Here is a 227,652-nt window from a genome sequence, read left to right as displayed (position 1 = left end):
CAGCCGCATGATGCAGGCCGAGGGTTTCTGGACCGAACCGGACGACCTGCTCTACCTGGGACGCAACGAGGTCCGCGACGCGCTCTTCGACCTGGTCACCGGCTGGGGCGTCGGCGCCAAACCGATCGGCCCGGACTACTGGCCGGAGGAGATCGAACGCCGCCGCGGGATCGTGGACGCGCTCAAGACCGCCCGGCCCGCCCCGGCGCTGAACACCCCGCCGGAGATCATCACCGAGCCCTTCACCCGGATGCTCTGGGGCATCACCACCGAGCAGGTCCAGCAGTGGCTGGGTGCCGGCGAAGCGGTGGAAGGCGGCGGCCTGCGCGGCATGGCAGCCTCGCCCGGCGTCGTCGAAGGCCTGGCCCGCGTGGTCACCGACGCGGACCAGCTCTCCGAGGTGCAGCAGGGGGAGATCCTGGTGGCCACCGTCACGGCACCGTCCTGGGGTCCGATCTTCGGCAAGATCAAGGCCACGGTCACGGACATCGGCGGCATGATGAGCCACGCCGCGATCGTCTGCCGCGAGTACGGCCTCCCGGCCGTGACCGGCACCGGCTCGGCCTCGACCACGATCAAGACCGGCCAGCGGCTGCGGGTGGACGGGACCAGGGGCACCGTCCAGATTCTCGACGCTGAGGAACCGGAGCTGCAGGTCGCGGGGCCGGGGGCCCACAGTCACAGTGCGCACAGCCACAGCCATGTCTGACCCGAATATGCCTGCTGAGGAATATGCCGGTGCCGGCCAGCCGGGACCGGCCGGACAGGCGGTCCAACCCGCCCGCACCGTCCTGATCACCGGTGCCGCCGGCGGACTGGGCCGGGCATTCGCGCTCGGCTTCGGCCGCCGTGGCTACCGCGTGGCGGTGGCGGACGTGAACCTCGACGGTGCGGAGGAAACAGCCAAACTGGTCCTCGACACCGGGGCTGAGGCGGCCGCCTTCCACGCCGACGTCACGAGCGTCGGCTCCACCGAGGCCCTCGCGAAAAGCTGCGCGGACTTCGGCAACGGGAGCATCGACGTCGTGCTGAACAACGCCGCGGTGTACGCGGGGGTGACCCGCAGCCCCTTCGAGGACATCGATCCGGCCGAATGGGACCTGGTGATGAACGTGAACCTCAAGGGTCCGTGGCTCGTGACCCGGGCCGCCAGCCCCTACCTGCCCGAGGGCGGGCGCGTCATCAACCTCTCCAGCGCCACGATCTTCAGCGGCTCGGAGCAGTGGCTGCACTACGTCGCCTCCAAGGGCGGCGTGGTGGCCCTGACCCGGGTGATGGCCAAGGAACTGGGCCGGCGGGGGATCACGGTCAACGCGATCGCCCCCGGCTTCACCCTCACCGAGGCCAGCTACGGGCTCATGGAGAACGCCGAGAACTACGGTGTGGATCGCGGAGCGATCAAGCGGGCCAGCCAGCCGGAGGACATTGTGGGCGCGGCGCTCTTCCTGGCCGGGCCGGACAGTTCCTATTACTCGGGGCAGACCATGGTGGTCGACGGCGGCCGCCAGTTCATCTGACTCTGCCCGCTTTGCCAACTTTCCGACTTCAACCCCAAGGAGAACCAGTGCCAACGGTTCATTTCACCGACGCCGAGGGCGACGTCCGCGACGTCCGGGGCAATCCCGGCGACTCCGTCATGGAAACCGCAGTGCGCAACGGCGTCCCCGGCATCGTGGCCGAATGCGGAGGTTCGCTGTCCTGCGCCACCTGCCACGTCTTTGTCCGCGAGGACTGCCTCTCGAAACTCCCGGCGATGGAGGACATGGAGGACGAGATGCTCTACGGCACCGCCGTGGACCGCGAGGACAACTCGCGGCTGTCCTGCCAGCTCCGCCTGACGGACGAGCTCGAACTGTTCGTCACCACCCCGGAAACCCAGGTGTAGTGATGGGCACCCAAGTTGCCGCGGCCGAGCAGCCGTCCGCCGGCGCCGCGGCGCAGCCGGAGGGCACCACCCGCACCGGCCTGCTGATCATCGGCGCCAGCCAGTCCGGCGTCCAGCTCGCCGTTTCCCTGCGGGCGCTCGGCTTCGACGAGCACATCACCCTGCTCGGCGACGAGGACCACCGCCCCTACCAGCGCCCGGCCCTGTCCAAGGAGTTCCTGCAGGGCACAGTGGAGAGCGAATCCCTGATCTTCCGCTCCAACGACTACTGGGCCGACCACAACGTGGAGCTGGTCAAGGGCGAATACATCGTCAGGATCGACAAGGAAGCGGACGGCTCGGGGGTCGCGCATGCCTCCTCGGGCAGGCAGTTCCCCTTTAAGCGCCTCGCCCTCACCGTGGGCGCCCGCGCCCGGAAACTGGAGATCGACGGCGGTGACCTCGACGGCGTGCTCTACCTGCGCAACGCCGACGACGCCCTGGCGCTCAAGGCCCGAGTGGGGGACGCGCAGGATGTTGTGGTGATCGGTGGCGGGTTCATCGGCCTCGAAGCCGCCTCCAGCCTGCAGAAGATGGGCAAGAACGTCACCGTGCTGGAATTTGGTCCGCGGCTGGTGGGCCGCGCCGTCGGCGAGGAAACCGCCGGCTACTTCCTGCAGGCCCACCGCGCCCGCGGTCTGGACATCCGGCTCAACACGAGCGCCAAACGCTTCACCGCGGACCGCGCCACAGGCGACGGCCGCCGTGCCGTCGCGGGCGTCGAACTCCAGGACGGCACCGTGCTGCCCGCGCAGATCGTGCTGGTAGGCATCGGGGTCATCCCCAACACGCAACTGGCCGAACAGCTCGGCCTCGCCGTGGACAACGGAATCGTGGTGGACCGCTTCGCGCTGGCCTCCGACGGAACCACGGTGGCGATCGGCGACTGCGCCAACATGCCCAACCCGGTGCCCGGATCCGAACCCGGCGAGCGGATCCGGCTCGAAAGCGTCAACAACGCGATCGAACACGCCAAGGTGGCCGCCTACTCGCTCACCGGCCGGCGCGAGGAATACGCCGGCATCCCGTGGTTCTGGTCCAACCAGGCCGACCTCAAACTCCAGATCGCCGGACTCTGCAACGGCTACGACCGGACTGTGCTGCGGAGGGACGAGGAACGCGGCAAATTCAGCGTCCTCTACTACCGCCAGGGCCAGGTCATCGCCGCGGACTGCGTCAACGCCCCGCTGGACTTCATGGCCGTGAAAAACGCCCTCGCCAAAGGCCAGAACATCCCCGCCGACGCCGCCGCGGACCCGGCCACACCCTTAAAGACGATCACCACGGACAGCTAACTCCACTCAGACAGTGAGCCGGCCCCACCCGAAGGAGCACTATGACCACCCCCAAGACCCCGGTTGCCGAGGCCGTCACCGCGAACCCGGTTTCCGACAACCCGGCGGCTGTTGATTCCGCGGTTGCGGACTTCGCCGCCGCGTACCCGGTCCGGCCGGTTCCGGCACCGGGACCGGTGGACACCGCCCCGATCGCCACCACCCCGGCGGCGCTCGAGGACCTCGACGGGCTGTGGCGGGCCGTGGTGCACGAGACCCGCACCCGCGGCAATGACATCCACCTGCCGATCTCGCTCGCCTTCGCCGAGCGGCTCTGCCGCGCCTACCCCGACGCCGACGCCGAACTGGTCCGGGTGGCCACCCTGCTGCACGACACCGGCTGGGCCCATGTGGACGAATCCCGCATCATCTCCGAGGGCTTCGCGGGGGATTGGCGCAAGGCCGCCATCCGCTACGAACACGAGAAACAGGGCTGCGACGTGGCCCGCCGGGTACTCCCGGGCCTGGGCTACTCCCCGGAATTTATCGAGCGGGTCTGCGTGATCATCGACGGCCATGACACCCGCCCGGGGGCCCAGTCGCTGGAGGACGCGTTGATGCGCGACGCCGACCGGCTGTGGCGCTTCGACCAGGCCGGGATTGCCTTGGCCTCCACCTGGTTCAAAATGGACCCGGCCACCTACACGGACCGGCTGGCCACGGAAATCGTGCCCGAACTCATCACCCAGGCCGCCCACGACATGGCCACCGCAGACCTGGACCGCTCCACCGCCCTGCTCAAGACGGCGGTCATCCGATGACCGCCGCGACGCACGACGCTCCGGCCCTGGCCGCCCGCGCCGGGCTCAAGCTCCCGTACACGCATGTGGACGACGTCTTTCTCAACGGCGCCTGGACCCCGGCGCGGGGCACGGGCCGCAACCCGGTCACCGATCCCGCCACCGGCGAAGTCTGGGGCTCCGTCCCGGACGGCACGCCCGAAGACGTGGACGCCGCCGTCGGCTCCGCCCGCCGGGCGTTCGACGACGGCGAGTGGCCGCGGCTGGCGCCCTCCGAACGGGCCGCGTACCTCCTGCGCATTGCCGAGGAAGTGGAGAAGCGGGCCGGGGAACTTTCGCTGACGAACACCCGCGAGAACGGATCGCCGGTCTCCGAATCCGCCGGGGCCGCGGCCAACGCCGCGGGCATTTTCCGGTACTTTGCCACCCTTGCCGACTACCTGGAGCGCGAGGACGTCCGGGCCTTCCCCAAGGGCGGTGGCGAATCCGTGGTCCGGCGCGAACCGATCGGCGTGTGCGCGCTGATTGCGCCGTGGAACTTCCCGATCAACCTTGTGGTGATCAAACTCGCCCCGGCGCTGCTGGCCGGCTGCACCGTGGTGATCAAGCCCGCGTCGCCCACCCCGCTCTCGCTCCGGGTGATTATCGACGCGGTGGCCGCGGCCGGCGTACCGGCCGGCGTCGTCAACCTCGTCACCGGTTCCGGCCGGCTGGGAGACGCGCTGGTGAAGCACCCGGACGTGGACAAGGTGGCGTTCACCGGTTCGACGCCGGTGGGCCGGAAGATCGCGGCGGCCTGCGGCGAGCTGCTGCGCCCCGTCACCCTGGAACTCGGCGGAAAATCCAGCGCGATCGTGCTGCCGGACGCGGACCTGGACGCCATGTCCAAGGTGCTGATCCGCTCCTCGATGCGCAACACCGGGCAGACCTGCTACATCTCGACCCGGATCCTGGCCCCCGCCAGCCGCTACGAGGAAGTCGTGGACATGGTCACTTCCACCATCGCCGCCGGCAAGCAGGGCGACCCGCTGGACCCGGACACGGTCTTCGGGCCCTGCGCCACGGAATCCCAGTACCGCACCGTGCTGGAGTACGTGGAGTCCGGACTGGCCGAAGGCGCCCGCGCCACCACCGGCGGGCGCGCGGCATCCCTGGGCGGCGGGCTGGAAGGCGGGTACTTCGTGGAACCCACCGTGTTCGCCGACGTCACCCCGGACATGCGGATCTCCCGTGAGGAGATCTTCGGCCCGGTCATCTGCATCCTGAAGTACAACGACGCCGGCGCCAACGCTGATGAGGCCGTTGCACTGGCGAACAACACGGAGTTCGGGCTCGGCGGGCTGGTGTTCGGAGGCGATCCGGACGCGGCGCTCGCCGTGGCGGACCGGATGGACACCGGCTCGGTGGGCATCAACTTCTTCGCCTCCAACCACGCCGCACCGTTCGGCGGCCGGCACGATTCCGGCCTCGGCACCGAGTACGGCGTCGAGGGCCTCAACGCCTACCTGAGCTGCAAGTCGATCCACCGGAAGATCTAGGCGAAGTAGACGCCGATCCGGTTTCCGTCGATTTCCTCGATCCGGATGTCGATGTCGTAGATGTCCCGCAGCACCGCCGGCTGCATGATGTCCGCCGGTGTTCCCTGGTGCAGCAGCCGGCCGTCCTTCATGGCCAGCACGGTATCCGAATAGCAGGACGCGAAGTTGATGTCATGGACCACCAGCACCACGGTCTTGTCCAGCTCATCGGCGAGCCGGCGCAGGAGCTGCATCATCTCCACCGAGTGCTTCATGTCCAGGTTGTTGAGCGGTTCGTCCAGCAGCAGGTATTCGGTGTCCTGCGCCAGCACCATGGCGATGAAGGCGCGCTGGCGCTGCCCGCCGGAGAGTTCCTCCACGAACTTGTCGGCCATCTGGGCGAGGTCGAGGTGGGCCATGGCCTCATCCACCTTGGCCTTGTCCTCCACGGTGGGGCGGCCGCCGGAGTGCGGGAACCTGCCAAAGGCCACCAGGTCGCGGACCCGCAGCCGCATGGTCAGGTGGTTCTCCTGCCGCAGGATGGCCATCGTCCTGGCGAGGTCGCGGCTGGGGGTCCGCTCCACGTCCAGCCCCGCCACGGCAACGGACCCGGAATCGAGCGGCTGAAGCCGGCTGATCAGCGAGAGCAGGGTGGATTTCCCGGCGCCGTTGGGGCCGATGATGGACGTGATGCCGCCGCGCGGAATGACGCAGCTGACATCGTCCAGCACGGTTTGGGCCCCGTAGCTCTTGGACACCTGGCGGACCTCTATCACTGGGCGGACTCCATCACTTCAGCGCGCCTTTCAGCAGCAGGAACAGGAACAGGATGCCGCCGGTGAACTCGATGATGACGCTCAGTGCGGTGTCGAAGCCAAAAACGCGCTCCAGGACCAGCTGGCCGCCCACCAGTGCCACAATCCCCAGCAGCGAAACCATGGGCAGGAGCCAGCGGTGGCTGTAGCCGCGGCAGAACTGGTAGCCCAGGCTGACCACGAGGAGCCCGAAGAACGTGACCGGGCCGACCAGCGCCGTGGAGACGGCCACGAGCAGCGAGCACACCACCAGGACGCCCATCACGGTGCGGCGGTGGTCCACGCCGACGTTGATGGCCAGATCCCGGCCCAGCGCCAGGACGTCCAGTTTGTGCCGCTGCTGCCAGGCGAAGATGCCGCCCGCCGCCACGACCACGGCGGAGATGCCCAGGATCGCGGGATCCACCGAGTTGAAACTCGCGAAGAACAGGTCCTGCAGGATGATGAATTCGCTCGGTTCCATGAGGCGCTGCAGCAGCGACGACATGCCCCGGAACAGGGTGCCCAGCACGATTCCCACCAGCAGCAGCAAATGCAGCGAGCGGGTGGCGCCGGTGAACATCCACCGGTAGAGCAGGGCACTGAAACCGACCATGAGGGCCACCTCGACGCCGAACCGCACCAGGGGCGGGGCGGTCACCAGGGCCTTGGCGCCGAGCGAGAAGGTCAGGCCGGTCTGGATCAGGATGTACAGCGAGTCGAAGCCCATGATCGACGGCGTCAGGATGCGGTTGGAGGTGACGGTCTGGAACAGCAGTGTGGAGATCCCCACCGCTGCCGCCACCACCACCATCGCGCCGACCTTGACGCCCCGCCGCGGCAGTACGTAGCCCACGTTCCCCTTGAGGTCGATGAACAGGAAGAGCGCCACCGCGGCCAGGGCCGCTGCGGCGAGGACCATCAGCACGGCCGACGGCGGGAGGCGGCGCGCACTGAGCCGCCGCGCCGCCGGAGCCAGGGCGGCCGGACCCGCGAGCATGGTGCTAGGCATTGCGTTTCCTCAACAGCAGGACCAGGAACAGGACGGCGCCGATGACGGACATGACCATGCCCACCGGGACCTCATACGGGTAGCGGATGGTGCGGCCGATGATGTCGCAGATCAGCACGAAGCCCGCGCCGAAGACTGCTGTCCACGGCACGGCACGCCTCAGGTTGTCGCCGAAAATCAGCGACACGATATTCGGCACCACCAGGCCCAGGAAAGGAACAGCGCCCACGGAGGTGACCACCACGGCCGAGATCAGCGAGACGATGACCAGGCCCAGCCGCAGGGTGCGGGCGTAGTTGAGTCCCAGGTTCGTAGTGAAGTCCTGGCCCATCCCGGCCACCGTGAAGCGGTCGGCGGCGATAAACCCGACCAGGGTCAGCAGCGCAACGATCCAGAGCAGCTCGTACCGGCCCCGCAGCACCCCGGAGAAGTCTCCCAGCATCCAGTTGCTCAGGGTCTGCAGGAGGTCGAAGCGGTAGGCGAAAAAGGTGGTGACCGCCGCGATGACGCCGCCAAGCATGATCCCCACGAGCGGAATCAACATGGTGTTGCGGGTGGGAAGCTTGCGCAGAATGGCCAGGAAAAGTGCCGTTCCCAGCACCGCGAAGATACTCGCGACCCCCATTTTGGCCAACAGCGGCGCGCCCGGAGCCAGGACCGTGACCACCAGGATGCCCAGGGTTGCCGATTCGGTGGTGCCCACGGTGGACGGCTCCACGAAGCGGTTGCGGGCCATGAGCTGCATGATCAGCCCCGCGACCGCCACCGCCATGCCGGCCAGGACCACGGCCACGGTGCGGGGCACCCGCGAGATCCAGAAGATGTCCCAGGCGGCCGGGTCATCGACCAGGAGGCGGGGAAGCGAGATGTCGCTGACGCCGACGAACATGCTGGCAACGGCGAGGATGAGGACGGCGACGGCGCCCGCGGCCAGGGCGGCGGATTCGCCGGCGCGGCCGCGAGTTCGGGGTGCCCGGCGTTCCGGAGTGCGCGTCGTGAAGGCGCGGGTGCGCGCCGCCGTCGTCGTCGTCATGTCTTATCCCGGCGTCAGGCAACGGTGTCGGCGACGGCGTCGATCATCGCCTGGACGTTGTTCAACCCGTAGCCGACGAGGTACCAGCCGGCCGGGTCGAGGTTGACGACCTTGCCGTTCTGCCCGGCGTTGGTGGACTTCACCAGGTCGTTGTCCAGGACGGCGTTGGAGGCCGTGGCATCGGATCCCGTGGCGCTGTCGCGGTTGACGACGTAGAGGATGTCCGGGTTGGTTTCCTTAATGAACTCGAAGGAGACGGCTTCGCCGTGGGAGGCGTCCGCCGTGATGTCGGCGGCGGTCTTGACGCCGAGGACGTCGTGGATGATGCCGAAGCGGGAACCTGCGCCGTAGGCCGTCACCTCCCCGCCGGAAGTCAGCACGATCAGGCCCGTGCCGGCGCCGGCCGCCTTGGCCTGGGTCTCGCTGATCTTCGATTCGATGGCGGCGAGCTTCTCGGTGACCTGGGCTTCCTTCCCGAAGATCTTGCCGAGGGTGGCAGTCTGGGACTTGAAGCTCTCCATCGGCTGGGCCGCGTCCAGTGTCAGGTCGATGGTGGGGGCGATCTTGCTCAGTTCCCCATAGGCTCCGGCGGTGCGGCCGGAGATGATGATGAGGTCCGGGGCGCCCGCGCTGATGGCCTCAAAGTCGGGCTCCTTCATTGAGCCGATCTTGGTGAAGCGTTCCTCGGAGTACTTCTTCAATGCCGCCGGGTAGGTGGCCTTCGGGACGCCGTCCGGCTCCACGCCCAGCGCGTCCATGGTGTCCAGCACGCCGAGGTCGAAGGTAAAGACCGTCTCAGGGCTGACCGGAACGTCGGAGGTGGTCCCCTGCGCGTGTTCCACAGTGATCGTCGCGGGCTTCTCAGCCGCGGCCGTGCCGACCGTTGCGGCCTGGCCACAACCGGTAAGGGCAAACAGCAGGGCTGCCGTGAGTGCTCCGAGGCCTGGCTTGAGTCTGATAATCACTTCTGGTCTCCGCGCTGCTAATACATCACATAAATGTTGTCTAATAGGTCAAGCCTGACTATATAGGCAAGGCTTACCTAATTTCTAACCGTGAAGTGAGCGCGGAGCTGCTCAGGCCATCAGCGTGAGAACCGCAATCCGGTATCCCTGGGCCGAGTCGACAAGCTGGTAGCAGAACCGCTCAGGCGGCCTGCCGGCGTAGGACCAGGTGACATCGGCCCAGACGGTGCCCGGAGCCTCGCCCATGATGGCGATCTGCTTCGCAACGTCGTTCACCCCGCCGTACTGGTCAAAAGCGGACGTGAAGAATTCCTCGGTCTGGCGGGCGTCACTGACCGGGATCGACGTGCCGGGGAACAGGAGGAGTGACGGCACCGCATACATGCCGGCGATCGCTGTGGCATCGCGCGCGAGCAGCGCCGACGCGTAGCGCTCGAAGAATGCGTTTACCTTCTCCGTCGTCTCGTTCATGGCTTCAGCCTACAAATCCGCCGGGTCCCGCGCACGCACTTTCTGCAGGCGGGCGGGGCCGCCCTCGGGTAAATCGGCCCTACCGGCAGGATGGCGGCCGGGCCGATAATCGGGGTATCCACCCCTTGCAGACTATGGAGGCGATCGACGTGTCGGTTTATACGCTGGGAATTTGGTTGGTACACCCGGGCCGCGAGAATGATTTCGTGCAAGCCTGGCGGGATCTGGCCCGGAAGACCCAGGAAGACTTCCCGCACGGGAAGGCCGTGCTGATGCATGACCACGACGTCCGGAACCGGTTCATCAGCACCGGCCCGTGGGAATCCCTGGAACAGATCGAGCAGTGGCGGGGGTCCGCGATGTTCAAGCAGAGCATGGAGGGCATGCGCGAGATGCTGGAGCATTTCGAGGCGCGCACCCTGGACGAGGCCGCCAGCATTGGCTTGGATGCCCCCTAGCCGCGCTCTTGAAGGCGGCCGCCCCGAGGTGGGGCCACTCAGCGCCCATCCGATGAACGCCACGTGACCCCGCGTTGCTCCCGTTCAGGTGAACAGGTTTTCGCCGACGAACCCGCCCTCCCGGCACCCCGGCGGGATGGCGAACACGGCCGAGCCGATCGGCGTCGTCCACTGATTGAGCATGTCCATTTCATCGAGCCGGCGCTGGATGGGCGTGAACTGCTTGTCGACGTCGGCCTGGTAGGACACGAAGATCAGCCCCGAGTCCGAGACGCCTCCGGCGCCGGGGGCGGCATCGTAGTTGTACGCCCGCCGGAAGATCCGCTGGGAACTGACCTCGGGCCGGGCCCGGCGCAGGTGCGACACGTCCGAGATCACCGGGAACCCGAGCCTGGAGACGGCCGCGAAGTCGGGCTCGTCGTGCTCCTGCGCCCCGGTCAGCGGTGCGCCGTTGGATATCCGGCGGCCCACGGATTCCTCCCGGCCCACGCGGTCCACCTCGTCCCACTTGTCCAGGTTCATCGCGATCCGGCGGATGACCACGGACGTGCCGTTGTCCGTCCACGCGGGAAGGTCCCCGCCGCCCCAGACCACGCGTTCAGCGTCGGTGCTGTCCGGCGCCGGATTCGAGGTTCCGTCCACCTGGCCAAAGAGGTTCCGCATGGTGGTCCCGGGCTTTTCGCTGCCATACGAACGCCGGAAGCCGGTCTGCACCCAGCGGACGGTCGCGAAGCTCCGGCTGTCCTTGAGGAGCATTCGTTGGGCATGCGCCACGGTCAACGGATCATCCGCGCAGATTTGCAGCAGCAGATCGCCGTCGGAGAATCCGGGCTGCAGCCGGTCGATGCTGAAGGCCGGCAGCGGCTTCAACCAGCCCGGCGCCCGGGCGGGGTCAACCGCGGCAACCAGCCCGGGCCCAAAGCCGAACGTGACGGTGAGCCGGGCCGGCACCTGGGCAAGCTCGCCCTCGGTGTCGGCCAGGGCCGGTTTTCCCGCGGCGAGGTTCGCGGCGTCGTCGCTGAGGAGCCGCAGCAGCGCCCTGACCCCGGCGCGCGTCGTTCCCGGCAGCAGATCCAGCGCGACAAAAACGCCGTGGGCCTGCGCGGCCGTCGTAATTCCGGCCTGCCGGTCGCCGTAAAAGGGGACAACACCGCCGCCGTGGACGCCCTCCGCAGGCCCGGTCCGTGCGGACTTTCCGGCCTCCTGGGCGTCCGCCCCGGCGAGGTGGGCGCCGGCCGCGGCCAGCGCCCCCAGCCCTACGGCCGCACCGCCGAAGAGCAGGCCGCGCCGCGGCAGTTTCTTCGGGGCATCGGGCCCGTCACTGCCCGGGGTTGGGCCCGCGGGCTGCTGGTCGCCGGCCGTCATGTCGAGGTCGGCGTCGGCGCGGAAGTGGGGGCGCTGCCGGAGGGCTGGCCGTGGGACATGCCGGCGCCTCCTTCCTCGACGTAGTTCTCGTTGGCGCCGCTGAAGTCCTTCGCCACGGCGGTGAATTCCAAGCTTCCGCCGTCCGCCAGCGCCAGCGTGAACGCCACCTCAGTGCCGGCAGTGATGGGCGCGGTCAGACCCATCAGCATGAGGTGGTTGGCGCCCGGCTCCAAGGTCAGTTCGCCGCCGGCCGGGATGACAAAGCCGCCCTCCTTGGCCTGCATCTGCATGGCGCCGGTGGATCCCGCGACTGTTTCGTGCAGTTCGACCATCCGGGCTGCGGGGGTCGAGGCGCCGGTGACGGTGATGTCGGCGTCGGAGGTGTTCTTGATGACGCCGAATCCGCCGGTCATGCCGGAAGCGGCGGCTTTGACCCACGGCTGGCTGACCGCCGCGGCGGAGGTGCTGGACGGGGACGCGACGGCAGCAGACGCCGACGGTGCCGGCGTCGAGGCCTGGGGAGCGCAGCCGGTAAGTGCCAGGGCCGCGGCGGCGAGAACCGAAAGGGCGGGGAACATGAGGGTCTTGGACATGGTGGTGCTCCTGAATTGTGGCAGGCGGCCGCCTCGGGCCGGCCTGGAAAGTGTTATTCGCTGGGGGATTGTGCGTTGCGTTTGATGCGCCGGAGGCCTGCGAGGACCAGGTAGGTGCCGAGGCCCGCGGCCGCAGCTATTCCGGCGGCCGGCAGCCAGCCGGGCACACCGGCACCGTCCCCGGCGCCGGTGGCGGCAGCCGCGGTGGTTTCAACGCTGGCCGCCGGGCTGGCGGAGGCTGCGGGCGCAGCGGCGGCAGGATTGCCGACGCGGAACCCGTAGCTGCCACTGATCGGGTGACCATCCGCGGAGACCACCCGCCAGCTGACCTGGTAGCCGCCGTCGGGGAGTTCCGGGAGCGCCTGGGTCAGCGTTTCCCGGCTGAGCACCGCGGCGCCGCTGACCCAGTTCTTGGCGTTGTCATCGACAACACGGACCTCGTGGCCGAGCGCGAGCAGGGGCGAACTGAAGGCCAAGGTGATGCTGGCAGGTGTCTTGTCCAGGCGCTCATCGGGCGCCGGGCTGGACGAAATCAGCTGGTCGTGGGCGAAGGCCGCCGGTGCTGCTGGGAGGCTGGCGCCTACGCAGAGCAGAACGGCGGCGAGCAGGGTTGCTCCCAAACCAGGATTCCGCCATGCTTTCAAGGATTTTCTTGTCATGGCTGCTTCCCGCCCCGGCGCTGACTTGGCAGCGTGGCGGGGCTTATCGGGTGAAAGGCGCCGGGCGCCTAGGACGCGAGCGGAAGCAGGGGAGGCCCGCGGTGGCGCATCACCAGCAGTGGTGCGCCGAGGTTGGGCAGCGGGCGGACGGGCCAATTGGCGGGCAGGGCGGCCGGGGCCGGGCGCACCGGCAGGGGCAGGAAAAGCGGGAGGAAGGCGGTTACGCGCAGGCGCATGGCGTGAATCAGCCGGAGGGCGGCGACCTCGCCGTGACGCAGGATGGCCACGGTCAGGATGGCGGCGACGGCGTGGCCCAGCCACATCAGTGGCGAGGCCTGGTCCGCAGCGGAGGAGAGGACCGTGCCGGCGCCAGGTTCCAGCGCGGGGGAGTGGGCCAGGTGGCCGCCGGCCGAAGCGATGGACCCATGGGGATCCGCTGCTCCGCTGAACAGCCAGTGGAAAAGTCCCTGGCTCAGTGCCACCCCGGCGGAGAGCCGCCACAAGGACAGCCCGCGGCCCGTGAGCGCGGTGCAGACCAGCCCGGACAGTGCCAGCGCCAGCAGGAGGAGGGGAAGTTCGGGGGCGTTGCCTCCGGCCAGGAAGTGCGAACCGGCGGCGACGGAGGTCGCGACGATGGCGCCGATCCAGCCACGTACAAGGCGCAGGCCGCGTGCCGTCATTCTTCCTCCTCGCTCACGGGTAATTCTACAGGCTGTCGAAGATGCCTCGACGTGGATCTCAGCCCTGCGGCCGCGGTTTGGTGGGGAACAACGGGCGGCAGTCGGTGCAGACGTCGTCGTCGGCATCCGTCGATCCGCTGCGGCCCAGCGTGACCTTGCGCTCCAGCTCCAGGCGGGCGTGCAGGGCCCATGCCATCACGGCCACGGACAGGAGGCCGACGGCGGCTTGGGCTGCCGGAAGTGCCTCCCTCGTCGAGCTCGCCCACACCAGGCCGAAGAGGCCCAGTACGGGCCAGCGCAGATCGCACAGCGTGGCCGCCGCGCCGATCGGCGCGTTCACGTAGCTGCCCACCAGGAAGCCGGTCAGGACCGACCCCGCACCCACCAGGGCGTAGCCCGTCCAGCTGGTGCCGGCGCCGGCAATCATGCCGTTGGCGGCCATCAGGAAGACCGCGGCGAGGCCGGCCGCGACGACGGTCGCGGCCACGCGTGACCGGGACCAGTTGCGGAGCACCTGCGGGAGCTGCCGGACGCGGTTCAGCCCGGCGGGCGCCTGATCCGTGCCCGTGGGGAGGTGCTCTTCGGGCCTGCTGTTGACTGTCATGGCTGCTCCTGGTCTGGGGCGGGGTGTCGTGGCTGCAGGGCGGTCCAGATGATCACGGTGACCACCAGGGCGATGGAGAGGAAGCCGAGCCCGGAATACCCGACGGCGGCCAGCACCGGACCGGCCAGCGCGCCGCCGGTCGCCCCGGCTGCGTTCATGCTCAGGTCCGAAATTCCCTGGATCGCCGGTCGGTCCTGCACATGGGCCGACTCGGCCACCAGGGCAGAGCCGGCAACCACCGAGGCGGACCAGCCCAGCCCCAGCAGGATCAGGCTCGCGGTCACGGCGGCGCCGGAATCCGGCGCGACGCCGGCCAGCACCAGCGAAACCAGCAGCATGCCCTGGCCCAGCAGGATCGTTGGCACCCGCCCGGCCTTGTCCGCCATCCAGCCGAAAACGGGGGACAGGGCGTACATGCCGGCGATGTGCAGGCTGATTGTCAGGCCGACCACCGTGAGGCTGGCCCCGTGGTCGCGCAGGTGCACGGGGGTCATCGACATGAGCGCCACCATCGTGGCGTGGCTGAGGGCGACGGCGGCCACGGCATACCGCGCCCTGAGGTTGCTTCGCAAAATCCGCAGCCCGCTCTTGGGCTGCGGCGCTTCCAGGTCGGGCACACGGGAGGCCATGGCGGTGAGGAGGGGGTCAGGCCGCAGGCCGGTCGCATAGACGACGGCGGCCGCGAGCTGGGCGGCCACGGAGAACGCGAACGCGCCCGTCAGCGGGGGCAGGCCAAGGGCGGCGCCGACGGTCTCGCCGGGACCGAAGAGATTCGGGCCCAGGACGGCACCGATTGTGGTGGACCACACCACAATCGAGAGGTCCCGGCCCCTGGATCCGGGGCGGGCAAGGTCGGTGGCGGCGAATCGGGCCTGCAGATTCACTGCCGAGCCCGCACCGAGGAGCATGAGGCCCAGCAGCAGCAACGGAAAGACGCCCAGCGCGGCGGAGCTGATCGCCGTGACGGCTCCCGCGCCGGCAATCAGGGCGCCGGTTGAGAGCGAGATGCGCCGGCCGCGGGCCTGGGCCAGCCGGGCCAGGGGGACGGCGGCGAAGGCGGCGCCGAGGGTGCTCATCGTGGCGGCCATGCCGGACCAGGCGTTGGACCCGGAGAGCTGGGCTGCCAGCAGGGAGCCCAGGGAAAGCGTCGCTCCCATACCGATGCCGCCGAGGATCTGGCCTCCGACGAGGACGGAGACCACGCGGCGCTGGAGTCGCTGATTTTCCAGTCCGGGCGGGGCCGTGGCGGCGATTCGTTCCGGGCTGTTGGCCTGGTCTGGCTTCAAGCCTTCCGGCCGTTCCTGCGTGTTCATGGCGATCCTTCGGGGCTCCCGGGCATGGCCCCTGCAGCCGGGGACTTCTTCAATATACCCTATGGGGTATTATTGTTGTATTAGGTGCGGCACCCGCGGCACCCCGAAATTGGAGTTCGTATGTGCGCTGCAGTTCGTTGTAACCGTTGTGGAAAAATCACCTGGGCCGGCTGCGGCGAGCACGTCGACTCGGTCATGGCCGATGTACCCCAGGACCAGCGCTGCACCTGCGACGGCTAACAGTCGCGGTGTGGCCCGGAGTTCAGTAGGCCGGGCCGCCAGCATTGTCTGCGACTGGTCCTAGCCGCACGTTTCGACGCCGGCCAGCGCCGTGAGGACTGCAGGCAGGAGCGCGCCGTTCCGTCCCCAGACCGGGTCGAAGACCTCCACGTACCAGGACTCTGCCAGCAGCAGGGCAAGGGTGTCGTTGGCCTCCTCGGACCAGTCGCGGAGTTGCTCGTCGTTTGCCGGGCCTTCGCTGCTGCCCAGGACCGTCGCTACTTCGCCGTCCCGCAGGGTGACGGGAATGGAAGACTGGCTCGCTTCGCCTGGAGCGTGGGCCACGGTCACCAGATCGGTCCGCCCGGACAGCCCCAGGAGCGCGGACGCTGACTCCACACTGCAGAATCCCGTCACGTAGGCGCGCTGCGAGTGCCCCTCTCCGAGCACGCCGGGTTGTGATTCCTTGGTAAATAGCCCGCTCCGGTTCAGTTCCGCGAGCTCGCCAGCGATGTCCTTCGTCTCATAGTCGTAGCTCGGGGAAAATGTTCCCGGCTGGTACTCGCTGCGGCCTTCCAGCCAGCGCGCGGTCAGCTCGCCGGCCGCCGGGATCGTGCCCGCCTGCCGCCAGACCTCGCGGTCCGCCAGGAGCCGCCCGAAAGTGTCCCGTTCGGTGGTGTATCTGTCTTCTGCCATCGGATCTACGCCTCCCTGGCGTTGGTGCCGGCGGGGCTGATCGCAGAGTGCTGCCGCAGCAGCAGGGCGAGGCGCCCGCAGCTCAGCTGCAGAGCCTCCAGCTCACGCCGGCTGTACCTATGAATAACGTGATGGACCAGCTCCGGCAACTCCCCGGCGCGTGGTCAGTGGAAGGTCCTGCACCTCCTGAGGTCTGCGGGTTTACTAAGCAGGCTAGGCCAGCGGGGTCCGACAGTGCAGGATTTTGTCCTACTGCGTCACGGCAGGCAACCCGGGGTAACACTGGGCGCCCGACAAGCTGATCCGACTCCCAGGCAGGCGGCGGCGAGCCCCCGCTATGGACATTCCCGCCCATGCGTACCCCGTCCCACCCGACATGGGCCTGGGATCCGCCCGTCGTATTAGAGTTCACACTGGGGTACACCCCAGGACGAAGTTTTCAGCAACCGCCGCGAATCCGCGGCGAAGAAGCACCCGGGAGTCATCAGTGCGGCACGGATCCAAGCCCACCATCCGCGACGTCGCGGAGTCGGCGGGAGTGTCCCTGACCACGGTCTCGTATGTGCTTTCCGGCCGCCCCGGCGGAAACACCCGGATCAGCCAGCCCACCCAGGACCGCGTCCATGCCGCGGCCCAAGAGCTCGGGTATGTGCCCAACAGGGCCGCCCGAGGGATGCGGCGCGGACGCACCGACGTCGTGGCCGTGGCGATCACCGACCTCGACGATTCCGGGGACCGCGCGCTCGCCGCAGCGGCGGCCAGGATCTTGCCCCGGCACGGCTACCAGCCGGTCGTCCTGGTGGGCGAAAGCTGGCGGCAGTTCATGCTCTCCGGCGGCGCCGATGGCGTCATTCTCGGCTCTGTGCCGGCGGACCGCACCGCCGCCGACGTCGAAGCGATGGTGGAACTTGTGGAGCGCGGCGTGACCGTGCTGATCTTCTCGGGCAACCCGCAGCCGGACGGCGTCGACGTGCTCGTGCCAGGAACCACGGGGACGGCGGCCGCCCTCGCGGAGCTCGCCCTCGACCGGATGATTTCCCGGCTGCAGGACTAGAGACCCGGCATCTGAAGGCCAGCCGCAGGCATCGGTCCCGGGGATAGCCTCAAACCTTTGCGGCAGAAACGGCGTCGGAAACCCGCCCTTGTCATCTAAACTGAAAACGTTTACAGTATTCAAAAGCCGGCGTGATTGGATTCACAACCGGCTCCTCATTCCGGCCCGGAAGGGCTGGAGCAGCAGACCCGGCCGACTCAAAGGAGAGGGCATCCGTGGCAAACATCCATGACGTGGCAAAACTTGCCGGCGTGTCGATCGCCAGCGTCTCACGCATGCTTGCTGGGGAAAACGTCCGCAGCGCCGAAGCGATCAGACGGGCCATCACTGATCTCGGCTACCGGCCCAACGCCAGTGCGCGCGGGCTGCGCCTGGGCAAGCATCACAGCATTGCGGTGATTGTCCCTGACATTTCCAACCCGTACTTCGCCGCGCTGGTCCGGGGCATCGAAGAACGCGCCATGACACAGGGTTTCCGAATCGTCGTGGCCAGCAGCGATGAGCAGTTCAGCGCGGAACAGGAACTCCTGGGCAACCTGATCGACGCCGTCGACGCTGTCGCGATTGTCCCGGCCGAGGAAGGCGACCGCACCCGCAGGATGCTGGCGGGCCTCAACAAACCGGTAGTGCTGATCGACCGGACGGTGGGTGATGAGCCGGGCTTCGACCTGGTCCATGTCGACAACGCCAGCGGTGCCGAAGCAGCCGCGGACTATCTCCTGTCCCTGGGGCACCGCAACTTCGGCGTCATCAGCGGACGCCAGGACACCGTTCCGGGACGGGTTCGCCACCAGGTCTTCCTTCAGACCCTGGCTGACGCCGGCATCCAGGTCCCCGCCCAAGCCGTCAAAATCGGCGAATTCAGCCGGGACTTCGGCCGTCACGCCGCCCAGGAACTGATCGACAGTCCCACCGGAATGACTGCTCTGTTCGTGGGCAACAACACGATGGCACAGGGTGCCCTGCTCTCCCTTCACGCCGCCGGGGTTTCAATCCCCGGTCAACTTTCCTTCCTTTGCTTTGACGACTTTGACCTTGCTGAACTGCTCCCGGCGCCCGTCACCGTGATCTCAAGGCCCGCCATCGCTGAGGGACACGCCGCCGCGGACCTCCTGCTTGAGCGGATTGAACGATTCGGCAGCCCCAAACAGCCACCCCTGGAGCACAAAGTCCTGCCGGTGAGCCTGACCATCCGGCAGTCCTGTTCCGCCCCTGCCTCCAACTGACGCTCCCAACTGACCACATCATTAAGGAACCCCATGACGACAACTGCGCCCGAAAACGGGAATGTACTGGTGATCGGAAGCATCACCTGCGACCTGACAAGTTTCAGTGACCGACTGCCGCAGCCCGGCGAAACAGTCCTCGGAAACGCCTTCACGATGGTGCTCGGCGGCAAAGGCGCCAACCAAGCGCTGGCGGCGGCGCGCGCCGGGAGCCGGGTTTCCCTGATCGGAAGCGTGGGCAATGACAGCTTCAGCGAGCTGGTCCTCGGGACCTTGGCAGAGGAGCACATCGACACCACGCACGTGATGCGCACGGAGGGACCCACCGGAATCGCCCACATCAGGGTGGATGCGTCGGCGGAAAACGACATCGTAATGATTCCGCTCGCCAACTCCCGGCTGAGCCCCGGCCACATCAGGAAGGTCCTGGGCCAGTCCGGGCGTCCCGCCAAGGTCGCCCTGATCCAGCTGGAGATCCCGCACGAATCCGCGCTGGAGGCGGCCCGCGCGTGCAAAGCCCGCGGCATCACCGTCATTCTGGACCCTGCCCCGGCTCCCGCGACGGCCCTGGACGAGGACTTCTGGCCGCACGTGGACATCGTCACCCCCAACGAGACCGAAGCGCGCCTGATTACCGGAATCGAGGTAGCCGATCACGAATCAGCCACCGCGGCGGGCCGCTGGTTCACCGACCGGGGCGTGCGGCGTGCCGTTGTCACCCTGGCCGGCGCCGGCGCCGTCGTCGTTGAACGAACCTCCTCAGACAGCACGGCCGTGACCTGGCAGGAACCCTTCCGCGTCACGGCGGTGGACACGACGGCCGCAGGCGATGCCTTTGCCGGTGTGCTTGGCAGCGCGCTGGCCGAAGGCCTGGACTGGGACGAGTCGCTGCGGCGCGCAATGGCCGGCGGCGCGCTGGCTGTCACCGTTGCCGGCGCCAGCCCCAGCCTTCCGCAGCGCGAAGCCATTGACGCGTTCCTCGCCGCGCAGGCGGCCGCAACCCGCTAGCCGCCGACGGGAAAAACCACCACCCCTACGTCCCATCCCTCTACAACGCAGTGGAGCAACTATGCGCAAAAACAGCGGTACCCTCAACCCAGCCCTCGCCCGGGTCATCTCCGAACTGGGCCATACTGACGAACTCGTCGTGACCGATGCCGGCCTGCCGATCCCGGCCGACGTGGAACGGATCGACCTGGCCCTGACGGCCAACGTCCCGCGGTTCCTGGAGTGTCTGGACGTTGTCCTGGCCGAAGTCGAGGCGGAAGGCGCCATCGCGGCGTCGGAGATCGCCGAGCACAGCCCGGAACTCCTCGAAGCCCTCAAAGAACGGCTCGGCAGCCACGGCATCCCGCTCGCACTTATCCCGCACACGGACTTCAAACAGCGGACCAGGAACTCCAGGGCCGCCGTCCGGTCCGGCGAATTCACCCCCTACGCCAACGTCATCCTCGTGGCAGGGGTGGTGTACTGACATGACAGTCACCCTCAGAGGCATCACCAAGTCCTTCGGTCCCAACCGCGTGCTCCGCGGTGTGGACCTCAGCATCGAACCCGGCGAAATTGTGTCACTCGTGGGCGAAAACGGGGCCGGAAAATCCACCCTGACCCGGATCATCGCCGGGGCCTACCAGCCCGATTCCGGTGAGATCTCCATCGACGGCGATGCACGGAAGTTCAGCAGCCCTCAGGACGCCATGACCGCCGGCATCCAGGTCATCTACCAGGAGCTGAAGAACAACCTGTTCCCGCAGCTGGATGTCGCCTCGAACATCTTCGCCCACGACGGCACCGGCGAGTTCGGCAAAATCTTCGTCAACAAGGACAAGATGCACGCCCGTGCCGCCGAGCTCCTGAGCCAGGTGGGGATCGACGTCGACACCCGCCTTCCCGTGGGGAAGCTCAGCTTCGGCCAGCAGCAGCTGGTGCAGCTGGCCCGCTGTCTGAACCACTCAGTCAAGCTGCTGATTCTCGATGAGCCGACAGCGGCCCTGGACGACCGCGAATCGGAGCTCCTGTTCGCACAAGTCCGCAAGATCCAGGCGGCCGGAGTCGCCGTCATCTACATCAGCCACCGCCTCCCCGAAGTCTTCGCCCTGTCCGACCGCATCGTCGTGATGCGCGATGGCCGCGTTTCCAAGACCGGAACCGCCGCCGAGCTGACCGAAGCCGCCGTCGTGGCAGCCATGGTGGGCGGCGAGGTGGAGAACTTCTACCCCAAGGAACACCACGCCACGGACCGCGTCCGGCTCGACGTGCAGGGACTCGAATCGGCTGGCGTCAACGGAGTGTCCTTCCAAGTCCGCGCCGGGGAAGTGCTTGGCATCGGGGGCGTGATGGGCAGCGGCAAAGGCGAGGTCCTGCGCGCACTGTTCGGACTGGACAACGCGGCCGGCTCCGTCAGCATCGACGGCAAGCTGCTGACCCTGAAATCGCCCCGGCACGCCATCAGCGCCGGTGTGGCCTACCTGACCCCCGACCGCCAGGCGGAGGGCCTCACCCTGGCCCAGCCCATCTCGCACAACGAATCCCTCGCCACCCTTGGTGCCATCACCCGGAGCGGGATCGTGGCGCTGAAGCGCGAGCGGGACCGGTGCCAGGAGATCACCACCCGGCTCAGCGTCAAATGCAACAGCATTGACGACGCCGTCGGGACCCTCTCCGGCGGCAACCAGCAGAAGGTCCTCCTGGCCCGCTGCCTGCTGAGCAACCCGGCCATCCTGCTGATGGAAGAACCCACGCGCGGCGTCGATGTGGGCGCCAAGGCGGAGATCTACTCCATCATCAATGACGTCGCCGCCCAGGGCGTCGCCGTCGTCCTGGTCTCGTCAGACCTGCCCGAACTAGTCGAAATGTCGGACCGGGTGCTGGTCATGCGCGGAGGCAGTATCAACGCTGAACTGACCTCCGACGCCCTGACCCAGCAGTCCGTCCTGGAACACGCAATGGAGACCGTATCCCGATGAAAAAAATGTCCCTCTTCAGTGACCAGCTGCGTGCGGTGTGGATGCTGGCCTTCGTGGCCATCGCTCTTGTCTTCGCCACACCCCTGTTCCTGCAGCCATCCAACATGCTCAACGTCCTGCTCACGGCCGCCGTCGTCGCCCTGATCGCCGCGGGGCAAACGTACGTGATCATCCTCGCTGAGATCGACCTGTCCGTCGGCGCGGTCCTTGGCTTCAGCGCGATCACCACCGCAAGCGTGATCAGTCAATACGGTGTTGTCGCCGGGCTCGCCGCGGGCCTCGCGGTCGGCGCGCTGGCCGGCCTGATCAACGGTGTGCTGGTTACCAAAGCCAAAATGCCCTCCTTCATCGCGACGCTGGCAACGATGTCCATCTTTGCCGGGCTGACGTTGCAGTTCTCCCAGGGCAACCCCGTGAAGGTCACCGACCAGGCGTTCCTCGCCCTGGGCCAGGGCAACCTGCTCGGCATCCCCACCCCCATCTGGATCATGCTGGTACTCGGCGTGTTGTTCGGCTACATCCTCGCCCGCACACGGTACGGCCGCGAGCTGTACGCGACAGGCGACAACGCTGATGCCGCCCGGCTGGCCGGCATCAGCACCGACCGGGTGAAAATCCTGGCCTTCATGATCTCCGGTGTCCTCGCCGCCACCGCAGGGTTCATCCTGACCGCACGTCTCGGCACGGCGCAGCCCACCGCCGGGACGGGACTCGAGCTCGCTGCAATCGCCGCCGTGATCATCGGCGGGACCAGTCTCGCCGGCGGGCGCGGGGCGCTGCTGGGAACGCTCGTCGGTGCGGTCCTGCTGGCGATGATCGATAACGGGCTCAACCTGCTCAACGTCTCCCCGTTCCTGCAGAGCGTTGTCAAGGGCGCCGTGATCCTGTTGGCCGTGTTCGTGGACCGTAACTCCGGAGTACTGATGCGCGTCTTCCGGTCCGGGCGGGCCGGTACAGCCTCCGCGGCCGCATCCGCATCCGGAGCACCGGCACCGCGCCTTCCGAAAATTGCCATGGTCACCGTGGTGGGTCTGCTGGTAGTCGGCGCCGGTGTCACCACGGCCGTACGATCCACGGACGACGGCGGGGAGGGAGGCCCGCAGAAGACGGCCACCCTGGTCATTTCCACGCTCAACAACCCGTTCTTTGTTTCCGTCGGCGACGGCGCCAAGGACCAGGCGGCGAAGCTGGGCGTGACCTTGGACGTGCAGAACGCCAACAACAACGACACGTCCTCGCTGAACCAGGCCACCACCGCGCTGGTCAAGAAGCCCGGAGTGCTGCTGCTCGACCCGACCTCCAGCGAGGCTGGCGGATCCATCACCGTCAAGGCCAACCAGGCGAACGTCCCGGTAGTCGCGTTCGACCGGGTGCCGGACCAGGGAAAACTGGCGGCCTTCATCGGCTATGACGCTGTCCAGGCAGGTAAGAACGGCGCCAAGGCGCTCTGCGAAGCGGTCGGCGGCTCCGGCAAGGTGGCGGAGCTGCAGGGCCTCCTTGGCACCAGCGTGGCACGGGACCGGTCCGAGGGCTTCAAGGCCGGAATGAAGGAATGCCCGGGCGTTGAGGTCGTCGCCGTGCAGTCCGCGGACTTCGACCGCGGCAAGGCATTGGACGTAACGACCAACATCCTCCAGGCCAATCCGGGCATCACCGGTATCTACGGCGCGAACGATGAGATGGCGCTCGGCGCTGTCGCCGCCGTCAAGTCACGGGGCCTGCTGTCCACAATCAAGATCGTCGGAAACGACGGTATCGGCGACGCTCTGGCCGCCGTGAAGAGCGGGGAGATGTACGCCACGAACGCGGAGAAGTCGAGGAGTCCCGGGTCCTGCAGGGCCAGCTCATAACCGGCAGCGGCGTCGAGAAGTTCTGCTCGTATCTGCGGGAGATCGGCGACGCAGCCACCTGCAAGTAGTCCCTTAGATCCAAGGAGAATCATGACTGAACTGAATGCGGCCAGCCTGGCCGCGATCGTGGACCACACCTTCCTTCAATCCACCGGAACCAGGGCCGAAGCCTGTCACGCTGCCGCCGAGGCGGCACGGCTAGGCGCATACTCGGTCTGCGTCTCGCCGTCGATGCTGCCACTACCTGCCACTGGCACGCGGATCACCGCCGTGTGCGGCTTCCCTTCGGGCAAGCACCACAGCAGCGTCAAGGCAGCCGAAGCCCGGGAAGCAGTGCGCCACGGTGCGGACGAGATCGACATGGTCATCGACGTCGGTGCGGTCCGAGCCGGTGACTATGACGCCGTCGAACGGGACATCGCCGCCGTCCGCGAGGCCGTGCCCGCACCGACGGTGCTCAAGGTCATCCTGGAGACGGCCGCGCTCAGCGATGAGCAGATCGTGCGCTGCTGCGGCGCCGCCGAAAGCAGCGGGGCCGACTTCGTGAAGACGTCTACCGGCTTCCACCCGGACGGCGGAGCCACCGTCCGCGCAGTGGAACTGATGGCACGGACGGTGGCCCCGCGCCTCGGGGTCAAAGCGTCTGGCGGCATCCGGGACTGGGCCGCAGCGCAGGCGTTGATCGCGGCAGGCGCCACCCGGCTGGGACTGTCCGGCACGGCAGACGTTCTCAGCGGCGGACGCAGCACCGGGTACTGACCGTGAAACCCTGCAGGCCGGCCCGGCAGCAGCTGCGCCGACCTGCAGGGTTTCACGGTCAGTACCCGACTGACCGGTGGTCCCGGAGGGCAGAGTCGCGCCCGTCAGCCGTCATGCAGCGGACGCCCCGCTAGCCGGGCCGCAGCGATTGCGCCGGGGACGTTGTGACAGTGTGAGAACACAGCCGAGGGCCGCGCGGTCAGCGGGCGGAAATGCGCCGTGGCCAGGGTGGGGGCCAGGCCGGAGCTCTGCATGCCGCCCTCGAAGGCCAGCGCGCGGCGGGCTTTGTCCTCCAAGCGCCCCAGTTTGCCCGCGGGGTACGCCAGGCCGAAACCGTTGCGCAGCACCACGGCCAGGAACACGATCCGCCCGCTGCGACGATCGTGCCGGCGCTTCCGGCCGCCACAATCGCCACGATCAGTGCAATTACGACGACGGAGGCCCAGGGCAGCCCCCGCAGCACCCTGCTGACGAGGTTCTTGAGGAACAGGCGGCCAGCAGGCGGCGCTTCAGGGCGAGTTCGTGACCGTTCCGCCCGAATATGTCACATTCTGGGGCTCCTGCCGCCGCGGGGCAGCGTAGTTTGATAGGTCGTGCTCAGGTGGCGAGGCGGCCAAGCAAAGCGATGAAGTCATCCGCCTGTGCGAGGTTGCGGACCATTTTGGCGCGCTGGTGCGCCGCCTGTTCCAGGATTTCCGCGATCCGGATGGCAGATCCCGGCGCGCCCGGCCCTTCCCTGAGCAGGCCCAGGATCTCGGCCATTTCCTCCAGCGAGAACCCCAGCGGCTTCATCTGCTTGATGACCATAAGCCGTTCGAAATCATCCTGCGAATAAACCCTGAAGCCGCCGTCCGTCCGCGCCGTTGCGGGCAGGAGTCCGACGTCGTCATAGTGGCGGATGGTCCGCAGGGACAGGCCGGTCCTGTCTGCCAACTCGCCGATGTGCATGGTGCTGGCGCTGCTGGTATTGCCGGTCATCAGGGTCTCCGTCCTGTTCGGATTTAAACCCTACCATCACGTTAGGGTAGGGTTTGGACGGTTGGGGTTGAGACCTTCACGACCAGTTTCCCCTCTTCCCGGCGCGGCGCTGCGCCCCTCATTCATTAGTAAAACGAAGCCGCCGTCGGCGCGTCTTCCCGAGTCTGAACGGAGCCAGCAATGGCCACCAAAACCGCCGGACCTGTCCCGGCTCTGACGCCGGAGCAGCTCCAATCGGTCCGCGGCACCCTGCGGTCCCCGCGACGGCTGAAGACCGAGGCTCTCGGCGGACTCGTCGTCGCGCTGGCCCTGATCCCGGAGGCCATCGCCTTCTCGATCATCGCCGGCGTGGACCCGAGGATCGGGTTGTTCGCGTCCTTCACCATGGCCGTGACGATTGCCTTCGTCGGCGGCCGCCCGGCGATGATCTCGGCGGCCACGGGTGCCGTCGCCCTGGTGATCGCCCCGCTGGTGAAGTCCCACGGCCTGGACTACCTCATCGCCGCCGTGATTCTCGCCGGCATCTTCCAGATCATCCTGGGCCTGTCCGGGGTCGCTAAGCTGATGCGGTTCATTCCCCGCTCGGTCATGGTGGGCTTCGTCAACGCCCTGGCCATCCTGATCTTCCTGTCCCAGGTCCCCGAACTCCTTGGTGTCCCCTGGCTGGTCTATCCGCTCACGGCCTTCGGGCTGCTGATCGTCTTCGGGCTGCCGAAGCTCACCAAGGCCGTGCCGGCCCCGCTCGTCGCGATCGTGGTCCTGACGCTCATCACCGTCCTGGCTGCCGTCACGGTCCCGACCGTAGGGGACAAGGGTGCGCTGCCGGACTCGCTGCCCTCACTGCTCATACCCAACATCCCGTTCACGCTCGAGACATTGCAGGTGATCTTCCCGTTCGCGCTGGCCATGGCCTTCGTGGGACTGCTCGAATCCCTCATGACCGCGAAACTCGTCGACGACATCACGGACACCCGCTCCCACAAAACCCGCGAGGCCTGGGGCCAGGGCGTCGCAAACGTCGTCACCGGCTTCTTCGGCGGCATGGGCGGCTGCGCGATGATCGGCCAGACCATGATCAACGTCAAGGCCTCCGGCGCCCGGACTAGGATTTCGACGTTCCTGGCCGGCGTCTTCCTGCTCATCCTGGTTGTGGTCCTCGGCGACATCGTTTCGCTGATCCCGATGGGCGCCCTCGTGGCGGTGATGATCTTCGTCTCCGTCGCCACCTTCGACTGGCACAGCATCCACCCCCGCACCCTGAAGATGATGCCCAAGAGCGAAACCATGGTCATGGTCGCCACAGTCATCGTCACCGTCGCCACCCACAACCTCGCGATCGGCGTCGGGGTCGGGGTGCTCGTGGCCATGGTGATGTTCGCCCGGCGCGTGGCGCACTTCGTCACGGTGGACCGCACAGTGGCCGAGGTCGACGGCGTCCCGGTCGCCACCTACAAGGTGAACGGCGAACTGTTCTTCGCGTCCTCCAACGACCTCTACACCCAGTTCGAATACGCTCTGGACCCCGAGCGCGTCGTCATCGATATGCACGCCTCCCACCTGTGGGACGCCTCCACCATTGCCGCGCTGGACGCGATCACCGAAAAGTACCACCACCACGGCAAGGACGTGAAGGTCGTCGGCCTTAACGACGCCAGCCTCCTGATGCGCGAACGCCTCGGCGGCAAGCTCGGCGCCGGCCACTAGCCGCGCTCCAGCCCAGTTACTTCTACCCGCACCCGGGAAGCCACGGCCTGCCGCCCGCATTCGCAGGGATTTCAGGCAGCGGCCCAGGAGTAACCGGGCAGGAACGCGGGCGGTGCGAGCTGCCGGCGGAAGGTCTACGCTCAGAAACATGACGCAGACCTGGAATCCGGGCGAGGGCGGAGTCCTGGAACTTCCCTCCGGCCGGCTTATCCGCGGCCGTGCGCTGCTCAGGCCGCTTCCCGCCGGGCCGCGGCCAGAATTTGGACTCTACCTGCTGGGAAGGCGCCCCGCCCCGGTGTCATGGGAATCCCGGTGGGTGCGCTGGCGGGACCTGCGAGTGCCGGCCGACGACGCCGACACCTTGGACGCGCTGACGGAGGCCTGGCGCCGGGCCGAGACGGAGCGGGTTGAAGTCGCATGCTGGGGCGGCCGTGGCCGGACCGGCACCGCCCTGGCCTGCCTCGCGGTCCTGGACGGTGTCCCGCCCTCGGAGGCCGTAGCCTTCGTGCGGGCGCACTACCGCCGCGGCGCCGTCGAGACCCCGTGGCAGCGGAAATACGTCGCCCGGTTCCCAAGTCCCGAGGTATAGAGCGCCAGTTGCATCCCGGCGCCATTAGGGCACACAATTGGGTCTTTTTGTTCGCGGGGATGCGGCCTACCGTGGACGGACGGAGCCGCCCAGCCGGGGTGGCCGGACCACGGAGGAATATCCAATGACAACGCACGTAGCCGACTGCAGCGTGAGCAATTGCTCCTTCAACGACCATTCCAACTGCAACGCCGCCGCCATTACCGTCGGGGGCGCCGAGGATCATGCCTCCTGCGCCACCTTCATCGATATCGGCGTTCACGGAGGCCTGCCCAAGGTACTCGCCGACGTCGGCGCCTGCCAGCGTTCCGAATGCGCCCACAACGACCACCTGATGTGCAAGGCCAGCGAGGTGCATGTGGGTCCGGGGGTCGACAACGCAGACTGTCTCACCTACGCCCACCGGTAGGCCGCCACAGCTAACCCGCACGCACCGTCCATCAGCCAAAGGATCGCCACCTCCAGGGAATTAAGTCACACTAGTTTGACGTTAAGGCTTGCCTAAGTAAGGGTTAGCTTAGTCGATGTTGTCTAACGTCAAGCAAAGGATTCCCCTATGGCGCCCGTAACCCCTGTGGATGTTCACCCCATGCCTCCAGGCACCCGGATCGGTCCCGGTTCCCCGTCCAAGCGCGTGCAAGATGCCGCCGCCCACCTCTTCACTGCCCGTACTGCCGCTGGATATACGGCCGAGGTGCTCAGGGGCGTGACGGCGGTCGCCGCCAAGGTCGCGGGTTGCCGGCGTCCGTTTACCGGTGCCACCCCCGGCCAATTGAAGAGCCGCGTCGATGGCGTTGACCTGGGCGCCCCGCTGGGGGATACCGCAGCCGCCCTCGAGGAACTGGAGGATGTCTACCTCCGGGATGCCGTCTATTTCCACGACGCCAAGTACGCGGCGCACCTGAACTGTCCCGTGGTGATCCCGGCCCTCGTTGCCGAGGCTGTCCTGTCCGCCGTGAATTCCTCGATGGACACCTGGGACCAGAGCGCGGGCGCCACCATGATCGAGCGGCGGCTCATCTCCTGGGCCGCCGGGCGGCTTGGGCTGGGCGATTCCGCGGACGGTGTCTTCACCTCGGGCGGGAGCCAGTCCAATTTCCAGGCGCTGCTGCTGGCCCGGAACCAGGCCGTGGAATGGCTGAAACTGGACCCGGAACACGACGGGCTCCGGCTGCCTTCCCTCCTGGAGAAGCTGCGGATCTTCACCTCCGCGGACAGCCACTTCAGCATCCGCAAGTCCGCAGCCATGCTGGGGCTGGGGTACGACGCCGTCGTGTCCGTTCGCTGCGGGCAGGACCACCGGATGGATCCGGAGTCGCTCGCCGGGGAACTGGCCCGGGCCCGGAACGACGGCCTCATTCCCATGGCGGTGGTGGCCACGGCCGGGACCACCGACTTCGGGGCCATTGATCCGCTGGATGAGCTGGCCGCAGCGGCCCGCGGGCACGGCGCCTGGTTCCACGTCGACGCAGCCTACGGCGGCGGGCTGATGGTGTCCGGGCGGCACCGGCGCCTGCTCGACGGCGTCCACCGGGCGGATTCGGTCACCGTCGACTTCCACAAGACCTTCTTCCAGCCGGTCAGCTCCAGCGCCCTGCTGGTCCGGGACGCGGCCACGCTGCGGCACGTGACTTTCCACGCCGACTACCTGAACCCGGCCGCCGCCGTCGACCGTCCCAACCAGGTGGACAAGAGCATCCAGACCACCCGGCGTTTTGACGCACTGAAGCTCTGGCTGACGCTGCGGACCATGGGCGCCGACGAGCTCGGGGCGCTCTTTGACGAGGTCATTGACCTGGCATCGGGCGTGGGTGGCGTACTGGCCGCCGATGCCGATTTTGAGCTCGCCGCGCCGCCGCAGCTCAGTACGCTGGTGTTCCGCTACCGTCCGCTCCAGCAGGACGGTTGCCGGCTGTTCGAAGACGCCGCGGACCGTCTCAACCAGGACATCCGCTCCGCTGTCTTCGCCTCCGGCGAGGCCGTGGTGGCCGGGACCACGGTCGCCGGCAGGCACTACCTGAAGTTCACCCTGTTGAACGCCGAGGCCAGCGTGGAGGACATCCGCAGCATCATCGAGCTGCTCCGGAGCACCGGGGCATCGCTGCTGGCCGCCGCGGAGGGGTCCGTATGAGCGCCGGTGCCCCCAGGACAACGCAGCGCGTCCACGACTTCGCCGCCGTCGGCGTCGGGCCCTTCAACCTGGGCCTCGCGGCTCTGAGCGAGCCCATCGACGGTTTGGACGGCGTCTTCCTCGAGCGCCGGGAATCCTTCGACTGGCACCCGGGCATGATGCTGGAGCCGGCCCATCTGCAGGTCCCTTTTATGGCCGACCTGGTGACCCTGGCGGACCCCACATCGCCCTTCTCTTTCCTGAACTTCCTGAAGCAGACCGGACGGCTGTACCGCTTCTACATCCGGGAGAACTTCTACCCGCTGCGCGCCGAGTACAACCAGTACTGCCAGTGGGTGGCGGGCCAGCTGGACTCCGTCCGGTTCGGCACTGACGTGCTGGAGATCAGCCACGACGACGGCGTGTACCGCCTGGCCCTGGAAGGCCCGGACGGGCCCGAGGTCCTGCACGCGCGGCGGCTGGTGCTGGGCACCGGCACCTCACCCCATGTTCCGGCGGCCTGCGACGGCATCGCGGACGCCGGAGGACTCGTCCTGCACAACGCCGAGTACCTGCTGCGGAAAAGCGAACTGCAGCGGCGGCGGAGCATCACGATTGTGGGCAGCGGCCAGAGCGCCGCCGAAATCTACTACGAGCTTCTGCAGGAGATCGACGTCCACGGCTACCGGCTGAACTGGGTCACCCGCTCCGGCCGGTTTTTCCCGCTCGAGTACACCAAGCTGACCCTTGAGATGACGTCGCCGGAATACGTGGACTACTTCCACACCCTGCCGCAGGAACAGCGCGACGGCCTGGTCTCGAGCCAGAAGAACCTCTACAAAGGCATCAACGCGGAGCTGATCGACGCCATCTACGACCTCCTCTACACCAAAAGCCTCGCCGGCATGGTGGACACCCAGCTGCTGACCCACTCGGCGCTCACCGGCGCGGCCTGGGACCCGGCGTCGGCGACGCACACCTTGCAGCTGCGGCACGAGGAAACGGGCGCCGACTACGAGCTGGACACCGAAGCCGTGGTACTCGCCACCGGCTACGGCTACCGCGAGCCGGAGTTCCTCGCCGGCGTGCAGCACCGGATCGCACGGGACAGCAGGGGCCGGTTCGCCGTGGACCGCAACTACAGCACCGGCGTCGAACCCGAGGAGATCTTCGTCCAGAACGCCGAGCTGCACACCCATGGCTTTGTCACCCCGGACCTGGGCATGGCGGCGTACCGCAACTCCTGCATCCTGCGGGAAATCACCGGCCGGGAGGTCTATCCGGTGGAGCGGAGCATCGCATTCCAGCAGTTCGGCCCGCCGCCGGGGACGGTGCGGCAGGAGGCCGCGCACGGCGGTGCCCGGGCAGCGGCGGGAGTGCCGGCGTGAGCTTCACCTTCCGCAACCTGGACCCGGTGGCCGACGCGCCGCTCCTGCACTCGTGGGTAACCCAGCCGTACGCCACTTTCTGGGACATGCTGGGCTGCACCGTTGAGGACATTGCCGCGGAGTACTCGAAGATCCAGTCCAGCGGCCACCACCGCGCGCTGCTGGGGCTCGACGACGGCGTCCCCGCCTTCCTGACCGAGGCGTACCTTCCGGATTTGTCGCCGCTGGCCGGGGTGTACGCCGTCCGGCCCGGCGACCTCGGCATGCACCTGCTCGTCGCCCCGCCGGCCGGTCCGCCTCGGCCCGGCTATACCACGAGGGTGATGGACGCCGTCCTGGAGCGGCTGTTCGTCGATCCGTGCGTGGAACGCATCGTGGTGGAACCCGACACCCGCAACACAAAAATCCACCTCCTCAACGCCCGGCTGGGTTTCCTGCCCGCCGGGGAGGTGGCCCTGCCCGGGAAATGTGCGCTGCTTAGTTTCTGCAGCCGGGAGGCCTTCCACGCCGCCCGCTTTTACCTTCATTCGTCCCCGATCCGCCAGGGAGCACCATTATGACCATCGCTGAACTTGAATCCGTCCTGACCGCCGGCAATGCCACCGCCCACCTGAGCCCGGAACGCTGGGCCGCCGCCAACCGGCACGTGGTCCGCAAGGCGCTCGCCGAGTTCTCGCACGAACGAATCCTCATGCCTGAACTCCTCACCCCTGAAGGGCCTGAAACTGAACACGCCCACTACCGTGTCACCAGCGACGACGGCTCCGTGGAGTACCGGTTTTCGGCCCGGAAACTGGAGCTCGACCACTGGTCCATCGCGGACATGTCCATCCGCCGCCTCGCAGCGCGGGCATATCCCGACATGCCCACGCCAGGGGCTGAAGAATGGGCATGTCCCGCGGGGCAGGAGACGGAGCTCGATGCCTTGCGCTTCATCACCGAGTTCCGGGAAACCCTGGGGATCCGCGAGGAGATGCTCCCGGTCTACCTCGAGGAAACCAGCAGCACGCTCGCCAGCCACGCCTACAAGCAATGGATCGGCCAGCCCTCCTCCGCGGAACTGGCGGCGGGCGTAACCGGCGGGGCCGACGCCGCCATCGACTTCCAAACCATCGAACGGAGCATGACCGAAGGCCATCCGTGCTTCGTGGCCAACAACGGGCGGCTGGGCTTCGGGATCGCGGACTACCGTTCCTTCGCCCCGGAGGCCGGCGCCCCCGTGCAACTCGAGTGGATCGCGGTGCACCGGACCAAGGCCGTCTTCACGTCCGCCTCGGGCCTGAGTTACCGGAACCACCTCAACGCCGAGCTGGGGACGTCCGCCGTCGGGTACTTTGACGCCGAGCTCGGCGCCCTGGGCCTGGACCCGGCGGACTACTTCCTGATGCCGGTCCACCCGTGGCAATGGGACAACAAGCTCTCCGTGACGTTCGCCGCGGAACTGGCGAGGCAGCACATCGTGCATCTCGGGATCGGGGCCGACAGCTACCAGGCCCAGCAGTCCATCCGGACGTTCTTCAACACGGTCTCGCCGGAGAAGTGCTACGTCAAGACGGCCATGTCCGTGCTGAACATGGGCTTCATGCGGGGACTGTCGCCGCAGTACATGAAGGCCACTCCCGCCATCAACGACTGGCTTCACAGGCTGATCCTCAGCGACGCCACCCTGCAGCGGCGCGGACTGAAACTCATCCGCGAAGTCGCCGCCATCGGCTACCACAACGGCTACTACGAGGCCGCGGCGCCGAAGGAGTCGCCGTACCGGAAGATGCTGTCAGCGCTGTGGCGGGAAAGCCCGCTGCCACTGCTGGCTGACGGGCAACAACTGGCCACCATGGCGTCCCTGCTGCACGTCGACGCCGCGGGAAAACCGATGGTGTCCGCACTCATCGAGCGTTCCGGGCTGGAGCCTGCGGAGTGGCTGCGCCGGTACTTCGAGGCCTATCTTGTCCCGCTGGTCCACTGCCTCTATGCCTACGAGCTGGCCCTCATGCCGCACGGCGAGAACGTGATCCTGATCCTGGAGGACGGGGCCCCGGTCAGTGCCGTCATGAAGGACATCGCAGAGGAGATCGTGGTGATGGGGGACCGCCTGGAGCTGCCCGAAGACGTGGCCCGGATCAAGGCCGCGATCCCCGACGAGGAGAAGGTCCTGGCCATCTTCACAGACGTCTTCGACTGCATCTTCCGGTTCCTCAGCGCGCTGCTGGAGGAAGACGGCAAGCTCAGCGGTAATGAATTCTGGCGGACCGCAGCGGCCGTCCTCCGGAAATACCAGAGCGAGCATCCCGAGCTAGCGGAGCAGTTTGCCCGGCATGAGCTGTTCGCCAAGGACTTCCCGCTGTCCTGCCTCAACCGGCTGCAGCTGCGCAACAACCAGCAGATGCTTGACCTGGCCGACCCGTCCGGCGGACTGCAGATGGCCGGCCGGCTGCTGAACCCCCTGGCGCGGTGCGCCTAAGGCCGCCCTCGACGCCGGAATTTCCCCACCTTTGAAGTCGGCGCCCCGCGTGGCGAGTCGACTCGCCGGTGAGTACCGGCGTCGCTGTTCCAAAGGTGGGGGGAATCCGCGCAGGCACGGAGGCTTCGGTACGCTCGACTCCAAGACCGCAATTCCCCGACTCAGGAGACTCCCCTTATGGTTGCCGAAAGTCCGACAATCCTTGCGACCTCCGGGGGCTTCAAACCGGGGGCGCGGACACGTCTGGAGTTCAACAAGCTGGTCCATCACGCCGTGGACGTGTCCGGTGTCGCCGGGCGGGCACCCCGGGTCGCCCACGTCGGCACCGCCAGCGGGGACCAGCAGTGGTTCAACAACGAAGTCAGCGAAGCGGGACACGTCGCCGGCTTCCAGCTCACCCACCTGAATCTGTTCACCATGCCCAACGTCGGAAACGTCGAGGAATACCTGCTCGGCCAGGACGTCGTGTGGGTCAACGGCGGTTCCGTCGTCAACCTCCTCGCCGTGTGGCGCGCCCATGAACTGGACGCGATCTTCCGGCGGGTCTGGGAGGCCGGGGTGGTGCTGGCCGGGGTTTCGGCGGGTTCGATCTGCTGGTTCAACGGCGGGACGACCGACTCGTTCGGTCCCGAGCTGCGCGCGGTGAACAACGGCCTGGGACTGCTCCCGTACGACAACGGGGTCCACTACGACTCCGAAGCCGCTCGCCGCCCGCTTGTGCACCGCCTGGTGGCGGACGGAACTTTGGGCGAGACCCACTGCACCGACGACGGCGTGGGCCTGGTCTACCGCGGGACCGAACTGGTCGAGGTGGTCACGGAAGTGCCCGGCAAGGCCGCCTACCGGGTCAGCTTGAGCTCGCCCGACGGCTCAGACCCGAAAGTCCTCGAGGAACGGCTTGAGCCGACCGGGCTTTAGGCCGACGTTCCCCTACCCCTGCGTCAGCCGGTAGCGCTCGATCTGCTTGAGCCGCCGCTGGAGGCTGTCGCGCCGCGGGTGCGGGACGGCGTCGGCCGGTTCTGCGGTGAGGTCGATGTGTTTGGTGCCGTATTGCCAGAGCAGCAGGTCATCGAGGAGCCGGTCCGGGCCGGGGGAGTAGCGGTGGTCCAGGGCCCTGCGGACCTCGGTGATCCGGTTGGCGCTGAGCAGCCCGGCCAGTTGCATGGTCTGGTTGAGGCCGTGGGCGGCCATCAGCTCGGCGGCCCAGCCCCAGTCGTCATCGACCTTCCGGTCCACGTGCGGCAGCAGCGTGCGCCAGACATCGCGGATCCGGTTCGGGGTGAGCTGCGCGGCGCCCTCGCCGTCCATGTCCCAGTAGCTGCGGACCTCTTCGTAGCGTTCGTGTAGGTCGGCGAATGCCCCCTCCACCGTTTCCAGCATGGCGGCGGTGGCGGTGAACTGGCGGTCGAAGTGCGGGGTCCAGGCGCGCGGATCCTCGGCCTTGAAGCGGATATCGTGCTCGATTTCGCTCCAGGCGTGCGCGAACACGGTGCGGATCTGGCATTCGAAGAAGTAGCTGCCGTTCGGCTGGATCTCCGGATTGTAGGCGAGCTGGTACTCCTTCACGGCCTCGTTCTGGATGGTCCGCAGGATCAGGTGGCGGCTGGAATAGCCGTAAGTCCCCGATTCGATGGAGCCGATGTCCTTCTCGCGGTCACCGCGGCAGTCGAAGAGCTGGCGCTGTCTCTTGATGAGGTTGGCCACCACCGCGTTTTCCGTCGGCAGCTTGGTGATCACCCGGATGCCCACCATGTCATTCAGGGTCCGAAACGGATCCGGGAACTTCAGCACCGGCGGGCCGCCCGGTTCCAGCGGCTCCTCAATGCGGGAGATCTTCTCGCGGAAGGATTCGACCGTCTTGGTGCGGCCGGTAACGAACAGCGGCGTCACCTCGGTGCCCTTGAGCATGCTTCGCAGTGTCAGCAGGACCTCGCGGGTGACCAGCTTCAGGGCAGGGCGCACCCGCTCGTAGAGTTCCACGTTTTCCTGCACGGACTCGCGCAGTTTCGGGTCCAGTCGATCCCAGTTGCTCGCCATGCATCCAGCTTACGGCCGGGGTGCGACGGCGGAGTGGCTGACACCCGCGCGGCGAACCGGGCCGGTGCCGCCTTACGCCGTGCCGCGCGGCGCTCAAGGTAGGCTCCTCACATGGCTGATGTGCGGCGTCGGGCTTTGATCGCGGCCGCAGCGACGGTGACTCTGGGGGCAGTCTCCGCCGCCTGTTCACCGGGCCCCAAGGAGGACACAGTGAAGCGGCATAGGTACAGCTACGGCGATGACCCCAGCCAGTGGGGGGAGCTCTTCCTGCCGGAATCTGCCGTAACCAAGGGCGTGGTGGTAGTCATCCACGGCGGCTACTGGCGCTCGCAGTACGGCGCGGAACTCGGCGAACCACTGGCCAAAGACCTCGCAGCGCACGGCATGGCCGCCTGGAACCTGGAGTACCGCCGTGCCGGCAACGGCGGCGGCTGGCCCCATACGTTCTCCGACGTGCTCGCCGGAATCGACAAGCTAGGCGACATTGCCGGTGAGCATGGCCTCGGGCTGGACAGGGTTGTGGCGTTGGGGCACTCCGCCGGCGGGCACCTTGCGGTCTGGGCTGCCGGACGGTGCCGTCTCGCCCAGCTAGGAGCCCCGGACGCGGACCGCCAGCTGCTGCGCATGCACGACGACGGCGCGGTGCACCTGACCGGTGTCGTCAGCCAGTCCGGAGTGCTCAACCTCGCGGAAGCCGAACGCCTGAACCTCAGCAACGGCGCGGTCAGCAACCTGCTGGGCGGCTCCTCCGAGAAATACCCGAAACGGCATAAGTATGCGGACCCGATGAGCGCAGTGCCGTTGAAGGTCCCCGTCTACGCCGTCCACGGCACGGACGACGACGATGTCCCCGCCAGCCTGTCCGACTCCTACGCGGCGGCGGCCAAGTCAGCCGGCGCCCCGGTCCAGCTCCTGAAGGTCCCGGGCGACCATTTCGCCCTGATTGACCCGAAAGCCGCCGCCTACCGGAAGTGCCGCGAACTCGTGCAGCTTCTGCTCGCCTGAAACCCGTCCGCCGCAGCGACCGGCCGGTGGTAGCGTGGCGCCTATGCAAGTCGAAGTTCCCGCGATACTGCGCGCCCTGGCCGCGGGCTTCACCCGGTTCATCCGGGCGTTCGCGCCGCGCCACCCGGCCCAGGTGATCGTGCTGGGCTTCGCCGCAGCCATCGCCGTCGGGACCGGGCTCCTGATGCTCCCGGTGGCCAAGGCAGGCGGGGGCGGGGCCAGCCTGCTGGAGGCGCTGTTCACTGCCACGTCCGCCATCTGCGTCACGGGCCTGATCACCGTTGACACCCCCGTCTTCTGGAGTGGATTCGGCCAGATGGTCATCCTGGTGCTCATCCAGGTCGGTGGCTTCGGCGTGATGTCCTTTGGCACGCTGCTTGGGGTGCTGACCGCGCGGCGGCTGGGTCTGAAATCCCGGATATCTGCCGCCGCCGAGACGAAGAGCAGCGGCTTCGGTGACGTCCGCCGCGTACTGGTCGGAGTTCTGCTCATCAGCGTGATCGTGGAAACCGCCCTGGCGTTGCTTCTCGCGGTCCGCTTTATGGCCGGGTACGGCTATGGGCTGGGCGAGGCGGTCTGGCATGGCGTTTTCCACTCCATCTCGTCCTTTAACAACGCCGGCTTTGCCCTGTATACGGACAACCTGATGGGGTTCGTCGGCGATCCCTGGATCTGCCTGCCGATTGCCGCCGCGGTGATAATCGGCGGACTCGGATTCCCGGTCCTCTTCGAACTGGGACGGCAGTACCGGCGTCCGATCCACTGGAGCATGAACACCAAACTCGTCCTCGTCGGGTCGGGCATCCTCGTGGCCGGCGGGACCGTGTTCCTCACCGCCGTCGAATGGGCCAACCCGGCAACTTTGGGCGGCCTCCATCCTGACGAGCGCGTGCTGGCCGGCTTTTTCCAGTCCGTCATTACCCGCACCGCAGGGTTCAACAGCATCGACATCGCCCAGATGAATCCCGTGTCCTGGCTGGGCATGGACATCATGATGTTCATTGGCGGCGGCCCGGCCGGAACGGCCGGCGGCCTGAAGATCACCACGTTCGCCGTCCTGTTCTTCATCCTCAGCACCGAGCTGCAGGGCGGGACGGCCGTAAATATCTTCGGCAAGCGCCTGTCCCGCGCGGTGCACCGCCAGGCCATTACCGTGGTGCTGCTGGCGATCGCCCTCGTCACCGGCTCTACGATGTTCCTGATGCTGATCACCGACTTCGGGCAGGAACGGATCCTGTTCGAGGTCATTTCGGCATTCGCCACGGTCGGGCTGTCCACCGGCATCACCGCCGCGATTCCCCCCGCTGGACAGCTCGTGCTGATCCTGCTGATGTTCGTCGGGAGGCTGGGTCCGGTCACGCTGGGCGCGGCCCTGGCCCTGCGCGAACGACCCACGCTCTACGAGTACCCCAAGGAAAGGCCACTCATTGGCTAGGAATATTTTCTCGTCCCACTCCGCGGCTGCCAGTGACAAGGCGTCCTCAGTGGTGGTCATCGGCCTGGGCCGCTTCGGCGGCTCGCTGGCGCTGGAACTGGAGGCGCAGGGAACGGAGGTGCTCGGCATCGACGCCAGCGAGGAAATCGTCCAGTCATACAACGGGCGCCTCACCCACGTGGTCAGGGCCGACTCCACCAAGGAAGAGGCGCTGCGCCAGCTCTCGGTCCATGAATTTGACCGCGCCGTAGTCGGGATCGGCTCGGACATTGAAGCCAGCATCCTGACCACCTCCCGGATCCTGAAGTTCCAGCGTCCCCAGATCTGGGCAAAGGCCATCAGTGAACCCCACGCCGAGATCCTGGGCCAGCTCGGCGTCGAGCACGTCATCCGGCCGGAACACGATATGGGCAAGCGCGTCGCACACCTGGTCCTGGGCTCGATTCTCGACTACGTGGAATTCGAGGACGACTTCGTCATGATCCGCACCAGCCCGCCGGCCGCCGTCCGCGACCGGCCGCTGGGCGTGCTTGGACTCCGGGACAAGTTCGGTGTCACCATCGTGGCCGTCAAGCGTCCCGGCGGCACCTGGGGCCACACAACGGCGCAAACGGTGCTCTACGACGACGATCAGATCATCGTCCAGGGCAGCAAAGTGAAGGCCGAACGGTTCAGCACCATGCCGTGAGCGACTAGACTGGGTGGCAGGTGCGCCGGGAAGTCTGGTCGGCATAGTTCTGTCGACCCAACTTTTAGGACTCCCCGCATGAGCCCCACGCCTCCCCCCACCCGGCCACGCATGACCATCTTCGGCCGTGGCAGCTACGCCGAGTCCCTCCGGATCGGAGAGATCCTCCGCAAGGAGACTGTCGGCGGTGCCCTCCTGGTGGCCGCGGCCGTGATCGCCCTGATCTGGGCCAACTCGCCTATTTCCGACAGCTACTTCGCCCTGCGGGACTTCAAGTTCGGCTACGAACCGTGGCACCTGGAACTGAGCCTTGGCGCCTGGGCGGCCGACGGGCTGCTGGCGATCTTCTTCTTCCTGGTCGGACTCGAACTCAAACGTGAGTTCATCGCGGGGGACCTGCGGCAGGTGAACAAATCGATCGTTCCGGTCGCCGCGGCCGCTGGCGGCGTCGCCATCCCCGCCGTGATCTACATCGTCGTCAACCTCGCAAGCCCGGAGACCCTGCGTGGCTGGGCGATTCCCACCGCCACCGACATCGCCTTCGCCGTCGCCGTGCTGGCGATCATCGGCTCGCATCTGCCCAGCGCCCTGCGGATCTTCCTGCTGACCCTGGCCGTCGTGGACGACCTGATCGCCATCACCATCATCGCCATCTTCTACACGACTGACCTCCAGCCGATGCCGCTGCTGCTGGCACTGATTCCCCTGGGCATTTACACCTATCTGGCGCACAAGTACCGGCGCTTCTTCGGGATGAAGGCCTCAGCCGCGTGGCTGATTCTGCTGCCCCTTGGGGCGGTCACGTGGGCCCTCGTCCATGCCTCGGGAATCCACGCCACCGTCGCAGGTGTACTGCTCGGCGTCGCCATCCCGGTACTGCGCTCCCAGGCCAGCGGCGGGCCGGAGGCCGGTCCGGGCCTCGCGGAGATCTTCGAGCACCGGTTCCGCCCGATCTCGGCCGGCGTCGCCGTCCCGATCTTCGCGTTCTTCTCCGCGGGTGTGGCTGTGGGCGGCTGGGACGGACTGGTTTCGGCGCTGACCGACCCGGTGGCGGTCGGCATCATCATGGCGCTGGTCCTCGGCAAGCCAATCGGCATCATGGGCACCACCTGGCTGCTCACCAAGGTCACCAAGGCCCGGCTGGACACCAGTTTCAAATGGATTGACGTCTTCGGAGTGTCCCTGCTGGCCGGCATCGGCTTCACCGTCTCGCTCCTGGTGGCTGAACTGAGCTTCGGGCACGGCAGCCTCCACGACGACCACGCCAAGGTAGGCATCCTTGCGGCCTCCGTGCTGGCAGCCCTGCTGGCGACATTGGTGCTGAGGACCCGCAACCGGCAGTACCGGGAGGCTGAGGAAGCGGAGAAGGTCGACTCGGACCTGGACGGGATCCCCGACGTCTACCAGCAGGACGACCCCGCCCGGTAGCGCCGCCCGGGACCGCTCTCCGGCCACGGATTGGGGCTTGCGTTCATACCCCAGGGGGTTTGATCATGGAGTGTGCGCAGCCGGCCGTCTCGCGGCCGACCGTGCCCTGACCAGCCAGGAGTGAATCATGGACGTCGTTGTCATTGAGACCAGCCAACTCGGGGACCGCAGCTACCTCGTCCATGACGGCTCCGTGGCGCTGGTCATCGACCCGCAGCGGGACACGGACCGGGTCGATGCGGCCGCCCGCGACGCCGGCGTGACCATCACGCATGTTGCCGAGACGCACATCCACAACGACTACCTCACCGGCGGCCTCGAACTGGCCCGGGCGCACGGCGCGAGCTATCTCGTGAACGCCGCGGACCCGGTGACATTCGAGCGGCAGCCGATCGCGGACGGGCAGACGGTCCGGGTCGGTGCGCTGACGGTCAGGGCCGTCGCCACACCCGGGCACACCCACACCCACTTGTCCTTCATCGTCGACGACGGCGAGAAGCAGGCCGTTTTCTCCGGCGGAAGCCTGCTCTACGGCTCGGTCGGCCGGACGGACCTGGTCGGCGCGGAGGACACTCTCGGCCTGACGCATGACCAGTACACTTCCGTGCGCCGGCTCGTCGGGGAGGCCACTCCCGAAGCCGCCCTGTTCCCGACCCACGGGTTCGGCTCCTTCTGCTCCTCCGGCCCGGCCAGCGGTGCCGGGTCCTCCACCATCGGCGAACAGCTCACCAGCAACCATGCCCTGACGGACCCGGACGAGGACCATTTCGTCCAGGAACTCATCACGAACCTCACGGCCTATCCCTCCTACTACGCCCACATGGGCGTCGCCAACACCGCCGGCCCCGGCCCGGCGGACCTGTCCGTGCCGGAGGCCCTCGATGCCGCCGAACTCCTGCGCCGGCTGGAGGACGGCGAGTGGGTGGTGGATTTGCGCCGCCGTGTGGCCTTCGCCAGCAACCACCTGCTGGGCAGCGTGAGCTTCGAATACGGCACCAGCTTCAGCACCTACCTGGGCTGGATCCTGCCCTGGGGCGAGCAGCTGACCCTCGTGGGATCCCGCGAGGACGTGGAAAAGGCCATCCGCGACTTTTCCCGGATCGGCATCGACTCCCCGGATGCCGCCCTTGGAACGGACCCGCACGCCCTGGCGCCCCGCGCCGCCCTCGCCTCCTACCCCCGCGTGGGCTGGGACGGGGTGCTCGCCGGCCGGGCTCCCGATGACACGGTCGTCGACGTGCGGCGGGCCGACGAGTACGCCGAATCGCGGGTGGCCGGAGCGGTTAATGTCCCGCTGCATGAACTGCTGCGGAGGCTCGATTCCGTCCCCGCCGGGAAGCTGTGGGTGCACTGCACGTCCGGCTACCGGGCCGGCATCGCGGCCAGCCTGCTGCAGCGCGCCGGCCGGGACGTGGTCCACATCGACGCGAATTTCGACGACGCCGGGCCCGCCGGAATCCTGGTGGACAACGCCCCCGGCTCCTAGGCCTCCCCGGACTGAACCGACACCCGCGCGCCGAAACACTGGGGCATCGGCCCTGGTTCTCTGGCAGAGTATGAGCATGCTCACAGTTATTGGCGAGGGCCTGGTCGATGTGGTCCAGCGTTCCTCCGGTATCCAGGCCCATGTCGGCGGCAGCCCCCTCAACGTCGCCGTGGGGCTGGCCCGGCTGGATCATCCGGTGCAGTTCATCGGCCGCTACGGCCGCGACGCCTACGGCGAATCTGTGGCCGCCCACCTGAAGTCCAGCTCGGTACTGCTTCCGGTGGCCCCGGACGGTCTCCCGACGTCCGTGGCCACCGCCCTGATCGACGACGACGGCGCCGCCAGCTACACCTTCGAACTCGCCTGGGAACTGCCCGGGCTCGCGGACCGGTTGCCATTCATGCTGCAAGCAACGACGCTCCTGCACACCGGCTCGATTGCCACCATGCTGGCGCCCGGGGCCGCGGAGGTGCTCGCCGCCGTCGAGCATGCCCATCCCTCGGCGACCGTCAGTTACGACCCCAACTGCCGGCCCAGCATCATCACCGACGTGGACTACGCACGCCGGCAGGCGGAGAAGTTCGTCACCCTCGCGGACGTGGTCAAGGCCTCGGACGAGGACCTCGAATGGCTCTACCCCGGCGAGAATCCACTCGACTCCGCCCGGCGCTGGCTGAAACTCGGCGGCTCGGAAGGCCCCGCCATGGTGGTGGTCACCCGCGGCGCCGAAGGGCCCTGGGGCGTGAATGCCGCCGGCGAGGCGCACTTCCCGGCGCCGTCCGTCCAGGTCGCGGACACCGTCGGCGCTGGAGACTCCTTCATGGCAGCGCTGCTCTCCGGCGTGGTGGACCTGGGCCTGGCCGGGGCGCAGAACCGCAAGGACCTGCGTGAGCTCTCCGCCGAGAGCCTCCGGGATCTCCTCGCCCATGCCGCGCGGGCTGCCGCCGTCACCGTGTCCCGGGCCGGCGCAAACCCGCCCACCCGGGCGGAACTGACCCGGATGGAGCTGCGCGGGCAGGCTCCCCACGCCACGGACACCGCGCGCAGCGACCCTGAAAGTGCAGAACTCCCCAGTAACTGAAAGGCAGCCATGGCACACCACGATGCCCCGTCCTTCCGCGTCAGCAGTGAGTCATTCCAGGACGGCCAAACCCTGCCCCCGGCCCAGCGCGGAGCCTCAACCGGGGCGGGGGCCAAGGACGAGTCCCCGCAGCTGAGCTGGAGCGGCGCCCCGGCCGGGACCCGGGGCTACGCCGTCACCGTTTTCGACCCCGACGCCCCCGGACGCGGCGGCTTCTGGCACTGGGCCGTGCTGGACCTCCCCCCGGACGTCACGTCCCTGCCGGCCGGGGCGGGATCGCGCCAGGCCGGGCACCTGCCGCCCGGCGCCTTCCAGCTCAAGAACGACGGCGGCACCATCGGCTACCTGGGGGCGGCCCCGCCCAAAGGCCACGGCCCGCACCGGTACGTCGCCACGGTCCACGCCCTCGACGTCGCGCACTCCGGGCTCGATGCCGGAGCCCGCCCCGCGAAGCTCGAAGCGCATCTGGCCCCGCACACCCTGGCCAAGGCGAGCCTGACCGGCATCTACGAACGGTACTAGACGCGGGCCGACGCCGCCGCTACAGCTGCCCCCGCCGCCGGCCGCACCGGGAACCGCCCCGGCAGCGCCAACGTAGACTGGCAGTATGCGGCTGGTAGCGAGTGACATAGACGGAACGATCCTCGGCCACGACGGAAAAATCAGTGACCGGACCGTCCGGGCGTTCCACGCGTGCCGGGAAGCCGGTGTCGAGCTGGTCTTCGTCACGGGCCGCCCGCCGCGCTGGCTGCACCCGCTGCAGGACCGGCTGGGCCACACCGGAACCGTGATTTGCTCCAACGGCGCCGTGGTCTGGGACCTTGAGTCGGACCGCCTCGTTTCGGCCCGGGGCCTGCAGCTCGACGCCGTCTTCGAGGCACGCCGCATCATCCAGCGGCTGCGCCCCTCCGCCGTCTTCGCCGCCGAGACCCTGACCGGCTTCCACCTGGAACCGGGGTTCATCGAGAACGGCTCCAGCGAGCTGCTGGCCGAGGTCACCCCGGCGCCGCTGCACACCACCCTCACCGCTGCGGACTCCGTGGTCAAGTTCCTCGCCATTGTCCGGGACGGCACGGCTGACGAGTTCCTCGCCGAAGTCACACCCGCCGTCGCGCATCTGGCTGCGGCGACGCATTCGGCGCCGAACATCGCGCTCCTGGAACTGTCCCTGCCCGGCGTCAACAAGGCCGTCACGCTCGCCGAATACGCGGCCGCCCTGGGCATCAACTCGGCCGACGTCGTGGCATTCGGGGACATGCCCAACGACATCGAGATGCTGCGCTGGGCCGGCGACGGCTACGCGATGGCCAGCGGCCACCCGGAGGCCATCCTCGCCGCCGGGCAGCAGGCCCCGCACTTCGACGACGACGGCGTCGCCCAGATCCTCGAGGCAAAGCTCGCAGGCCTAGGTGTCCGGCTGCCCTGACCGGCGCCCTCCTGCCGGGCCGTACGCGCTCCCGCCGCGAACACCGGACTCCCAGCTGGTGGTCAACTGGCGTTCACCTTGGCGTCCTACGCTGGGATCTCACGACGGAGCAGCTGACTGACGGTGGGAAATCATGGCCAAGTACCGCACGAAGAACACGGACGACACGCCCCTGCGCCCGGCGGCGCCGGACGCACACTGGAAGAGCCTGCAGCAGGGCGACCGCGTCAGTGTCCGGCTGGCGCCCGGCTACGAAACCGGGGGCCGGGTGGATGCCGTCACGGCGGACCACACCGCCGTCTGGGTGGACCTCGATGGCGGCCGGGGCCGCACGCTCCTGCACTGCAGCGACGGCGTGGAAATCCTTCCGTCCGCCAACTGATCAGTCCCGCCGGCTAATCAGGCCCCGGCGGCGGGACTGGCGCAGCTGCGCCCTGCCGTACCGGGCACTGCGGCGCTCCGATAGGCTTCGGGAGTGAGCACCCCGCACCCCTTCTTTGCTGCCGGTGACGGTCCGGAACGTCCGGTGGCCATGGCCCACCGGGGCTTCTCCCGGGACGGCCTGGAGAACTCCATGGCGGCGTTCCGCGCCGCCGTCGAACTGGGTTTCCGGCACTTGGAGACGGATGTGCACACCACGGCCGACGGCGTCCTGCTGCTGTTCCACGACGAAACCCTGGACCGGGTCACGGACGGCCGCGGCCGGATCTCGGAACTCCCGGCGGAGACCGTGGCGCTGGCGAGGATCGGCGGCGCGGAGCCCATCCCGCTCTTTGAGGAACTGGCCACGGCCTTCCCGGACGTCCGGTTCAACCTCGACGTCAAGGACTGGAACTCGGTGGACGCCCTGGCCGCGGCGATCGAACGGTTCGGCCTGCATGACCGGGTACTGATCGCCAGCTTCTCGGACCGCCGGCGCCGGGCCGTGCTGAAGCAGCTGAGCCGCCCCGCAGCGAGTTCGGCCGGCATCGTGTCCAACGCCCTGTTCGTCCTGCTCGGACCGGTACTCCCGGCACCCCTGCTGCGCCTTACGGCCGGGCGTGCGCTCCGCGGCGTCGACGCGCTCCAGGTACCGGTCAGCTACGGTGCCGTGACCGTGGTGACCCCCGGGTTCGTCCGGCGCGCCCACCGGCACGGGCTGCAGGTGCATGTCTGGACCGTCAACGATCCCGCGGAGATGCACCGGCTGCTGGACCTCGGAGTGGACGGGATCGTCACCGACCGCGCGGACCTGCTCAAGAAAGTCCTGCAGGAACGCGGCGGCTGGAGGGGCTGAGCCACGGTTCGGGCGTCAGGAACCGAGCTCCATCATCAGCGGCGGCAGTTCGTCCGTAAGTTCGCGGGCGAGGTAACCGAGACCGCCCAGCCGGCTTGCGAGCCTGTCGCCGGCGGCCGCATGCAGATGGGTGCCCCAGCAGGCGGCCTGCGCGTCCGTGGTTCCCCGCGCCCGCAAACCGGCGATCGTCCCGGACAGGACATCGCCGGAGCCCGACGTGCCCAGACCGCTGTGTCCGGTGGTGATTTCCCACAGCGACGCCCCGGCCCGGCCGGCAGCCTTGCCGCCAGCCTTGCCGGCCGCCCCGCCCGGCCGCGCGATCACCCCCTGGCAGCTCACCACGGCGCCGTACTTCTCCGCGAGCTGGGGTACGTCCCGGACCAGCTGCCCGGCGTCGTGCCCCAGCAGGATGCCCGCCTCGGTGACATTCGGGGTCAGGATCAGCCGGCCCGCCCAGGGGCCCAGCTCCCCGGCCAGCTCGGGCAGGCTGCCCAGGGCGAAGGCATCGAGGATGATGGCCGGCGGCTGCTTCCCCGCCGGCAGCTTGAGGAGCCCGCGGAGCAGAGCGGTGGCCTCGTCCTTGTCGTCGAGGCCCGGGCCGATCAGGACCGCATCCGCAGCTTCGACCGGCGCCGCGAGGACCGCGGCTGCCGAAGAACCCTTGACCGTGCCCGACGCGGTTTCCGGCAGCCGGAGCACGCCCGCCTCGGGCAACGCGACCGCCAGGTGCACGGCCACGGATTCCGCCACGGCCAGGGTGAGCCGTCCGGCGCCGGAGCGCAGCGCGGCCACCCCGGCGAGCAGCACCGCGCCCGGCGTCATCCGCGCCCCGCCGATCACCAGCACCGATCCGCGGTCGTCCTTGCCGGAGCCCCCGCCGGGCAGCGGCCAGTCCCGCAGCAGGGTCGGCGTGACGGGTTCAGGGCGGACCGGCTCCCGCCTGGCCCCGGAGGCAGCCTTACCGTGGGTGGACATTGGCATCTCCGGCGTGTTCGGTCACGGGAACTCCTTCGCTCATCAGGTGGTCTGCCATGTTGAAGCTCTCCAGCTGCCACGGGCCGGTGCCGCCCGGCCGGACGAAACGGCTCACGGAGGCGTTGAGAATGGCGGTGGTGGCGGCGATGTCCAGCAGTTCGCGCTCCGTCAGGCCCTCCAGGATGTAGCGGATCAGCATGATGACGGCGTCGTGGCAGACCAGCAGCACCCGCTGGCCGGGGTAAGAGCGGTCCAGATCGGCCAGCAGGGAGCGCAAGCGGAGGACGACGTCGGCCCACGATTCGCCGCCGGGCGGGCGGTAGTAGAACTTGCCCAGCCACCGCCGCCGCTCCGCTTCCTGGGGGAGCCTGGCCTCCACCCCGGCCGAGGTGAGCATGTCCAGGATGCCGAGCTCGCGGTCACGCAGCCGTTCATCCAGCAGGACCTGCGTCTTCCACCCCCCGGTGTGCACGGCCAGTTCCGCCGTCTGCCGCGCCCGGAGATACGGGGAGGACCACACGGCGGCACGCCCGTCCTCCGGAAACCCGGCGAGCAGCCCGCCCAGTGCCAGCGCCTGCTCGCGCCCGGTTCCGGACAGCTCGACGTCGGCATCCCGCGCCGGAACGTTGATGACGTGCGCCCCGGACTGGTGAGCCAGCGTGGCGGCGACGTTCCCCTGGCTCTCGCCGTGCCGGACGAGCAGAAGCTCGGTCATCCCGGGCAGGCCGGTCACGCGCTGGCTGGTTTTTCCGTTGTCATTCACTGCTACCTCCTGGGTCCGGGCCGGTTCTGTGTGGCTGCCACGTTACTCCCGGCGCGATGGCCTGTCGCCGCCGTGCCCGCCGCCGTGTCCGGCTCCGGGACTGGCAGGATGGGACCATGCGCATTCTGATCGCCCCGGATAAATTCAAGGGCTCCCTGACCGCCGCCGAAGCCGCCTCCGCCATTGCCGAAGGTGCCTTGCGCGTTTATCCCGATGCCGAGGCCATCCAGTTTCCGATGGCCGACGGCGGCGAGGGAACCCTCGAGGCGGCCGTCGCCGCCGGGTACGAGGAGCGGCTGAACGCCGTCGTCGGCCCCATCCTGGCGCCGGTGGGCGCCGCCTGGGCGATCCGGAAGGACGCCTTCGGCGGGGCCACCGCCGTGATCGAAACCGCGCAGGCCTCCGGGCTGGCGCACATGGAACCCACCCCGGCCAACGCCCTACGCGCACACAGCTACGGCTGCGGCCAGCTGATCGCCGCCGCCCTCGACGCCGGCGCGACGGAGATCGTGCTGGGCCTGGGCGGCTCGGCCATGACCGACGGCGGCAGCGGGGCCCTGCGCGCGCTGGGCCTCAAACCGCTCGACGCCGCGGGCAATGTCGTGCCGCTCGGCGGCGGCTCGCTCGCCGACGTGGCGCAGCTCGATGTCAGCGGCCTCGATCCGCGGCTGGGCTCGGTCACGTTCCGGATCGCCGTCGATGTGCAGAACCCGCTCGTTGGCGGCGACGGGGCAGCCCACGTGTTCGGCCCGCAGAAGGGCGCCGACGAGGACGCCGTGGAACTGCTCGACGCCGGACTCCGCAACTGGGCCTCGGTGCTGCGCCAATCCACCGGCCGGGACGTCAACGTCCCCGGGGCCGGGGCGGCAGGCGGCTTCCCGGCGTCGTTCCTGGCGTTCAGCAGTGCGGCGCTGGAAGGCGGCTTCGAGCTGGTGGCCGGGCTCACCGGACTGGCCGACAAACTCTCGCAGGCGGATCTCGTGATCACCGGTGAGGGCTCGCTGGATTCGCAGTCGCTGACCGGCAAGGCGCCGATTGCGCTCGCCGATGCCGCCCAGAGCCTCGGGATTCCCGTGATTGTGGTCGCCGGACGGATCCTGGTCACACCGGAGGACCTGGCCAAACACGGCGTGGTTGCCGCGGCGCAGCTGCTCGACGTGGCCGGGAGCCCGGACGACGCCGTCGCCAACGCCGCGAAGTACCTCACCTGGGCCACCAGCCAGGTACTCGAGGGGGCCTGAGCGCTCAGGCGCCTGTTTCATAGTGCGGCTCCGCGACTGGTTTGGATTCGGGGGAGCCTCGAGGAACGCCCCGGTGCCGAGGGAGACCAGCGCCGTCACGCTGGGCATGTCAGTTCCCTTTTTCGGCCTGCCGGCGGAGCCTGCTCGGCACGTAGACGAGCAGGATCAGCAGCAACGCCAACAGCACCGCCCCGGCAGTCAACCCCGCCGCACGGCCCGCCGCGACGTCGAAAACCAGTGCCGACGTGCCGACACTGAGGAGCCCGATGCCGGCCAGGGCGACCTTCGCGATCCTGTCCGCGCTGGACACGAGGGCCGCGCGGAGATGCAGGCGGAACACGCGGCGGTGCACGCTCACGGGCAACAGGATCACGGCCGTGGTGAGTGCGGCCAGCGCCACGTTGGCAAGATAGAGAGTGACCTGGAAATCGTCCAGCGACTCGAACCTTGACTGGAAGGGCAGGGTCAGCAGGAACCCCGCGAGGATCTGCACGCCGGTCTGCAGCACCCGCAGCTCCTGCAGCAGTTCCATCCAGTTCCGGTCGAGTTTTTCGACCGGGGACTCGTTGCGATCGTCCGCCGCGGACCCGTTCTGAGCAGACTCTCTTGGCTCGGGATTCGTCGGAGCGGACTCTTGGGGAGCGGACACAGACTCTCGATCAGACACTGGATCGCCTCCGGGTGAATGCGGAACAGGCTGCGGTGGCAGTTAACACTCAACCTAGGCTTGAGACGAACGAAATTCAAGGCGGTACTAAGGTTGCTGATGAATTTCCGGGTAGGGTGGAATTGTTTACTTCGTGGAGCAGCTTCGCAGGTCCGGGTCAGCGCCCGTGGCCGGGGAGCAGCCCCTGGAAAACCGACACGTTGGGTAGGTGGACTATGAGTGATTCGAACAAACAGCAGGACCAGCCGCGCGACCCCCGGGGCGGCTACTACTCCGGGTCCTTCCCGGAGCAGGTGCAGGAACAGCCGGGCCTCACCGCGCACATGGACCCCCAGCCGGACCATGGCGAGGAGAGCTACCAGGGCAGCGGCGCCCTCGAGGGCAAGGCCGCGCTGATCACCGGCGGGGACTCCGGGATCGGCAAGGCGGTGGCCATCGCCTTCGCCCGGGAGGGCGCCGACGTCGCCATCTCCTACCTGCCGGAAGAGGAAGCCGACGCCCAGGACACCGCCGCGTGGATCCGCAAGACAGGCCGCAAGGCGCTGCTGATCGCCGGCGACGGACGCCATGAGGATTTCGCCACCAGGATCGTGGAGGACACGCTCGCAGAGTTCGGCCGCCTGGACGTCGTGGTGCTGAACGCCGCGTACCAGAAGAACCGCGACAGCTTCGAGTCCCTCCCCACCGAGGAGTTCGACCGTGTCTTCCAGACCAACCTCTACTCGCTGATCTGGACCGCGCGGGCGGCGGTACCGCATCTGAAGGCCGGGGCGTCGATCATCTCGACGGCGTCGATCCAGGCGTTCAACCCCTCGCCCGAGCTCATCGACTACGCCATGACCAAGGCCGCGCAGGTTGCCTTCACCAAGGCCCTGGCCCAGGAACTCGGCCCGAAGGGAATCCGCGTCAACGCGGTGGCGCCCGGCCCCATCTGGACGCCGCTGATCCCGGCGACCGAGTGGCCGGAGAAACTTCCGTCCTTCGGCCAGGACACCCCGCTGCAGCGGGCGGGACAACCGGCGGAACTCGCGCCGGCCTACGTGCTCCTTACCTCCGACCACGGCTCCTACATTTCCGGTGCCGTCTTGCCGGTCACGGGCGGCAAGGGTCTCTGAGCCGCTGCAAAGCACTTCCGCCGACCCAAAAAACCACGCAGTTCACGATTCCAGCAAGGAAGGAACAGCATGACCCAGGAGAAACAGCAGGAGCCGATCGAGGAAGCCGGCGGCTACGGAACACCGACGGCGGAGCAGGAGCTGCCCGGCGGAGAGACCAAGAAGTTCGCCCAGCCCCGCCAGGAAGAAGCTTTTGACGCCGCGGGACTCAGCCAGGACAGTCCGGACGGGGAAACCTACCCGGCCGGCGCCCCGGACCTGAGCCAGTTCGGCGCCGAAGACCAGGACAGTGCAGGAGAACCCGGAGCAGGACGCTTCGGAGGAACGGAGGAACAAATGAGTTCAGAAAACGCCAGCACAACCCCCGGCTACGACGCCGACGCCTCGGAAAATTCCGAGGCGGCCATGCCGTCCTCGGAGGCGGAGATGGACGCGTCCAACACCGAAGAACCCGACGCCGGCCGGCCGTTCTCCTCGGAGCCCGGCCAGGACGCGGCCGGCCTGCCGGACGGATCGGGAACGGACCTGCCGGAGGACAAGGAACCCAAGGACCGCGGCGACGACGAGGAAGCCTTCGACGCCGGCTAAGCCGCGCCCATACAGCGAAGGCCGGAACCCGAACACCTGCGTGGTGTTCGGGTTCCGGCCTTCTGGCCGCATAGCGGCGCCGCGGCCGCTAGCGGCGTTTCTTCGGAGGGCGCTTCGCGGCGGCGGTGGCTGCGGCCACGAGGCCTTCCGTTTCCGGCTCCGCAACCGTGCCGCGGGCCTTCGCGATCGCCTTCATGCCGTGGTAGATCACCAGGGCCGCCGCGGAGCCCAGGGCGATGCCGGTGAACACCAGGTCGCCGATGGTCCAGGTGTAGTCGGCGATGCCGACAATAAGTGCGACGGCGGCCGTGGTCAGGTTGATCGGGTTGGAGAAGTTGACCTTGTTCTGCACCCAGATCTTGACGCCCAGGACGCCGATCATGCCGTAGAGCATCGTCGCGGCGCCGCCGAGCACACCGGCCGGGACGGTGGCAATGAGTTCGCCGAATTTCGGCGAGAAGCTCAGCACCACGGCGAAGACACCGGCCACCCAGTAGGCCGCCGTCGAGTAGACCTTGGTGGCGGCCATCACGCCGATGTTTTCCGCGTAGGTGGTGGTGCCGGAGCCGCCGCCCATGCCGGCAAGCACGGTGGCGGCGCCGTCGGCCATCAGCGCGCGTCCGGAGACGCCGTCGAGGTTCTGGCCGGTCATGGCGGACACGGACTTCACGTGGCCGATGTTCTCCGCCACAAGCACCAGCACCACGGGCACGAACAGGCCAACGACGCCGAGGTGGAATTCCGGGGTCTGGAAGAACGGCAGCCCCACCCAAGCGGCGGCGTCCATCTTGGAGAAGTCCACTTCGCCGCGGATCATCGCCACGAAGTAGCCCACCACCACGCCGACCAGGATGCTCAGCCGGCCCAGGATGCCGCGGAAGAAGACGCTGACGACGATTATCGTGACCAGGGTGACCAGGGCCGTGATCGGGGCCGCGTCGAAGTTGTTCTTCGCCGCGGGCGCGAGGTTGAGCCCGATCAGCCCCACGATGGCGCCGGTCACGATCGGCGGCATCAGGCGGTTGATCCAGCCGGCGCCGAACTTCTGCACAACCGCACCGATGATCGCCAGCCCGACGCCGGCCAGCACCACGCCGCCGAGCGCGCCGGCAACGCCGTACTGCTGCTGCGAGGCCATGATCGGCGCGATGAACGCGAAGCTGGACCCCAGGTAGCTCGGTACCTGGCCCTTGGTGATGACCAGGAACAGCAGCGTGCCGATGCCGGAGAAGAAGAGTGTGGTGGCCGGCGGCATGCCGGTGATGATCGGGACCAGGAAAGTGGCGCCGAACATGGCGACAACGTGTTGCATCCCGACGCCAATGGTCAGCGGCCAGGCAAGGCGCTCATCCGGCTTCACGACCTCGCCCGGGCGGATGGACTTGCCGTTGCCGTGGAGCTTCCATTTGGTACCGAGCATGCTCATTGCCGGGGCCTTTCAGAGAATGTGTGGCGGGGCGGGAAGGAATCTTCCGGAGCAACTTTACCGCGCCGGTGCTTCCGGCATGCGTCGCCGGCGGCGCCTCTGTGCCGGAGGTCACGGGGCGATACGGGAAGCAGGAAGCGGAAGTTGAAGTTGCAACTAATGACAGCAACCAGTGGCCGCCGTCCCCGGCGGGGCCGCCCAGCGAAAGGGAAGCTCATGACCATCGCCCATGACGAAGCAGTAATCGACGCCACCGCAGTGGACGCCATCTTTGCCGAGGCCCGCACGCCCAACACCTTCACCGGTGAAGTCACCGATGAGCAGGCCCGGGCCATCTACGAACTCACCAAGTTCGGTCCCACCGCGTTCAACTCGCAGCCGCTGCGCGTGACCTACGTCCGGTCCGCGGACGCCCGCGCCGCCCTGGTGGAGACCCTCGCCAACGGCAACCGCGCCAAGACTGCCTCCGCACCGCTGGTCGCCGTCCTCAGCTACGACACGTCCTGGCAGGAACAGTGGGACAACTTCCTGCCCGGCTACAACGCACCCAAGGCCATGTACGACGCCGCCCCGGACCTCGCCGCGGCCACCGGCAACAACAACGCCCACCTGCAGGCCGGCTACTTCATCCTCGCCGTCCGGTCCCTTGGCCTGTCCGCCGGACCCATGACGGGCGCGGACTTCACTGCGATCGATGCGGCGTTCTTCCCCGACGGCGGCCAGAAGAGCTTCCTCGTGGTCAACATCGGACAGCCCGCGGCCGACGCCTGGGGTGCGGCGAAGCCGAAATTCGCCTACGAGGACGTCGTCCGCACGGTCTGACCGGAATATTTCGCCGGCGCGGGGTTCGCTCAGCCGCCAGCCGGCCCGCACGCGGAGGTGCCTCCGGCACCATGGGGGACAGGCCGGAGGCACTCGGGACGCTATTCTGCGGTTGAGCGCAAGGCCGCATCCGGGACCAGTTCCCAGTTTAGTCCGCTTTGAGGCCGTAAACACAGGGCCGGCGGTCCCTTTCAGCGGCTCGGTCCGGCCCGCTCACGTCGCATCCGAGACCGTGGTCACAATTCCTTGCCGCGGAGTGCAATACTAAGGTCACCTGCGGCGCGGAGTCGACGCAAATCGGGCTATTGCGAGCGGACCGGGGGGCCACTACATGATGCTTGACATCGCAACCTTGCGTGTCGCCCTGGCGGTGGTCGATCTGACCCTGCTGCTGCTTTTCTATTTCATCACTTTCCGCCGGACGCGTTCGGCTTACAGCGGATGGTGGTGTCTGGCGCTGCTGCTGTTTCTGTCCGGCAATGCGGCTTACCTGCTGGACGGGACCCCACACCAGGTCTGGACCAACCCGCTCGGGAACGTGTTTCTCGTGGCGGGTGCGGCCAGCATCTGGGCCGGCGCCCGTTCGCTGCGGACCATCATTCCCAAGATCTGGTATCTCGCAGCCGGGCCCGCCATCACCGCCGTGGCGTCGGTGCTGGACCAGCCAGCCACCAACGTGTGGTCCGGCGGCCCTGCCTACCTCGGATTCATGGGCCTGCTGATCGGCCTCGGCTGCCGGGAACTGTTCCTGCTGGACCGGCACTTTTCGCGGGTGCACCTCACCCTGGCCGTGGGTTCCGGCCTCCTGGCCGCGTTCTACTTGGGCCGCTTTGCCGCGTTTGTGCTCGAAGGCCGCGATGGGGCGGTGTTCCTGACCTTCTTTGGATCCGTTCCGATGACACTCTGTTCGGCCGTGATCATGGTGGTGGCGTCCTTCACCATGGCGGAGCTGAGCTACGAGCAGCAGACCCAGGACCTCCGGGCCCGCGCCACGGTGGACGGGCTCACCGGGCTGTTGAACCGCACGGCGTTCCTGGACCTTGCCGAGAACGAACTGCGCCGCCTCAACCGGGCCAGAACCATGGCGTCCCTGATCCTGGCGGACCTGGACCACTTCAAGGCCATCAACGACGAATACGGCCACTCGGCCGGCGACGTTGCGCTTCAGGCGTTCGCCGACGCCTGCACCTCAACGGTCCGTTCCACCGACCTCGTGGGCCGCTACGGCGGCGAGGAGTTCATCGTCCTCCTGCCGGGAGTGGCCCCCGAAAGGGCGGGGGAAATCGCCTCGGAGATCAGCGCCCGGATGCAGGCCTCAACGTCGCCGGTGATCCCGCGCCTGCCTACCTCGAGCTATGGAATCGCCTCGACCGCGCCTGGCCGCGTGGACCTTGGCGCAATGATCGCCTCCGCGGACGCCGCTCTCTACCGCGCCAAGACCCTGGGCCGGGACCGCTCCGTCCTTGCCGGCGGCCTCGAGGAAGAGACGGCCTGAGCGGGGCGGCGGACCCCGTGCGCGGCTTAAAAACAGGACCGCCCGCGGGCTGAAAACGAGTCAGCCCGCGGGCGGTGCCTGAAGCAGTGAGCCGGGGGCTGCTAGGAAATAACCCCGTCCACCAGCGCTTTTGCCTCGGCCTGGACCTGCTTGAGGTGCTCTGCTCCCTTGAAGGACTCGGCGTAGATCTTGTAGACGTCCTCGGTGCCGGAGGGGCGGGCCGCGAACCAGGCGTTCTCGGTGACCACCTTGAGCCCGCCGATTGCCGCGCCGTTGCCCGGCGCTTCGGTCAGCTTGGCGGTGATGGTCTCACCCGCAAGCTCGGTGGCGGTGACGTCCGACGGCGAGAGCTTGCCCAGGGCCGCTTTCTGCTCGCGCGTGGCCGCGGCGTCAATCCGCGCGTAGACGGGATCGCCGAACTGGTCGGTGAGGCCCTTGTAGAGCTGCGACGGCGACTTGCCGGTGACGGCCGTGATCTCCGAGGCCAGCAGCGCCAGCAGGATTCCGTCCTTGTCCGTGGTCCACACACTGCCGTCCATCTTGTTGAACGACGCGCCGGCGGATTCCTCGCCGCCGAACGCCCCTTCGCCGGACAGCAGCCCGGGAACGAACCACTTGAAGCCAACCGGCACCTCAACGAGCTTGCGGCCCAGGCTTTCGGCCACACGGTCGATGATCGAGGACGAGACGAGGGTCTTGCCGATCACGGACTGCGGGTTCCACCCGGTCCGGTGGCGGTACAGGTAATCGATCGCGACGGCGAGGTAGTGGTTCGGGTTCATCAGCCCGCCCTGACCGTCAACAAAAGGCGTCACGATGCCGTGCCGGTCGGCGTCGGCGTCGTTGCCGGTGGCGATGTCAAAATTTGCGCCGCTGGACATGCGGTTAATCAGGGACGCCATCGCCGACGGGGAGGAGCAGTCCATCCGGATCTTCTCGTCCCAGTCCAGGGTCATGAAGGCCCACTGCGGGTCGACGGTGGGGTTGACCACCGTGAGGTTCAGGTGGTGGCGTTCGCCGATCTCGCCCCAGTAGTCCACCGACGCCCCGCCCATCGGGTCGGCGCCGATCCGGACGCCGGCCTCGCGGATGGCATTGAGGTCCAGGACGGAAGGAAGGTCGTCCACGTAGCTGCTGAGGAAGTCGAACTTGCCCGTGGTGCCGGCGCTGAGGGCCTCGGCGATGGGAATCCGCTTGACTCCGCGCAGGCCGTTCTCCAGCAGTTCGTTGGCGCGGTTGGCGATCCAGCCGGTGGCGTCCGAGTCAGCAGGTCCGCCGTGCGGTGGGTTGTACTTGAAACCACCGTCGCCGGGCGGGTTGTGGCTGGGGGTGACCACGATCCCGTCTGCCTGCGGGGCCCCGGCGGGGGAGTTGTTGTTGTGCGTCAGGATGGCGTGGCTCAGCGACGGGGTGGGGGTGTAGCCGTGGCGGGCGTCGATCAGCACGTTGACGCCGTTGGCCGCAAGGACTTCCAGGGCGGAATTCTGGGCCGGTTCGCTGAGGGCGTGGGTGTCTTTGGCGAGGTACAGCGGCCCGGTGATGCCTTGGCCCGCCCGGTACTCCACGATCGCCTGGGTGATGGCGAGGATGTGGGGCTCGTTGAAGGAGGCTTTCAGGCTCGAACCCCGGTGCCCGGAGGTGCCGAAGGCCACCCGTTGTCCGGGGTCGCCAAGATCCGGGGATACGTCGTAGTACGCATCCAGGAGCGCAGTGAGATCAACAAGGTCTTGGGGTTGGGCAACAGTGCCCGCGCGGCTAGCCATTGCACCAGCATGCCAGACCGGCATGGCAGGCAACATGATTTCGACGCATTACGGCCCCTGTGACGCAAGAAATATCCTGCTCAACGCTGCGGGACGGCGGTAGGCTGAACCCAGAAACGTCCAGAGGGGGAAAACCATGACTGACCAGCCAAAACCGGAGAAAGACGGGACACCGGAGGGCTACCAGCCGCCGTCGTATATTCCTGGCCAGGAGTCCGGTGAGCAGTACCGCCAGTCCGCCGCCGACTACAGCCGGCCCACGGAGCCGTACGCCACGCCGGACGGCCCGGCACATCAGCAGCCTTTCGGGCAGCAGCCGTACGGGCAGCAGCCCTACGGCGCCCAGGGCCAGCAGCAGTACGGGCAGCAGCAGTACGGTGCGCCGGTTCAGTATGGCCAGCCGGGCAGCCCGTTCAACGCCTACGGTCAGCCGGCCTATTACGGCGTGCCCCCGGAGCCCAAGGGCCTGAGCATCGCCAGCCTGTGCTGCGGCATCGCGGCCTTTGTCGGGCTGGGTTTCTTCCTCCTGCCGCAACTCGCGGCGGTGATCCTCGGGCACATGGCCCTCAAACGGGAGCCGTCGGGCAAAGGTATGGCCATTGCCGGCCTGGTGTTGGGTTATGTGGGGATCGCGCTGGCCCTGCTGGTCTTCGTGATCATCGCGCTGGGGCTGGCGATCGGATCCGCCAGCTACCGGGGCGTCGGGGCCTAGGCTCCTCCGGCCATCCTCAGCGGTCAGCCGGTAAGCGCCACCAGCAGCCGCCCGGCGTTGGCCTCGAGCCACTCGCCGCGGCGGCGGATCATGCCGCCGACGCCGTCGTCCCACATCCGCGCCCAGCCGCCGCCGAGGACCCGGGCATTGTGTTCCATCCGTTCGTAGCTCAGCGCCGTCGCCTCGACCCCGAAAGCCGCCAGCTGCCGCCGTTCCTCGGGGCTCCAGCCATAGGCGTCGGCGAAGATCCGGAGCCGCCGGAACGGGTCGGTTGCTTCCCAGCCGGGCCACCCGTCGGCCGGATCGCGGAGCGGGACCCAGTGCATCGCGGTGTTGAAGGAGTCCTTGAAGGCTGTGGTGGGGCCGGCGAGGTCGAAGTCCACCAGGCCGGCGGCGCGGCCGTCCCGGACCACAACGTTCTGCGGTGTGACGTCGAGGTGGCAGACGAGTTCTCCCGGGTCCTGGCAGACCGGGCGGGGCGGGAACGGGTGGGCGTGTGGTGCGAACCCGGCCGAGGCCCTGTGAAGCCGGCGCAGCAGCCGGGCCACGGAAACCAGGAGCTCCTCGGTCTGCGCCCAGGGCTCCGGGACGGGCCCGGCGCACCGTCCGGGCAGGAAGCTCAGCACGTCCCGGCCCTCGGCGTCCCGGCCCAGGAACCGCGGGGAACCGTCGAAACCGGCGTCTTCCAGCCAGTCGAGGTACGCGGCGACGGCCAGTGATTGCGGCTGGTGCGGGCGGCGGATGGTCCCGCCGACCCGCACCACACCGTCGGTGACATCGCCCGCCGGCATGAGTTCGACGTCGGACGCCTCGCCTGCGGCGGGGACGTAGACGCGGGCCTCAAGCGGCGCGCGGTGCCTGGAGCTCATCGGCTCAGCGTACGCCGCCCATGAGCTTCTTGATCGCCGGCGAGGCCGCGGCCAGGCCAACAGCCAGCAGCATGGCGGTGCCGCCGATGCCGATGAAGTACGGCAGCTCGTCCTCCGGGTTGTACAGGCCGGACAGGATGCCGGCCAGCGTGGTGCCCAGCGACACCGAGAGGAAGAACAGCGCCACCATCTGGGTGCGGAAGGCCGCCGGAGCCAGCTTGGTGGTCACGGACAGGCCGATGGGGGACAGGAACAGTTCCGCGAGCGTGAACAGGAACAGGATCCCGACCAGTGCCAGCAGCGGGGTCTTGCCGTCCCCGGCGAGCGGGATGAAGGCCAGGAAGGCCAGGCCCATCACGAAGAGGCCGATCGAGAACTTCAGCGCCGAGCCCGGCTGTTTGCGGCCCAGGCGGGTCCAGAGGGCAGCCATCACGCCGGCGAAGATGATGATGAACACCGGGTTGATGGACTGGACCCAGGCGGCCGGCATTTCCCAGCCGAACAGGTTCCGGTCCAGCTTCTCCTCCGAGTACACCGCGATGAAGGTGAACTGCTGCTGGAACAGCGCCCAGAACGCGGCCGAGGCGATGTACAGCGGGATGAATGCCGCCACCCGGCGTCGTTCGGTCCCGTCGACCTTCTTGCTGCTGAAGATCAGGACGAAGTAGAGCACGGACGCGCCGATGGCCGCGTAGGCCATGGACATGGCCAGGTTCTCGGCATTGACGATCCCGGTGGCCAGCAGCACGGCGATGACCGCGGCGATGCCGGAGAAGCGGAGGCCGTATTTGGTGCGCTCGGCGGCGGGCAGCGGGTTGTGCACCCGGTGCGCCTCCTCGGGCAGGTTCTTGCGGCCCAGCGCGTAGATGACCAGGCCCACGGCCATGCCGACGGCGGCGGCGCCGAAGCCCCAGTGGAACCCGTGGCTTTCCTGCAGCCAGCCGGTCACCAGCGGGCCGATCAGCGCGCCGGCGTTGATGCCCATGTAGAAGATGGAGAATCCGGCGTCGCGGCGTTCGTCCTTCTCCCGGTAGAGGCTTCCCACCAGGGCGGTGGCGTTGGCTTTCAGGCCGCCGGAGCCGACGCCGACCAGCACCAGGCCCGCGATCAGGCCGGGAATGCCCGGCACGAAGGCAAGGGCGATATGGCCGGCCATGATCAGGATGGCGGAGCCGAACAGCACCTTTTCGGAACCGAAGAGCCGGTCCGCGAGCCAGGCTCCGAGGATGGTGGAGAGATAGACACCGCCGCCGTACGCGCCGACGAGGCCGGCAGCCAGGCCCTGCTCAATTCCCAGACCGCCCTCGGCGGCTGTGAAGTACATGTAGTAGAGCAGGATGCCCTGCATGCCGTAGAACGAGAAGCGCTCCCACATCTCTACGGAGAACAGGCTGGCCAGCATCTTTGGGTGGCCGAAAAAGGATGTATCGCCCGGCGTTGTAGCGGGGGGATTAGATAAATGAGTAGTGCTCATTTACTTAATGCTGACAGTGTGACGCAGGATTGTCACATTCGCGGCGGCCCGGGGCAAACCAATCGCCCGGTGTTTCGCCAGCCTTTTCCTGCCCCGTTGCGCTATCACTTACAGCTGCTTTGCCCCCGGAATAGCAGCTACAAGTGATGGCGCAACATGGGGGCAAGCAGCGTCCGGGGGCTAGCCGGCGTCGAACATGATGACCTGGCGGACCGCTTTCCCGTCGGCCAGCTGGTCCATGGCCTGGTTGATGTCGGCCAGGGCGATGCGCGCAGAAATCAGTTCCTCAACCGGGAGTTTCCCTTCCCGCCAGAGCTGGGCGTACTTGGGAATGTCCCGGGACGGCACCGCGGAGCCAAGGTAGCTGCCGACGATTGTCCGGGCCTCGGACGTGATGGTCAGCGGCGAGATCTGCGCGCGGGCTTCCGGGTGCGGCAGGCCCGCGGTGATCGTGGTTCCGCCTACCGCGGTGGCGGCGAAGGCGGTTTCGAAGGCGCGCGGGTTCCCGGCACATTCGATCACGTATCTGGCCTTGACGCCCTCCTCCAGGACCTGCTGCGGGGTGTAGGTTTCGTGCGCGCCCAGGCGGCGGGCATGCTCGAGTTTTTCCTCCAGCGTGTCCACGGCAACGATCCGCGAGACACCCTGGGAGACCGCCGTGATCAGCGCGGCCATGCCGACGCCGCCGAGCCCCACAATCATGACGCTGTCCTGCGGCCGGGGCCGGGCCGCGTTGAGGACGGCACCGCCTCCGGTCAGGACGGCGCAGCCCAGGACGGCGGCGACGTCCGCCGGGATGTCATCGCCGACCGGAACGGCCGAGGCGCGGTCCACCACGGCGTGGGTGGCGAAGCCGGAAACGCCCAGGTGGTGGTAGATCTTTTCGCCGCCGCGGTCCAGGCGCATCGATCCGTGCAGGAGCGTCCCGTCGCCGTTGCTCTTCGACCCCGCGGTGCAGGGGAGCCGGCCGTCTTCGGCGCAGTTAGCGCACTGCTCGCAGCGGGGCAGGAAGGACATCACCACGCGCTGGCCCGGCACGAGGTCCGTGACCTCCGAGCCGACCTCGACGACGCGTCCGGCGGCCTCGTGCCCCAGCAACATCGGCACCGGGCGGACCCGGTTGCCGTCCACCACACTCAGGTCCGAGTGGCAGATGCCGGCGGCTTCGATCCGCACCAGGATCTCGGAGGGGCCGGGGCCCTCCAGCTCCAGCTCGGAGATGGTGATGGGCCGGGAGTCCGCGAACGGACGGGGGCGGCCGATTTCCTCAAGTACTGCACCAGTGATCTTCATCGATCCCTCTCGTGTGGGTTCCAGCCCGTGTGGTTTCGGGCTGGGGGCGTTTCAAGGGTGGACATGTCCACCGTACAACTGCACCCCATGCTAGAACCCCAGCTGCGCCGCCAGCTGCAGCAGCAGCGCCTCGGAACCCATCGGCCCGATCAGCTGGATGCCCATCGGCAGTCCGGCACCCTTGGCCCCGCCGGTCCAGTGCACCGGAATGCTGATCGCGGGCAGCCCGCAGACGTTCACCATGGACGACCAGGGCGCGTATTCGCACTGCTTGCGGTAGTCGCCGTCGGCATCCCCGCTCCAGTCGGCCGCCGGCCAGTAGCCGTCGCCGTGGGCCGCCCCGGTGAACCAGCCCACCGGGCGGGGCGTCTGGGCCAGCGCCGGCATGAGCATCAGGTCCCAGGCGGCGTACTGGGTGATGGTGTCGCGCTGGAACTGGCGCAGGAGCCCGACGGATTCGGCGAGTTTCGCGGGCCCGCGCTGCTGCGCGCGGCGCCGGAACGTGCGTGTCAAAGGGGTCAGGAGCGCCTCGCGCTGCGGAACGATCCGGGCATCGCCTACGGCGGCGGTCCAGGCCGTGGTGAAGGCGGCCGGGTAGCGGTTGTCGTAGCGGATGGAGGCGTCCGAGGTTTCGTGGCCGGCCGCCTCCAGCAGCCGGATGCCTTCGGCGAGGGCGTCGAGCGCCTCGGGGTCCGGGGTGAAGGGGAAAATCGTCTGCCACGGACTCGCCAGGCTCACGCCGATCCGCAACCGGGGCGGGTCCTGGGCGGCGAGTTCCAAATAGTGGGGTGCAGGCTTTTCGGACGGAGCCGCGGGGCCGGGCATCATCGCATCGAGCAGCAGGGCTGCGTCCGCCGCGGAGCGGGCCAGCGGCCCGGACACGACCAGGCCGGCGGGGTCGCCGGTGCTTTCGCCCGTGGGAACCAGCCCGCGGCCGGGCTTCAGGCCCACGAGCCCGCACGCAGCGGCCGGAATACGGACCGAACCGCCGCCGTCGGACCCGGGCGCAAAGGGAATCAGCCCGGCGGCCACCGCCGCGGCGCTGCCGCCGGTGGATCCTCCCGAGCTGCGGCTGAGTGCGTGCGGGTTCCGCGAGGGCGGCGCGATCCGGTTCTCGCTGTAGGCCGTCAGCCCGAACTCCGGGACCTGCGTCTTGCCCAGCGAGACGATGCCCGCGCCCTTGAGCGTGGCGACCAGGGCGCCGTCGGTCAGTGCCGGCTTGTGGTCCAGGGCGGCGCTGCCGTGGGTGGTGACAACTCCGGCGACGTCCGTGAGGTCTTTGAAGGCCACCGGCATGCCGTGCAGCAACGCAAGTTCGGTCCCGTCCCGGGTGGCCCGTGCATGCGCCCCGTCCGCTGCGGTTGCGTCCAGCAGGGCCTGCTCCGCGGTGACAGTGATAAATGCGCCGAGATGCCGGTTTTCGGCGGCGATGCGGTCCAGGAAGTGCCATGTGACCCGCCTTGAGGACAGCTCGCCGGAGCGGAGGGCGTCGCGGAGGTCCACGGCGGAGAGCTCGTGGATCTCAGCCACCGTGATTCGGCTCCCAGGGGTTTCGGGCCTGGCGCTCCGGGGGACATGTCCAGTGGTGGCGCGGGCGGGTGGACATGGTGGCATTGTGCCCAGTCTTCGAGACCATGGGAGGGCATGTCCCGTGGGTGAGGGCGAGACGCTCCGGGGGACATGTCCAGTGGTGGCGCGGGCGGGTGGACATGGTGGCATTGTGCCCAGTCTTCGAGACCAGGGGAGGGCATGTCCCGTGGGTGAGGGTTTGCCGCTCCGGGGGACATGTCCAGTGGTGGCGCGGGCGGGTGGACATGGTGGCATTGTGCCCAGTCTTCGAGACCAGGGGAGGGCATGTCCCCGAATGCCGGGAGCGGGCAGCAGGAATCGTGTGACGGTGAGTTGCCGTGGATCTCCTGTGCGCCATGCCAGAAGCGTAACCTGCAGCCGGGTAGGGGTGCGGCAATGGCGGCTGGCGATACGCTGGGAGCAGACCATGCATTCTGCGGAAGGACGACCATGAGCGACTTTGACACCGTGACCGTGTCCGACATCCCTGAAGGGGCCAGGATCCTCGATGTCCGCGAAGACTACGAGTGGGGCGCGGGCCACGCCGCCGGGGCGCTGCACATCCCCCTCGACCAGCTCCCGGCCCGCCTCGAGGAGCTCGATCCCGACGAGGACCTTTACGTGATCTGCCGCACCGGGGGACGCTCCTTCCGCGCGGCCCAGTGGCTCTCCGGACAGGGGTATTCCGCCCTGAACGTGGCCGGCGGCATGGACCAGTGGCTGGAAACCGGAATGCCGCTGGTGTCCGACAACGGACTCAAGCCCGTCATCCTGTAGTTGAAGAAAGAAGCGCCGATGCCCGCATCACCCGTCACGTACACCTTCCTCGGACCCGCGGGCACCTTCACCGAGGCCGCCCTGATGCAGGTTCCCGGTGCCGCGGACGCCATCCGCGTTCCGTCGACCAACGTCAACACGGCGCTGGACAAGGTCCGCGACGGCTCGGCGGACGCGGCCATGGTGCCGATCGAGAACTCCGTGGAGGGCGGCGTCACTGCCACCCTGGACGCAATCGCCACCGGCCAGGAACTGCGGATCCTGCGCGAGGCCCTCGTGCCGATCAGCTTCGTGCTGGTGACCCGGCCCGGAACCCGGATCGAAGACATTCGCCGGATCTCCACCCACGGCCACGCCTGGGCGCAATGCCGACTGTGGGCCGAGAAAAATATTCCAAATGCAGAATATATCCCGGGATCCTCCACTGCCGCGGCGGCCATGGGGCTCCTGGAAGGCGACACACATTACGACGCGGCAATCTGCGCCCCGATTGTGGCCACCGAACAGCCCGGGCTCGCCGTACTGGCGGAGAACATCGGGGACAACCCCGGTGCCGTCACACGATTCGTGCTGGTGGGCCGGCCCGGAGCGCTGCCGGAACCCACCGGTGCGGACAAGACCACCGTCGTCGTGCCGCTGCCGGAAGACCGCCCCGGGGCCCTGATGGAGATCCTTGACCAGTTCGCGACCCGCGGCGTGAACCTCAGCCGGATCGAGTCACGGCCCACCGGCCAGTACCTGGGCCATTACTTCTTCAGCATCGACGCCGACGGCCACGTGGCCGACGCGCGTGTGGCGGACGCCCTGGCGGGACTGCACCGGATCAGCCCGGCCACACGTTTCCTGGGTTCCTACGGCCGCGCCGACGGGCACCGGACGATTGTGGAGCCGCATACCTCCGACCAGGCCTTCCGCGCGGCGCATGCCTGGGTCAAAGACATACTGTCCGGGGCATCTGTGGTGCCGGAATATATGTCCAAGGCTTCGCCCACAGCGTAGACAATTGCCACATCAGGCACTTCCGCCCCTATGAAACTGTGCGTATGCTTGCCTGATCCATATTGGGGAAGTCCTCTATCGAGGGAGCAGGACATGGCAGACACCAGCCTTGAAAATGATGGCCAGGGAATGATTGTGAATCCCAAGCCGACCGCTGACAACCAGGACTGGGACGGCGACGACGCCGACCGTGCAGACCGGCTGCGCTTTGAAGAGGAGCAGGCGATGATCCGCGAGCAGTCCGAAGCGCGCGCCGCCAAGGCTGCCGCGGAAGCGAAAAAGGTCGCAGACGCGCACAAGGAAGCCGCCGCGAGGGAAGCCAGCGCCTAATCTCCCTCGGTGCCGTCCTTGACCCGGACGAGCAACGAGCCGGGAGCAACCTGCACGGTGACCTTCGTGGCCTCACCGGACGGATCGCCGTCGACCTGCGTGGCCATCGGCTCCGCGCAGCTGATGATGATCTTTCCGGAGCGGTAATACGTCATCACCGGCAGGTTTCTTTTGTGCTTCAGCACGATCTTCCAGTACATGGCCAGCCAGCCGATCGCGCTGCGCGGACTCATCACCACGACGTCCAGCATCCCGTCGTCGATCATCGCCTGGGGGATGAAGTCGATCCCGCCGGGGATTAGGCCGCAGTTCGCGAACAGTACGCTGCGGATCTTCCGGCTCTGTTCCGGCTGGTCGTCCAGCGAGATGGACACCTTCTTGCGGCGGCCGGGGAGGTGCCGCACGCCCGCTTCGGTGTAAGCCAGCCAGCCGACAGCCTTCTTGAGCCCGTCGCTGGTGTCGCCCACCACCTCTGCGTCCATGCCGATTCCGGCAATGACCAGGAAGGTGTGCTCCGCCGTCTCGTTGGTGCGGGAGTTCTCCACCCGCATCCGCGCCGTGTCGATAAACCGCTGGTGTCCGAACAGGGCGGTCTGGACGCTGCCGTGCAGGTCGCCCACATCAAGGTGGATGTTGCGGGCCAGCAGGTTGCCGGTGCCCAGCGGGATCAGGCCCATGGCGGTATCCGTGCCCGCCAGAATGTCCGCCACCACCCGCACCGTGCCGTCACCGCCGCCCACCAGGACGACGTCGGCGCCGTACTCGACGGCGGCCCGCGCCTGCGAGAAGCCGGGGTCCTCGGCCGTGGTGTCGAAAAACCGCGGCGGTACCCAGCCGGCCGCGGCGCACGCACTTTCAACCAGGGTGCGGGCCTCGTCCGACCTGGCCTTGATCGGGTTCATCACCACGGCGACTTTCTGCTGGCCCAGGCCCGGACTATGGGTTTCCTCCCACACGGCGCTGCGCGTGTGCCGGGCCTTGAGCTTGCGCACGCCCCACCAGCTGGAGACGGCAAAGGCCAGGACTCCAGCGATGATGAGGTAGAGCAGCCAGTCTCGCATTGTGCTCCAACACTATCCCGCCGCTGGCCGGCGGCCTGATTGCCCGGTAATGGTGCCCTGATTGGATACTCTTGTCAGGTGATCGACGTAAAAGACCTCAGCGAAAATCCGGACAAGTTCCGGGCCAGCCAGCGCGCCCGCGGCGCCGACGAATCCGTGGTGGACGCGATCATCGCCGCGGACTCGGCCCGGCGCGCCGCCCTGATCCGCTTCGAAAACCTCAGGGCCGAGCAGAATGCCTTCGGCAAGAAGGTGGCGCAGGCCAAGGGCGAGGAAAAGCAGGCCCTGCTGGCAGAGGTCAAGGTCCTCGCAGGACAGGTCAAGGCCGCTTCCGCCGACGCCGACGTCGCACAGGCAGCCCACGAGGAACTGCTGCGCACCATCCCCAACCTCATCGAGGACGGCGTTCCCGAGGGCGGCGAAGAGGACTACATCGTGGTCAGGACCGTCGGAGCCCCCCGCGAATTCACCGACTTCGAGCCCAAAGACCACCTGGAAATCGGTGAGCTGATCGGCGCCATCGACATGGAGCGCGGCGCCAAGGTCTCCGGTTCGCGGTTCTACTTCCTGCGCGGCGTCGGAGCCCGGCTGGAGATGGCGCTGCTGCAGATGGCCATGGAACAGGCGATCGACGCCGGCTTCGTGCCGATGATCACCCCGACCCTGGTGCGCCCGGAGACCATGCAGGGCACCGGTTTCGACGTCAAGCACGACGCCGAGATCTACCGGCTCGCCGAGGACGACCTCTACCTCGTGGGCACCTCGGAAGTGGCCCTGGCCGGCTACCACGCGGACGAGATCCTGGACCTCTCCGCCGGACCGGTCCGCTACGCCGGGCAGAGCTCCTGCTACCGCCGCGAGGCCGGCTCGCACGGCAAGGACACCCGCGGCATCATCCGGGTCCACCAGTTCAACAAGGTGGAGATGTTCATCTACACCACGGTCGAGGAGGCCGCCGCCGAGCACGCCCGGCTGCTGGCCTGGGAAGAGGAGATGCTGGCCAAGTGCGAACTGCCCTACCGGGTCATTGACACCGCCGCCGGCGACCTCGGCAACTCCGCCGCCCGCAAGTTCGACTGTGAGGCATGGGTTCCGACGCAGGGCGCCTACCGCGAGCTGACCTCGACCTCCAACTGCACCACCTTCCAGGCGCGCCGGCTCAACATCCGCGAACGCGTGCTGAACGAGGACGGGGCGCCCAAGGGCACCCGGGCCGTCGCCACGCTCAACGGCACGCTGGCCACCACCCGCTGGATCGTCGCCATCCTGGAGCACCACCAGAACCCGGACGGCTCCGTGAACGTCCCGCAGGCCCTGCAGAAGTATCTTGGCGGCATGACGGTCTTTCCCGTCATCTGATCCCCCGTTTTTCCGGCCCATGACCCCGCAAAACGCAGCGGGGTCATGGGCGCCAACAACTGTTCACCCCGGGTTCACCGCACGCTGTGGCCTGCGTCCTAGCGGCTGTCGGGGGTGTCTGCTCTACTAGTTAGATGACAACAATGACTGAATCCTCAGTCGCCGGCAACGATGACCGGCGAGACAACAACCGGAACAACGAAAACACAGCAGCCCACAAGCTGATGGTGGCGCTCGACGTCGACGGCACCCTCGTGGACCACGACGGCCACATGTCCGTTCCCGTCCGTGAAGCCGCCCAGGACGTCGTTGCAGCAGGGCACCACGTCACCATCGCGACCGGCCGCTCACTGAACGCGACCCTGCCGATCATTGAGCACATCGGTATCGACAGCGGCTATGCCGTGTGCTCCAACGGCGGCGTCACCCTGCGGCTGGATTCCAGCCTGCCGGACGGCTACGAGTTCGTTCACAAGGCCACCTTCGACCCGGGCCCCGCACTCCGGGCGCTGCGCAAGCGGTTGCCTTCGGCCAAGTACGCGCTCGAGGATGCGGACGGCAACTTCCTCTCCACCGAGCGCTTCCAGGACATGAGCTTCGGGGTGGAGGCAATCGGCGTCGACTTCCAGACCATGCTGGAAGCCACGGCGGTCCGCGTGGTGGTCTTCAGCGCCGAGAACACACCCGAGGAGTTCAACACCGCCATCCGGCACATCGGCCTGGCCGGCGTGACCTACTCGGTGGGGTGGACGGCGTGGCTGGACATCGCCGCCGCCGGCGTGACCAAGGCCAGCGCCCTGGAACACCTCCGCGGCCGGCTGGAGATCGAGGCGCACCGCACCGTCGCCGTCGGCGACGGCCGCAATGACATCGAGATGCTCACCTGGGCCGCCCGCGGTGTGGCCATGGGCCAGGCGCCCGAGGAAGTCATCGCCGCCGCGAACGAGGTCACCCACTCCGTGTTCGACGACGGCGCCGCCCACGTGCTGCGCAGCCTGCTGCTCTAGGCTCCGACCACGCCGAGGGGCTGGCTGGCGGCAAGTGGGCTGTCAGCGCACCTCGAGGATGAGGCCCAGGAGCCTGGCCGCGGCGGGCCGCGCCGCGTGTTCCTCATTCCACTGCGCCCGCGCCACGGCCTTGCTGACCGCCTGGGTGGTGATCCCGAGTTCCTCGGCCACCGCCTTCTGCTGTCCGCGGACCCCGGGGGTCAGCAGGTCCAGGACCCGCCATTCCGCGGGGCTGCGGTCGTGCACGATATGCCCCAGCAGCCGCAGCACGGACTCGGACTCCGCGGCGAGGTCGGCCAGCGGGCCCTCCACAGCCACCGGAATCCGGTCCTTGCCGTTGCGCAGCCGGTCGACGGCCCGACGGGCGTAAATCAGCCCATGGCCGGAGGCGTCCTTGATCTGGTTCGGCAGGGGCTCATTGACGGGCCCGACGCCGATGCCGACGTACCAGCTGCCGGTCCGCAGTGCGATCATCGCCGCTTCGACGGCCTGCTGCGGAGAGTCCACGATGCCCTGGACCTCGTCCTCAACCGAGCGGTCGAAATCAAGGCGCGCCGGGATGTGCCGCAGGTCCTTGAGGAGCTGCGGCACGCAGTCGCCGTCGCGCCGGCTGTCTGTTTGGTTGATGGTCAGCGTGAACATTCTGGGACCACACTACCCGGTGGTAAGGGGCTGGCAAGAGCCGCCCTCCGGCCACGCTCCCGCAGGCTTGTGTCCGGTCCGGGGACGTGTTGCGATGGAGGTTGCGCACTGCCCAGGCACCCCGTGAAGCGAGGAATCCATTGACCAGCGACCTGAACACCGACCTGACCAGCGACCTGAAGTCCGACGCCGATCCGGCCGCCGGCAGCTCCCCGCGGGAGGCTGGCGGCGGGCTGGAACTGGAGCTCGTGGACCGTTGGTGGCGGGCCGCCAACTACCTGTCCGTGGGGCAGATCTATCTTCGTTCCAACCCGCTGCTGCGGGAACCCCTGAGCGCCGGCAACACCAAGTCCAGGCTGCTGGGCCATTGGGGCACCACACCGGGCCTGAACTTCGTCTACGCCCACCTGAACCGGGTCATCCGCCGGGACAGCCAGAGCATGCTGTTCATTGCCGGACCCGGCCATGGCGGGCCGGCTGTGGTGGCGAACGCCTGGCTGGAGGGCACTTACTCCGAGATTTACAGCAATGTCGGCGACGACGAGCAGGGCATGGCTGAGCTCTTCCGGCAGTTCTCCTACCCGGGCGGAATCCCCAGCCACGCCGCCCCGGAGACCCCGGGCTCCATCAGCGAGGGCGGGGAGCTCGGGTATTCCCTGGCTCACGCCTACGGGTCCGTTTTCGACAATCCCGAGCTGATCACCGCCGTCGTGATCGGCGACGGGGAGGCCGAAACCGGGCCGCTGGCGGCGAGCTGGCATTCCCACAACTTCCTGGACCCGGTCCATGACGGCGCGGTGCTGCCCATCCTGCACCTGAACGGCTACAAGATCGCCAATCCCACCATCCTGGCGCGCATGCCCGAAGCCCAGCTGGAACAGCTGCTCCGCGGTTACGGGCACGAGCCGCACTTCGTGACCGTGGGCCATCCGGACGACACGGCGGCCGCGCACCGGGACTTCGCTGCCGTCCTGGACGACTGCCTCACCGAGATCCGGGCGATCCAGTCGGCCCGCCGGAGCGGTACGGCCCAGGCCGAAGGCGACGCAACAGCCGGCGCAACAGCGGACGCCGGCGTGACAGCCGACGACGCCCCGGCCGCCCGCTGGCCCATGATCGTGCTGCGGTCGCCGAAGGGCTGGACCGGCCCCCGGATCGTCGACGGACTGCAGGTCGAAGGAACGTGGCGGAGCCATCAGGTGCCGCTGTCCGAAGTGCGCACCAACCCGGAGCATCTGGCGCAGCTGGGGGAGTGGCTCGAATCGTACCGGCCCGCCGAGCTCTTCGACGACGCCGGGCGCCTGCGGCCGGACGTCGCGGCCAATGCCCCCGGGGGCGCTCTCCGGATGAGCGCCACCCCGTACGCAAACGGCGGCGTGCTGCTTCGGGACCTCAAGCTGCCCAAGTACGAGGACCATGCCGTCCCGGTGGCGCAACCGGGGGTCGAGCGGGTCAGTGCGATGATCACGCTGGGGTCCTGGCTTCGCGACGTGATCAGCCAGAACCCCCAGACGTTCCGGCTGTTCGGCCCGGATGAGACGGCATCAAACCGCCTGCAGGACGTCTATGAGGTCACGGACAAGGTGTGGCAGTACCGGATCGAGGAACTCGATGAACATCTTGCCCGCGCCGGACGGGTCATGGAGGTCCTCAGCGAACACCTCTGCCAGGGCTGGCTGGAGGGCTACCTGCTGACCGGCCGGCACGGCGTGTTCAGCTGCTATGAGGCGTTCATCCACATCGTCGATTCCATGTTCAACCAGCACGCCAAGTGGCTCAAAGTGCACCGTGAACTGGCCTGGCGCCGGCCGGTCGCCTCGCTCAACTACCTGCTGTCCTCGCATGTCTGGCAGCAGGACCACAACGGCTTCTCGCACCAGGATCCCGGCTTCATCGACCACGCCGTGAACAAAAAAGCCGAGGTCATCCGCGTCTACCTGCCCCCGGACGCGAACACGCTGCTCTCCGTGATGGAGCACTGCCTCGATTCGCGGGACTACGTCAACATCGTGGTCAGCGGCAAGCAGCCCTCGCCGACCTGGCTGGGCCCCGCCGAGGCCGCGCACCACTGCCAGCGCGGCCTGGGAATCTGGGAGTTCGCGGGGTCCGAAGTCCCCGGCGAGGAACCCGACGTCGTGCTGGCTTGTGCCGGTGACGTGCCCACGGTCGAGACGGTCGCCGCTGCGGAACTGCTGAAGGCCGGGGCCCCCGGGCTGAAGATCCGGGTGGTCAACGTGGTGGACCTGATGCGGCTGCAGGACGCCAGCGAACACCCGCACGGCCTGACGTCCCGGGACTTCGACGGGATCTTCACGGCGGACAAGCCCATCATCTTCGCCTACCACGGCTATCCGTCGCTGATCCACCGGCTGGCGTACCGGCGGACCAACCAGGAGGGCCTGCACGTGCGCGGCTATAAAGAGGAGGGCACCACCACGACGGCCTTTGATATGGCCATGCTCAACGGGATTGACCGCTTCCAGCTCGCCATCGACGCGATCGACCGGGTGCCGGGGCTGGCGGAGAAGCACTCGCTGCTGCGGCAGGCGCTGCAGGACAGCCGGATCCGGGCGCACAACCACACCCGGGACCACGGGGAGGACTCGACGGAAATCAGCGGCTGGACCCTCGGCCTGGAGTAGCCGCTGGAAGCGGCCGCCCCGCTACGGCCGGCCGCCGCCGAGCCCATTCAGCCCGCCGGTGGGCAGGTGGATCCAGCCCTCCGTCCCGGCGGCCCTGGCGTGGGCGGCATCCGGGCGGAGCGTCAGGCCGAGGGCCACGGCCCGCGCGGTCAGGGATGCGATGAGCGCGTCGAACATGTCATCGGAGCCCGCCAGCCGGTCCTCGTGTCCGGCCAGGTCCAGCCAGGGTGCTGCCTGCTGCAGCCCGTCAAGGAGCTCGGCCAGCCGTTCCGTTTCCGCTCCGCCGCGCCCCTTGTAGCCCCGGGCCAGCAGGCCCCAGGATTTCAGCGACGCCGCCGGGTAGACCTCGGCGAGGCGGCCGCTGCCGTCCCGGGCCTGCGGGCCGTGGTCCCGCGAGATTTTGGCCTGGATGACGGCGCAACGCATCGCCGGGTGGGCCAGCCGGTCGGCGGAGACGCTGAGCGGGGTCAGCCCGGTGCGGGCGGTGACGAAACGGTCGGTGTCCCGGTAGGCCAGCAGCCGGCGTCCTTCGATTCCGTCAAAGTCCAGCACCGGGTGCGGCTCGAAGGCCAGATGCCCGGCCAGGAAGGGCAGGAAGGCGTCCGGCCAGCCCACCGGGCAGTCGATACCGGTCATGTCGCTGGCGCCGAAGAGCCGCACAATCTCCTCGTCGCCGACGTCGAGGGCCAGGTGCGCCAGGCGGGCTGAGCCGTTGTCCCATTCGATGACGGCGGCTGCGGTTTTCCGGGTGGCTGCGGCGAGGTCGACGCCGAGGGACCTCACCGCGGCCCGCCCGGGACGGCAACCAGAGGCCTGCAGGTCATTCGACTCGGACCGAGCGGTACTGCAGGGCACCGGGCAGCGATCCCCGGCTGTCCAGGCCCTCCCCGGCGGCGAAGCGGGCCCACACGGCGCGGAGGGCCCGGCCCTGGGCGTTGATTTCCTCCCAGCTGGCTCCCGCGAGCAGCCCGGCACCTGCCCAGGTTTGTTTGTCCCCGAACAGCAGCGGCAGGTCAACGGTGTGGGCGGCTCCGTAGAAGTTGCCCGGCGCCGCCCAGGAGAGCACGTAGCTGTAGGCCGTGCCGCCGGCCTCGGCGTGCCGGCGGGCGAACTTCCTGGCGGCCCGGCCGTACACCGCCTCGGTGACGGCCCAGTTGATGGCTTTGACGACGGCGGTCCCGAGCACCGGGACCTTGGCCAGCCGGCCGACGACGGGGTTGCGCGGCAGGAACAGCCGGGCCTCCTCGGAGGTGTGTCCGATCAGGACCTCGATCCCGGGAGCAGTGGCGTTCCAGGCGTCCTCAATGCCGGATTCCGGCGGCAGGGGGGAGTGCCCGTACTGGGTGCCGAACGGCATGGCCGCGATCAGCCCGAACTTGCGGGCCACCTGCGACACGTGCCCTTCGATCTCCACGACGTCCATCGCGGGGGTGTCTTCGGTGACGTGTTCCGCCGCGATGCCCATGGCGGTGCTCATCTTTTCCCGGCCCCGGGTAATGCCCAGCGGCGCGCTTTGAATGATGGCGCGCTGGAACAGGGTGGGGGCCTCCGGCGTCGCCATGAGGTGGGCGACGGCGTCGCCGCCGGCGGACTGCCCGAAAGCGGTGACCCGTCCCGGGTCCCCGCCAAAGGCGCTGATGTTGCGCTGCACCCAGCGGAACGCCTCGAGCTGGTCCAGCAGGCCAAGGTTCGCGGGCCGGCCCGTGCCCGTCGCGAGGTAGCCGAACAGGCCCAGGCGGTACGTCACGGACACCACGATGACCCGGTTTTCGGCGACGAGGGCCTTGGGGTCGAAGATGGCCAGGTCGCCGGAGCCGGAGGTGTAGGAGCCGCCGTGGAGCCACACCATGACCGGGACCCGGTCGTTCGCGGTGAGGCCGGCGGGCATGGTGATGGAGAGCCGCTGGCAGTCCTCGCTGCCGGGGAGCTCCCCGTAGCGGGTGCCGAGGATGTCGTCCAGGAACGGCACCGGGGCCTGCGGGCATGCCGGGGACAGGGAGGTGGCCGCGAGGGCCCCGGTCCAGTCGGGGGCACTCACCGGGGGCTGGAAACGTCCCGCGGCGGCGTAGGGGATCCCGGTGGCCCGCACGACGTCACCGTCCCGCCAACCCGTGACCGGACCGCAGGGAGGACTAAAGGAAGGCTCGGCGTTCATGAGCCTACGATTTCACATTTTCCTGACCCGTCACTGACAACGGCCGCTGGGCCTGGACGGCGCTTTAAACAGCAACGCGGGGTCACGTACGGCCCCTATCCGTTGGCCGGATGGGCGGTAGGTGACCCCGCGCTGGAGTTGGGAACGTTAGTGCGTGTGGGGAACGTAACGCTTGATGGACGCCTCCAGCTCAGTCTCGGCGGCCGCGCGGTCACCCCAGCCCTCGGCCTTGACCCACTTGCCCGGCTCCAGGTCCTTGTAGCGGGTGAAGAAGTGCTCGATTTCCTTGATCAGGAATTCGCTGACGTCGCTGATCTCGTTGATGTGATCGAAGCGCGCGTCGACCGGCACGCAGAGCACCTTGGCGTCTCCGCCGCCGTCGTCGGTCATGTTGAACACGCCGATGGGGCGGGACTCAACAATGACGCCGGGGTGCAGGTCAAAGTCCTGCAACAGCACCAGGGCGTCCAGCGGATCGCCGTCTTCGCCCAGCGTGTTCTCAAAGAAACCGTAGTGCGTGGGGTACTGCATCGAGGTGAACAGGACGCGGTCCAGGCGGACGCGGCCCGTTTCGTGGTCGACTTCGTACTTGACGCGTGATCCCTTGGGGATCTCGATGGTCACGTCATGCTTCATGGAATACTCCTCGACGAATTCAGGGGGTTCGCGGCACTCACAAAAGGCTGCCGGCGCCGCCGACTACTATTGAGGATATAGCGAGAGGCCCTGGTTTCAGGAACTAACGGGGACATTTCAGGACTAAAGGACCAGCAGCCGGATGAAACGCAGAACGATCCGCCCGGGCACTGACCCGGTGACCGGGCCCCTGCGGCGGAGCCTCCCACTGCTGCTTCAGAGCCTGCTCGTCGCGGCGCTCGCCCTCCCCGCCGGCGTTGCCGTCGCCCCCGCCTTCCTCGGACCCGGCCCATCCGAAACCGCTGCACAGACCACCCCGCCGTGGCACCAGGTCCCCGGCGCACTGGCCGACCGCAGCAGCGCGGCGGCCGGCACCACCCCGGACGGCATCGAACCGCTCACAGCCACCGCTCCCGTCCCGCAACCCGGTCCGCTCGCGGCCCGGCTGAACGAAACCCTCACGACCGACGGTTCCGGGAACTTCACCGGCGTGGTGCAGGACGCCCTCACCGGCGAGGTCCTCTTCGACCGTTCCGGCGACGAGGTCCGGGTTCCCGCCTCCAACATGAAGCTCCTCACGGCCGCCGCGGCCCTGCGCACCCTCGGCCCGGAACGCCGCTTCAGCACCCGGGCCGTGGCCGGTGCTGCCCCCGGGTCAGTCGTACTCACGGGCGGCGGCGACGTGCTCCTCGGCTCCGGCGAATCCGTGCCCGGCGCCGTGCTGGGCCATGCCGGCCTCGCCAGCCTGGCGCAGTCGACCATCCGGGCCCTGCAGGACGACGGCGTCTCCGTCCCCCTGACGGTTCTGCTGGACGACTCCCTCTTTACCGGCCCCGCGCTGAACCCCGCCTGGAACCCGGAGGACGTGGCCGCCGGTGAGGTGGCCCCGCTGTTCCCGCTGGCACTGAACTTGGCCCGCTTCGACCCGGCCACGACCACCGGCCCGCGCCCCCAGGACGCCGCGATGAGCGCCGCCGAGGCGTTTTCCGGCCAGCTCGCGGCGGCAGCAGCCGACGCCGGGCTGACGGTGGCACCCGGCGTCGCGCGGGTCCCCGCGGGAACGGCCGGCGGCGGCACCAGGGTCCTGGCCGAAGTCCAGTCCGCCACGGTGGGCCAGCAGGTCGATCTGCTGCTGCGCACCTCGGACAACTACCTCACCGAGGCGATCGGCCGCATGGCGGCGCTCGCGGCCGGACAGCCCGGCAGCAACGACGGCGCCGTCGCAGCCGTGCTGCAGCAGCTGGAGGAGCTGAAAATTCCCGCCGCCACACTGCGCGCCGCGGACGTCTCCGGGTTGGCGCTGGCAAACCAGGTCTCCGCCCGGCAGCTCTCCGAAGTGGTCCGGGCCATGACCTCCGGCGCGGACGCCCGGCTGCGTGCCGGCCTCGCCGGGTTCCCGGTCGCCGGACTCACCGGGACCCTGGGGGACCGGTACGTGGACGACCCGGCGTCGGCGGCCGGTGCCGGTCTGGTCCGGGCCAAGACCGGCACACTGAACACGGTCATCGCCCTGAGCGGCTACGTCGTGGACGCCGACGGCCGGCTCCTGGTGTTTTCCTTTATCGGCAACGGACTGACCCCCGGAGCGGGGAACAAAGCCGCGCTGGACCGCACCGCCTCCGTCCTTGCCGGCTGCGGCTGCCGCTGAGGGGGCTGCGGTCGACGTCGAACCGTCGACTGCTCCGCAAACGCCCTTTTGGACCCCCAAAACGGCAGTTGCGGAGCAGCGGATGGCCTGGATGACGGCGATGAGCCCGTGGCCGTTCGCCGCCCGACGAATTTAAGGCACAATGTCAGTCCCCTGTGATCTGATGGAGCTTATGGAGTCCTCTGCCCGCGAGACATCAGCCCAAGCCCAAGCCCTGATCAACTGGGAGCTTGCCGCCTCCACCGCCGCCCGCCTGACGCCGGCCGGCCCCACCCTGGGATCGGCAGAGATCGGCGCCGCCGTCGACAACCTCCGGCTGATGGCGGACCTGTCCGTGCCCCACGTCCATGACATCACCGGCCTGGAGGCCGCCCGCGACCTGCGCGATTCCTCGGTCCTCGTGGTGGACCGCGCCTCCTGGTCCAGGGCCAACACGCAGAGCTTCGCGGTTATGCTGCAACCCGCGATGGAAAAGATGCTCGAGGGCCGCCGCGGCACCCTCAACCCCGGCGCTGCCAGCGTCAGCGGCGCCATCACAGGCAGCCAGCTCGGCGCCATCCTCGCCTTCCTCTCCAGCAAGGTCCTGGGCCAGTACGACCCCTTCTCCGCGCTCGCCGGGAACTCCACCGCCCCCGCTGGCGGCCGGCTGCTCCTGGTGGCGCCGAACATCATCTCCGTCGAGCGTGAAATCAACGTAGAACCCGAGGATTTCCGGCTCTGGGTCTGTCTCCACGAACAGACCCACCGTGTGCAGTTCGCCGCGGCACCCTGGCTGCGGCACCACATGCTGGAGGAGATCGACAGCCTCAGCGGACAACTGCTCGGCAATGTCGACTCCCTGATGGAACGGGCCTCGGCTGCAGCGAAATCGCTCAAGGACCGCACCGCGTCCGGCTCCGCCCCCAGCCGGGGCGCCATCCTCGACCTGCTGCAGAACCCGGAGGAAAAGGCTGCGATCTCGCGCCTGACCGCCCTGATGAGCCTGCTCGAAGGGCACGCCAACGTGGTGATGGACGCGGTCGACTCCAGCATTGTGCCCTCCGTGAAGACCATCCGGCAGCGCTTCAACTCCCGGGCCAAGGACCGCGGCGTGATCGAAAAGTTCATCCGCAGCCTGCTCGGACTCGACGCCAAGATGCGCCAGTACAGCGACGGCTCAAAGTTTGTCCGCGAAGTTGTGGACGTGGCCGGCATGGAGGGCTTTAACAAGGTCTGGGAGTCCGCGGACAACCTGCCGACCGAGCCCGAAATCCACAATTCCAGGCTCTGGCTTGAGCGGATGGGGCACTAGGCCCCGTGACGTCCAGTCCCGTTTCCCGCGGACAACTTCCCAGCGGGCGACGCCGGCCCGGCCGGCTGGCGCCCGTCCTCGGCACGGCACGGAAGATGCTGCAGGACGCACTGGCCGAAGCGGGTTACCCGGAACGGATCCTGGTCGCCTGCAGCGGCGGACCCGACTCACTGGCCCTCGCCGCCGTCGCTGCCTACTTCGCCCGCCGCGGGCACGTGGACGGCCACCCCATCTCCGTGGGCGCCGTCGTCGTGGACCACCAACTGCAGCCCGGCTCAGCCGACGTCGCCGCCGCCACCGCGGTGACCCTGCAGGAACTGGGGCTCTCGCCTGTGCAGGTCAGGGCGGTCGAGGTTGCCTCCACCGGGATGGGGCCGGAGGCGGCTGCCCGGGATGCCCGGCACGCCGCGCTGGAAGCCGCCGCCGACGACACCGGCGCCCAGGCCATCCTGCTCGGCCACACCCTTGATGACCAGGCCGAACAGGTCCTGCTGGGGCTGGCCCGCGGCTCCGGAACCCGTTCGCTGGCCGGCATGCGTCCCGCGCGAGACCGCCTGCTGCGGCCCTTCCTGGGCTTGCGCCGCGCGGACACCCTCGAAATCTGCGAGGTCGAGGGCCTCGACCCCTGGCACGATCCCAGCAACGCGGATCCGGCGTTTGCGCGGTCCCGGACCCGCGTCGAGGTGCTGCCGCTGCTCGAGGAGAAGCTGGGCCCGGGGGTGGCCGAATCGCTCGCGCGGACTGCCGCGATCCTGCAGCTGGACGCCGACTACCTCGAGGACGTGGCCAATGACACCTTCGTCCGGCTGCGGGAACAGTCCGGCGCCACCATCAGCCTCCCGGAGGAAGCCCTGCGCGAGCTGGCGCCGGCCGTAAGGTTCCGGGTCATCGCGAAGGCCGCAGCCGCCGTCGGAGGCGTCCAGCCGAGTTACCAGCGACTCCTCGCCGCGGAAGCACTGCTCCGCCGGCAGGGATCGGCCGGCCCCGTGGAGCTCCCCGGCGGGGTCAGCGTCTACCGGCTCTCGCTCGCCCAGCTCCTCGCCGAAGGGCAGTCCGGCCCCGGCCGTGTTCCCCGCGAAGCGGCCCGCTGTGGGAAGCTTGTATTCCGGCCTCACAAACCGCCCAAAATATAGTTGCCCCCCGCATCTACACAGGAGTTATTGGTGGATTCAAACGACGTCCAGGCAGATCTCAAGCACGTTCTGTACTCCAAGGAGCAGATCCAGTCTCGGATCACCGAACTCGCTGCCCAGATCGACAAGGACTACGAAGGCCGCGATCTGCTGATCGTCGGCGTGCTCAAGGGCGCCGTGATGGTCATGGCCGACCTCGCCCGTGCCCTTCACAGCCACGTTTCAATGGACTGGATGGCCGTCTCGTCCTACGGGTCCGGCACGCAGTCCTCCGGTGTGGTCCGCATCCTCAAGGACCTGGACACGGACCTCATGGGCAAGGATGTCCTGATCGTCGAGGACATCATTGACTCCGGCCTGACCCTGTCCTGGCTCAAGACCAACCTGGAATCCCGCGGCACGGCCTCGGTGGAAATCTGCACCGCGTTCCGCAAGCCCACGGCCGCGAAGGTCCAGATCGACGTCAAGTACGTCGGCTACGACATTCCCAACGAGTTCGTGGTGGGCTACGGCCTGGACTACGCCGAGAAGTACCGCAACCTGGACTTCGTCGGCACCCTGGCGCCGCACGTCTACGAATAGCGCACTGCCGCTACGTCCGGCAGGACAGGTACGGGCGGGACCGGCAGGGGGCCGGCCCCGCCCGGCCCCGCTACGCCCTCAGGGAACTTTTGGACTTCACCGTGCGTGAGCTACTCCGACGGTGTATAGCTAGACACTGACGCAGCACCACACGCGCGCAGAACGGTCGCCGTGCAGCACTACCAGGAGGGACGGGGCCTGCCCCGAACAGATGAAAGCTAAGAGTTTCTTCAAGGGCCCGGGCATCTGGATTGTCGTTGTTGTTGGCATGCTCCTGCTCGCCTTTGCCACCCTGTCCCCGGGAGGCTCAACCCGGATTGATACGGACAAGGGCCTCGCATTGCTGACCGACGCCGGCGGCAAGGTTGAACAGGCAAAGATCTTCGACGCGGAAAACCGCGTGGACCTGGTCCTGAAGGAAAACCTGCAGATTGACGGCCAGGACAAGGGCAAGAACATCCAGTTCTACTACGTCAACGCCCGCGCGGAGGACGTCGTCAAAGCCGTCACAGACTCCCGCCCCCCGAGCGGTTACACCGACCAGCCGGTCGAGAACAACTGGTTCGCCGGACTGTTCTCCCTCCTGATCCCGGTCCTCCTCCTCGGTGTCCTCTTCTGGTTCCTGCTCTCCCGCATGCAGGGCGGTGGCTCCAAGGTCATGCAGTTCGGCAAGTCCAAGGCCAAGCTGGTTAATAAGGACATGCCCCAGGTCACCTTCAGCGACGTCGCCGGCGCCGACGAGGCCGTCGAGGAACTCGAAGAAATCAAGGAATTCCTGCAGGAACCGGCGAAGTTCCAGGCCGTTGGGGCCAAGATCCCCAAGGGCGTGCTGCTCTACGGCCCTCCCGGCACCGGCAAGACCCTGCTGGCCCGCGCCGTCGCCGGCGAGGCCGGTGTCCCCTTCTTCTCCATCTCCGGTTCCGACTTCGTTGAAATGTTCGTCGGCGTCGGTGCGTCCCGCGTCCGCGACCTGTTCGAGCAGGCCAAGGCCAACGCGCCGGCCATCATCTTCGTGGACGAGATCGACGCCGTCGGCCGCCACCGCGGCGCCGGCATCGGCGGCGGCAATGACGAACGCGAGCAGACCCTCAACCAGTTGCTGGTCGAAATGGACGGCTTCGACGTCAAGACCAACGTCATCCTGATCGCCGCCACGAACCGCCCCGACGTCCTGGACCCGGCCCTGCTGCGGCCCGGCCGCTTCGACCGCCAGATCTCCGTCGAGGCCCCCGACCTGATCGGCCGCGACCAGATCCTGAAGGTCCACGCCAAGGGCAAGCCGATGGCGCCCGGCGTCGACCTGAAGGCCGTGGCCAAGAAGACCCCCGGCTACACCGGCGCGGACCTGGCCAACGTCCTCAACGAGGCCGCGCTGCTGACCGCCCGCTCCAACGCCAACCTGATCGACGACCGCGCCCTCGACGAGGCAATTGACCGCGTGATGGCCGGCCCGCAGAAGCGCAGCCGCGTCATGAAGGAACATGAACGCAAAGTCACCGCCTACCACGAAGGCGGGCACGCCCTCGTGGCGGCGGCGCTGCGGAACTCCGCTCCGGTCACCAAGATCACCATCCTGCCCCGCGGCCGTGCCCTGGGTTACACCATGGTGGTTCCGGAGAACGACAAGTACTCCGTGACCCGCAACGAACTGCTTGACCAGATGGCCTACGCCATGGGCGGCCGCGTCGCGGAGGAGCTCGTCTTCCACGACCCGTCCACGGGCGCGTCCAACGACATCGAAAAGGCCACCGGGATCGCCCGCAAGATGGTCACCGAGTTCGGCATGAGCGAACGCGTCGGTGCCGTGCGCCTCGGCCAGGGCGGCGGCGAGCCGTTCCTGGGCCGCGACGCCGGCCACGAGCGCAACTACTCCGACCAGATCGCCTACATCGTCGACGAGGAAGTGCGCCGCCTCATCGAGGGCGCCCACGACGAGGCCTACGCCATCCTGGTTGAAAACCGCGACGTCCTGGATGAGCTGGCCCTCGAGCTGCTGGAACGCGAGACGCTGAACCAGGGCGAAATCGCGCAGGTCTTCACCAACATCCGGAAGCGCGATTTCCGTGAGATCTGGCTCTCCAAGGAGACCCGCCCGATCCGGGACGTTGGCCCGGTGGAGTCCCGCCGGGAGAAGGCCGAACGCGAAGCGCAGGAAGAAGCCAAGGAAGCCCGCCTCGAGGAACCGCTGGACACTTTCCCGCCGCACGCCCAGGGAGTCTCCGGACAGGAGCCGTTCAAAGGCGGTGTCACGGATCTCGGGCCTGATGGCCATCCCGGCTAGGCTTCTTCCGTGACTTCTTTCTTCAACGACGACGACGACGCTCCCGCCACCGGTCCTTTGGCGGCGGGAGGGCCCGTCCCCGGCATCCCCGCCGTGGACCAGCCCCGGATCGAGGCGGCTGTCCGTGAGATCCTGCTGGCCATCGGCGAGGACCCGGACCGCAGCGGCCTCCTGGACACCCCCAAGCGGGTCGCGAAGGCGTACACCGAGATGTTCGCCGGGCTCCACCACGACCCGGCGGAGATCCTGGCCACCACCTTCGACCTGGACCATGAGGAACTCGTGCTGGTCAAGGACATCCCGTTCTACTCCACCTGCGAGCACCACCTCGTGCCGTTCCACGGGGTCGCCCATGTGGGCTACATCCCCTCACACGACGGGAAAGTCACCGGGCTGAGCAAACTGGCGCGGCTGGTGGACATGTTCGCCCGCCGCCCCCAGGTCCAGGAACGCCTGACCACCCAGATCGTCGAAGCCCTCGTCACCCATCTCAAGCCGCGCGGCGCAATCGTCGTCGTCGAATGCGAACACCTCTGCATGTCCATGCGCGGCATCCGCAAGCCCGGCGCCAGGACCGTCACCAGCGCGGTACGCGGGCAACTCCATGACCCGGCCACCCGCGCCGAAGCCATGAGCCTCATCATCGGAAGGTAAGAACACAGACTATGGATTCCCTAGCCGCAGCCCCCGGAACCGGACCCGCGACTTCGCCCCTGCCCGTCCTGCGCAAGTCCCGCCCGGCCGCAAAATTCGGGGACCTTCCCACGGACCGGACGCTCGTGATGGGGATCCTGAACGTCACCCCGGACTCTTTCAGCGACGGCGGCAAACACGCCGCCGCGGACACAGCCATCGCCGCCGGCCTGCGGATGTTCTACGGCGGCGCCGACATCATCGACGTCGGCGGTGAATCCACCCGCCCCGGTGCGGTCGAGGTCGGCGTCGAGGAGGAGCAGCAGCGGGTGCTGCCCGTGATCCAGGCGCTGGTCAAAGCCGGCGCCCTGGTCAGCATCGACACCACGCACGCCGCCACCGCCGCAGCGGCGCTGGACGCCGGCGCCGCCATCATCAACGACGTCTCCGGGCTGACCATGGAGCCCGAGATGGCCGAACTGGTGGCCCGCAGCAAAGCCCCGTACATCCTCACGCACCGCCGCGGCAACGCCAGCACGATGGACTCCCTGACCGAATACGGGAACGTCGCGGAAGACGTGGCCGCGGAACTCGCCGGCGTCCGCGACAAGCTGTACGCGGCCGGGGTTGCCCCGGAACAGATCATCCTGGACCCGGGCCTGGGCTTCTCCAAGAACGAGGAGCAGAACTGGGAACTGCTCCGCCGGCTGGACATCCTGCAGGCCATGGGCCACAAGGTGCTCGTGGCAGCCTCCCGCAAGCGCTTCCTCGGCAGCCTCCTGACCGTGGCCGGCAAGGCCGCCCCGCCGGCCGAACGCGACGACGCCACCTCCGCGGTCACCGCCATCAGCGCCCACCGGGGCGCCTGGGCGGTCCGCGTGCACGACGTCGGCCCCAGCCTCGACGCCGTCAAGGTTGCCGCCCGCATGACCCCGGCGCAGGCACCAGCCGCGCCGGCCGCCGGCGACAACTGAACCGACAGGCCACCATGGACCAGATCACGCTGAGCGGCGTCACCGCCGTCGGCCATCACGGAGTGTTCGATTTCGAGCGGCGCAACGGCCAGCCGTTCGTGGTCGATGCCGTACTGCACCTGGACTTCGGCCGCGCCGCCGCCTCCGACGACGTACGCGACACCGCGCATTACGGTGAAGTGGCCGAATGCATCCGGGCCTGGATCACGGGGGAGCCGCTGAACCTGATCGAGGCGCTGGCCGTGCGGATCGCGGAGGACGTGCTTGCGAAGTTCCCCGTCGCCGCCGTGGACATCACCGTGCACAAACCCAAGGCCCCGATCGAGGTCGAATTCGGGGACGTCTCCGTCAGCGTCCGGCGGACCCGGCAGGAACAGCCATGATCTACACCCGCGCCGTGCTCGCTCTTGGCAGCAACCTGGGGGCGCGCAGCGACACCCTCTCGGCGGCCGTCGCGGACCTCGTCGACCCGCCCGAGGTCCGCCTCCTGGCCATTTCGCCGATCGTGCAGACCAAAGCCGTCGGCGGGCCGGCCGGCCAGCCGGACTTCCTCAACATGGTGATCGCCGTGGATACCACGCTGGCGCCCCTCGAGCTGCTGCGGCACTGCCACGCGGTGGAGCAGAAACACCTCCGGGTCCGTGACGTGCACTGGGGTCCGCGCACCCTCGACGTCGACATCATCACCTACGGGGAGCTGGCCAGTGCCGACCCGGAGCTGACCCTGCCCCACCCGCGCGCGGCCCAGCGGGCGTTTGTGCTGTATCCGTGGTCGCTCATCGACCCCGCGGCCGAGCTCAACGGTGAACGCGTCGGCGAGCTCGCCGCCAAGGCCGCTGACTTCGCCGACCTCATGCCTTTCGACGGCTTCGAAAACCTCCACGGCGTGGCCGGAGCGGCCGAGTGATGAAGCTGACCAGCCCCGTGGTGCTGCTGATGATCAGTGTGGCCGTCGGGATCCTGGGCTGGCTCGCCGCCCTGTTGACCACCCGCTATGGACTGAACACCCCCGTGCTGCCGCTCAACGGACTCATCACGATGGGCGTGATCGTGGTGCTCACCCTCGTGCTCGGCATCCGGGTGCTCCGCTGGCGGAACGGCAAAAAGAAGAAAATGCTGAACCCGATCCTGGCCGCCTGGACCCTGGTCCTCGCCCAGGCCTGTGCCTACACCGGCAGTGTTCTGCTGGGCTGGCATGCCGGGATCTTCGTTGACCAGCTGCGCCTCTGGAACCTGCGCAGTGACCAGACCCTCGCCTGGCAGGCCCTGGCCATGGCCGGCGGAGGCCTGTCGATGATCGGGGTCGGCCTGATGGTGGAACGGTTCTGCCGGATACCGCCCGAGGAGGGCGACGGCGAAACGGCCCCTGGCCGGCAGGAAAAGCGCAAACCCAAATCTGAAGGCGAATATGCGTACCGAGGCGATTGACCCCCCGGGCATCACGTGGCTGCGCGTCTCACCCAAGTACGTCAAGGTGCGGCTCGCCAGCTGGGCGCTGGCCAACCTCGTTGTCGTGGCGCTGCTCTGCGTACCCCTGGTTCTTGTTGTCAACGGCTGGTGGGAGACCTTCCCGCTCTGGCTGGCCCTCGCCCTCCCGGCCGTGATGCTGGTCCTGGCCGTGTGGCGGCTCCTGCTCATACCCCGCCAGGTGCGCGCCATCGGCTATGCCGAGCGTGAAGATGACCTGCTCATCCGCCGCGGCATCTTCTTCCAGCGCACCCTCGTGGTCCCGTACGGCCGCATGCAGTACGTGGACATCGGCGTCGGACCGGTGGAACGCGGCCTGGGCCTGTGCACCCTGAAACTGCACACTGCCTCCGCCGGCACCAACGCGGAAATCCCGGGCCTGCCCGCCGCGGAAGGCGCGCGGCTCCGCGAACAGCTATCCGCCCGTGGTGAAGCACGGCTGGCCGGACTGTGACGGGTCCGCTGTGAGGACCGCCCTCAGGGGAATACGGTGAAGCCGGGCGCGGCCCCGGAGGCGTCCGCCGCCGCCGACGCGGGAACCCCCGACGGCGCGTGGCTGCGCGTGCACCCGGCCTCACCCTTCGTCCGCGGCTGGGTGGCGCTGGCCGCCATTGCATTTTTCTTCTTCCGGGATACCTTTGAGCGGATGCTCCAGGGCGGCCCCCTCGTCGATGAGCAGCTCGCAGGCCGGGCGCCGTGGCTGCTGCTCGGCGGCGGCGTGCTGCTGCTGCTCACCGGGCTCGGCTACGTCCTGAGCTGGTACTTCACCCGCTACCAGGTGGCGGAAGGCTATGTCCGGATCAACACAGGGTTCCTCTTCAAACAGCAGCGGCAGGCCCGGCTGGACAGGGTCCAGGCGATCGACATCGTGCAGCCGCTGCTGGCACGGATCTTCGGGCTGGCAGAGCTCAAGTTCGAGGTCGCCGACGCGGGCGAGTCCGCGGTGCGCCTCGCCTACCTCCGCATGGACGAGGCGCGGGAGCTCCGGGCGACGATCCTGGCCCGCGCCGCCGGCGTGGTCCCGGACCCCGCCCAGCCGGGGGCCGTCGCCGCGGAGGCACCCGAACACGCCGTGCTCACCGTCCCGCCCGGACGCTTGATCGGATCCCTGCTCCTGAGCGAGCAGAGCGTGGTGGTCGTGGTCGGCGGGGTGGCCTCCGTGGTGCTCTCCGCCGCCACCGAGAACCGCAGCTTCTATTTGTTCCTGATCCCGGCCGTGCTGGGCATGGTGGCCGCCTACTGGAACTCCATCAACAGGGGCTACAACTTCACCGCGGCCATTTCCCCGGACGGCATCCGGTTGCGCTACGGGCTGCTGGACACCCAGGCGCAGACCCTGCCGCCGGGGCGGATCCAGGCCCTGCGGGTCAGCCAGCCGCCGCTGTGGCGGATCTTCGGCTGGTATCGGATTCAGGTCAACGTGGCCGGCTACGGTGCCGCGGGAAGCAACGGCGAGGCCTCATCCCGGACCACACTCCTGCCGGTGGGGACCTTCCGCGACGTGCTGACCATGCTCTCCCTGGTCCTGCCCGATCCGGGTACCCCGGAGCCGGTGCGGATCTTCACCGCCGGCGTCAACGGACTTGCGCCTGCCGTGCCGGGCGGGGGACAGGCGGTTTCCGGGACGAACGACGGCGGCTTCGTCACCACCCCGCGGCGCGCCCGGCTGCTGGCCCCCCTGGGCTGGCGGCGCAACGGCTTCACCGCCACCGGCACGGCCCTGCTGATCCGTTCGGGACGCTGGTGGCGGCACCTCGTGGTGGTCCCGCACCAGCGCACCCAGTCCATGGCCCTGGAGCAGGGCCCGCTGGCCCGGCGCTTCCGGGTAGCGGACCTGGTCCTGCACACCACCGCCGGTCCGGTCTCCCCGCGGCTGGTCCAGGCCGGACTCGACGAGGGCCGGGCGCTGCTGGATGCCCAGGCGGCCCGGGCCCGGGCCGCGCGCAAACGCCAGACCAGCGAACACTGGCTGGACCAGGTCCGGCCGCTCGTGGCTGGACCCTCCCTTAGCGAACAACCAAACAGTCAGGAAGACCCGCAGCATGGCTAAACCAGGACGACTCGGCATCGGAATCATCGGCGCCGGCAAGGTCGGCGCCGTCCTGGGGGCGGCGCTGCGCGGCGCGGAGCACGCCATCATCGGTGTCTCCGCGGTCTCGGACGCCAGCCGCGAACGCGCGGAGGCCCTGCTTCCCGGGGTCCCGGTGCTGGACGTGCAGGACATCGTCGAGCGCGCCGAACTGGTGCTCTTGGCAGTCCCCGACGACGCGCTCGGCCCGCTCGTCGAGGGCCTGGCGAAGCTTGGCGCCTGGCAGCCCGGCCAGCTCGTCGCCCACACCTCCGGCCGCTTCGGCGTCGGGATCCTGCATCCTGTCCGCGCCGCCGGCGCCGTTCCGCTGGCGCTGCACCCCGCGATGACTTTCACGGGGATGAGCCTGGACCTGACCCGGCTGCTGGACTGCACCTTCGGCGTCACCGCGGATGCCGCGATGCTGCCCATCGCCCAGGCCCTCGTGGTGGAGATGGGCGCGGAGCCCGTCGCAATCGCCGAGGCCGACCGCACGCTCTACCACGCCGCCCTCGCGCACGGCTCAAACCACCTCGTCACCCTGGTGGCGCAGGCCTCGCAGCTGCTCCGGGAAGTCGGCGTCGAGGCCCCCGAACGGATGCTGGGGCCGCTGCTGCGCGCGACCCTGGAGAACGCGCTCGCCTCCGGCGAATCGGCCCTGACCGGGCCGGTGGCCCGCGGCGATGTGGGCACCGTAGCCGCCCACGCCGAGTCCCTGCGGGAACACGACGGCGGCTCGGGCGGAGATATTCTGGAGGCGTACCTGGCCATGGCCCGGGCGACGGCCCGCCGGGCAGGACGCCGGGGACTGCTGAAGCCGGAGCAACTCGGCGACATCACGCAGGCGCTCGAGGGCCCGGACCACGACGGCCCGCAACCCTAAGGAAGGTCCCCAACTTGGCGATCCAACTCGTGACCACCGCTGCCCGGCTCCAGGCCGAAAGCGCCCGGCTGCTCAAGGAGAAGGGCGGCACCTCGCAGGGCCTGGTGCCCACCATGGGCGCGCTGCACGAGGGGCACGCCGAGCTGGCGCGCACCGCCGTCGAGCAGAACGACGTGGTGGTGGTGAGTATCTTTGTGAACCCGCTGCAGTTTGGCGAGGCGGTGGACCTGGACCGGTACCCCCGGACCCTGGACGCGGACCTGGCGCTGCTGGACGCCGTGGGGGTGGACCTGGTGTTCGCTCCGGACGTGGACGAGGTCTACCCCGGCGGTGCACCCCGCGTCCGGATCAGCGCGGGCCCGGTGGCCGAGAAGTGGGAGGGCGCGTCCCGGCCCGGGCACTTCGACGGGGCCTTGACCGTGGTGGCCAAGCTGCTGCACTACGGGACGCCGGGCGCGGCCGCGGGCCCGGAGCTGCCGGCCTACCGGGCGTACTTCGGCCAGAAGGACGCCCAGCAGCTGGCCCTGGTCCAGGGCATGGTGGCGGACCTGAACTTCCCGGTGGAGATCGTCCCCGTGCCGATAGTGCGCTCCGCGGACGGCCTGGCGCTTTCCAGCCGCAACCGCTTCCTATCCGCCGAGGAGCGCGAGGCAGCGCTGGTGCTCTCGCGGGCGCTGCGGCTGGTCGAGGAACGGGCCAACTCCCACCAGCCGCTGGACCTTGAGTCCGCGCGGGCGCTCGTGGAGTCCCAGCCGCTCGTGGACCTGGACTACTTCGAAGTGGTGGATCCCCGCACCCTGGAACCGCTGGCCGAGAACTGCCGGGACACCCCGTTCCGCGGCGAGGGCCTGGCGATCATCGCGGCAACGGTCGGCCCGGTCCGGCTGATCGACAACGTCCCGCTGGATTCCTAGGCGGGTCCGCTCTCGGCCAGGAGCTTGAGGTTCTCCAGGGTCTGCTCCCTGGCCCGTTCCTGCAACCGTTCCACGAGCACCCGGTCGGCGAATTTCCCGATCGCGGCGCCGGGAACGTTGTATTCGATCTCCACGGTTACCTTGGTGCCGTTGAATTCCGGTTCGTAGTCCCAGGTCTGCCAGCCTTTCAGCGGGCCCTCGAATTCAATGCGCACGTGTTTGCCGCCAGACCCGGTCACAAGGTTCTCGACAACCCGCGTGGTGACCGGGAACGGCACCCCGGCCATCAGGTAGCTGTGCTTGACAATGGTTCCGGCGCCGCCGTCGCCGTCCACGTTTTTTGCCTCGCTGAGATTCACCCACCAGGAGGCCCAATGGCGGGGATCGGTGGCGATCTCCGTGACCCGGTCCACGGGGGCGTCGATCTGAATGCTCTGCTGGATGTGGCCCATCGAAAGCTCCTCTGAACATGTGGTGAGAGTCAGCGCCCAGCCTGAACGGCGGCGCGTCCTGCTCTCAAGGGAACGCCGCCGGGCGTTCCGGGAGTAGGGCAAAAGGTCCCGCCGGGCACCCGCCGGGCATCAGACAGTGCCGGCGCGCGGGATACCGGAGACAGGCTGCGGGAATTTTTTGCCCCGCCGGGAATTACCGCGGCGCATCGCGGGTTGGCACCTGATGTAGCGACGACGCTCGCCGACCCCACTTCAAAACTCCCTGAGGGAACCCTTATGTCTACTGACGTCTCTTCCAAGCCCCCCGGCGATCCCGCGCAGGCCCTGGCCGCCGCGGAGGCCGCCGCACCGCCGGCAAAGATGTCCCGGGAATCGGTCACCGTCATCGCCACCCTGCTGGTCGCCACTTTCGTGGTGATCCTGAACGAAACCATCATGAACGTCGCGCTGCAGCGCCTGATGGTGGATCTCGGCGTCACGGCCCCCACCGTGCAGTGGCTGTCGACCGGTTTTATGCTCACGATGGCCATCGTGATTCCCACGACGGGCTTCATCCTGCAGCGGCTGTCCACCCGCGCTGTTTTTATGCTGGCCATGGGCCTGTTCTCCGGCGGCACGCTGCTGGCGGCGCTGGCTCCGGGATTCGAAATCCTCCTGCTCGCCCGGATCGTCCAGGCCGGCGGCACGGCCATCATGCTGCCCCTGCTGATGACCACCATCCTCACCCTGGTCCCCGTCTCACGCCGCGGCTTCGTGATGGGCAACGTAAGCATCGCCATCTCGGTGGCTCCGGCCATGGGACCCACGGTGTCCGGGCTGATCCTTGAGCACTTCTCCTGGCGCTTTATGTTCGTCTTTGTCCTGCCGATCGCCCTGGCCGCTTTCGCCATCGGCGCCCGGTTCCTGACCAACATCGGCGAAAAGGAAAAGACCCGGCTGGACATCCTGTCCGTGCTGCTGACCGTCCCCGCATTCGGCGGCCTGGTCTACGGACTGAGCCAGATCGGCGGCGGCCAGGGCGGCCAGGGCGGCCCCGGCTCGCCCGCCATCATTGCCCTGGCCGTCGGCGTCATCGCCATGGTGGCGTTTGTCCTCCGCCAGCTGCGGCTGCAGAAGTCCGAGGCGCCCCTGCTGGACCTGCGGGCCTTTACCTTCCGGATGTTCACGGTGTCCGTGCTGCTGCTTGTTGTGGCCATGATCGCCCTGTTCGGGGCCGTGATCCTCCTGCCGTTGTACCTGCAGGAGATCCGCGGGCTGTCGTCACTGGAGACCGGGCTGACCCTGCTGCCTGGAGGCCTCGCGATGGGCCTGCTGGGCCCGTTCATCGGGCGGATCTTCGACAAGGTGGGCCCGCTGCCGCTGGCTGTCACCGGCTCCGCCCTGCTGGTGGTGGCACTGTTCCAGTTCTCCCTGCTCGACGCGGGCACACCGGTCGGCTGGATCGTCACGCTGCACGTGGGCCTGAGTGTGGGGCTGGCCCTGATCTTCACGCCGGCGTTCACCACCGGGCTGAACCCGCTGCCGCCGCACCTGTATTCCCACGGCTCCGCCATCATGAGCACCCTGCAGCAGGTGGCCGGCGCCGCCGGTACCGCACTGCTCGTCTCGATCTACGCGGTGGTGTCCGCCAGTGCGGGAATCGTCGCCGGAATGCACGCGGCGTTCCTCACGGCTTCGGTCATCGCCGTCGCCGCCGTCGTGCTGGCCGCGATGATGCGCAAGACCGCCGCAGCGGAACACCCCGCCCCCGCCACGCACTAACCCGAGCCTGACCCGCTTAACCCACCGCGGGGTCACTCAGCGCCCCTCCGGTTGCCCGGACTCGACGCTCAGTGACCCCGCGTCGTGCTGGTGCGGCGTGTTCGCTAGCTGGCGAAAAACGCGCTGAGTTCGGAGATGAGCTTGTCCGGTGCCTTGTTGACGCCGTCGTGGCCCATGCCCGGGAGGATCGTGTAGCTGGAGCCGGAGAGCACCTCGTGGATCTGGGCGCAGGCCACACCGAAGTACGCCGGGCTCTTCTCCCCGACAATAATCAGGGTTTCCAGCGGCAGTTCCAGGAACGGCTCGGCTGGCATGTCGGCGGCGATGATGGCCTTGATCTCCCGGACGCCGGTCTTCATCAGCTCGCGCATCTGCTTGCCGAGCGGGGTGCCGGCGGAGAGTTTGTTCGCCAGGGTCAGCATGGACAACGGCATCCGGGACAGGGCGCTGCCGGTCTCGAGACCGCGGAGCAGCACGGCGAGGGCGCGGTCGTCGTCGCCGGCCGCCGTCGCCTTCTCATATTCGGTGGTCCAGTCCGCGGTGACGCTGTGGTTCACGGAGACGGCCGGGTCGTACACGGCGAGGCGCTCCACCGGCAGGGTGCGGGCGGCGTGCAGTGCCACCGCGCCGCCGAAGCTGTGCCCGAAAACGTCCGTGCTGGAGGTGTGCTTCATCACCGCGTTGAGGTCTTTGATGTCCACGTCGAGGGTATAGTCCTCCGGCTGCGGGGACGAGGAGCCGCGGCCGCGCCGGTTGAAGGTATGCACCGGGCGCCCCAGGGAGGCGCTGAGCTTCTGGGCGAAGCGGGTGTAGTCGGCGGCGGTCACCATGGAGGCCGCAACGACGACGACGCCGGAGCCCGCCGAGGCCAGCTCGGCGCCCGTGCTGAAAAGCTCGATCGTTCCGCCGTCGGGGGTTCTGATGTTCTCGCGGGTCATGCTCCGAGCCTAGCCGAGGCTGCAGCTACGGCGTAGTAGGGTCCCGGGTGCCGTGGGGGCTAGTCGCCCAGCCGCCCGCCGGAGACCTCGAGGTAGCAGGAACCGCACAGCGACTCGTACCAGACGTCCTGGCCGTCGATTGCGACCTGGTCGCCGTCGAAGACCACCTGGTCTCCGGCCCGGCGGGTGTTGAAGATGGCTTTGCGGCCGCAGCGGCAGATGGTCTTGAGTTCTTCGAGGGTGTGTGCGATTTCCAGGAGCCGCAGCGATCCCGGGAACGCCCGGGTGCGGAAGTCCGTGCGGATGCCGTAGGCCAGCACGGGAACGTTGTCCAGGACCGCGATCCGGAAGAGGTCGTCCACCTGGGCCGGTTCCAGGAACTGCGCCTCGTCCACCAGCAGGCAGGCCACCGGCTGCGTGTCCACGTGCTCCAGCAGTGCGTCGGGGTCGTCGCCGTGGGCGTGGGCGGTGTACAGCTCCCGGGCGGACGCCCCGGCCGGGATCAGGAAGTCCACCGATCGGGTCATGCCCAGGCGCGACACGACGTCGGCGTCGCCCTTGGTGTCCACGTCCGGCTTGGCCAGCAGGACCCGCTGGCCGCGCTCCTCATAGTTAAAGGCGGCCTGCAGCAGCCCCGTGGACTTGCCGGAGTTCATCGCGCCGTAGCGGAAGTAAAGCTTGGCCAAGGGGGTCCTTTCGAAAGGGTCGCCCACCGATTGTAAAGGCGCGCCGCTCAGCGGCCCAGCCTGAGCCGCCGCCTGCGCGCCGGGAGGGGGCCCAGGTTTCCTTCGCCCGCCAGCAGGAACCGGGCGGCCGCCCGGGGGAGCCGGATCCCGGGCCGGAGCGGGCTTTCGTGGAGCTGCCCCGACAGCACGGCGGACTCGATCGAAGGGACGGCGGCGGCGAGCTGCCGGCCGGTCTCGGCGAAGTACTCCGGACTCCAGCCGCCACTCAGCATCAGCGTGGGGGTGGTCACGGCCGCGAAGTCGGCCAGATCGGCGTCGGCGTCGAGCACCGCCCGCATTTCCACGACGGCCGTGGGCAGCAGTTCGCGCATCTCCGCGCCCATGCTGGTCCGGGCGGAGAGGATGCTGAGCATCCGCAGCGCGCCCAGCGGCAACTCGGAGACCGGCCCGGCCGTCTCCAGACCCTGAACCAGGTGCGCCCACGCTTCATCGAGTTCCCCGGCAGCCACGGACCGCTCCGGTTCAGGCCGCCAGCGCCGGGTGAGGTTGCCGGAGAGGGACACCGCCGCGTTGTAGGTCACCATCCGGCGGATCGGCACGGTCCGCGCCGCCTGCAGGGCCACGAACCCGCCATAGCTGTGCGCCACGACGTCGCTCGAGCCGGTTTCCCGCAGCACCGCAGCCAGGTCGCTGACCTCCGTGGCCGCGGAGTACCCGGACGGCTGCGGGGACGACCCGGCCCGCCCGCGCCGGTTGTAGCAATGCACCGGGCGCCCCAGCAGGCGGCTGATCTGCTGCGCGAACGGACGGTACAGGGCATCGGTCACCAGGGTGCCGTGCACCACGACGATCCCTAACCCCTGCGCTGGCCCCTGCGCTGCCCCGGGCTGCGATCCGGGCAGGGGCGGCCGTTGCCGCGGTTGCCGCCGGGGCCGGGCCGGCGGCCGGCCGGAAGGAATGCAGCTCGAGGTGCTGATGGTCCGCGTCTCCACAGCCCTGAGTCTATTCCGCAACCGCCCGGGGCCTGGCGGGACCTGCCCGGGCAGAATCCCCGGTAAACTTGGGGATTGTGACTTCCCAAAACACCTCCGCCCCGAATACCGCCGCCGACTCCCACGACGCCAGCGAGCAGACGCGCATCCGCATGGAGAAGCGCGCCAAGCTGATCGAGCGCGGCGTCGAGGCGTATCCGGTCGGTGTTGAGCGCACCCATTCGCTGGGTGAAATCCGTGAGAAGTACGCGCACCTCCAGGCCGACGAAACCACCGGCGACGTCGTCGGGGTGACCGGCCGCATCGTGTTCATCCGCAACACCGGCAAGCTCTGCTTCGCCACGCTCCAGGAGGGCGGCGTGGACGGCAAAGCCGTCCGGCTGCAGGTGATGCTGAGCCTGGCCAACATCGGCGAGGACGCGCTCGCCGACTGGAAGGCCCTCGTGGACCTGGGCGACCACGTGTTCATCAAGGGCGAGGTCATCTCCTCGCGGCGCGGTGAGCTCTCCGTCATGGCCGAGTCCTGGTCGATGGCATCCAAGGCGCTGCGCCCGCTGCCGGTGCTGCACGCCGAGCTCAACGAGGAGACCCGGGTCCGGCAGCGCTACGTGGACCTCATTGTCCGCGACGAAGCCCGCGAAATGGTCTACACCCGGGCCGCGATCACCCGTTCCATCCGCGAGACCCTGCACCGCCAGGGTTACGTCGAGGTGGAAACGCCGATGCTGCAGCTGGTCCACGGCGGCGCCACGGCCCGTCCGTTCGAGACCCACATGAATGCGTTCGACCAGAAGATGACGCTGCGCATCGCCACCGAGCTCTACCTCAAGCGCACGGTTGTTGGCGGGATCGACCGGGTCTACGACATGGGCCGCGTCTTCCGCAATGAGGGCGTGGACTCCACCCACAGCCCGGAATTCACCACCCTGGAAAGCTACGAGGCCTGGGCAGACCAGTTCGTCATGGCGGACCGGATCAAGGAACTCATCCTCGACGCCGCCGACGCCGCCGGCGTCGGCCGCGTCCTGCAGACCGAGGCCGGGGAGATCAACCTCGACGGCGACTGGGCCTGGATGGCCGTCTACCCGGGGCTCTCCGAAACCGTGGGCCAGGAAATCACCCCGGAGACCCCGGCGTCGGACCTGCTGGCGCTCGCCGCCAAGCACGAGGTCAAGGTCGACGCCAACTGGGATGCCGAAAAGCTCGTGGTGGAACTCTTCGGTGAACTCGTCGAGCCGACGCTGCTGAACCCGACCTTCGTCTACGACTACCCGCCCTCGGCCCAGCCGCTGGCCCGCCAGCACCGCGAGGACGACCGGCTGATCGAAGCGTGGGACCTCATCATCGGCGGTATGGAGCGCGGCACGGCCTTCTCCGAGCTCATCGACCCGGTCATCCAGCGCGAACGGCTCACCGAGCAGTCCCGCCGCTCCGCCGCCGGCGACGTCGAGGCCATGCAGCTGGACGAGGACTTCCTGCGGGCCCTGGAGTACGGGGCCCCGCCGATGGGCGGCATCGGGCTCGGCATCGACCGGCTCGTTATGCTCTTCACCGGTGCCGGTATCCGCGAGACAATATTGTTCCCGCTGCTGAAGCCCGAAGGACACTGACCATGGAGTACATTGCCGTATTGCTTCCCTCCGTGGTCGTCGGCCTGATTTTCTGGTTCGCCATGAAATCGATTTTCAATGCCGACAAATCCGAGCGCCAGGCCGAAGCGCGCGCCCAGGCGGAAGCCGAAGCTAATGCCCAGGGGGCGGATACCTTCCGCAGCCATGGCGATTCCAGCGGCCCGAAAAAATAGCGTTCTTTTCGTCCTTGGGTTTTCCTTTGGAAACTCTTTTTCGCTTTGACTCGTTGCCATAAAGCAGAGGATACTTTTAAGCAGAATCATCCGCTTTTCGGAAATACTCATCCTTTTGAAAGAGAGTCTTTTATGGCACAGAAAGTTAAAATCATCCTTGTTGATGATCTGGATGGGGGATCCGCGGACGAGACGGTCCGGTTTGGCCTGGACGGGGTCAGCTACGAAATCGACCTGTCAGCGGAGAATGCTTCCGAGCTTCGCTCCGCCGTCGAGCGTTTTGTAACCCACGCGCGCAAGACTTCGAGCGGCCGCGCAACGCGCACCAAAATTTCTTCCGGCCGGAATCAGGACTCCGCCCAGATCCGGCAGTGGGCACGCGATAACGGCTATGCGGTAAACAGCCGTGGCCGTATCCAGGCTGAAATTCAGGAAGCCTACCAAAAGGCGAATTCCTAGCCGCGAATTCCTAGCCGCGAAGTCCAGCAGCCGGCGTCCTGGACGCGGCGCGACGGTGCGATACCGATGCCCGCGATACCGGTGACCTTGCCCCCGCTTTGGGCGGGGGCTTTGTCGTCGGTGGGCCCGGACGCCGACGGCGTCGCCGGGGCTGGTGCCACGGCCGCCGCCGGCTGTCCGGCGCTGCTGAAGGACACGGCCGGCTGCCCGCTCGGCGGGGCCGGCGGGCCCGCGTTTGACCCCGGATGTGACGCGGCTGTGGCGTCACGGTTTCCCCTGTGGCGAACAAGCCCCAAATCTTGAACCGGGCCACGTAGCATCAAAGTACGTCGTAGCTAGGAGTGTGGCGAAATGTTTGAGCGATTTACGGACCGTGCCCGTCGCGTAGTTGTGCTTGCCCAAGAAGAGGCACGCATGCTGAACCACAATTACATTGGTACCGAACACATCCTCTTGGGTCTGATCCATGAAGGTGAAGGTGTTGCTGCCAAAGCCCTTGAGTCCTTGAGCATTTCGCTCGACGGCGTGCGCGAGCAGGTACAGGAGATCATCGGCCAGGGCCAGCAGGCCCCGTCCGGACACATCCCCTTCACCCCCCGCGCCAAGAAGGTCTTGGAACTCTCGCTCCGCGAGGCCCTGCAGCTGGGACACAACTACATCGGCACGGAGCACATCCTGCTCGGCCTCATCCGCGAGGGTGAAGGTGTTGCCGCCCAGGTGCTGGTCAAGCTCGGTGCGGACCTCAACCGCGTCCGCCAGCAGGTCATCCAGCTGCTCTCGGGCTACCAGGGCAAGGAAACTTCCGGTGCCGGTGTTGGCCCAGGCCAGGCCGAAGGCACTCCTGCCGGTTCCGTCGTCCTGGACCAGTTCGGCCGCAACCTGACCCAGGCTGCGCGCGAGAACAAGCTGGACCCCGTCATCGGGCGCGAATCCGAAATGGAACGCGTGATGCAGGTCCTGTCCCGCCGCACCAAGAACAACCCCGTGCTGATCGGTGAGCCCGGCGTCGGCAAGACCGCCGTCGTCGAAGGCCTTGCCCAGGCGATTGTTCGCGGCGACGTCCCGGAGACCATCAAGGACAAGCAGCTGTACACGCTGGACCTCGGGTCCCTCGTGGCCGGCTCCCGCTACCGCGGTGACTTCGAAGAGCGACTGAAGAAGGTCCTCAAGGAAATCCGCACCCGCGGCGACATCATCCTCTTCATCGACGAGATCCACACCCTGGTGGGTGCCGGTGCCGCCGAGGGAGCCATCGATGCGGCCTCGATCCTGAAGCCCATGCTGGCGCGCGGTGAGCTCCAGACCATCGGTGCCACCACGCTGGACGAGTACCGCAAGCACATCGAGAAGGACGCCGCGCTGGAACGCCGTTTCCAGCCGATCCAGGTCAAGGAGCCCTCCGTCGCTCACGCGATCGAGATCCTCAAGGGCCTTCGCGACCGGTACGAGGCGCACCACCGTGTCACCATCACCGACGGCGCCCTTGCCTCGGCGGCGAGCCTTTCCGAGCGCTACATCTCGGACCGCTTCCTGCCGGACAAGGCGATCGACCTGATCGATGAGGCAGGTGCACGGCTGCGCATCCGCAGGATGACGGCCCCGCCGGAGCTCAAGATCATGGACGAGAAGATCGCCGCCATGAAGCTGGAGAAGGAATCCGCGATAGACGCGCAGGACTTCGAAGGTGCCGCCTCGCTGCGCGACAAGGAGCAAAAGCTCATTGCCGAACGTGCCGAGAAGGAACGCCAGTGGAAGACCGGCGGCATGGACGACATCTCTGAAGTTGATGAGGACCTGATCGCGGAAGTGCTGGCGAACTCCACCGGCATCCCGGTCTTCAAGCTGACCGAGGAAGAGTCCTCGCGACTGCTGAAGATGGAAGACGAGCTGCACAAGCGCGTTGTCGGCCAGGACGAGGCCATCAAGTCCCTGTCCCAGGCGATCCGCCGCACGCGTGCAGGCCTGAAGGACCCGAAGCGTCCGGGCGGTTCGTTCATCTTCGCCGGCCCCACCGGCGTCGGCAAGACCGAACTCGCGAAGGCCCTGGCCGAATTCCTCTTCGGCGAGGAAGACGCCCTGATCACCCTCGACATGTCCGAGTACTCGGAGAAGCACACTGTGTCGCGCCTCTTCGGTGCCCCTCCGGGCTACGTGGGCTACGAGGAGGGCGGGCAGCTGACCGAGAAGGTCCGCCGTCGCCCGTTCTCCGTGGTCCTGTTCGACGAAGTTGAGAAGGCGCACGCCGACCTCTTCAACTCACTGCTGCAGATCCTGGAAGACGGCCGCCTGACCGACTCCCAGGGCCGCGTGGTGGACTTCAAGAACACCGTGATCATCATGACCACCAACCTCGGCACCCGGGACATCTCCAAGAGCGTTGCCACCGGCTTCCAGTCCGGCACGGACACGCAGACCGGCTACAACCGGATGCGGGCCCGCGTCACGGAGGAGCTCAAGCAGCACTTCCGTCCCGAGTTCCTGAACCGTGTTGACGACGTTGTGGTCTTCCCGCAGCTGACCCAGGACGAGATCATCGAGATCGTGGACATGTTCGTCGGCCGGCTGGAGAAGCGCCTCAAGGACAAGGACATGGGCATCGAGCTCACGCCCGCGGCCAAGATCCTGCTGGCAACCCGCGGCTATGACCCCGCCATGGGTGCCCGGCCGCTGCGCCGGACCATCCAGCGCGAGATCGAGGACCAGCTCTCCGAGAAGATCCTCTTCGGCGAGATCCACGCCGGCGACATTGTTGTAGTGGATGTGGACGGCGAAGGCGACGACGCCAAGTTCACCTTCGCAGGCAACACCAAGCCGCGCATCCCGGAGATCGCTCCGAGCGTCTAGGCGTCGGGTCGATGGCCCCGTCTTCCTGAAAAGGAAGGCGGGGCCTTTGCGTGGCCCGCGAGGTCACAGTATCTGAAAGTACCGTTTCACTCTCGGTGAAATCGGTGTGATCCAGCGCACAGAGGGTGTTGAATCGGTGCATGGCTTCCCCTGATTCAGAGACCCTGAGCGAAAACCCCGAGACACCCTTCCATGACCTGGACCATTACCTTGCGATCCCGAGGGTGGCAGGCCTGGCGTTGAGCCCGGACGGCACGCGGCTGGTCACCACCGTGGCCACGCTCAACCCCAAAGGCACCGAATACGGCACCGCCCTGTGGGAACTGGATCCGGCGGGGCAGAAGCACGCCCGCCGCATCACCCGCAGCGCCAAGGGTGAGGCCGGCGCCGTCTTCGCCGCCAGCGGCGAGCTGTACTTCAGCTCCGCGCGCCCGGACCCGGAAACCCCCGAAGCGGACCCCGTCAACGCCCTGTGGATGCTGCCCGCGGACGGCGGCGAGGCCCGCGTCGTGCTCACCCGGGCCGGCGGAGTCAGCGCGCTTCTGGCCGCGAAGGAATCCGGCGCCCTGTTCGTCAATGCCTCCGTGCTGGCAGGGTCCACGGACGAGGACAACGACGAGGAACGCCGCAAGGCGCGCAAGGACAACAAGGTCGCGGCCATCCTGCACAGCGGTTATCCGGTGCGCTACTGGGACGCCGATCTGGGGCCTGCCCAGCCGAGGCTCTTCGCCGTCGAACCCGGCGAGGAAAAGGAACCGGGCAAGCCCACAACCGTCGACGCCGCGGCGTCGCTGAAGCTCCGCAACCTCACGCCTGACGCCGGGGCCGGCCTGCGCGATGCTGAGTCAGTCGTGAGCCCGGACGGCAAGACCATCTACAGCAGCTTCGCAAAGCCGCTCGCGCACGCGAATTCACGGTCCGTCCTCGTCGCGGTCGACGTCGCCAGCGGCACCCGAAGCGTCCTGCTGGACACCGAGGGAATGAGCTATTTCCCAGGTCCGGTAAGCCCCGACAACCGGACCCTGGTGGTGGTCAGCGAGAGCGACACCACCCCTGAAGAGGCCCCGCAGGTCAAGCTGCACCTGCTCGACGTCTCCCGCCCTGCGTCGGTAGCCGAAGCGGCAGGCGGAGCCGGGCTGATGCCGCTGGCGCACGACTGGGACCGCTGGCCGCGCCCCGCCGCCTGGCTGCCGGACGGGTCAGCCCTGCTCGTCACCGCCGATGAGGATGGCGCCTCGCCGGTCTTCCGGATCAGCGTGAGCGGAGAGGCCACAGCCGGCCAGGTCACCCGCCTGACCGCCGACACCGCCGCCTACACCGACGTCTTGGCAGCGCCGGACGGCCGCACTGCCTATGCGCTGCGCAGCTCCTACGAATTCCCGGCGGAAGCGGTGCGCATCGACCTCGCCAGCGGCGATGCCGTCCGGCTCCCCGCCCCCGCTGAGCGTCCGGAGTACCGGGGCTCGCTGGAGCGGGTGGAAACGACGGCGGCAGACGGCACCCGCGTGCCGGCGTATCTCGCGCTCCCTGAAGGGGCCTCGGCCGGCAGCCCCGCGCCCTTGCTGCTCTGGATCCATGGCGGCCCGCTCGGGTCCTGGAACGCCTGGACATGGCGCTGGAACCCCTGGCTGCTGGTGGCCCGGGGCTATGCCGTGCTGCTGCCGGACCCCGCGCTCTCCACCGGGTACGGCCAGCACCACATCCAGCGCGGCTGGGGCGCGTGGGGCAAGGCTCCCTTCACCGACCTGATGGCCATCACGGACACCGTGGTGCAGCGGCCGGACATCGACGAGACCCGCACCGCCGCCATGGGTGGCTCCTTCGGCGGGTACATGGCCAACTGGGTGGCCGGCCAAACAGGCCGGTTCAAGGCGATCGTCACCCACGCCAGTCTGTGGGCGCTAGACCAGTTCGGCCCCACCACGGACGCCGCGCAATACTGGCTTAAGGAGATGACGGCCGAGATGGCGCTGGAGAACTCCCCGCACCTGCACGTGGAGAACATCAGCACTCCCATGCTCGTCATCCATGGCGACAAGGACTACCGCGTCCCGATCGGCGAGGGCCTGCGCCTCTGGTACGAACTCCTGTCCAAGTCCCAGCTCGCGGCCGATGAGAACGGCGAGACCGAGCACCGTTTCCTCTACTTCCCGGACGAGAACCACTGGATCCTGCAGCCGCAGCACGCCAAGGTCTGGTACGGCGTGGTGGAGCACTTCCTCGCCAGGAACCTGCTGGACAAGGATCTGCCGGTGCCCGCTGAACTGGGTCTCTGAGCAGCATCGCGCCTCCGGCTCGAAGGCTGGCGCGTAGGGCGCCATTCTCAAGTCCAAGGCAGTGCCCCCGTAGGATTGGGCTGTGACTGAGACAATCCGCATCCGCCTTGCCCGCACAAGCGACGTCGGGGCGATCAAGACACTCGTGGCGCCGCTGGCCGAGCAGCGGATCCTCATGGCCAAGGAAACCGTGGCCTACTACGAGAGCCTGCAGGAATTCCGGATCGCCGAATCGCCGGACGGCGAAGTGATCGGCTGCGGCGCGCTGCACGTGATGTGGGAGGACCTCGCCGAAGTGCGCACCCTCGCGGCCTCGGACGCCTGGCGGGGGACGGGAGTGGGCCACCTGCTGGTTGAGCGCCTGCTGGAGGACGCCCGGGCCTTGGGCGTCTCCCGCGTGTTCTGCCTGACCTTCGAGGTGGACTTCTTCAAAAAGCACGGCTTCGAAGTCATGGCCGACCAGACCGCCGTCGACCCCGTGGTGTATTCGGAGCTGTTGCGCTCCCACGATGAAGGCGTGGCCGAGTTCCTGGACCTCGCCCGGGTGAAGCCCAACACGCTCGGCAATACCCGGATGATTAAATACCTGTAAATGGCGCCCGGGCGGGGTATGAGGGACGGGTCTTCCCATCGATAAATTTGATGGATAAACTGATCCCGGTCCAGGGGGTGGACCACCCGACTTTCGGAGGCACGAAATTGCACGATCGCGTCAATTTTCCAGATTTCTCCGCATTCCAAATGACTATCGCCGGCGGGGCCACGCCACACCACACCACGGACCCGGGCGCCCGGGTAGACACTACCGCGGGCCCGGCCCCAGGCCATCGACCGGACCCCGTGTCCGGGCCCGGACCGGCGCCGGGAACCGATCGGGGGCGGCTCAACGCGCCGCCGTTCTCCTGGCTAGGCAGCGACGCCTGGCCGAACTTCGCGTTGTGGGCGGATAAACCCAGCTGATACACCCGCGGATCCGGGGAAGGCGGCCGCCCGGCAGCACCCCGAGCCCGCCCCAGAGGTTGTGAAACCGGAGCCTACCGCTGGCAGGGGCCCCGGTAGTAGGGTCAAAGCAAGCAGCCAGGACACACACTCCAGGGAGCACAGCCATGAAGAAGCTCATCAATGATCCCCGCGCCGTGGTTGACGAGTCAGTGGAGGGCTTCGGGCTTGCCCATGCCGACCTCGTGACCGTCTTTGCGGACCCCAAGTACATCGTGCGCAAAGACGCGCCGGTGGCAGGAAAAGTCGGGCTGGTCTCCGGCGGCGGCAGCGGTCACGAGCCCCTGCATGGCGGCTATGTCGGCATGGGAATGCTCGACGCCGCGGTGCCGGGCGCCGTGTTCACCTCGCCGACACCCGACCAGATCCTCCCGGCCACTGTCGCCGTCAACTCCGGCGCCGGCGTCGTACACATCGTGAAGAACTACACGGGCGACGTCCTCAACTTTGAGACCGCTGCGGAGCTGGCCCAGGCGGAGGGAATCGAGGTCCGCACCGTGCTGGTCAACGACGACGTTGCGGTGCAGGACTCGCTGTACACCGCCGGTCGGCGCGGCGTGGGCGGAACAGTGCTGGTGGAAAAAATCGCCGGTGCCGCCGCCGAGCGCGGAGACAACCTCGACGCCGTCGCTGCCATCGGCGACCGGGTCAACCAAAACGTGCGCAGCATGGGCGTCGCGCTGACCGCCTGCACCGTCCCGCATGCGGGGTCGCCCAGCTTCGTGCTGGAGGAAAACGAAATCGAGATCGGTATCGGCATCCACGGCGAGCCCGGCCGGGCCCGCATACCGATGGAAAACGCAGACGGCATCACCGACCGCCTGCTCGAACCGGTCGTCAGCGACCTTGGCCTGGCGTCCGGGGACAAGGTGCTCCTGTTCGTCAACGGCATGGGCGGCACACCACAGAGCGAGCTCTATATTGTTTACCGCCGTGCCGCGCAGCAGTTGGCGGAGCAGGGCGTCACCGTGGCACGGTCCCTGGTGGGCAACTACATCACCTCCCTCGAAATGCAGGGCTGTTCCATTACCGTCCTGCGGCTCGACGATGAGATGACGGCCCTCTGGGATGCGCCCGTCCACACCCCGGCGCTCCGGTGGGGGGTCTGACCGTGGGGTTGGACGTCAACTGGGCCTTGCGGTGGCTGACCCTCTCGGCCCAGGCCATGGCGGAACACCGGGAAGAACTCATCGAGCTGGACAGGCCGATCGGCGATTCGGACCACGGCGAAAACATGGACCGCGGCTTCAAAGCGGTGATGGTGAAGATTGCCGAGGCGCCCCCGGAAACGGCAGGGGCTGCCCTGAAACTGACGGCCATGACGTTGATGTCCAAGGTGGGCGGGGCCGCCGGCCCGCTTTACGGCACGGCCTTCCTCCGTGCGGCGACGGCGCTGGGGGAGGCGTCCGACATCGACGCCGCCACCCTGGCTTCGGCGTTCCAGGCTGCCCGGGACGGGATCGTGGCCCGCGGAAAGGCAGAACCGGGCGACAAGACAATGGTTGATGCGTGGACCCCTGCGGTCGACGCTGCCGCTGCCGCGGCCGGGAACAGCGATGTGCTCAAGGTCCTGGTGGCCGCCGCGGAGGCGGCAGAGGCAGGGGCGGTATCCACGGACCCGATGCTCGCCCGCAAGGGACGCGCCAGCTATCTGGGGGAGCGCAGCATCGGCCACCGGGACCCGGGCGCCGTCTCCAGCGCGCTGATCCTGCGCGCCGCCGTCGGGGCAGCTGAATGACGGTCAAGCTCGTCGTCGTCTCCCACAGCGAAAAGATCGCCGACGGCGCCGTCGAGCTGGCCGCCCAGATGGCGCCTGATGTCCTGATCCTTCCCGCCGGCGGCACCGACGACGGGCGGATCGGCACCAGCCTCGATCGGGTCATGGCGGCGCTGGAGCAGGCCGGTGATGCCAACAGCGACGGCATCGTCGTGCTGACGGATCTGGGCTCGGCCGTGATGACAGCCGAGTCCGCGGTGGAATTCCTGGCCGACCCCTCCTCCGTGCTGCTGGCCGATGCGCCCCTGGTCGAAGGTCTCGTCGCGGCCGCCGTGGCTGCGCAGGCCGGAGCGGATTCCGAGGGCGTGAAGGAGGCGGCGGAAGCCGTCTACCGGCCCCCGGCCGCGGCGCAGCACGCCCACGAGCACCGGCCGCCGGAGGCGACAGGGGACTTTGAACTCATCAACCAGGCCGGCATGCACGCCCGACCGGCCGCGAAGATTGCCGGCGGACTGTCCGGCATGGACGCCGAGGTGACCGTGAGCGGCGCGGACGGCGCATCAATGACGGAACTCATGATGCTCGGGGCGGTCAAGGGAACGGTCCTGCACGTTGAAGCCAGCGGCCCGGATGCAAGCAAAGCCGTGGACTATCTGCGCGGACTGATCACGTCAGGCTTCGGCGAACCCTAGCTAGTCTCAGGCGGCACCGGCCGCGGTCGGGTCTGCTGCTGCCGTGGCGTTCCGGGGTCCGCTCCAGGCGATCCACCCGCCGGCAACTGCCATCAGCACGGCCCCGACGGCCTGGGTCGGGAGGCTGCTTCCCGTCGTCGCCTGCCCCAGGACGACGCCCAGGAGGTAAAACACGACGGCGCCGCCCGCCAGGAGTGCCCCGGCCCAGCGCGGCAGTACGTGGGAACGCCACACCGCGACCCCCAGCAGGATGTTGCCGAGCAGGGCGAGCAGGAGGCCAACCAGGAACGCCGCCGTCATGGAACCCGGGAATTCCAGCTGCATCACCTCCTGGTTTCCGCCCAGGTAGGCCTTGCCGATCGCCGGAGTGGCAAAGGTGGAAATCACCGCCGGCACCAGCAGCAAGGCCGTACCGGCGGCCGCCGTGACCATGGCTGCCAGCGCCAGACCGCCCACCCGGCTGTTCGCCAGGCAGCAGCCCAGGGCGAAGACGCCGAAAATTGCCAGGATCGTGCCTCCGGTACTGCCTAGCAGGTGGCCGAACTGGTACGAGTCGGAGCTGACAAACAGGGCCCAGGCGTCCGGGTCCTTCTCCTGGTCCGGCTGCGGTTCCAGCGTGGACCATCCCGTGACGAGCCACGCGACCGGCAACGCCCACAGCCCGGCCCGGATCCAGTGGCTGATGTTTTGCGCGTTCACTTGGTCCACCTTTCTTCACGCGGGCTAGCCGGCCCGGAGGCCGTCCGCGTCCAGCAGCACTCCGGCTGAGATGAACCGGCCGCATTGCTCGCCGTACGGGTAGGCAACCCGCGGCGTGAACGTCAGGCTCCGGACCGGCAGGGGGATGCCGCTGGCGTCGGTGCCGCCCACCGTGGCCTCGATGGGGGATTCCGTGAGCGGATCCAGCATCAGCATCCCGGTCAGGGTTCCGTCAGCTGAGGCGGTGGCGGAACACGGACGGTCCTTGCCGTTCGGTCCCGGTTCGCAGCCCTGATCCACGGTGGTGCTGCCCGGGAACAGCTCAAGGTCATCCTCCGTGCAGCGCCCGTCCTGGCAGGCTTTGAGCCGGAGAGTTTTCACCGAACCGGCGTACTCCCGGGCCACCGTCAGCGCAACTACCGGTGCCTGGGCGATCGCCGGGCACACTGCCTGGGACTGGCACCCCGTGGCCAGAAGTGCAGTGCAACTCAGGCCCACGAGCGTCGCGAAGGTGCGCATGCTTCAGGGTAGTTCCAGCAGCCCGGCCGAGATAGGGGCCGTCATTCGGAGGGGTCAGGCGGGCAGCCGGAAACCCGCGGGATGCAGCTCGGCCAGCCCGTCGCTCAGCAGCCCGGCCAGGGCCCGCTCCAGTTGCTCCGGGGCGCAGTCGAGGCGGTGCAGGGCGGCAAGCGGGATTCCGATCCCGGCCGGTTCGAAGCCAAGGTCCGCCGGGGCCCGCCGGAACAGCTCTGCGGCCACTGGCGACTCGGCCACGCGGAGCACCGCCATCACCGCGCCCCGCACCTGACGGTCCGTTCCGTGCCAGGACTGCCCCTTCGGTGTGTACGTCGGCGGCGGCTCACCGGCTGCGAGCCACGCGCAGGAGCCGCTGACCGGGCATTCCCCGCACTTCGGCGACCGCGCCGTGCACACCAGCGCCCCCAGCTCCATGACGGAGGCGTTCCAGCGGACGGAGGTTCCGGCGTCGTCCGGCAGTGCCTGCGCGGCGAGCCGCATCTCCGCGGCGGTCAGCGCCGGTGATGGCAGGGCCGCGCCGGAAAACAAGCGCGCGTGCACGCGGCGGATGTTGGTATCCACCACGGTTTCGCGGCGCCCGAAGGCGAAGGCGGCGACGGCCGCGGCGGTGTAGCTGCCCACTCCAGGCAGCTCCAGGAGTTCCGGATACGTGCCGGGAACGTTTCCGCCGTGGTTGGCGCCGATGGCGACGGCGGCCGCGTGCAGCCGCAGGGCCCGCCGCGGATAGCCCAGCCGTCCCCATGCCCGGACCGCTTCGCCGGCGGGCTCCCGGGCGAGATCGGCAGGCCCGGGCCAGCGCCGCAGCCACTCCTCCCAGACCGGCAGCACGCGCACCACCGGCGTCTGCTGGAGCATGATCTCACTGACCAGCACCCCCCACGGCGTGCAGTCCGGCGCCCGCCACGGCAGATCCCGGGCGTTCGCCCCGAACCAGGTGTCGAGGGCGTCATGGAGGGCGGTCAGCGGAGCGGCCGCGGGAGGGTCGACCGGGCGCGCGGCGGCAGGGCCGTTGAGGGAATCGGTTAGAGCTTTGATGGATTCAGCGTAATAGACGAGGGCCACAGTCCGCCTGCGGCGTGGGAGGGCCCCATACCCGGCGGGGTTCTCTAGCCTAGAAGGATGGGCAGGCATGACAATTCAGGAACACGCGGTTCCCGCCCGAGGGCTTCCGGCAGCGGAGCAACCTCGGGCCGACCCGCGGAGGGCGATTCCGTGCGCAAGCCCGCCAGCAAGCCGGCCCGCAAGCCCGCCAGCAAGCCGGCCCGTAAGCCTGCGAGCAAAGCTGCCCGGAAACCGGTCGGCCCCGTTTACCGGCGCCGCCGGCTGTTCGTGGGCGCCGCCCTCCTGCTCGTGATCGCCGTCGCCTTCGGCGGTTTCGCCGCCGTCTCCAGCGTTGTCAACGCGGGGCAGTCCAATTCCGGCGGGGGAGCGGCCACCTCGGGCCAGGAAACGGGACCGGCCGCTGGCCCGGAAACCACGGCTTCCCCTTCGGCTACTGCGACAGGCGGCGGCTGCGAGCAGAACCTCGTGACTGTCACGGCAGCCACGGACAAAGCAGCCTACGCGGCCGGGGAGAACCCGCTCCTCACACTCAAGGTGACGAACGGCAACAAGGTGCCGTGCGAGGTCAATATCGGGACGTCGCAGATGGAATTCCTGGTTACCAGCGGCTCGGACCGGATCTTTTCGTCCACTGACTGCCAGACGGACTCCACCGACCTGGTGAAGACCATCGCCCCGGGGCAGAGCGAGACGGCGAACTTCCCCTGGCAGCGCAACCGCACTGTCCAGGGCTGCGAGCCGATCAAGGCCAAGCCGGGGGCGGGCGGCGCGTATTACGTCTTCACCGCACGGCTGGCGAACAAGACCAGTCCCAAGGCCGTGTTCCAGCTCAACTAATCCCCATCGATTGCTCCGTAGGCGCCGTTTTGAGGCCCCAAAAGGGCTGTTACGGAGCAACCGACGGGAGTTAGAGGAAGCGGTCCAGCAGGCTTGCCTCGGCCATCCGGCTCAGGCCCTCACGGACAGTCCGGGCGCGCTGGTCGCCGATGCCGTCCACGGTCATGAGGTCATCGATCGTGGCCGCCATCAGGAACTGCAACCCGCCGAAGTGGTCCACCAGGCGGTCCGCGACGGCCTTCGGCACAGCCTTCAGCCCGGACAGCAGCCGGTAGCCGCGCGGCTGGACGACGGCGTCAAGGTTGGCCTCGCCGCCGGCGAACCCGACGATCCCGGCGATCTTGCCCAGATCGATCAGCTCGGTGGGACCCAGGTTCACCAGTGCCTTCACGGCCTTTTCGATGTCGTCGGCAGAAGCGTCGGGACCCGAGTAATCGCGGATGATGACGTCACTGCCGGGACCGCGGCCCACGGTCAGTTCGTCCAGTTGAAGGGAGAGCAGCCGCCCGTCCTCGCCGAGTTCGAGCACGTACTGCGAGATCTCCTCGGAAATCCGACGGACCATTTCCTGGCGCTGCAGGGTGACGGCGACGTCGCGGACCGTCACCATGGCCTCGATTTCCAAGGCCGAGAGGGAACTGGTCACCTGGTCCAGGCGCGAACGGTAGCGTTCCAGGGTGGCCAGGGCCTGGTTGGCGCGGGCCAGGACCTTCTCGGAGCCCTCCAGGACGTGCCGCAGCCCGTTCACGTAGAGGGCAATGATCTGCATGGACTGGCTGACCGAAATGACCGGAACGCCGGTCTGGATGGCGACACGCTCCGCGGTCCGGTGCCGGGTGCCGGACTCCTGGGTCTCGATGCTGGAGTCGGGGACCAACTGGACGGCCGCGCGCAGGATGTTGCTGGCGTCCTTGTCACAGATGATGGCGCCGTCCATTTTGGCCAATTCCCGCAGGCGGGTGGGGGAGAAATCGATACCGATGTCGAAGCCGCCGGAACAGATGGATTCGATGGTCCGGTCCATGCCCAGCACGATCAGTGCGCCGGTCCGTCCGCGGAGAATGCGCTCCAGGCCGTCGCGGAGCGCGGTGCCTGGCGCCACCCGGCCCAGCGTCGCCTTGAGTGAATCTTCAGGGCTCCGAGCCATAGACGTTCCCTTCAAAGGTGCAGGCCTCAGCCCGCAAGTGCGCCGGTTTCCAGTGATTGCCGGCAGGATCAAAAGTACTCGTTTCCCCGCTCTCCCCATAGTAGAGGTAAGCGGGCCAACTTCCGCACGGACAAGCCCCAAAGTGGTCCGTCAGGACGTTCCCGGATGCGTCTCCGGAACGGCCCCCAGGGCACAGTCCCGGACATGCACTTTGGAGCGGCCGCCGTCCGGCTATGCCCCGGCAATCCTCCCGCTTCGCGGCTGCGGCGTGGGCTGCGATAAACTGGAGGCCTTGGGTGTTCCGTCGGCTGCCCGTCGCCGCGCCCCAGCAATCCTCGACCGCAGTCCCGCACAGCCAGCACGCAGAACAACCCGCGATTCCACCGGGCCAGCCGGATTCCCGCAAACCCGGGAGCGCAACCATTCAACGCCGCAGCGAAAGTAGCACCGTGTCCCAAGAAGTCCTTAGCCCCGCCCGAGTCCAGGAGATTCACAAGCAGGCGGCCCGGCGTCGGACATTCGCGGTCATTTCACACCCCGACGCCGGCAAGTCCACGCTGACCGAGGCGCTCGCGCTGCACGCGAAGGTGATCGGCACCGCCGGCGCCTCCAGCGGCAAGGCCAACCGCAAGGACACGGTCTCGGACTGGATGCAGATGGAAAAGGACCGCGGCATCTCGATCAGCTCCGCGGCCCTGCAGTTCGCCTACCGGGACACCGTGATCAACCTGCTGGACACCCCCGGCCACGCGGACTTCTCCGAGGACACCTACCGCGTGCTGGCCGCCGTCGACTGCGCCGTGATGCTCGTCGACGCCGCCAAGGGCCTGGAAACCCAGACCATGAAGCTCTTCGAGGTCTGCAAGCAGCGCAACCTGCCCATCATCACCGTGATCAACAAGTGGGACCGGCCGGGCCTGGACGCGCTGGCCCTCATGGACGAGATCACCGAGCGCACCGGCCTCCAGCCGATGCCGCTGACCTGGGCCGTCGGTATCTCCGGTGACTTCCGCGGCGTCTGGGACCTGCGCAATGACCGCTTCGCCCAGTTCAAGCGCAACAACGCCGGCGCCAACATCGCCCTCACCGAATACTTCACCCCGGAAGAGGCCGCCGCCAGCCAGGGCGACGACTGGTCCAACGCCGTCGACGAGGCCGGGCTGGTCATCGAGTCCAACCTCGAGTTCGACGTCGTCGCCTTCCACGCCGGCAAGGCGACGCCGATCCTCTTCAGCTCCGCCGCCCTGAACTTCGGTGTCAAGGAGATCCTCGACGCCCTCGTGGACTTCGCCCCGCCGGCCGCCCCCCGGCCCGACATCGACGGCGCCGCACGGCCCGTCGACGCGCCCTTCTCCGGATTCGTCTTCAAGGTCCAGGCCGGCATGAACAAGGCACACCGCGACCACGTCGCCTTCATCCGGGTCTGCTCCGGCATCTTCGAACGCGGCATGGTGGTCACCCAGGGCCGCACCGGCAAGTCCTTCGCCACCAAGTATGCCCAGCAGGTCTTCGGCCGGGAACGCGAGGTCATTGACGAGGCCTTCCCCGGGGACGTTGTGGGACTCGTCAACGCCTCCTCGCTGCGGGTGGGCGACAGCCTCTTCCTTGAGGATCCGGTGGAGTTCCCCGCCATCCCGCTGTTCGCGCCGGAGCATTTCCAGGTGGCACGCTCCAAGGACCCCAGCCGGTTCAAGCAGTTCCGCCGCGGCATCGAGCAGCTGGAGCACGAGGGCGTCATCCAGGTGCTCCGCTCGGACGTCCGCGGCGACCAGGCCCCGGTGCTGGCCGCCGTCGGCCCCATGCAGTTCGAAGTGGTGGAGGACCGGATGGCGCACGATTTCAGCGCGCCGATGCGCCTGGAGCGCCTGCCGTATTCCATTGCCAGGATTTCGACGGCGGATGCCATGCCGGTGCTGGCCAACGTGCCCGGCGCCGAAGTGCTGCTGCGCTCCGACGGCGAGTACCTCGCGTTGTTCAATGACGTGTGGGCCCTGCGCCGGATCGAGAAGAACCACCCGGACCTGACGCTGCTGCCGATCGGCACGCACAACCCCGCCAAGTAGCGCCCGGCGCCTGGTTGCGGGCGAAGAAAATGGGTAGTCCGCAGGTCTTCCTGAATCAGGAAACCGCGGTATCATAAGTAACCTTGCTAATTATGCGGGTGCCGGTTTTCTATCATGCCGGTATTGGACTGATCTGCCCGGCGTCATTGGCGGACCCCGCTATAAGGGACAACGAACACTCCTTGAAAGAGCTCATTTCAGAACCGGAACGTGCCGTTCCGGCCACCCCTAAGCAGCGGATGAAATCCGGCTACCTGCTGAGCGGGCGGTACCGGGTCGAAGACCTTATTGGCAGGGGCAGCCAATCCACGGTGTTCCGGGCGTTCGACGAACTCCTGCAGCGTGAGGTGGCCGTCAAGCTCTTCCGCAACGACGCGGACGGTCTCGAACAAACCCGCCGGCAGGGTGAGGAAATCCGCATCCTGGCCGGTATGAGCCACCACGCCCTCGTGACGCTCTTCGACGCCGGGGCCGACCTGAGCGACCCGGGCGACCGGCTCACCTACCTGGTGATGGAGCTGGTGCGCGGGCAGGACCTGCGCCATCGCGGCGCCCAGGGTCCGCTCTCGGCAGCGCACATGGCCCACATCGGCTATGACCTGGCGGACGGGCTTTCCTACATGCACCACTACGGAATCGTTCACCGGGACGTCAAGCCCGCGAACATCCTGCTCGTGGACTACAGCAACGAGGACCGGCGCCCGCGGGCAAAGCTCACCGATTTCGGCGTCGCCGTCGTCACCCGCAGCGGCCCGGTGACGGATGAAGGCGGAACGTCCGGGACGCCGGCCTACCTCAGCCCCGAGCAGGCGGCCGGCGAGCCGGTCGGTCCGCTCAGTGATGTGTATTCACTCGGCCTGGTGCTGCTCGAGGGGCTGACCGGAAAGATGGTGTACCCCGGCGCGCCCATCCAGTCCGCCGTCGCGCGGCTGCTCAACGCCCCGCAGATCCCTGAGGAGCTCGCCCCCATGTGGGTTGCGCTGCTGTCCTCCATGCTGGCCCGCGACCCGGAACAGCGACCGCCGGCCCGGGAAGTGTCACTGGCCCTGCGTCAGGAAGTGATCAACAGCGCCGCGCGTCACCGCATGGACCCGGCTCCGGCACCCTCGGACGAGGAAGGCCGTATGCGCGCGGTGGAGCGCTACCGGATTCTTGACACCCCGGCGGACGGCGCCTTCGACCGGATAGCCGGACTCGCGGCGCGGATGTTCTCGGTACCCGTGGCGATCGTCAGTGTGGTGGACCATGACCGGATCTGGTTCAAGGCCCACCACGGCACCGAGGTCACGCAGATCGGCCGCGACCCGGGGCTGTGCGCCTCCGCGATCCTGCAGGATGAGGCCTGGATCATTGAGGACGCCGTCAGCGATCCCCGCACCCTCGCCAACCCGCTGGTGGCGGGCGAGTTCGGCCTGCAGTTCTACGCCGGGGTCCCGCTGCGCACCCCGGACGGCCACAACCTGGGCACGTTCTGCATCTTGGACCGTGAGCCGCGGGAGTTCAGCGCCGCCGACGTCCGGACGCTGCAGGACCTGGCCGAGATCGTGATGCACGACCTTGAGCTGCGGCTGCAGGGCCGGGAGGCGATGACCGGCCAGGCGTAGCCACCCGCGGGGCGCCGGTTCTGTTCAACGCCGGTTCTGTTCAACGCCTGCTCTGCTTAACGCCTGCCGGCGTGTAACGCCAGTTCCAGTTCGAACCGCGCCTTCGGGTCCTCCAGGGTGTCCCCGAACAGTTCGCGCAGCTGTGCCGCCCGGTACCCCACGGTCTGCGGGTGGATGCCGAGCTCCGCCGCCACCGGGGCGCGCTGCCCCCAGTGCCGCAACCAGGACAGCAGCGTCTCAGCAAGCCGTTCGCGCTGGGCCGGGCGCAGCCCCTCCAGCGGCGCCAGTCGGCGGTTGGCCAGTTCCGCGATGGCAGAGGGCTCCGCCCCGAGGATCACCTCGGCCAGATGCTCGTCAGCCCAGATCGGCGGATCCTCAGGGCCGTCCCGGGGCGGCAGCACCGAGGCTGCCAGTACTGCCAGGCGCAGCGAATCGGGGACTTTCTCCCAGCCTCCGGCCGGCCCGACGGCCGCCCCGCGGCCGCGGAGCGCCTTGTCCAGGTCCACCCGCGCGGCCTTGGACTGCCGCGCCGGAACCAGGGCGACGGCGTCGGTCTCGCGTTCGATAACCAGCGTTCCCGGCCCCAGCCGGATCCGCAGCCCGGCTGACCGGTTCACCGGCAGGGTCACCACCACCATCCGCTGCGGCAGGGACCAGTCCGCCATGGCAGCCGTCTGGCGCAGGGCCGCCTCATCGGCCTGCCCCAGCAGGAGCAGGTCGAGCAGCTCGGTGCGCCGGCGGTCCACCGCACCGGCCCGTTCGGACTGTTCAAAGGCGTACGCCTCGGCGCTGACCGCGGACAGCTCGTCGATGTAGGCCAGGATCGATTCACCCAGGTCCACCACCACGGTCTGGCCCAGATGGTGCTCCACGGACACCCGGGACATCTCGCGGAAGGTCACACGGGCCCCCATTCGGTAGGCGCTCAGCAGCGCATCCATGCTCCGGCCCTGGCGGAATTCGCCGCTCCCCAGCCCTGCCACGAGTTGCCGGCTTTCCTCCGAAAGGGCGGGCAGCCGGGTTCCCGGAAGCTGCAGGAAGCGCTCCAGTGCGGCCGCCACGCCACGGCGCAGCCCCCGCCCGAAGCGGCCTTCGATCGGCCGGGCATAAGCCGGCACGAGCTGCGGCACGGCGTCGATGATTGCCTCGACAATGCCCGGCATCATCGGCCGGAGCACGTCGCTCACCTCGCGCGGCAGGGCCAGCCACGGAGGGTCGTAGGCGGGGGAGGCGGGGGTCACTTTCGGGGAAGCGTTCATGAGCATTGGTCCAAAGTTGTTGCGGGGAGATAGTTTCTTTCCGTCGATCGTATGCCTTGGGTGAAGAACTATGACCCTGTCTGACATAAGATTAATGAATGATCCGGCTCCGTAAGCTGGCGCGCGCCGCATCTCTACTGACCACCCCACTAGCACCAGAAGACATTCTGGCGCTGTTCAACCCTGTGTTTTCCGCCCGCCAGTTGCGCGGCGTGGTAACAAGGGTGGTTCCAGAAACGGCCGATTCCGCCACTATTTTCTTCCGTCCCGGCCGCGGCTGGCAAGCACACCTTGCCGGCCAGTGGGCCCGTATAGGCGTCGAGCTCGACGGTGTCCGCCACTGGCGGTCCTACTCGCTCAGCGCCCCCGCCGGGCAGGACCCGGCCATCACTGTCAGTGACATGGGGGCCGTCTCCGGGACGCTCGTGCGCAACACCAGGCCGGGCGACGTGCTCTTCCTGGCGCCGCCGCAGGGCGACTTCGTCCTTCCTGAGCACCCGCGGCCCCTGCTGATGCTCACCGCCGGGAGCGGCATCACCCCGGTCATGTCGATGATCCGTACGCTTGTCCCGCACCGCCCGGACTCCGACGTCGTCCTCATCCACACCGCCCGGACACCCGCGGACGCCATCTTCCGCGAGGAACTGGCCGAGCTAGCGGACCAGTTTCCCAACTTCCGCGTTATCCACTGGTTCACCGGGGAACGCGGGCGGATTGACTTCAGCTCCGTTGCCGGGCTGGAAGAGCTTTGCCCGGACTGGCGCCAGCGCGCCGCGTACGCCTGCGGCCCGGAAGAGTTCCTGGACGACGCCGAGGCCCTGTGGGAGGCGGAGACCGCGACCGCGGAGCCCGCTTCGGAGGCAACCCTCACGATCGAACGCTTCAGCACCAAGCTGGCCGGCGGCGCAGGGCACGACGGCGGTCTGGTCACCTTCGAGTCGTCGGACCGCGAAGTCGAAGCCGATGGCGACACCCCGCTGCTCGACGTCGGCGAGGACGCCGGCGTCCTGATGCCCAGCGGTTGCCGCATGGGCATCTGCCACAGCTGCCTTATCCCCCTCCGGGCCGGCCAGGTTCGTGACCTGCGCACGGACGAAGTCCATGGCGAGCCCGGCCAACTAATCCAGACGTGTGTTTCGGCAGCCGCCGGACCCGTTAACCTCGACCTCTGAGGAGTACCCGCATGACGATTATTTCCGACAAGCCTGACCTTTCCGAGGACGCTCCCCAGGCCAAGGCGCCCGCCGTGAAGACGCGGCGCGGAGCCCTTGCCGAGACGGGCAGCCCGACCCTCCGGCCGCCGGCTGCCGCGCATCTCTCCGACGAGCAGGTCGCCGAGCTGGGCCGTGAGCTCGACGCCATCAAGGACGACATCCTTGCCAAGCGCGGGGCTTCCGACGCCGCCTACATCCGCCGCATGATCAAGATCCAGCGCGGACTGGAAATTTCCGGCCGCGCCACGCTGCTGGTCAGCAAGCACAAGGCTGCCTGGGTTGCCGGGACCACCCTGCTCAGCTTCGCCAAGATCCTGGAAAACATGGAGCTCGGGCACAACATCCTGCACGGCCAGTGGGACTGGATGCGGGACCCGGACATCCACTCCACCACCTGGGAATGGGACTTTGTTACCCCGGCGCGCGCCTGGCAGCACACCCACAACGATCTGCACCACCGCTGGACCAACGTCATCGGCAAGGACAACGACGTCGGATACAACCTGCTGCGGATGGACGCGGACCAGGAGTGGAAGCCGTTCAACCTGGGCAACCCGCTCTACAACGCCCTGCTAGCACCGGTCTTCGAGTGGGGCATCGCGATCTACGATCTCGAGCTGAACGACTACAAGGAGGGCAACAAGTCCAAGGCGGCCCTCACCAAGGACCTCAAGGCCCTTGGCCGCAAGGCGCTCACGCAGTTCACCAAGGACTACGCTGCCACTCCCGCCGTCGCCATGCTGACCGGCTCCGGCAAGCAGGCGCTGTACGGCACCCTGACCGCGAATGCTGTCCGCAACGTCTGGGCGCACGCGGTGATCTTCTGCGGACACTTCCCCGAGGGGACGGACACCTTCACCGAGGAAATGGTGGAAGGGGAGACCCGCGGTGACTGGTACGTGCGGCAGATGATCGGCTCCGCCAACATCTCCGGTTCCAAGTTCATGCACCTGATGACCGGCAACCTGTCGCACCAGATCGAGCACCACCTCTTCCCGGACATTCCGTCCAACCGCTACGCTGAGGTGGCCCCGAAGGTGCAGGAGATCTGCAAGCGTTACGGTCTGCCGTACACCACCGGCCCGATCTGGAAGCAGGTCGGCTCCACCTGGGCCAAGGTCTTCAAGCTGGCGCTGCCGCCCAAGAAGGCCTAAGCAAGGCTTCAACTGGTTTGACTGAAGGGACGCCTGCCATTGCGGCAGGCGTCCCTTTTGCGTGGGGCATGGCGGATCGGGAACGTCACGCCAAGGGGTGCGCTCAGGGTTTGCTGGCCGCCCCAAGAACGTGGGCCAGCCGCGGGTTGCCGGGAAGGACCGAAAAGCCGAAGCGCTCAAGACCCTGCACCGTCAGGCCTGCTGAAGCGATCACGGCGGTGGTGTTCCGGTTCGGGTGGCATCCGCCGGCCATCCGGCTCCACAGCGGTGCGACCAGGTCTTCGGCGGCCCCCAGCACGCGGTGTGCCGAGCGGACGTGCTCATAGAAGAGCAGCAGGCCGCCGGGCCGAAGGACCCGGACCACCTCCGCCAGGGCGACGGACTGGTCCGTCACGCTGCATAGCACCAGGCTGGAGACCACAACGTCGACCGAGGCGTCCGCCGCCGGCAGCGCCTCCGCCACGCCGTCTTCCACGGTGACCGGCACCGGCGCCCTGCCTGCGGCGGCCAGGGCCAGCTCCCGGAGTGTGGGGTCCGGTTCGAGGGCCAGCACGCCCGTCACTGTGGAAGGGTAAAACGGGAAAGTGGCGCCGTAGCCTGCCCCGATTTCGATGACGGCGCCGTGTGCCGCAGCCAGGAGGCGCCGGCGGTGCTGCGCTGCCCCGCGGGCGTCCATCCGCGGACCCACGCGCGCGAAGGACCGTCCAAAGGATGGATAGCGGGGGTTGGTCTCCGGCATGGGGTTACTTTACGCGGACGTCGGCGGGGTTGAGTTTCAGGCCCCGCAGAAGCTGCGCGTTGAGGGCGACGACGATCGTGGAGGCGGACATCAGTACGGCCCCGGCGGCCGGCGAGAGGATTACCCCGGCGAAGGCGAGGACGCCGGCGGCCAGTGGCACCGCCACGATGTTATAGCCCGTGGCCCAGACTAGGTTTTGCCACATCTTCCGGTAGCTTGCCCGGGACAGGTCCACCATGGACAGCACCGCCCGGGGGTCGTTTCCGGCAAGGACCACACCGGCGGACTCCATCGCGACGTCGGTTCCGCCGCCGATCGCGATCCCCACCTCGGCCCGGGCCAGGGCGGGGGAGTCGTTCACGCCGTCGCCGACCATGGCCACCCTGAGGCCGCGGGACTGGAGTTCGGCGACCTTCTTGTCCTTGTCCGCCGGGAGGACCTCGGCGAAGACCTCGTCGATGTTCAGCTCGGCGGCCACGGACTGGGCCACCTGACGGGCGTCACCGGTGATCATGGCAACCTTGATTCCGCGGTGCTGCAGGGCCGCGACCGCCTGGCGGGATTCCGGGCGCACCGCGTCCTCAAGGCTCACGGCCCCCAGCACGGTGTTGCCGTCCACCACATGGAGCACAGCCGCCCCGCGGTCCCGCCAGGCAGCCGTGGCGGCGGCCAGGGGCGGGGGCTCCTCCGCGCCCAGTTCCCTCAGCAGGGCCGGGCCTCCCACCAGGACGGTCCTGCCGTCGATTGTGGCGCGGACGCCGCGGCCGGTCAGGGAGGTGAAATCGCTCGCCTGCGGGACCGGGAGCCCGCGCTCGCGGGCGGCCGCCACGATCGCGCGGGCCAGGGGGTGCTCGCTGTCCGACTCCGCCGCAGCGGCCAGGGCGAGCAGCTCGTCCCGGGCGGTCCCTTCGGCGGCGGCGATGCCCTTCAGTTCCGGCTCGCCCCTGGTCAGGGTCCCCGTCTTGTCGAACAGCACGACGTCGACCGTCCGCATCCGCTCGAGCGCCATCCGGTTCTTGATCAGCACGCCGGCCCGCGCTGCCCGCTCCGTGGAGATCGCGATGACCAGCGGGATGGCGAGGCCCAGGGCGTGCGGGCAGGCGATCACCAGCACCGTCACGGTGCGTTCCACGGCGTCGGGCATGCTGCCCAGCAGAGTCCAGACGATGAAAGTGATGACGCCGGCCCCGGCGGCGAAGTAGAACAGGAAGGCGGCGGCACGGTCGGCGAGGGCCTGGGCCCGTGAGGAGGAGGCTTGGGCCTCGGCCACGAGCCGCTGGATGCCGGCGAGGGCGGTGTCCTCCCCGATCGCTGTCACCCGGACACGGAGGCTGTTGTCCGTGGCGATGGTTCCCGCGACCACGGGGTCGCCGGGGGAGCGGAGGACGGTCTTGGACTCACCGGTGATCATCGATTCGTCGAATTCGGCCTGCCCCTCGATCACGGTTCCATCCGCGGGCATCCGGCCGCCGGACCGGACCAAAATGGTGTCGCCGCTCCTGAGTTCGGCCACGCTGACGGTTTCGGTTCCGGACTCCGTCAGGCGTTCCGCCTCGTCCGGCAGCAGCGCCGCGAGGGCATCAAGGGCGCCCTGGGCCGAGCCGAGGGCGCGCATTTCGATCCAGTGCCCCAGCAGCATAATGGCGACCAGCAGGGCCAGTTCCCACCAGAAGTCGAGGTCGAGGCCGCCGATTGCCAGGGTGGTCACCCACGAGGCGGTGAAGGCGACGGTGATGGCCATGGCGATCAGCAGCATCATCCCCGGTTTGCGGCTTTTCAGCTCATTCAGACCGCCCTTGAGGAACGGCTGGCCGCCGTAGAAGAAGATGACAGTTCCCAGTACCGGAGGAATCCAGGTGGAGCCGGGAAACACGGGCGCCTGGAAGCCGAGCAGGTGGCCGATCATGGGGCTGAAGAAGACCACCGGGATGGCCAGGGCGAGGGTCAGCCAGAACCTGTTCTTGAACATCGCGACGCTGTGCCCGGCATGCTGGCCGTGGCTGTGGACCATGTGCTCGTCGTCCTGCCGGGGGCCGTGTGTGCCGTTCGCCCCTGGGGGCCGCTGTGGTCCTCATGCGGGTGGTTTATTTGCTGGCCGCCGACGGCCTGGCTGCTGTTCCGGTGTTCCATGATGCGCGCTCCTGGGCAGAGTCATCGATGTTTGGAGTCAGCTTCACCATACCCCCGGGGGGTATGAGTGGCAAGGTGCTTTTCCGGTCAGCGGACCTCGATCACGCCCATCATCCCAAGGTCCTCGTGGTCCAGGATGTGGCAGTGGTAGACCGAGCGGCCGCTGAAGTCGCGGAAGGCGATCCTGACGGTGGCGCGGCCGTTCGCCCGCACGTTCACCACGTCCCGCATGACCACGGAGGCGACCGCCTGCCCGTTGTCGTTGATCAGCTGCATCGGCCACACATGCAGGTGGAAGGGGTGGTCCATGGGGCTGGTGTTGACGAGTGTCCATTCCTCCACGGTCCCGGCCGCGGCGGTGGTGTCTGTGCGTGATTCGCTGAATTCGCGGCCGTTGATGGTGAACCGCATCATGCCGCCCATCCCCCCGCCCATACGTCCCGATCCTGCGCCCATGGACAGGACGAGCTGCCGGCGTGCGGCGACGGCGGCAGTGCGCAGGTCCTCCTGGGCCGGCCAGGGCGCGACGGCCCCGGGCGGGGTTGCGGAGGATCCGCTGACCCGGAAGGTTGCCAGCGCACCCGTCCCGCTGACGGGGACCGGCCCCTGCCCCATCATCCCCGCCATGGCCCCGCGGTCGTAGGGGAGGGCCTGCAACACGGCTTCGCCGGCGGCGGCGGTCACCAGCAGATCCGCCCGGTTGCCCGGCGCCAGCAGAAGTTCGTCGACGGTCTCGGGTTCGGGGGACCGGCCGGAGTCCATGCCGAGCAGCTGCAGCGGCTGGCCGTCGAGCCGGAGCCGGAGATGGCGGGCCACGCAGGTATTGATGATCCGCCACCGCTCCCGGGCGCCCGGCTGGGCCGTGAGCAGCGGGTTGCTCTGCCCGTTGAGCAGAAGCAGTGCCCCCTCCCGGCCCGCCATGCGTTCCATCGGCGACACGGCGGCGATGTTCCCGCCGCTGTCCAGGGTGGTGTCCGAAACCAGCAGGACCCGTTCCGTGGTCACCGGGATGGCTTCGGGATCTTCGACGATGATCGCCCCGAAGAGCCCGGCGAAGATCTGGTCTGCGACCATGCCGTGATGATGCGGGTGGTACCAGTACACCCCCGGCGGGTGGTCCGAGGGCAGCCGGTACCGGTAGTCAAAGGCCTGTCCGGGCAGGACCTCCCTGAACACATTGTCCCCGTCGGCCTGCGGGGACACATGGAGGCCGTGGACGTGCAGGTTAGTTGGTTCGTTGAGGCCGTTCTCCAGCCTGACATTGAGCTCATCGCCCGGCCGCAGGCGCAGGGTGGGGCCCGGGACGGTGCCGTTGTAACAGAGGGCGCGTGCCTGGCGGCCGCCGAGCTCCACCCGTCCGGGGGCGGCCTCAAGGGTGAGCTGCAGCCGGCCGTCCGCGCTGCGAAGTTCGGCCGGACCGCGCAGATCGGAACCCTGCACGGGCGCTGCGCCCCCGCTGTTGTCCCCGCCGACGCCGGCCGGCTGCTGCGGGGAAGTCAGGGACCACCACAGCCCCGCACCGCCCGCCACAGTGGCCGCGGTGCCCAGTCCGCCCACAATCAGGGCGTTGCGGCGGCTGATCGGCCGCATTACGGTTCCTCGCCGAGTACTTTCATGTTCTCGCGGTACTGCTCCGCGGTGAGGTCGCCCCTCGCGAAGCGCTCATCGAGGATCAGGCGCGCCTGGCTCTTCCCGCCCGGAAAGCCGGTGCCGCCCGGTGGAGTCCCCGGCGGGCCGTACGGCGGGGCGCCGTAGTGCCCGTACTGGGCCGGACCGCCGCGGTTGCCTCCGCCGGTGAAGAGGCGGACCGCGAGCAGCACAAGCACTGCGATCCCGACGAGCAACAGCAGCCCCCAGAGCCACATCCAGCCAAAGCCGTCTCCGTAGTAACCCATCATGGCCTGATCCCTTCGCCCGTAACCGTTCCTGGCCCCAATTTTCCGCCGGAAACCGGGCCCGGGCTAGGGTCCTAAGTCGCCTTTCGGGCAGAACTCAGGGGAACAGGGCTGCCTCAGCTGATCAGCAGGCTCAGCGCTTCGGCCAGGTGCCCCACTTCCCTCACCGAGAAGCCCGCCGGCACCGGGCCCGGGCCGTTCGGGCTGGCGGGCACCACCGCATGGGTGAACCCCAGCCGGTGGGCTTCGTGGATCCGCTGGTTGATGCCGGGCACGGGGCGTACCTCACCGGCGAGCCCCACTTCGCCAAAGGCGATGAGCCGCTGCGGCAGGGGTTTTTTGGCCTTCGCCGAGGCCACGGCCAGCGCGACGGCGAGGTCCGTGGCGGGCTCGCTGAGCTTCACGCCGCCCACGGTTGCCACGTAGGAATCGTCCTTGTTCAGCAGGCAGCCGGCCCGCTGCTGGAGCACGGCCAGCAGCATGGCCACCCGGGAACTGTCCAGCCCGCTCGTGGCCCGGCGCGGCTGTGAGCTGGAGCTTTCGGCCAGCAGGGACTGTACCTCGGCCAGCAGCGGGCGGCGCCCCTCCAGTGTCACCGTGATGCAGGTGCCGGAAACCGGCTCCTTGGTCCGGGAGACAAACAGCCCGCTCGGATCGGCCAGCCCCACAATCCCGTCCTCGTTCAGGTCGAAGCAGCCGACGTCGTCGGTGGGGCCGTAGCGGTTCTTGACCGCCCGCAGCAGCCGCAGCCGGGAGTGGCGCTCGCCTTCGAACTGGCACACCACATCCACCAGGTGCTCCAGCAGCCGGGGACCGGCGATGGAACCGTCCTTGGTCACGTGCCCCACCAGCAGTGTGGTCATGTTGCGGCGTTTGGCCGCGGCGATCAGGGAGGCCGCGACCTCCCGGACCTGCGAGACACCGCCGGCGCTGCCTTCCACGTCGGCGCTGCTCAGCGTCTGCACGGAGTCCACGATCAGCAGGCGCGGCTCGAGCTTCTCCACCTGGCCCAGGGCCTGGCCGAGGTCCGTTTCGGCGGACAGGTACAGGGATTCGGCGACGGCGTCGATCCGGTCCGCGCGGAGCTTGACCTGCGCGGCGGATTCCTCCCCCGTGATGTAGAGGACGTCCTGCGCGGTGCGGGCGAACTTGGCGGCGACGTCCAGCAGCAGGGTGGACTTGCCCACCCCGGGTTCGCCCGCGAGCAGGATCACGGCGCCCGGGACCAGCCCTCCGCCGAGCACACGGTCCAGTTCGTCCACGCCGGTGGGCAGGAACGCCGCGGTGGTGGCGTCGACCTCCGCGATCCGGCGGGCCGGCTCCAGCACGGTGGTGGCCGCCGTCGTGCGCGCCACGGCGCCGCCGGTTTCCTCCACAGTGCCCCAGGCCTGGCACTCGCCGCAGCGGCCCACCCACTTGGCCGTGGTCCAGCCGCATTCGGCGCATTTGTAGCCCGGCGCCTTGGTAGCCCGGGAAGTCTTGGTAGCCATTGCTCCACCCTATCCGCGCCTAGCGACAACAAACGCGGCAAGCACGCTCACGCGGCAGCTACAGCGGCGGCAGGATGTCCCGGGCTTCCCGGGAGTCGACGCCGGCGGCCTCCAGCAGGTCCACCATCAGCGGGCGGAACAGCATGACCACCGTCTCGCCCTCCAGCCGCTGCACGTCCAGCAGCCGCGGGTGCAGCCGCCCGGCGATTTCGCGCAGCTCCGTCCGCGCCGTCCGCAGGTGCGCGCGGCGGACGCCGTCGTGCACTTCCGCCAGGCCCAGCGAGAGCTCGTCAACGGCGTCGGCCGTGTCCTGCAGGACGTCGGCGATGTTCTGGGTGGCGTCGTCGGACAGCGCCGCATGGTTGATGGCGCTGGTCAGGCGTCGGGCGAAGACGCGGCTGTTGCGCAGGGCCAGGTCGATGTAATCCAGCGACTGCTCCAGCCGGTCCAGCTCCTCACGGTGCCTGCGGTGGGCGGGCGCCAGGGTGGCGACCTCGCCGGAGGCCCGCAGGGTCTGCCGCATGGCATCGATGAGCGGCTGGCAGTTCCGCCCCCGGATCAGCGCGTGCCAGGCCTGGGTGGCGTCGCTGTAGCTCAGCGCGGAGGCGCATTCGCGCAGCACCTCGGCGAGCTCGTGCAGGAGCTTCTTGACGTCGGTGCGCGGTTCCCGGCGCGGATCCTTCGGAATCAGGACCGTCACCAGCAGGGCGAACACCCCGCCCACGATGGCGTCAATGCTGCGGGTGAACGGACCGCCGGCCGGCGCCGGCAAAAGGACCACCAGCAGTGACTGCAAGCCCATCTGGGTGGTGAAAATGGTGCCGCTGTCCAGGAACCGCGCCAGCAGGATGGAGAACAGGAGCACGACGGCGGCCTGCCAGATCCCGGCGCCGAGCCAGTGCAGCAGCAGGTCCCCAACCGCGATGCCGATGGTGCAGCCCAGGCCGACCTCGACCACGCGGCGCAGCCGGGGCTCCCGGGAGAAACCCAAGGCGATAAGGGAGGAAGTGGCGGCGAAGAGCGGGCCGCTGTGGCCCAGCACGTACTCGGCGAACGCGTAGGCTCCCACGGCGCAGGCGGTCATCTGGATGGCCGGCATGAGGGAGTTCCGGCTCCGGACCAGGCCCGTGCGGACGCGGCCGCGCAGGAATCGGGCGCTTGCGGAAAGTCCAATAGCTGGGGCCATGCGCTTTAGTCTATTGGCCGTTGCGCCGGCGGCTCGTCTGCGGGAAACCCCTACGGCTGTGACGTGCCTAACGCAATGGCGCCCCGGCGGGTGTAAGCCAATGTCCCGGCGTCGTTAACCCTTCGTTCATCTTGGTCGGACATTCTCTTCATCTGGGGCACCTAGATTCAATGAAGGTACAAACCGTACGCATCCATGCCCGGTCTTCTCCGGCCCGGCACGCATTCAGAAAATCCCTGGAAGGGGTACATCTAAGTGAAGGCACTCCGCTTCGGCCGCCACGCGGCTATCGCTGTCATCTCAGCCGGCGCTCTCGCGCTGACCGCCTGTGGCTCGGACAACGCAACGGGCACCGCTCCTGCCACCCCCGCCGCTTCCGGCGCACAGGTTTCGGGCACGCTGACTGGCATCGGCTCCTCCGCACAGGGTGCCGCCATGGACGCATGGAAGACCAACTTCGCCTCCGCGAACCAGGGCGCCACCGTGCAGTACTCCCCGGACGGTTCCGGTGCGGGCCGCAAGGCACTCCTGGACGGATCCGCCCAGTTCGGCGGCTCCGATGCCTACCTCAAGGACGAAGAGTACGCGAGCTCCACCACCCAGTGTGGCCCCGACGGCGCCCTCAACCTCCCGGTCTACATCTCCCCGATTGCCGTGGCCTTCAACCTGCCCGACGTCAAGGAACTGAACCTCGACGCCGTCACGGTCGCCAAGATCTTCCGCGGCGAGATCGCCACCTGGAACGACCCCGCGATCGCTGCCCTGAACCCCGACGCCACGCTCCCGGACCTCGCAGTCACCCCCGTGAACCGCTCGGATGACTCCGGCACCACCACCAACTTCACCGAGTACCTGGCCGCCGCAGCCCCCGAGGCATGGACCGACAAGGCCTCCGGTGTCTGGCCGGCCGCCCTCCAGGGCGAGAACGCCAAGGGCACCTCCGGTGTGGTCAAGACCGTCACTGACACCCCGGGCGCCGTGACCTACGCCGATGACTCCGCCGTGAGCGGCAAGCTGGGCGTAGCGCAGATCAAGGTGGGCGAGACCTTCACGAAGATCTCCGCCGAGGCTGCCGCCAAGGCAGTCGACGCCGGCAAGCCGGTTGAAGGCCGCAACGCCAACGACCTCTCCATCAAGCTGGACCGCACCACCACCATCGAGGGCGCGTACCCGATCGTGCTGGTTTCCTTCCACGTCGTCTGCAGCACCTACGCTGACCAGAAGACCGTGGACCTCGTGAAGGCTTTCGAGAGCTACGTCGTCTCCGACGCCGGTCAGACCGCGGCCGCTGATGCCGCCAAGTCCGCTCCGCTGTCCAAGACCCTGCAGGACAAGGCCCTCAAGTCCATTGAGTCCATCAAGGTCAAGTCCTAGGGATCCCTAGCGCTGACAGGCATAGTGGAAACACCAGCCTGTTACTGGTTCCCTGTCCCGGTCCGGCTGTCACCGACGGCCACACCGGGGCAGGGAACCAATGTGTTTGTCCGAAGTACACAAAGATCTGAAGGATCGTGAAGTGACCACCACCTCCCTGACCACGTCCCGGGGCGCAGGCCGCGCCGGCGATAAGGTCTTTTCCGCAGCCACCTTGGCCGCTGGGTGCCTGATCCTGGCCGTGCTCTTCGGAGTAGCGCTCTTTCTCCTCATCCAGGCAATCCCCGCCCTCGTGGCCTCCCCGGACGAGATCCAGGGCGGCGAAGGCTTCTTCGCCTACATCTGGCCGATCGTCATCGGCACCCTGATCGCGGCAGTCATCGCCCTCGTGATCGCGACGCCGGTCGCGATCGGCGTCGCGCTCTTCATCTCGCACTTCGCCCCGCGCAAGCTCGCCTCCGGCCTGGGCTACGTGATCGACCTGCTGGCCGCGATCCCCTCCGTGGTCTACGGTGCCTGGGGCGCCGCTTTCCTGGCCAAGGAGATCTCCCCTGCCTATAACTGGCTGGCCAACAACATGGGCTGGCTGCCCATCTTCCAGGGCCCGGCCTCGGCCACGGGAAAGACCATCCTGACCGCGGGAATCGTGCTGTCCGTCATGATCCTGCCCATCATCACCTCGCTGAGCCGGGAGATCTTCCTGCAGACCCCCAAGCTGCACGAAGAAGCCGCCCTGGCCCTCGGGGCCACCCGCTGGGAAATGATCCGGATGGCCGTGCTGCCCTTCGGCCGCCCCGGAATCATCAGTGCCGTCATGCTGGGCCTGGGCCGCGCCCTCGGCGAGACCATGGCCGTTGCGCTCGTGCTGTCCTCCGGCGCACTGACCGCGAGCCTCATCCAGTCCGGCAACCAGACCATCGCCGCCGAAATCGCGCTGAACTTCCCTGAGGCCAGCGGCCTGAAGGTCAACACGCTGATTGCCGCCGGCCTGGTCCTGTTCGTCATCACCCTCGGCGTAAACATGGTCGCGCGCTGGATCATCAGCCGGCACAAAGAATTCTCGGGAGCCAACTAAATGACCGCCACCCTGACCCCCGTCAAGAAGCGCTCGGCCCTGACCAAGGGCCAGCTCCCGAAGTGGGCCCCCTACCTGGTTCTCGGCATCGCCCTGGTGCTCGGCGCAGCGATCCTGGCCCTGATCGGCTTCAACCCCCTCGGCTGGGGACTCGTCTCGGCGATCATCTTCGCCGTCGGCCTCGTCGGCTGGAGCGCCGCCTTGGAAGGCTCACGCCGCGCCAAGGACAAACTGGCCACCTGCCTTGTGGTGGGCGCGTTCCTCGTTGCGCTGCTGCCCCTGTTCTCCGTGATCTGGACGGTCCTGGTCAACGGCCTGCCGGGACTCACGGACCCCGGCTTCCTCTCGACCTCGATGAACGGCGTCACCGGCGCCTTTGACAACAAGACCGTCGAGGAAGGCGCCCCGGTGGTCGGCGGCATCTTCCACGCCCTGATCGGCACAATGCTGATCACGGCGATGGCGACCGTAATCTCGGTGCCGGTGGGCCTGCTCACCGCCGTCTACCTCGTGGAGTACGGCAACGACCGCCCGCTTGCCCGCGCCATCACCTTCTTCGTAGACGTCATGACCGGCATCCCCTCGATCGTGGCCGGCCTGTTCGCGGCGGCGTTCTTCTTCGCCATCGTCGGACCGGGAACCAAAACCGGTGCCGTCGCCGCCGTCGCGCTCTCCGTGCTGATGATCCCCGTGGTGGTCCGCTCCAGCGAAGAGATGCTCAAGATCGTCCCGAACGAACTCCGCGAAGCGGCCTACGCCCTGGGCGTCCGCAAGTGGCGGACCATCCTCAAGGTGGTCATCCCCACGGCGATCTCCGGCATCGCTTCCGGCGTCACCCTCGCGATCGCCCGGGTGATCGGCGAAACCGCCCCGATCCTGGTCACCGCGGGCTTCGCCACCTCGATCAACGCCAACGTGTTCAGCGGCTGGATGGCCTCGCTGCCGACCTTCATCTACACGCAGATCCTCAACCCCACCTCGCCGTCCAACCCGGACCCGTCCTCGCAGCGGGCCTGGGGAGCCGCCCTGGTCCTCATCATCCTGGTGATGCTGCTCAACCTCGGCGCCCGCCTGATAGCCCGCATGTTCGCCCCCAAGACCGGCCGCTAGCCCGGCACCGGGGACCCAAAATCTTCAGCCCGTACCTCCAGCAAGTGAAGGAACATCATGTCTAAGCGCATCGACGTCAAGGACCTGAACGTCTACTACGGAAAATTCCTGGCCGTCGAAGACGTCAACATCAACATCGACGCCAAGTCCGTCACGGCCTTCATCGGGCCCTCCGGCTGCGGCAAGTCCACCTTTCTGCGCACCCTGAACCGGATGCATGAGGTGATCCCCGGCGCCCGCGTCGAGGGTGAGGTGCTGCTCGACGGCGACAACCTGTACGGCCCCGGCGTGGACCCGGTCACCGTCCGCGCGCAGATCGGCATGGTGTTCCAGCGGCCCAACCCGTTCCCCACGATGTCCATCCGCGACAACGTGCTGGCCGGCGTGAAGCTCAACAACCAGAAAATCTCCAAGGGTGAGGCCGACGTGCTGGTGGAACGCTCCCTGCAGGGCGCCAACCTCTGGAACGAGGTCAAGGACCGGCTGGCCAAGCCCGGCTCCGGGCTGTCCGGCGGCCAGCAGCAGCGGCTCTGCATCGCCCGGGCCATCGCCGTGGAGCCGCAGGTCATCCTGATGGACGAGCCGTGCTCCGCGCTGGACCCGATCTCCACGCTTGCCATTGAGGACCTCATCAACGAGCTCAAGGACCAGTACACCGTGGTGATCGTGACCCACAACATGCAGCAGGCCGCCCGGGTGTCGAGCAAGACGGCGTTCTTCAACATCGCGGGCACCGGAAAGCCGGGCCGGCTGATCGAATACGGTGATACCCATACCATGTTCAGCAACCCGACCCAGAAGGCCACCGAGGACTACGTCTCCGGCCGCTTCGGATAACCTCATCGACTGCTCCGAAAGTGCCCTTTTGAGCCCTCAAAAGGGCACTTGTGGAGCAATCGACGGTTCCAAACGACGGAGCCACCCGGCGGGGCCAAGCGGCGGGCCGCTAGAGCTCCGCGAGCGGGGACAAGGACAGTGCCACCACGAAGGCCGCTGCTGCGGTGACCGCCGGCGTGATCACCCAGAACGTCAGCACCCGGATCACCACCTTCCGGTTCGTGGCGGGGAACCCCTGGTTGGTGCCGGCGCCCAGCACGGCTGACGTGACAGTGTGCGTGGTGGAGATGGGCCAGTGCAGTCCGATGGCGCCCACCAGCAGGATGACCGAGCTGAACAGCTGGGCCACCGAGCCGCGCAGGGGATCCATCCGGATCATCCGGTAGCCGATGGTGTAGGAGATCCGCCAGCCGCCGGCCAGGGTCCCGACGGTCAGCAGTGTCGCGGTGAACAGTGCCACCCAGATTGGCATCTCGCTGCCATCGGACAGCCCGGACGCCAGCAGCGCAAGGATCAGGACGGCGCTGGTGCGCTGGCCGTCCTGCAGGCCGTGGGCCAACGCCACGGCGCCCACGGCTATGCTCTCGGCCCTCCGCGAGCGGCTGTTGACCACGTTCGGCGGCGTGTACCGTGCGGCCCAGGTCGCGGGCCAGACCAGCAGGTAGGCGCCGATGAACGCAATCAGGGGTGAGAGCAGCAGCGGAAACACCACTTGGAAGAGCAGGGACGTGTCAACGCCCCCGACGGCGTTCCCGCCGACAGCTACGCTTGCGATGCCGGCCCCGGCCAGCCCGCCCACGAGGGCGTGCGTCGAGGACGACGGGATGCCGCGCCACCAGGTGTAGATTCCCCAGATCACGGCGCTGACCAGGCCCGCCAGCAGGATGGTCAGACCGTTTTCCCCTGGGGGGAGCTGCACCCAGGTCTGGCTGATGGCGAGGGCCAGCCCGGCGCTCAGTCCGGCGCCGATGAAGTTGAAGAAACCGGCCAGCAGCACTGCGACGGTGGGGGTGAGGGCCCGGGTCCGGACGGCCAGTGCCACCGCCGCCGAGGCGTCCCTGAAGCCGTTCAGGAAGGCGAATGCCCCGGCGAAGACCACCACCAGGGCAAACAGGAAGATGATCACGTCAGGATTCCTTGACGATGATGCTGCCTACCTGGGTCGCGACCTTTCGCAGGTCCCTGGTGACGTCGACCAGCTGCTCGGCGATGTCCCGGGTGCGTGCGTACCGCGTCGACTTCATTTCGTTGAGCATGTCCGCCACCCAGACCCGGTGGGAGCGCTCGGCGCGCTTGGACAGGCGGAGGACCTCGATCCAGTAGTCCTCGAGATCGTCCAGGTTGTCCAGCCGCCGCATGGCGTCCACGGTGAGTTCGGCCTGCCTGCTGATGATTTCCAGCTGGTCGGCGGCGCGTTTGGGCAGCCGGTCCAGTTTGTACAGGGACACCAGGTCCGCGGCGGCGTTGAGTTTTTCCATCGCCTCGGTGAGGTACCGGGAAAGGGCATACATGTCCTCACGGGGGAGGGGGTTCACGAAGGAGGTCCGCATGTGGGTCAGCAGCGCGAAGTGCAGCTCCGCGGACTTTGCCTCATGGTTGTGCATGTCCTCCACCAGCCGGGCGTTCTCACTGGCCGGGGCGCCAAGGATCTCCGACAGGGTGCCCGTGGCCAGGACAATCTGGCTCGCCAGCTGGGCGAGGAGGTTCAGCCCGGCGGGCTCCTGGGGGAAAAGGCGCAGCTTCACGTGTGATTACCGGTCTTCGGGAGGGAGGTGCACGGGGGGTGGCTGCCGGGCGTGTGTGGTGAGGGTGACCCGCGCATGAGGATTACTTTACCGTCCGGCCCGAAAGCGCCGGGAAAGCGCTCCGGCGGCCCCCGGATTTATGACGGTGGGCTGGTGGACACGGCCGGAACGGGGGCCGCCCGCGGGTCCGGCCACGTGGGTGCGCAGCGGGCATGAAAATGGTGCCGAACCGGATACGCCTCTCGGCGGTAGGCCGCTCTAGGCGGCTAGATGTTGAAGCCCGGGGGTTTCGCGGTTCGGCACCGCTTTTAGTTTTCTACGAGGTTCGGCACAAGTCAACATTGACAGTCCGGGGGTGGCATGCCTACCGGGTGTCCGGGTGGCGTGCGGGAAACTCAGTCGAGCTCGCCCAGGCGCCAGGCGTTGGCGGCATGCTCGAGGTCCTCGGCGGTCTTGACCAGGAGGTGCGAGTTGCGCGTGAGCTTGCTCGCGTGGGTCTCATTGCTGTGCTCGGCGCCGTCCGCGAGGGTGGCCTGGCCCAGCGCCACCACTCGGCAGAACGCGGCGGAGCGCTCCAGCGCGACGTCGAACTCGCCGTCGAACGCTCCGGACAGGATGGCGTCCGCCATCGACTTCATCTCGTCCGCTCCGGGCGGCTCGGCGGCACCGGCGACCACGTGCGATACCTGAGCGGTGTCCTTGCCGGCCTTGAAATAGACGGAGATCCGCTCGGGATCCTGGATGGTGGCGGCGCGGATGGCGTACAGGCGCCAGAGGGCTCCGGGGAGGGAGCGTGCCGGGCTTTCGGCCCACATCTCGGCGATGGCTTCCAGGCCCTGTTCATCGGCGAGCTTCACCAGCCGTTTGGTCACGACGGGGTCGTCGCTGTCGCGTCCGCGGCGCACGAGGGCCTGGGCGGCAAGATGGGCGGCTTCGGAGATGCGGGCAGGATCGGCCCCGCCTGCAAAGGGCTCAAAGTCAATAGGCGCGAAGGGCTTCGGCTTGTGGTGCCGGTGCGGTCCGGGGGCGCTGGATCCTGCTTGCTCGCTCATGCCACCACGCTACTCCAGTGCTGTCGGGGAATCGAGCGTACGGATGGTCGGCGCCTCAGCGGGCGCAGAGCGGGGGCAGGGCCGGCGGAGGACCCTTGCCCCGGCGCGCGACGGCGGCCTCCCTGCCCGGTGCAAAAACCCGCCCCGGTTCTGGGGTACAGTATTAACGTCCAGAAATGGACTGGGCTGATCGGCCCTTGAGCAGCGGATTTATCCGTTGTTTCGGGGCTTCGGCCGGGGCCTTTAGCTCAGTTGGTAGAGCATCGGACTTTTAATCCGTGGGTCGTGGGTTCGATCCCCACAGGGCCCACCCGCGGAGCAGGCCAGAGGCATATTGCCTCTGGCCTGCTTCTGTTTTAACCACTTTGCGGGGACCCCGCTGCATCAGGTCCGGACACCCGAGCCGAACCATGGACCCCGCAAAGTCGAACGACCAACCCCTTAGATAACGCTGTTGCTGACAACCAGCCTGCCAAGGTGCCGGTACTTGTGCAGCCGCCGGGGGAGGAGCTCGGCCACGGGAGCCAGGGAGAGGGTGGCGAGTTCGTATTCGATGGCCTGCCCGAGCCGCTGGCAGAATGCCCTGGCCTCGAGCGCGGCGTCGCTGCGTTCGTCCACGACGTGTTCGACGAGTCCGTTGGCGTAGAGCGATGCCACGTTGACGCCTTGGGCCTCGGACATTGCCGGGGCAAAGTCGGTGCTCCGGTGGACGATCGCGCTGGCGCCTTCCGGCGGCAGCGGGGAGAGCCAGGCATGCTGGGCCGCGATGGTCCGATCCGCCGGCAGGAGGGCCAGGGCGCCACCGCCGGCACCCTGGCCAAGCAGCACTGACACTGTGGGCGTTTGCAGCCCAATCATGTCGTGCAGTGACCTCGCGATTTCACCAGCCAGGCCGCCTTCCTCGGCTTCCTTGGACAGGGCCGCTCCTCCGGTGTCGATGACGGTGAGCAGCGGCAGGCCGAGTTCCTCGGCGAGCCGCATTCCCCGCCGGGCCTCCCGGAGCGACGCCGGTCCCATGGCCGTCTGCCGGGAGGGCCGGGGCCGGGTGTGCCCGATGACCACACAGGACTTTTGGCCGAAGCGGGCCAGTGCCAGCAGCAGGCCCGGATCCTTTTCCCCCTGCCCGGTGCCGTTGAGCGGCAGCACATCGCGCGCGCCGTAGGCGAGCAGTTGGCGCAGGTCGGGGCGGTGCGGATTGCGGGAGATCTCGATGGACTCCCAGGCACCGGCGGCTGAGGGTTTCACGGTGAGGGTGCGCGGCGCGGCGACGCGAGAGTCCGGGCCGGTGACCAGGATGCTGAGCGCACGGTCGACGACGTCGGACAGCTGCGAAGGCGGCACCACCGCGTCGACGAGTCCCTTGTCGAAGAGGTTTTCAGCCACCTGGACGTTCTCCGGAAAAGGTGTGCCATGCAGGGCCTCATAGACGCGGGGGCCGAGGAAGCCAAGCAGGGCACCGGGCTCGGCCACGGTGATGTGGCCAAGCGATCCCCACGACGCCATGACGCCGCCGGTGGTGGGGTGCCGGAGGTAGACGAGGTACGGCAGTCCGGCCTGCCGGTGGGCGCGGACGGCCGCACTGATCTTGACCATGGACAGGAAAGCCAGGGTTCCTTCCTGCATGCGAGTGCCCCCGGAGGCGGGACCGGCCAGCAGCGGGAGCCCTTCGCCGGTGGCGCGTTCGACGGCGCTGGCGATGCGTTCCGCTGCAGCCAGCCCGATGGAGCCGGCGAGGAAGCGGAACTCGCTGACGATCACGGCCACACGGCGGCCGCGGATGAGGCCCTCGCCGGTGAGGACGGACTCGTCGAGGCCTGTCTTTTCGCGGGCGACCGCCAGTTCCGCGCGGTACTCCGGACTCGGGTCAGGGTCCGCTACCGGAATGTCCCAACTCCGGTAGGAGCCTGGATCCAACACGGCACTGATGAGTTCCGTCGCGTCCAGGTGTCGGGCCTTCTGTTCTGACCGCACGCTCAGTGACCCTCCTGGTCCGGGGAGGAGGCCTTGGTGGGATTAAGCCCGAGCCACTGCCGGATCTGATCTCCGTCCTGGTCCAGCAGGGGCGGCGCGATGTGCGTTTTGAGTGTGGTTTCTGCGGTGTCGGCCGCTGTGAAGAAGCGCAGCGGCGGACCGGGAAGGCTCACGGTGCCCAGGATTTTGTGCTCGACGTCGATCACGAGCCCCTGGGAATGGACCTGCTCCCACTCATAGACCTCGTCCAGGCTGCGGACTTTGCCGGCCGGGATGCCGGCGTCGTTGAGTTTGGCCAGCAGGGGTTCGGCCTCGAAGTCGGAGAATGCGTGCTCGATTTCTTCGATGACTTTCTCGCGGTTGCGAACCCGGTCCGCGTTGGTGGCAAATTCCGGCCGAGAGGCGTCGATTCCAAAGGTGGAGGCGAATGAGTTCCACAGCTTTTCGCTGCCCACACTGATCTGCACGCGGCCCTGCCGGCAGTGGAACAACCCGTAGGGGGCGATGGAGGGGTGATGGTTCCCTTGGGCCTTGGGGACCTCACCGGCGACCGTGGCCCTGGTGCCTTGGAAGGCGTGGACGCCGATCAGCGCCGCCAGCAGGGACGTGCGGACGATCTGGCCCTGCCCGGTCCGTTCGCGCTGCAGCAGTGCGGCCAGGGTTCCGAACGCCCCGTACATGCCGGACAGCAGGTCGGCGATGGGCACGCCCACCCGCTGGGGATCGTCCGGACCGGACCCGGTCAGGGACATCAGCCCAGCCTCGCCCTGCAGGATCTGGTCGTAGCCGCTGCGCCGGGATTCCGGGCCGTCGTGCCCGAAACCGGTGATGGACAGCACGACCAGCGCCGGGTTCAGCGCGTGCATTTCCGCGGCGGAGAAGCCCAGCCGGTCCAGAACGCCGGGGCGGAAGTTCTCGATGACGACGTCCGCGCGTTCCAGCAGTTCGCGCAGGACGGTCCTCCCGTCATCACTCTTCAAATCCAGGGCGATGGATTCCTTGTTGCGGTTGCAGGACAAGAAGTACGTGGCCTGGGGATCGTCTTCGGGACCGACGAACGGCGGCCCCCAGCCGCGGGTGTCGTCCCCTGTGCCGGGGTTCTCGACCTTGATCACCCGGGCGCCGAGGTCGGCCAGCATCATGCCGGCGTGCGGGCCGGCGAGGGCGCGGCTCAGGTCCACTACCAGGTAGCCCGACAGCGGGCCTTCGGGGCGGGAAGTTGGTTCAGTGCTCATGGTGGCAGTCCTCTATTTTGCGGTGTAGGGCGGGCTGAAGGGGCGGGCTACATCCAGCCCGGGACCACCATGACCAGCCAGGCGATGGCGGGTCCGACAGCGACGACGATCCCGCTGTACGCCAGAATCTGCTTGTAGAACTTCTCCTTGTCCACGTCTTCGGGGGCGTTGGCGAGCACCAGGGCGCCGTTGGTGGAGAACGGGGAGACATCGACGATCGTGGAGGCCACGGCGAGGGCGGCGATGACCCCGACGGCGCCGATATCACCGGTGGCCAGGAACGGCACAGCCAGCGGGATCAGGGCCGCGAGGATGGCGGTGGAGGACGCGAAAGCGGACACCACGGCTCCGACGTAGCAGATCAGCAGGGCCGCCAACAGCGGCATGCCCAGTTGGGCCACGCCGTCGGACACGAACTTGATGGTGCCGGCTTCTTCCAGGACGCCCACGAAGGTGAGCATGCCGCAGATCAGGAGCACAGTGGACCAGCTGATCTTGTTGACGGCGCCCTTCTGGGCTGCCGGGGATACGAGGGCCAGGATGATGGCGATGGTGATGGAGACGAAGCCGACGTCGACTTTGAAACCGAGGGAGATGACCGCCAAAGCGATCAGCCCCAGGACGGTGACCAGCTGCGGCAAGGACGCGCGGGAACCGTCGGCTGCCTGTGGTTCGGCCGAGGAAGAACCGGACGCCGACATCTCCCCGGAGCCGCCCGAGGTGCCTTTCGACGAAACGCCGGCCGCGGAAATGTCCGATCCGGAGCCCTGCAGCGTGACGCCGGCCACGCGGGCACCAATGCTGACGGACATGCGCTTTTCAGCAGCCTGCTCCACGAGGCGGCCGCCGGTGCTGGACAGGAGTTTGCTTCCGCCGAGGACGATGAACAGAACGAGGGCTATGGCGAGGTTGAAGATGAAGCTGGCCAGGAAGATCGCCATAGGGTTGGCTTCCAGCTCAGTCTTGGCGATGATGCCGTTAACGGTGACGCCGTAGACGGCGATGGGGGAGAACCCACCTGCCTGCGCGCCGTGGATCACCATCATGCCCATCATGAGCGGATTGATTTTGTGCTTGGCGGCGAAGCTCAGGGCGATTGGCGCGATGATGGCGACGGCGGCGGGCGAGAGCGCGCCAACTGCGGTAATCACCGCGGTGATGGCGAACATTACCCAGGGGATGAGGGCCACCTTGCTGCCCACCATCCGCACCGCGCCCCGGACCAACAGGTCAATGGTGCCGTTGTTCTGGGCAATCGCGAACAGGTACGTCACGCCGACGATTGTTAGGAACAGGCCGCCGGGGAAGTTGGCAAGGATGTCGTTGGTGGACATCCCGAGTACGACCGAACCGAGCAGGAAGGCCCCCACGAAGGCCAGGGCACCCATGTTGAGGGGCAGCACCGTAGCCAGGAGGAACATCACCGCCAGAATGATGATGGACAGGACTGGAGCGGACATCTTCGTTCCTCCGGATAGAAAGGTGTTGTGAATTGGATCACTGGCCTAGCCTCCTAGACACTAAGTGTCCTTGTCAATAGTTCTCCGGTAGTCTGGGTGTGAAGCCCTTGCCGAAAGGAAGCTCATGCCGAAGATGCCAGCACCTCACCAGATTTCCAGGGTTTCGCGCCCTCGTCTCTATGAACAGCTTGTGGAACAGATCATGGAGTACATTGAGGCTGCGCAGATGGGCCCCGGCGATACCCTGCCCCCGGAGCGTGAACTTGCCGAGCGGCTCGGCGTTTCGCGGGCGACGCTGGCCCAGGCCCTCGTGGCGCTGGAAGTGCTGGGCGTGATCGATGTCCAGCACGGCACCGGCGCGGTGCTGGTATACCGCCCGAATGTTCCGTCGGTGATCAAGGGCCTCCGTGAGCACCGAAGCCGGCTGCCGGAGATCGTTGAGGCGCGGAGCACGCTCGAGGTGAAGCTTGCCGAGCTCGCCGCCGCGAGGCGGAGCAAGGACGACATGAAGGCCATCGACAAGGCGCTCGATGCCATGGCGGAAGAAGTGGCCTCCGGCGCCAAGGGCGCGCGGGGCGACGAGCTCTTTCACCAGGCCGTGACCGCTGCGGCTCACTCGGCCGTGCTGGCCCAACTGATGACGTTCATTGCGGGCATGATCCTGGAGACGCGCCTCGAATCGCTCGGGCAGCCAGGCCGCCCGGAGCAGTCGCTCGCTTCGCACCGCAAGATCGCCGACGCCATCCGGGAACAGGATTCCGCGGCGGCTGCTGCGGCAATGCTGGAGCACATCGATCTGGTTTCCGACGTCGCCCTTTTGAAGAACAGCTGAAAGCTTTGCGAAACCGCACGATGGACTAGTAATCAGTTCAGCTAGGATTGCCGGATGAACGCGCACAGCCCCTCCGGTTCCGGGTACTGGTATGGACCCGACGACAGGCTCGACCCGCCCGGCGCAGTGCTGCAGGCGTTGCGCGAATACCGCAACGTGGAAGTCGCCCGGCGGCGCTCCACGAGGGATTCCATGGGGATGGGCGAGACGGACCTGCTGGCGCTGAGGTATCTTTTGCGGTCCCAGACCAGTGGCGAACGGGTCGGGCCCAAGGACCTCAGCCGCGTCCTGGGCATCACCACGGCCTCCACTACCTCATTGATCGACCGCCTTGTGAGCAGCGGCCACGTCCGCCGCGAGCCCCACCCCACGGACCGGCGCTCGCTGGTGATCGTTCCCACGGTGGCCACGGATGCGGAGGTGCGGGCCACGCTGGGGGACATGCACCGCAGCATGATGGCCGTCGCGGAGGGCCTGAGTGCGGAGGAGGCGAGGATCGTGGTCAGCTTCCTGCGGCGGATGAGTGAAGCCATTGCCGAACTCCCGAACCACCCCCTTGAATAACCAGGCAGGTAACTAGCTAGCCTGACTAGTTATATGTATGCTTACTAACTATGTCTGATACGTGTTTTTCCGGCGGCGCCGTGGCTGAACTGGCACCCGCCTCCGTGCCTCCCGTGCAGTCCCAGGCCGCGCCGGTCCACTGCGGAATGCCCATGGAGTGGAAGACGCCTATGTCGGCCACCATGTCCGTATACTCCTTCGCGCCGGCCGACGCCGCGGCAGAGCTGCCGCCGCTCTGGCGCTGCGGTTGTGGCTTCCAGCTGGACGGAATGGTGCACACGTCCAGTAGCCTGTCCGAGCTCAGCCGTTGACCCCGCCGGCGGCAGTGGCCCTGGCGGAGCGGCCCGCCGGCACCTTCTCTTCAGTTCCCGCCGCCGGACTCCATGCCAGGGTGCTGGCGCTCCCGGACGATCCCGCCAGGCGGTTCCTCGTCCAGGAACTGCTGGGCCGGGGCGCCACCGCCACAGTGTTCCGCGGCACGGACCTGTCCGACGGCCGGCCCGTCGCCATCAAGCTCGCCGAGGGTCCCGAGCCGCGGCAGGCGGACAGGATCCACGCCGAGGCGCGCATCCTGGCCGCACTCAATCATCCCGCGATCGTCACCTTCATTGCTGAAGGCGTGGTTCCGGCGGGGGAGCAGTGGGCCGGGCGGCCCTTCATCGTTGAGGAACTTGCTTACGGCGGAAGCCTTTCCGAGCGGATCCGCAGCGGCCCTGCCGCACCCGCCGACGTGGCGCGCTGGGCGGCCGCAGCACTGTCCGGGCTGGCATATGTCCACGCTCGCGGGCTGGTCCACCGGGACATCAAACCCGCCAATATCCTGCTCAGCGGACTCCGGCGTTCCGCGGTCCGGATCGCAGATTTCGGTATCTCCACCCCTGCCGGCGCCAGTCTGCAGCCGGGCGATTCCTCCGGCACAGTGCACTACATGAGCCCGGAGCAGGCCGCAGGCCGGCAGCCCGGTGCGCCCGGCGACGTCTATTCCCTCGGCCTGGTGCTGCTTGAGTGCCTCACCGGGGCCAAGGCGTTCCCGGGCAGCCTGATGGAGTCCCTGGTGGCGCGGACCCTCCGGAACCCCGGGATCCCCGCGGGCCTCGGAACGGCCTGGGTGTCGCTGCTGACCGCCATGACCACCATGGACCCCTCGGCGCGGCCTACGGCGGCCGCTGCCGGAAAGCTCGCAGCGAAGCTGGCCCGCGCGCGCTGACTGCTGCGGACAGCTCAGCTCGACTGGGTCCCCGCGGCAGTGAATCCGACCACCGCCCGGTTGCGCCCGTCCGCCTTGGCGTTGTACAGGGCCCGGTCGGCTTCCCGGAGGAGACGCTGCAGCCCCGCGTTCCGGTCACGAGCGTCGACGACGCCGAAGCTCGCCGTCGGCGCGGCCACTCCAGCGGGCAGGGAACTGTGCTCGGCCAGCGAGGCATTGATCCGGCCGGCGATCCGGACGCCCTCTTCAGCGTTGACGCCGTCGAGCAGCAGCGCAAATTCCTCCCCGCCGTAGCGGGCCACAAGGTCCGCGTCGCGCACGGCCAAGCGGCAGGCGTCGGCGAAAGCCCGGATGACGCCGTCGCCCGCGTCATGCCCAAAGCGGTCATTGATGGCTTTGAAACGGTCCAGGTCCGCCATCACAATCACGGTGTCGACACCGGCTGCGAGGTTGGCCCGGAGCCTGCGCTGGGCCTGGTGCGTGAATTCCACTCGGTTCAGCAGCCCGGTCAGCCCGTCACGGTAGGCCAGCTCCTGCAGGTCCTCGGTCCGGCGGGCGTAGCTCAGCGAGGTGATGCTGGACGAGACGACCACCAGCAGGACCATGGCCATCAGCAGGGTCACGCCGGTGCCGAACAGCACCTGGAACAGCGGATCCTCCGGGCCGAGCACCGCCAGTCCCACCGTCCGGCTCAGGTAATAGGCGGCACAGCCGGCCGTTGCAACGGCGAGGGACCGGACAAGGTGCCAGGAATCTGCCCGCTCACGCCACAGTTCCAGGGATGCAAGGCCGATCGCGGCCCCCATCATCGCGAGGAGGGCGATGCTGCCGAGGCGGGCATTGTCGGTGGAGCGTACGGTGGCATCGATGGCGACGGCCGCCGTCGCCGGGATCCCCAACAGCCAGGGCCGGATCCGCCGGCCGGCCAGCGAGCGGGTCCCGGCCCAGACGCAGCCGGAGCCAAGCACCATCACACCGTTCCCCACACTGGGTGCCCAGGTCACGGACTGCACTTCACCCATGAAGTAGAACGTGGCGGCCAGGAAAAAGGAGGCGACGGCCCCGCACCACCAGCCGGCAAAGGGAGCCCGGCTCTGGCGGTAGGTGTCGAAGTAGAAAAGGACCAGCATGGTCAGCGTCATCACGGCGAAGACCACCATGAGCGTTGACCGGTCGAGAAGCACCATCACTTGAAGATTCCCTGCTGCCGGAGCGGCCCTCCCCACGGACCGCTGGCGTAGTTCCTCACCGGATCAGGCCCCGGTCGGGACAAGTCTCTCAGAACGCGGCCCCCGGTGCCCGGAACGGCACGGCAACAGGGCGGCGCAAGGGCTCCCCGAGCGGCGGCGGGAGGTGCAAGATGGTGCCATGGATGCCGTCGACGCCCTCAACGAGATTGCCTTCTGGCTCGAACGCGAGCTTGCCCCGACCTTCAAGGTCCAGGCGTTCCGAAAAGCCGCCGGAATCATTGCCGGACTGGCGCCAGTGGACCTGGCCGCCCGGGCTGCGGACGGCCGGCTCAGGAGGACCAAGGGGATCGGCGACCGGACCTACCAGGTCATCAGCGAGGCGCTCGACGGAGAGGTGCCGGAGTACCTGGGCGGACTGCGAAGCCGGGGAGCCCGGCCGCTGGTGCCGGGAGGGCATGAGCTGCTTGCCTCGCTGCGCGGCGACCTGCACAGCCACAGCGACTGGTCCGACGGCGGATCCCCGATCGAGGCCATGGTGGACGCCGCCAGGCTGCTGGGCCGCGAGTACCTCGCGCTGACCGACCATTCGCCCAACCTCAAGATCGCCAACGGGCTCAGTGCCGAGCGGCTGGCGGAGCAGCTCGAGATCGTCGCGGAGATCAATGCCCGCAACGACGGCGGGTTCCGCCTCCTGCGCGGCATCGAGGCTGACATCCTCGAGGACGGCAGCCTGGACCAGACCCCGGAGATGCTGGACCAGCTGGATATCGTGGTCGCGAGCGTGCACTCGAAGCTTCGCGCGGACAAGCGGACCATGACCCGGCGGATGCTCGGCGCGATCGAGGACCCGCACATGAACGTGCTGGGCCACTGCACCGGACGTCTCATCCAAGGGGGACGGGGAACGCGTCCGCCGTCGGAGTTCGACGCCCGGAAGGTCTTCGCCGCCTGCGCGGAGCACAACGTCGCCGTCGAAATCAACGCCCGGCCCGAACGCCAGGACCCGCCGGGAGCCCTAATCGAGGTGGCCCTCGACGCCGGCTGCCTATTCAGCATCGACAGCGACGCCCACGCCCCGGGCCAGCTCGATTTCCTGCAGTACGGCGCCGAGCGCGCGGAGCGCAACGGCGTGCCGGCGGAGCGGATCGTGAGCAGCTGGCCCCTGGACCGGCTGCTGGAATGGGCCGCGGCAAGGCGCTGACCTGCCGGGGGACATGCCCTCCGGGTCCGGGGAGGGTTGGGCATGATGCGGTTATGTCCAGTGTCCGGTGCGGGGGCTGGGCATGTCCCGCGGGACGGGCCGCTGCACGGGCCTTGAACCACAAGGGCCGGAACGCACCGAGAGTGCGTTCCGGCCCTCGGGGTGCTGATTAGTCGGCGCGGATCAGGTGGCTGACATGGTCGTAACGGAAGGTGATCTGCCCGCCGTCGTGCGTGAAGTTGACGTTCCCGCCGCCCGGGATGCCGCCGGCACCATAGTTCTCCGTCCAGGACCGGTTGAGGGCCGCTTTGAACCCGTAGCTGCCGGCCGGTAGCGTCGTGGTCAGCTTCCAGACCAGGTCCGTTGGGTCGAGGGCCAGCTGGGCCAGGTCACAGTCCGGCATCCAGTCACCCGCGCAGCCCAGTTCCGAGTTCATGTCGCCGGCGGCCGCGACGGCCCCCGGCTGCTGCGAGGCGTACCCGGCGCTGAGCAGGTGCGTGCTGTTGTCATAGCGGAAGGTGACCGGACCGCCGGGGTGGTTCAGCGTGATGTTGTTGCCGTTCAGCGCTCCGCCCGCACCGTAGTTCTCGGTCCAGGATCCGTTGAGGGCGGCTTTGAACTCGTAGTTGCCGGCAGGCAGGTCCGCGGTCAGCCGCCAGATCCTGTCGACCGGATCCAGGGACATGAAGGCGCTCGGGCATTCGGGCTGCCAGTCACCCGGGCAGCCCATTTCCGAGTTGAGACTGCCGGCCACGGTAACCGAAGCGGGCTGCGGAAGCTCTCCGGCCACAACGGTGCGGGTCTCGCTGACCACTCCGCCCGCACCGGGGACGCTCATCAGCGCCCGGTAGCGGAGCTGGGTGCCGTCCGGCAGGGCCAGCGTGCCCAGATCGTCGACGGTGGTGTAGGCGGGGGAGGAGCTGTCCTCACCGATTTTCGACCATTCGCCGCCGCTGATGCTGCGCTCGAAGCGGACGAGGTAGTCGGCTTTTTCCGGGCTGGCGACCGCACTGACCTCGACCTTGCCGTTGACGCTGCTTCCCTCTTTGGGGGCCACCAGGCTCAGGGCCGGGGCAGGGACGGTGCCAGTGCGGGGCTGGCTTACGGAGGTTTGTCCGCCGTTGTCCAGCACCACCGCGCGGTACTCCACGTCAGTTCCGGCGTTCAGCGCGGCGACGTCGTGGAAGACCTGGTAGGGGGCGGTGTCATCGGTGCCGATCGACGCCCAGGCGCCGCCGGCGGTGCGTGCTTGGAAGGTCACCTCGTAGAACGAACTGCCGCCGACGTCGGCTCCGATCCGCAGGCGTCCGTTGTCCCCGGCGGCGGGTGCCGGATCCTGGAGCGCGACGGCGGGGGCAGTCTTGGAGCGCGGGATGCGGCCGGAGGATTCGTACACAACGGCGGAGAGCGGCGGCACCGTCACGGTGAGGTTGCCGTTAGCATCGGTCTTGGATTCCGCCGGGGCATCCCCGTAGATCCGGCTGAACGTCCGCTTGCCAACATAGGTCGGCACGGCCGCTGTCTGGGGCTGCCCGCTGTTGTTGACCGAAACCACGTACTCGCGCTGGTCCCGGGCATCGATCCTGGTGAAGGCGTAAATGCCCGACTCTTCGGAGGCGTAGCGGTTCTGGTGGGCGCCGTTGCGCAGCGCCGGGTGCTCCGCCGTCAGCGCGGCGAGGGTGCTGATGCCGGTATACAGCGGGTGGGCCGGGTCGAAGTTGTCCGTCGCGTGGGTGGCGTCGGTGCCGAGAAGGTCGTCGTCGAGATAGTCCGGGACCTGGCTCGCGAACAGCGTCTGGCGGGCATCCTGGTCCCCGCCCGGGCCGGTGAATCCCTGTTCGTCACCGTAATAGATGACCGGGTTGCCGCGGGAGAAGTACATCAGCTCATGGGCGAGCCGGTCGCGGGCGACGCGTTCGGCGTCGTCCGCCTGGGGGTTGTCGGCCGTGATGAAGCTGCCGATCCGGCCCATGTCGTGGTTCCCCAGGAAGGTGGGCAGCTGGTAGGCGTTAGAGTCCGCATCGGTGTACCAGTCGTCCCCGGCGAAAAAGGTCTCCAGGCCCTTCGCGGCCTGGCCCCGGGAGGCGAAGTTGCGTGCGGCGTCCTGGAACGGGAAATCCAGCACGGCCTGCATCTTGTTGCGGGTTGTGAACTGCGAGGTGAAGCTCTTTGACGTGTCGAAGACCTCGCCAAACATAAAGAACTCGTCCTTGCCGTGGGCTTTGGCGTAGTCGAGGACTTCCGGGCCGAACTTCTGCCAGAACTCGTCGTTGACGTGCTTCATGGTGTCGATCCGGAAGCCGTCCACGCCGAAGTCCCGGATCCAGTCCTTGTAGATGTCGGCCATTCCGTCGACCACCCGGGGGTGCTCCGTGAACAGGTCATCGAGGCCGAAGAAGTCCCCGTAGAACGAGTTCTCGCCTTCAAACGTGGTGTCGCCGCGGTTGTGATAGAGCGTCGGGTCGTTGAGCCATTCGGGGACCTTGAGGTTCTCTTCCCCGGGCGCCAGTTCCGGCGTGTAGGGAAAGGACGTCGCCGCATCCAGGGCCGGGAAGCCCCCCGTGCCGGCATAGTCGCGGTCGTCAAAGGGGACGCCGGCGGCGGTCAGGTAGGGGTCGGCGTCCTTGGAGATGTAGGCGGCACGGCCCGCCTCGCCCGCGTAGCCGATCACGTCCGCGGTGTGGTTGGTGATGATGTCGAAGTAGACCTTCATGCCGCGGGAATGGGCCTCGTCGATGAGCATTTTCAGCTCCTCGTTGGTGCCCAGGTGCGGATCGATCTGGGTGAAGTCGGTGATCCAGTAGCCGTGGTAACCGGCGGACTTGTCCTCCGGCTGGACCGCTTTGTTCTTGAAGCTCGGGGTCAGCCAGATGGAAGTGGTGCCGAGGCCCTGGATGTAGTCGATCTTCTCCCGCAGTCCTTTGAGGTCCCCGCCGTTGTAGAAGCCCTTCCGGGTGGGGTCAAAGCCGGAGACCATCGGGTCGGCGCCGAGGCCGCCGTCGTCGTTGGCGGTGCTGCCGTTGTTGAAGCGGTCCGCCATCACAAAATAGAAATGCTCGTCCGTGACCGGGCCGCGGAGCGAGTGGACCGCCCGCGGGCCGTCCGGGGCGGGTGCCGCCTGCGCTGGCTGCACCGGGATGACGACGGCGGCTGCCGCGGTCACGAGCGCCGCCGTCACGGCGGCCCCACCGCGGAGAAATACGGTACGCCACGGCCGGTGGCTGGGCGCGGGCGCTTTGCCCATGCTGGTACTGCGGATTAACACGATGGAGACCTTCCGGTTAGCGACGTTGCCTCTGTGAAGGGAGATGCGGAGAGAGACTACTGAGAGCCAAGTCACAACTGTAAGCGCTTGCACTGAAGTTATTCCAGCGAATGGTCAGAAAAATCTACTATCTGGACCGCGGGACCGGGGGACATGCCCTCCCGGTGCGGGGAAGGCTGGACATGGTGCCTTATGCCCGGTGTTCGGCGCGACGACTGGGCATGTCCCCCGCCGGGACCAGCGCGGTGGGGGAAGCCGCGTCCAGCCTGCCCACGGCTTCGCCGGGGAGTCCGCTCTCCGGATCCAGCGGGTACGTCACCACGTCCCCGGAGCGTTCGTGCGCCACATGCAGCCAGCCGTCCCGGACCAGATGATGCCGGGGCCAGTCACCGCCGCTGGGGACGTCGGCCACCGGCTGGACGACGCTGCCGCCCGCATCCACCTCAAGCACGCTGATCCGGTTGGACCCCCGCACGCCGACGTAGGCGTGCCTCCCGTCCGCGGCGAGGGCAATCTCCGCCGCTGAGTCCCCGGGAAGGGCACCCGTTGCGGTCGCCGGGACCACGCCGGCCAGGCTGAATCTCCCGGATTCCCGGGACCGCTGCAGCACGGCAATCTCAATCGAGTACTCGGTCACCACCAGCACAGTGCCCCTGGGGTGCTGGACAAGGTGCCGGGGGCCGCTGTCCCGGGGGAGGGCCAGTTCGTGGTCCAGCTGCAGCCCCTGCGCGGGCACATAGTTCCAGACCCGCAGGAGGTCGTGCCCGAGGTCGGTGGTCAGCACCCTGCCGTCGTCGAGCATCAGGCTGGCGTGGGCGCGGCTGGGACGCCCGGCCAGCCTCGAGGCGGCCGCCGCGAACCTTGCCGAGATGCCGCCGTCGTCGTCCAGCTCGTACAGCAGGACCTGGCCGTCGCCCCAACAGGCCACCACCAGGAAGCGGCCCTGCGGGTCGACGGCGACATGGCAGGCGGCGTCTCCGGCCGGCCAGTCACGGCCCAGGGGTGCCAGGCCGAAGTCGCCGGACCGGTGGTACGCCGTGACGGTCTGCGCCGCCTCGCCCACGGCATAGACCACGTCAAGGGTGGGGTGCACCGCGAGGAACGACGGCGAGTCCGCCGCGGCGGCGACCCCCAGCCAACTTAGCGTTCCGTCAGTGCCTGCACGCAGGGCCCCGATTCCGGTGCCGCGGCCGCCGCCATCCGCGGTGTAACAACCGGTCCAGATCAACTCGTCCGCGGGGACGGCGTCCGGCGGAACTGGCAGGGAAGCTGCGGCGGCGATTCGTTGGGTGGCCATGGTGTCATCCTGCCACTTCGATAGCATGAGATTCCGGCACCATCAGCGGAAAAGGGGGCGCATGACAGCTCTGCCTGCGCCCCGGCCCGCGGTTATCCTGCGGCTGCGGGCCGCCGGATGCGTCTTCGCTGAGGAGGAAGCCCGGCTGCTGGCCGCCGCGGCCACGACCCCGGATCAGCTCGAAGCCCTCGTGGAGCGGCGCGTTTCCGGACTGCCGCTCGAGCACATCCTGGGCTGGGCGGAGTTTTGCGGACGTCGGATCGAAGTGGATGAGGGCGTCTTTGTGCCCCGCCGCCGCACCGGGCATCTGGTCCAGCAGGCCGCGCGGCTCCTGGCCGACACCGGCGGCACCGGGCGCGCGCCGGTGGTCGTCGACTTGTGCTGCGGATCAGGGGCGGTCGGCACCGCGCTGGCGGCGCTGGCGGGCCCCCTGGAGCTCCACGCCTCCGACATCGACCCCGCCGCGGTGCGGTGCGCGGCCCGCAACATCGTTCCGCTTGGCGGTGCCGTCCACGAAGGGGACCTTTACGAGGCCCTCCCGGCGCGGCTGCTCGGGCAGGTCAATCTTCTTGCCGTCAACGCCCCGTACGTTCCCACCGCGGAAATCGGCACCATGCCGCAGGAAGCCCGCCTGCACGAGCCGCGGGTTTCCCTCGACGGCGGCACAGACGGGCTGCAGGTCCAGCAGCGGGTGGCCGCCGCGGCACTGCAATGGCTGGCGCCGGGCGGCCACCTGCTGATCGAGACGAGCCGGCGGCAGGCATCGCGGACCGTCGTGCTGTTCATCCGCAACGGACTCACGGCCCGGGTGTCCAGCTCCGGAGAGCTGGACGCCACGGTGGTGATCGGAACAGCCGCGGTTGGCGCGACGGCACGGCCGACGGGCCCGGTGTAGCTAGGAAACCTTGTCGGGATCCACGTTGGTCGCGGCTCCGGCCGGGGTGGCCCCGCCTTCGTCGGACCAGTCCTGCCCGTGCTGGTCGTTCAGCGCCGGGTCGGACTCGACGTCGGCGGCGGCGGAAGCAGCAGACGCGGACGAGGTCCCAAGGTTCACGGTCTCCGGATGCGTGCTGTGCGCGGGGATGCCGGCAGCCGCGTCGTCGTCGTTCGGCTTTCCAACGCCTGCTGCCGCGGCGGGGGAGTTGTCACGGCGGACGGCTGAACCGATGACCGTCCCGGCGCGCCGGGCCGCCTCGCCGAGCTGTTCAGAGACCTCGGGTGCCTTTTCCTTTACTGCTTCGGTCGCCGCCGTCACTTTGTCCTGGACCGGCTGGCTTTCCCAAAGGGCTGCCGCCCGTGCCTTGAGCTTCTCGTAGGCTTCCCGCCCGGACCGTGACCCAAGAACGTAGCCTGCGGCGATTCCGGCTCCAAAAAGAACTTTGCCTTTCATGCTGTACTCCTGCTCCTCGGTGCTGCTCTAAAAATGTGGCGGTTGTTAAGGCGTGGTGACGCCGTGTGCCAAAAAACCGGCCCCGGGAAAAATCCCGGGACCGGCTTTCGGTCGCGTCAGCTTTAGCGGGCTGAACGCTTGGTGATCATGCCGTAAACGAGCAGGACGATGATCGCACCGCCGATGGCCAGGAGCCAGGTCGACAGCGAGAAGAACTCGTTGATGCCAGTGCCGAACAGCAGTCCGCCAATCCAGCCACCCAGGATGGCGCCGACGACGCCGAGCAGCAAGGTGATGAAAATGCCACCGCCCTGCCGGCCGGGGAGGATTGCCTTAGCGATTGCGCCGGCGATAAGGCCCAGAATCAGAAATGCAAAAAAACCCATTTTTGTTGTTCCTTCTTCTTTCATTGAGGAGACACCCGGGTTGCCGAGTGCGCTTCATCCTTCTGCCCTAATACTAATCATGCTTAGCATAAAAGAGCCACTCCGTGGAGGAAAGCATTCCGCGGCGCGACTCTTTTTAGGCCGTCCGGACTGGCCGGGACGGGTTCAATTGGCGCAGCGCACCGTCACCACGCATAATCCTCCGGCGCGGTCCGGTACCCCGGGAACATGAGGTCCAACCGCTGGAGCGCGACGGCGTCGAGCGTCAGGTCCAGGGCGCGGAGGGCCGACTCAAGCTGCTCCCGGGTGCGGGGGCCTACAATCGGAGCGGTCACGGCGGGCTGGTGCAGCACCCAGGCCAGCGCGACCTCCCCGGGTTCGCGGGCGAGCTCGCCGGCGAAATCCTCGAATTGGCGGATCTGTTCCCGGTGTTTATCGAGGGTCGCGAGGGACCGGCCCTCGGCGCGGCGCACGCCGTCGCGCCCCTTCTTCAGCACCCCGCCCAGCAGTCCACCCTGCAGGGGCGACCACGGGATGAGACCCAGCCCGTACTGCTGTGCGGCCGGAATGACCTCCAGTTCCACGTTGCGGGTCAGCAGGTTGTAGATGGACTGTTCGCTGACGAGTCCGTAGCTGTGCCGGCGTGCGGCAGCCTCCTGCGCCTGGACGATGTGCCAGCCGGCGAAGTTGCTGCTGCCCGAATACAGGATCTTGCCCTGCTGGACCGCGACGTCGATCGCCTGCCAGATTTCATCCCACGGCGTCATCCGGTCCACGTGGTGGAACTGGTAGAGGTCGATGTAGTCCGTCTGCAGCCGTTTCAGGCTCGCGTCCAGGGCACGGCGGATGCTCAGCGCGGAAAGCCTGGACTCGTTGGGCCGGTCCGCCATGGTGCCGTAGAGCTTCGTCGCCAGCACAGTCCGCTCCCGGCGTTCGCCGCCCGTGGCGAACCAGCGGCCCAGGATTTCCTCTGTGCGGCCCCGGTGGCCGGAGCCGCCATAGACGTTCGCGGTGTCAAAGAAATTGATGCCCGACTCCAGCGCTGAGTCCATGATGGAACGGGCATCTGTTTCCTCGGTCTGCGGCCCGAAGTTCATGGTTCCCAGGCAGAGACGGGAGACTTTCAGGCCGGACCGGCCCAATTGCGTGTACTGCACGCGGTGGTCCTTCTCGGCTTAGCGCTCCAGGCGGAACCCGAGCTTGATGGTGACCTGCCAGTCGGCGACCGCGCCGTCTTCGAGGTGTCCTCGGATTTCCTTGACCTCAAACCAGTCAAGGTTCCGGAGGGTCTTGGCCGCCTCGGCGATGCCGTTGCGGACGGCGGCGTCAACGCCTTCGTTCGACGTCCCGACAATTTCAGAAATGCTGTAAGTGTGATTAGACAACTTCGCTCCTCGTGATCGCCATCGATACCCGGCGGTGCGCCGTTCCTGCAGATTAGCCGACAGATCGCAGCGGGACTAGGGGCCGGAGGCCATGCCTCAGGATCCGGAGACCGGCCCCGGCTCGGGGCGCTTGGGCGTCAGCGGCGGGGCGTCAGCGCGCTTCCGGACCCGGCTGACCATCCAGGGAAGCAGGTAGTTGGTGAACCAGGCGAGGTCTCCGGCCTTGCTTTCCCGCCAGCTTCCGGCCGGCATGGGCTTGGGCTCCAGCGGGCTCAGGTTGTGGGGGACGCTCAGGGATTCGAGCACCATGGCCGCGATGGTGTGGTGCCCCATCGGCGAGAAGTGCAGGCGGTCCGGGTCCCACATTCGCGGGTCGGAGAGCTGCCGCAGGGCCCAGAGATCAGCGATCACACCATGATGGCGCATGGCGATGGTCCGGATGTTCTCGTTGAACACGGCGACCCGTCCGCGGTTATGGCCCAGCAGCGGGGTGTCGCCCCAGTCGGGGCCGGTGAACAGCACAATGGTGGCGCCGGTGGCAGTAAGCATGCCCACCGCGGCGTCGAGAGTAGCGGCCAGCCGGTCGGGATCGCTCCGGTGGAAGACAAGGTCGTTTCCGCCGGCGGAGAGTGTGATTAGGTCCGGCTGCAGCGCAATCGCGGGCCCGAGCTGCCGGTCCAGGATCTCGCGCAGGAGCAGGCCGCTGACGGCAAGGTTCGCGTACCGGAAATCGGGTCTTCCCTCGCTGAGTTCCTCGGCGATCCGGTCCGCCCAGCCCCTCATGCCGCCTGGACTCAGCGGTTCCGGGTCCCCGAGCCCCGAGGTGAATGAGTCCCCCAACGCGACGTAGCGGCTCCACGGCCCCGTATTCCAGGACCCCGGGGCCGGGCCCCAGTTCCGGTCCGGGCCCCGTCGGGGGGCGGGGCCACCTGCGCCGGCCTGCCCGGCGCCAGAATCGAGGAAACCGGCGGCGTTCACACTCCCAGCAATACGCTGAAAATGCAGGCTTCACTAGGTACTTAGGTCCCTAACCGCGGCTGTGCCTCCGGCTGTGCCTTCGGCGGTGCCGGCCTGGCGGGCCGCGGCGGTGGGGGCGAGGGAGATCATACCCTGCAGGGCATCGCTGATACATAGGGGGGTATATCATGGAATGTAGCCCTGTTAATCCCGGAGGAACAAAATGGAACTCGATCCCACAGACATGAAGCCCGTCATCAATCGTCTTCGTCGTGCCCAGGGGCAGCTTGCCGCCGTCACGCGGATGATCGAAGAGGGCCGCGACTGCAAGAGCGTCGTCACCCAGCTGGCCGCGGTTTCCAGCGCGCTGGACAAGGCCGGCTTCTCGATCATTGCCACCGGCCTGCAGCAGTGCATGCAGCAGGAGGACCCCAGCCTGGACCGGGCCGAACTCGAGAAGCTCTTCCTCTCGCTCGCCTAAGATCAGCCTGCGCCGCGCCTGAGCCGCGCCCTCACGGCCCCGCGTCCCGCGGGCCGGATGAGCGGGCCGGTAACCGGCGGGAAAATCAGGCCGGACGGTCCGCCAGGACGTAGGTCTTGAGGTCATCCAGTGTCTGTTGCATGTGCGCGTCCATGGCGTCGCGGGCCTGGTGCGGATCCCGTGTGGCCAGCGCATCCACAATCTTCTGGTGGTGGTCGATCGCGTGCGCCTGGATTTCGCGCACCTCGGAGGTCTGGGTCCGCCGCGTTTCCAGCACGCGGTGCAGCGGCGCGAACAGGACAGCCACAAAAACATTTTCCGAGGCGCGCAGGATGAGGTCGTGGAAGGCCAGGTCCGCCGCCACGAACGAGGCGACGTCGTGCTTATTATGCGCCTCGCGCATCGATTCCAGCTCCCCGTAAAGGGTCGTGAGCTCGGAGTCGCTGATCCGGCCCGCCGCGAGCTCGCAGGCGCCCGACTCCAGCATCCGGCGCAGCTCGATCAGCTGCACGGCGGCCGCCGCGTCGTTCTTCCCCTCTGAGGCCGCCCGGAGGACCGCCTCGAGGGAGGCCCAGCGGCTCAGCGGGTTCACGAAGGTCCCGCGGCCGCGCTCGACGCTGAGGATCTGCTGGGCTTCGAGGGTCTTCATCGCCTCGCGGACCGTCATCCGGCTCACCTCATGGCGGGCACTCAGCTCCAGCTCGCCAGGGACGGCGGCTCCGGGCGGGAATTCACCGGCGATGATGCGGTCCAGCAGTTCGTCGGCCACAACGCCGACCAGCGATTTCCTAGCCAATTTTCCCCATTCGCTGTCTCCGACTTGCCTGATGGACAAGTCTACTTGCGCGTCTTTGTGCCGTATGCCACACTAGCATTCAAATGTTAGATGTCAGACATCTTACAAATCCCTTCGCAGCAGCTGAGTTCCCACAATGGAGTGCACGTGCCTTTTGAATCAGAGCTTTTCGAAGCAGAAGTGCTGGCCGCCTTCCCGGCGGAGGTCCGGATTCCCGCCCGGACTGTCGCCGACGCCCTCGCGGCCTCGTCCGAGTCGTCCCCCCGGATGCTGGTGGTGCTCGACGACGACCCGACGGGGACGCAGTCCGTCGCGGACCTGCCGGTCCTCACCCGCTGGGACGTCGCCGACTTCACCTGGGCCTTCAACCACCGCATCAACGGCCGCCGCCAGGACGCCGTCTACGTCCTGACCAACTCCCGGAGCCTGGACCCCGCCGAGGCGGCCGCCCGCAACGAGGAGGTGGTCCGCAACGCCCTTGCGGCCGCCGCCCTCGAAGCCGGCGGTGCCGGTTCCAGCGTTTCCGGTTCCAGGCTGCACCTGGGGTTCGTCAGCCGCAGCGACTCCACCCTTCGCGGCCACTACCCGCTGGAACCTGACACGATTGCGGCAACTGTTGCCGCCGTCAGCGGCGAGGCGACGGACGGCGTTGTGATCGTCCCCGCCTTCCCCGACGCCGGACGCGTGACGATCGGCGGCGTGCACTTCATGCGCGGCACCGGAGACGACGCTGGCAAGCTCACCCCGGTGGCTGACACCGAATTCGCCCGGGACGCGAGCTTCGGCTTCGCGAACTCCGAACTGGCCAAGTACATCGAAGAGAAGTCGAAGGGCCGCTTCCAGGCTGACTCGGTGATCGTGCTGACCCTGGACGTCATCCGCGCCGCGGGTCCGGACGGCGACCCGCAGATCTCGGCGAAAGCCATCGCGGACGCCATCGACTCCGCCACGGACTCCACCCCGATCGTGGCCGACATCGTGAGCGAAAACGATCTCCGGGCCCTCGCGCTGGGCCTCGAGGAAGCCGAACGCCGCGGCAAGAAACTGCTCTACCGGGTGGGCCCGCCGTTCGTCCGGGGCCGCATCGGCCAGGAAATCCGCGCCGAGCTCAGCCGCGAGGAGGCATACGCGGGCAACACACCCTCCGACGCCGGCGGCCTCATCGTGGTGGGCTCGCACGTCGGTGTCACGACCCGCCAGCTCAAGGCCCTCGTCGAGCAGCACAGCGCCGCGCGCATCGTGGACATCGACGTCGAGAAGCTGCTCGGCGGAAATTCCGAGGGCTACCTGGGCGACATTGTCCGGGACGTCGTGGAGTCCCTGCACAGCGCCGACGTCATCCTCCACACCAGCCGCCTGCTGATCAAGACGGACGACGCCGCCGAGAGCCTGCGGATTGCCCGCACAGTGTCCGCCGCCGTCGTCGCAGTGGTAAACCGGACCCTGAAGACGTTCCCTCCGCGCTTTGTTATCGCCAAGGGTGGCATCACCTCCTCGGACGTGGCCGCGCACGGCCTGGAAATCCGCCACGCGATCGTCCGCGGTCCCATGCTGCCGGGCATCGTCAGCCTGTGGGAGCCGGTGGACGGACCCGCGAAGGGCATCCCGTACGTCGTCTTCGCCGGCAACGTGGGCGACGACGAGTCCCTGGCCCAGGTCACCCGCAAGCTCAGCAACACCTTCTCCCCAGCTGTCCCCTAGCCTCGCAAGTCCCCACCGGCTCCCAGCCTTCGCAAGCTCAGGCTGGGTCCCCCGCCGGTGAGGCCCCACGGCCAGGGAACCCTGCAGCTGTGGGCCCACCCAAAACGTCATTTCAACGGAGGAAACCATGAACTACAAAGTCACCGTCCTCGGCCTGGGCGCCATGGGACTGCCCATGGCCACCCGGCTGGCGAGCCAGCTGACCGTCCACGGCTTCGACATCGCCGAGCCCCGGCTGCGGCTCGCCGAGGCCGCGGGGGTCCTCACCTTCGCCTCTGCCCGTGAAGCGGCCCAGGACGCCGACGCGCTGCTGCTGGCCGTGCGCAACGGCGAGCAGCTGGACGACGTCCTCTTCGGCGAGAACGGCGTCGCCCCCGTGCTGAAGCCGGGCGCCGTCGTGATCCTCGGCAGCACCGTGGGCACCGAGGCCATTCCCGCCACCGTCGCCCGGCTCGCAGAATTCGGCGTCGCCCTCGTTGACGCCCCGCTCTCCGGCGGACCGAAGCGCGCCGGCGAAGGAGACCTGCTGATCGTGGTCGGCGCCGAACCCCAGGCGCTGGAAGCGGCCCGGCCGGTCCTGGAACTGCTGGCCTCCACCCTGACCGTCGTGGGGGACAAGCCCGGCGACGGACAGGCGCTCAAGACCGTCAACCAGCTGCTCTGTGGGATCCACATCGCCGCGGCAGCCGAGGCAATGGCCCTGGCCGACGCCCTCGGCCTGGACCAGGTCAAGACCCTCGCCGCCCTGGAAGCCGGTGCCGCCGGGTCCTTCATGCTGTCCAACCGCGGCCCCCGCATCCTCGAGGCCTACACGGAAAACGGCGCGGAGGTCCTCAGCCGCCTGGACATCTTCGTCAAGGACATGGGCATCGTCGGCAAGGCCACCCGCGCCGCCGGCCTCGCCGCTCCGGTGGCCGCAGCCGCCGAGCAGCTCTACCTCCTCGGCCAGGCCCAGGGCCTCGCCGCCGCCGACGATTCCGCCGTGATCAAGGTCGTTGCGCCCACAAAGCGCACCGCCTAGTTCCTCCGCAGCACCGCCAGATTCCCCAAGCCCGACGACGGCGGTTCCCCCCTCCGCCGTCGTCGTACCAACCCTCCGGTCCTTCCCCGGACCGGCCCGTCAAAGGAGACACCCGATGAGCGCTCTCGCTCTCCTGGCCATAGCCGCAGCAGGCGTTGCCCTGCTGCTCGTGGCCGTCATCAAATTCAAGATCCCGGCCTTCCTGGCGCTGCTGGTTGTCAGCGTCGCCGTGGCCCTGGTGGCGGGGATCCCGCTGCCGGACATCGTCAAGACCGTCACCGAAGGCATGGGCGGCACCCTGGGTTCCGTCGCCATCCTCGTCGGCCTTGGTGCCATGCTCGGAAAGATGATTGAGGTTTCCGGCGGCGCCCAGGCGCTGGCTGGAAAGTTCACCCAGCTGCTGGGACCCCGCCGCGTCATCGCCGCGCTGACCTCCGCGGCCTTCCTGCTGGCCATCCCCGTCTTCTTCGACGTCGGATTCATCATCCTGATCCCGATCATCTACGGTTTCTCCAAGGCCGCCGGGGTCAACCCGGTCAAGATCGGCCTGCCGGTCGGCGCGATCATGCTGGCGATCCACGTGGTTGTTCCGCCGCACCCGGGCGTTGTTGGCGGTGCCGGCATCCTCAAGGCGGACATCGGCTGGACCACCATCATCGGTCTCCTGATCTGTATCCCTGTGGGTGTGCTCGGCTACTTTGTAGCCAAGCGGCTCAACCGACGCGACTACGCGATGCTCCCCGGCACCGCGGAGCAGTTCCGCCTCTTCGGCACCGGCAAATCAGAGGTCGAGCAGGACGCGGCGCCCGGCAGCGGCGGCGTTGCTGTCAAGACCACAGCCAAGACCGCTCCCAGCCCGGCCATGATCATCACCCTGATTGTGTTGCCGATCCTGATGATCATGGTGGGAACCGTTGGCGCCGTGGTGCTGCCCAAAGGCAGCCTGGCCGCCGACATCGCGGCCTTCGTGGGCTCACCCCTGATCGCCCTCCTGTCCGCCCTCGGCTTGGCGTATTACTTCCTCGGTATCCGCCGGGGCTGGTCCTCGCAGCACACCGGTGAGGTCATGGACTCCGCCCTCGCACCGACCGCCATTGTGATCCTGGTGACCGGCGCCGGCGGCGTCTTCGGAAAAGTCCTCACCGTCTCGGGCATCGGCAAGGCGCTCGCCGAGGGGCTGCAGAGTGTGGGACTTCCGCTGATCCTGATGGCGTTCGTCCTGGCCGCGGTTCTCCGCGCCTCCCAGGGGTCGGCCACCGTGGCCATCATCACCACCGCAGGCCTGCTGGCGACCTCCGTTGCCGACGGCGGGTACTCGCCCGTGCAGACCGCACTGATCCTGGTGGCCATCGGCTTCGGTGCCTTCGGCCTGAGCCATATCAATGACTCCGGATTCTGGATTGTCACCCGATACCTGGGGCTGTCGGTTGCCGACGGACTGCGCACCTGGACGGTCCTCACGACCATCCTTGGTGTGGCGGGCTTCGCGCTGACGTTCCTCGTCTGGACCCTGGTGGGAGGCCTGAGCGTCTGATGCGCGTCCGTCTCGACCAGCTGGTGGTTTCCGCCCTTCAACAGGGATCGGCCGTCCCGGCCTTCACCTGCTACGACTTCACCACGGCGCTCGCCGTGGTGGGGGCGGCCGAGGCGGCCGGCCGCGGCGCCATCCTGCTCGTCTCGCCCAGCACGGCGGCCACGCCGAACGGCCTCCGGCTGATCGCTGCGCTGCGCGGCCTGGCCGACGGCGCCGGCGTTCCGGTCGCCGTGCAACTCGACCACGCCTCGAACCTCCGCGTGATTGCCGACGCCGTGACCGCCGGGGCGGACTCCGTCCTGGTGGACGGATCGTCGCTGGACTACGAGGACAACATCGCCCTGGTCCGGGCAGCGCGCGCCGTCCTGGATGTGCTGGCGTCGGGCGGCTCCGGCGCCGATCCGGAGGTCGTGATCGAAGCCGAGCTCGGCGGCCTGGCCGGCGACGAGGACAGGGCTTTTGGATCCGACGCCACAGGCAACGCCCCGGCGGCCGGGACGGCCGGGCTCACCGACTCCGCCCAGGTGGAGGACTTCGTGGCACGGACCGGCGCCCAGTTGCTCGCCGTGGCCGTGGGCAACGTCCACGGCAAGTACAAAGGGGAGCCGGAGCTGCGCTGGGACGTGCTGCAGGACATTGCAGTACGGACCCGCGTTCCCCTGGTGCTGCATGGGGCCTCCGGAATCCCTGCCGCCGAGCTTGTGAAGGCAGCCGCCATGAACGTGGGCAAGGTCAACTTCAACACTGAGCTGCGCACCGGCGTTCTTGAAACCCTTGAGGCACGCACGGCGGCGCACCGGACGGACGGCGAGAACCTTCAGGGGTTGCTGGCCGACTGGGACGCCTCGGCCGGCACTTTCGCGGCCACGGCCCTGGCGACGCTCTCGCGCTAGTCACCAACAGGCAGGAAAACGGGGGAGGCCAGGATCAGACCATGATCCTGGCCTCCCCCGTTCTGGGGGACCGACGGCACTGGCAGCCGGCCCGGACAAGGCCGACAATGGGGGCAAACACAGCAGCGAAGACTCGAACCCGCCCAGGCGGGCGGGTCGGCAGGTCCCGAGGGGGCTCGATGGTTCCACGGCAGCGCGCAGGGGGAAGCCAAACCCTGAGGCCGGACCGTGACCTGGTGATAGATCTCGCCAGGATATTCTGCCTTGCACTCGTCGTGGTGGCGCACACCATGATGGTGAGCCCCGTGCTGCACCCGGACGGCACCGTGACCTCCCACAACACCCTCGGCAACCAGCGCTGGTTCGAACCGGTGGTCTGGGTCCTGCAGGTCATGCCGCTCTTTTTCGTGGCCGGGGGCATCACCGGGTTGCAGTCCTGGCGCCGCCTCCGCGCCCGGGGCGGCGGCGCCTTCGACTTCATGCAGGCGCGGATGCTGCGGCTCCTCCGCCCGGCCGCTGTGCTGCTCGCGATCATGTTTACCGGGCTCTGGGCTGCGCGGTTGACCGGGGTGGACCCGCAGGTCACCCAGTTGCTGGCCTCCGGAGCGGGCATGCCGTTGTGGTTCCTGGCAGCCTATCTCGCGGCGCAGCTGAACCTTCCGCTGCTGGCGCGCCTGCACGCGCGGGCGCCCTGGCTGACCCTGGCGGTTCTCACATCGCTGGTGGTGACGGTGGACTGCCTGCGGGGGACCATGCCGCCGCTGGCGTACCTGAACATGGTCTTCCTGTGGTGCGCCGTGCAGCAGCTCGGCTTCTTCCTCGCCGACGGCAGACGGACCCCCGGACGTCCCGCGCTGGCGGGCATAATCCTGGGCAGCAACCTTGTCCTGGGCCTGCTCGTGTGGCTGGGACTGTACTCCGGGAACATGCTGGTGAACCTCAATCCTCCCAATCTGACCCTGCTGCTGCTGGGGGTCTCGCAGGCCGCGGCCCTGCAGCTCTTCCGGCCTGTGCTGGCGGAACTGGGGTCCCTGGCGTGGGTGCGGCGGTTCCTTGGAATCGCCGGGCGGTGGTCGATGACCGTCTACCTCTGGCATTTGCCCCTGCTTGCAGCAATGGCCGGGCTCCTGCTGTTGACCGACTTTCCGCAGCCTGCGGGGGGAAGCGCCGCCTGGTGGTGGGGGCGGCCGCTTGTGCTGCTGGCCTTGATCGGCCTGCTGCTGCCCGTACTGGCGGTCTTCGGCCGGCTCGAGGAACGCCCGACGGCGCCCGCCACCGCCCGGTCCCGCCCGGCGGCCGCCGTGGTGACGGCCGCCGTCGTCGTCTATGTTCCGGTGGCCGACGCCGCACTGAACGGACTCACGCTGGGACTGCTCGGCGGGGGAACGATGTGCTTCACGCTCGCGGTCCTGCTGCTGGGGCGGATCCCGGCCCGGTTCGTGGCCGACTCGGGCCGCGGCGGATCGGGTCCGCCATTGCCACGCCCGCCTTTAAGTGCCAATGTCGAACCATGACGGAGAACTCGGCAGCCACTGAAGACACGTTCAGCCCGAACGTAGCCACCACCCGGAATGATGAGCTGCACCGCTACGAGCTCCACGTCGGCGAAAAACTGGCCGTCGAGATCCGCTTCATCGACGAGCCCGGCCACATCGACTTCATCCACACCGATACCGCGGAGCAATTCCAGGGCCAGGGACTCGCCAAGGTGCTGGCCCACTTCGCGCTGGACGATGTCGTGGCGTCCGGCAAGAGGATCATCCCGAATTGCCCCTTTATGTACCGTTACCTGCGCCGGCACGACTCCTACAACCAGTACATCGACTGGCCGGAGCAGCCCCCGGCCGGAGCCTGAACCCCCGGCGGGCGCCTGAACCCCTGGCCGGCGGCCGGCCTGGACGGCCGGGTCCGCTTGTGAGCCGGGCTACAACCTAATAAAGTCGCTATCAGAGTTATGCAGTTGGCTCTTGGACGTGTCCCTTTGGAGAACCCCGTGAACCATAAACTGCGTGTGCTTGTCCGTGTGGATGTCAATCCCGGACTCGTGACCCTCGAAGTCACCGGCTGCCTTACCCAATCAGACTTTCCCGCGCTGCTGCACATCATGCGGCGCGCGGGGCGCCTCGGCGCAGGGACCGATGTCCTTGTTGACCTTCACGGTTCGTCCCATCTGGATCCGGAAATCCTCCTGCAGCTGAGGTCCATCGCTGACGCCAGCGTCGGCCTCGCGCCCGGGGCCGGTGCCGGTCCAGGAGAAGAGCCGTTCCGTGTCAGGCTGGCGGAACCAGCGGACCTGCCGATCTGCCTGCTGCACGTGGGCCCGGAAGGCGAGGTCCTCGCCGGTCTTGAGGTGGAGCTCGCGGCGGTACCGCCGCTTGACGTCGCTGGATCCCTACCGGACGGCCCGACTGGCCTCTCCGTGGCCACCCCCGCCGGGGAACAGCTGGATTCGGGGCTGGACGAGGCCTGCAGCCCGATTCCCGCCGAGCTCAACACCATCAACGGCCTGGAACTCTCCGAGTACTTCGAGGGAACCCTAGACCCCGCCGCCACCGTCCGGGCACTGTCCGACGCGGCCCTGGGCCAGCTGGCCGATGCCCTGTACCGGCACCTCGACACCAGCAGCCCGTCCTTCGGCGCGCACACCTGGTACGAGCTGGCCACCGAAGAGCTGCAGAACCGCCACCTGGGCGGCGCGGCCGATCCCGCGGAGGATGAACTGGCCGCGGGCACGGCCCTGGCCTGAGGCCAGGGGCACCGGGCTAAGCTGGCGCCATGACTGAACAAGCCGCGACGCCGGCGGGCACCACGGCCTTGGTCACCGGAGCAACCGCCGGGATCGGGGCGGAATTCGCCCGCCAGCTCGCCGAGCAAGGCCACAACGTGGTCCTCGTGGCCCGCGACACCGCCCGGCTGCAGGCCAGGGCGCAGGAACTGGAGAATCAGTACGGCGTGCGCGCCGAGGTACTCGCCGCCGATCTCGCGGACGACGCCGGGGTGGCGGCCGTCGTCGCCCGGCTTGCGGATCCGGCCCGTCCGGTGGACATTCTGGTCAACAACGCCGGAATGGGCCTGCTGCACCCCTTCGAGGAGAACGACATCGCGGAGGAGGCCAGGCACCTCAAGCTGCACGTCGAGACCGCCATGCGGTTGACGCACGCAGCCCTGCGGGGCATGCTCAGCCGGCACTCCGGCAGGATCATCAATGTCGCCAGCGTGGCTGCGTTCCTTCCCCGGGGAAGCTACTCGGCGGCGAAGGCGTGGCTTGTCAGCTTCTCCCGCTCGGCCAACCTCGCCTATGCCAACCGGGGCGTGAACGTCACCGCGGTCTGCCCCGGTCTCACCCACACCGAATTCCACGACCGGATGGGCATGGACAAATCGGTGGCACCGCGGTGGCTGTGGCTACAGGCGGATCGCGTGGTGCGTGAAGGCCTCGCCGACAACGCAAAGGGCAAGGCCGTCTCCATCCCGACCAAGCGCCACAAGGTGCTGGTCGCAGCCGCCCGTGTCCTCCCGGACCGGTTCGTGGCCGGGCCGCCCCGCCGCGCCAAATAGCCGGCCGGCGCTGGCCGGACGCGGGCGGGCAGCCCGGTGCCGGCGGTGGTGCGGGGGATCAGGGCGCATCCTCGGTGATCCGGACCGCCAGCATGCAAGTGGTCAGCCCGTCCAGGGTGTCGAGGCGGACGTTCAACAGCTGCGACATCAGAGCCAGCCGCTTGCTCAGGGTGTTCCGGTGGATATACAGCGCCTGGCAGGTCCTGGACGGCTGGGCGTCGTGCTCAAGGTACGCCCGGAGCGTGGGCAGCAGCTGGCCGTTGCTGGCCCGGTCGTAGTGGAGGAGCGGAGCGAGCAGGTTCTTCGCAGCGGCGTGGGCGCCGCTGCCGGCGGTCGCGACCACCAGGGCCCCAATGCTCATGGGAGCCGCGATGGCGGGGGCCTTGACCTCCCGGACGAGGCGCTGGGCGTGGGCCAGGCCAAGCCTCAGCTCATCCACGCTGCGCAGCGGCCCCTTGATCACCAGCGGGAGCCCGGGGACGATCCGCCCGAGCGAGTCCAGAAGGCGGTCCGGGATCACGTCCCAGTCGGCGGCGGTGTCCGTCCGGGCCTGCGCGAGGGCATATAACGCGCCGCGGTAGGTGAAAACAAGGGCGTTGTTCAGGTGCTCCTGCACTGCCAGCCGAATCCGCCAGGCGTGCGGCAGCTGGCTCTTTTCCGGCTCGGCCACCACCAGGAACGTGGGTGCGTGCGGGTCCAGACCGGTGGTCCGGAAGGTCCGGGTCAGCTCCTTCAGGGCCACCCCCTGCCAGTCTTCCAGCTGGTGCATCAGCCGTTCCAGCTTGGCCTGGTGCGGGACGCTGGTCGTGAAGGCGCTGTTGAGTTGCATGGCAAGAATGGATGACGCCGGCCCGATCAGGGTTGCGAGCGGCTCCCCGGTTGTCCCGCCCCGGACTACCAGTTGAAAATGGTCCGTTCCGCCGGTGGGGAGTGCGAAGCTGGACCCGCGGGTGCCGCGCGCATCGCGGCGGAGGTCCTCCGCTGTCCAGCGTGAACTGGCCGGCCAGCAGCTGATCAAGGCGCCGGTGGTGTCAAAAATGGCACATTGGCCTCCTGCCGCGGCGGCCACCTCCGCCAGCACGGCCCTGAGTGATCCGCCGGACCGCGCGGCCTTCGCGCACAAGTCGGCCAGCTCCCATGATTGCCGGGTGAGGGCAAACCGCTCGGCCTCGAGGACGCTGGTGACGAAGCGCTGCAGCTGCAGGGCCGGAACAACGCTGGGAACCTCCAGCAGGGGAATCCCGTGGGCCTTGGCCGCCTCCACGAGCGGGGTGGGAATCAGCCGGTGGGCCACTCCCGTGACGAAGGCGATGGCGCAGACGGGGACGCCGGCCAGCCGTTCGACATAGGCGTCCCAGGTCCGCTGGTCGAAGAAGTTGAAGCCGATTCCGTGGGTTATCAGCAGGGAGTTGGCGCCCAGGAAAGGGGTGGGGTCCAGGAACTCTGCGGGTGCGCTGTAACTGATGGACGTCGCCAGGCTCTTTGCCGTGGAAGGGGTATGCAGCCTGAGCTGGAGCGAGTCCTCCGCCAACAAATCCTGGACTCTCATTAGGCCCTTCCGGTGCGCCGTCATGCTATGAAACGGGTGTGCAGACTGCACACTTGCTTACAAAGTTAGTGGACACCTGCCCACTATGTAAGGTGCGGGCCAATCCCTAATGTTGAACGCATGAAGAATGTTAATGTGGGCAATGTCACAGCCAGCATCGAGATAAATTCGGACATGGGCGAAGCGTTCGGGCTGCACAGCTTCGGCAACGATCTGGCGCTGATGGAAATCATTGACGTGGCCAACGTGGCCTGCGGATTCCACGCCGGGGACCCGGACACCATGGAAGAAACGGTCGCGGCAGCAAAGGCGCACGGCGTGCGGGTCGGCGCGCACCCGGGCCTGCCGGACCTGACCGGCTTCGGGCGCCGGGAAATGAAACTTACTCCCGCTGAGGTTGAGTCCATCATCCTGTACCAGACGGGCGCCCTGGTGGGCTTCCTGAAGAAGGCCGGACTGGAACTCAACCACATCAAACCGCACGGCTCCCTGTACGGGATGCTCTCGCGGGACCCCGAGCTGATGAGATCCGCCACGAACGTCGCCGCACTGTACGGAGTTCCCATCTTCGGGCTCGCCGGAACGGCACACGAAAGCGTTTGCGCCGAAATGGGGGTGCCGTTTGTTGGCGAGCTATACGTGGACCTGAACTACAACCCCGCCGGCCAGCTCATCATCCAGCGCCGGCCCGAGGCCACGGACCCCGCCAGGGCCGCCGAGCGCGTGCGCCGGGTCCTCAACGACGGACTCGTGGAAACCTCCGACGGCTCCACCGTCAGCATCGATTTCGCCAGCGTCTGCGTGCACTCCGACGCCGCCAACTCGCCGGCCGTGGCGCAAGCCGTACGGGCAGCCCTGGACGGCCGGTAGCCCATGATCTGCCATGCACTGCCCTACCCAACGCAACTGAAAGGCACCCCATGTCACACCAAGTCACCTCGCCGCTTCCCGGAGTGTTCTACCGCAAGCCCGGCCCCGACAAGGATCCCTACGTGGAGGAAGGCGACCACGTCGAGGCGGGCCAGACCATCGGCGTCGTAGAAATCATGAAGCAGTTCAGCGAAGTCAAGACTGAAGTGTCCGGGAACCTGGTCAAGTTCGAGGTGTCGGATTCCGGCACGGTCAACCCGGGTGACGTCATTGCAGTGATAGAGGAAAAACCATGAGGAAGCTGCTCATAGCCAACAGGGGTGAGATCGCAGTACGGATTATCCGCACGGCCCGTGAACTGGGGATCCCCACGGTGGTGGTGGCCAGCGAACCCGATGTCGACGGACTGGCGGCGCGCCTGGCGGATGAACACGCGGTCATTGGCCCAGCCCCGGCCAGCCAGAGTTATCTGGACCATGCTGCCGTCCTGAAAGCGGCAGCGGACTTCGGCTGCGATGCAGTGCATCCCGGCTACGGATTCTTGTCCGAGAACGCAGTATTTGCCAGAGCGGTCATGGACGCGGGCCTCATCTGGGTGGGTCCGTCCCCGGAAGCCATCGAGCTGATGGGGGACAAAGCGCGGGCCCGGCAGGCTGCCGAGGCGGCGGGAGTTCCCACCCTGCGGGGCACACACGGCGAGGCCCCCACCGGCGACGCGCTGCTGGAAATCGCAGCCGAGATCGGCTACCCCCTGGTGGTCAAGGCGGCCGCAGGCGGCGGCGGGCGCGGAATCCGGCTCGTGACGCGGGCGGAGGACCTGGCCTCGACCGTCGATGTGGCGCAGGCCGAAGCGGCCGCAGCGTTTGGCAGCGCCGCTGTCTACCTGGAGAAGTTCGTGGAACGCGCCCGGCATGTGGAGGTTCAGATTCTCGGCGACGGCACCAACGTGGTCCATCTCGGGGACCGGGACTGCTCCATGCAGCGGCGGCAGCAGAAAATCCTGGAGGAAGCACCCGCCCCCGACCTGCCGGACGCCGTTCGGCAGCACATGCTGGAGTCCTCCGTGGAGCTCGCCCGGCAGTGCCACTACAAGGGGTTGGGCACGGTCGAGTTCCTTTACGACGCGGTCAACCACGAGGTTTCCTTTATCGAGATGAACACCCGCCTCCAGGTGGAGCACCCCGTCACCGAGATGGTCACCGGCCTGGACCTGGTCCGTGAACAGTTGCTGATTGCTGACGGGGAGCCGCTGCGGATGCGGCAGGAAGACGTCGTCTTCCGCGGCCACGCCTTCGAATTCCGGCTCAACGCCGAAGACCCGTCCAAGGGATTCATGCCCAGCCCCGGGCTGCTGGAGCGCCTCGACTGGCCGGGCGGCCCCGGTGTCCGCATCGACTCCGGCTTCGTCGCCGGATCCACCGTGATGCCTTTCTACGACTCGCTCCTGGCAAAGATCATCGTCTGGGACGAGACCCGGGACGAGGCAATCGGCAGGTCCATCCGCGCCCTCGACGAGATCACGATCGAAGGCGTCTCCACCACGATTCCGCTCCTGAGCGCGGTGCTGCACCGGCCGGAACTAAAAACTGTGGAACACCACACCAAGTTCATCGAAACCTGCCCGGAGATCCTGGGGGACCTGTCGTGACCGATACTGTGAGCGCCGGCTCGCTGAAAGGCGCGGCGCGCTACACCTGGGGTGGCGATGAGTTCCTTTTCGTGGAAATCTCCGAGGCGATGAGCCTGGCCGCCAACTTCAAATCCAACTCGATGGCCACCAGGCTCGGGGGCCGGGCGCTATCCGGCGTGACGGAAATCTGTCCCGCCAATGCGTCCCTGCTCGTTCGTTTCGACCCCGATGTGCTGGGCGCCGAGGAACTGGAAGCAGCGATGCGGGAGATCGAAGTCGAAGTGGACAATGCATCCCACCCGGTGCTGAACACCCGCCTTATCGAAGTGCCGGTCTGGTACGACGATCCCTACACGAGGGAAACCGCTGCACGCTTCCGGAGCGGCCACCAACGGCCCGAAGGGACCGACCTGGATTTCGCGGCCGAGGTCAACAACCTCTCCGGTGCTGCGGAGTTCATCAGGCGCCATCACAGCAGTCCCTGGCTGGTTTCCATGGTCGGGTTTGTCGCGGGCCTGCCGTTCATGTTCCAGATGGTGCCCCGCGAGCAGCAGCTCGAGGTACCGAAGTACCTGAGCCCGCGCACGGATACGCCTCCGCTCACCGTCGGCCACGGCGGGTGCTTCGCCTGCATCTACTCCGTCCGGGGCGCCGGCGGCTACCAGATGTTCGGCATCGCCGCGGCTCCGATCTTCGACCCGGCGCAGTCCCTGGCGGACTTCAAGGACTTCATGGTCTTCTTCAAACCCGGCGACATCGTCAAGTTCCGGCCCATCGATGAGGACGAATACAAGGTCATCAAGGATCAGGTGGAAGCGGGCACCTTCGTCTATAAGCAGGTGCCGGTCACGTTCGACTTGGCCGAGGCCCTCGGCGACCCCGAAAGCTACAACACCAAGCTATTGGAGAACCTCAATGACTATTGAGATCTTGGAACCCGGCCTGTCAACGACGGTCCAGGACCGGGGAAGATTCGGCCACTACAACGTGGGAATTCCGCAGGGCGGCTCCATGGACCAGCTCTCCGCGGAGATCGTGAATGCCCTGGTGGGCAACAGTGCCGAGGAAGCGGTGCTGGAGTGCACCTACCTGGGCCCGAAATTCCGCACCTCCGAACCAGCGGTCATAGCCGTGGGCGGCGCCCCGGTGGACGTGAAAGTCAACGGGGCCATGGCGCCGCAATGGGAAGCCATCGAGTTGGCCGCCGGGGACGAGGTGTCTTTCGGCTTCCTGAAGGGCGGCACCCGCTACTACGTGGCAATCCGCGGCGGTATCGACGTGCCCCTGGTGCTCGGCAGCCGCTCCACGTACGCCCTGGGTGCCCTGGGCGGCTACCTGGGGCGCAAGCTCGCCGCCGGGGACGAGGTGCCGGTCGGTGACACGGCCGCCGGGGAAGTCCTCCCCGGAATCGCCCCGGAGTTGCGGCCGGCGTTTCCGGCCGAAACGGAAATACGGGTCCTGTTGGGCCTCTACGACCACCGGCTGACCGAGTCCGGACTCGCGACCCTGCTGGACTCGACCTGGACCCTCACCCCGGTGGCCGACAGGACTGGCCTGCGGTACAGCGGTCCGAAGATCGAGTGGAAGGCGCGGGAGCAGCCCTTCGGCGCCGGCTCCGATCCCTCCAACATTGTCGACGCCGGATATGCGGTGGGTTCCATTCAGATCCCCGGCGGCAACGAACCGATCGTCCTGCACCGCGACGCCGTGTCCGGGGGAGGCTACGCCATGGTCGCAACCGTGATCAGCGTGGACATGGACCAGCTCGCCCGCAGCGCCCCCGGCACTAAGACGCGGTTCGTCGCGGTGACCATGGAGGAAGCCGTCGCGGCCCGGGCGGAAGGAAAGGCCCTCCGCCGGTCCATCTGGGGATAACCAACCCATAGCCCCGTGGCTCCCGCCACCTACGGGATCATCAACCTGGTGCTTTCCCGCTACGCTGCCAGGACCGGACTGACGGTGAGTGCTTTCTCCCGGACCCTGTTCGGGCTGCTGGGCTCGGCTCCGCCCGCATCAACACGGCCAACTACTTCCTCGTGTCGACGAATCTCTCGGCCTTCGCCCACCGCGCGTTCGGCCTCAACCTGCCGCGGTATGTCTGGGTGCTAGCCGGCCTGTACTACGCCGCGTACAAAATATCCCCGCCACCGGTCATGGACGGGCACAAGAACCTCACGCCGGAGGAGCACGCCGAACTCCTCGCGGCGGAGCCGCAGTAGCCGGACACGCCTAAGGCCTGCCCTGCGTGCCTCCCCCCAATGGGTAATCACGCAAGGCAGGCCTCAATGGGCGGGACTTCGCTACGGAATCCGGATTAGCCGGCTGGGCTCAGGATGAAACCCGGCCGGGCTGCCAGAGGGGCAAACTCAGGCTCCGGCCGGAACCTTGTCGGTGTCTCGGGCCGTCGTCGAACCAGCGGCATCTGCCGAAGCCGTGGCAAACGGCATGTCCATTTCCACCAGGTCGATCAGCGGGTTCTCGTCCTGGTTCGCAACGATTTCCTTGGCCTCGGCCTGGGTGTCCACGCTGGGCATGGAGCCCGGCAGCGGGCGCTGGGCCGATTCCTTGAGGAAGTAGATCGCAACGGCACCGATCGCCGAGGTGGCCATCAGGTAGTAGGCCGGCATCATGTCATCGCCGGTGGCGCCGATGAGGGCGGCAACGATGAAGGGTGTGGTGCCGCCGAAGATGGCCACGGAGAAGTTGTACGCGATGCCCATGGCACCGTAACGGCTCGCCGTCGGGAACTGCGCAGGCAGCGCCGAAGCCAGGTTGGCCACGTAGAAGGTCACCGGGAAGGCGATCATGCCCAGGCCCAGAAGGGTGGACCAGATTTCTCCGATGCCGATCAGCATAAACGCCGGGGTGGCCAGGACGACGGTGCTGAGTGCGCCGATCCATAGCACGGGGCGGCGTCCGATCCTGTCGGAAAGCTTGCCGGTCAGCGGAATGCACAGGCTCATGATGACCAGCACGGGGATGGTCAGCAGGGTGCCGTGCACGGGATCGTAGCCCTTGGACTCGGTGAGGTACGTCGGCATGTAGGACGTCAGGGCGTAGCCTGCGGTGTTCGCGGCTGCCACCAGGATCATGGCGACGATGAGGGAACGCCAGTAAGCCTTGACGATGCCTACGGGGCCCTTGGAAGCGGCGGCGTCGGAGGACGTGGCATCCTTCGCGTTTTCCTCCTGGGCGTCCAGGGTGGCCTGGAACTGCGGGGATTCCTCGATCTTATTCCGGAAGTAGACCGCGATCAGGCCCAGCGGACCGGCAATGAGGAACGGGATCCGCCAGCCCCACTCCTCCATGGCGCTCTGGCCAAGGGTCAGCTGCAGGACGGAGACGAGGGCGGCGCCGAGGGCAAAGCCGAGGTAGCTGCCCATGTCCAGGAAGCTGGCGAAGAAGCCGCGGCGCTTGTCCGGGGAATATTCGCTCACGAAAGTCGTGGCACCGGCGTACTCGCCGCCGGTGGAGAACCCTTGGACAACCTTGAGCAGCACCAGCAAGGCAGCAGCCCACATGCCGATCTGCGCGTAGCCGGGCAGCAGGCCGACGGCGAACGTACTCGCAGCCATCAGCATCAGGGTCCAGGCGAGGACCTTCTGGCGGCCCACCTTGTCGCCGAGCCAGCCGAAGATGACTCCACCCAGCGGGCGGGCAATGAAGGTGGCGGCGAAGGTTCCGAGCAGGAACAGGGTCTGCACGGACTTGTCCGCTTCGGGCAGGAACACCGGACCCATGGTGGTGATCAGGTAGCCGAACACACCGACGTCGTACCACTCCATGGTGTTACCCACGATGGTGCCGCCGAGGGCCTTTTTAAGCATCGGCTTGTTGACGACGTTGACGTCGGACTCCTTGAGTCGACGGCGCGTCCGCAGCTTTGGTTTCTTAGCACCGCTGGGTGCAGCTTGGTAGGTTCCGCTGGCGTTCATCACGCCTGCTGAAGAGTCGGTCGTGCTTCGGTCTTTGGGCATTTGGGCCGCTCCTAAGGGGGTCATTTGCTTGCGACTGGTAGCTGCCCCGCTCTGGGCAGGCCTTCAATTTTACGCGATTTCTATGGTGTTTCCGAGTTTGGTGCCGTATCATCCGATATTTCGACCCCAATAGGGCGCTTGTTGGCGGGTTTCTTTCCGCGGTTTCGCCGCGCCATTGCAGGGAAACCCCGGCCTCCACCGGGGGCTGCGGAAACTTTTTCCCCGCAGGGCCCCCAGCAGCCGGAAATCCGGGCCAAATCGCACCATCGGGGCAGGCCTGGATCGCCCGTCGGGCGGCCCCGCCGCACCGTGAAAAAGGGGGTACCCAAGGGATCCGGAAAGCGCTTAGGGTTGACATCAGCGCAGTGCTGATGACGAGCCACACAAGGAGAACAGTCCATGACTGGCAAAGAGACCAAGAAGAGCGGCAGCAGCGGGGCCGAGGGGGACGACAAGTCCCAGGACAAGCAGGGGCAAGGGAAAGGCATCAAGTCGCGCCTCACCGATGCCCAGAAGGAGATGCTCGCGAGCAAGTCGCGGGGCGGCGCTGCCTCACAGAGTGTCGGGCACAGCCACAAGCCCACGCACGTCAGCGGCAAACAGGGCCCGGCGGAGAAGAAAGTCCGCTGGTAGTCCTACAGACATCGCACGCCGGCAGACCTACGATAGTTGGACACTTCGTTTCACAGCTTATTTCGACGACGTAATTCGACAGCGGAAGGAAGAGCAATGGCGGAACACCAGTTCGGAGACGAGATCGATCCTGAGGTTGCCAGTCATCTAGCGGAGTCGATAGACGAGGCGCCCGGGCCGGAAACGAACCGCCCTGCCCCGCCCACCGCAGCCGAGGGTAAGCAGTGGCCGGACGGGAGCGGCAAGCACCGCCATCCCAAGGAGCACGACGTCCAGCATGGCCGGCTGGGCCACGAGGCCGCGGTGAACGCGGTTCACCGGATCACCCCGCCGGACACCCCGCACTCCTCCTGAACCAACGCCGGCGCCCTGCGCCGGCGGCCGGGAGCCCGGGACGGCCTGCGACGGCCGCCCGGGCTTTTCACTGCCGTCAGTCCGACTCCATCACCACGTCCTCCGGATTCTTATCCAGCCGCCAGCCGCGCCACACCGGGTGCCGGAGCTTGCCGCTGCCGGTCCATTCCCCATAGGTGACCTCCCCGACGAGCTTGGCGCTCACCCAGTGCGCATCCGAGGCGTCGGCCGCCGGCACCTCCTCGAACGGAGAAGTCTTCCGGGGCAGGGCATCGAGCTGCTGGCGCAGTTCCTTGAGCTCCCGGGCGCTGAATCCGCTGCCGACGCGTCCGACGTAGCGCAGCTTGGAACCGGCCGGGATCCCCAGCAGGAGTGAGCCGACGGATTGCCCGCGCTCGCCTTTGCCCGGCCTCCAGCCGCCGACCACCACTTCCTGGGTGCGCTCGAACTTGAGCTTGAGCCAGGACCTGCTGCGCTGCCCGACGTAGCGGCCGTCCACGCGCTTGGCCATCACGCCCTCCAGCCCCAGCTCTTCTGCGCTTTCCAGGATGTGCCGGATATCGCCGTCGATCAGCTGGGAAAGCTCCACCGGACAGCCGGACGTGGTGAAGAACGACTCCAGCCGGTCCCTGCGCTTGCGGAGCGGCAGGCGGCGCAGGTCCGTGCCATTCTCCGACAGGAGATCGAACAGCATCAGCCGCACGGGGGTTGTCGACTGCGCCTTCACGACGTCGGCGGCCTTGGTGAGTTTCATCCGCCCCTGCAACAGCCCGAAGTCGGGCCGCCCCGAGGGGCCGACGGCGATGATCTCGCCGTCGGCGATGAAATCCCGCTCCGGCCAGCAGGAACGGTCCGTCAGTTCCGGATACGCGGCGGACATGTCGTTGCCGTTGCGGCTGATCAGGCGGATCTTCTTCGCGTCCCCGAGGACGAGGGCGCGCACCCCGTCCCATTTGAGTTCAAACTGCCAGTCCTTGTCCGGCAGGTCGGCGGTGGTTCCGGAGCTGGCGAGCATCGGCATAAAGTCCGCCGGGTCCGGGGCGTCGGGCTGCTTACCCTCGGTCGCTGCGGCGTCGGATTCTTGCCCCGGCGACGCCTTCGCCTTCGCCTTCTCCGACGCCGTCTCCCTCTCCGTCTCCCTGTCCGCCGGTGGCGGCGCCTGCCCCTTCTTAGCACCCGGCGGGTCCATCAGATGGATGAGCCACTGGTCGTCGCCCCGGCCGGTGTGAATCAGGGCGAACCGGCGGGCGCCGCCCAGACCGCCGTCGTCCTGGCCGGTGAGGGTGGCGATGACCTCTTTTCCGGCAATCCACTTCTCGCACTCGTAGTGGCCGTGGTCCCAGATGCTGATGGTTCCGGCGCCGTACTGGCCCTTGGGAATGGTGCCTTCGAAGTCCGCGTAGTCCATCGGGTGGTCTTCGGTCTGGACTGCCAGGTGGTTCTTGGCCTTGCTGGTGGGGACACCCTTGGGCAGCGCCCAGGACACCAGCACGCCGTCGCGCTCCAGCCGGAAGTCATAGTGCAGCCGGCTAGCGTGGTGTTCCTGGATGACGAATTTCTCCCGGAGGGTGCCGCTGTCCGTCGCGGCACTGCCCGTCTCCGTACGGTGCCGTGCCGCCGTAAACGGCTCCGGCGTCATGGCCGCGTCCCGTTTGGCGCGGTAGCTCTCCAGCCGCGGGTCGGTGGCGCCGCCGTCGCCGGCCGCTTCCCCGGCGGCGTCGCCCGGATGGCCGTCCGGCCCGGACCCCGGCTGTCCCCTGCCGGAGATGGCGGCGAAAGGATCCTTACCGGACTTCACCCGTTTCAGGACCTCCTGGTAGTCGAGCTGGTGGAGGGACGGCGAGCTGAGTTCGCGCCAGGTCCGGGGCGCCGCCACGGTGGGCCGGAGCCGCCCGCGCAGGGAATAGGGGACGATGGTGGTTTTTGCGGCGCTGTTCTGGCTCCAGTCCACCAGAACCTTGCCGGTGCGCAGGGTCTTCTTCATGTCGCTCACGGCCAGTTCCGGGTGGTCGGCTTCCAGCGAGCGCGCCAGTTCGTGGGCGAACTCGGAGATCTGTTCGGAGCTCTGCGTGCCGTCGAGGGCGGCGTACAGGTGGATGCCCTTGCTGCCACTGGTCACCGGCACCGGATCCAGGCCCACGTCCTGCAGGATTGTGCGGGCAAGCTGCGCGACCTCGACGCACTCGGCCAGCCCCGCCCCCTCGCCGGGATCCAGATCCAGCACGAGCCGGTCCGGCGGCAGCGCGTCCCCGTGCGAGTCGACGCGCCACTGCGGAACGTGGATCTCCAGGGCCGCGATTTGCGCGAGCCAGGCCAGCGTGGCCGGGTCATTGACCAGCGGGTACTGGATGGTCCGTTCCTTGTGCGTGATGGACGCCCGCGGTACCCAGCCCGGCGTCGAATGGTCCAGGTTCTTCTGGAAAAACATCTCGCCGGGAGCCCCGGCCGTCCCGACGCCGTGCACCCAGCGTTTCCGGGTGGCCGGGCGGTTCGCGGCGGCCGGGATCAGGACCGGCGCCACCGCGGCGTAGTAGGCCAGCACATCGGCTTTAGTGGTGGCGGTCGCCGGATACATGACCTTGTCCAGGTTGGTGACCACCAGTTCGCGGCCCCCAACCCGGACCCGTTCCCTGGTGTTGGCCGGTGTCCGTTCAGCCAAGGGGCTTCACCTCCACGCAACTGTGATGTTCACTTGATCCATGAGAGCCATCTGGAAAGGCGCGATAGCGTTCGGGCTGGTCAACGTGCCCGTCAAGGTCTACAGCGCAACCGAAGACCACGACATCAGCCTGCACCAGGTCCACAATGCCGACGGCGGACGGATCCGCTACCAGCGCCGCTGCGAGGTCTGCAGCAAGATCGTGGACTACGAGGACATCGACAAGGCCTACGAGGACGACGGCCGCACGGTGGTCCTCAGCCGCGAGGAGCTCAAATCCATTCCGGCCGAGAACAGCCACGAGATCGACGTGGTGCAGTTTGTGCCGGCAGAGCAGCTCGACCCCATGATGTTCGAAAAGAGCTATTACCTTGAGCCGGACTCCAAGTCGCCCAAGGCCTATGTCCTGCTGCGCCGGGCGCTCGAGGACACCGACCGGGTGGCCATCGTCCAGTTCGCCCTGCGGGACAAAACCCGGCTGGGAGCCCTGCGGATCCGCGGTGATGTGCTGGTGCTGCAGTCTTTGCTGTGGGCCGACGAGGTGCGGGAGGCCAGCTTCCCCTCGCTCGAAACAACCATCCGCATCTCCGCCCAGGAACGTGAAATGTCGGCGGCGCTGGTCGATTCGATGGCGGCGGACTTCGAACCGGACCAGTTCACCGACGACTACCAGCTGCAGCTGCGCCAGCTCATCGAGGCGAAGCTGGAGAAGGGCGAATCCCTGGACACCGAGGAGACGTTTGGCGTCCCGGCTGCCGAGGCCGGCAGCGGCGAGGTGATCGACCTGATGGAGGCACTCAAACGGAGCCTCGAGAAGAAGCGCGGGGGAGGGGCAGCGGACGCGGACGAACCCGCCAAGCCTGCCGCCAAGTCGACCGCGGCCAAGACCGCGCCGAAGACGGCGTCCCGGACCGCCGCGAAGTCGACCGCGGCCAAGGCCGCCCCCAAGGCCGCAACCAAGACCGCCCCGAAGTCGGCCGCCCCTAAGGCGGCTGTGCGGAGCGCGCGGAAAGAGGCCTGAGCGGTCGGCTGTCCGGCCGGTGGCCACCGGGATCAGGAGTTCCGGAGCGCGGAAATGAGCTCGCTTTTCTTCTTGGCCGAGTAGCCCTTGAGGCCGATCTCCTTGGCGCGTTCCTTGAGCTGGGGGACGGTCCAGTCCTCGTAGTCGCCGGCCTTCCCGCCCTTGCGGCCCACCGCTGACCTGCCGTTCTTGGCTGCGGCATTGGAGATGCGGGCGGCTTTCTGCTTCGATGCGCCGTCCTCCAGCAGCTCCTCGTAGAGTTCCGGGTCCTTGATGCTGGGGCTTTCGGAGCCGCGTGGTGCGTTCTTCTTCGTTGGCATGGCTACTCCGGCCGCTGGTGGTCAGCGTCGTTGCTTTCCTGCACGGTTGCCACGGGGTTGCCTCCTTCGGCCGGGAATCGTCCTGCGGCAGGCCACCGTGAGTGGTGCCGCGGATTCCAAACTAGCGGCGCCGCCGGGCTCTGACAAGCCTTTACTAGGTCTGCTGATGGTTTCCGGGGAGCCCGGAAACGCAGAGGCCCGGCCGTACCCTGTTCGGGTGCGGCCGGGCCTCGGAGCCGGCGGCGGTACCGCCGGCTGGTGACGCTATTCGGCGTCGTGGTCCGTTTCGAGGATCTGGACCAGGCGTTCGAGGGCGGCGTCGGCGCCGTCGCCCTCGGCGCGCAGAACCACAACCTCGCCGTGGGACGCGCCCAGGCTCATGAGGGACAGGATGCTGGCGGCATCCATGGCCTCGTCGACGGGTTCGCCCAGCCGCGCGATGGTGATTTCGAGATCGAACTCGCCTGCAGCCTCGGCAAAGATGGCGGCCGGGCGGGCGTGCAGCCCTACGCGGCTGGCAATGGTGGCGTTGCGTTCGGTCATTTTTACTCCTTGGTTTTAGCTTGGGGATATCAGCTAGGGAAGGTTTTTCTGGACGGCTCAGGCGGCTACGGGAACCTGTTCCACCGTATCAACCGGCTTCTTGACTGCCCAGCGCTTGAGCCCGATCACGGCGAAGGCCGTGACGACGGTGCCGGCGGCGATGGCGACGACGAACATCAGGAAGTTGTCGATGGCGAAGAAGACGAAGATGCCGCCGTGCGGGGCCTTCGATCCCACCCCGGCTGCCATCGAGATGGCACCCGTCACGGCGCCGCCGAGCATGCTGGCGGGGATGACGCGCAGCGGGTCGGCTGCGGCGAAGGGGATGGCGCCTTCAGAGATGAAGGAGGCTCCCAGCAGCCAGGCGGCCTTGCCGTTTTCCTGCTCCGCCAGGCTGAAGAGGCGCTTGTTCAGCACGGTGGAGGCGAGGGCCATGGCCAGCGGCGGGACCATGCCGGCGGCCATCACGGCCGCCATGATCTGCCACGGCGCCTGGTTGTCGATGGTTGCTGCGCCGAGGCCGGCGACGGCGAAGGCGTAGGCAACCTTGTTGACCGGTCCGCCGAGGTCGAAGCACATCATCAGGCCGAGGATGACGCCCAGAGCAATGGCGCTGGCGCCGGTGAGGCTGGACAGCCAGTCGTTGAGGCCCACGGTGATCGCGGCAATCGGCCCGCCCAGGACCAGGAACATCAGGCCGGACGCAACGAGGGATGCCACCAGCGGAATAATGACCACCGGCATCAGGCCGCGCAGCCAGCGGGGAACGCTGATCTGTCCGATGGCATGTGCCACGTAGCCTGCCAGCAGGCCGCCCACGATGCCGCCGAGGAAGCCTGCGCCCATGAACCCGGCAACGGCGCCGGCGACGAAGCCCGGCGCGATGCCCGGCCGGTCAGCCAAGGCGAAAGCGATGTAGCCGGCCAGCGCCGGGACGAGGAAGCCGAGGGACAAGGCGCCGATCTTGAAGAGCACCGCGCCGAGGTAGGCGCCCAGCGGGCCCCAGGCCAGTTCCGGGTACTCGGTCGGCAGGTTCCCGATGGTGTTCTCCGCCAGGATCTTGTCCGCGAAACCGGTGATGTCGTAGCCGCCCACCAGGAAGCCGAGGGCGATCAGCAGACCGCCGCCTGCCACGAACGGGATCATGTAGCTGACACCCGTGAGGAGGGCCTTCTTCAGCTTCGTGCCGAAATGCTCGCCCCTTTCCTCGGCCTCCTGCTGGGCCTGTTCCTCGGCACCATAGTGCGGGACGCGGCGGGCGTTCGGGTTGTCCGCGGCGGCGAGAGCCTCCTGGACCATCTTCTCCGGCTCGTCGATGCCGCGCTTGACCGGGGCGTTGATGACGGGCATGCCGGCGAAGCGCTCCTTGCCGCGCACGTCCACGTCCACGGCGAAGATCACGGCGTCGGCCGCCGCGATCACGGCCGGATCCAGCGCCTTGGCACCGGAGGACCCCTGGGTCTCCACCTGCAGGTCGATGCCGGCTTCCTTGGCCGCGGCCACGAGCGAATCGGCGGCCATGTAGGTGTGGGCGATGCCGGTGGGGCAGGCGGTCACAGCGACGAGGCGCTTGGGGCGGGGTGCCCCGGCGGCCGCAGGCTCGGTGGTTGAACCGGCGACGGTTGCACCTGCAGCGGTGGCTGCGGCCGCTGCCGGGGCTGCGGCGGCGGGCTTGTCCGCGAGGGCGCCTTCGACGAGCTCGACGACCTCGGCTTCTGAGCCCGCGGCACGCAGGGACGCGGTGAAGTCCTTCTTAATCAGTGAGCGGGCCAGCTTGGAGAGCAGTTTGAGGTGCTCCTGGTCCGCGCCTTCCGGGGCCGCGATAAAGAAGATCAGGTCAGCGGGGCCGTCCTTGGCGCCGAAGTCGACCGGCTGGGAAAGCCGGGCCATGGCCAGCGTCGGTGCGGTGACCGCCGACGAACGGCAGTGCGGGATGGCGATGCCGCCGGGGACGCCGGTGGCGGTCTTCTGTTCCCGGGCAAAGGCGTCGGCGAAGAGGCCTTCAACTTCGGTGGCGCGTCCGTTGGCTGCAACTTTGCCTGCCAGGTGCCGGATCACGTCCTCGGGCGAGCTGCCCAGGTTCTGGTCGAGCTCGACCAGTTCGGTCGTAATGAGCTGAGTCACTGTCAATCCTTCCGGAGGGCCGTGATGGTTACGGCATCAGGGGTGGTTTGGTGGACTGCCGGGACTGTGGAGCCCGGCAGCGAAGCGGCGGCGGCACCATGTGCCACAGCCTGTCGGAGGCAATCGGCCGGGGCGGCGCCCTGGCTGGAGGCGAGCAGGTAGCCGGCCAGTGAGGAATCACCGGCGCCGACAGTGCTCACCGCAGTAACCGGCGGGTGCGTGGCGAGCCACGCGCCGTCGGCCGTCACAAGCACCGCACCCTTGGAGCCGAGCGTTGCAAGCACGGCACCCACCCCGGATCGCACGACGGCGGATGCGGCCACTGCGGCAGCCTCCGGATCCGCTTCGAGTTCCTCGGCGGACTTGTGCGTGGCGAACCCGGCTGCGGCAGCCAGTTCCACCAGTTCCTCGGCGTTGGGTTTGATGAGATCCGGTTTCCCCAGCGCGTCGCCGGAGATCGCGGCGGCGAGCGGTTCGCCGGAGGAGTCAACGGCGATGAGGGGGGCCTCGCTGCCGTGATCCATGGAACGCAGCCGCCGGGTGACGGTGGCGTAGAAGTCGGCCGGGACCCCGGGTGGGAGCGATCCGGCCAGGACAACCCAGCTGGCTCCGCGGGCGTGGTCCAGGAGCAGCCCGATCAGGGCTTCCTGCTGGTCCACACTCAGCACCGGGCCGGGTTCGTTGATCTTGGTGGTGACGCCGCCGGGTTCGGTGAGCGCCACATTGCTGCGCAGCGGCTCGCCGATCGGGAGCGCGGCGAACGGGACGTCGCCGTCGCGGAGGCCGGCGAGGACGGGGTCCGCCTCGGCTCCGGGGAGCACGGCGACCGTCGTCAGGCCGGAGGCGACGAGGGCGCGGGAGACGTTGACTCCCTTGCCTCCGGATTCCTGCCGGACGGAGACGGCCCGCTGGACTTCGCCGCGGAGCAACGGGCCCGGCAGTGCCACGGTGCGGTCCAGGCTCGGGTTGGCGGTCAGGGTGACAATCATGCGACCACCACCTCGACTCCGGCGTCCGCGAGGGCGTCGGCCAGGTCCTGGCTGGGTTTCGTGTCAGTGATCAAGGTGTCCAGATCTTTCAACGAGGCGAACTGGACCAGGGTTTCGGAATCCAGCTTGGAGGAATCAGCCAGCACCACAATGCGGCGCGCTGATTGGACGAAGGCAGCCTTGACAGCGGCTTCTTCAGGATCGGGAGTGCTCAGCCCGAAGGCTGCGTGGATGCCGTTGGTGCCGATAAAGGCGATGTCCGGGCGGATCCGGCGGGCGGCTTCCACGGTGGACTGGCCGACGGCGGCCTGCGTGATGCCGCGGACCTTTCCGCCCAGCAGGTGCAGGGCGATGCCGGGTTCCCCGGACAGCTTTGTTGCGACGGGCAGCGAATGGGTGATGACCACCAGTTCCGCGGCGGGCCCTGAGATGGCGGTGGTTGCTGCCGTCCGGGCGGCCAGGAGTTCGGCGAGGGCCTCGGTGGTGGATCCGGCGTCGATCAGGATGCTGCCGGTGCGGTCCTGCGGGATGAGCGCCAAGGCGGCCTCGGCGATCCGGGTCTTTTCCGGCTGCCGCTGGTCGGTGCGGACCAGGATGCTTTCCTCGTTGGTGCTGAAGCGGTCCGGGGATACCGCGCCGCCGTGGACCCGGCGCACACTGCCGGCGGCTTCGAGGGCGGCCAGGTCCCTGCGGACGGTCTCGGTGGTGATGCTGAAACGCTCGGCAAGGTCCGTGACGCTGGCGCGGCCGCTGGCAGAAATGAGCCCAACGATCAGCTGTTGGCGTTCTTCGGCGAACACTGGCTCTCCCTTGCGTCAGTACTGCGGACCTTCCGGCCACTTCCGTGATAGCCATCACAGGTAGTGGAGTTGATTGACTTTATCTTTGAATCTGTGGCTTTGTCAATGGAAAACAACATGAACGCAGAAATCTCACCCACCTTCCCATGGGACATGCCTCTTCTTCGCGCCGGGGAGCGGGCATACAGGGAATGTGTCCACCCTTGGCTCCGCAGGCTGGGCATGCCCGTGCTGCGGTTTGGTGAGCCGGGGGACATGTCCAATCCTTGTCCGGAGGAGTGGGCATATACGGACTATGTCCACCCGTGGCTCCGAAGGCTGGGCATATCCAGTTTCCGCAGCGGGGGCTCTCGGGCCGGGGGGACATGTGCGTTCCTGGGACTCTCGGGCCGGGGGCACGCCCAGATTCCGCACCTGGGACTCTCGGTCCGGGGGACATGCGCGTTCCTGGGACTCTCGGGCCGAGGGGCATGTCCAGTCCTAGTCCTGGGGAGTGGGCATATTCGGACTATGTCCACGGGTGGCCGCGAAGGTGGGACATGTCCGGTGGGGCGGGCTGGGCGGGGCGGCTGGAAATGCCGAACGCCGGGCCAGACCTTAGGTCCGGCCCGGCGTCCGGGTCGTTCGGGTGGCGCACCGTGGTGCAACGTAGCGCCATGGGGCTAGAGGCCGGCGTCGCGGCTCTCATTGCGGGTAATGGTCTCGCCGGTGTTTGGGTCGACGACGGAGCGGGTTTCGCTGACCCGGCGGGTGCGGCTGCGGCCCGGGGCGGCCAGGACCAGGGAAGCGATCAGTCCGATCACGCCCACCGCCATCAGGATGTACCCGATCATGGTCTGGTCAACGTTGGGGATCAGCCCGGGGGTGATGGCCCAGGCCAGAATGGCGCCGAGGGCAATGAGGAAGATGGAGGAACCGATTCTCATGACTTGCTCCTTGTGTCCGGTGGGACGGATAGGTACTGCTAAGCATGCTGTCCAGCGTCACGCTACAGCCCGGAAAGTGTTGTTTCAACGATCCGCGCGGCGCCACTCCGGTCTGTTTTCCCGCGGCAGTGCTTGCCGCGGGGGCCCCGGACAGCAGCGCCGCGGAGCAGGAGAGGGTTGGTCCGGATCTGCGGCGGAGGAAACCGGGGCGGCAGCGGGCGGGGGATCGCACGTACTCTTAAAGCGTGCATCGCGGCAGCCGCCATGCCTGCCGACCCTCGCTTGCCCCCGCCACACCCGTCCCGCCGCACTGCCCGCGGGTCCTTGGGCGGGCCTCACAGAAATGCCGGTACCCATGCCTGAAGCTTCCCCCAGAGTCGTTGTTACCGGACTGGGCGCCGTGACCCCTGTAGGCGGGACCGCTGCCGAGACCCGGGCGGCGCTGCTGGCCGGGCGCTCCGGAATTGCGGCGCTCGACGAGGATTGGGCACAGGCGCTGCCCGTCCGCATGGCCGGCCGGGTGAAGGTTGACGTCGCCTCGCTGCTCACCACCCCCGAATACAAGAGGATGGACCGGTGCGGGCACCTGGCGCTGGTTGCCGCCCGGGAAGCGTGGGAGCAGGCCGGCCGCCCCGCGGCTGACCCGGAGCGCCTGGCGGTGGTGATCGGTTCCGGCTACGGCGGCCTGGACACCACTCTGGAGCAGACCCGGACGCTGGATTCCAGCGGCCCGCGCAGGGTTTCCCCGCATACGCTCACCCGGATCATGACCAACGCCCCTGCCGCTTGGGTCTCCATCGACGTCGGTGCCAAGGGAGGGGCGCGCACTCCGGTGAGCGCCTGCGCCTCCGGGGCGGAAGCCATCTCCCAGGCCGCCGATATGATCCGGGCCGGTGCGGCGGACGTGGTGATCGCGGGCGGCGTGGATTCCTGCATCAATGGCCTGATCATCAGCGGTTTCGCGCAGATCCGTGCCCTGTCCACCCGTAACGAGGACCCGCAGTCCGCATCGCGGCCCTTCGACCGGGACCGGGACGGATTCGTGATGGCCGAAGGCGCTGCGATCCTGGTCCTGGAACGTGAGGACCACGCCCGGGCCCGCGGGGCGGAAATCCTGGGCGTCGTGGCCGGAACCGCGGTGACGTCCGACGCCGTCGACATCGTCGCTGCTGATCCGGCCATGCAGCGCCGGGTGATGGAAAAGGCAATCGCGGCCGCCGGACTTGGCGCCCGGGACATTGGCCTCGTCCACGCCCACGCGACGTCCACACCGGTCGGCGACCGCCTCGAAGCCGAAGCGATCAGGGCCGTGCTCGGCAACCAGGTGCCCGTCACTTCCACGAAATCCCTCACCGGGCACCTCCTTGGCGGGGCCGGCGCGCTCGGCGCCATCGTGATGATCCAGGCCCTGAAGACCGGGGAAGTCCCCGGAACCGGCAACCTGGACCAGCCCGACGACGGGATCGACCTCAACCTCCTTGGCGAAACCGTGGCAGGACAGCCGGCCAGGGCGGGGATCGCCAACGCTTTCGGATTCGGCGGGCACAGCACCGCGCTGGTGATCACCGAAAGCTAGGCTGTTCCGATGGAGACAGTCGTCTGGTCAAAGCCGGAACACGAACGCGCCGGCACGCCGCTGCTGGTGATGCTGCATGGCTACGGCCGGGACGAATCCCGGATGGTCAAGCTCTTTGCGAGCCTGCCGTCCGGGTTCAGCTGCGCAGCGCTGCGTGGTCCCAAGGAGATCGGGGACGGCCACGGCTGGTTCCTGCTGGACTACTTCCTGACCCACGACTTCGCCGACGTCATCTCCTCCACCAATGCCGTCTTCAGCTGGATCGAATCCGTCAAAGACCAGCACAGCAGCGTCAGCCTGTTCGGCTACTCGCAGGGCATGGCCATGGCCACCACCCTGCTGCGGCTGCGGCCGGCGCAGTTCCGGGCCGTCGTCGGGCTGTCCGGCTTTGTCCTGGAAAACGAACTCCTGGCGATGAGTGAATCGTTCGAGGCGCGCCCGCCCTTCTTCTGGGGCCGAGACCGGGACGACTTGGTGATCAACGACGCCGCCACGGAGCACACCGAGGCATGGCTCCACGAGCACACCCAGCTCACGGCGCGGACCTACCCGGGAATGGGCCACTCGATCTCGGCGGCGGAACTGGTGGACGTCAGTGCATTCCTGCGCCACTACGTGCTGCGCCCGGACGGCCGCCCGCAGAGCGCCACCTAGAACGCAGGGCTTAGGTGCAACAGGGCCAAACGGCCTTTCTTCATTTATCCACTTGCGCGCCAATTTTGTAAGCGCTTACACTCGACGTTGGCCAGGTTAACGGCCCACTACTTCAGGGGGAAGAAAGGGCTGAGCCCCGTGCTGCAGGATAAGACGCCGCGCGTCACCATCCAGGACGTCGCCGCCCCCTCCGGGCTCTCCATCTGCACCGTCTCCCGGGCCCTGCGCAATCTCCCGAACGTCTCCGTCCAGGCCCGGGCCAAAGCCGGCGACGCCGCCGCCAAGCTGGGATACAAGGCCTCCCCGGCAGCCTCCCGGCTGGCCGGCGGAAGCACCGGTTCCGTGGCCATCATCGTCCCCACCGCCACCGCCACCGCCTGGTTTTTCGCGCAGGCCGTGGAAGCCGCCGAGGAGATGTTTGCCGACAGCGGCTACGACACCGTCCTGATCAGCCTCCGCAGCCGGCCCAGCGTGCGGCACCAGCTTTTCGCCGACCTCCCCGGGCTGTCCCAGCGGGTCGACGGCGTCCTGCTCCTCAATATCGCCCTCAGCGAAGCCGAGGTGTCGGCCCTCGCCGGCTCGGGTCTGGCCGTGGCCAGCGTGGGCATGCACGACGTGCCCTGGGACAACGTCGGGATCGACAACGAGGACGCGGCCCGCACCGCCACCGAACACCTGCTGGGCCTGGGCCACTGGGATCTGGCCATGCTCTCCGGCAGCGAGGCAGGCGAACCCTCCCTGGTGACCGCCACCGAGCGGCTGCGGGGATTCGAACAGGCCCTCAGCGCCCATCAACTGACGCTCGATCCGGACCTGGTCCTGGCGGCCGGGTCCAGCATTGAAGGCGGCCGGCTGGCCATGATCGAGCTGATCGAAAACCGCCGAATGCCCTCCGCGATCCTTGCCGGCTGCGACGAAACAGCCTTCGGCGCCCTCATGGCCCTGAGGGACCTCGGTTTGTCTGCACCGAGGAACGTGTCCATCATAGGAATAGACGATCATCAGATGAGCTGGTTCCTGGGGTTGAGCACCATCGCCCAGCCGGTAGCCGATCAGGGCGCGTTCGCGGCCAACCTGTTGATTGAAAGACTCCTCCGCTCGGGACTTGCGAATCCCCCGACCAGCCACGTGCTGGAAACCAAACTGATAGAGCGCAAGAGCACCCGCCGCCGCCGCTGAGCGGGGCGGCCTGACCCGTCCAGCGTTTGCCCTCCAGAAATCCCCCGCCACAGTGCCTTCCCCTGCCTGCGTCCCCTGCCCACCCGGCGGGCGGCCCGCCCACCGACTTTTGTTACTGCCGTCTGAAAGGACAACCGATCCATGACTGAGCTTTCCAACAGCACCCCTTCGAGCTGGACCGGGGCCTCTGCCATCCTCTTTGACCTCGACGGCGTCCTGACCCCCACCGCGATCGTGCACGAACGCGCCTGGCAGGAGCTCTTCGACGGCTTCCTCACGACCGTGCCCGAGGCGCCCGGCTACTGTGAAAGCGACTACTTCGACCACATCGACGGCAAGCCGCGGTTCGACGGCGTCCGTGACTTCCTGGCCTCCCGCGACATCGTCCTGCCCGAAGGCCCGCTCGATGACGACCCAGCGAACAACACGGTCCACGGCCTGGGCAACCGCAAGAACAAGGTCTTCAACGACATCGTTGAGGCCGGAGGGGTCAAGCCCTACGCCGGCTCCGTGCGGTTCATAGACGCCGCCCTGGCCCGCGGGCTCAAGGTCGCCGTCGTCTCCTCCTCCCGCAACGCCCCGGCGGTGCTCAAGGCCGCCGGACTTTCTGACTACTTCCCGGTGGTGGTCGACGGCGTCGTCGCCGTCGCCGAAGGCCTGCCCGGCAAGCCCAGCCCGGCGACCTACGAGTACGCCGCCCGGCTGCTGGGCCTGCCCAGCGAGGACTGCGTCGTCGTCGAGGACGCTGTCTCCGGGGTCCAGGCCGGCCGCGCGGGGAGCTTCCACTCGGTGATCGGTGTGGACCGCGGTGCCGGCCGGCAGACCCTGCTGGCTGCCGGCGCCACGCTGGTGGTCAACGACCTCGACGAGCTCCTCTAGACGCCCTCCCGCCCTTCGTTTCCGCGCGGGTCCCGCCCCGCGCGGGCCTGCGCCGACTTTCACCACCTGATTCTTTACCGCCTGAAGGAAAAACCATGGCCCTCATCACCTCGGACCGCGCCCGGTTCCCCAACGACCCCTGGCAGTTGGTCGAGACCGTCCACCTCCCCGGCAACGCCGGTACGCTCGAGACCCTCTTCAGCCTGGGCAACGGCCACCTCGGCATCCGCGGAGCGCACTGGGCAGCGGCCGACGCCGAGCTGCCGGGCAGCTTTATTAACGGCTTCCACGAGACCTGGGACATCAAGCACGCCGAGAACGCCTACGGTTTCGCCCGCACCGGCCAGCGGATCCTGTACGTCCCGGACGCCAACAACTTCACCGTGATCATCGACGGCGAAACCCTGAGCCTGGACGAATCCACCGTGCTGGACTACCGGCGCAGCGTCGACTTCGGCACAGGCGTCTACGAATGCCGTATCACCTGGCAGTGCCGCTCCGGCGCCACCGTGACCACCACCGAACGCCGCGCCGTCGGTTACCAGTCCCGCGGTGCGCTCGGCATCTCGCTGGAACTGGCCGCGGACCGGGACATCTCCGCGGACGTGACCTCCTCGGTGATCAACCGCCAGGACCAGCCGGTCGAGGACCACACGGCCCATGACCCGCGCCGCGCCGGCCGGCACGCCGGGCGGGTCCTGCTTCCCGTGCGGCTCGACGGCGGCGACGGCTCGCTGCGCCTGTCGTGGGAGACCGCCGAATCCAAGCAGCGGATCGGCCTGGCCGTGGACCACTGGACGAACGCCGGGGTGCAGCCCTTCGACACCCAGGTGCACGAGGACGACAGCAGCGTCCGTTATGTTCTGGCCGTCGGCGCCGACGAGCCGTTCGTGCTGGAAAAGAGCGTCAGCTATGCCGTCGGGCAGGCCTCGGAGGACCTGGCCGACGACGCGGAAGCGGGACTCAGGACGCTCGCGGAGATCTTCGCCGAAAGCGCGGCGCACTACCGCGAGTACTGGACCACGAGCGACATCGTCCTCGCCGGCCAGACCGAACTCCAGCAGGCCGTCCGTTGGAACCTCTTCCAGCTGGCGCAGGCCACGGCCTGCGCCGACATCGCCGGCATCCCGGCCAAGGGCGTCAGCGGTTCCGGCTACGACGGCCACTACTTCTGGGACCAGGAGGTGTACCTGATGCCGTACCTGACATACACCAGCCCGGGCAACGCCCGCCAGGTCCTCGAGTTCCGCCACGACATGCTCCCCGAGGCCAAAATCCGTGCCAAGGAGCTCAGCGTGGACGGCGCCCTCTTCCCCTGGCGCACCATCAACGGGCTCGAAGCGAGCGCCTATTACGCCGCCGGCACCGCCCAGTTCCACATTGCCGCCGCAATCGCCTTCGCCACCAACCGCTATATCTGGGCCAGTGGCGACCAGGCGTTCCAGGAGACCCTGGGCTCCGAGCTGCTGATCGAGACCGCCCGGATGTGGGTTTCACTGGGCTTCTTCGGCAAGGACGGGCTCTTCCACATCCACGGCGTCACCGGCCCGGACGAGTACACCGCCGTCGTCAATGACAACCTGTACACCAACGTCATGGCCCGGTTTAACCTGCGCGCCGCGGCGGCGCTGGACCACCCGGACATCGACGACGCCGAACGCCAGCTCTGGGAGCAGGCCGCCACCCGGATGCAGCTGCCCTACGACGAGGACCTCCAGGTGCACTCGCAGGACAACGACTTCATGACCCTGGAGCCGTGGGACTGGAGCACGCCCCGGGACAAGTACCCGCTGCTGCTGAACTTCCACCCCCTGGTGATCTACCGCCACCAGGTCCTCAAGCAGGCAGACAGTGTGCTGGCCATGTTCCTGCAGTGGCAGGACTTCACCGCCGAGGAAAAGCGCCGCGCCTTCGACTTTTACGATCCGATCACCACCGGCGACTCCACCTTGTCCGCCTGCGTGCAGGGCATCATGGCGGCCGAGGTCGGCTACGCGGACGCCGCACTGAACCACTTCACGCACGCGCTGTTCATCGACCTGGACGACACCCACGGCAACACGATCGACGGTGTGCACATCGCCTCCACCGGCGGGGTGTGGAGCTCGCTGGTCAGCGGCTTCGCGGGCCTGCGGGACCAGGGTGCCGTGCCGTACTTCGACCCGCGGCTGCCCGCCGAATGGGACGGGCTGTCCTTCCACCTGAAGATCCAGGGCCGGCTGCTGCAGCTCGAACTGGCGCAGGGCTCCATCAGCCTGACCGTGCGCGAGGGCGCACCGCTCGACGTCGACGTGCGCGGCGAACTGCTCACGGTCGACGGCGACACGGTGCGGGTACCGCTGGCCCCGGTCGCGGAGCCGGAGCCCACGATCTTCCCGAGCGGACTCCCGACGGCATCGATCCCGATCGTGCGCGCGGCGGTCTAGGCCCCGCGACGGCGGTCGCCGGAACGTTCTGCGGCGGCGCTGTCACCGGCCGGCCCTGGTCCGGAGGCTTCGGCAGGGGATGGCGCGGGGGCCGTGGCATCCGCGAGGCCGTCCACCTGGTGGTCCAGCGGATGGGCGAGTTCGTCGGCCGGCATCCGGGCGACGGCCAGGGCGACGGCGGCCATGACCGGGCACACCGTCCCGGCGACGAGGAAGATAAGCCAGACCGGCAGCACCTCGGCGGCCGGTCCGGCGAGGGCCATGGACACCGGCATCAGGGCCAGCGACACGAAGAAGTCCAGGCTGGACACGCGGCCCAGCAGGTGCGGCGGCACCCGGCGCTGCAGCAGGGTCCCCCAGATGACCATGCCCATGCCGCCGGTGGCACCGAAGATGAACAGCGCGGCAGCCAGCGCCCAGAAGCTGTCCATGATGCCGACCGCCGCGATTGGCAGGCTGCCCGCGCCCCAGCTCACCATCATCACACTGAGGTAGCGGCGCGGCAGCGGGAACGAGGCCGTGGCCAGCGACGCGGCCGCGCCGCCGACGCCCATGATGGCGAGCAGGAAACCGAACATGCGTGAGTCGCCGCCGAGCTGGTCGCGGACCACGAACGGCAGGAGCACCTCAATGGGGCCGATCAGGAACAACACGGAGATGCAGGCCCACAGCAGGGTCCACAGCAGCCAGGGCGTGCGGACCGTGTAGCTGACCCCCTCCCGGAGGTCGTGCAGCAGGGACGTCCCGGCGCGTTCGCCGGACCGGGACCCGGCCCCGGCGCCGCCCTCCGGACCCGCCCCGCCATCGGCTCCGGGCAGGGGCTGGCGATGGAGCAGGTTCAGGATGGAAAAGGCCAGCAGGTGGCATACCGCCACCCCCGTCACGGCGTGGGCGGGGGACAGCGCGGCGACCAGGATGCCCGCGACGGCGGGACCGGCGGCCTGCTGCAGCATGGGCCGCATCGTACCTTCCATGCCATTGGCCGCGAGCAGGTCCTCCGGCGGCAGGATCCGGGGGAGGATGGCGGAGTAGGCGGGGAAGAAGAACGCGGCCCCGACGCCCAGCACAAACGCGCCGAGCGCGAGGTGCCAGAGCTGCAGCCAGCCCAGCATGGCCAGCCCGCTGATGCCGGCGATGACGGCAAGGTTGGCTCCCTCCACCGCGATGATCAGGAGCCGCTGCGGGAACCGGTCCGCCGCGATGCCGCCCGCAAGAACAAACGCGACGAGGCCCACGCTGCCCGCCGCCGCCACGAGGGAGAGCTCCAGCGGGCCGCCGCCCAGGTGGATGACCTCATAGACCATCGCCACGGCCCACATTCCGGAGCCGAAAATAGAGATGGCCAGGGCCGCAATCAGCACGCGGTATTCCCGGTGCGCGAACGGGCGGAGGGCCCTCAGTGAGCGCATGGCTCCAGTCTAGAGGCCCGGCGCTGGCCCGTCCCAGTCCCTCCGGGTACGCATCGGCGAGGCGCTTCCGCGCCGCGGACGCGCACCCGGATAGGCTCCTGTCATGAACTCATCGGCCACCGCGACGGCGCGGCGCAGCCTGGCGCTCCTCGGCGCCAACGCGGGACTCGCCCTGCACCCGGTAGACGCCGGCGGAGCGCTGCTGCCCGGCGAGCCAGCGAGCTGCTTCGCGTCGTTCTGGACGGTCGACTGGTCGCGCTGGGGCGCAGGCAACGCGCTGCTGGTCGCCACCCTCCAGGGCTGGCGGACCTACGGCACCAGCGAGTTCTTCGCTGCCTCCCTGGCCACCGAACTGACCTGTCATTTCCCGGAGGCTGCCCGGTTCCCGCTGGACGCCATCACCCACACCGACGACGAGTTCGACGTCGTGCTCGACGCCGGGCAGGGATTCCGCACCACCGGCCGGAAGGCCGGGCTGGAAATCAGCGGCGTCCTCGACCGCCGGCAGTTTGCGGCTCCCAACTTCCAGCTCGGCGACTCCAGCGCCTCGCTCAGTAACGTGTACCTGCCGTGCAGCACCGGCCGGCTCGTGGAATTCGGGGTGGAATGGCCCGGCGCGGCCACCGTCTACCCCGGGCCGCTGGGCCCGGCGTCGTCGGCCTTCGTGGCCGTGGCTGAATCGTGGGCGCTCTAACTGCCCTCCCGGGACCGGGGTTGAGGCGCGGACAGACGGGCCCGTGGCCTAGTGTTAAGACCAGACGAAGCTCAGCACCCTTATAGTTCACGGAGAGGCGATATGGCCAAGCGCAGCAACCCGGCAGTGAAGATTGCCCAGAAGTCAGCACACAACGCGATGTTCGACGCGGAGGGCAAGCCCAAGCCGGGCGTCCACAACGTGCTCCTGCGGGCCGTTGAAGTCCAGCGCCCGCTGGTGCTGGCGAACCTGCGCCGGCTCCAGCGCCGGCATCCGCGGGCCACCGCGGCGCAGCTCGCCGCGACCCTGGAACGGGACTACCTCATCGCCGTCACCGGCGGCGGCGCGCTGGTGGGCGGCGCGGCCGTGATTCCCGGCGTCGGCACGGTCGCTGCGCTGGGCCTCTCGGCCGCCGCGACCGTCGGTTTCCTCGAAGCCACGGCACTGTTCTCCACCTCCCTCGCCGAACTCCACGGCGTCCGGCTGGTGGACCCGGAGAAGGCCAGCACCCTGGTCATGGCGATCATGCTGGGCGAGGAGGGCACCGCACTGTTGAGCTCGCTGAGCGGGCAGGCCGCGGGACAGGGCAAGGGCCCCACCCAGGCCTGGGGCTCCCTCTTCAGCCGCCGGGTTCCGCTGACCGGCTTCGGGTCGGTGCGGGAACGGATCCAGACAATGTTCCTTCGGACCCTGCTGAAAAAGCAGGGAACCGCCCTGCTGGGCCGGGCGCTGCCGTTTGGCATCGGCGCCGTCGTCGGCGGCGTGGGCAACCGGATGATGGGCCGCGCCGTCATCGCGAACGCCAAGGAAGCGTTCGGCCCGATGCCGCTCGTCATTCCCGGAGAACTTGGGGGCCCGGCGGCAGCCGCCAGCCCGGCGGAAGCCGAAAGCCCGGCCGCAGAGCGGGGCAGCAAGGACAAGGCAGCGCAGGAAGACGGCACGCTGTGGATCTGAACGCGGACCTGGGGGAGTCCTTCGGCACCTGGACCCTGGGGGACGACGCCGCGATGTTCCCGCTGGTCACAAGCGCCAGCGTGGCCTGCGGCCTGCACGCCGGGGATCCGGTGACCATGCTGGACACCTGCCGGGCAGCCTACGAGCTCGACGTCCGGGTGGGCGCCCACCTCGGCTACCCGGACCTCGCCGGTTTCGGCCTCCGGGCCATGGACATCACCTTCGATGACCTTTTCGGCGCCGTGCTGTACCAGCTCGGCGCCCTGGACGGGGTCGCGCACGCCGTCGGCGCCTCGGTGGACTACGTCAAGCTGCACGGGGCGCTGTACGACCGGACAGTTCGCGACGCCGAGCAGGCCTCCGCCGTGGTCGCCGCGATCCAGGCCTACGATCCGGGGCTTCCCGTCCTGGGCTTCCCGGGCTCCGCCCTGCTCGGCATCGCCCAGGAAGCCGGCCACCCGGTATTCGCCGAGGCCTTCGCCGACCGCGCCTACCTGCCGGACGGCACCCTCGTGCCGCGCTCGCAGGACGGCGCCATGCTGGACGACGTCGGCCGGATCACCGAACGCGCGGTGCGCCTCGCCACGAAGGGCGAGGTCGAGGCCGTTGACGGCACCGTGCTCCGGATCGAACCGCAGTCCCTGTGCATCCACGGCGACAGCCCCGGTTCCCTCGCCACGGCCACCGCGATCCGCGCGGCCCTGGAAAGTGCGGGCGTGGAGCTGGAGAGTTTCGCCTGACCCCTGCCTGAAGGCCGCGATCCTCATCTTCATCACGGGATCTGCCCAGTGCCGTAAGGCCCTATCCGGGCCAGAAACGGCAACCTAGCTTTGGGTCATGACTGCCGGAGGCCCCGCGGGGTTAGATGGACCCGCCTCGGATGCCATGTTGAAGCTCGGCCGGTTTTTCACGAAGTGGGACCAAACCGACGACGGCAGGGCGGTGTTCCGGGAAGGCGGCCGCAAGGGCGACATCTTCTACCGGGACCGGTGGAGCCACGACAAGGTGGTCCGCTCCACCCACGGGGTGAACTGCACCGGCTCGTGCTCCTGGAAGGTGTACGTCAAGGACGGCATCATCACCTGGGAGTCCCAGCAGACCGATTACCCCTCCGTGGGTCCGGACAGCCCGGAATACGAGCCGCGGGGCTGCCCGCGCGGGGCGGCCTTCTCCTGGTACACCTACTCGCCCACCCGGGTCCGGTTCCCCTATGCGCGGGGTGTCCTCGTGGAGATGTACCGCGAGGCCAAGGCCCGGCTGGGCGACCCGGTGCTGGCCTTTGCCGACGTCGTGGGGGACCCGGAGCGGCGCCGGCGCTACCAGCTGGCGCGCGGCAAGGGCGGCCTGGTCCGGGTCTCCTGGCAGGAGGCGATCGAAATCGCGGCCGCCGCCCACGTGAACACGATCAAGAACTACGGGCCGGACCGCTGCGCCGGTTTCTCGCCGATCCCCGCGATGTCGATGGTCTCGCACGCGGTCGGAACCCGCTTCATCCAGCTGATCGGCGGGGTGATGACGTCATTCTACGACTGGTACGCGGACCTGCCCGTGGCCAGTCCGCAGGTCTTCGGGGACCAGACCGACGTCCCGGAGTCCGGTGACTGGTGGGACGCTGGCTACCTGATGATGTGGGGCTCCAACGTCCCCGTCACCCGGACCCCGGATGCGCACTGGATGGCTGAGGTGCGGTACCGCGGAACCAAGGTGGTGACGGTCAGCCCGGACTATGCGGACAACACGAAATTCGCCGACGAATGGCTCCCTGCCCAGGCCGGAACCGACGCCGCCCTGGCCATGGCGATGGGCCACGTGATGCTGAAGGAATTCTTCATCGACCGCGAGGTCCCGTTCTTCTCCGACTACGTCCGCCAATACACGGACCTGCCGTTCCTGGTCCGGCTCGAACGGCGCGACGACGGCACCCTCACCCCGTCGAAGTTCCTCACCGCGAGGGATATACCGGCCGAGTCCCTGGTCGAGGACGCGGCGTTCCGCACCGTGCTGTTCGACAAGAAGTCAGGACGCCCGGCAGTTCCCAACGGCTCCATGGGGTTCCGCTACTCCGGCAGCGGCGAGGGCAAGTGGAACCTGGACCTGGAGGGGATCGAACCGGCGCTGTCGCTGCGTGAGGTCTCCGGGGCCAGTGCCGAGATCCTGCTGCCCTGCTTCGAGGACGCCGACGGCACCGGCAGCGTTCTCCGGCGCGGAGTGCCGGTCATCGAGGTGGAGGGCCAGCTGGTCACCACTGTGTTCGACCTCATGCTGGCCCAGTACGGCGTCGGCCGCGAAGGCCTGCCGGGGGAGTGGGCCACCGGCTATGACGACGCCGCGACGCCCTACACCCCGGCCTGGCAGGAGGAGATCACGTCCGTCCCCGCGCTGGCCTGCATCCGGGTGGCGCGCGAATTCGCCCGCAACGCCGAGCAGTCCAAGGGCCGGTCCATGATCATCATGGGCGCCGGGATCTGCCAGTGGTTCCACGGCGACACCACCTACCGGGCGGTGCTGGCGCTCGTGATGCTGACCGGCTGCATGGGCCGCAACGGCGGCGGCTGGGCGCACTATGTGGGACAGGAGAAGACGCGGCCGGTCACCGGCTGGTTGTCGCTGGCCAATGCCCTGGACTGGTCACGCCCGCCCCGGACCATGATCGGCACCGGCTACTGGTACATGCACACGGACCAGTGGCGCCAGGACGGCTACTCCGCGGATGCGCTGAAGTCCCCGCTGTCCACCGGGGCGATGGACGGCATGCACACCGCGGACGCGCTGGCCCAGTCCGCCCGGCTCGGCTGGATGCCCTTCTATCCGCAGTTCGACCGGAACCCGTTGGACCTCGCGGACGAGGCGGAGGCCGCCGTCGCCGCCGGCACGGCGAAGGACACCCCCAGCTTTATCGCGGACGCGCTCAAGAACCGCACCCTGAACCCGGCGATCGAGGACGTGGACGCGCCGGAGAACTGGCCGCGGACGCTCGTGCTGTGGCGCTCCAACCTGTTCGGTTCCTCCGCCAAGGGCAACGAGTACTTCCTGCGGAACCTGCTGGGAACCCACAACAACGTCCTGGGCAAGGACCACGCCGAAGGCCTCAAGCCCCGGGACGTGAAATGGCACGATCAGGCGCCGGAAGGGAAACTGGACCTGCTGGTCTCCGCGGACTTCCGGATGACCTCCACCACGCTGCTGTCCGACGTCGTGTTCCCGGCCGCGACCTGGTACGAGAAGCATGATCTGTCCTCCACGGACATGCACCCCTTCGTGCACGCCTTTACCCCGGCGATCGATCCTCCGTGGGAGACGAAAACGGACTTCGACATGTTCCACCTGCTGGCCCAGGAGTTCTCCCGGATGGCCAAGACGCACCTGGGCGTGCGCCGGGACCTGGTCAGCGTGCCGCTGCAGCACGACACTCCGGGCCAGCTCGCCCAGCCCGGCGGGATCGTCCGGGACTGGCGGGACACGTCTATCCCCGCGGTCCCCGGGCAGAACATGCCCGTCTTTTCGGTCGTGGAGCGGGACTACACCGCCATCGCGGACAAGCTGGCCGCCGTCGGGCCGCTGGCCGACAAACTCGGATTCACGGTCAAGAACGTCACCTACAAACTCGCCGGACCCCTGGACCGGCTCGGCCGCTCCAACGGCGTGATGCTCGGCGGCGCCGCGGACGGCCGCCCCGCGATCGAAACCGACGCGAAAATGGCCGAGGCAATCCTGGCCTTCTCCGGCACCACCAACGGCGTGCTGTCCGTGCAGGGCTTCAAGGACCTGGAACTCCGCACGGGTAAGAAACTGGCGGACCTGTCCGAGGGGTCCGAGGAAAAATTCATCACCTTCGCCCAGACGCAGGCCGGCCCGGTCCCGGTGATCACCTCGCCGGAGTGGTCCGGTTCCGAAACGGGCGGGCGGCGCTACGCCCCGTTCACCATCAACATCGAACGGCTCAAGCCCTTCCACACCCTGACCGGCCGGATGCACTTCTTCCTCGACCACGACTGGATGATCGATATCGGCGAGGCGCTGCCGATCTACCGGCCGCCGCTGGACATGCACAAGCTCTTCGGCGAACCCAAACTCGGCCAGGACGGGGCCATGGAGGTGGTGGTCCGCTACCTGACCCCGCACTCCAAGTGGTCCATCCACTCCGAATACCAGGACAACCTGCTGATGCTCTCGCTCTCCCGCGGCGGGCCGACGGTCTGGATGAGCCCCGCCGACGCGGACGCCATCAAGGTCAAGGACAACGACTGGGTAGAGTGCCTGAACATCAACGGCGTCCTGGTGGCCCGGGCCATCGTCAGCCACCGGATGCCGGCCGGTGTGGTCTACGTCCACCACGCGCAGGAACGCACCATCGACGTGCCGAAGTCCGAGGCCACCGGCCGGCGCGGAGGAATCCACAATTCCGTGACCCGGCTGCTGGTCAAACCCTCGCACCTGATAGGCGGGTACGCCCAGCAGGCCTACGCGTTCAACTACCTGGGCCCCACCGGGAACCAGCGCGACATGGTCGCCACCGTCCGCCGTCGTTCCCAGGAGGTGCAGTACTGATGCGTGTTATGGCTCAAATGGGCATGGTCATGAACCTGGACAAATGCATCGGCTGCCACACCTGTTCCGTGACCTGCAAGCAGGCCTGGACCAACCGTGCGGGCACCGAATACGTCTGGTTCAACAACGTCGAAACCCGCCCCGGCCAGGGGTATCCGCGCCGCTATGAGGACCAGGACAAGTGGCGGGGCGGCTGGGTGCTGAACAAGCGCGGCAAGCTGGTCCTCAAGGCAGGCGGGCGGGTCAAGAAGCTCTTCGGGATCTTCGCCAGCCCGGTCCAGCCCGAGCTCAAGGACTACTACGAGCCGTGGACCTACGACTACAAGACCCTCGTGGACGCGCCCCTGGGCGACGATTTCCCGGTGGCCCGGCCCAAGTCCCTGATCACCGGGAAGGACACAAAGATCACCTGGTCGGCGAACTGGGACGATGATTTGGGCGGTTCCACCGAGAACGGGCACCTGGACCCGATCGTGGAAAAGGTCCGGCGGGAATCCGAAGACAAGATCAAGTTCGCCTACGAGCAGACCTTCATGTTCTACCTCCCGCGGATCTGCGAGCACTGCTTGAACCCCTCCTGCATGGCCTCCTGCCCCTCCGGCGCGATCTACAAGCGCGTGGAGGACGGGATTGTCCTGGTGGACCAGGACAAATGCCGCGGCTGGCGGCAGTGCGTCACCGGCTGCCCGTACAAGAAGATCTACTTCAACCACAAGACCGGCAAGGCCGAGAAGTGCACCTTCTGCTACCCGCGGGTGGAGGTGGGGCTGCCGACGGTCTGCTCGGAGACCTGCGTGGGCCGGCTGCGGTACCTGGGGCTGTTCCTGTACGACGCCGACGCCGTCACGGCGGCGGCGTCCGTCACGGACCCCCAGGAACTCTACGACGCCCAGATGGACGTGCTGCTGGACCCGAACGACCCCGCCGTCCAGACCGAAGCCCGGGCCCAGGGCATCCCGGAGGACTGGATTGACGCAGCCCGGCGGTCGCCGGTCTACGCCCTGGCCAAGGTCTACAAGGTGGCCCTGCCGCTGCACCCCGAATACCGGACCATGCCGATGGTCTGGTACGTGCCGCCCCTTTCACCCGTGGTGGACCTGCTGCGCGACCAGGGGCACGACGGCGAGGACGCCGGCAACCTCTTCGGCGCCATCGACGCGCTGCGCATCCCGGTCGAGTACCTCGCGGAACTCTTCACCGCCGGCGACGCCGACCGGGTCACCGCGGTGCTGAAGAAACTCGCGGCCATGCGTTCCTTCATGCGCGGCATCAGCCTCGGCAACGACCCCGACGACTCCATCCCCGAAGCAGTGGGCATGGACAGCCAGACCATGTACGAGATGTACCGGCTGATGGCGATCGCGAAGTACGAGGAGCGGTACGTCATCCCCAAAGCGCATGTGGAACAGGCCCATGACCTGGAGGAGATGGGCTGCTCGCTGGATTTCGAGGGCGGGCCGGGCATGCAGGATTCCGCCCCTTTCGGCGAGGCCAGCGGCCGACCCGTCCCGGTGGCGGTGGAAACGTTCAACGCCCTGCGGGACCGGCAGACCTCCGGCGCGGCGCCCGGGGAAACCACACTGCGCGGCCGGGTGAACCTGCTGAACTGGGACGGGACGGGGGCTCCCTCCGGGCTCTTTCCGGAAAAGGCGCTGGTGACGGAAAAGCCGCCCGCGCCGCCCGGTCCCGGCGCCCCGGCGGACGGGGAGCGGCTGTGAGCCGGCGCGAGCAGGTGGTCTACCTTGCGGCGTCCTGGTGCCTGTCCTACCCGGACGAGGAGCTCATCGGCAAGGTGCCGCTCATGCGGGCCGCGCTGGCCGAGTTCCCGGGCGCGGTCGCGGACTTCCAGGAGGTGCTGGATTCGCTGGAAGCCAGCCCGCCGATGGAAAGCCAGGCCCACTACGTGCGCGAGTTCGACCTCGGCAAGCGCCACGCCCTGCACCTGTCCTACTGGACGGACGGGGACACCCGGCGCCGCGGCGAAGTCCTGGGCAACTTCAAGAAAGCCTACCGGCAGAGCGACATCCTGGTGGACACCCACGGGGAACTGCCCGACTACCTGCCGATGGTGCTGGAATACGCCGCGCTCGTGGACCTCGCCGCCGGCCGTGAGCTGCTGACCCGCTTCCGGGCGAGCCTGGAGATGCTCCGCTTCGGGCTGCTCCGGGATGAACTTCCGCACGCCCGGATCCTGCAGGCCATCTGCGCCACCCTGCCCGGGAAGTCGCCCGCGGACGAGCAGGCCGTGATGCGGATGGCCGGCTACGGTCCGCCCGCCGAAGCGGTGGGCCTGGACCCGTACGATCCGCGACTGCTGCCCGTGAAGGGGGCCTGACCATGCTGGTGTCCGAAACCGAGCCCGGATCCGCCGTCGAAATCTCCGCCCTGGACATCGTGCTCTGGGGCGTCCTGCCTTACCTCATGATCGTGGTGCTGGTCGGCGGCCTGGTCTGGCGCTACCGGTATGACCAGTTCGGCTGGACCACCAGATCCTCCCAGCTCTACGAATCCCGGCTGCTGCGGATCGCCTCACCCTTGTTCCACTTCGGCCTGCTCGCCGTGATTGCGGGGCACTTCTTCGGCCTGGTCATTCCGATGGCCTGGACCCAGGCGGTGGGAATGAGCCAGGACTTCTACCACTTCAACGCCCTGTTTGTGGGCGGTATTGCGGGCGTGGGAACGCTCGGCGGGATCCTTCTGCTGATCTACCGCCGGCGCACCACCGGGCCGGTCTTTATGGCCACCACCAGGAACGACAAGACCATGTACGTGGTGCTCACCGCGGCGATTGTGTTCGGCCTGTGGACCACCCTGGCCAGTGTTTTCGAGGGCGAGCACGGGCACAACTACCGCGAGACGGTGGCCCCCTGGTTCCGCTCCCTGTTCGTCTTCCAGCCGGACCTGGCGGCCATGGCGGCTGCGCCGTTCTCCTTCCACCTGCACACCCTGGTGGGCATGGCGCTCTTCCTGATCTGGCCCTTCACGCGGCTGGTCCATGCCTTCACAGCCCCGTTCCACTACCTTTTCCGCCCCTACATCGTCTACCGCTCGCGTGACCGGGACAGGGATGGCAGCAAAGCCGGCGCCGCAGCCGCGCGGAACTCCACCGTCGCCGCCCGCCGGGGCTGGTCCGCCGTCGGAACCCGCGACCGGGACACCCGCAACCGCTGAGCCGGGCTCCGGCCGGGCGCACAACTGATGTCGAACTGAGAGGACCACCAGTGGCCGGATCCGCCCCCCTTCCTTCGGCCGCCCCCGCCGGGCGGACCCTCAACCTCGTGCTCGCCACCTCTGCGTCGGTGGTCGGTTTCTGGGCCTGGAACTCGGTGGCCACCCTCGGCGCCTTCTACACGCAGACCCTCGAGCTGACTCCGGCCGCCACCGGCGTGCTCGTGGCCATGCCGGTGTTTGTCGGCTCGCTGGGCCGGATCGTCGTCGGCACCCTGACGGACCGGTACGGCGGCCGGGCCATGTTCACCTTCGTGCTGCTGGCCTCGATTCTGCCGATCCTGCTCGTGGCTGTCGGCGGGCTCCTCAGTTCCTTCGCCCTAGTGCTGGGTGCCGGGCTGCTGCTGGGCGTCGCCGGAACGGTCTTCGCCGTCGGGATCCCCTTCGTCAGCGCCTGGTACGAGCCCTCCCGGCGCGGCTTCGCCACCGGCGTCTTCGGCGCCGGGATGGGCGGCACGGCGCTGGCAGCCTTCCTGAACCCGAGGCTGGTCGCCGGGATCGGCTACTTCCCCACGCACCTGCTGATCGCCGCGATCCTCGCGGTCATGGCGGCCCTGGTCTGGTTCCTGATGAAGGAATCCCCGGGCTGGACCCGCAACAACCTCCCCGTCCTGCCCAAACTGGTCGACGCCGTGAAGACCCCGGTGACCTGGAAGATGTGCTTCCTCTATGCGGTGGTCTTCGGCGGCTTCGTCTCCTTCGCCACCTACCTGCCCACCTATCTCCGCGACGTCTACAGCTTCGATCCGAGCGGCGCCGGGGCCCGGACCGCCGGCTTCGCGCTGGCCGCTGTCCTGGCACGGCCGGTGGGCGGTGTGCTGGCGGACAAGTTCGGGCCCAAGCCCGTGGTGATCACCTCGCTGGCCGGCGTCGCGGTCCTCGCCTGGGTGGTGAACCTGCAGCCCGACGGCGAGGTCCCCGCCGGCCTGACCTTCGTCGCCATGGCGGCGGCGCTGGGGCTCGGAACGGGCGGGGTGTTCGCCTGGGTGGGGGTGCTCGCCCCGCCGGGGAAAGTCGGCAGCATCAGCGGAGTGGTCAGCGCCGCCGGCGGCCTGGGCGGCTACTTCCCGCCGCTGATCATGGGGGCGACGTACGACGCCGCGACACGCAGCTACTCGATCGGGCTGCTGCTGCTGGTGGTCACGGCGCTCGCTGCGCTGGCTTTCACGATCTTCGCCCTCCCGGGCCGGGCAAAAGCGAAAGTCGCGGCCGCCTAGCCGGGGCGTCGGATTGTCAGCCGAAGGCCAGATGCGCCACCGTGAAGATCGCGAGCCCGGCGAGGGCGCCCACCACGGTGCCGTTGATCCGGATGAACTGCAGGTCCTTGCCGATCTGGAGCTCGATCTTCTGCGAGGTTTCCTCGGCGTCCCAGCGGGCCACGGTATCGGTGATGACCCCCGCGATGTCCGAGCGGTACGTCTTCACGAGGTACCCCGCGGCGTCCCCGATCCACTTGTTCACCTTGCCGGCCAGCTCCGGGTCAACCACCAGCCGCGTGCCGAAGTCGTGCACGGCGGCCTTAAATCGAACGGTCAGCTCGCTGTGCGGATCGTCGACGGCGGAGAGCAGCGCCGCCTTGATCGTCCCCCAGGTGCGGGAGGCGAGTTCCCGGATCTCCGGATCGCCGAGGACCTGGGCCTTTATGCCTTCGGCCCGGGCGATCATCACCGGATCATGCTGCAGGTCCTGCGCGAGGTCCTTGAGGTACTTGTCGATCGACAGGCGGACCTGGTGCTGGGGGTCGGACTGCACGGCGCGGGTGAACTTCAGGATCTCCACGTAGACCTTGTCGCCCACGAGCCCGTCCACGAACGAGGGAACCCACGTCGGGGACCGGTCGGTGACCAGCCGGTTGACCGTTTCCTGGTTATCCCGCACCCAGTCCACGGTGCGGTCCACGAGCACGTCCACCAGCGCGTGGTGGTGGCCGTCCTCAAAAATGCGCTGGGCGACCCGGCCCACCGGCGGTCCCCACGGCGGGGCGAGCAGATGCCGCCGGACCATGCCCTCGATCACGGCCTGGACATCGTCGTCGTTGAGCACGGTAAAGGCGCCGCGGATGACGGCGGCGCCCTCCTTGGCGACGCGCTCGGCGCCGCCGGGCCCGGAGAGCCAGGCCCCGGCCTTGCGGGCGATGTCAACGGAAGCGAGTTTTTCGTGGACCACCTGCTCGGAGAGGAAGTTGGTCTCCACGAATTCGCCCAGGGAGGCGCCGATCTGGTCCTTGCGCTGCGGGATGATGGCGGTGTGCGGGATTTTGAGGCCCATGGGGTACTTGAACAGCGCCGTTACCGCGAACCAGTCCGCGAGGGCCCCGACCATGCCGCCTTCGGCCGCGGCCCGGACGTATTCGAGCCAGGGGTACTGCTTCTGCAGGGCGAAGGCGACCACAAAGATGATCGCCATCAGGACCAGCAGCGAGAGCGCCAGCAGCTTCATCTTCCGCAGCGCGGACGCCTTCTCGGCGTCGCCGGCGGCCACGGTTTGGCGGCGGGCGGCATCGCCGGCCGCGGCGGCTTCGGCGTCACCGGGGCCCTCCGGACGGGTACTTGGCTCAGTATTCACCTGCATGTGCCCAGCCTAGTCCCGCTTTGGCAGCGGCTGTCGGCTAACGTGGCAGCATGACGACTGACGAGTCCGCCGCAGCCCGTCCGCTGGTCTACGCCCACCGCGGTTCAAGCGGGGCGTTCGCCGAGCACACCCGCGCCGCCTACCTGCAGGCAATCGCCGACGGCGCCGACGGTGTGGAATGCGACATCCACCTCACCCGGGACCAGCACGCGGTGCTGCTGCACGACGCCAACCTGGACCGCACCTCGGACGGCACCGGGCCGGTGGCGGACCGGACCCTCCACGAGCTCCGGCAGCTGGACTTTTCGTCCTGGAAGGGCGCCAGGATTCCGGACGCCTACGGTGCCAGGTCCACCCAGCTGCTGACGCTTCCGGAGCTGCTGGTGCTGCTGCAGGCCGCGGGCCGGGAGATCGGCCTGGCGATCGAGCTCAAACACCCCAGCCCCTTCCAGCTCAAGCTGGAGGACCGGGTCCTGGAGGTCCTCCGGTCACAGGGCTGGGACCCGGCGACGTCCCGGCTCGGCAACATCACGGTGTCCTTCATGAGCTTCAGCCCCGACTCGGTAAAGCACCTGCTGAAGTCAGTCCCCTCCGACGCCGTGTGCCAGCTCGTGGACGACGTCGACGTCCTGGAGATCCGCGAGGAGCTCGGCCTGGGGGCGCTTACCGGCGGGGCGCTCGCGAACCTGATGAAGGCGGCGCAAACCGAAGCCGAGCGGATCCTGGACGACTGCGAGACCGGGCTGGCCGGGCCGGGCATCGACTATGTCCGCGGGCATTCCCGGACCATCCGTCGCTGGCTCAAGTCCGGCCGCCGCTTCCGGGTATGGACCGTGGACTCGGAAAACGACGTCGCGCTCTGCCGGGAGCTCGGAATCCACGAGATCACCACCAACCGGCCCGCGCAGGTCCTCGCCCAGCTGTCGGCCGGCACCCAGAGCCGCCGCTAAGCGGCAATGAAGTGGTGCCAGTCCGGGAAGGGGTCTTCGGGCAGTTCCAAGTTGGGATCCGGGCCGGGGTCCGGCGGCGGTTCCAGGTCGGGACCCCAGCGTGGATCCGCGGGCGGGCTCTGGCCGCCCCGGCCTGGGCCCGGGTCTGCATCCGCGGGCAGACTTCCGTCCGTGAACAGGGCGCCGGGTGGCCAGTGGGGTGGTTCCCAGTCCTGCTGCTCGCTGGGATAGTACCTTCCGGACGGTGAGGTCCAGCCCGGCGGGCTGTGATTGCTGGCCCCGGCTGGTGTCCAGGCCGAGCTGTGTTTCAGCCGGTGATGTTTCGGGCAGGGCTGGCCGAGGTTGGTGATCCCGGTGGTCCCTCCGTCGGCCCAGGCCAGGAGATGGTCCGCCTCATTGTCCAGGGAGTGGTTGTTGCAGCCGGGGAACGGACACCTGCCGTCGCGGAGGTGGAGCCAGTGGCGCTGGGCTTTCGTGAGGCGGTAGCTGGTCCGGCCGATCTCCAGCGGGGCACCGTCCCGCGGGTCCGTCAGGACCCGGTAGAAGGAACCCGCACCGTCGGCGACCAGACGGCGGGCCATCGACGGCGGAATCGGCCCGTACCCGTCCAGCATCGCCGGTTCCTCCCCGGAACCCAGCAGCGACAGGACCGGGACCGTGACCAGGACCTGCGCCCGCGGGACCGGCACACCCCCGCAGCCGCCCCCGCAGGCACCGCCGTCCCCGGCGCGGTGAGTATCACAGCCGGCCGGTCCGCCCAAAGTCCCGGTGCAGGCGCAGTTGTTAGTGAGGAGCCAGGTGGCGGCGACGTCGGCGCGGAGCTGAGTCAGCGTGCGGGTCTCGTCCGGGCCCTGCAGGGCGCGGGCGGCGGCGGTGGTCCGTTCCCAGATTCCCGCGGCGGTGTCGGCCGGGAGGTACGCGGAGAGCCAGGCCATCCCGTCCCGGTCCGGGCAGTACTCGACCCGCCGGTCCGCAGCACCCTTGGTGTGGCGTTTCTCGATGCTGACCGGGTGGTGGCGTTCCCGCCACGTGCGCGCCTTGGTGCGGAACCGTCCCGGGCCGAGATCCCCGGCAGGGCACCCCCTGGCCGGGTTGGGCGCGTCGGGGTCCAGGAAGTGCGCCTCCAGCGCCGCCGCCGCGGCCGGATCCAGGTTGCTGGTTTCGTCCACCATGATCCGGGCGTGGGCCCACGAGATTGTCCCGGCCTGCAGGGCCGCCAGGGTCAGCGGCAGCCGCGTGGTCAGGGCCCGGCACTCGGACAAGAAGGCGCCGGCGGCGTGTTCGCTGACGGTCAGGACACACGCGACCTCGGCCACCAAAGCCATCTCCCGGACGGCGCGGTCATGCGGGGACGCCGCCGGGGAGGCCAGGGCCCGGGCCGCCTCAGCGTAGCCCGCGGTCAGGCGTACCTTCAGCGCAGCGTTCCGGGCCTCCCGCCGGGCCGCCCCGGCCATCCCGTCCAGGCACGCATCCGCCAAAGCCCGCAACGGATCATCCCACGACGGGCCAGCCCCGGACGGACCCATGTGGCCAGCACCGGAAGAAGAACCAGTTTGGCCAGAACCCGACGGACCAGTCAGTTCAGAAACGGACAGGTCAGCGCGGCCAGCGCCGCCCCCGGCGACGGAATCCAGTGCCGAAGTCAACGCCGCGACAGACGCCAGGGCCTCCCTGCCCTCCGCACTCCAGTCCGTGCTTTCCATAAACCCATCAAATCATCGAGCCCCGACAAAAAGACGACCGGCCGGCGTGACGATGGCACTGGTGCCTGGAACGGGGGTTTTCGTCAACTGACTCTCACCGGGCCGCTGAGCTTCTCCACCAACAAGGACTGGTGGTGCCCAGACAGAAAGGGCCTAGGCGGCGAGATCGCGGCGGCGCCAGCCGGAATAACCCAGCGCCGCGAGGGCCGCTGCGGCCAGGGCGAGGACAGCCAGCGCCGGCACATCGCCGGCGTCCACCGGTAGCAGCGGGGAGTGCCGGAACGGGGAGAGGTCCATTAGCCATTCGGGGGCGTTCCAGAGCACGCCGAATTCCCCCGGGGCGACGAGGGCCAGCAGGAGGCCCCAGACCGTCCCGGCCAGCCGGGGCGCCCAGCCGAACACCGCCAGCGCCGCGCTGGTCACCACCCAGGCGGCGGGGATCTGGGCCAGGGCGGCCACGGCGCTGCGGCCCACCAGCGCGGCGTCGGTGACAGCGAAAGCGGCGCCCGCCCCGATCGATACGCCAGCCAGCAGGAGCAGCAAAGCGACCCCGGCCAGGGCAAAGACGAAGTGGCTGCTCGCCCAGCGGGCCCGGGTTGTGGCCGTCGCCAGCAGGGCTTCGGTGTGGCCCGCGGCCTCCTCGCTGCGCAGGTGGTTGGCGGACGACACCCCGTAGGCGGCCGCCAGCACCCCCATGATGCTGATCTCCGCGGCCAGGAAGGCATCTGTCAGGGCCTGCTGGCCGCCCATCAGCTTGATCAGGTCCTGCACGTTCGGCGAATTCAGCAGCTCTGCCACGTTGCTGGCCAGGGATCCAATCACGACGCCGAAAATCACGAACGCCACGGCCCAGGCCAGCAGCACCCGGTACTGCAGCCGCACGGCCAGGTCCCAGACGCCGGAGAGCGCGCCGACAGCCGGCCCGGGGCGCTCAGCGCGGAGCCCGGCGCCAAAGTCGCGCCGGGCACGGAGCACAAAGGCCGCCGGAACCAGCACGAGGCACAGGCTGACAGGCAACACCAGCACCCACCAGCGGTCCCCGGCGAATGCCCGGATCTGCTGGTTCCACCCGATTGGCGAGAGCCAGGAAAGCGCCGAGGGGCCCGGTTCGGACAGATCACCGACGGCGCGGAGCGCATAGGTGATCGCGACGAATCCGATGCTGAGCCCGGTCGCGGCCCTGGCACTGGCGGTCAGCTGTGCCGCCAGTCCCGCCACGGCGCTGAAGGCCATCCCCGTGGCAGCCCAGCCCAGCCCGAAGGCGAGGGACCCGACGGCCGGCAACCCGCCGGCCGTCAGCGCGGCCGCCGCGAGCAAACCGAGGACCACGTTGGCGCCGAGGCTGATGCTGAGCGCGGCCGCCAGCGGGGCGTCCCGGCCCAGCCTTCCGCCGCCAAGCAGCTCCAGGCGTCCGCTCTCCTCGTCGCTGCGGGTATGCCGGATGGTGAGGATGACCATGAGGACGGCGAGGATGGCGGTCATGAATGCGGTGTACTTAATCAGCGAGAGCGCACCGATGGAGGTGGGATCGTAGATCCGGCCGAACAGGGCCACCATCGAGGCGGTCGCGTTCAGGACCGTGGCGGCCTCGACGCGGCTCGCCGGATCCGGGTAAAGCTCGGCTCCGGCCAGCGCCGTCGAATAGGCGATCAGGGCAAAGCCGAGGATCCAGACCGGCAGCAGCAAACGGTCCCGCCGCAGCCCGAGCCGGATCAGGACACCGGTTCCGGCCAGGGTCTCAGGCATCGCCGGCCTGCCGTCCGCCCGGCCCCGGGGAGCCGGGCCGGCCCGGCGGGGTGCCGACGGCGGCGGCCGGAACCCCGGCGGCGATGTCACCGTAGTGGCGCAGGAACAGGTCCTCCAGCGTCGGCGGTTGGCTCGTGAGGGACTTCAGTCCCGCCGTCGTCAGCGCTTGCATCAGGTGGGTCAGTCCGGCGGGCTCGACCTGCGCGTTGACCCGGTGGTTCGTCACGACGACGTCGTGGACGCCGGGAAGGAGGTCGAGCCCGGGAGGCACCGTGGCGACGTCGGCCGTGACCGCGGTGCGGGTCAGGTGCCGGAGCTGCTCCAGCGGGCCGGTCTCCACCACCCGCCCGGCGCGGATAATGCTGACCCGGTCGGAGAGCGCTTCCGCCTCGCTGAGGATATGGCTGCTCAGCACCACGGAGCGCCCCTGGGCGCGCAATTCGCGGACGCAGCCGCGGAATGCGTCCTCCATCAGCGGGTCAAGGCCGCTCGTCGGCTCGTCCAGCAGGAACAGCTCGGCGTCGGTGGCCAGGGCAGCCACGAGGGCCACTTTCTGCCGGTTTCCCTTCGAGTAGGTGCGGGCCTTCTTCGTGGGGTCCAGCTCGAACAGCTCCAGCAGCCGCTCGCGGCGTGCACGGTCCTGGCCGCCCTGCAGCCGGCCCAGCAGGTCGATGACTTCTCCGCCGGTGAGGTTCGGCCAGAGGGCCACGTCCCCCGGGACATAGGCCAGCCGGCGGTGCAGGGTCGCCACCTCGCGCCAGGGGTCCAGGCCCAGCACCCGGATGGAACCCGCGCTGGAGCGCAGGAGGCCCAGCAGGAGCCGCAAGGTGGTGGACTTGCCGGATCCGTTGGGGCCGAGGAAACCGTGCACCTCGCCGGCCGCCACCTCGAAATCCAGTCCGTCCAGGGCCGTTACAGCCCCGAAGCGCTTTACGACGCCGGTCATTTCCACGACACTGCTCATAGTCAACAAGGTACGCCGGGTTGACGGGCAGGCACCCCTGCGGAAAGTCCCCATTTAGTGCTGGCAGCCGCAGTTAGCGAGGGCTCCGCGGCTGTGATTGAGTTATTCCATGCCATCTCGCTGGTCCGGCCGGGACACCCAGACGCTTTCCGCCGTGGCGATGAGCGCCCTGTTACTGGCCAGCGCCGCGAAGCACTTCGACGATCCCGGGTTTTTCGCCACGGTGGTTCCGGACTTCCTGTGCCGCGACGACACCGGCGAACGGTCCAACAGCCCCCTCGCCGTGCTCTCCCGGGAGGAATGGGTGGCCCTCAGCGGCCTGGTCGAGGCGGGCGCCGCCGTCGGGCTGCTGATCCCGGCGACCCGCCGCGCCGCCGCCGGGGGCGTCGCGGCCATGTTCACCGTATTCCTCGCCGGACACCTCGACGCCCTGCGCAAGGCGTACGGCCCGGACGGGACGCCCGGCCAGCGCCGCGCACACACCCTGCGGCTGCCGCTGCAGGCGCCGCTCATTGCCTGGGCCTGGAGCCTGCGGAACCCTGGCCTGCGGTGAGGCTCCTGCAGTCCCCGGCCGTCCGGGTCGGGCTCTCCATCAGCATCGCCACCGGCCTCTATGGCGTGTCCTTCGGCGCACTGTCCGTCACCTCCGGGCTCGACTTCTGGCAGACCATGGCGTTGAGCCTGCTGCTGTTCAGCGGCGGCTCGCAGTTCGCCTTCATCGGGGTGGTGGCCGGCGGCGGCTCCGGCATCGCCGCGATGGGTGCTGCCACTTTGCTGGGCATGCGCAACGGGATCTACGGCATGCAGATCAACGCGCTGCTGCAGCCGCGCGGCTGGCTGCGGTTCGCCGCCGCCCACGTCACCATCGACGAGTCCACCGCCACCAGCACGGGCCAGACCGACCCGCTCGAGCAGCGGCGCGGCTTCTGGACCGCGGGCCTGGGCATCTTCGTCCTCTGGAACCTGTTCACCGCCGTGGGCGCGCTCGCCGGAGCGTCGCTGGGGGATCCCAAGCAGTGGGGCCTGGACGGCGCCGCCGTCGCGGCGTTCCTGGGCCTGCTCTGGCCGCGGCTCAAGGGCCGCGAGCCGGTGGCGATCGCCGTTGTCTGCGCCTTGGCCACCGTGCTGGCCGTACCGTTTGTGCCCGCCGGGGTCCCGATCCTGGTTGCCGCGGTGGTGGCCGCGGCAGTCGGCTGGTTCAGCCACGGCCGCAGCGACGAGGGACTGGAACCGGACGTGGACCCCTACGCCGAACCGCACGGGCGTCCCTCCGGAGATGCTGTATGAGCCTGTGGATGTGGCTGCTGCTCTCCTGCCTGCTGGCCTACGCCTGGAAACTGCTGGGCTATCTGGTCCCGGCCAGCGTGCTGCGCGACCCCCGGATGTCCCGGATCGCCGGGACCATGACCATTGGCCTGCTGGCTTCCCTGACGATCGTGAACACCGTGGCCTCCGGGCAGACGCTGGCGCTGGATGCACGCCTGGGGGCACTGGCCGCGGCCGGTATCGCCCTGTTGTTCCGGGCGCCCTTCCTGGTGGTCGTCCTCGCCGGGGCCGGCGCGGCAGCCGGACTCAGGCTGCTGGGGTGGAGCTAGCAGCTCCGCAGATTCGCGAAGTACTGCTCCGCCGGCTGGCGCCGTACCGCTCCGTAACGGTCTTTAGTCCCTACTTGCCGCCAAGGCCCCGTGGGAGCATTCGGGTATGAGCGACAACGAGGATCCGGATACTCCTGCGCCCGGCAAAGGCGAGCATTCCAAGCCGCACGAGCCGTTCGTTCCGCCTGGTGCCGAGTCCACCCGCGAGCTGCGGGAGATGGCCCGGCGGCGCCGGGAGGCCGAGGAGAAGCTGCAGCACCACCTCCAGGAGGCCAAAGAGAAGCCGTCGGAGGATTGATGCTAAGAAACCGGCTCTCGGAGCGGCTGCAGGACCTCCTGCTCGACAACGACGCACTGGAGGATTTCCTCCAGCAACTGTCCAACCTGGCCGCCGAGATCGCCGCCGCCGAAACCGGCCGCCCGGTGCTGTGTTCGGTGCGGCTGGCCCGGCGCCGGCAGCCGACAGTCCTGGCCGGCAGCGGCCCCGAGGCCCTGCTGCTGGACAGCTTGCAGGACAGTGTGGCGGAGGGCCCTGGACTGGAGGCCCGGCAGGCCGGGCTGGCGGTGCTGGTGCCGGACACGACGATGGATCCCCGGTGGCGGCGCTACCAGCGGGCCGCCGCCCAGCGCGGGAACCGCAGTGTCCTCGCCGTAACACTGCTGGGGGATCGGGACACCACGGCCATCCTGACCTTCTCGTCGACATCCCCCGAGGCTTTCGACGACGGCGCCGTGGCAGCGTGCGGGGCGCTCGCACTCCGCGCCGCCAAGGTGATGCGGCTGGCTGTCCGGCTTGACTCCGCCAGAGGCCTGCAGCGGGACCTGCTGCAGGCCATGCGGTCGCGGACCGTGATTAACCTGGCCACCGGAATCCTCATGGCCCAGAGCCGCTGCTCGCAGACCGAGGCGTTCGAGCTGCTGGCCCAGGTCTCCAACACCAGGAACGTCAAGCTTCGGGTCATTGCCGACGAGATCCTCCAGAGGTTCGACGGCGGTCCGGCCGGAACGGCAGTCAGCTCCTGAGCTCCTACTGCGGTGCTCCGAGGCCGGCGAGCCTGAGGATGAGCTGCAGCCCGTCGGGCGTTCCCGCCCAGTGCCGGCGCACCGCGTCCTCGCCCGCCCGCGCGATTACCGAGCGCAGCACGAGGGCCACAATGATCACGTCGTCCGCGTAGCCAAGGACGGGCACGAAGTCCGGGACAAGGTCGATCGGGGAGAGCAGGTACGCCAGGAGCAGGGCAAGCCTGATCCGCACCCCGGCGCCCAGGGACTTGTCAGCGAGCAGCCGCCGCAGGAGTCTCAGCAGGTCCGGCAGCAACCGCAGCGCGTCCTTCATCGCGACCGTTTCCGGGTGCCGGCGCGCGTGGCCCCACAGGAGGAGCAGCAGGACCGCGTAGACCAGCAGCACGCCGCCAACGGCGCCCGCCACGGTTTCCCATGACACCGGGGCTAGCAGAGGACAGAGTCGAACGCCGTCCCCGGCAGCGGTGCCTGCGGCGGCAGCGGCCGGCGCGGACGCTCGGTGCGGATGGCGTCCTCGACAAGCGCGACGGGCCGGCGCCAGGCATCCGAACCGGCCTCCATGGTGTCCACGACGCCGATCAGCATAGCCAGCAGGCGGATCAGGTCCGTCATCGAAATGTCGCTGCGCAAAGTTCCCTGCCCCTGTCCGCGGCCCAGGAGCACGGCCACGGATTCGATCAGATCGCCCGTGATGCCGGTGAGGAGCCCGCGCCGGCCGGCGACGGCTCCCAGCAGGTTGGCTTCTTCGCTGGCAACGCCCATCAGTGCGTCAATGACACGGAAGAGCCCGTCCGCCGCGTCCGGCGCGGCGAGGGCCTCCTCGATGACCGGATCGACCAGCAGGCCGAGCTGGCGGTGCAGGGCTGCGAGGACGAGTTCTTCCTTGTCGGCGAAATTCCTGAAGAGCGTGGCGGGGCCGACGCCGGCCGTCACGGCGATGGTCTGGAGCGGCACCTCGGGGCCGTGCTCCCGGAAACACTGGCGGGCGGCGGTGATGATCTTGTCCACGTTCCGCGCGGCATCGGCGCGGAGCGGCCTGCGGTCTGCTACCCGGTTCATTTGCTCAGGTTAGCAACGCGGAGCCGGGTCGGGGAGGTTACTTCCGGGTATTGATTTATGTGACGGACCCGGCCGCAGGCTCCGGGCCCCGGACCCGTCCGGGAGCGGGGCATTTCCGTGCTCCATCCGGGCCGCCGGGCCTCCGGAGCACGTGAAAGACTGGTGCCATGTTGCTTGCATTCTCTGTCGCACCCTCAGGCCGTCCCGCGCGCACGGCCGATGACCCGCCCGCCGGTTCCGCCGCCGTCCCGGCGGACGAGGCTTCTGTCCACGACGCCGTCGCCGAAGCGGTGCGGATCGTGCGGGAGTCCGGCCTGCCGAACCATACCGACTCGATGTTCACCACGATCGAGGGGGAGTGGGATGAGGTCTTCGACGTCGTGAAGCGGGCCACCGAGGCCGTGGGCCGTTACGGCAGCAGGGTCTCCCTCGTCATCAAGGCCGACATCCGGCCGGGATTCACCGGTGAGCTCACCGGAAAACTGGACCGCCTGGAGCAGTCGCTCGGCGACTAGCCAGGCGCGCCGCGGGCCGGATCCGGGCCCGTCCGAATCCCGGCCCCCGGCGGCCTACCGCCGGGGGTGCCCAGCTGGAAGACTGAGGGGCATGTTCGAGCATCAGCCCACCGCCCGCTGGATCGCCGTCGAAAACTTCCTGTCCGAGCTGGTGGTCCGTCCGGACAACTCCCTGAAACGGGCCGTGAGCTCCGCCCTCGAGGCGGGCCTGCCGCCCATCGAGGTCACCCCCACCGCCGGCAAACTGCTCAAACTGCTGGTCCAGCTCTCCGGCGCCCGCCGGGTCCTGGAGATCGGGACGCTGGCCGGCTTCAGTACCATCTGGATGGCCCAGGGGCTGCCCGACGGCGGCCGGCTGCTCACGTGCGAATACCTCCCCAAACACGCCAAGGTCGCCCGCGCCAATGTGGACGCCGCCGGGCTGGGCCACCTCGTGGAGATCCGGGTCGGGGCGGCACTGGAGACGCTGCAGGCCCTCGCCGACGAGGGCGAAGAGCCCTTCGACTTCGTCTTCATCGACGCGGACAAGGAAAACAACCCGCACTATCTCGACTGGGCCATCCGCCTCGGCCGGCCCGGCACCGCCGTCGTAATGGACAACGTGGTCTGGGAAGGCGCCGTGCTGGAGCCCTCCATGGACGCCGTCAACGCCCCCGGCATCATCAGCGCGCTGCATATGCTGGGCGAAGACCCGCGGCTGGACGGCACCGTCATCCAGACCGTGGGCTCCAAAGGCTGGGACGGCTTCGCCCTCGCGCGGGTGCTGTAGCGGCGGTGAAGCCTTGCAGCGGCGACGGGACGGCCCCCGGAATTCCCAAAGTGCTAAGTGTGCTTAGATTTAGTGAGCAGCCTGAATTTGCTGAGCAGTAGCCCGGCCGGCGGGCGTGGACGCCGGGAGCACCAGACGCACTTCGAAAGGGAACAGGCCACCGAAATGAACCGGACTCCCGACTCCCAGTGGCCGGCCGCCGTGAGGATCAGTTCTGCGCCGGAGCAGCTGGCGGGCCTCACCCCCCTGCTGGAGGCGGCCCGCTCGGCCGTCGGCGACGTCCCGGCGCTGCTGGAGCTGGCCAAAGCCGCTGCAGAAGCTGCCCCGCTGCCCGGCGGGGGCCGGACGGCCTTCCTGTGGGAGATCCTGGCTTCCGTCACGGCCGTGGACGTCGCCGCCGGACGCGCCATCGAACCCCATCTTGACGCCGCGGCGATCCTCGCCCAGGCCACCGGCCAGCCCGCGCTGGACGGCCGGGACCGCCCGGACCTCGACGGCGTCCGCCCCGACGGCGCCTGGGGTGTGTTTGCCGCCGAAGCCGCCAGCCAGCGGCTCGAGGCGAAGCCGGCGGACGGCGGGTTCCTGCTGCACGGCGCCAAACCCTGGTGCTCCCTGGCCGCCCAGCTGGACCACGCCGTCGTGACCGCCCATCTGGACGACGGCGGACGGGCAGCCTTCACCGTCGACCTCCATGCCCACGGCGTCAGCTTCGAGGACCCGCAATGGAGCAGCCGGGGACTCCGGGAAATCCCGAGCGGCACCGTGCATTTCGACGCCGTCCCGGCCGTGCCGCTGGGCGATGCCGGCTGGTATTACCGCCGGCCCGGGTTCGCGTGGGGCGGCATGGGCGTCGCGGCCTGCTGGCTGGGCGGCGCCGTCGCGGTGGCCCGCGGCTTCAGGGCGTCCCTGCTCACGGCGGCCGACGGCGGCCGCACCCCGGACCAGCTCGCACTCGCCCACCTCGGCGAGATCGACCGCACGCTCACCGCCCTGACCGGATACCTCGCCCGGACCGCCGCGCGGATCGATGCCGGGGAACTCACGGACACCGGCGCCTGGAGCGAGGCCCTCCGCGTCCGCGGCGCCGTGGCCACCGCCGTCGAACGCATCCAGACGCTGGTCAGCCAGAACCTCGGGCCCGGACCCCTCGCCTTCGACGAGATCTACGGCAAGCGCATGGCCGACCTCGCGCTCTACATCCGCCAGCACCACGCCATGCGCGACGACGCCCAGCTTGGTGCCCTCACGCTCAAGGGGGACCACCCATGGTGAGCTTCACCCACCAGGACGCCGGAACCGGCGAGGATGCCTGGGCAGCCAGCGGATTGGCTGCGCTCCCGGAGCTGCCGCTGGACGCCGGGGAGCTCGCCGGCCAGGCGTTCATCGTCCTGGCCGCCCATCCGGACGACGAATCCCTGGGCGCCGGCGGGCTGATGGCCCGGCTGCGGCGGCTGGGCGCCCGCGTCACGGTGCTGTTGTGCACGGCGGGGGAGGCCTCCCACCCGGACTCACCCACCACGACGCCGGAACAGCTTGCCACCGTGCGGCTCGAGGAATTCGGCGGCGCGCTGACGCACCTGCTGGGGGACCCGGAGTGGCGGTTCCTCGCCCTGCCCGACGGCAAGCTCGCCGATCACCGGACGGAGGTGCGCGCCGCGCTGCAGCAGGCCATCGCTGAAACAACAGCCGCCTCGGGACTGCCCGCGGAACGCATCACCCTCGTGGCGCCGTACCGGCACGACGGCCACACGGACCACGAGGCGCTGGGCGCCGCCGCGGCCGAGGCGGCCAGCGCAGGCGGCCACGGGCTGCTGGAGTTCCCCATCTGGTACTGGCTCTGGGCGGACGCCACCGACCACACCTGGCAGTCCTGGCTGCGCCTTCCGCTGGACCCCGAAGAACGGCAGGCCAAGGCAGCGGCCATGGCCTCCCACCTCACCCAGGTCCGGCCGCTGTCCGGCCAGCCCGGGGACGAGGTGCTGCTCCCGCCGGCGTTCCGGAAGCACTTTGAACGTCCGTTCGAGACCTTCGCGTGGCAGCGTCCGGCCGCCGCCAGCAGCCAGGGCTCCTACGCCGCCGCTGACGCGGAGGGCGTCTTCGACGCTGTCCACACCGGAAACGACGACCCCTGGCAGTACACCACCAGCTGGTACGAACACCGCAAACGAGCCCTCACCCTCGCGGCCCTGCCCGGCCTGAACTACGAGGCAGGGCTTGAAATTGGCTGCTCGATCGGGACGCTCAGCGTGGAACTCGCGCAACGCTGCGCCAGCTTCACGGCCGTCGACGCGAGCAGCGCCGCGCTGGCCCACGCCGCCCGGCGCCTCGCACACCTGCCCGCAGCCCGGACCCGCCACCTCACCGTCCCGCAGGACTGGCCGGACGGCCGTTTCGACCTGATCGTGGTCTCCGAGGTGGGCTACTACCTCGCGCACGGCGAGCTCGCCGAGCTGTTCGCACGGGTCGAGTCCGCACTTCTGCCCGGCGGCACCCTGGCCCTGTGCCACTGGCGCCACCCCATCTCCGGCTGGGAGCTCGACGGCGACTCCGTCCACGCCGCCGCGCGCCGCCACCTCGGTTGGGCCGACGCCGGTCTCTACCGGGAACGCGACTTTATCCTGGAGGTCCTGATCGCGCCGGAGCCCGGTAAGGAACCGCGGCCGGCAGCGGCACTCCTGCCGGGCCCGGAAGGCTAGGCGGCATGGCCGCCCACGCCCTGCCGCTGCCCCGCGGACACGGCATCGACCGGATCGCCGTCGTCATGCCCGCCCACAATGAGGACGAGCACCTCGGCCGCGCGCTGCTGGCAGTGCAACGCGCCGCCGACGCCCTGCACCGGGTCCGGCCCGACGTGGACGTCAGGGTGACCGTGGTGCTGGACAGCTGCACCGACGGCTCCGCCGGCATCACCGCCCGGTACGCCGCGGCGGACCGCCGCTTCAGCGCCCTGGAAGTAACCTTCCGCAACGCCGGTGCCAGCCGGGGCGCAGGCATCCGCGCTGCCGGGATTGGGGCAGCCCGACGACGAGCGCCCGGCAAGCGGTGGACACCCCCGCCGTGGGCCGGACGGACCTGGCTGGCCAACACGGACGCGGACTCGCAGGTTCCGGAAAACTGGCTCATCCGGCAGCTGGAATTCGCCGACGCGGGAGCCGACGCCGTGCTCGGCTCCGTGGAACCGGACCCGGACGGGATGGACCCGGAGCTGCTCCGGCGCTGGCTGGAACGCCATCCCTTCGAGGAGGACCACCCGCACATCTACGGAGCCAACTTCGGGGTCAGGGCCTCTGCCTACCTGGCCGCCGGAGGCTTCCCGACGCTCTCCTCCCACGAGGACCGGACCCTGGTGCAGAGCCTCCGCAGTCGCGCCTTCACCGTGACGGCGACGGACAGCATGCGTGTGCTGACCTCGGGGCGCATCCACGCCCGGGCACCGCACGGCTTCGGCGCCTACCTGCGGACATTGGGACGGCACCGGCCACCCGCCGTCGACTGACGCGGGACTCTCACGAGGTCTGACCTGCGGGCCGATCGGCCCTAGTAGTACTTCCCGCATCGGCGGCGGACATGGCCGAGACGAAGAAGACCCCGGACTGCGGGCCCGTGGGGGGCATCGGGGACTTCGCGTGTTTCCAGTGGACGGGGTGGTTCCGCGAGAGGCCGGCGGGGCGTCGGCCAACACGGTCCTCAAAGCGGTCCGCGGCGACGAGTCTCTCGACCTGCGCGTCGTGGCCATGCTACCGATGTCTTCGGGAATCCCTGGCCCGGACGGCAACGCCACGGCCCGCGCGCTCGCCCAAGCGGCCGTCGATGGCGGGTGGGGCAACGGGAACACGCTGAGCAGACCACGGACAAGTTCATCAATCTCGTCAAGGGGATCGACTTCTGATCCAGGCTCCTTCTGCGCCTGACGATCTCCCACGCCAGGGAACGGTTCGGTCAGGCAGCTGCGGCCGAGATGTAGAAGATCTGCAGAGACATCTTGTCCGTTGTTGGCGTCGCAGGAACTCCGCGGAGTGCAATTGGGTGGACGGCGTCCCGCCGTGACCTTTGGCCCTAACGGCCGGCATCCGCGGGGCGCACCCTCAAGTTATGAGCTACCTGCCCCGGGCCGGTCTGCGGTGCTGCGCCTAAACGGCACCGGCCAGCCGTGACGCCGGAGGCTCCTGCCGGGGGGCCCGGCACCGGGGCAGTGGCGGGCGTTGAAGGTTTGAGTTCCGCCGAGGCGGCCCGGAGGCTCACCCAGTACGGGGCGAACAGGCTGCCGGACGCCGGCACCGTCCCCGGCTGGCGGAGGCTGCTGGCCGAACTGACCCACTTCTTTGCCGTCCTGCTGTGGGGCGCCTCCGTGCTGGCCTACCTGGCGGGCATGCCGCAGCTGGCCATCGCAATCGTCGTCGTGATCCTGGTGAACGGGATCTTCGCCTACATCCAGCAGGAGCGCGCCCAGCATGCCGCCTCCAAGCTCCGCGAGCTGCTGCCGGCGATGGTCTCGGTCCGCCGGGACAACCACATCATCAAGGTCCACACCACCGAGCTGGTGCCGGACGACGCCGTCGTGCTGGTGGCCGGCGACCGGGTGCCCGCGGACCTCCGGCTGGTACTGGCGGCCGGCTGTTCCGTGGACGAATCGATGCTCACCGGTGAAAGCGAGGCGCTCGCCAAAGTCCCCGGTGACACCGTCTTTGGTGGGACCTTCCTGGTCAACGGCCAGGCCGAAGGCGTGGTCTCGGGAACAGGCGGGAAGACCCGGCTCGCCGAAATCGCAGCCCTGACGGGAAAGGTGGAGGCGCCGCCGAGCCCGCTGGCGCGGGAACTGCAACGAATCGTCCGGATCACGGCCACGATGGCCCTGGGCATTGGTGTGCTGTTCTTCATCCTCTCCCTGCTGGTCGGAATCTCCTGGCGGGACGCCTTTTTGTTTGCCATCGGCGTGATGGTGGCGCTGGTGCCCGAGGGCCTGCTGCCCACGGTCACATTGTCCTTGGCCGTCGGGGCGCAGCGGATGGCGCAGCGCAACGCGCTGGTCCGGAACCTGGAAGCGGTGGAAACCCTCGGCTCCACCACCTTCATCTGCACGGACAAGACCGGCACGCTCACCCAGAACCGGATGAACGCCGTCGAGGTCTGGACCCCGGCCGGGGTGCTGAGCGTCATCGGCGCGGGGTACGGTCCGGAGGCTGAGTTCACCGGGACGGGAGCCGCGGAGGCGCAGCACCTCAGCACCGCTGCGCTGGCTGCGTCCGTGGGCCGTGCGGTGCTCCACGAGGGCAAGTGGATCCCCGAGGGCGACCCGATGGAGGCCGCCATTGCCGCGCTGGCCGCCCGGCTGGCCGGTCCCGGGCCAGATCCCGGGTCGGGTCCAGCCGAGCTTGCGGTGTCGCACCGCTTCGCCTTCGATCCCCGGCGGCTGCGGGAGTCCGCGATCGTCGGCACCACGCTGTACGTCAAGGGCGCCCCGGAGTCGGTCATCCCCCTGTGCGTGCACGGCGGCGGCGACTCCGGTGAGGCAGCGGGGGCCGGCCGGGCGCGGGAGATGGTTGACCAGATGGCCTCCCACGGGCTCAGGGTGCTGGCCGTGGCCGAGCGGACCCTCCCCGGCCCGCCCGGCGCCAGCTTCAAGCTGGAGGAGGTCGAGAGCGGGCTGACGCTGCTGGGGCTGATCGGCCTGCACGATCCGCCCCGGGCCGAGGTCCGCGTGGCACTCGAGGCGGCCCGCGAGGCCGGCATCAAGGTGGCCATGGTCACCGGCGACCATGCCTTCACGGCGGCCGCCATCGCCCGGGAAACAGGGCTGATCGGCTCACCCGAGCTGGTGCTGGAGGGTCACAACCTGCCCGAGGACGACGCTGTCCTGGCCGCGCTGCTGGACCGCGACGGCGTGGTGGTCAGCCGGGTCACCCCGGAACAGAAACTCCGGGTGGCCCGCCTGCTGCAGGGCCGCGGCCACGTGGTGGCGATGACCGGCGACGGCGTCAACGACGGCCCGGCGCTCCAGCAGGCGGACATCGGCGTGGCCATGGGGCTGAGCGGCACGGACGTGGCCCGCGAAGCGGCGGACCTGGTGCTGCTCGATGACGACTTCGCCACCATCATCGCCGCGGTGGAGCAGGGCCGCGCCACGTACGCGAACATCCGGCGCTTCCTGACCTACCACCTGACGGACAACGTCGCCGAGCTCACGCCGTTCGTGATCTGGGCGCTCTCCGGCGGGCGGTTCCCGCTCGCGCTGAGCGTGCTGCAGATCCTCGCCCTCGACATCGGCACCGACCTGCTCCCCGCACTGGCGCTGGGCAGCGAGGCCCCGAGCAAGGGGACGCTGAAACGCCCGCCCGAGCGCAGGCACCTGATGGACCGGGCACTGATGTTCCGGGTGTTCGGGCTGCTGGGGCCGGTCGAGGCGCTCTTCGAAATGACGGCGTACACGGCTGTGCTGCTCGGGGCCGGCTGGACCCCGGGGGCGGAGCTGCCGGCGGCGGACGTGCTGATGGCCGCCTCCGGCGCCGCGTTCACCACCGTGGTCCTGGCCCAGCTTGCCAACGCCTTCGCCTGCCGCAGCGCCTCCGTACCGCCGTGGCGGCTCGGCTGGTTCACCAACCGGCTGCTGGTTTGGGCGGTGCTGGCCGAACTGGGACTGCTGGCGGTGTTCCTGTTCCTCGGGCCGCTGGCCACCCTGCTGGGCCACGCCCCGCCGTCGCCCGGCGGACTGGCCGTGGCGCTCGCCGCCATTCCCGCGGTGCTGCTGGCGGACTGGCTGTACAAGATCGCCCGTCACCGCCGGGCCGCGAAGGCCATACCGGCCACCAAGGTCCAAAGACTCTGACCCCGGACGGCGCGCCGCCGCAGGATGGGTGCAATGGCACCGGACTGCACAGGATAATCCTCGTGTCCGGCGCGCCCTTTCCTATTTGCCGAAAGCAGGAGCTGCGACATGGCTGAATCCCCGGTGCTGTGGTTTGAAGAGATCGGGATGGGCGATGTCCCGCAGGTGGGCGGCAAGAACGCCTCCCTCGGCGAACTCATCCAATCCCTCAAAGCCAAGGGTGTGCGCGTGCCGGACGGCTTCGCCACCACCGCGGACGCCTACCGCCGGTTCCTCGAGGTCAACGGGATCGAGGCCGAGATGCGCTCGCGGATCCAGTCCTACCGCGCGGGCGACACCTCCCTGCGCGCTACCGGTGAGGCCATCCGGGAGCTCTTCCTGGACAGTGAGTTCCCTGCGGACATCGGCGAATCCATCCGCTCCCACTACCGGGAACTGGGCGAGCGCGCCGGACTGGACCGGCTCTCGGTTGCGGTCCGCAGCAGCGCCACCGCCGAGGACCTGCCCGATGCGAGCTTCGCCGGGCAGCAGGAGACGTTCCTGAACATCGCGGGGGAGCGGGAACTCCTGGACGCCTGCCGCCGCTGCTACGCCTCGCTCTTCACCGACCGGGCCATCAGCTACCGCGAGGTCAAGGGCTTTGACCACCTCGACGTCGCGCTCTCGATCGGGGTGCAGCGGATGGTGCGCTCCGACGTCGGCGCCTCGGGGGTGATGTTCTCCATCGACACGGATTCCGGCTTCCCGCGGGTAGCCGTGGTCAGCGCCGCCTGGGGCCTGGGCGAAACCGTGGTCCAGGGCACCATCAACCCGGACAAATACCTCGTGTTCAAGCCGCTCCTGGCACAGCAGGAGTTCGCGCCGATCATCGAAAAGACCCTCGGGTCCAAGGACCGGAAAATGGTCTACAGCCGCGGCGGCCACGCACGCACCAAAATGGTGGACACCTCGGACGCGGAACGCCGCGCCTTCGTTCTGGACGACGCCGAGATCCTCGCCCTGGCGCGCTGGGCCGTGAGCGTTGAGGAGCACTACGCCCGGCCGATGGATATGGAGTGGGCCCGGGACGGCGTGACCGGGGAGCTGTTTATGGTCCAGGCCCGGCCGGAAACGGTCCAGTCGCAGAAGACCGGCTCCCGGTTCACCCTCCACCACCTGCTGGAAACCGGCACCGTGCTGGCGCGCGGCGCCGCGATCGGCGACTCCATCGCGCAGGGCACCGCATGTGTGATCAGGAGCGCGGCGGCCATCGAAAACTTCCGCGACGGCGCCATCCTCGTAACCGAAATGACCGACCCGGACTGGGTTCCCATCATGAAACGGGCGGCCGGCATCGTGACCGACCACGGCGGGCCCACCAGCCACGCGGCGATCGTGAGCCGCGAACTCGGGGTCCCCGCCGTCGTTGGCACCGGCAACGCCACCACCGTCCTGGCCGAAGGCCTCGCCGTGACCATCTCCTGCGCCGAGGGCGATGAGGGCCGCGTCTACCAGGGCAGCCTTGCGTTTGAAACCGAGGAGGTGGACCTCGGGGAGCTGCCGGCGACGGACACCAAAGTCATGGTCAATATCGCCAGCCCCGCGGCCGCGTTCCAGTGGTGGCGGCTGCCCGCCGACGGCGTCGGGCTGGCCCGGATGGAATTCATCATCAGCAGCCTGATCCGGATCCACCCGATGGCACTGGTCCATCCCGAGCGGGTCACCGACCCCGGCGAAGCCGAGCAGATCCGCGCCCTGACCAGCGGCTACGCGGACCCCAAGGACTACTTCGTGGACGCCCTGGCCCTGGGCATCGCCAAGATCGCCGCGCCCTACCATCCCCGGCCGGTGATCGTCCGGCTCAGCGACTTCAAGACGAACGAGTACGCGCACCTGATCGGCGGGTCCGCCTTCGAGGAGCCGGAGGAGAACCCCATGCTCGGCTTCCGCGGCGCCTCCCGCTACTACGACGAACGCTACCGCGAGGGATTCGCCCTTGAGTGTGTGGCCCTCAAACGGGTCCGGGAGAAGCTCGGATTCGGCAATATCATCGTGATGATCCCCTTCTGCCGAACCCCGCAGGAAGCGGACCGGGTGCTGGCCGTGATGGCGGAGAACGGCCTGGTCCGGGGCGAGAACGGCCTGCAGGTCTACATGATGTGCGAGATTCCGTCCAACGTTGTCCTCGCCGAAAAGTTCGCCACCCGCTTCGATGGCTTCTCCATCGGCTCCAACGACCTCACCCAGCTGGTCCTGGGCGTGGACCGGGATTCGGCGCAGCTGGCCTCGCTCTTCGATGAGCGGGACGAGGCCGTCATGGCGATGATCAGTGAGGCCATCCGCAAGGCCCACACTGCAGGGATCAAGATCGGCATCTGCGGCCAGGGTCCCAGCAACCACCCGGAGTTCGCGGAGTTCCTGGTCAGCGAGGGCATCGATTCGATCTCACTGAACCCGGACAGCTACCTCAGGACCGTTCCGCGGATCGCGGAAGCCGAGAAACAGGCGTCGGCCCGGTAGCGCCGCCGGCGGGCTTTAGCCTCGGCTCCTTTGTTCCGGCCCCCTTCTTACCGGGGCTGAGGGCGCGCAGCGCATTGAGGATCGTGGCCAGGTCCACGAGTTCCTGGGACAGGGCGCCGGCGATGGCCGGGATATAGCCGGCCGCCGCTGCGATCATCAGCGCCACGCTCAGCCCGATCCCGATCCAGATGCTCTGCAGCGCCACCTTGATGGTGCGCTGGCCGATCCGGACGGCGGAGGCGGCCTTGGACAGGTCATCGAGAATGATCACGACGTCGGCCGACTCGCCTGCCGCCGTCGAGCCGCGCGCACCCATCGCGATCCCGACGTCGGCGACGGCCAGGACCGGGGCGTCGTTGACGCCGTCGCCGACCATCATGACCGGGCGGAGGGGCAGGGACCGGACGGCTTCGACCTTGTCCGCCGGCAGGCACTCGGCGCGGACATCGGTGAGCCCGGCCTCGGCCGCGATGTGCTCGGCGGTGGCGAGCGCATCGCCGGTCAGCATGACTGTCCGGGTGACACCGAGTTCCTTGAGCTCGGCCAGCGTGCGGCGGGCTTCCCCGCGGATCGGGTCGCTCATCACGAGGCACCCGGCGAATTCCCCGGCCACGCCCACGTAGATGGCGAGTTCGCCGCTGGCCAGCTCCGTTTCCTCGACGCCGGGGGCCGATTCGGCCACGAAGTTGGGCTTGCCGACCACCACGTCGCGGCCGTCGAAGCGGGCCCGGACGCCGTGCGTGGCGAATTCGGTGGCCTCCGTGGCGGCTTCGAACATCAGCCCGCGGGTGCGCGCGGCCTCCATCACCGAGGCGGCCAGCACATGGGAGGAATACTGTTCGGCGGAGGCCGCCAGGGCGAGGACCTCGTCCTCGGTGAAGGACCCAGAGGTCCGGACCCCGACCAGGGACGGACGGCCGTAGGTGAGGGTGCCGGTCTTGTCGAAGGCGACCGTCTTGATCCGGCTGAGCTGTTCCAGGACACCGGCGTACTTGACGATGATGCCGCCGCGCGCGGCGCGGCTCATGCCGCCCAGGAACGCCACGGGAGCGGCGATCAGCAGCGGGCACGGGGTGGCCACCACCAGCACTTCCGCGAACCGGGCCGGGCTGCCGCTGATGATCCAGCCGACCGCGCCAAGGACGTAGGCGAGGGCCGTGAACGGGACGGCGTACCGGTCCGCGAGCCGCACCATGGGCGCTTTGCTATCCGCCGCTTCCTTGACCAGGGCCACGATGCGGCTGTACTGCGAATCCTCCATCCGGGCCGAGACCTGCATCCGGACCGCGGCTTCACCGTTCAGGGAGCCACTCATCAGCCCCTCGCCAGCGACCCGCTCCACCGGCAGGCTCTCCCCGGTGAGCGAGGATTCGTCGAAGCTGCCGGATTCAGAGAGCAGGACGCCGTCCAGCGGCACCACCTCACCCGGCTTCACCAGCAGGATGTCTCCGATCTGGACCTCGGTGGCCGCAACATCCTCGTGTTGGCCGTTGGCGGAGCTTCCGCCTGTGGTTCCGGCCGGGTGGGTTCCGGCCGGGAGGGTTCCGGCTGCGGAGGTGCCGCTGCGTTCCCGGTGGGCCGTCTGCGGCACGCGCTCCAACAGGGAGGTCAGTTCTTTCTTGGCCCGGCCGGCGGCAAAGTCCTCCAGGGCTGTGCCGCCGGCCAGCATGAGGACAATGATCATGGAGGCGATGTACTCGCCGACCAGCACCGTGCTGACGATCGCGGTGACTGCCAGGATGTCGATGCCCCATTGGCCGCCGACCAGCCGGCGGACCATGCCCACGGCCAGATACGCCGCCACGGCCAGTGCGTAGATGCTGGCCGAGATCTGCGCAATCAGCGGCTGCCCGGACAGGAGCAGTATGAGCACCGCGAGCAGGGCAGCTATTGTGCCCGCAACAAGCGGATACCGGAGCAAAAGTTTCACGGATATCCTGCCTTCGCATTCGCGTGATCTTCACGCTGTTCCACTATCTGCATCCTACTGCGGACCCCTCCTGTGGAAGGCCGTACGGGCGCAGGTTACGAGGCGCCGGCGGGCGGCCCGCTCACGGGCATGAGACGCTGGAACGGGGCGGAGGAGGATCCGTCCCCGCGCCAGACCGGCCCGCATCTGGGGGCCCGGTGACGGGCCCGCAAAAAATACCAGGAGGAATGCCGTGCGAAGCAGTTCAGACACCGTTGAAACCAAGACCGCCCTGGTGGTTGGGGCCAGCGGGATTGCCGGATCTGCCCTGGTCGACAGGCTCGCGGATGGGGGCTGGGACGTTGTGGCACTGTCCCGCAGCCCGATCAGGCGCGGCGATGTCCGCCATGTGAGTGCGGACCTGAATTCGCTGGACAGCCTGCGGGAAGCCCTGGCCGGCGAACGGCCGAGCCACGTGTTCTACACCGCGTGGTCACGGATGGCCACGGAGCAGGAAAACATCGAGACCAACGCGGCCATGCTGCGGAACCTGCTGGCCAGCCTCAGCGGCCACCCGGTGCAGCATGTGGCCCTCATGACCGGGCTGAAGCACTATCTGGGTCCGTTTGAAGCGTATGCGGCGGGGAAGATGCCGGACACTCCCTTCCGCGAAAGCGAACCGAGGCTGTCGACGCCCAATTTCTATTACGCCCAGGAAGACGAGTTGTGGGCTGCCGCCGGGAAGCAGGGCTTTGGCTGGTCCGTGCACCGGGCACATACGGTGATCGGGCATGCCGTCGGTAATGCTATGAACATGGGTCTCACGCTCGCCGTCCAGGCATCCATCTGCCGGGAACTCGGGCAACCGTTCATCTTCCCGGGTTCCGAGACGCAGTGGAACAGCCTCACGGACATGACGGACAGCGGGCTGCTGGCCGAACACATGATCTGGGCCGCCACCGCTGACGGAGCGGGCGACGAGGCCTACAATATCGTCAACGGCGACATCTTCCGCTGGCGGCGCATGTGGCCTGCGCTGGCCGCCTATTTCGGGGTCGAACCCGTAGGGTACGCCGGCCAGCCCCGCCCGCTGGAACAACAGATGAAGGGCAAGGAGGGCGTCTGGGCAGACATCGCCGCCCGCCACGGGCTGGCCGAACCCGACCTCGCCCGGGTCGCCTCCTGGTGGCACACGGACGGTGATCTGGGCCGGAACCTCGAAGTGGTCACCGATATGAGCAAGAGCCGCCTGGCCGGCTTCACCGGGTACCGCCGAACGGAAGACTCCTTCATCCGCTTATTCGACCGCCTCCGGGCCGACCGCCTGATTCCGGCAGCGTCCGAGACCGCGCGGGCCTTTCAGCCCTAGCCCGCCTGTGGCCGGTGGTGCCACAGTGGAGCATGTGGTCGATCTTGTCCGACCGGCGCCGCTGGCTGGCGGCCGCGGCTGCGGTGCTTCTGCTGGCCGCCGCGGTGGTGCTCGTGGTCGTCTTTTCGTCCGTGCCGCCCTCAGCTGCCCCGACGGCGTCGCCGTCGCTCCCGGTCACGGCCGGCCCGTCGGACAGCCCCCCGCCGGGTGCGCCGCCGTCGGATACTCCAATCCCTACCGGCAGCGACACGGCTCCGGCCGGGCCCGCACCCCTGCCTCCGGTCCCGGCACCGCCTGCGCCCGCCCCGCCGGCTCCCGCTCCTTCACCGCCGGCACCCGTCCCGCCTGCGCCTGAACCCCCGGCGCCCGCCCCGTTCCCCGCCGCGCTGGCCGGCCGCGACCTCGAGGTGATCCCGGGGGCCGGGGCGGTGGTGGCGCTGACGTTCGACGCCGGAGCCAACTCCGCCGGGCTGCCCAGCATCCTGCAGACCCTGGCCGCCACCGGAGTGCGCGGCACATTCTTCCTCACCGGCAACTGGGCAGCCGGCAACCCGGCAGGAGTCGCGGCCATCGTGGCGGGCGGCCACCGGCTGGGCAACCATTCGATGACCCATCCGGGCTTCACCGGGCTCCCCGCTGCCGCGATCGACGACCAGTTGGCGGGGGCCGAGCAGGCCATCAGAAACGGAGGAGGGAATGCGCGGCCGTTGTTCCGCTTCCCGTTCGGCGAACGCGACACCCGCACCATCGCCACGGTCAACGCCTCCGGCTACCTGCCCGTCCGCTGGACCGTGGACACGCTCGGCTGGAAAGGCAGCAGCGGAGGGATCACGGCGCAGATCGTGGCGGACCGGGTGCTGGCCCGGCTCCAGCCCGGGGAGATCGTGCTGATGCACATCGGCTCCAACCCCGACGACGGGACCACCCTCGACGCCGACGCCCTGCCCGGGATGATCGAGCGGATCCGCCAGGCCGGCTATGGCTTCACCACCCTCGATGCACTGCTGGGCTGACGCCGGCACGGCAGCCGGAGAACGGCGCAGCACTGCAGCCCAACGCCCCTGTCGCGGAGGCCGGATGGCTGATACGACTGTGGAATGACGGAGTCGCCCACCCTCGCCGCCGCGCTGGCGCCCGTCGATGCCGTGATCTTTGACCTCGACGGGGTGGTCACGGACACCTCGGAGCTCCGCGCAGCGGCCTGGAAGCAACTCTTCGACGAGGTCCTCCAAGACCGGCGGCTTCCGCCCGGGACCCGCCGGGACCCGTTCAGCACCGATGACTACCTGGACCTGGTGGCGGGCCGGACCTGGGAGGACGCGGTAGCCACCTTCCTGCGCTCCCGCGGCGGGGCCATCCCGGACGGCGCACCCGCGGATGGGTCCGGAGTGTGGAGCGCCTTCGGCCTTGCAGCGCGCCAGAACGAACTGTTCGACAAACTGCTCAGCACCAACCCGGTCCGGGCTTTCCCCGGCACCGCGGACCTGCTCGGCAGACTGAAGGCCGGCCGGGTCCCCGTGGTGCTCGCCACCTCCGCGAGGAACGCCGGCGCGCTGCTGGCCGCTGCAGGGCTCGCGGACGTCTTCGACCACATCATCGACGGGCAGACGGCCCTGGAGCGCGACGTCGCGGGAAAACCGGCCCCCGCGCTGCCGCTGGAAGCGGCGCGCCGGCTGGAGATCCCGCCCGCCCGGGCGATGGTCATCGAGGAATCAGTCGCCGGGGTGGAGGCCGGCCGGCGCGGCGGTTTCGGGCTGGTGGTCGGCATCGACCGGGCCGGGCGCCGGGATCCGCTGGAAGCGGCGGGCGCCGACGTCGTCGTCGAGGATGTCAGCCAACTGGACATCGGCCTCGTCATCAAGCACCCATGGCTGCTGGTCTACGAGGGCTTCGACCCGGCGCACGAGGGCCACCGGGAAGCCCTCACCACCCTGGGCAACGGTTACCTGGCCACCCGGGGAGCCGCGCCGGAGCACCGGGCCGGCGCGGTGCACTATCCCGGCAGTTATCTCGCCGGGGTCTACAACAGCCTGCACAGTGTGGTCCAGGGCGAGGAATCCGACGACGAGCACATCGTCAACATCCCCGACTGGCTGCCATTGGATCTCCGGATCGGCGACGGCGCCTGGTGGTCCGCGGGCGGGCTCTCGCTCCGCAGCGAGCGGCGCACCCTGGACCTGAAACGGGCGGTGCTGACCCGGGAGGCGGTCCTGGAGGACGACGCCGGCCGGCAGCTCCGGCTGCTGCAGCGCCGCCTCGTGTCCATGGCCACGCCGAACCTCGCCGCCCTGGAAACCGTCATCACGGCCGTCGGCTGGAGCGGGGGCGTCAGCATCCGCAGCGGCTGCGACACGGACGTGACCAACTCCAACGTCCCCGAGGACGCGGCCCTGTCCAGCCGGCACCTGGGGTCCGTCAAGGTTGAAAACTGCGGGGCCGGTCCGGGAGCCGCCGGCCTCACCGTGCAAGCCCGGACGGTCACCAGCGGGATCGGGATCGCCCTCGCCCTCCGGACGGAGGTGTCCGGGGCCGGCGGACCGGCCGGGCACGGAATTCCCTAACAGCTGGGCGGGCTGTACACCCACCGCTTCGAGCTTTCCGTGGCTGCGGGGGAACCGCTGACGGTCCTCAAAACCGTGGCCGTGGCGTCCTCCCGCGATCACGCGATCTCCTCGCCACTGACCGCAGCCCGGGCCGTCCTGGCCCGCGCCGCGGGCGGTTTCGCGGCGCTGCAGGCCGAGCACGAGGCCGCGTGGGCGATCCTGCTCAAGCCTTTCGTCATCGAGCTGGATGACAGCTCGCAGGCGCAGCTCATCCTCAACCTGCACGTCTTCCATCTGCTGCAGACGCTCACCACCCATACCGCCGAACTGGACGCGGGCGTACCGGCCCGCGGACTGCACGGCGAGGGCTACCGGGGACACGTCTTCTGGGATGAACTCTTCGTTCTCCCGCTGCTGAACTCCAGGCTGCCCTCGCTCGCGCGGGAGCTGGTCGATTACCGGTGGCGGCGGCTCGGGGCAGCACGGGACGCGGCCCGGGCCGCGGGCATGAAGGGGGCGATGTTCCCGTGGCAAAGCGGCAGCGACGGCACGGAACAGACGCCGAAGCTGCTGTTCAACCGGCGGTCCGGGCACTGGATTCAGGACCATTCCAGGCTCCAACGGCACGTTGGCCTCGCCGTCGCCTACAACGCCTGGCAGTACTTCGAGGTTACCCAAGACCGCGGCTGGCTGACCGAGCACGGCGCGGAAATCATCGTCGAGGTCGCCCGGTTGTTCGCGTCGATGGCGGAGTTCGACGCGGCCGATGACCGCTTCCACCTCCGGGGCGTGATGGGACCGGATGAATACCACACCGGCTATCCGGGCGACCCCGGCGGCGGACTGAACGACAACGCGTACACCAACATCATGGCGGCATGGGTGTTCGACCAGGCCGTCTGGATCATGCATTCCGTCCAGGGGTTCGACATGGAGGAACTGCGAGCCAGGCTGCTGGTCACCGGCGCCGAGATCGGGGCCTGGGAGCACCTCAGCCGCCGCATGTTCGTTCCGTTCCACGACGACGGCGTCATCAGCCAGTTCGACGGCTACGGCGCGCTGCGGGAACTCGACTGGAAGCATTACCGCCGCAGCTACGGACTTATCGAGCGGCTGGACCTGATCCTGGAGGCGGAAGGGGACAGCACCAACCACTACCGGCTGGCCAAGCAGGCCGACGTCCTGATGCTGCTGTACGTCCTGGGCGAGGACCAGCTCATCGAATTCCTGGCCCGGATGGGCTACGCCGTCACTCCCGCTCAGATGGCCGCCACGGTGGACTTCTACCTGGCCAGGACGGCCCACGGATCCACGCTCAGCCGGGTGGCCCACGCGTCCGTACTGGCGCAGCGGGACCCCGAGCGGGCTTGGGCGGTGTTCCGGGAGGCCCTGGACGCGGACCTGGATGACACCCAGGGCGGAACCACCAGCTCCGGGATCCACCTGGGTGCGATGGCCGGGACGATCGACGTCGTCCAGCGCAGTTTCGCCGGGCTGCGGATCACGCGCGACGCCCTTGCCTTCGCGCCCCGGCTGCCGGCCGAACTCAGCCGGGTGGATTTCCAGGTCCGCTACCGGGACCAGATGCTCGCCATCCAGCTGGAACGCGACCGGCTGACGGTGTCGGCGGCCCCCGGTGACGCCGCCCCGGTGCTGGTACGCGTGGGAGTCCAACGGGTGCTGCTCAGGGCCGGCCAGGAACAGGTGTTCCTGCGCAAGGACAGCTGACCCGGTTGGCGCGCCAGGCCGGCTACGGGGCGTCCATCCGGAGCACGGCTGCTCCGGTGACCCGGTCCTCCGACAGGTCCAGCAGGGCCTTGTCCGCGGCCGAGAACGGATAGGACACCGTGGTGGGGCGCAGCGGAATTTCCGCGGCGACGCGGAAGAACTCCTCGCCGTCGGCCCGGGTATTGGCGGTGACGCTGCGCAGCTGGCGTTCCTGGAACAGCTCCGTGGCGTAGTGCAGCGGCGGAATGTCGCTCAGGTGGATGCCGGCGACGGCGAGCGTGCCGCCCCGGTCCAGGGCTCGCAGGGCCACCGGAACCAGGCTGCCGGCTGGAGCGAAGAGGATGGCGGAGTCCAGCGGATCCGGCGGTTGATCTTCGGCGCCGCCGACAAAGGTCGCCCCCAGTTCGAGGGCGAGTTCGCGCGCTTCCTCGGACCGGGTCATCACGTACACGCGCGCGCCCTGGAAGAGCGCGATCTGTGCCGCCAGGTGCGCGGACCCGCCGAAGCCGTAGATTCCCAGCCGTCCGCCGATGGGCAGGTCGGCCCGGCATAGCGCGCGGTAGCCAATGATTCCCGCACACAGCAGGGGCGCGGCCTCGTCGTCCGTGAAGCGTGCCGGGAGCCGGTAGGCAAAGTTCTCGGCCACCGTGATGAGTTCGGCGTAGCCGCCGTCGCGGTCCCAGCCGGTAAACACGGGAAAGAGGCAGAGGTTCTCCTGGCCGCGCAGGCAGAAGCGGCAACTGCCGCAGGTTCTGCCGAGCCAGGCGACTCCCACCCGGTCACCGGGGGAGAACCGCGTGGCGCGGGCCCCGCACGTGATGACGTCGCCGACGACTTCGTGTCCCGGAATGACGCCGGGGCGCCGCGGCGGGAGGTCGCCCTCGGCCAGGTGCAGGTCGGTGCGGCAGACTCCGCACACCCGGACCCGCAACAGCACCTCCCCGGGGCCCGGCCGGGGATCGGGGCACTCGTCCGGGACCAGGGGGCCGCTTCTCATCGGCCCGGGCTGTCCTACCCGCCAGGCTCGCACGAGCGTCCTCCTCTGCTAAAACCTCCAGCTCCCCTCTGAAGGCGGTGGTCCGGTGGAGCGGGGTCAGCGCGTTATCAGGACGTTGCCGCGCGCCTTGTTCAGGATGGCCGTGACAGTATTGCCCGGGCCGCCCTCACGATTGTGGGTTCCAATGACCAGTACCTCGGCCTCAGCGGCGGCGGCCAGCAGTTCCTTGGACGCCGCGTGGCCATCCCGCAGGACCCCTGAGATCGACAGCTCCGGGGCCAGGCTGCGGGCCTCCTCGAGGGTGCGGTCCAGGAGTTCCCGGCCGCGCAGCGGGCCATGCCGTCCGTGGCCTTCCCGGGCGCCGCCGCGGGTCTGGTCGATGTGGACGATCTGCAGGGTGGTGCCAAGCATCCCCGCCAGCCGGACGGCCCCGGCCAGCGCCGCGGAACTCCGGGAGGTCCCGTCGATGCCAACAACGACCGGGCCGGCGGCCTGGCCGGGGCTGCGCAGGCGGCGGATGACCACCAAGGGACAGGGCGAGGAGCCGGCCAGGTCGAGACAGACCGATCCGGCCACGTGCCCCAGAACGCCGCCCAGTCCGCGGCTGCTGACCACCAGCAGGCGGGCATCACGGGCAGCATCGCGCAGAACCGCAGCCGGAAGCCCGGTTTCCATGACACCCTCGACGCCGGAATCGGGTCCCAATGCTGCTTCCGCGGCGGGTTCCGCAACTGCTTCGCCGGAGCCGGGCGCCGCGGCGGTTGTGGCGGCCGGGCCCTGCGCGGACCGGCCCTGCGCGGCGGCGACGGCCGCGCGGGCCAGTTCAACACCCTCCGCCAGGACCACCTCGGCCGCGTGCCGCAGCCCGCTGCCTTCCACGCCCTTGACCGGTCCGAGCTTCTTGGTGAAGAGGGGCCAGACCCAGGCTTGCACCACGCGGAGCCGGTACCCGCCGGCGGCCGCGTACTCCGCAGCCCACCGGACGGCCGCCTGCGCTGCCTCGGACCCGTCGTAGCCCACTGCCACGGTGGTGCGTTCGTCCCCTGCGGCGGGTGCCGTCATGCGTCCTCCCGGTCAGCCACGTCCGCCCCCGGGCGGCACTTTGCCCCAGTAGAACGCAAGGCCCCGGAAAGGGCTAGGGGCTTTGGTCCCGCGGGTTGCGGGGATTCTCGTCCCGTGCGGACCGGGAGTCCGTGGCGGCCTCCGTGTCCGCGGTGTTGCTTCGTTCGCGGAGTTCGCGGCCGTGGCGGATGTCTTGTTCTTCTTTTGCCTGGAGTTTGTCGCTTTGTTTGGTGTCGCGGGGTGGGAGTTGGATGGTTTCTTCGGCTTTGATGCCGGCCTGGAGTTGGCGGCCGCGTTCCATTTCGGCGTCGAATTCGGCGCCGAAGAGCAGTGACATGTTCAGGATCCAGAGCCAGAGCAGGGAGACGATGACGCCGCCGATGGTGCCGTAGGTTTCGTTGTAGCTGCTGAAGTTCGCGACGTAGAACCCGAAGGCGAGGGAGGCGAGCAGGAAGATGACCAGGGCGATCAGGGATCCGAGGCTCATCCAGCGGAACTTGGGCTGTTTCACGTTCGGGGTCGCGTAGTAGAGGATCGCGATCGCGGCCACCACGAGCACGATGATGAGGGGCCATTTGGCGATGTTCCAGACGGTCAGGACGACCCCGCCCAGGCCCAGGGCGTTGCCGACGGACTCGGCGACCGGGCCGCTGAGGACCAGCATCGCGGCGAGCAGCACCACGATCAGGACGGTGGCGATGGTGACGGCGAGCATGGTGCCGCGGAGTTTGATGAAGGGCCGGCCTTCGTCGATTTCGTAGATCCGGTTCATGGCCCGGCCGAACGCCCCGACGTAGCCGGAGGCGGACCACAGGGCGGTGAGGATACCGAGGACCAGGGTCAGTCCGGCCGCGGAGGAGCTGGTGAGCTGCTGGACCGGTTCGCGGATCGCGTCCACCGTCTCGCCCGGGGCGAAGCCCTGGATGATCTCCAGCAGCGCCCCGGTGGTTTTCTCGGGCTGGCCGAAGATCCCGAGCAGGGACACCAGGGCCAGCAGCGCCGGGAAAATGGAGAGCACGGAGTAGTAGGTCAGGGCCGCGGCGAGGTCCGGGCACTGGTCCTTGGTGAATTCGCGGAAAGTCTTTTTGGCGATGTACTGCCAGGAGGGTTTGCTCACGTCCGTGGGGCTGTCGGGTTTGCGTCCGTCATCCGGTGCGGGCGCGGTGCGGGACTTCGCGGTGCTGCTCTCCTGCGTTTCGGCATCAGCGGGGTTTGGTGCCGCGGCGGGGTTCTGGGACATGGCGGTTCTTCCTTCGGGGGTTTAAGTGCGTCAGCCGGCCGCCCGGCGCGTGAGCGCTGGACGGCCGGCCGGGTGCCGGCGGGGGTCAGGCCTGCTGGACGTTGTCCCTGGCCTCGGCGGTGCGGTCCTTGACGTCCGCGACGGCGCCCTGGCCTTCGGCCTTGACGTGTCCGGTCGCGTCAGCGGCGGTGGCCTTGACGTTCTCCATCGCCTCCTGGGCCGGTTCCTTCAGGCCTTCCGCGACGTGCTTGGCGGCCTCGGTGAGTTCCGTGGTGAGCGGTTCGGCCGCGGTCTTCAGCGCATCGGCGGCTTCGCGTTCCTTCTGGCTGGCCGGGATCAGGGAGGACACCAACAGCCCGGCGCCGAACGCGATCAGCCCGGCCGCGAGCGGGTTGCCCTGGGTTTTGGTTTTGACCTGTGCGGGGGCGTCCCCGATCGCCGCGCCGGCGTCGCCCAGGTGCGCCCCGGCGGTCCCGGTGGCGGAGTGGACATTGCCGGTGGTGTGCTCGGCAGCTCCCATGACTTTCTCCTTCACGCCGAACACGGCGTCTTTGACCTTGTCGGTTTGGCGCTGGACGATGTGGGACGGGGTGACTTTGTCCGCGACGGCATCGACGTTCGTGCCAAGGCGTGCGCGGGTTGCTTCGATATCTGCTCGGATGACATCCGGGTTTTCACTCATCGTGTTTTCCTCGCTGTGTTTAGGGGGTGGGTTTGAGCGTGGGCGGGATTTCCTGGAGCGTCTCGGCGGTCTGGGGCATGCCCTTGATCGCGTTGAGTTCCTTGCGGCCCCGGGAGGCCAGGACCGCGGCGACAATGCCCCAGATAACGGCGACAACAACACCGGACCAGCCCAGCCCGATCAGGGTCCCGAGCGCCCACCAGAGCGCCAGGGACAGGAACAACAACACAAA

212 protein-coding genes, 1 tRNA gene and 2 pseudogenes (1 of these 215 only partly in view) are annotated in these 227,652 nt (G+C 68.3%); 133 read left to right on the top strand and 82 right to left on the bottom strand.

Features of this window, described 5'->3' with window-relative positions:
- The 6 genes in view from AC50YC_RS13240 to AC50YC_RS13215 are tightly spaced (at most 47 nt apart) and all read left to right on the top strand, a layout consistent with a single transcriptional unit that may run on beyond the window.
- Positions 1-709: the 3' end of a PEP-utilizing enzyme gene (locus AC50YC_RS13240; RefSeq protein WP_494953963.1), read on the top strand. Its footprint begins 1,178 nt before the window's first position; only the last 709 of its 1,887 coding nucleotides appear in the window; its start codon lies beyond the left edge, outside the window; its stop codon occupies positions 707-709.
- Entirely contained in the window at positions 702-1,517 is an 816-nt protein-coding gene (locus tag AC50YC_RS13235; RefSeq protein WP_494953962.1) for an SDR family NAD(P)-dependent oxidoreductase, read from the top strand. Before AC50YC_RS13240 ends, AC50YC_RS13235 begins: the two co-directional genes overlap by 8 nt.
- 47 nt (positions 1,518-1,564) lie before the next feature.
- Positions 1,565-1,885: a 2Fe-2S iron-sulfur cluster-binding protein gene (locus AC50YC_RS13230; RefSeq protein ID WP_494953961.1), complete on the top strand. Its 321-nt coding sequence runs from the start codon at positions 1,565-1,567 to the stop codon at positions 1,883-1,885.
- A gap of 2 nt (positions 1,886-1,887) precedes the next feature.
- Positions 1,888-3,219: an NAD(P)/FAD-dependent oxidoreductase gene (locus tag AC50YC_RS13225; protein WP_494953960.1), complete on the top strand. Its 1,332-nt coding sequence runs from the start codon at positions 1,888-1,890 to the stop codon at positions 3,217-3,219.
- Positions 3,220-3,260: 41 nt separating this feature from the next.
- On the top strand, positions 3,261-4,019 hold the full coding sequence (locus AC50YC_RS13220) for an HD domain-containing protein (RefSeq protein ID WP_494953959.1): 759 nt from the start codon (positions 3,261-3,263) through the stop codon (positions 4,017-4,019).
- The gene (locus tag AC50YC_RS13215) at positions 4,016-5,536 is read left to right on the top strand and encodes an aldehyde dehydrogenase family protein (RefSeq protein WP_494953958.1); all 1,521 of its coding nucleotides are present in this window, start codon (positions 4,016-4,018) and stop codon (positions 5,534-5,536) included. The genes AC50YC_RS13220 and AC50YC_RS13215 overlap by 4 nt, the downstream gene beginning before the upstream one ends.
- Here AC50YC_RS13215 and AC50YC_RS13210 read toward each other — a convergent pair.
- From AC50YC_RS13210 to AC50YC_RS13190, 5 genes are all read right to left on the bottom strand, one after another.
- Positions 5,533-6,291: an iron ABC transporter ATP-binding protein gene (locus tag AC50YC_RS13210; protein ID WP_494953957.1), complete on the bottom strand. Its 759-nt coding sequence runs from the start codon at positions 6,289-6,291 to the stop codon at positions 5,533-5,535. The two genes, AC50YC_RS13215 and AC50YC_RS13210, sit on opposite strands and share 4 nt — an antisense overlap.
- Positions 6,292-6,304: 13 nt before the next feature.
- On the bottom strand, positions 6,305-7,321 hold the full coding sequence (locus AC50YC_RS13205; protein ID WP_494953956.1) for an iron chelate uptake ABC transporter family permease subunit: 1,017 nt from the start codon (positions 7,319-7,321) through the stop codon (positions 6,305-6,307).
- The gene (locus AC50YC_RS13200) at positions 7,314-8,354 is read right to left on the bottom strand and encodes an ABC transporter permease (protein ID WP_494953955.1); all 1,041 of its coding nucleotides are present in this window, start codon (positions 8,352-8,354) and stop codon (positions 7,314-7,316) included. Before AC50YC_RS13200 ends, AC50YC_RS13205 begins: the two co-directional genes overlap by 8 nt.
- 14 nt (positions 8,355-8,368) lie before the next feature.
- Entirely contained in the window at positions 8,369-9,319 is a 951-nt protein-coding gene (locus AC50YC_RS13195; RefSeq protein ID WP_494953954.1) for a siderophore ABC transporter substrate-binding protein, read from the bottom strand.
- 111 nt (positions 9,320-9,430) lie between these two features.
- Positions 9,431-9,790, bottom strand: a complete 360-nt coding sequence (locus AC50YC_RS13190; RefSeq protein WP_494953953.1) for a DUF6841 family protein — start codon at positions 9,788-9,790, stop codon at positions 9,431-9,433.
- 134 nt (positions 9,791-9,924) lie between these two features.
- On the opposite strand from AC50YC_RS13190, the gene AC50YC_RS13185 reads away from it, so the two are divergent.
- Positions 9,925-10,248 (top strand): antibiotic biosynthesis monooxygenase family protein, encoded by a 324-nt coding sequence (locus tag AC50YC_RS13185; RefSeq protein WP_494953952.1) that lies wholly within the window; start codon positions 9,925-9,927, stop codon positions 10,246-10,248.
- 84 nt (positions 10,249-10,332) lie between these two features.
- Here AC50YC_RS13185 and AC50YC_RS13180 read toward each other — a convergent pair whose 3' ends face one another.
- The 6 genes from AC50YC_RS13180 to AC50YC_RS13155 all read right to left on the bottom strand — a co-directional run bounded on the left by AC50YC_RS13180 (position 10,333) and on the right by AC50YC_RS13155 (position 15,462).
- Positions 10,333-11,613 (bottom strand): Dyp-type peroxidase, encoded by a 1,281-nt coding sequence (locus AC50YC_RS13180; protein WP_494953951.1) that lies wholly within the window; start codon positions 11,611-11,613, stop codon positions 10,333-10,335.
- Positions 11,610-12,206, bottom strand: coding sequence for a copper chaperone PCu(A)C (locus tag AC50YC_RS13175; RefSeq protein WP_494953950.1), 597 nt, complete (start codon positions 12,204-12,206; stop codon positions 11,610-11,612). The genes AC50YC_RS13180 and AC50YC_RS13175 overlap by 4 nt, the downstream gene beginning before the upstream one ends.
- Before the next feature lie 53 nt (positions 12,207-12,259).
- Complete coding sequence (locus AC50YC_RS13170) at positions 12,260-12,826, bottom strand: copper resistance CopC family protein (RefSeq protein ID WP_494953949.1); 567 nt, start codon at positions 12,824-12,826, stop codon at positions 12,260-12,262.
- Positions 12,827-12,933: 107 nt separating this feature from the next.
- Positions 12,934-13,545, bottom strand: a complete 612-nt coding sequence (locus AC50YC_RS13165; protein ID WP_494953948.1) for a hypothetical protein — start codon at positions 13,543-13,545, stop codon at positions 12,934-12,936.
- 58 nt (positions 13,546-13,603) lie between these two features.
- Complete coding sequence (locus AC50YC_RS13160; protein ID WP_494953947.1) at positions 13,604-14,149, bottom strand: hypothetical protein; 546 nt, start codon at positions 14,147-14,149, stop codon at positions 13,604-13,606.
- Complete coding sequence (locus AC50YC_RS13155) at positions 14,146-15,462, bottom strand: MFS transporter (RefSeq protein ID WP_494953946.1); 1,317 nt, start codon at positions 15,460-15,462, stop codon at positions 14,146-14,148. Before AC50YC_RS13155 ends, AC50YC_RS13160 begins: the two co-directional genes overlap by 4 nt.
- Before the next feature lie 120 nt (positions 15,463-15,582).
- Here AC50YC_RS13155 and AC50YC_RS13150 point away from each other — a divergent pair, with 120 nt between their 5' ends.
- Complete coding sequence (locus AC50YC_RS13150; RefSeq protein WP_494953945.1) at positions 15,583-15,702, top strand: DUF8730 family Cys-rich protein; 120 nt, start codon at positions 15,583-15,585, stop codon at positions 15,700-15,702.
- Positions 15,703-15,762: 60 nt separating this feature from the next.
- Here AC50YC_RS13150 and AC50YC_RS13145 read toward each other — a convergent pair whose 3' ends face one another.
- On the bottom strand, positions 15,763-16,377 hold the full coding sequence (locus tag AC50YC_RS13145) for a DUF6919 domain-containing protein (protein ID WP_494953944.1): 615 nt from the start codon (positions 16,375-16,377) through the stop codon (positions 15,763-15,765).
- A gap of 487 nt (positions 16,378-16,864) precedes the next feature.
- Here AC50YC_RS13145 and AC50YC_RS13140 point away from each other — a divergent pair, with 487 nt between their 5' ends.
- The 7 genes from AC50YC_RS13140 (at position 16,865) to deoC (ending at position 24,232) form a co-directional block, all read left to right on the top strand.
- Entirely contained in the window at positions 16,865-17,431 is a 567-nt protein-coding gene (locus AC50YC_RS13140) for a LacI family DNA-binding transcriptional regulator (protein ID WP_494953943.1), read from the top strand.
- 215 nt (positions 17,432-17,646) lie between these two features.
- On the top strand, positions 17,647-18,657 hold the full coding sequence (locus AC50YC_RS13135) for a LacI family DNA-binding transcriptional regulator (protein WP_494953942.1): 1,011 nt from the start codon (positions 17,647-17,649) through the stop codon (positions 18,655-18,657).
- A gap of 33 nt (positions 18,658-18,690) precedes the next feature.
- Positions 18,691-19,665 (top strand): ribokinase, encoded by a 975-nt coding sequence (locus AC50YC_RS13130; RefSeq protein ID WP_494953941.1) that lies wholly within the window; start codon positions 18,691-18,693, stop codon positions 19,663-19,665.
- 61 nt (positions 19,666-19,726) lie between these two features.
- Entirely contained in the window at positions 19,727-20,131 is a 405-nt protein-coding gene (rbsD, locus tag AC50YC_RS13125; protein WP_494953940.1) for a D-ribose pyranase, read from the top strand.
- 1 nt (position 20,132) lies between these two features.
- On the top strand, positions 20,133-21,623 hold the full coding sequence (locus AC50YC_RS13120) for a sugar ABC transporter ATP-binding protein (RefSeq protein WP_494953939.1): 1,491 nt from the start codon (positions 20,133-20,135) through the stop codon (positions 21,621-21,623).
- Entirely contained in the window at positions 21,620-23,473 is a 1,854-nt protein-coding gene (locus tag AC50YC_RS13115) for an ABC transporter permease/substrate-binding protein (RefSeq protein ID WP_494953938.1), read from the top strand. Before AC50YC_RS13120 ends, AC50YC_RS13115 begins: the two co-directional genes overlap by 4 nt.
- 90 nt (positions 23,474-23,563) lie before the next feature.
- Complete coding sequence (gene deoC / locus AC50YC_RS13110) at positions 23,564-24,232, top strand: deoxyribose-phosphate aldolase (RefSeq protein ID WP_494953937.1); 669 nt, start codon at positions 23,564-23,566, stop codon at positions 24,230-24,232.
- Between the two features lie 104 nt (positions 24,233-24,336).
- Here the strand turns inward: deoC and AC50YC_RS13105 are convergent.
- Positions 24,337-24,725: pseudogene (locus AC50YC_RS13105) on the bottom strand (bile acid:sodium symporter family protein); the annotation flags it as partial.
- A 104-nt stretch (positions 24,726-24,829) separates the two neighbouring features.
- Positions 24,830-25,210, bottom strand: a complete 381-nt coding sequence (locus AC50YC_RS13100) for a MerR family transcriptional regulator (protein ID WP_494953936.1) — start codon at positions 25,208-25,210, stop codon at positions 24,830-24,832.
- Positions 25,211-25,390: 180 nt separating this feature from the next.
- On the opposite strand from AC50YC_RS13100, the gene AC50YC_RS13095 reads away from it, so the two are divergent.
- From AC50YC_RS13095 to AC50YC_RS13060, 8 genes are all read left to right on the top strand, one after another.
- Entirely contained in the window at positions 25,391-26,914 is a 1,524-nt protein-coding gene (locus AC50YC_RS13095) for a SulP family inorganic anion transporter (protein WP_494953935.1), read from the top strand.
- A 148-nt stretch (positions 26,915-27,062) separates the two neighbouring features.
- Entirely contained in the window at positions 27,063-27,503 is a 441-nt protein-coding gene (locus tag AC50YC_RS13090; RefSeq protein ID WP_494953934.1) for a protein-tyrosine phosphatase family protein, read from the top strand.
- Between the two features lie 124 nt (positions 27,504-27,627).
- Complete coding sequence (locus AC50YC_RS13085; protein ID WP_494953933.1) at positions 27,628-27,912, top strand: DUF1540 domain-containing protein; 285 nt, start codon at positions 27,628-27,630, stop codon at positions 27,910-27,912.
- A gap of 147 nt (positions 27,913-28,059) precedes the next feature.
- The gene (locus AC50YC_RS13080; protein WP_494953932.1) at positions 28,060-29,634 is read left to right on the top strand and encodes a pyridoxal phosphate-dependent decarboxylase family protein; all 1,575 of its coding nucleotides are present in this window, start codon (positions 28,060-28,062) and stop codon (positions 29,632-29,634) included.
- Positions 29,631-31,001 (top strand): lysine N(6)-hydroxylase/L-ornithine N(5)-oxygenase family protein, encoded by a 1,371-nt coding sequence (locus AC50YC_RS13075; RefSeq protein ID WP_494953931.1) that lies wholly within the window; start codon positions 29,631-29,633, stop codon positions 30,999-31,001. The genes AC50YC_RS13080 and AC50YC_RS13075 overlap by 4 nt, the downstream gene beginning before the upstream one ends.
- Positions 30,998-31,561 (top strand): GNAT family N-acetyltransferase, encoded by a 564-nt coding sequence (locus AC50YC_RS13070; RefSeq protein WP_494953930.1) that lies wholly within the window; start codon positions 30,998-31,000, stop codon positions 31,559-31,561. The genes AC50YC_RS13075 and AC50YC_RS13070 overlap by 4 nt, the downstream gene beginning before the upstream one ends.
- A complete protein-coding gene (locus AC50YC_RS13065; RefSeq protein ID WP_494953929.1) occupies positions 31,558-33,462 on the top strand; it encodes an IucA/IucC family protein in 1,905 nt (634 codons plus the stop codon). The genes AC50YC_RS13070 and AC50YC_RS13065 overlap by 4 nt, the downstream gene beginning before the upstream one ends.
- A gap of 177 nt (positions 33,463-33,639) precedes the next feature.
- Positions 33,640-34,380, top strand: coding sequence for a Type 1 glutamine amidotransferase-like domain-containing protein (locus tag AC50YC_RS13060; RefSeq protein ID WP_494953928.1), 741 nt, complete (start codon positions 33,640-33,642; stop codon positions 34,378-34,380).
- 12 nt (positions 34,381-34,392) lie between these two features.
- On the opposite strand, the gene AC50YC_RS13055 is transcribed toward AC50YC_RS13060, so the two are convergent.
- Complete coding sequence (locus AC50YC_RS13055; protein WP_494953927.1) at positions 34,393-35,499, bottom strand: GTP pyrophosphokinase; 1,107 nt, start codon at positions 35,497-35,499, stop codon at positions 34,393-34,395.
- Positions 35,500-35,709: 210 nt separating this feature from the next.
- Between AC50YC_RS13055 and AC50YC_RS13050 the strand changes: the two genes are divergently transcribed.
- The 10 genes from AC50YC_RS13050 (at position 35,710) to AC50YC_RS13005 (ending at position 45,324) form a co-directional block, all read left to right on the top strand.
- Positions 35,710-36,504 (top strand): alpha/beta hydrolase fold domain-containing protein, encoded by a 795-nt coding sequence (locus AC50YC_RS13050; protein WP_494953926.1) that lies wholly within the window; start codon positions 35,710-35,712, stop codon positions 36,502-36,504.
- A gap of 43 nt (positions 36,505-36,547) precedes the next feature.
- Positions 36,548-37,939: a TrkH family potassium uptake protein gene (locus AC50YC_RS13045; protein WP_494953925.1), complete on the top strand. Its 1,392-nt coding sequence runs from the start codon at positions 36,548-36,550 to the stop codon at positions 37,937-37,939.
- The gene (locus AC50YC_RS13040) at positions 37,932-38,627 is read left to right on the top strand and encodes a potassium channel family protein (RefSeq protein WP_494953924.1); all 696 of its coding nucleotides are present in this window, start codon (positions 37,932-37,934) and stop codon (positions 38,625-38,627) included. The genes AC50YC_RS13045 and AC50YC_RS13040 overlap by 8 nt, the downstream gene beginning before the upstream one ends.
- A gap of 78 nt (positions 38,628-38,705) precedes the next feature.
- Positions 38,706-40,055: a Na+/H+ antiporter NhaA gene (gene nhaA, locus AC50YC_RS13035; RefSeq protein WP_494953923.1), complete on the top strand. Its 1,350-nt coding sequence runs from the start codon at positions 38,706-38,708 to the stop codon at positions 40,053-40,055.
- A gap of 127 nt (positions 40,056-40,182) precedes the next feature.
- Positions 40,183-41,541 carry an MBL fold metallo-hydrolase gene (locus AC50YC_RS13030; RefSeq protein WP_494953922.1) on the top strand — a complete coding sequence of 453 codons (1,359 nt, stop codon included), beginning with the start codon at positions 40,183-40,185 and terminating at the stop codon, positions 41,539-41,541.
- 76 nt (positions 41,542-41,617) lie between these two features.
- A complete protein-coding gene (locus AC50YC_RS13025; RefSeq protein ID WP_494953921.1) occupies positions 41,618-42,622 on the top strand; it encodes a carbohydrate kinase family protein in 1,005 nt (334 codons plus the stop codon).
- 9 nt (positions 42,623-42,631) lie between these two features.
- Entirely contained in the window at positions 42,632-43,144 is a 513-nt protein-coding gene (locus tag AC50YC_RS13020) for a YbhB/YbcL family Raf kinase inhibitor-like protein (RefSeq protein WP_494953920.1), read from the top strand.
- Between the two features lie 85 nt (positions 43,145-43,229).
- Positions 43,230-44,048, top strand: a complete 819-nt coding sequence (locus tag AC50YC_RS13015; RefSeq protein WP_494953919.1) for an HAD family hydrolase — start codon at positions 43,230-43,232, stop codon at positions 44,046-44,048.
- 133 nt (positions 44,049-44,181) lie between these two features.
- Positions 44,182-44,430 (top strand): hypothetical protein, encoded by a 249-nt coding sequence (locus tag AC50YC_RS13010; RefSeq protein WP_494953918.1) that lies wholly within the window; start codon positions 44,182-44,184, stop codon positions 44,428-44,430.
- Between the two features lie 150 nt (positions 44,431-44,580).
- Positions 44,581-45,324: a glycerophosphodiester phosphodiesterase family protein gene (locus AC50YC_RS13005; RefSeq protein WP_494953979.1), complete on the top strand. Its 744-nt coding sequence runs from the start codon at positions 44,581-44,583 to the stop codon at positions 45,322-45,324.
- A 15-nt stretch (positions 45,325-45,339) separates the two neighbouring features.
- Here the strand turns inward: AC50YC_RS13005 and AC50YC_RS13000 are convergent, their stop codons facing one another.
- Both AC50YC_RS13000 and AC50YC_RS12995 read right to left on the bottom strand, forming a co-directional pair.
- Positions 45,340-46,299 (bottom strand): ADP-dependent NAD(P)H-hydrate dehydratase, encoded by a 960-nt coding sequence (locus AC50YC_RS13000; protein ID WP_494953917.1) that lies wholly within the window; start codon positions 46,297-46,299, stop codon positions 45,340-45,342.
- Positions 46,283-47,014: a histidine phosphatase family protein gene (locus AC50YC_RS12995; protein WP_494953978.1), complete on the bottom strand. Its 732-nt coding sequence runs from the start codon at positions 47,012-47,014 to the stop codon at positions 46,283-46,285. Before AC50YC_RS12995 ends, AC50YC_RS13000 begins: the two co-directional genes overlap by 17 nt.
- 164 nt (positions 47,015-47,178) lie before the next feature.
- Between AC50YC_RS12995 and AC50YC_RS12990 the strand changes: the two genes are divergently transcribed.
- The gene (locus tag AC50YC_RS12990; RefSeq protein WP_494953916.1) at positions 47,179-48,303 is read left to right on the top strand and encodes a glycerate kinase; all 1,125 of its coding nucleotides are present in this window, start codon (positions 47,179-47,181) and stop codon (positions 48,301-48,303) included.
- A 109-nt stretch (positions 48,304-48,412) separates the two neighbouring features.
- Here AC50YC_RS12990 and AC50YC_RS12985 read toward each other — a convergent pair whose 3' ends face one another.
- Positions 48,413-48,970, bottom strand: coding sequence for a DUF6328 family protein (locus tag AC50YC_RS12985; RefSeq protein WP_494953915.1), 558 nt, complete (start codon positions 48,968-48,970; stop codon positions 48,413-48,415).
- 215 nt (positions 48,971-49,185) lie between these two features.
- Here AC50YC_RS12985 and AC50YC_RS12980 point away from each other — a divergent pair, with 215 nt between their 5' ends.
- Positions 49,186-50,085, top strand: coding sequence for an SDR family oxidoreductase (locus tag AC50YC_RS12980; RefSeq protein ID WP_494953914.1), 900 nt, complete (start codon positions 49,186-49,188; stop codon positions 50,083-50,085).
- A gap of 69 nt (positions 50,086-50,154) precedes the next feature.
- Entirely contained in the window at positions 50,155-50,673 is a 519-nt protein-coding gene (locus tag AC50YC_RS12975) for a hypothetical protein (RefSeq protein ID WP_494953913.1), read from the top strand.
- 88 nt (positions 50,674-50,761) lie between these two features.
- On the opposite strand, the gene AC50YC_RS12970 is transcribed toward AC50YC_RS12975, so the two are convergent.
- Complete coding sequence (locus AC50YC_RS12970) at positions 50,762-52,099, bottom strand: uracil-xanthine permease family protein (protein ID WP_494953912.1); 1,338 nt, start codon at positions 52,097-52,099, stop codon at positions 50,762-50,764.
- Positions 52,100-52,315: 216 nt separating this feature from the next.
- On the opposite strand from AC50YC_RS12970, the gene AC50YC_RS12965 reads away from it, so the two are divergent.
- Together AC50YC_RS12965 and AC50YC_RS12960 are read left to right on the top strand one after the other, a co-directional pair.
- A complete protein-coding gene (locus tag AC50YC_RS12965) occupies positions 52,316-52,921 on the top strand; it encodes a malonic semialdehyde reductase (protein ID WP_494953911.1) in 606 nt (201 codons plus the stop codon).
- A gap of 331 nt (positions 52,922-53,252) precedes the next feature.
- On the top strand, positions 53,253-54,416 hold the full coding sequence (locus AC50YC_RS12960; RefSeq protein WP_494953910.1) for a GGDEF domain-containing protein: 1,164 nt from the start codon (positions 53,253-53,255) through the stop codon (positions 54,414-54,416).
- Positions 54,417-54,517: 101 nt separating this feature from the next.
- Here the strand turns inward: AC50YC_RS12960 and pgm are convergent, their stop codons facing one another.
- On the bottom strand, positions 54,518-56,179 hold the full coding sequence (gene pgm / locus AC50YC_RS12955; RefSeq protein WP_494953909.1) for a phosphoglucomutase (alpha-D-glucose-1,6-bisphosphate-dependent): 1,662 nt from the start codon (positions 56,177-56,179) through the stop codon (positions 54,518-54,520).
- 136 nt (positions 56,180-56,315) lie between these two features.
- On the opposite strand from pgm, the gene AC50YC_RS12950 reads away from it, so the two are divergent.
- Positions 56,316-56,891: a DUF4190 domain-containing protein gene (locus AC50YC_RS12950; RefSeq protein ID WP_494953908.1), complete on the top strand. Its 576-nt coding sequence runs from the start codon at positions 56,316-56,318 to the stop codon at positions 56,889-56,891.
- A gap of 23 nt (positions 56,892-56,914) precedes the next feature.
- Here the strand turns inward: AC50YC_RS12950 and AC50YC_RS12945 are convergent, their stop codons facing one another.
- From AC50YC_RS12945 to AC50YC_RS12930, 4 genes are all read right to left on the bottom strand, one after another.
- Entirely contained in the window at positions 56,915-57,760 is an 846-nt protein-coding gene (locus AC50YC_RS12945; RefSeq protein ID WP_494953907.1) for a phosphotransferase, read from the bottom strand.
- A 4-nt stretch (positions 57,761-57,764) separates the two neighbouring features.
- Complete coding sequence (locus AC50YC_RS12940) at positions 57,765-59,234, bottom strand: peptide MFS transporter (protein WP_494953906.1); 1,470 nt, start codon at positions 59,232-59,234, stop codon at positions 57,765-57,767.
- A 180-nt stretch (positions 59,235-59,414) separates the two neighbouring features.
- A complete protein-coding gene (locus AC50YC_RS12935; RefSeq protein ID WP_494953905.1) occupies positions 59,415-60,527 on the bottom strand; it encodes an alcohol dehydrogenase catalytic domain-containing protein in 1,113 nt (370 codons plus the stop codon).
- 90 nt (positions 60,528-60,617) lie between these two features.
- Positions 60,618-62,057, bottom strand: a complete 1,440-nt coding sequence (locus tag AC50YC_RS12930; protein ID WP_494953904.1) for an amidase — start codon at positions 62,055-62,057, stop codon at positions 60,618-60,620.
- A 489-nt stretch (positions 62,058-62,546) separates the two neighbouring features.
- Here AC50YC_RS12930 and AC50YC_RS12925 point away from each other — a divergent pair, with 489 nt between their 5' ends.
- From AC50YC_RS12925 to AC50YC_RS12915, 3 genes are all read left to right on the top strand, one after another.
- Entirely contained in the window at positions 62,547-62,873 is a 327-nt protein-coding gene (locus AC50YC_RS12925; protein WP_354171789.1) for a rhodanese-like domain-containing protein, read from the top strand.
- An 18-nt stretch (positions 62,874-62,891) separates the two neighbouring features.
- Positions 62,892-63,872, top strand: coding sequence for a prephenate dehydratase (pheA, locus tag AC50YC_RS12920; RefSeq protein ID WP_494953903.1), 981 nt, complete (start codon positions 62,892-62,894; stop codon positions 63,870-63,872).
- A 93-nt stretch (positions 63,873-63,965) separates the two neighbouring features.
- Complete coding sequence (locus AC50YC_RS12915) at positions 63,966-64,202, top strand: hypothetical protein (RefSeq protein WP_494953902.1); 237 nt, start codon at positions 63,966-63,968, stop codon at positions 64,200-64,202.
- Here the strand turns inward: AC50YC_RS12915 and AC50YC_RS12910 are convergent.
- A complete protein-coding gene (locus tag AC50YC_RS12910; RefSeq protein ID WP_494953901.1) occupies positions 64,199-65,263 on the bottom strand; it encodes a diacylglycerol/lipid kinase family protein in 1,065 nt (354 codons plus the stop codon). The genes AC50YC_RS12915 and AC50YC_RS12910 overlap by 4 nt on opposite strands.
- 78 nt (positions 65,264-65,341) lie before the next feature.
- Here AC50YC_RS12910 and serS point away from each other — a divergent pair, with 78 nt between their 5' ends.
- On the top strand, positions 65,342-66,622 hold the full coding sequence (gene serS / locus AC50YC_RS12905) for a serine--tRNA ligase (protein WP_494953900.1): 1,281 nt from the start codon (positions 65,342-65,344) through the stop codon (positions 66,620-66,622).
- A 134-nt stretch (positions 66,623-66,756) separates the two neighbouring features.
- Positions 66,757-67,629: an HAD family hydrolase gene (locus AC50YC_RS12900; RefSeq protein ID WP_494953899.1), complete on the top strand. Its 873-nt coding sequence runs from the start codon at positions 66,757-66,759 to the stop codon at positions 67,627-67,629.
- Positions 67,630-67,671: 42 nt separating this feature from the next.
- Here AC50YC_RS12900 and AC50YC_RS12895 read toward each other — a convergent pair whose 3' ends face one another.
- Complete coding sequence (locus AC50YC_RS12895) at positions 67,672-68,271, bottom strand: MarR family transcriptional regulator (protein ID WP_494953898.1); 600 nt, start codon at positions 68,269-68,271, stop codon at positions 67,672-67,674.
- Between the two features lie 176 nt (positions 68,272-68,447).
- On the opposite strand from AC50YC_RS12895, the gene AC50YC_RS12890 reads away from it, so the two are divergent.
- On the top strand, positions 68,448-70,913 hold the full coding sequence (locus AC50YC_RS12890) for a phosphoketolase family protein (RefSeq protein ID WP_494953977.1): 2,466 nt from the start codon (positions 68,448-68,450) through the stop codon (positions 70,911-70,913).
- A 21-nt stretch (positions 70,914-70,934) separates the two neighbouring features.
- On the opposite strand, the gene AC50YC_RS12885 is transcribed toward AC50YC_RS12890, so the two are convergent.
- The 3 genes from AC50YC_RS12885 to AC50YC_RS12875 form a co-directional block, all read right to left on the bottom strand.
- Positions 70,935-71,696: a DUF429 domain-containing protein gene (locus AC50YC_RS12885; protein ID WP_494953897.1), complete on the bottom strand. Its 762-nt coding sequence runs from the start codon at positions 71,694-71,696 to the stop codon at positions 70,935-70,937.
- Positions 71,697-71,733: 37 nt separating this feature from the next.
- A complete protein-coding gene (locus tag AC50YC_RS12880; RefSeq protein ID WP_494953896.1) occupies positions 71,734-73,068 on the bottom strand; it encodes a carboxylesterase family protein in 1,335 nt (444 codons plus the stop codon).
- 147 nt (positions 73,069-73,215) lie between these two features.
- On the bottom strand, positions 73,216-73,704 hold the full coding sequence (locus AC50YC_RS12875; RefSeq protein ID WP_494953895.1) for an inorganic diphosphatase: 489 nt from the start codon (positions 73,702-73,704) through the stop codon (positions 73,216-73,218).
- A gap of 142 nt (positions 73,705-73,846) precedes the next feature.
- On the opposite strand from AC50YC_RS12875, the gene dacB reads away from it, so the two are divergent.
- From dacB to panC, 14 genes are all read left to right on the top strand, one after another.
- Positions 73,847-75,352, top strand: coding sequence for a D-alanyl-D-alanine carboxypeptidase/D-alanyl-D-alanine endopeptidase (gene dacB / locus AC50YC_RS12870; protein ID WP_494953894.1), 1,506 nt, complete (start codon positions 73,847-73,849; stop codon positions 75,350-75,352).
- 172 nt (positions 75,353-75,524) lie between these two features.
- Positions 75,525-76,643 carry a zinc-dependent metalloprotease gene (locus tag AC50YC_RS12865; protein ID WP_494953893.1) on the top strand — a complete coding sequence of 373 codons (1,119 nt, stop codon included), beginning with the start codon at positions 75,525-75,527 and terminating at the stop codon, positions 76,641-76,643.
- Positions 76,644-76,738: 95 nt separating this feature from the next.
- Entirely contained in the window at positions 76,739-77,776 is a 1,038-nt protein-coding gene (gene tilS / locus AC50YC_RS12860) for a tRNA lysidine(34) synthetase TilS (protein WP_494953976.1), read from the top strand.
- Between the two features lie 30 nt (positions 77,777-77,806).
- Complete coding sequence (hpt, locus tag AC50YC_RS12855; protein WP_069950289.1) at positions 77,807-78,358, top strand: hypoxanthine phosphoribosyltransferase; 552 nt, start codon at positions 77,807-77,809, stop codon at positions 78,356-78,358.
- A gap of 211 nt (positions 78,359-78,569) precedes the next feature.
- Positions 78,570-80,639 carry an ATP-dependent zinc metalloprotease FtsH gene (ftsH, locus tag AC50YC_RS12850; protein ID WP_494953892.1) on the top strand — a complete coding sequence of 690 codons (2,070 nt, stop codon included), beginning with the start codon at positions 78,570-78,572 and terminating at the stop codon, positions 80,637-80,639.
- A gap of 57 nt (positions 80,640-80,696) precedes the next feature.
- The gene (gene folE, locus AC50YC_RS12845) at positions 80,697-81,293 is read left to right on the top strand and encodes a GTP cyclohydrolase I FolE (RefSeq protein WP_354172032.1); all 597 of its coding nucleotides are present in this window, start codon (positions 80,697-80,699) and stop codon (positions 81,291-81,293) included.
- An 11-nt stretch (positions 81,294-81,304) separates the two neighbouring features.
- Positions 81,305-82,246: a dihydropteroate synthase gene (gene folP, locus AC50YC_RS12840; protein ID WP_494953891.1), complete on the top strand. Its 942-nt coding sequence runs from the start codon at positions 81,305-81,307 to the stop codon at positions 82,244-82,246.
- Between the two features lie 14 nt (positions 82,247-82,260).
- Positions 82,261-82,629: a dihydroneopterin aldolase gene (gene folB, locus AC50YC_RS12835; RefSeq protein ID WP_354171815.1), complete on the top strand. Its 369-nt coding sequence runs from the start codon at positions 82,261-82,263 to the stop codon at positions 82,627-82,629.
- The gene (folK, locus tag AC50YC_RS12830) at positions 82,626-83,153 is read left to right on the top strand and encodes a 2-amino-4-hydroxy-6-hydroxymethyldihydropteridine diphosphokinase (RefSeq protein WP_494953890.1); all 528 of its coding nucleotides are present in this window, start codon (positions 82,626-82,628) and stop codon (positions 83,151-83,153) included. Before folB ends, folK begins: the two co-directional genes overlap by 4 nt.
- On the top strand, positions 83,153-83,674 hold the full coding sequence (locus AC50YC_RS12825; protein ID WP_494953975.1) for a DUF3180 domain-containing protein: 522 nt from the start codon (positions 83,153-83,155) through the stop codon (positions 83,672-83,674). Before folK ends, AC50YC_RS12825 begins: the two co-directional genes overlap by 1 nt.
- Positions 83,655-84,167, top strand: a complete 513-nt coding sequence (locus AC50YC_RS12820; RefSeq protein WP_494953889.1) for a PH domain-containing protein — start codon at positions 83,655-83,657, stop codon at positions 84,165-84,167. The genes AC50YC_RS12825 and AC50YC_RS12820 overlap by 20 nt, the downstream gene beginning before the upstream one ends.
- A 36-nt stretch (positions 84,168-84,203) precedes the next feature.
- On the top strand, positions 84,204-85,763 hold the full coding sequence (locus tag AC50YC_RS12815; protein ID WP_494953888.1) for a PH domain-containing protein: 1,560 nt from the start codon (positions 84,204-84,206) through the stop codon (positions 85,761-85,763).
- Positions 85,756-86,664, top strand: a complete 909-nt coding sequence (locus AC50YC_RS12810; protein ID WP_494953887.1) for a Rossmann-like and DUF2520 domain-containing protein — start codon at positions 85,756-85,758, stop codon at positions 86,662-86,664. The genes AC50YC_RS12815 and AC50YC_RS12810 overlap by 8 nt, the downstream gene beginning before the upstream one ends.
- Positions 86,665-86,678: 14 nt before the next feature.
- The gene (panC, locus tag AC50YC_RS12805; protein ID WP_494953886.1) at positions 86,679-87,578 is read left to right on the top strand and encodes a pantoate--beta-alanine ligase; all 900 of its coding nucleotides are present in this window, start codon (positions 86,679-86,681) and stop codon (positions 87,576-87,578) included.
- Here the strand turns inward: panC and AC50YC_RS12800 are convergent.
- A complete protein-coding gene (locus AC50YC_RS12800; RefSeq protein WP_494953885.1) occupies positions 87,575-88,030 on the bottom strand; it encodes an SRPBCC family protein in 456 nt (151 codons plus the stop codon). The genes panC and AC50YC_RS12800 overlap by 4 nt on opposite strands.
- 276 nt (positions 88,031-88,306) lie before the next feature.
- Here AC50YC_RS12800 and AC50YC_RS12795 point away from each other — a divergent pair, with 276 nt between their 5' ends.
- A complete protein-coding gene (locus AC50YC_RS12795; RefSeq protein WP_494953884.1) occupies positions 88,307-89,791 on the top strand; it encodes a DHA2 family efflux MFS transporter permease subunit in 1,485 nt (494 codons plus the stop codon).
- Between the two features lie 104 nt (positions 89,792-89,895).
- On the opposite strand, the gene AC50YC_RS12790 is transcribed toward AC50YC_RS12795, so the two are convergent.
- The 3 genes from AC50YC_RS12790 to AC50YC_RS12780 are packed head-to-tail and all read right to left on the bottom strand — an operon-like array spanning position 89,896 to position 92,257.
- A complete protein-coding gene (locus AC50YC_RS12790) occupies positions 89,896-90,729 on the bottom strand; it encodes an alpha/beta fold hydrolase (protein WP_354171830.1) in 834 nt (277 codons plus the stop codon).
- Between the two features lie 59 nt (positions 90,730-90,788).
- A complete protein-coding gene (locus AC50YC_RS12785; RefSeq protein WP_354171832.1) occupies positions 90,789-91,415 on the bottom strand; it encodes a thymidine kinase in 627 nt (208 codons plus the stop codon).
- A 47-nt stretch (positions 91,416-91,462) separates the two neighbouring features.
- Positions 91,463-92,257, bottom strand: a complete 795-nt coding sequence (locus AC50YC_RS12780; protein WP_494953883.1) for an alpha/beta fold hydrolase — start codon at positions 92,255-92,257, stop codon at positions 91,463-91,465.
- Between the two features lie 227 nt (positions 92,258-92,484).
- On the opposite strand from AC50YC_RS12780, the gene lysS reads away from it, so the two are divergent.
- The 3 genes from lysS to AC50YC_RS12765 all read left to right on the top strand — a co-directional run bounded on the left by lysS (position 92,485) and on the right by AC50YC_RS12765 (position 94,670).
- Positions 92,485-94,017 carry a lysine--tRNA ligase gene (gene lysS / locus AC50YC_RS12775; RefSeq protein WP_494953882.1) on the top strand — a complete coding sequence of 511 codons (1,533 nt, stop codon included), beginning with the start codon at positions 92,485-92,487 and terminating at the stop codon, positions 94,015-94,017.
- Between the two features lie 2 nt (positions 94,018-94,019).
- Entirely contained in the window at positions 94,020-94,211 is a 192-nt protein-coding gene (locus tag AC50YC_RS12770; protein ID WP_494953881.1) for a hypothetical protein, read from the top strand.
- A 132-nt stretch (positions 94,212-94,343) separates the two neighbouring features.
- On the top strand, positions 94,344-94,670 hold the full coding sequence (locus AC50YC_RS12765; RefSeq protein ID WP_354171840.1) for a histone-like nucleoid-structuring protein Lsr2: 327 nt from the start codon (positions 94,344-94,346) through the stop codon (positions 94,668-94,670).
- Here AC50YC_RS12765 and AC50YC_RS12760 read toward each other — a convergent pair.
- A complete protein-coding gene (locus AC50YC_RS12760; protein ID WP_494953880.1) occupies positions 94,667-94,867 on the bottom strand; it encodes a hypothetical protein in 201 nt (66 codons plus the stop codon). The genes AC50YC_RS12765 and AC50YC_RS12760 overlap by 4 nt on opposite strands.
- A 154-nt stretch (positions 94,868-95,021) precedes the next feature.
- Between AC50YC_RS12760 and AC50YC_RS12755 the strand changes: the two genes are divergently transcribed.
- The 6 genes from AC50YC_RS12755 (at position 95,022) to dhaM (ending at position 103,198) form a co-directional block, all read left to right on the top strand.
- Positions 95,022-97,514: an ATP-dependent Clp protease ATP-binding subunit gene (locus AC50YC_RS12755; protein ID WP_494953879.1), complete on the top strand. Its 2,493-nt coding sequence runs from the start codon at positions 95,022-95,024 to the stop codon at positions 97,512-97,514.
- A gap of 140 nt (positions 97,515-97,654) precedes the next feature.
- Complete coding sequence (locus AC50YC_RS12750; protein WP_494953878.1) at positions 97,655-99,790, top strand: S9 family peptidase; 2,136 nt, start codon at positions 97,655-97,657, stop codon at positions 99,788-99,790.
- Between the two features lie 82 nt (positions 99,791-99,872).
- Positions 99,873-100,382, top strand: coding sequence for an amino-acid N-acetyltransferase (locus tag AC50YC_RS12745; protein ID WP_494953877.1), 510 nt, complete (start codon positions 99,873-99,875; stop codon positions 100,380-100,382).
- 514 nt (positions 100,383-100,896) lie between these two features.
- Positions 100,897-101,898 (top strand): dihydroxyacetone kinase subunit DhaK, encoded by a 1,002-nt coding sequence (gene dhaK, locus AC50YC_RS12740; RefSeq protein WP_494953876.1) that lies wholly within the window; start codon positions 100,897-100,899, stop codon positions 101,896-101,898.
- Between the two features lie 2 nt (positions 101,899-101,900).
- A complete protein-coding gene (dhaL, locus tag AC50YC_RS12735) occupies positions 101,901-102,527 on the top strand; it encodes a dihydroxyacetone kinase subunit DhaL (RefSeq protein WP_494953875.1) in 627 nt (208 codons plus the stop codon).
- Positions 102,524-103,198: a dihydroxyacetone kinase phosphoryl donor subunit DhaM gene (dhaM, locus tag AC50YC_RS12730; RefSeq protein WP_494953874.1), complete on the top strand. Its 675-nt coding sequence runs from the start codon at positions 102,524-102,526 to the stop codon at positions 103,196-103,198. The genes dhaL and dhaM overlap by 4 nt, the downstream gene beginning before the upstream one ends.
- 6 nt (positions 103,199-103,204) lie before the next feature.
- Here the strand turns inward: dhaM and AC50YC_RS12725 are convergent, their stop codons facing one another.
- Genes AC50YC_RS12725 through AC50YC_RS12715 form a run of 3 tightly spaced genes read right to left on the bottom strand, consistent with a single transcriptional unit; the run spans position 103,205 to position 105,307 of the window.
- A complete protein-coding gene (locus AC50YC_RS12725) occupies positions 103,205-103,897 on the bottom strand; it encodes a hypothetical protein (RefSeq protein WP_494953873.1) in 693 nt (230 codons plus the stop codon).
- A 24-nt stretch (positions 103,898-103,921) separates the two neighbouring features.
- Entirely contained in the window at positions 103,922-104,416 is a 495-nt protein-coding gene (locus AC50YC_RS12720) for a hypothetical protein (protein WP_494953872.1), read from the bottom strand.
- Positions 104,417-104,470: 54 nt separating this feature from the next.
- Entirely contained in the window at positions 104,471-105,307 is an 837-nt protein-coding gene (locus AC50YC_RS12715) for an HhH-GPD family protein (RefSeq protein WP_494953974.1), read from the bottom strand.
- A gap of 339 nt (positions 105,308-105,646) precedes the next feature.
- Between AC50YC_RS12715 and AC50YC_RS12710 the strand changes: the two genes are divergently transcribed.
- Entirely contained in the window at positions 105,647-106,333 is a 687-nt protein-coding gene (locus tag AC50YC_RS12710; RefSeq protein WP_494953871.1) for a hypothetical protein, read from the top strand.
- A 70-nt stretch (positions 106,334-106,403) separates the two neighbouring features.
- Here the strand turns inward: AC50YC_RS12710 and disA are convergent, their stop codons facing one another.
- Entirely contained in the window at positions 106,404-107,480 is a 1,077-nt protein-coding gene (gene disA / locus AC50YC_RS12705; RefSeq protein WP_494953870.1) for a DNA integrity scanning diadenylate cyclase DisA, read from the bottom strand.
- A gap of 449 nt (positions 107,481-107,929) precedes the next feature.
- On the opposite strand from disA, the gene AC50YC_RS12700 reads away from it, so the two are divergent.
- Complete coding sequence (locus tag AC50YC_RS12700; protein WP_494953869.1) at positions 107,930-109,543, top strand: peptide chain release factor 3; 1,614 nt, start codon at positions 107,930-107,932, stop codon at positions 109,541-109,543.
- Positions 109,544-109,725: 182 nt separating this feature from the next.
- The gene (locus AC50YC_RS12695) at positions 109,726-111,147 is read left to right on the top strand and encodes a GAF domain-containing serine/threonine-protein kinase (RefSeq protein WP_494953868.1); all 1,422 of its coding nucleotides are present in this window, start codon (positions 109,726-109,728) and stop codon (positions 111,145-111,147) included.
- 56 nt (positions 111,148-111,203) lie between these two features.
- On the opposite strand, the gene AC50YC_RS12690 is transcribed toward AC50YC_RS12695, so the two are convergent.
- The gene (locus tag AC50YC_RS12690) at positions 111,204-112,406 is read right to left on the bottom strand and encodes a PucR family transcriptional regulator (RefSeq protein ID WP_494953973.1); all 1,203 of its coding nucleotides are present in this window, start codon (positions 112,404-112,406) and stop codon (positions 111,204-111,206) included.
- 98 nt (positions 112,407-112,504) lie between these two features.
- On the opposite strand from AC50YC_RS12690, the gene AC50YC_RS12685 reads away from it, so the two are divergent.
- Positions 112,505-113,578, top strand: coding sequence for a ferredoxin reductase (locus AC50YC_RS12685; protein ID WP_494953867.1), 1,074 nt, complete (start codon positions 112,505-112,507; stop codon positions 113,576-113,578).
- An 11-nt stretch (positions 113,579-113,589) separates the two neighbouring features.
- On the top strand, positions 113,590-114,774 hold the full coding sequence (locus AC50YC_RS12680) for a fatty acid desaturase family protein (RefSeq protein ID WP_494953866.1): 1,185 nt from the start codon (positions 113,590-113,592) through the stop codon (positions 114,772-114,774).
- A gap of 103 nt (positions 114,775-114,877) precedes the next feature.
- Here AC50YC_RS12680 and AC50YC_RS12675 read toward each other — a convergent pair whose 3' ends face one another.
- The 6 genes from AC50YC_RS12675 to AC50YC_RS12650 all read right to left on the bottom strand — a co-directional run bounded on the left by AC50YC_RS12675 (position 114,878) and on the right by AC50YC_RS12650 (position 122,214).
- The gene (locus AC50YC_RS12675; protein WP_494953865.1) at positions 114,878-115,513 is read right to left on the bottom strand and encodes a class I SAM-dependent methyltransferase; all 636 of its coding nucleotides are present in this window, start codon (positions 115,511-115,513) and stop codon (positions 114,878-114,880) included.
- 4 nt (positions 115,514-115,517) lie between these two features.
- On the bottom strand, positions 115,518-117,524 hold the full coding sequence (locus tag AC50YC_RS12670; protein ID WP_494953864.1) for a heavy metal translocating P-type ATPase: 2,007 nt from the start codon (positions 117,522-117,524) through the stop codon (positions 115,518-115,520).
- 206 nt (positions 117,525-117,730) lie between these two features.
- Positions 117,731-119,233: a multicopper oxidase family protein gene (locus AC50YC_RS12665; protein ID WP_494953863.1), complete on the bottom strand. Its 1,503-nt coding sequence runs from the start codon at positions 119,231-119,233 to the stop codon at positions 117,731-117,733.
- Positions 119,233-119,541, bottom strand: a complete 309-nt coding sequence (locus AC50YC_RS12660; RefSeq protein ID WP_494953862.1) for an SHOCT domain-containing protein — start codon at positions 119,539-119,541, stop codon at positions 119,233-119,235. The genes AC50YC_RS12665 and AC50YC_RS12660 overlap by 1 nt, the downstream gene beginning before the upstream one ends.
- A gap of 113 nt (positions 119,542-119,654) precedes the next feature.
- Positions 119,655-121,028 (bottom strand): DNA repair protein RadA, encoded by a 1,374-nt coding sequence (gene radA / locus AC50YC_RS12655; RefSeq protein WP_494953861.1) that lies wholly within the window; start codon positions 121,026-121,028, stop codon positions 119,655-119,657.
- 58 nt (positions 121,029-121,086) lie between these two features.
- A complete protein-coding gene (locus tag AC50YC_RS12650; protein ID WP_494953860.1) occupies positions 121,087-122,214 on the bottom strand; it encodes an FUSC family protein in 1,128 nt (375 codons plus the stop codon).
- Positions 122,215-122,469: 255 nt separating this feature from the next.
- Between AC50YC_RS12650 and pstS the strand changes: the two genes are divergently transcribed.
- The 4 genes from pstS (at position 122,470) to pstB (ending at position 126,610) form a co-directional block, all read left to right on the top strand.
- The gene (pstS, locus tag AC50YC_RS12645; protein ID WP_494953859.1) at positions 122,470-123,588 is read left to right on the top strand and encodes a phosphate ABC transporter substrate-binding protein PstS; all 1,119 of its coding nucleotides are present in this window, start codon (positions 122,470-122,472) and stop codon (positions 123,586-123,588) included.
- A 142-nt stretch (positions 123,589-123,730) separates the two neighbouring features.
- A complete protein-coding gene (gene pstC / locus AC50YC_RS12640; protein WP_494953858.1) occupies positions 123,731-124,663 on the top strand; it encodes a phosphate ABC transporter permease subunit PstC in 933 nt (310 codons plus the stop codon).
- Positions 124,664-125,773, top strand: a complete 1,110-nt coding sequence (gene pstA, locus AC50YC_RS12635) for a phosphate ABC transporter permease PstA (RefSeq protein ID WP_494953857.1) — start codon at positions 124,664-124,666, stop codon at positions 125,771-125,773. It begins immediately after the preceding gene.
- Between the two features lie 57 nt (positions 125,774-125,830).
- The gene (pstB, locus tag AC50YC_RS12630) at positions 125,831-126,610 is read left to right on the top strand and encodes a phosphate ABC transporter ATP-binding protein PstB (RefSeq protein WP_354171883.1); all 780 of its coding nucleotides are present in this window, start codon (positions 125,831-125,833) and stop codon (positions 126,608-126,610) included.
- A gap of 109 nt (positions 126,611-126,719) precedes the next feature.
- Here pstB and AC50YC_RS12625 read toward each other — a convergent pair whose 3' ends face one another.
- From AC50YC_RS12625 to AC50YC_RS12615, 3 genes are all read right to left on the bottom strand, one after another.
- Positions 126,720-127,736, bottom strand: coding sequence for an inorganic phosphate transporter (locus AC50YC_RS12625; RefSeq protein ID WP_494953856.1), 1,017 nt, complete (start codon positions 127,734-127,736; stop codon positions 126,720-126,722).
- 1 nt (position 127,737) lies between these two features.
- Positions 127,738-128,355: a DUF47 domain-containing protein gene (locus AC50YC_RS12620; protein ID WP_494953855.1), complete on the bottom strand. Its 618-nt coding sequence runs from the start codon at positions 128,353-128,355 to the stop codon at positions 127,738-127,740.
- A 395-nt stretch (positions 128,356-128,750) separates the two neighbouring features.
- A complete protein-coding gene (locus AC50YC_RS12615; RefSeq protein WP_494953854.1) occupies positions 128,751-129,407 on the bottom strand; it encodes a hypothetical protein in 657 nt (218 codons plus the stop codon).
- A 237-nt stretch (positions 129,408-129,644) separates the two neighbouring features.
- On the opposite strand from AC50YC_RS12615, the gene AC50YC_RS12610 reads away from it, so the two are divergent.
- Positions 129,645-129,717 (top strand) — tRNA-Lys (locus tag AC50YC_RS12610).
- A 131-nt stretch (positions 129,718-129,848) separates the two neighbouring features.
- Here AC50YC_RS12610 and AC50YC_RS12605 read toward each other — a convergent pair.
- The 3 genes from AC50YC_RS12605 to AC50YC_RS12595 are packed head-to-tail and all read right to left on the bottom strand — an operon-like array spanning position 129,849 to position 134,073.
- The gene (locus AC50YC_RS12605) at positions 129,849-131,378 is read right to left on the bottom strand and encodes a carboxyl transferase domain-containing protein (RefSeq protein WP_494953853.1); all 1,530 of its coding nucleotides are present in this window, start codon (positions 131,376-131,378) and stop codon (positions 129,849-129,851) included.
- A 2-nt stretch (positions 131,379-131,380) separates the two neighbouring features.
- The gene (locus tag AC50YC_RS12600; RefSeq protein WP_494953852.1) at positions 131,381-132,613 is read right to left on the bottom strand and encodes a CaiB/BaiF CoA transferase family protein; all 1,233 of its coding nucleotides are present in this window, start codon (positions 132,611-132,613) and stop codon (positions 131,381-131,383) included.
- 47 nt (positions 132,614-132,660) lie between these two features.
- Entirely contained in the window at positions 132,661-134,073 is a 1,413-nt protein-coding gene (locus AC50YC_RS12595; protein ID WP_494953851.1) for an SLC13 family permease, read from the bottom strand.
- Positions 134,074-134,197: 124 nt separating this feature from the next.
- Here AC50YC_RS12595 and AC50YC_RS12590 point away from each other — a divergent pair, with 124 nt between their 5' ends.
- Genes AC50YC_RS12590 through AC50YC_RS12575 form a run of 4 tightly spaced genes read left to right on the top strand, consistent with a single transcriptional unit; the run spans position 134,198 to position 136,676 of the window.
- On the top strand, positions 134,198-134,905 hold the full coding sequence (locus AC50YC_RS12590) for a FadR/GntR family transcriptional regulator (RefSeq protein WP_494953850.1): 708 nt from the start codon (positions 134,198-134,200) through the stop codon (positions 134,903-134,905).
- A 54-nt stretch (positions 134,906-134,959) separates the two neighbouring features.
- The gene (locus tag AC50YC_RS12585) at positions 134,960-135,469 is read left to right on the top strand and encodes a MarR family winged helix-turn-helix transcriptional regulator (protein WP_494953849.1); all 510 of its coding nucleotides are present in this window, start codon (positions 134,960-134,962) and stop codon (positions 135,467-135,469) included.
- Positions 135,470-135,519: 50 nt separating this feature from the next.
- The gene (locus AC50YC_RS12580; RefSeq protein ID WP_494953848.1) at positions 135,520-135,780 is read left to right on the top strand and encodes a hypothetical protein; all 261 of its coding nucleotides are present in this window, start codon (positions 135,520-135,522) and stop codon (positions 135,778-135,780) included.
- Entirely contained in the window at positions 135,777-136,676 is a 900-nt protein-coding gene (locus AC50YC_RS12575; protein ID WP_494953847.1) for a serine/threonine-protein kinase, read from the top strand. Before AC50YC_RS12580 ends, AC50YC_RS12575 begins: the two co-directional genes overlap by 4 nt.
- A 14-nt stretch (positions 136,677-136,690) precedes the next feature.
- Here the strand turns inward: AC50YC_RS12575 and AC50YC_RS12570 are convergent, their stop codons facing one another.
- Positions 136,691-137,863, bottom strand: a complete 1,173-nt coding sequence (locus AC50YC_RS12570; RefSeq protein WP_494953846.1) for a GGDEF domain-containing protein — start codon at positions 137,861-137,863, stop codon at positions 136,691-136,693.
- Positions 137,864-138,044: 181 nt separating this feature from the next.
- Here AC50YC_RS12570 and AC50YC_RS12565 point away from each other — a divergent pair, with 181 nt between their 5' ends.
- Positions 138,045-139,067 carry a PHP domain-containing protein gene (locus tag AC50YC_RS12565; protein WP_494953845.1) on the top strand — a complete coding sequence of 341 codons (1,023 nt, stop codon included), beginning with the start codon at positions 138,045-138,047 and terminating at the stop codon, positions 139,065-139,067.
- Positions 139,068-139,236: 169 nt separating this feature from the next.
- Here AC50YC_RS12565 and AC50YC_RS12560 read toward each other — a convergent pair whose 3' ends face one another.
- Both AC50YC_RS12560 and AC50YC_RS12555 read right to left on the bottom strand, forming a co-directional pair.
- Positions 139,237-142,311 carry an alpha-amylase family glycosyl hydrolase gene (locus AC50YC_RS12560; RefSeq protein WP_494953972.1) on the bottom strand — a complete coding sequence of 1,025 codons (3,075 nt, stop codon included), beginning with the start codon at positions 142,309-142,311 and terminating at the stop codon, positions 139,237-139,239.
- Between the two features lie 211 nt (positions 142,312-142,522).
- Entirely contained in the window at positions 142,523-143,629 is a 1,107-nt protein-coding gene (locus tag AC50YC_RS12555; protein WP_494953844.1) for a lactonase family protein, read from the bottom strand.
- A 61-nt stretch (positions 143,630-143,690) separates the two neighbouring features.
- Between AC50YC_RS12555 and AC50YC_RS12550 the strand changes: the two genes are divergently transcribed.
- Complete coding sequence (locus AC50YC_RS12550; RefSeq protein ID WP_494953843.1) at positions 143,691-144,524, top strand: putative protein N(5)-glutamine methyltransferase; 834 nt, start codon at positions 143,691-143,693, stop codon at positions 144,522-144,524.
- Here the strand turns inward: AC50YC_RS12550 and AC50YC_RS12545 are convergent, their stop codons facing one another.
- From AC50YC_RS12545 to AC50YC_RS12525, 5 genes are all read right to left on the bottom strand, one after another.
- Complete coding sequence (locus tag AC50YC_RS12545) at positions 144,525-145,019, bottom strand: hypothetical protein (RefSeq protein ID WP_494953842.1); 495 nt, start codon at positions 145,017-145,019, stop codon at positions 144,525-144,527.
- A 122-nt stretch (positions 145,020-145,141) separates the two neighbouring features.
- The gene (locus tag AC50YC_RS12540; protein ID WP_494953841.1) at positions 145,142-145,405 is read right to left on the bottom strand and encodes a GlsB/YeaQ/YmgE family stress response membrane protein; all 264 of its coding nucleotides are present in this window, start codon (positions 145,403-145,405) and stop codon (positions 145,142-145,144) included.
- 185 nt (positions 145,406-145,590) lie between these two features.
- Positions 145,591-146,562, bottom strand: coding sequence for an aldo/keto reductase (locus AC50YC_RS12535; protein WP_494953840.1), 972 nt, complete (start codon positions 146,560-146,562; stop codon positions 145,591-145,593).
- A gap of 18 nt (positions 146,563-146,580) precedes the next feature.
- Positions 146,581-146,790, bottom strand: a complete 210-nt coding sequence (locus AC50YC_RS12530; protein WP_494953839.1) for a dodecin — start codon at positions 146,788-146,790, stop codon at positions 146,581-146,583.
- 96 nt (positions 146,791-146,886) lie between these two features.
- Positions 146,887-147,630, bottom strand: a complete 744-nt coding sequence (locus tag AC50YC_RS12525) for an SGNH/GDSL hydrolase family protein (RefSeq protein ID WP_494953838.1) — start codon at positions 147,628-147,630, stop codon at positions 146,887-146,889.
- Between the two features lie 340 nt (positions 147,631-147,970).
- Between AC50YC_RS12525 and AC50YC_RS12520 the strand changes: the two genes are divergently transcribed.
- Positions 147,971-148,228, top strand: a complete 258-nt coding sequence (locus AC50YC_RS12520; RefSeq protein ID WP_018774886.1) for a metal-sensitive transcriptional regulator — start codon at positions 147,971-147,973, stop codon at positions 148,226-148,228.
- 85 nt (positions 148,229-148,313) lie between these two features.
- Here AC50YC_RS12520 and AC50YC_RS12515 read toward each other — a convergent pair whose 3' ends face one another.
- Positions 148,314-149,024: a FadR/GntR family transcriptional regulator gene (locus tag AC50YC_RS12515; protein WP_494953837.1), complete on the bottom strand. Its 711-nt coding sequence runs from the start codon at positions 149,022-149,024 to the stop codon at positions 148,314-148,316.
- Positions 149,025-149,171: 147 nt separating this feature from the next.
- Between AC50YC_RS12515 and AC50YC_RS12510 the strand changes: the two genes are divergently transcribed.
- The 8 genes from AC50YC_RS12510 to AC50YC_RS12475 all read left to right on the top strand — a co-directional run bounded on the left by AC50YC_RS12510 (position 149,172) and on the right by AC50YC_RS12475 (position 157,731).
- Positions 149,172-150,725 (top strand): four-carbon acid sugar kinase family protein, encoded by a 1,554-nt coding sequence (locus AC50YC_RS12510; RefSeq protein WP_494953836.1) that lies wholly within the window; start codon positions 149,172-149,174, stop codon positions 150,723-150,725.
- A 127-nt stretch (positions 150,726-150,852) separates the two neighbouring features.
- Entirely contained in the window at positions 150,853-151,746 is an 894-nt protein-coding gene (locus AC50YC_RS12505) for an NAD(P)-dependent oxidoreductase (RefSeq protein ID WP_494953835.1), read from the top strand.
- A 115-nt stretch (positions 151,747-151,861) separates the two neighbouring features.
- Positions 151,862-153,280 (top strand): GntP family transporter, encoded by a 1,419-nt coding sequence (locus AC50YC_RS12500; protein WP_494953834.1) that lies wholly within the window; start codon positions 151,862-151,864, stop codon positions 153,278-153,280.
- Positions 153,280-154,173: a class II fructose-bisphosphate aldolase gene (locus tag AC50YC_RS12495; RefSeq protein WP_494953833.1), complete on the top strand. Its 894-nt coding sequence runs from the start codon at positions 153,280-153,282 to the stop codon at positions 154,171-154,173. Before AC50YC_RS12500 ends, AC50YC_RS12495 begins: the two co-directional genes overlap by 1 nt.
- A gap of 179 nt (positions 154,174-154,352) precedes the next feature.
- Positions 154,353-155,687 carry an acyltransferase family protein gene (locus AC50YC_RS12490; protein ID WP_494953832.1) on the top strand — a complete coding sequence of 445 codons (1,335 nt, stop codon included), beginning with the start codon at positions 154,353-154,355 and terminating at the stop codon, positions 155,685-155,687.
- Positions 155,684-156,028 (top strand): GNAT family N-acetyltransferase, encoded by a 345-nt coding sequence (locus AC50YC_RS12485; RefSeq protein WP_494953831.1) that lies wholly within the window; start codon positions 155,684-155,686, stop codon positions 156,026-156,028. The genes AC50YC_RS12490 and AC50YC_RS12485 overlap by 4 nt, the downstream gene beginning before the upstream one ends.
- A gap of 138 nt (positions 156,029-156,166) precedes the next feature.
- Complete coding sequence (locus tag AC50YC_RS12480; protein ID WP_494953830.1) at positions 156,167-156,919, top strand: hypothetical protein; 753 nt, start codon at positions 156,167-156,169, stop codon at positions 156,917-156,919.
- Positions 156,920-156,948: 29 nt separating this feature from the next.
- Positions 156,949-157,731 carry an SDR family NAD(P)-dependent oxidoreductase gene (locus AC50YC_RS12475; RefSeq protein WP_494953829.1) on the top strand — a complete coding sequence of 261 codons (783 nt, stop codon included), beginning with the start codon at positions 156,949-156,951 and terminating at the stop codon, positions 157,729-157,731.
- Between the two features lie 58 nt (positions 157,732-157,789).
- Here the strand turns inward: AC50YC_RS12475 and AC50YC_RS12470 are convergent, their stop codons facing one another.
- Positions 157,790-159,280 carry a helix-turn-helix domain-containing protein gene (locus tag AC50YC_RS12470; protein WP_494953828.1) on the bottom strand — a complete coding sequence of 497 codons (1,491 nt, stop codon included), beginning with the start codon at positions 159,278-159,280 and terminating at the stop codon, positions 157,790-157,792.
- Positions 159,281-159,400: 120 nt separating this feature from the next.
- On the opposite strand from AC50YC_RS12470, the gene pxpA reads away from it, so the two are divergent.
- The 6 genes from pxpA to AC50YC_RS12440 all read left to right on the top strand — a co-directional run bounded on the left by pxpA (position 159,401) and on the right by AC50YC_RS12440 (position 163,999).
- Positions 159,401-160,150 carry a 5-oxoprolinase subunit PxpA gene (gene pxpA, locus AC50YC_RS12465; RefSeq protein WP_494953827.1) on the top strand — a complete coding sequence of 250 codons (750 nt, stop codon included), beginning with the start codon at positions 159,401-159,403 and terminating at the stop codon, positions 160,148-160,150.
- 50 nt (positions 160,151-160,200) lie between these two features.
- The gene (locus tag AC50YC_RS12460) at positions 160,201-160,446 is read left to right on the top strand and encodes an acetyl-CoA carboxylase (protein WP_494953826.1); all 246 of its coding nucleotides are present in this window, start codon (positions 160,201-160,203) and stop codon (positions 160,444-160,446) included.
- The gene (locus tag AC50YC_RS12455) at positions 160,443-161,798 is read left to right on the top strand and encodes an acetyl-CoA carboxylase biotin carboxylase subunit (RefSeq protein WP_494953825.1); all 1,356 of its coding nucleotides are present in this window, start codon (positions 160,443-160,445) and stop codon (positions 161,796-161,798) included. Before AC50YC_RS12460 ends, AC50YC_RS12455 begins: the two co-directional genes overlap by 4 nt.
- On the top strand, positions 161,795-162,706 hold the full coding sequence (locus AC50YC_RS12450; protein ID WP_494953824.1) for a 5-oxoprolinase subunit B family protein: 912 nt from the start codon (positions 161,795-161,797) through the stop codon (positions 162,704-162,706). The genes AC50YC_RS12455 and AC50YC_RS12450 overlap by 4 nt, the downstream gene beginning before the upstream one ends.
- Entirely contained in the window at positions 162,696-163,655 is a 960-nt protein-coding gene (locus AC50YC_RS12445; RefSeq protein ID WP_494953823.1) for a 5-oxoprolinase subunit C family protein, read from the top strand. The genes AC50YC_RS12450 and AC50YC_RS12445 overlap by 11 nt, the downstream gene beginning before the upstream one ends.
- Before the next feature lie 161 nt (positions 163,656-163,816).
- Positions 163,817-163,999, top strand: coding sequence for a hypothetical protein (locus AC50YC_RS12440; RefSeq protein ID WP_494953822.1), 183 nt, complete (start codon positions 163,817-163,819; stop codon positions 163,997-163,999).
- Positions 164,000-164,146: 147 nt separating this feature from the next.
- Here AC50YC_RS12440 and AC50YC_RS12435 read toward each other — a convergent pair whose 3' ends face one another.
- Positions 164,147-165,757: an MFS transporter gene (locus AC50YC_RS12435; protein ID WP_494953821.1), complete on the bottom strand. Its 1,611-nt coding sequence runs from the start codon at positions 165,755-165,757 to the stop codon at positions 164,147-164,149.
- A 399-nt stretch (positions 165,758-166,156) separates the two neighbouring features.
- On the opposite strand from AC50YC_RS12435, the gene AC50YC_RS12430 reads away from it, so the two are divergent.
- On the top strand, positions 166,157-166,390 hold the full coding sequence (locus AC50YC_RS12430; RefSeq protein ID WP_354171929.1) for a hypothetical protein: 234 nt from the start codon (positions 166,157-166,159) through the stop codon (positions 166,388-166,390).
- A 96-nt stretch (positions 166,391-166,486) separates the two neighbouring features.
- On the top strand, positions 166,487-166,744 hold the full coding sequence (locus AC50YC_RS12425; RefSeq protein WP_494953820.1) for a hypothetical protein: 258 nt from the start codon (positions 166,487-166,489) through the stop codon (positions 166,742-166,744).
- A 76-nt stretch (positions 166,745-166,820) separates the two neighbouring features.
- On the opposite strand, the gene AC50YC_RS12420 is transcribed toward AC50YC_RS12425, so the two are convergent.
- Positions 166,821-169,403: an ATP-dependent DNA ligase gene (locus AC50YC_RS12420; protein ID WP_494953819.1), complete on the bottom strand. Its 2,583-nt coding sequence runs from the start codon at positions 169,401-169,403 to the stop codon at positions 166,821-166,823.
- Between the two features lie 40 nt (positions 169,404-169,443).
- Between AC50YC_RS12420 and ku the strand changes: the two genes are divergently transcribed.
- Positions 169,444-170,424, top strand: a complete 981-nt coding sequence (ku, locus tag AC50YC_RS12415; RefSeq protein WP_494953818.1) for a non-homologous end joining protein Ku — start codon at positions 169,444-169,446, stop codon at positions 170,422-170,424.
- A gap of 32 nt (positions 170,425-170,456) precedes the next feature.
- Here the strand turns inward: ku and AC50YC_RS12410 are convergent, their stop codons facing one another.
- The 6 genes from AC50YC_RS12410 to AC50YC_RS12385 all read right to left on the bottom strand — a co-directional run bounded on the left by AC50YC_RS12410 (position 170,457) and on the right by AC50YC_RS12385 (position 176,126).
- Complete coding sequence (locus tag AC50YC_RS12410) at positions 170,457-170,744, bottom strand: DUF7218 family protein (protein WP_494953817.1); 288 nt, start codon at positions 170,742-170,744, stop codon at positions 170,457-170,459.
- Between the two features lie 264 nt (positions 170,745-171,008).
- Positions 171,009-171,287 carry an HPr family phosphocarrier protein gene (locus AC50YC_RS12405; protein WP_056428072.1) on the bottom strand — a complete coding sequence of 93 codons (279 nt, stop codon included), beginning with the start codon at positions 171,285-171,287 and terminating at the stop codon, positions 171,009-171,011.
- A 57-nt stretch (positions 171,288-171,344) separates the two neighbouring features.
- A complete protein-coding gene (locus AC50YC_RS12400; protein WP_494953816.1) occupies positions 171,345-173,411 on the bottom strand; it encodes a PTS fructose transporter subunit IIABC in 2,067 nt (688 codons plus the stop codon).
- A 2-nt stretch (positions 173,412-173,413) separates the two neighbouring features.
- The gene (locus AC50YC_RS12395; RefSeq protein WP_494953815.1) at positions 173,414-174,400 is read right to left on the bottom strand and encodes a 1-phosphofructokinase family hexose kinase; all 987 of its coding nucleotides are present in this window, start codon (positions 174,398-174,400) and stop codon (positions 173,414-173,416) included.
- On the bottom strand, positions 174,397-175,200 hold the full coding sequence (locus AC50YC_RS12390; RefSeq protein ID WP_494953814.1) for a DeoR/GlpR family DNA-binding transcription regulator: 804 nt from the start codon (positions 175,198-175,200) through the stop codon (positions 174,397-174,399). Before AC50YC_RS12390 ends, AC50YC_RS12395 begins: the two co-directional genes overlap by 4 nt.
- A gap of 662 nt (positions 175,201-175,862) precedes the next feature.
- Positions 175,863-176,126: a DUF6458 family protein gene (locus AC50YC_RS12385; protein ID WP_494953813.1), complete on the bottom strand. Its 264-nt coding sequence runs from the start codon at positions 176,124-176,126 to the stop codon at positions 175,863-175,865.
- 355 nt (positions 176,127-176,481) lie between these two features.
- Here AC50YC_RS12385 and AC50YC_RS12380 point away from each other — a divergent pair, with 355 nt between their 5' ends.
- The 5 genes from AC50YC_RS12380 to AC50YC_RS12360 all read left to right on the top strand — a co-directional run bounded on the left by AC50YC_RS12380 (position 176,482) and on the right by AC50YC_RS12360 (position 182,840).
- Positions 176,482-177,702 carry a beta-ketoacyl-[acyl-carrier-protein] synthase family protein gene (locus tag AC50YC_RS12380; protein ID WP_494953812.1) on the top strand — a complete coding sequence of 407 codons (1,221 nt, stop codon included), beginning with the start codon at positions 176,482-176,484 and terminating at the stop codon, positions 177,700-177,702.
- A 9-nt stretch (positions 177,703-177,711) separates the two neighbouring features.
- Complete coding sequence (locus AC50YC_RS12375) at positions 177,712-178,356, top strand: alpha/beta hydrolase (RefSeq protein WP_494953811.1); 645 nt, start codon at positions 177,712-177,714, stop codon at positions 178,354-178,356.
- 138 nt (positions 178,357-178,494) lie between these two features.
- Positions 178,495-179,535, top strand: a complete 1,041-nt coding sequence (locus AC50YC_RS12370; protein WP_494953810.1) for a LacI family DNA-binding transcriptional regulator — start codon at positions 178,495-178,497, stop codon at positions 179,533-179,535.
- 141 nt (positions 179,536-179,676) lie between these two features.
- Positions 179,677-180,414 (top strand): HAD family hydrolase, encoded by a 738-nt coding sequence (locus tag AC50YC_RS12365; RefSeq protein ID WP_494953809.1) that lies wholly within the window; start codon positions 179,677-179,679, stop codon positions 180,412-180,414.
- A 95-nt stretch (positions 180,415-180,509) separates the two neighbouring features.
- Positions 180,510-182,840 carry a glycoside hydrolase family 65 protein gene (locus AC50YC_RS12360; RefSeq protein WP_494953808.1) on the top strand — a complete coding sequence of 777 codons (2,331 nt, stop codon included), beginning with the start codon at positions 180,510-180,512 and terminating at the stop codon, positions 182,838-182,840.
- Here AC50YC_RS12360 and AC50YC_RS12355 read toward each other — a convergent pair.
- A complete protein-coding gene (locus AC50YC_RS12355) occupies positions 182,837-184,249 on the bottom strand; it encodes an MFS transporter (protein WP_494953807.1) in 1,413 nt (470 codons plus the stop codon). The genes AC50YC_RS12360 and AC50YC_RS12355 overlap by 4 nt on opposite strands.
- Before the next feature lie 103 nt (positions 184,250-184,352).
- On the opposite strand from AC50YC_RS12355, the gene AC50YC_RS12350 reads away from it, so the two are divergent.
- The 8 genes from AC50YC_RS12350 to AC50YC_RS12315 all read left to right on the top strand — a co-directional run bounded on the left by AC50YC_RS12350 (position 184,353) and on the right by AC50YC_RS12315 (position 194,890).
- The gene (locus AC50YC_RS12350) at positions 184,353-184,943 is read left to right on the top strand and encodes a hypothetical protein (RefSeq protein WP_494953806.1); all 591 of its coding nucleotides are present in this window, start codon (positions 184,353-184,355) and stop codon (positions 184,941-184,943) included.
- Positions 184,944-185,045: 102 nt separating this feature from the next.
- Positions 185,046-185,897, top strand: coding sequence for a hypothetical protein (locus tag AC50YC_RS12345; RefSeq protein ID WP_494953805.1), 852 nt, complete (start codon positions 185,046-185,048; stop codon positions 185,895-185,897).
- Positions 185,888-186,637, top strand: a complete 750-nt coding sequence (locus AC50YC_RS12340; protein WP_494953804.1) for a LamB/YcsF family protein — start codon at positions 185,888-185,890, stop codon at positions 186,635-186,637. Before AC50YC_RS12345 ends, AC50YC_RS12340 begins: the two co-directional genes overlap by 10 nt.
- A gap of 97 nt (positions 186,638-186,734) precedes the next feature.
- Complete coding sequence (locus AC50YC_RS12335; protein ID WP_494953803.1) at positions 186,735-190,445, top strand: nitrate reductase subunit alpha; 3,711 nt, start codon at positions 186,735-186,737, stop codon at positions 190,443-190,445.
- Complete coding sequence (narH, locus tag AC50YC_RS12330; RefSeq protein WP_494953802.1) at positions 190,445-192,163, top strand: nitrate reductase subunit beta; 1,719 nt, start codon at positions 190,445-190,447, stop codon at positions 192,161-192,163. The genes AC50YC_RS12335 and narH overlap by 1 nt, the downstream gene beginning before the upstream one ends.
- A complete protein-coding gene (gene narJ / locus AC50YC_RS12325) occupies positions 192,160-192,780 on the top strand; it encodes a nitrate reductase molybdenum cofactor assembly chaperone (RefSeq protein ID WP_494953801.1) in 621 nt (206 codons plus the stop codon). Before narH ends, narJ begins: the two co-directional genes overlap by 4 nt.
- Positions 192,781-192,782: 2 nt before the next feature.
- Complete coding sequence (gene narI, locus AC50YC_RS12320) at positions 192,783-193,616, top strand: respiratory nitrate reductase subunit gamma (RefSeq protein ID WP_494953800.1); 834 nt, start codon at positions 192,783-192,785, stop codon at positions 193,614-193,616.
- Between the two features lie 50 nt (positions 193,617-193,666).
- A complete protein-coding gene (locus tag AC50YC_RS12315; RefSeq protein WP_494953799.1) occupies positions 193,667-194,890 on the top strand; it encodes an MFS transporter in 1,224 nt (407 codons plus the stop codon).
- A gap of 16 nt (positions 194,891-194,906) precedes the next feature.
- Here AC50YC_RS12315 and AC50YC_RS12310 read toward each other — a convergent pair whose 3' ends face one another.
- Positions 194,907-196,244, bottom strand: a complete 1,338-nt coding sequence (locus AC50YC_RS12310; protein WP_494953798.1) for a DUF445 domain-containing protein — start codon at positions 196,242-196,244, stop codon at positions 194,907-194,909.
- A 50-nt stretch (positions 196,245-196,294) separates the two neighbouring features.
- Between AC50YC_RS12310 and AC50YC_RS12305 the strand changes: the two genes are divergently transcribed.
- A complete protein-coding gene (locus AC50YC_RS12305; RefSeq protein WP_494953797.1) occupies positions 196,295-197,194 on the top strand; it encodes a glycerophosphodiester phosphodiesterase in 900 nt (299 codons plus the stop codon).
- Here the strand turns inward: AC50YC_RS12305 and AC50YC_RS12300 are convergent.
- The 3 genes from AC50YC_RS12300 to AC50YC_RS12290 all read right to left on the bottom strand — a co-directional run bounded on the left by AC50YC_RS12300 (position 197,191) and on the right by AC50YC_RS12290 (position 201,607).
- Positions 197,191-198,897: an HNH endonuclease signature motif containing protein gene (locus AC50YC_RS12300; protein ID WP_494953796.1), complete on the bottom strand. Its 1,707-nt coding sequence runs from the start codon at positions 198,895-198,897 to the stop codon at positions 197,191-197,193. The genes AC50YC_RS12305 and AC50YC_RS12300 overlap by 4 nt on opposite strands.
- 153 nt (positions 198,898-199,050) lie before the next feature.
- Complete coding sequence (locus AC50YC_RS12295) at positions 199,051-200,643, bottom strand: ABC transporter permease (protein ID WP_494953795.1); 1,593 nt, start codon at positions 200,641-200,643, stop codon at positions 199,051-199,053.
- Positions 200,636-201,607 (bottom strand): ABC transporter ATP-binding protein, encoded by a 972-nt coding sequence (locus AC50YC_RS12290; protein WP_494953794.1) that lies wholly within the window; start codon positions 201,605-201,607, stop codon positions 200,636-200,638. Before AC50YC_RS12290 ends, AC50YC_RS12295 begins: the two co-directional genes overlap by 8 nt.
- Positions 201,608-201,716: 109 nt before the next feature.
- Between AC50YC_RS12290 and AC50YC_RS12285 the strand changes: the two genes are divergently transcribed.
- The 5 genes from AC50YC_RS12285 (at position 201,717) to AC50YC_RS12265 (ending at position 204,225) form a co-directional block, all read left to right on the top strand.
- The gene (locus AC50YC_RS12285) at positions 201,717-202,160 is read left to right on the top strand and encodes a DoxX family protein (RefSeq protein WP_494953793.1); all 444 of its coding nucleotides are present in this window, start codon (positions 201,717-201,719) and stop codon (positions 202,158-202,160) included.
- Positions 202,157-202,894: an AzlC family ABC transporter permease gene (locus AC50YC_RS12280; protein WP_494953792.1), complete on the top strand. Its 738-nt coding sequence runs from the start codon at positions 202,157-202,159 to the stop codon at positions 202,892-202,894. The genes AC50YC_RS12285 and AC50YC_RS12280 overlap by 4 nt, the downstream gene beginning before the upstream one ends.
- Complete coding sequence (locus AC50YC_RS12275; RefSeq protein WP_494953791.1) at positions 202,891-203,202, top strand: AzlD domain-containing protein; 312 nt, start codon at positions 202,891-202,893, stop codon at positions 203,200-203,202. The genes AC50YC_RS12280 and AC50YC_RS12275 overlap by 4 nt, the downstream gene beginning before the upstream one ends.
- 106 nt (positions 203,203-203,308) lie before the next feature.
- A complete protein-coding gene (locus tag AC50YC_RS12270) occupies positions 203,309-203,500 on the top strand; it encodes a hypothetical protein (RefSeq protein ID WP_494953790.1) in 192 nt (63 codons plus the stop codon).
- A complete protein-coding gene (locus AC50YC_RS12265; protein ID WP_494953789.1) occupies positions 203,500-204,225 on the top strand; it encodes a GAF and ANTAR domain-containing protein in 726 nt (241 codons plus the stop codon). The genes AC50YC_RS12270 and AC50YC_RS12265 overlap by 1 nt, the downstream gene beginning before the upstream one ends.
- A 4-nt stretch (positions 204,226-204,229) precedes the next feature.
- Here the strand turns inward: AC50YC_RS12265 and AC50YC_RS12260 are convergent, their stop codons facing one another.
- A complete protein-coding gene (locus tag AC50YC_RS12260; RefSeq protein WP_494953788.1) occupies positions 204,230-204,646 on the bottom strand; it encodes a YkvA family protein in 417 nt (138 codons plus the stop codon).
- Positions 204,647-204,651: 5 nt separating this feature from the next.
- On the bottom strand, positions 204,652-205,284 hold the full coding sequence (locus tag AC50YC_RS12255) for a TetR/AcrR family transcriptional regulator (protein ID WP_494953787.1): 633 nt from the start codon (positions 205,282-205,284) through the stop codon (positions 204,652-204,654).
- 167 nt (positions 205,285-205,451) lie between these two features.
- On the opposite strand from AC50YC_RS12255, the gene AC50YC_RS12250 reads away from it, so the two are divergent.
- From AC50YC_RS12250 to ppsA, 7 genes are all read left to right on the top strand, one after another.
- On the top strand, positions 205,452-205,799 hold the full coding sequence (locus tag AC50YC_RS12250) for a thiamine-binding protein (RefSeq protein ID WP_494953786.1): 348 nt from the start codon (positions 205,452-205,454) through the stop codon (positions 205,797-205,799).
- Between the two features lie 91 nt (positions 205,800-205,890).
- A complete protein-coding gene (locus AC50YC_RS12245; RefSeq protein ID WP_494953785.1) occupies positions 205,891-206,568 on the top strand; it encodes an O-methyltransferase in 678 nt (225 codons plus the stop codon).
- A gap of 165 nt (positions 206,569-206,733) precedes the next feature.
- On the top strand, positions 206,734-207,840 hold the full coding sequence (locus tag AC50YC_RS12240) for an acyl-CoA dehydrogenase family protein (RefSeq protein ID WP_494953784.1): 1,107 nt from the start codon (positions 206,734-206,736) through the stop codon (positions 207,838-207,840).
- On the top strand, positions 207,834-209,264 hold the full coding sequence (locus AC50YC_RS12235) for a PIG-L family deacetylase (protein ID WP_494953783.1): 1,431 nt from the start codon (positions 207,834-207,836) through the stop codon (positions 209,262-209,264). Before AC50YC_RS12240 ends, AC50YC_RS12235 begins: the two co-directional genes overlap by 7 nt.
- Positions 209,265-209,269: 5 nt before the next feature.
- Positions 209,270-210,064, top strand: a complete 795-nt coding sequence (locus AC50YC_RS12230; RefSeq protein ID WP_494953782.1) for a glycosyltransferase family 2 protein — start codon at positions 209,270-209,272, stop codon at positions 210,062-210,064.
- Between the two features lie 714 nt (positions 210,065-210,778).
- On the top strand, positions 210,779-213,391 hold the full coding sequence (locus tag AC50YC_RS12225) for a cation-translocating P-type ATPase (RefSeq protein WP_494953781.1): 2,613 nt from the start codon (positions 210,779-210,781) through the stop codon (positions 213,389-213,391).
- A 108-nt stretch (positions 213,392-213,499) separates the two neighbouring features.
- The gene (ppsA, locus tag AC50YC_RS12220; protein WP_494953780.1) at positions 213,500-215,890 is read left to right on the top strand and encodes a phosphoenolpyruvate synthase; all 2,391 of its coding nucleotides are present in this window, start codon (positions 213,500-213,502) and stop codon (positions 215,888-215,890) included.
- Here the strand turns inward: ppsA and AC50YC_RS12215 are convergent.
- Entirely contained in the window at positions 215,838-217,820 is a 1,983-nt protein-coding gene (locus AC50YC_RS12215) for a heavy metal translocating P-type ATPase (RefSeq protein WP_494953779.1), read from the bottom strand. The two genes, ppsA and AC50YC_RS12215, sit on opposite strands and share 53 nt — an antisense overlap.
- Before the next feature lie 232 nt (positions 217,821-218,052).
- Here AC50YC_RS12215 and AC50YC_RS12210 point away from each other — a divergent pair, with 232 nt between their 5' ends.
- The 4 genes and pseudogenes from AC50YC_RS12210 (at position 218,053) to AC50YC_RS12195 (ending at position 223,439) form a co-directional block, all read left to right on the top strand.
- Positions 218,053-219,168, top strand: a complete 1,116-nt coding sequence (locus tag AC50YC_RS12210) for an SDR family oxidoreductase (protein ID WP_494953778.1) — start codon at positions 218,053-218,055, stop codon at positions 219,166-219,168.
- 32 nt (positions 219,169-219,200) lie between these two features.
- Complete coding sequence (locus AC50YC_RS12205) at positions 219,201-220,181, top strand: polysaccharide deacetylase family protein (protein ID WP_494953777.1); 981 nt, start codon at positions 219,201-219,203, stop codon at positions 220,179-220,181.
- Positions 220,182-220,265: 84 nt separating this feature from the next.
- Positions 220,266-223,166, top strand: a pseudogene (locus tag AC50YC_RS12200) (HAD family hydrolase); the annotation flags it as partial.
- Positions 223,164-223,439, top strand: coding sequence for a glycosyl hydrolase family 65 domain-containing protein (locus AC50YC_RS12195; RefSeq protein WP_494953971.1), 276 nt, complete (start codon positions 223,164-223,166; stop codon positions 223,437-223,439). The pseudogene AC50YC_RS12200 and the gene AC50YC_RS12195, both read left to right, overlap by 3 nt.
- Before the next feature lie 22 nt (positions 223,440-223,461).
- Here AC50YC_RS12195 and AC50YC_RS12190 read toward each other — a convergent pair whose 3' ends face one another.
- From AC50YC_RS12190 to AC50YC_RS12170, 5 genes are all read right to left on the bottom strand, one after another.
- Positions 223,462-224,469 (bottom strand): zinc-dependent alcohol dehydrogenase family protein, encoded by a 1,008-nt coding sequence (locus tag AC50YC_RS12190; RefSeq protein ID WP_494953776.1) that lies wholly within the window; start codon positions 224,467-224,469, stop codon positions 223,462-223,464.
- A 63-nt stretch (positions 224,470-224,532) separates the two neighbouring features.
- The gene (locus tag AC50YC_RS12185) at positions 224,533-225,498 is read right to left on the bottom strand and encodes a universal stress protein (RefSeq protein WP_494953775.1); all 966 of its coding nucleotides are present in this window, start codon (positions 225,496-225,498) and stop codon (positions 224,533-224,535) included.
- A gap of 73 nt (positions 225,499-225,571) precedes the next feature.
- Positions 225,572-226,738 (bottom strand): YihY/virulence factor BrkB family protein, encoded by a 1,167-nt coding sequence (locus AC50YC_RS12180; RefSeq protein ID WP_494953774.1) that lies wholly within the window; start codon positions 226,736-226,738, stop codon positions 225,572-225,574.
- Positions 226,739-226,823: 85 nt separating this feature from the next.
- Positions 226,824-227,420 (bottom strand): DUF3618 domain-containing protein, encoded by a 597-nt coding sequence (locus AC50YC_RS12175; RefSeq protein ID WP_494953773.1) that lies wholly within the window; start codon positions 227,418-227,420, stop codon positions 226,824-226,826.
- A gap of 19 nt (positions 227,421-227,439) precedes the next feature.
- Positions 227,440-227,652, bottom strand: a 213-nt coding sequence (locus tag AC50YC_RS12170; RefSeq protein WP_494953772.1) for a phage holin family protein, incomplete at its 5' end; no start/stop codon positions are given.

It is taken from the genome of Pseudarthrobacter sp. MDT1-56 (assembly GCF_059383555.1).
Note: the sequence above shows the minus strand (reverse complement) of the source record. Positions and strands in the feature narration are given on the sequence as shown.

Excerpts from the sequence above, each read along its gene's own strand:
- AC50YC_RS13235 (WP_494953962.1), top strand. The coding sequence starts at position 702 with ATGTCTGACCCGAATATGCCTGCTGAGGAATATGCCGGTGCCGGCCAG.
- AC50YC_RS13225 (WP_494953960.1), top strand. The coding sequence starts at position 1,888 with ATGGGCACCCAAGTTGCCGCGGCCGAGCAGCCGTCCGCCGGCGCCGCG.
- AC50YC_RS13220 (WP_494953959.1), top strand. The coding sequence starts at position 3,261 with ATGACCACCCCCAAGACCCCGGTTGCCGAGGCCGTCACCGCGAACCCG.
- AC50YC_RS13215 (WP_494953958.1), top strand. The coding sequence starts at position 4,016 with ATGACCGCCGCGACGCACGACGCTCCGGCCCTGGCCGCCCGCGCCGGG.
- AC50YC_RS13205 (WP_494953956.1), bottom strand. The coding sequence starts at position 7,321 with ATGCCTAGCACCATGCTCGCGGGTCCGGCCGCCCTGGCTCCGGCGGCG.
- AC50YC_RS13200 (WP_494953955.1), bottom strand. The coding sequence starts at position 8,354 with ATGACGACGACGACGGCGGCGCGCACCCGCGCCTTCACGACGCGCACT.
- AC50YC_RS13190 (WP_494953953.1), bottom strand. The coding sequence starts at position 9,790 with ATGAACGAGACGACGGAGAAGGTAAACGCATTCTTCGAGCGCTACGCG.
- AC50YC_RS13185 (WP_494953952.1), top strand. The coding sequence starts at position 9,925 with ATGGAGGCGATCGACGTGTCGGTTTATACGCTGGGAATTTGGTTGGTA.
- AC50YC_RS13180 (WP_494953951.1), bottom strand. The coding sequence starts at position 11,613 with ATGACGGCCGGCGACCAGCAGCCCGCGGGCCCAACCCCGGGCAGTGAC.
- AC50YC_RS13175 (WP_494953950.1), bottom strand. The coding sequence starts at position 12,206 with ATGTCCAAGACCCTCATGTTCCCCGCCCTTTCGGTTCTCGCCGCCGCG.
- AC50YC_RS13165 (WP_494953948.1), bottom strand. The coding sequence starts at position 13,545 with ATGACGGCACGCGGCCTGCGCCTTGTACGTGGCTGGATCGGCGCCATC.
- AC50YC_RS13160 (WP_494953947.1), bottom strand. The coding sequence starts at position 14,149 with ATGACAGTCAACAGCAGGCCCGAAGAGCACCTCCCCACGGGCACGGAT.
- AC50YC_RS13155 (WP_494953946.1), bottom strand. The coding sequence starts at position 15,462 with ATGAACACGCAGGAACGGCCGGAAGGCTTGAAGCCAGACCAGGCCAAC.
- AC50YC_RS13150 (WP_494953945.1), top strand. The coding sequence starts at position 15,583 with ATGTGCGCTGCAGTTCGTTGTAACCGTTGTGGAAAAATCACCTGGGCC.
- AC50YC_RS13145 (WP_494953944.1), bottom strand. The coding sequence starts at position 16,377 with ATGGCAGAAGACAGATACACCACCGAACGGGACACTTTCGGGCGGCTC.
- AC50YC_RS13130 (WP_494953941.1), top strand. The coding sequence starts at position 18,691 with ATGACGACAACTGCGCCCGAAAACGGGAATGTACTGGTGATCGGAAGC.
- rbsD (WP_494953940.1), top strand. The coding sequence starts at position 19,727 with ATGCGCAAAAACAGCGGTACCCTCAACCCAGCCCTCGCCCGGGTCATC.
- AC50YC_RS13120 (WP_494953939.1), top strand. The coding sequence starts at position 20,133 with ATGACAGTCACCCTCAGAGGCATCACCAAGTCCTTCGGTCCCAACCGC.
- AC50YC_RS13115 (WP_494953938.1), top strand. The coding sequence starts at position 21,620 with ATGAAAAAAATGTCCCTCTTCAGTGACCAGCTGCGTGCGGTGTGGATG.
- deoC (WP_494953937.1), top strand. The coding sequence starts at position 23,564 with ATGACTGAACTGAATGCGGCCAGCCTGGCCGCGATCGTGGACCACACC.
- AC50YC_RS13100 (WP_494953936.1), bottom strand. The coding sequence starts at position 25,210 with ATGACCGGCAATACCAGCAGCGCCAGCACCATGCACATCGGCGAGTTG.
- AC50YC_RS13095 (WP_494953935.1), top strand. The coding sequence starts at position 25,391 with ATGGCCACCAAAACCGCCGGACCTGTCCCGGCTCTGACGCCGGAGCAG.
- AC50YC_RS13090 (WP_494953934.1), top strand. The coding sequence starts at position 27,063 with ATGACGCAGACCTGGAATCCGGGCGAGGGCGGAGTCCTGGAACTTCCC.
- AC50YC_RS13085 (WP_494953933.1), top strand. The coding sequence starts at position 27,628 with ATGACAACGCACGTAGCCGACTGCAGCGTGAGCAATTGCTCCTTCAAC.
- AC50YC_RS13080 (WP_494953932.1), top strand. The coding sequence starts at position 28,060 with ATGGCGCCCGTAACCCCTGTGGATGTTCACCCCATGCCTCCAGGCACC.
- AC50YC_RS13075 (WP_494953931.1), top strand. The coding sequence starts at position 29,631 with ATGAGCGCCGGTGCCCCCAGGACAACGCAGCGCGTCCACGACTTCGCC.
- AC50YC_RS13065 (WP_494953929.1), top strand. The coding sequence starts at position 31,558 with ATGACCATCGCTGAACTTGAATCCGTCCTGACCGCCGGCAATGCCACC.
- AC50YC_RS13060 (WP_494953928.1), top strand. The coding sequence starts at position 33,640 with ATGGTTGCCGAAAGTCCGACAATCCTTGCGACCTCCGGGGGCTTCAAA.
- AC50YC_RS13055 (WP_494953927.1), bottom strand. The coding sequence starts at position 35,499 with ATGGCGAGCAACTGGGATCGACTGGACCCGAAACTGCGCGAGTCCGTG.
- AC50YC_RS13045 (WP_494953925.1), top strand. The coding sequence starts at position 36,548 with ATGCAAGTCGAAGTTCCCGCGATACTGCGCGCCCTGGCCGCGGGCTTC.
- nhaA (WP_494953923.1), top strand. The coding sequence starts at position 38,706 with ATGAGCCCCACGCCTCCCCCCACCCGGCCACGCATGACCATCTTCGGC.
- AC50YC_RS13030 (WP_494953922.1), top strand. The coding sequence starts at position 40,183 with ATGGACGTCGTTGTCATTGAGACCAGCCAACTCGGGGACCGCAGCTAC.
- AC50YC_RS13025 (WP_494953921.1), top strand. The coding sequence starts at position 41,618 with ATGCTCACAGTTATTGGCGAGGGCCTGGTCGATGTGGTCCAGCGTTCC.
- AC50YC_RS13020 (WP_494953920.1), top strand. The coding sequence starts at position 42,632 with ATGGCACACCACGATGCCCCGTCCTTCCGCGTCAGCAGTGAGTCATTC.
- AC50YC_RS13015 (WP_494953919.1), top strand. The coding sequence starts at position 43,230 with ATGCGGCTGGTAGCGAGTGACATAGACGGAACGATCCTCGGCCACGAC.
- AC50YC_RS13010 (WP_494953918.1), top strand. The coding sequence starts at position 44,182 with ATGGCCAAGTACCGCACGAAGAACACGGACGACACGCCCCTGCGCCCG.
- AC50YC_RS13005 (WP_494953979.1), top strand. The coding sequence starts at position 44,581 with ATGGCCCACCGGGGCTTCTCCCGGGACGGCCTGGAGAACTCCATGGCG.
- AC50YC_RS13000 (WP_494953917.1), bottom strand. The coding sequence starts at position 46,299 with ATGTCCACCCACGGTAAGGCTGCCTCCGGGGCCAGGCGGGAGCCGGTC.
- AC50YC_RS12995 (WP_494953978.1), bottom strand. The coding sequence starts at position 47,014 with ATGACCGAGCTTCTGCTCGTCCGGCACGGCGAGAGCCAGGGGAACGTC.
- AC50YC_RS12990 (WP_494953916.1), top strand. The coding sequence starts at position 47,179 with ATGCGCATTCTGATCGCCCCGGATAAATTCAAGGGCTCCCTGACCGCC.
- AC50YC_RS12980 (WP_494953914.1), top strand. The coding sequence starts at position 49,186 with ATGAGTGATTCGAACAAACAGCAGGACCAGCCGCGCGACCCCCGGGGC.
- AC50YC_RS12975 (WP_494953913.1), top strand. The coding sequence starts at position 50,155 with ATGACCCAGGAGAAACAGCAGGAGCCGATCGAGGAAGCCGGCGGCTAC.
- AC50YC_RS12970 (WP_494953912.1), bottom strand. The coding sequence starts at position 52,099 with ATGAGCATGCTCGGTACCAAATGGAAGCTCCACGGCAACGGCAAGTCC.
- AC50YC_RS12965 (WP_494953911.1), top strand. The coding sequence starts at position 52,316 with ATGACCATCGCCCATGACGAAGCAGTAATCGACGCCACCGCAGTGGAC.
- AC50YC_RS12960 (WP_494953910.1), top strand. The coding sequence starts at position 53,253 with ATGATGCTTGACATCGCAACCTTGCGTGTCGCCCTGGCGGTGGTCGAT.
- pgm (WP_494953909.1), bottom strand. The coding sequence starts at position 56,179 with ATGGCTAGCCGCGCGGGCACTGTTGCCCAACCCCAAGACCTTGTTGAT.
- AC50YC_RS12950 (WP_494953908.1), top strand. The coding sequence starts at position 56,316 with ATGACTGACCAGCCAAAACCGGAGAAAGACGGGACACCGGAGGGCTAC.
- AC50YC_RS12945 (WP_494953907.1), bottom strand. The coding sequence starts at position 57,760 with ATGAGCTCCAGGCACCGCGCGCCGCTTGAGGCCCGCGTCTACGTCCCC.
- AC50YC_RS12940 (WP_494953906.1), bottom strand. The coding sequence starts at position 59,234 with ATGAGCACTACTCATTTATCTAATCCCCCCGCTACAACGCCGGGCGAT.
- AC50YC_RS12935 (WP_494953905.1), bottom strand. The coding sequence starts at position 60,527 with ATGAAGATCACTGGTGCAGTACTTGAGGAAATCGGCCGCCCCCGTCCG.
- AC50YC_RS12925 (WP_354171789.1), top strand. The coding sequence starts at position 62,547 with ATGAGCGACTTTGACACCGTGACCGTGTCCGACATCCCTGAAGGGGCC.
- pheA (WP_494953903.1), top strand. The coding sequence starts at position 62,892 with ATGCCCGCATCACCCGTCACGTACACCTTCCTCGGACCCGCGGGCACC.
- AC50YC_RS12915 (WP_494953902.1), top strand. The coding sequence starts at position 63,966 with ATGGCAGACACCAGCCTTGAAAATGATGGCCAGGGAATGATTGTGAAT.
- AC50YC_RS12910 (WP_494953901.1), bottom strand. The coding sequence starts at position 65,263 with ATGCGAGACTGGCTGCTCTACCTCATCATCGCTGGAGTCCTGGCCTTT.
- AC50YC_RS12900 (WP_494953899.1), top strand. The coding sequence starts at position 66,757 with ATGACAACAATGACTGAATCCTCAGTCGCCGGCAACGATGACCGGCGA.
- AC50YC_RS12895 (WP_494953898.1), bottom strand. The coding sequence starts at position 68,271 with ATGTTCACGCTGACCATCAACCAAACAGACAGCCGGCGCGACGGCGAC.
- AC50YC_RS12880 (WP_494953896.1), bottom strand. The coding sequence starts at position 73,068 with ATGAACGCCGAGCCTTCCTTTAGTCCTCCCTGCGGTCCGGTCACGGGT.
- AC50YC_RS12875 (WP_494953895.1), bottom strand. The coding sequence starts at position 73,704 with ATGAAGCATGACGTGACCATCGAGATCCCCAAGGGATCACGCGTCAAG.
- dacB (WP_494953894.1), top strand. The coding sequence starts at position 73,847 with ATGAAACGCAGAACGATCCGCCCGGGCACTGACCCGGTGACCGGGCCC.
- AC50YC_RS12865 (WP_494953893.1), top strand. The coding sequence starts at position 75,525 with ATGGAGTCCTCTGCCCGCGAGACATCAGCCCAAGCCCAAGCCCTGATC.
- tilS (WP_494953976.1), top strand. The coding sequence starts at position 76,739 with ATGCTGCAGGACGCACTGGCCGAAGCGGGTTACCCGGAACGGATCCTG.
- ftsH (WP_494953892.1), top strand. The coding sequence starts at position 78,570 with ATGAAAGCTAAGAGTTTCTTCAAGGGCCCGGGCATCTGGATTGTCGTT.
- folP (WP_494953891.1), top strand. The coding sequence starts at position 81,305 with ATGGATTCCCTAGCCGCAGCCCCCGGAACCGGACCCGCGACTTCGCCC.
- folB (WP_354171815.1), top strand. The coding sequence starts at position 82,261 with ATGGACCAGATCACGCTGAGCGGCGTCACCGCCGTCGGCCATCACGGA.
- folK (WP_494953890.1), top strand. The coding sequence starts at position 82,626 with ATGATCTACACCCGCGCCGTGCTCGCTCTTGGCAGCAACCTGGGGGCG.
- AC50YC_RS12825 (WP_494953975.1), top strand. The coding sequence starts at position 83,153 with ATGAAGCTGACCAGCCCCGTGGTGCTGCTGATGATCAGTGTGGCCGTC.
- AC50YC_RS12820 (WP_494953889.1), top strand. The coding sequence starts at position 83,655 with ATGCGTACCGAGGCGATTGACCCCCCGGGCATCACGTGGCTGCGCGTC.
- AC50YC_RS12810 (WP_494953887.1), top strand. The coding sequence starts at position 85,756 with ATGGCTAAACCAGGACGACTCGGCATCGGAATCATCGGCGCCGGCAAG.
- AC50YC_RS12800 (WP_494953885.1), bottom strand. The coding sequence starts at position 88,030 with ATGGGCCACATCCAGCAGAGCATTCAGATCGACGCCCCCGTGGACCGG.
- AC50YC_RS12795 (WP_494953884.1), top strand. The coding sequence starts at position 88,307 with ATGTCTACTGACGTCTCTTCCAAGCCCCCCGGCGATCCCGCGCAGGCC.
- AC50YC_RS12790 (WP_354171830.1), bottom strand. The coding sequence starts at position 90,729 with ATGACCCGCGAGAACATCAGAACCCCCGACGGCGGAACGATCGAGCTT.
- AC50YC_RS12770 (WP_494953881.1), top strand. The coding sequence starts at position 94,020 with ATGGAGTACATTGCCGTATTGCTTCCCTCCGTGGTCGTCGGCCTGATT.
- AC50YC_RS12765 (WP_354171840.1), top strand. The coding sequence starts at position 94,344 with ATGGCACAGAAAGTTAAAATCATCCTTGTTGATGATCTGGATGGGGGA.
- AC50YC_RS12755 (WP_494953879.1), top strand. The coding sequence starts at position 95,022 with ATGTTTGAGCGATTTACGGACCGTGCCCGTCGCGTAGTTGTGCTTGCC.
- AC50YC_RS12750 (WP_494953878.1), top strand. The coding sequence starts at position 97,655 with ATGGCTTCCCCTGATTCAGAGACCCTGAGCGAAAACCCCGAGACACCC.
- dhaK (WP_494953876.1), top strand. The coding sequence starts at position 100,897 with ATGAAGAAGCTCATCAATGATCCCCGCGCCGTGGTTGACGAGTCAGTG.
- dhaM (WP_494953874.1), top strand. The coding sequence starts at position 102,524 with ATGACGGTCAAGCTCGTCGTCGTCTCCCACAGCGAAAAGATCGCCGAC.
- AC50YC_RS12720 (WP_494953872.1), bottom strand. The coding sequence starts at position 104,416 with ATGCGCACCTTCGCGACGCTCGTGGGCCTGAGTTGCACTGCACTTCTG.
- disA (WP_494953870.1), bottom strand. The coding sequence starts at position 107,480 with ATGGCTCGGAGCCCTGAAGATTCACTCAAGGCGACGCTGGGCCGGGTG.
- AC50YC_RS12690 (WP_494953973.1), bottom strand. The coding sequence starts at position 112,406 with ATGAACGCTTCCCCGAAAGTGACCCCCGCCTCCCCCGCCTACGACCCT.
- AC50YC_RS12685 (WP_494953867.1), top strand. The coding sequence starts at position 112,505 with ATGATCCGGCTCCGTAAGCTGGCGCGCGCCGCATCTCTACTGACCACC.
- AC50YC_RS12680 (WP_494953866.1), top strand. The coding sequence starts at position 113,590 with ATGACGATTATTTCCGACAAGCCTGACCTTTCCGAGGACGCTCCCCAG.
- AC50YC_RS12675 (WP_494953865.1), bottom strand. The coding sequence starts at position 115,513 with ATGCCGGAGACCAACCCCCGCTATCCATCCTTTGGACGGTCCTTCGCG.
- AC50YC_RS12670 (WP_494953864.1), bottom strand. The coding sequence starts at position 117,524 with ATGGTCCACAGCCACGGCCAGCATGCCGGGCACAGCGTCGCGATGTTC.
- AC50YC_RS12665 (WP_494953863.1), bottom strand. The coding sequence starts at position 119,233 with ATGCGGCCGATCAGCCGCCGCAACGCCCTGATTGTGGGCGGACTGGGC.
- AC50YC_RS12660 (WP_494953862.1), bottom strand. The coding sequence starts at position 119,541 with ATGATGGGTTACTACGGAGACGGCTTTGGCTGGATGTGGCTCTGGGGG.
- radA (WP_494953861.1), bottom strand. The coding sequence starts at position 121,028 with ATGGCTACCAAGACTTCCCGGGCTACCAAGGCGCCGGGCTACAAATGC.
- AC50YC_RS12650 (WP_494953860.1), bottom strand. The coding sequence starts at position 122,214 with ATGGCCCCAGCTATTGGACTTTCCGCAAGCGCCCGATTCCTGCGCGGC.
- pstA (WP_494953857.1), top strand. The coding sequence starts at position 124,664 with ATGACCGCCACCCTGACCCCCGTCAAGAAGCGCTCGGCCCTGACCAAG.
- pstB (WP_354171883.1), top strand. The coding sequence starts at position 125,831 with ATGTCTAAGCGCATCGACGTCAAGGACCTGAACGTCTACTACGGAAAA.
- AC50YC_RS12615 (WP_494953854.1), bottom strand. The coding sequence starts at position 129,407 with ATGAGCGAGCAAGCAGGATCCAGCGCCCCCGGACCGCACCGGCACCAC.
- AC50YC_RS12600 (WP_494953852.1), bottom strand. The coding sequence starts at position 132,613 with ATGAGCACTGAACCAACTTCCCGCCCCGAAGGCCCGCTGTCGGGCTAC.
- AC50YC_RS12595 (WP_494953851.1), bottom strand. The coding sequence starts at position 134,073 with ATGTCCGCTCCAGTCCTGTCCATCATCATTCTGGCGGTGATGTTCCTC.
- AC50YC_RS12590 (WP_494953850.1), top strand. The coding sequence starts at position 134,198 with ATGCCGAAGATGCCAGCACCTCACCAGATTTCCAGGGTTTCGCGCCCT.
- AC50YC_RS12585 (WP_494953849.1), top strand. The coding sequence starts at position 134,960 with ATGAACGCGCACAGCCCCTCCGGTTCCGGGTACTGGTATGGACCCGAC.
- AC50YC_RS12580 (WP_494953848.1), top strand. The coding sequence starts at position 135,520 with ATGTCTGATACGTGTTTTTCCGGCGGCGCCGTGGCTGAACTGGCACCC.
- AC50YC_RS12570 (WP_494953846.1), bottom strand. The coding sequence starts at position 137,863 with ATGGTGCTTCTCGACCGGTCAACGCTCATGGTGGTCTTCGCCGTGATG.
- AC50YC_RS12565 (WP_494953845.1), top strand. The coding sequence starts at position 138,045 with ATGGATGCCGTCGACGCCCTCAACGAGATTGCCTTCTGGCTCGAACGC.
- AC50YC_RS12560 (WP_494953972.1), bottom strand. The coding sequence starts at position 142,311 with ATGGGCAAAGCGCCCGCGCCCAGCCACCGGCCGTGGCGTACCGTATTT.
- AC50YC_RS12555 (WP_494953844.1), bottom strand. The coding sequence starts at position 143,629 with ATGGCCACCCAACGAATCGCCGCCGCAGCTTCCCTGCCAGTTCCGCCG.
- AC50YC_RS12550 (WP_494953843.1), top strand. The coding sequence starts at position 143,691 with ATGACAGCTCTGCCTGCGCCCCGGCCCGCGGTTATCCTGCGGCTGCGG.
- AC50YC_RS12545 (WP_494953842.1), bottom strand. The coding sequence starts at position 145,019 with ATGAAAGGCAAAGTTCTTTTTGGAGCCGGAATCGCCGCAGGCTACGTT.
- AC50YC_RS12540 (WP_494953841.1), bottom strand. The coding sequence starts at position 145,405 with ATGGGTTTTTTTGCATTTCTGATTCTGGGCCTTATCGCCGGCGCAATC.
- AC50YC_RS12520 (WP_018774886.1), top strand. The coding sequence starts at position 147,971 with ATGGAACTCGATCCCACAGACATGAAGCCCGTCATCAATCGTCTTCGT.
- AC50YC_RS12505 (WP_494953835.1), top strand. The coding sequence starts at position 150,853 with ATGAACTACAAAGTCACCGTCCTCGGCCTGGGCGCCATGGGACTGCCC.
- AC50YC_RS12500 (WP_494953834.1), top strand. The coding sequence starts at position 151,862 with ATGAGCGCTCTCGCTCTCCTGGCCATAGCCGCAGCAGGCGTTGCCCTG.
- AC50YC_RS12495 (WP_494953833.1), top strand. The coding sequence starts at position 153,280 with ATGCGCGTCCGTCTCGACCAGCTGGTGGTTTCCGCCCTTCAACAGGGA.
- AC50YC_RS12490 (WP_494953832.1), top strand. The coding sequence starts at position 154,353 with ATGGTTCCACGGCAGCGCGCAGGGGGAAGCCAAACCCTGAGGCCGGAC.
- AC50YC_RS12485 (WP_494953831.1), top strand. The coding sequence starts at position 155,684 with ATGACGGAGAACTCGGCAGCCACTGAAGACACGTTCAGCCCGAACGTA.
- AC50YC_RS12475 (WP_494953829.1), top strand. The coding sequence starts at position 156,949 with ATGACTGAACAAGCCGCGACGCCGGCGGGCACCACGGCCTTGGTCACC.
- AC50YC_RS12470 (WP_494953828.1), bottom strand. The coding sequence starts at position 159,280 with ATGAGAGTCCAGGATTTGTTGGCGGAGGACTCGCTCCAGCTCAGGCTG.
- pxpA (WP_494953827.1), top strand. The coding sequence starts at position 159,401 with ATGAAGAATGTTAATGTGGGCAATGTCACAGCCAGCATCGAGATAAAT.
- AC50YC_RS12460 (WP_494953826.1), top strand. The coding sequence starts at position 160,201 with ATGTCACACCAAGTCACCTCGCCGCTTCCCGGAGTGTTCTACCGCAAG.
- AC50YC_RS12455 (WP_494953825.1), top strand. The coding sequence starts at position 160,443 with ATGAGGAAGCTGCTCATAGCCAACAGGGGTGAGATCGCAGTACGGATT.
- AC50YC_RS12445 (WP_494953823.1), top strand. The coding sequence starts at position 162,696 with ATGACTATTGAGATCTTGGAACCCGGCCTGTCAACGACGGTCCAGGAC.
- AC50YC_RS12435 (WP_494953821.1), bottom strand. The coding sequence starts at position 165,757 with ATGCCCAAAGACCGAAGCACGACCGACTCTTCAGCAGGCGTGATGAAC.
- AC50YC_RS12430 (WP_354171929.1), top strand. The coding sequence starts at position 166,157 with ATGACTGGCAAAGAGACCAAGAAGAGCGGCAGCAGCGGGGCCGAGGGG.
- AC50YC_RS12425 (WP_494953820.1), top strand. The coding sequence starts at position 166,487 with ATGGCGGAACACCAGTTCGGAGACGAGATCGATCCTGAGGTTGCCAGT.
- ku (WP_494953818.1), top strand. The coding sequence starts at position 169,444 with ATGAGAGCCATCTGGAAAGGCGCGATAGCGTTCGGGCTGGTCAACGTG.
- AC50YC_RS12410 (WP_494953817.1), bottom strand. The coding sequence starts at position 170,744 with ATGCCAACGAAGAAGAACGCACCACGCGGCTCCGAAAGCCCCAGCATC.
- AC50YC_RS12405 (WP_056428072.1), bottom strand. The coding sequence starts at position 171,287 with ATGACCGAACGCAACGCCACCATTGCCAGCCGCGTAGGGCTGCACGCC.
- AC50YC_RS12395 (WP_494953815.1), bottom strand. The coding sequence starts at position 174,400 with ATGATTGTCACCCTGACCGCCAACCCGAGCCTGGACCGCACCGTGGCA.
- AC50YC_RS12385 (WP_494953813.1), bottom strand. The coding sequence starts at position 176,126 with ATGAGAATCGGTTCCTCCATCTTCCTCATTGCCCTCGGCGCCATTCTG.
- AC50YC_RS12380 (WP_494953812.1), top strand. The coding sequence starts at position 176,482 with ATGCCTGAAGCTTCCCCCAGAGTCGTTGTTACCGGACTGGGCGCCGTG.
- AC50YC_RS12375 (WP_494953811.1), top strand. The coding sequence starts at position 177,712 with ATGGAGACAGTCGTCTGGTCAAAGCCGGAACACGAACGCGCCGGCACG.
- AC50YC_RS12365 (WP_494953809.1), top strand. The coding sequence starts at position 179,677 with ATGACTGAGCTTTCCAACAGCACCCCTTCGAGCTGGACCGGGGCCTCT.
- AC50YC_RS12360 (WP_494953808.1), top strand. The coding sequence starts at position 180,510 with ATGGCCCTCATCACCTCGGACCGCGCCCGGTTCCCCAACGACCCCTGG.
- AC50YC_RS12355 (WP_494953807.1), bottom strand. The coding sequence starts at position 184,249 with ATGCGCTCACTGAGGGCCCTCCGCCCGTTCGCGCACCGGGAATACCGC.
- AC50YC_RS12350 (WP_494953806.1), top strand. The coding sequence starts at position 184,353 with ATGAACTCATCGGCCACCGCGACGGCGCGGCGCAGCCTGGCGCTCCTC.
- AC50YC_RS12345 (WP_494953805.1), top strand. The coding sequence starts at position 185,046 with ATGGCCAAGCGCAGCAACCCGGCAGTGAAGATTGCCCAGAAGTCAGCA.
- AC50YC_RS12335 (WP_494953803.1), top strand. The coding sequence starts at position 186,735 with ATGACTGCCGGAGGCCCCGCGGGGTTAGATGGACCCGCCTCGGATGCC.
- narH (WP_494953802.1), top strand. The coding sequence starts at position 190,445 with ATGCGTGTTATGGCTCAAATGGGCATGGTCATGAACCTGGACAAATGC.
- narI (WP_494953800.1), top strand. The coding sequence starts at position 192,783 with ATGCTGGTGTCCGAAACCGAGCCCGGATCCGCCGTCGAAATCTCCGCC.
- AC50YC_RS12310 (WP_494953798.1), bottom strand. The coding sequence starts at position 196,244 with ATGCAGGTGAATACTGAGCCAAGTACCCGTCCGGAGGGCCCCGGTGAC.
- AC50YC_RS12305 (WP_494953797.1), top strand. The coding sequence starts at position 196,295 with ATGACGACTGACGAGTCCGCCGCAGCCCGTCCGCTGGTCTACGCCCAC.
- AC50YC_RS12300 (WP_494953796.1), bottom strand. The coding sequence starts at position 198,897 with ATGGAAAGCACGGACTGGAGTGCGGAGGGCAGGGAGGCCCTGGCGTCT.
- AC50YC_RS12295 (WP_494953795.1), bottom strand. The coding sequence starts at position 200,643 with ATGCCTGAGACCCTGGCCGGAACCGGTGTCCTGATCCGGCTCGGGCTG.
- AC50YC_RS12290 (WP_494953794.1), bottom strand. The coding sequence starts at position 201,607 with ATGAGCAGTGTCGTGGAAATGACCGGCGTCGTAAAGCGCTTCGGGGCT.
- AC50YC_RS12285 (WP_494953793.1), top strand. The coding sequence starts at position 201,717 with ATGCCATCTCGCTGGTCCGGCCGGGACACCCAGACGCTTTCCGCCGTG.
- AC50YC_RS12275 (WP_494953791.1), top strand. The coding sequence starts at position 202,891 with ATGAGCCTGTGGATGTGGCTGCTGCTCTCCTGCCTGCTGGCCTACGCC.
- AC50YC_RS12270 (WP_494953790.1), top strand. The coding sequence starts at position 203,309 with ATGAGCGACAACGAGGATCCGGATACTCCTGCGCCCGGCAAAGGCGAG.
- AC50YC_RS12265 (WP_494953789.1), top strand. The coding sequence starts at position 203,500 with ATGCTAAGAAACCGGCTCTCGGAGCGGCTGCAGGACCTCCTGCTCGAC.
- AC50YC_RS12255 (WP_494953787.1), bottom strand. The coding sequence starts at position 205,284 with ATGAACCGGGTAGCAGACCGCAGGCCGCTCCGCGCCGATGCCGCGCGG.
- AC50YC_RS12250 (WP_494953786.1), top strand. The coding sequence starts at position 205,452 with ATGTTGCTTGCATTCTCTGTCGCACCCTCAGGCCGTCCCGCGCGCACG.
- AC50YC_RS12245 (WP_494953785.1), top strand. The coding sequence starts at position 205,891 with ATGTTCGAGCATCAGCCCACCGCCCGCTGGATCGCCGTCGAAAACTTC.
- AC50YC_RS12240 (WP_494953784.1), top strand. The coding sequence starts at position 206,734 with ATGAACCGGACTCCCGACTCCCAGTGGCCGGCCGCCGTGAGGATCAGT.
- AC50YC_RS12235 (WP_494953783.1), top strand. The coding sequence starts at position 207,834 with ATGGTGAGCTTCACCCACCAGGACGCCGGAACCGGCGAGGATGCCTGG.
- AC50YC_RS12230 (WP_494953782.1), top strand. The coding sequence starts at position 209,270 with ATGGCCGCCCACGCCCTGCCGCTGCCCCGCGGACACGGCATCGACCGG.
- ppsA (WP_494953780.1), top strand. The coding sequence starts at position 213,500 with ATGGCTGAATCCCCGGTGCTGTGGTTTGAAGAGATCGGGATGGGCGAT.
- AC50YC_RS12205 (WP_494953777.1), top strand. The coding sequence starts at position 219,201 with ATGTGGTCGATCTTGTCCGACCGGCGCCGCTGGCTGGCGGCCGCGGCT.
- AC50YC_RS12195 (WP_494953971.1), top strand. The coding sequence starts at position 223,164 with ATGGCCGGGACGATCGACGTCGTCCAGCGCAGTTTCGCCGGGCTGCGG.
- AC50YC_RS12185 (WP_494953775.1), bottom strand. The coding sequence starts at position 225,498 with ATGACGGCACCCGCCGCAGGGGACGAACGCACCACCGTGGCAGTGGGC.
- AC50YC_RS12180 (WP_494953774.1), bottom strand. The coding sequence starts at position 226,738 with ATGTCCCAGAACCCCGCCGCGGCACCAAACCCCGCTGATGCCGAAACG.
- AC50YC_RS12175 (WP_494953773.1), bottom strand. The coding sequence starts at position 227,420 with ATGAGTGAAAACCCGGATGTCATCCGAGCAGATATCGAAGCAACCCGC.